This is a genomic window from Pseudomonas agarici (assembly GCF_900109755.1).
GTDB classification, from domain to species: Bacteria; Pseudomonadota; Gammaproteobacteria; order Pseudomonadales; family Pseudomonadaceae; genus Aquipseudomonas; species Aquipseudomonas agarici.
Map to the genome: position 1 here is coordinate 1 of NZ_FOAR01000008.1, position 204,901 is coordinate 204,901.

180 protein-coding genes, 2 tRNA genes and 7 pseudogenes are annotated in these 204,901 nt (G+C 57.9%); 78 read left to right on the forward strand and 111 right to left on the reverse strand.

The features are described from left to right. The coding region (locus tag BMX68_RS09395; RefSeq protein ID WP_143063270.1) for a transposase at nt 1-250 on the forward strand (250 nt) is incomplete at its 5' end. A gap of 154 nt (nt 251-404) precedes the next feature. Here the strand turns inward: BMX68_RS09395 and BMX68_RS09400 are convergent. Beyond that, nucleotides 405-480 (reverse strand) — tRNA-Asn (locus BMX68_RS09400). 391 nt (nt 481-871) lie between these two features. On the opposite strand from BMX68_RS09400, the gene BMX68_RS09405 reads away from it, so the two are divergent. From BMX68_RS09405 to BMX68_RS09420, 4 genes are read left to right on the forward strand one after another with little or no spacing between them, the layout of a single operon-like run. Next, nucleotides 872-2,092, forward strand: coding sequence for a SpoIIE family protein phosphatase (locus BMX68_RS09405; protein WP_026013410.1), 1,221 nt, complete (start codon nt 872-874; stop codon nt 2,090-2,092). Further along, nucleotides 2,089-2,658 (forward strand): SiaB family protein kinase, encoded by a 570-nt coding sequence (locus tag BMX68_RS09410; RefSeq protein ID WP_017134026.1) that lies wholly within the window; start codon nt 2,089-2,091, stop codon nt 2,656-2,658. The genes BMX68_RS09405 and BMX68_RS09410 overlap by 4 nt, the downstream gene beginning before the upstream one ends. Nucleotides 2,659-2,678: 20 nt before the next feature. Next, entirely contained in the window at nt 2,679-3,068 is a 390-nt protein-coding gene (locus tag BMX68_RS09415) for a DUF1987 domain-containing protein (protein WP_017134025.1), read from the forward strand. Nucleotides 3,069-3,090: 22 nt separating this feature from the next. Further along, entirely contained in the window at nt 3,091-3,924 is an 834-nt protein-coding gene (locus BMX68_RS09420) for a GGDEF domain-containing protein (RefSeq protein ID WP_017134024.1), read from the forward strand. Between the two features lie 60 nt (nt 3,925-3,984). On the opposite strand, the gene cfa is transcribed toward BMX68_RS09420, so the two are convergent. The 3 genes from cfa to earP all read right to left on the reverse strand — a co-directional run bounded on the left by cfa (nt 3,985) and on the right by earP (nt 7,327). Next, complete coding sequence (gene cfa / locus BMX68_RS09425) at nt 3,985-5,172, reverse strand: cyclopropane fatty acyl phospholipid synthase (protein WP_074862072.1); 1,188 nt, start codon at nt 5,170-5,172, stop codon at nt 3,985-3,987. A 403-nt stretch (nt 5,173-5,575) separates the two neighbouring features. Beyond that, nucleotides 5,576-6,145 (reverse strand): elongation factor P, encoded by a 570-nt coding sequence (locus BMX68_RS09430; RefSeq protein WP_017134022.1) that lies wholly within the window; start codon nt 6,143-6,145, stop codon nt 5,576-5,578. A 48-nt stretch (nt 6,146-6,193) separates the two neighbouring features. Beyond that, nucleotides 6,194-7,327 (reverse strand): elongation factor P maturation arginine rhamnosyltransferase EarP, encoded by a 1,134-nt coding sequence (gene earP, locus BMX68_RS09435; RefSeq protein ID WP_017134021.1) that lies wholly within the window; start codon nt 7,325-7,327, stop codon nt 6,194-6,196. A gap of 124 nt (nt 7,328-7,451) precedes the next feature. On the opposite strand from earP, the gene BMX68_RS09440 reads away from it, so the two are divergent. Both BMX68_RS09440 and BMX68_RS09445 read left to right on the forward strand, forming a co-directional pair. Continuing rightward, a complete protein-coding gene (locus BMX68_RS09440; protein WP_017134020.1) occupies nt 7,452-7,859 on the forward strand; it encodes a hypothetical protein in 408 nt (135 codons plus the stop codon). 14 nt (nt 7,860-7,873) lie between these two features. Next, a complete protein-coding gene (locus BMX68_RS09445) occupies nt 7,874-8,356 on the forward strand; it encodes a GreA/GreB family elongation factor (RefSeq protein WP_026013407.1) in 483 nt (160 codons plus the stop codon). Between the two features lie 4 nt (nt 8,357-8,360). Here the strand turns inward: BMX68_RS09445 and BMX68_RS09450 are convergent, their stop codons facing one another. Beyond that, complete coding sequence (locus tag BMX68_RS09450; protein ID WP_017134018.1) at nt 8,361-8,615, reverse strand: hypothetical protein; 255 nt, start codon at nt 8,613-8,615, stop codon at nt 8,361-8,363. A 173-nt stretch (nt 8,616-8,788) separates the two neighbouring features. Here BMX68_RS09450 and BMX68_RS09455 point away from each other — a divergent pair, with 173 nt between their 5' ends. From BMX68_RS09455 to BMX68_RS09465, 3 genes are all read left to right on the forward strand, one after another. After that, nucleotides 8,789-9,109 carry an ElaB/YgaM/YqjD family protein gene (locus BMX68_RS09455; protein ID WP_017134017.1) on the forward strand — a complete coding sequence of 107 codons (321 nt, stop codon included), beginning with the start codon at nt 8,789-8,791 and terminating at the stop codon, nt 9,107-9,109. Between the two features lie 160 nt (nt 9,110-9,269). Then, nucleotides 9,270-13,520: a dermonecrotic toxin domain-containing protein gene (locus BMX68_RS09460; protein WP_026013406.1), complete on the forward strand. Its 4,251-nt coding sequence runs from the start codon at nt 9,270-9,272 to the stop codon at nt 13,518-13,520. After that, nucleotides 13,517-14,428: a hypothetical protein gene (locus BMX68_RS09465; protein WP_026013405.1), complete on the forward strand. Its 912-nt coding sequence runs from the start codon at nt 13,517-13,519 to the stop codon at nt 14,426-14,428. The genes BMX68_RS09460 and BMX68_RS09465 overlap by 4 nt, the downstream gene beginning before the upstream one ends. Here BMX68_RS09465 and BMX68_RS09470 read toward each other — a convergent pair. Both BMX68_RS09470 and BMX68_RS09475 read right to left on the reverse strand, forming a co-directional pair. After that, a complete protein-coding gene (locus BMX68_RS09470) occupies nt 14,425-15,459 on the reverse strand; it encodes an Ldh family oxidoreductase (RefSeq protein ID WP_017134016.1) in 1,035 nt (344 codons plus the stop codon). The two genes, BMX68_RS09465 and BMX68_RS09470, sit on opposite strands and share 4 nt — an antisense overlap. Nucleotides 15,460-15,643: 184 nt before the next feature. After that, nucleotides 15,644-16,570: a LysR family transcriptional regulator gene (locus tag BMX68_RS09475; protein ID WP_026013404.1), complete on the reverse strand. Its 927-nt coding sequence runs from the start codon at nt 16,568-16,570 to the stop codon at nt 15,644-15,646. Between the two features lie 137 nt (nt 16,571-16,707). On the opposite strand from BMX68_RS09475, the gene BMX68_RS09480 reads away from it, so the two are divergent. The 6 genes from BMX68_RS09480 (at nt 16,708) to BMX68_RS09505 (ending at nt 20,904) form a co-directional block, all read left to right on the forward strand. Continuing rightward, nucleotides 16,708-17,466 (forward strand): 3-oxoacyl-ACP reductase family protein, encoded by a 759-nt coding sequence (locus tag BMX68_RS09480; protein WP_017134014.1) that lies wholly within the window; start codon nt 16,708-16,710, stop codon nt 17,464-17,466. Between the two features lie 208 nt (nt 17,467-17,674). After that, the gene (locus tag BMX68_RS09485) at nt 17,675-18,874 is read left to right on the forward strand and encodes an MFS transporter (protein ID WP_017134013.1); all 1,200 of its coding nucleotides are present in this window, start codon (nt 17,675-17,677) and stop codon (nt 18,872-18,874) included. A 172-nt stretch (nt 18,875-19,046) separates the two neighbouring features. Continuing rightward, nucleotides 19,047-19,346: a DUF6388 family protein gene (locus BMX68_RS09490; protein ID WP_026013403.1), complete on the forward strand. Its 300-nt coding sequence runs from the start codon at nt 19,047-19,049 to the stop codon at nt 19,344-19,346. 228 nt (nt 19,347-19,574) lie between these two features. Further along, nucleotides 19,575-19,907, forward strand: a complete 333-nt coding sequence (locus BMX68_RS09495; RefSeq protein ID WP_017134010.1) for a hypothetical protein — start codon at nt 19,575-19,577, stop codon at nt 19,905-19,907. Between the two features lie 63 nt (nt 19,908-19,970). After that, entirely contained in the window at nt 19,971-20,351 is a 381-nt protein-coding gene (locus tag BMX68_RS09500) for a Rho termination factor N-terminal domain-containing protein (RefSeq protein ID WP_017134009.1), read from the forward strand. 265 nt (nt 20,352-20,616) lie between these two features. After that, complete coding sequence (locus BMX68_RS09505; RefSeq protein WP_017134008.1) at nt 20,617-20,904, forward strand: hypothetical protein; 288 nt, start codon at nt 20,617-20,619, stop codon at nt 20,902-20,904. Here the strand turns inward: BMX68_RS09505 and BMX68_RS09510 are convergent. The 5 genes and pseudogenes from BMX68_RS09510 to BMX68_RS25885 form a co-directional block, all read right to left on the reverse strand. Beyond that, a complete protein-coding gene (locus BMX68_RS09510) occupies nt 20,889-21,407 on the reverse strand; it encodes a DUF4142 domain-containing protein (protein ID WP_017134007.1) in 519 nt (172 codons plus the stop codon). The two genes, BMX68_RS09505 and BMX68_RS09510, sit on opposite strands and share 16 nt — an antisense overlap. A 211-nt stretch (nt 21,408-21,618) precedes the next feature. Beyond that, the gene (locus tag BMX68_RS09515; protein ID WP_017134006.1) at nt 21,619-22,086 is read right to left on the reverse strand and encodes an anti-virulence regulator CigR family protein; all 468 of its coding nucleotides are present in this window, start codon (nt 22,084-22,086) and stop codon (nt 21,619-21,621) included. A gap of 223 nt (nt 22,087-22,309) precedes the next feature. Then, entirely contained in the window at nt 22,310-22,453 is a 144-nt protein-coding gene (locus BMX68_RS25880; protein ID WP_156430139.1) for a hypothetical protein, read from the reverse strand. Nucleotides 22,454-22,789: 336 nt separating this feature from the next. Then, nucleotides 22,790-22,987: pseudogene (locus tag BMX68_RS26340) on the reverse strand (hypothetical protein); the annotation flags it as partial. A gap of 177 nt (nt 22,988-23,164) precedes the next feature. After that, complete coding sequence (locus BMX68_RS25885) at nt 23,165-23,581, reverse strand: hypothetical protein (protein WP_176986976.1); 417 nt, start codon at nt 23,579-23,581, stop codon at nt 23,165-23,167. Between the two features lie 645 nt (nt 23,582-24,226). On the opposite strand from BMX68_RS25885, the gene BMX68_RS09530 reads away from it, so the two are divergent. From BMX68_RS09530 to tssA, 15 genes are all read left to right on the forward strand, one after another. Continuing rightward, a complete protein-coding gene (locus BMX68_RS09530) occupies nt 24,227-24,976 on the forward strand; it encodes a hypothetical protein (protein ID WP_017134004.1) in 750 nt (249 codons plus the stop codon). A 70-nt stretch (nt 24,977-25,046) separates the two neighbouring features. Next, nucleotides 25,047-25,580 carry a type VI secretion system contractile sheath small subunit gene (gene tssB / locus BMX68_RS09535; protein ID WP_017134003.1) on the forward strand — a complete coding sequence of 178 codons (534 nt, stop codon included), beginning with the start codon at nt 25,047-25,049 and terminating at the stop codon, nt 25,578-25,580. A gap of 10 nt (nt 25,581-25,590) precedes the next feature. Beyond that, a complete protein-coding gene (tssC, locus tag BMX68_RS09540) occupies nt 25,591-27,093 on the forward strand; it encodes a type VI secretion system contractile sheath large subunit (protein WP_017134002.1) in 1,503 nt (500 codons plus the stop codon). Between the two features lie 24 nt (nt 27,094-27,117). Next, a complete protein-coding gene (gene tssE, locus BMX68_RS09545) occupies nt 27,118-27,600 on the forward strand; it encodes a type VI secretion system baseplate subunit TssE (protein ID WP_060783749.1) in 483 nt (160 codons plus the stop codon). Next, entirely contained in the window at nt 27,600-29,432 is a 1,833-nt protein-coding gene (gene tssF, locus BMX68_RS09550) for a type VI secretion system baseplate subunit TssF (RefSeq protein ID WP_017134001.1), read from the forward strand. Before tssE ends, tssF begins: the two co-directional genes overlap by 1 nt. Next, nucleotides 29,396-30,466, forward strand: a complete 1,071-nt coding sequence (gene tssG, locus BMX68_RS09555; RefSeq protein ID WP_017134000.1) for a type VI secretion system baseplate subunit TssG — start codon at nt 29,396-29,398, stop codon at nt 30,464-30,466. The genes tssF and tssG overlap by 37 nt, the downstream gene beginning before the upstream one ends. Continuing rightward, nucleotides 30,463-33,060, forward strand: coding sequence for a type VI secretion system ATPase TssH (gene tssH / locus BMX68_RS09560; RefSeq protein WP_017133999.1), 2,598 nt, complete (start codon nt 30,463-30,465; stop codon nt 33,058-33,060). The genes tssG and tssH overlap by 4 nt, the downstream gene beginning before the upstream one ends. 22 nt (nt 33,061-33,082) lie before the next feature. Then, nucleotides 33,083-33,802, forward strand: a complete 720-nt coding sequence (tssJ, locus tag BMX68_RS09565) for a type VI secretion system lipoprotein TssJ (protein ID WP_017133998.1) — start codon at nt 33,083-33,085, stop codon at nt 33,800-33,802. Then, nucleotides 33,799-35,142 carry a type VI secretion system baseplate subunit TssK gene (tssK, locus tag BMX68_RS09570; protein WP_017133997.1) on the forward strand — a complete coding sequence of 448 codons (1,344 nt, stop codon included), beginning with the start codon at nt 33,799-33,801 and terminating at the stop codon, nt 35,140-35,142. The genes tssJ and tssK overlap by 4 nt, the downstream gene beginning before the upstream one ends. Further along, a complete protein-coding gene (gene icmH / locus BMX68_RS09575; RefSeq protein ID WP_017133996.1) occupies nt 35,139-35,852 on the forward strand; it encodes a type IVB secretion system protein IcmH/DotU in 714 nt (237 codons plus the stop codon). The genes tssK and icmH overlap by 4 nt, the downstream gene beginning before the upstream one ends. A 30-nt stretch (nt 35,853-35,882) precedes the next feature. Continuing rightward, entirely contained in the window at nt 35,883-39,785 is a 3,903-nt protein-coding gene (locus BMX68_RS09580; RefSeq protein ID WP_017133995.1) for a type VI secretion protein IcmF/TssM N-terminal domain-containing protein, read from the forward strand. A gap of 31 nt (nt 39,786-39,816) precedes the next feature. Beyond that, entirely contained in the window at nt 39,817-40,743 is a 927-nt protein-coding gene (gene tagF / locus BMX68_RS09585) for a type VI secretion system-associated protein TagF (RefSeq protein WP_026013401.1), read from the forward strand. Beyond that, a complete protein-coding gene (gene tssM / locus BMX68_RS09590; protein WP_017133993.1) occupies nt 40,740-43,232 on the forward strand; it encodes a type VI secretion system membrane subunit TssM in 2,493 nt (830 codons plus the stop codon). Before tagF ends, tssM begins: the two co-directional genes overlap by 4 nt. Nucleotides 43,233-43,380: 148 nt before the next feature. Further along, nucleotides 43,381-43,899: an Hcp family type VI secretion system effector gene (locus tag BMX68_RS09595; protein ID WP_017133992.1), complete on the forward strand. Its 519-nt coding sequence runs from the start codon at nt 43,381-43,383 to the stop codon at nt 43,897-43,899. A gap of 89 nt (nt 43,900-43,988) precedes the next feature. Next, a complete protein-coding gene (gene tssA, locus BMX68_RS09600; RefSeq protein ID WP_017133991.1) occupies nt 43,989-45,086 on the forward strand; it encodes a type VI secretion system protein TssA in 1,098 nt (365 codons plus the stop codon). Nucleotides 45,087-45,729: 643 nt separating this feature from the next. Here tssA and BMX68_RS09605 read toward each other — a convergent pair. After that, nucleotides 45,730-45,819: transfer RNA gene (locus BMX68_RS09605), tRNA-Ser, on the reverse strand. 320 nt (nt 45,820-46,139) lie between these two features. Here BMX68_RS09605 and BMX68_RS09610 point away from each other — a divergent pair. The 3 genes from BMX68_RS09610 (at nt 46,140) to BMX68_RS09620 (ending at nt 48,909) form a co-directional block, all read left to right on the forward strand. Continuing rightward, nucleotides 46,140-46,829 (forward strand): crotonase/enoyl-CoA hydratase family protein, encoded by a 690-nt coding sequence (locus tag BMX68_RS09610; RefSeq protein WP_017133990.1) that lies wholly within the window; start codon nt 46,140-46,142, stop codon nt 46,827-46,829. A 217-nt stretch (nt 46,830-47,046) separates the two neighbouring features. After that, nucleotides 47,047-47,769: a lysophospholipid acyltransferase family protein gene (locus BMX68_RS09615; RefSeq protein WP_017133989.1), complete on the forward strand. Its 723-nt coding sequence runs from the start codon at nt 47,047-47,049 to the stop codon at nt 47,767-47,769. 168 nt (nt 47,770-47,937) lie between these two features. Continuing rightward, nucleotides 47,938-48,909, forward strand: coding sequence for a magnesium and cobalt transport protein CorA (locus BMX68_RS09620; RefSeq protein ID WP_017133988.1), 972 nt, complete (start codon nt 47,938-47,940; stop codon nt 48,907-48,909). A gap of 39 nt (nt 48,910-48,948) precedes the next feature. On the opposite strand, the gene BMX68_RS09625 is transcribed toward BMX68_RS09620, so the two are convergent. Further along, nucleotides 48,949-49,674, reverse strand: coding sequence for an amidotransferase (locus BMX68_RS09625; RefSeq protein WP_017133987.1), 726 nt, complete (start codon nt 49,672-49,674; stop codon nt 48,949-48,951). Between the two features lie 723 nt (nt 49,675-50,397). Here BMX68_RS09625 and BMX68_RS09630 point away from each other — a divergent pair. Further along, complete coding sequence (locus BMX68_RS09630) at nt 50,398-51,207, forward strand: cytochrome c (RefSeq protein WP_074862078.1); 810 nt, start codon at nt 50,398-50,400, stop codon at nt 51,205-51,207. A gap of 131 nt (nt 51,208-51,338) precedes the next feature. On the opposite strand, the gene BMX68_RS09635 is transcribed toward BMX68_RS09630, so the two are convergent. From BMX68_RS09635 to BMX68_RS09685, 11 genes are all read right to left on the reverse strand, one after another. Further along, nucleotides 51,339-51,677 carry a ribonuclease E inhibitor RraB gene (locus BMX68_RS09635; protein WP_017133984.1) on the reverse strand — a complete coding sequence of 113 codons (339 nt, stop codon included), beginning with the start codon at nt 51,675-51,677 and terminating at the stop codon, nt 51,339-51,341. Nucleotides 51,678-51,930: 253 nt separating this feature from the next. Then, on the reverse strand, nt 51,931-52,152 hold the full coding sequence (locus tag BMX68_RS09640) for a hypothetical protein (RefSeq protein WP_074862080.1): 222 nt from the start codon (nt 52,150-52,152) through the stop codon (nt 51,931-51,933). Nucleotides 52,153-52,233: 81 nt separating this feature from the next. Further along, nucleotides 52,234-52,839: an START domain-containing protein gene (locus tag BMX68_RS09645; RefSeq protein ID WP_017133982.1), complete on the reverse strand. Its 606-nt coding sequence runs from the start codon at nt 52,837-52,839 to the stop codon at nt 52,234-52,236. A 34-nt stretch (nt 52,840-52,873) separates the two neighbouring features. Further along, entirely contained in the window at nt 52,874-53,128 is a 255-nt protein-coding gene (locus BMX68_RS09650) for a YkgJ family cysteine cluster protein (protein ID WP_017133981.1), read from the reverse strand. A gap of 149 nt (nt 53,129-53,277) precedes the next feature. Then, nucleotides 53,278-53,796, reverse strand: coding sequence for a hypothetical protein (locus BMX68_RS09655; protein WP_017133980.1), 519 nt, complete (start codon nt 53,794-53,796; stop codon nt 53,278-53,280). Between the two features lie 129 nt (nt 53,797-53,925). After that, entirely contained in the window at nt 53,926-55,368 is a 1,443-nt protein-coding gene (locus BMX68_RS09660; RefSeq protein WP_026013400.1) for an aminotransferase-like domain-containing protein, read from the reverse strand. 249 nt (nt 55,369-55,617) lie between these two features. Beyond that, complete coding sequence (locus BMX68_RS09665) at nt 55,618-56,433, reverse strand: OmpA family protein (RefSeq protein WP_017133978.1); 816 nt, start codon at nt 56,431-56,433, stop codon at nt 55,618-55,620. Continuing rightward, on the reverse strand, nt 56,430-56,786 hold the full coding sequence (locus BMX68_RS09670; RefSeq protein WP_017133977.1) for a DUF4398 domain-containing protein: 357 nt from the start codon (nt 56,784-56,786) through the stop codon (nt 56,430-56,432). Before BMX68_RS09670 ends, BMX68_RS09665 begins: the two co-directional genes overlap by 4 nt. A gap of 9 nt (nt 56,787-56,795) precedes the next feature. Then, nucleotides 56,796-57,617: a substrate-binding periplasmic protein gene (locus tag BMX68_RS09675; RefSeq protein WP_017133976.1), complete on the reverse strand. Its 822-nt coding sequence runs from the start codon at nt 57,615-57,617 to the stop codon at nt 56,796-56,798. A 71-nt stretch (nt 57,618-57,688) separates the two neighbouring features. Next, entirely contained in the window at nt 57,689-58,633 is a 945-nt protein-coding gene (locus BMX68_RS09680; RefSeq protein ID WP_017133975.1) for an electron transfer flavoprotein subunit alpha/FixB family protein, read from the reverse strand. Between the two features lie 16 nt (nt 58,634-58,649). Continuing rightward, the gene (locus tag BMX68_RS09685) at nt 58,650-59,399 is read right to left on the reverse strand and encodes an electron transfer flavoprotein subunit beta/FixA family protein (RefSeq protein ID WP_060783738.1); all 750 of its coding nucleotides are present in this window, start codon (nt 59,397-59,399) and stop codon (nt 58,650-58,652) included. 539 nt (nt 59,400-59,938) lie between these two features. On the opposite strand from BMX68_RS09685, the gene BMX68_RS09690 reads away from it, so the two are divergent. Beyond that, a complete protein-coding gene (locus BMX68_RS09690; protein ID WP_017133974.1) occupies nt 59,939-61,603 on the forward strand; it encodes an electron transfer flavoprotein-ubiquinone oxidoreductase in 1,665 nt (554 codons plus the stop codon). Nucleotides 61,604-61,775: 172 nt separating this feature from the next. Here the strand turns inward: BMX68_RS09690 and BMX68_RS09695 are convergent, their stop codons facing one another. From BMX68_RS09695 to BMX68_RS09735, 9 genes are all read right to left on the reverse strand, one after another. Then, entirely contained in the window at nt 61,776-62,585 is an 810-nt protein-coding gene (locus tag BMX68_RS09695) for an IclR family transcriptional regulator (RefSeq protein ID WP_017133973.1), read from the reverse strand. A 107-nt stretch (nt 62,586-62,692) separates the two neighbouring features. Continuing rightward, nucleotides 62,693-63,658, reverse strand: a complete 966-nt coding sequence (gene araH / locus BMX68_RS09700) for an L-arabinose ABC transporter permease AraH (RefSeq protein ID WP_017133972.1) — start codon at nt 63,656-63,658, stop codon at nt 62,693-62,695. Nucleotides 63,659-63,675: 17 nt separating this feature from the next. Next, on the reverse strand, nt 63,676-65,196 hold the full coding sequence (araG, locus tag BMX68_RS09705; RefSeq protein ID WP_017133971.1) for an L-arabinose ABC transporter ATP-binding protein AraG: 1,521 nt from the start codon (nt 65,194-65,196) through the stop codon (nt 63,676-63,678). A 57-nt stretch (nt 65,197-65,253) separates the two neighbouring features. Then, nucleotides 65,254-66,255 carry a substrate-binding domain-containing protein gene (locus tag BMX68_RS09710; RefSeq protein ID WP_017133970.1) on the reverse strand — a complete coding sequence of 334 codons (1,002 nt, stop codon included), beginning with the start codon at nt 66,253-66,255 and terminating at the stop codon, nt 65,254-65,256. Between the two features lie 83 nt (nt 66,256-66,338). Then, the gene (locus BMX68_RS09715; protein ID WP_017133969.1) at nt 66,339-67,157 is read right to left on the reverse strand and encodes an SDR family oxidoreductase; all 819 of its coding nucleotides are present in this window, start codon (nt 67,155-67,157) and stop codon (nt 66,339-66,341) included. A 43-nt stretch (nt 67,158-67,200) separates the two neighbouring features. Beyond that, entirely contained in the window at nt 67,201-68,511 is a 1,311-nt protein-coding gene (locus BMX68_RS09720) for an MFS transporter (RefSeq protein ID WP_017133968.1), read from the reverse strand. Nucleotides 68,512-68,595: 84 nt separating this feature from the next. Continuing rightward, entirely contained in the window at nt 68,596-69,744 is a 1,149-nt protein-coding gene (dgoD, locus tag BMX68_RS09725) for a galactonate dehydratase (protein ID WP_017133967.1), read from the reverse strand. Nucleotides 69,745-69,803: 59 nt separating this feature from the next. Then, entirely contained in the window at nt 69,804-70,424 is a 621-nt protein-coding gene (locus tag BMX68_RS09730; protein WP_017133966.1) for a 2-dehydro-3-deoxy-6-phosphogalactonate aldolase, read from the reverse strand. Nucleotides 70,425-70,455: 31 nt separating this feature from the next. Then, a complete protein-coding gene (locus BMX68_RS09735) occupies nt 70,456-71,427 on the reverse strand; it encodes a 2-dehydro-3-deoxygalactonokinase (protein ID WP_017133965.1) in 972 nt (323 codons plus the stop codon). Nucleotides 71,428-71,809: 382 nt separating this feature from the next. On the opposite strand from BMX68_RS09735, the gene BMX68_RS09740 reads away from it, so the two are divergent. Then, on the forward strand, nt 71,810-72,892 hold the full coding sequence (locus BMX68_RS09740) for a nucleoside hydrolase (RefSeq protein ID WP_017133964.1): 1,083 nt from the start codon (nt 71,810-71,812) through the stop codon (nt 72,890-72,892). Nucleotides 72,893-72,961: 69 nt separating this feature from the next. Here the strand turns inward: BMX68_RS09740 and BMX68_RS09745 are convergent, their stop codons facing one another. The 11 genes from BMX68_RS09745 to BMX68_RS09795 form a co-directional block, all read right to left on the reverse strand. Beyond that, on the reverse strand, nt 72,962-73,507 hold the full coding sequence (locus BMX68_RS09745) for a histidine phosphatase family protein (RefSeq protein ID WP_017133963.1): 546 nt from the start codon (nt 73,505-73,507) through the stop codon (nt 72,962-72,964). A 408-nt stretch (nt 73,508-73,915) separates the two neighbouring features. After that, the gene (locus BMX68_RS09750) at nt 73,916-74,401 is read right to left on the reverse strand and encodes a GNAT family N-acetyltransferase (protein ID WP_017133962.1); all 486 of its coding nucleotides are present in this window, start codon (nt 74,399-74,401) and stop codon (nt 73,916-73,918) included. Between the two features lie 170 nt (nt 74,402-74,571). Beyond that, nucleotides 74,572-75,471: a lipid A hydroxylase LpxO gene (lpxO, locus tag BMX68_RS09755; RefSeq protein ID WP_017133961.1), complete on the reverse strand. Its 900-nt coding sequence runs from the start codon at nt 75,469-75,471 to the stop codon at nt 74,572-74,574. Nucleotides 75,472-75,778: 307 nt separating this feature from the next. Further along, nucleotides 75,779-76,342 (reverse strand): DUF1285 domain-containing protein, encoded by a 564-nt coding sequence (locus tag BMX68_RS09760; RefSeq protein WP_017133960.1) that lies wholly within the window; start codon nt 76,340-76,342, stop codon nt 75,779-75,781. 17 nt (nt 76,343-76,359) lie between these two features. Then, a complete protein-coding gene (locus tag BMX68_RS09765; RefSeq protein ID WP_017133959.1) occupies nt 76,360-76,965 on the reverse strand; it encodes a DUF4823 domain-containing protein in 606 nt (201 codons plus the stop codon). Nucleotides 76,966-77,086: 121 nt separating this feature from the next. After that, nucleotides 77,087-78,055 carry a GTP 3',8-cyclase MoaA gene (locus tag BMX68_RS09770; protein ID WP_017133958.1) on the reverse strand — a complete coding sequence of 323 codons (969 nt, stop codon included), beginning with the start codon at nt 78,053-78,055 and terminating at the stop codon, nt 77,087-77,089. 137 nt (nt 78,056-78,192) lie between these two features. Beyond that, the gene (locus tag BMX68_RS09775; protein WP_017133957.1) at nt 78,193-78,831 is read right to left on the reverse strand and encodes a TetR/AcrR family transcriptional regulator; all 639 of its coding nucleotides are present in this window, start codon (nt 78,829-78,831) and stop codon (nt 78,193-78,195) included. 475 nt (nt 78,832-79,306) lie between these two features. Next, a complete protein-coding gene (gene ligA, locus BMX68_RS09780; protein ID WP_017133956.1) occupies nt 79,307-81,643 on the reverse strand; it encodes an NAD-dependent DNA ligase LigA in 2,337 nt (778 codons plus the stop codon). 87 nt (nt 81,644-81,730) lie between these two features. Next, complete coding sequence (zipA, locus tag BMX68_RS09785; RefSeq protein WP_017133955.1) at nt 81,731-82,573, reverse strand: cell division protein ZipA; 843 nt, start codon at nt 82,571-82,573, stop codon at nt 81,731-81,733. A 256-nt stretch (nt 82,574-82,829) separates the two neighbouring features. Further along, nucleotides 82,830-86,318, reverse strand: coding sequence for a chromosome segregation protein SMC (smc, locus tag BMX68_RS09790; protein ID WP_017133954.1), 3,489 nt, complete (start codon nt 86,316-86,318; stop codon nt 82,830-82,832). 2 nt (nt 86,319-86,320) lie between these two features. Then, nucleotides 86,321-86,980 carry a GntR family transcriptional regulator gene (locus BMX68_RS09795; RefSeq protein WP_017133953.1) on the reverse strand — a complete coding sequence of 220 codons (660 nt, stop codon included), beginning with the start codon at nt 86,978-86,980 and terminating at the stop codon, nt 86,321-86,323. A 279-nt stretch (nt 86,981-87,259) separates the two neighbouring features. On the opposite strand from BMX68_RS09795, the gene xdhA reads away from it, so the two are divergent. The 4 genes from xdhA to guaD are packed head-to-tail and all read left to right on the forward strand — an operon-like array spanning nt 87,260 to nt 93,280. Next, a complete protein-coding gene (gene xdhA / locus BMX68_RS09800; protein WP_017133952.1) occupies nt 87,260-88,714 on the forward strand; it encodes a xanthine dehydrogenase small subunit in 1,455 nt (484 codons plus the stop codon). After that, nucleotides 88,707-91,106, forward strand: coding sequence for a xanthine dehydrogenase molybdopterin binding subunit (gene xdhB, locus BMX68_RS09805; protein WP_026013399.1), 2,400 nt, complete (start codon nt 88,707-88,709; stop codon nt 91,104-91,106). Before xdhA ends, xdhB begins: the two co-directional genes overlap by 8 nt. Before the next feature lie 7 nt (nt 91,107-91,113). After that, the gene (xdhC, locus tag BMX68_RS09810) at nt 91,114-91,953 is read left to right on the forward strand and encodes a xanthine dehydrogenase accessory protein XdhC (protein ID WP_017133950.1); all 840 of its coding nucleotides are present in this window, start codon (nt 91,114-91,116) and stop codon (nt 91,951-91,953) included. 22 nt (nt 91,954-91,975) lie between these two features. Then, the gene (gene guaD, locus BMX68_RS09815; RefSeq protein WP_017133949.1) at nt 91,976-93,280 is read left to right on the forward strand and encodes a guanine deaminase; all 1,305 of its coding nucleotides are present in this window, start codon (nt 91,976-91,978) and stop codon (nt 93,278-93,280) included. A 91-nt stretch (nt 93,281-93,371) separates the two neighbouring features. Here guaD and BMX68_RS09820 read toward each other — a convergent pair whose 3' ends face one another. After that, nucleotides 93,372-94,136: a GntR family transcriptional regulator gene (locus BMX68_RS09820; protein WP_017133948.1), complete on the reverse strand. Its 765-nt coding sequence runs from the start codon at nt 94,134-94,136 to the stop codon at nt 93,372-93,374. A 230-nt stretch (nt 94,137-94,366) separates the two neighbouring features. Between BMX68_RS09820 and BMX68_RS09825 the strand changes: the two genes are divergently transcribed. After that, complete coding sequence (locus tag BMX68_RS09825; protein WP_017133947.1) at nt 94,367-95,557, forward strand: benzoate/H(+) symporter BenE family transporter; 1,191 nt, start codon at nt 94,367-94,369, stop codon at nt 95,555-95,557. A gap of 37 nt (nt 95,558-95,594) precedes the next feature. On the opposite strand, the gene BMX68_RS26740 is transcribed toward BMX68_RS09825, so the two are convergent. From BMX68_RS26740 to BMX68_RS09840, 4 genes and pseudogenes are all read right to left on the reverse strand, one after another. After that, complete coding sequence (locus tag BMX68_RS26740; protein ID WP_439896038.1) at nt 95,595-96,476, reverse strand: methyl-accepting chemotaxis protein; 882 nt, start codon at nt 96,474-96,476, stop codon at nt 95,595-95,597. Further along, nucleotides 96,456-97,604: pseudogene (locus BMX68_RS26745) on the reverse strand (HAMP domain-containing protein); the annotation flags it as partial. The gene BMX68_RS26740 and the pseudogene BMX68_RS26745, both read right to left, overlap by 21 nt. A 72-nt stretch (nt 97,605-97,676) precedes the next feature. Next, the gene (locus tag BMX68_RS09835) at nt 97,677-99,101 is read right to left on the reverse strand and encodes an aminotransferase-like domain-containing protein (RefSeq protein WP_074862083.1); all 1,425 of its coding nucleotides are present in this window, start codon (nt 99,099-99,101) and stop codon (nt 97,677-97,679) included. 249 nt (nt 99,102-99,350) lie between these two features. Continuing rightward, a complete protein-coding gene (locus BMX68_RS09840; protein WP_017133944.1) occupies nt 99,351-100,112 on the reverse strand; it encodes an SDR family oxidoreductase in 762 nt (253 codons plus the stop codon). A gap of 248 nt (nt 100,113-100,360) precedes the next feature. Between BMX68_RS09840 and BMX68_RS09845 the strand changes: the two genes are divergently transcribed. After that, nucleotides 100,361-101,365 carry an NADP-dependent oxidoreductase gene (locus BMX68_RS09845; RefSeq protein ID WP_017133942.1) on the forward strand — a complete coding sequence of 335 codons (1,005 nt, stop codon included), beginning with the start codon at nt 100,361-100,363 and terminating at the stop codon, nt 101,363-101,365. 115 nt (nt 101,366-101,480) lie between these two features. Here BMX68_RS09845 and pyrF read toward each other — a convergent pair whose 3' ends face one another. Then, a complete protein-coding gene (gene pyrF / locus BMX68_RS09850) occupies nt 101,481-102,179 on the reverse strand; it encodes an orotidine-5'-phosphate decarboxylase (protein ID WP_017133941.1) in 699 nt (232 codons plus the stop codon). A 299-nt stretch (nt 102,180-102,478) separates the two neighbouring features. Between pyrF and BMX68_RS09855 the strand changes: the two genes are divergently transcribed. Further along, entirely contained in the window at nt 102,479-102,646 is a 168-nt protein-coding gene (locus tag BMX68_RS09855; protein ID WP_017133940.1) for a DUF2897 family protein, read from the forward strand. Nucleotides 102,647-103,035: 389 nt separating this feature from the next. On the opposite strand, the pseudogene BMX68_RS26345 reads toward BMX68_RS09855, so the two are convergent. Further along, nucleotides 103,036-103,194 (reverse strand): annotated as a pseudogene (locus BMX68_RS26345) (GntR family transcriptional regulator); the annotation flags it as partial. Between the two features lie 163 nt (nt 103,195-103,357). Between BMX68_RS26345 and BMX68_RS09865 the strand changes: the two are divergent. Beyond that, nucleotides 103,358-103,918, forward strand: coding sequence for a TetR/AcrR family transcriptional regulator (locus BMX68_RS09865; protein ID WP_017133939.1), 561 nt, complete (start codon nt 103,358-103,360; stop codon nt 103,916-103,918). Between the two features lie 80 nt (nt 103,919-103,998). Here BMX68_RS09865 and BMX68_RS09870 read toward each other — a convergent pair whose 3' ends face one another. The 3 genes from BMX68_RS09870 to BMX68_RS09880 all read right to left on the reverse strand — a co-directional run bounded on the left by BMX68_RS09870 (nt 103,999) and on the right by BMX68_RS09880 (nt 107,535). Continuing rightward, nucleotides 103,999-104,331, reverse strand: a complete 333-nt coding sequence (locus BMX68_RS09870) for a ComEA family DNA-binding protein (RefSeq protein ID WP_017133938.1) — start codon at nt 104,329-104,331, stop codon at nt 103,999-104,001. A gap of 112 nt (nt 104,332-104,443) precedes the next feature. Continuing rightward, entirely contained in the window at nt 104,444-106,438 is a 1,995-nt protein-coding gene (locus BMX68_RS09875; RefSeq protein WP_017133937.1) for a polysaccharide biosynthesis protein, read from the reverse strand. Between the two features lie 77 nt (nt 106,439-106,515). Beyond that, on the reverse strand, nt 106,516-107,535 hold the full coding sequence (locus tag BMX68_RS09880) for an MraY family glycosyltransferase (protein ID WP_017133936.1): 1,020 nt from the start codon (nt 107,533-107,535) through the stop codon (nt 106,516-106,518). A gap of 368 nt (nt 107,536-107,903) precedes the next feature. Between BMX68_RS09880 and BMX68_RS25140 the strand changes: the two are divergent. The 4 genes and pseudogenes from BMX68_RS25140 to BMX68_RS09900 all read left to right on the forward strand — a co-directional run. Beyond that, nucleotides 107,904-108,164: pseudogene (locus BMX68_RS25140) on the forward strand (transposase); the annotation flags it as partial. A 223-nt stretch (nt 108,165-108,387) separates the two neighbouring features. Continuing rightward, on the forward strand, nt 108,388-109,737 hold the full coding sequence (locus BMX68_RS09890; RefSeq protein ID WP_017133934.1) for an IS110 family RNA-guided transposase: 1,350 nt from the start codon (nt 108,388-108,390) through the stop codon (nt 109,735-109,737). A gap of 2 nt (nt 109,738-109,739) precedes the next feature. Next, a pseudogene (locus BMX68_RS09895) lies at nt 109,740-110,657 on the forward strand (IS3 family transposase); the annotation flags it as partial. Between the two features lie 373 nt (nt 110,658-111,030). Then, nucleotides 111,031-111,528, forward strand: coding sequence for an acyltransferase (locus tag BMX68_RS09900; RefSeq protein WP_074862084.1), 498 nt, complete (start codon nt 111,031-111,033; stop codon nt 111,526-111,528). A gap of 439 nt (nt 111,529-111,967) precedes the next feature. On the opposite strand, the gene BMX68_RS09905 is transcribed toward BMX68_RS09900, so the two are convergent. The 21 genes and pseudogenes from BMX68_RS09905 to mtnA all read right to left on the reverse strand — a co-directional run bounded on the left by BMX68_RS09905 (nt 111,968) and on the right by mtnA (nt 138,620). Further along, a complete protein-coding gene (locus BMX68_RS09905; protein ID WP_074862087.1) occupies nt 111,968-112,933 on the reverse strand; it encodes a UDP-glucose 4-epimerase family protein in 966 nt (321 codons plus the stop codon). Beyond that, entirely contained in the window at nt 112,930-114,060 is a 1,131-nt protein-coding gene (locus BMX68_RS09910) for a glycosyltransferase family 4 protein (RefSeq protein ID WP_060782558.1), read from the reverse strand. Before BMX68_RS09910 ends, BMX68_RS09905 begins: the two co-directional genes overlap by 4 nt. A 25-nt stretch (nt 114,061-114,085) precedes the next feature. Beyond that, a complete protein-coding gene (locus BMX68_RS09915; RefSeq protein ID WP_167375424.1) occupies nt 114,086-116,320 on the reverse strand; it encodes a lysylphosphatidylglycerol synthase domain-containing protein in 2,235 nt (744 codons plus the stop codon). Nucleotides 116,321-116,407: 87 nt separating this feature from the next. After that, nucleotides 116,408-118,366: an asparagine synthase (glutamine-hydrolyzing) gene (gene asnB / locus BMX68_RS09920; protein ID WP_074862095.1), complete on the reverse strand. Its 1,959-nt coding sequence runs from the start codon at nt 118,364-118,366 to the stop codon at nt 116,408-116,410. 397 nt (nt 118,367-118,763) lie between these two features. Then, entirely contained in the window at nt 118,764-119,666 is a 903-nt protein-coding gene (locus BMX68_RS09925) for a glycosyltransferase (RefSeq protein ID WP_074862098.1), read from the reverse strand. Beyond that, a complete protein-coding gene (locus tag BMX68_RS09930) occupies nt 119,663-120,541 on the reverse strand; it encodes a glycosyltransferase family 2 protein (protein ID WP_060782560.1) in 879 nt (292 codons plus the stop codon). Before BMX68_RS09930 ends, BMX68_RS09925 begins: the two co-directional genes overlap by 4 nt. After that, complete coding sequence (locus BMX68_RS09935; RefSeq protein ID WP_074862102.1) at nt 120,538-121,818, reverse strand: O-antigen translocase; 1,281 nt, start codon at nt 121,816-121,818, stop codon at nt 120,538-120,540. The genes BMX68_RS09930 and BMX68_RS09935 overlap by 4 nt, the downstream gene beginning before the upstream one ends. Then, nucleotides 121,818-122,945: a DegT/DnrJ/EryC1/StrS family aminotransferase gene (locus BMX68_RS09940; protein ID WP_074862105.1), complete on the reverse strand. Its 1,128-nt coding sequence runs from the start codon at nt 122,943-122,945 to the stop codon at nt 121,818-121,820. Before BMX68_RS09940 ends, BMX68_RS09935 begins: the two co-directional genes overlap by 1 nt. 106 nt (nt 122,946-123,051) lie before the next feature. After that, nucleotides 123,052-123,465, reverse strand: coding sequence for a sugar 3,4-ketoisomerase (locus tag BMX68_RS09945; protein ID WP_074862107.1), 414 nt, complete (start codon nt 123,463-123,465; stop codon nt 123,052-123,054). Continuing rightward, entirely contained in the window at nt 123,465-124,499 is a 1,035-nt protein-coding gene (locus BMX68_RS09950; RefSeq protein WP_060782562.1) for an NAD-dependent epimerase/dehydratase family protein, read from the reverse strand. The genes BMX68_RS09945 and BMX68_RS09950 overlap by 1 nt, the downstream gene beginning before the upstream one ends. 41 nt (nt 124,500-124,540) lie before the next feature. Further along, on the reverse strand, nt 124,541-125,818 hold the full coding sequence (tviB, locus tag BMX68_RS09955; RefSeq protein WP_060783955.1) for a Vi polysaccharide biosynthesis UDP-N-acetylglucosamine C-6 dehydrogenase TviB: 1,278 nt from the start codon (nt 125,816-125,818) through the stop codon (nt 124,541-124,543). Between the two features lie 754 nt (nt 125,819-126,572). Further along, nucleotides 126,573-126,863, reverse strand: coding sequence for an integration host factor subunit beta (gene ihfB / locus BMX68_RS09960; protein WP_017131501.1), 291 nt, complete (start codon nt 126,861-126,863; stop codon nt 126,573-126,575). Nucleotides 126,864-126,994: 131 nt separating this feature from the next. Next, nucleotides 126,995-127,276: a hypothetical protein gene (locus BMX68_RS09965; protein WP_017131502.1), complete on the reverse strand. Its 282-nt coding sequence runs from the start codon at nt 127,274-127,276 to the stop codon at nt 126,995-126,997. 190 nt (nt 127,277-127,466) lie between these two features. Continuing rightward, nucleotides 127,467-129,152, reverse strand: a complete 1,686-nt coding sequence (gene rpsA / locus BMX68_RS09970) for a 30S ribosomal protein S1 (protein WP_017129659.1) — start codon at nt 129,150-129,152, stop codon at nt 127,467-127,469. A 120-nt stretch (nt 129,153-129,272) separates the two neighbouring features. Then, on the reverse strand, nt 129,273-129,962 hold the full coding sequence (gene cmk, locus BMX68_RS09975) for a (d)CMP kinase (protein ID WP_017131503.1): 690 nt from the start codon (nt 129,960-129,962) through the stop codon (nt 129,273-129,275). A gap of 20 nt (nt 129,963-129,982) precedes the next feature. Further along, nucleotides 129,983-130,882: pseudogene (locus BMX68_RS09980) on the reverse strand (prephenate dehydrogenase/arogenate dehydrogenase family protein); the annotation flags it as partial. A gap of 28 nt (nt 130,883-130,910) precedes the next feature. Then, nucleotides 130,911-132,023: a histidinol-phosphate transaminase gene (gene hisC, locus BMX68_RS09985; RefSeq protein ID WP_017131505.1), complete on the reverse strand. Its 1,113-nt coding sequence runs from the start codon at nt 132,021-132,023 to the stop codon at nt 130,911-130,913. 11 nt (nt 132,024-132,034) lie between these two features. Next, entirely contained in the window at nt 132,035-133,129 is a 1,095-nt protein-coding gene (pheA, locus tag BMX68_RS09990) for a prephenate dehydratase (protein WP_017131506.1), read from the reverse strand. Continuing rightward, the gene (gene serC, locus BMX68_RS09995) at nt 133,129-134,214 is read right to left on the reverse strand and encodes a 3-phosphoserine/phosphohydroxythreonine transaminase (protein ID WP_026013119.1); all 1,086 of its coding nucleotides are present in this window, start codon (nt 134,212-134,214) and stop codon (nt 133,129-133,131) included. The genes pheA and serC overlap by 1 nt, the downstream gene beginning before the upstream one ends. Nucleotides 134,215-134,422: 208 nt before the next feature. Then, the gene (gene gyrA / locus BMX68_RS10000; RefSeq protein ID WP_017131508.1) at nt 134,423-137,221 is read right to left on the reverse strand and encodes a DNA gyrase subunit A; all 2,799 of its coding nucleotides are present in this window, start codon (nt 137,219-137,221) and stop codon (nt 134,423-134,425) included. A 322-nt stretch (nt 137,222-137,543) separates the two neighbouring features. Further along, a complete protein-coding gene (gene mtnA / locus BMX68_RS10005; protein WP_017131509.1) occupies nt 137,544-138,620 on the reverse strand; it encodes an S-methyl-5-thioribose-1-phosphate isomerase in 1,077 nt (358 codons plus the stop codon). Nucleotides 138,621-138,729: 109 nt separating this feature from the next. Between mtnA and BMX68_RS10010 the strand changes: the two genes are divergently transcribed. The 4 genes from BMX68_RS10010 to BMX68_RS10025 all read left to right on the forward strand — a co-directional run bounded on the left by BMX68_RS10010 (nt 138,730) and on the right by BMX68_RS10025 (nt 142,291). Continuing rightward, nucleotides 138,730-140,061 (forward strand): TRZ/ATZ family hydrolase, encoded by a 1,332-nt coding sequence (locus tag BMX68_RS10010; RefSeq protein WP_017131510.1) that lies wholly within the window; start codon nt 138,730-138,732, stop codon nt 140,059-140,061. Between the two features lie 66 nt (nt 140,062-140,127). Next, nucleotides 140,128-140,826, forward strand: coding sequence for a bifunctional 2-polyprenyl-6-hydroxyphenol methylase/3-demethylubiquinol 3-O-methyltransferase UbiG (ubiG, locus tag BMX68_RS10015; protein WP_017131511.1), 699 nt, complete (start codon nt 140,128-140,130; stop codon nt 140,824-140,826). Nucleotides 140,827-140,829: 3 nt separating this feature from the next. Further along, nucleotides 140,830-141,501 carry an N-acetylmuramic acid 6-phosphate phosphatase MupP gene (gene mupP / locus BMX68_RS10020; RefSeq protein ID WP_017131512.1) on the forward strand — a complete coding sequence of 224 codons (672 nt, stop codon included), beginning with the start codon at nt 140,830-140,832 and terminating at the stop codon, nt 141,499-141,501. A gap of 49 nt (nt 141,502-141,550) precedes the next feature. Continuing rightward, nucleotides 141,551-142,291 (forward strand): YciK family oxidoreductase, encoded by a 741-nt coding sequence (locus tag BMX68_RS10025; RefSeq protein ID WP_017131513.1) that lies wholly within the window; start codon nt 141,551-141,553, stop codon nt 142,289-142,291. A gap of 207 nt (nt 142,292-142,498) precedes the next feature. Here BMX68_RS10025 and BMX68_RS10030 read toward each other — a convergent pair whose 3' ends face one another. The 7 genes from BMX68_RS10030 to BMX68_RS10060 all read right to left on the reverse strand — a co-directional run bounded on the left by BMX68_RS10030 (nt 142,499) and on the right by BMX68_RS10060 (nt 150,379). Then, nucleotides 142,499-143,254, reverse strand: a complete 756-nt coding sequence (locus BMX68_RS10030) for an iron-containing redox enzyme family protein (RefSeq protein WP_218165943.1) — start codon at nt 143,252-143,254, stop codon at nt 142,499-142,501. Between the two features lie 78 nt (nt 143,255-143,332). Next, nucleotides 143,333-145,792 (reverse strand): EAL domain-containing protein, encoded by a 2,460-nt coding sequence (locus BMX68_RS10035; RefSeq protein WP_017131515.1) that lies wholly within the window; start codon nt 145,790-145,792, stop codon nt 143,333-143,335. Nucleotides 145,793-146,003: 211 nt separating this feature from the next. After that, complete coding sequence (locus tag BMX68_RS10040; protein WP_017131516.1) at nt 146,004-147,812, reverse strand: ABC transporter ATP-binding protein; 1,809 nt, start codon at nt 147,810-147,812, stop codon at nt 146,004-146,006. Then, the gene (locus tag BMX68_RS10045) at nt 147,805-148,407 is read right to left on the reverse strand and encodes a DsbA family protein (RefSeq protein ID WP_167375451.1); all 603 of its coding nucleotides are present in this window, start codon (nt 148,405-148,407) and stop codon (nt 147,805-147,807) included. Before BMX68_RS10045 ends, BMX68_RS10040 begins: the two co-directional genes overlap by 8 nt. Before the next feature lie 36 nt (nt 148,408-148,443). Further along, complete coding sequence (gene trhO, locus BMX68_RS10050) at nt 148,444-149,382, reverse strand: oxygen-dependent tRNA uridine(34) hydroxylase TrhO (RefSeq protein WP_017131518.1); 939 nt, start codon at nt 149,380-149,382, stop codon at nt 148,444-148,446. Between the two features lie 169 nt (nt 149,383-149,551). Continuing rightward, on the reverse strand, nt 149,552-149,845 hold the full coding sequence (locus BMX68_RS10055; RefSeq protein WP_017131519.1) for a BolA family protein: 294 nt from the start codon (nt 149,843-149,845) through the stop codon (nt 149,552-149,554). Nucleotides 149,846-149,857: 12 nt separating this feature from the next. After that, a complete protein-coding gene (locus BMX68_RS10060) occupies nt 149,858-150,379 on the reverse strand; it encodes a DUF2059 domain-containing protein (protein ID WP_017131520.1) in 522 nt (173 codons plus the stop codon). 193 nt (nt 150,380-150,572) lie between these two features. Here BMX68_RS10060 and BMX68_RS10065 point away from each other — a divergent pair, with 193 nt between their 5' ends. Beyond that, nucleotides 150,573-151,967, forward strand: a complete 1,395-nt coding sequence (locus BMX68_RS10065; RefSeq protein ID WP_017131521.1) for a class II fumarate hydratase — start codon at nt 150,573-150,575, stop codon at nt 151,965-151,967. 20 nt (nt 151,968-151,987) lie between these two features. Here BMX68_RS10065 and BMX68_RS10070 read toward each other — a convergent pair whose 3' ends face one another. After that, nucleotides 151,988-152,941 carry a DMT family transporter gene (locus BMX68_RS10070; RefSeq protein WP_026013120.1) on the reverse strand — a complete coding sequence of 318 codons (954 nt, stop codon included), beginning with the start codon at nt 152,939-152,941 and terminating at the stop codon, nt 151,988-151,990. A gap of 204 nt (nt 152,942-153,145) precedes the next feature. Beyond that, nucleotides 153,146-154,666 carry a polyphosphate:AMP phosphotransferase gene (pap, locus tag BMX68_RS10075; RefSeq protein ID WP_017131523.1) on the reverse strand — a complete coding sequence of 507 codons (1,521 nt, stop codon included), beginning with the start codon at nt 154,664-154,666 and terminating at the stop codon, nt 153,146-153,148. A gap of 136 nt (nt 154,667-154,802) precedes the next feature. Between pap and mnmC the strand changes: the two genes are divergently transcribed. Then, complete coding sequence (gene mnmC, locus BMX68_RS10080) at nt 154,803-156,803, forward strand: bifunctional tRNA (5-methylaminomethyl-2-thiouridine)(34)-methyltransferase MnmC2/FAD-dependent 5-carboxymethylaminomethyl-2-thiouridine(34) oxidoreductase MnmC1 (RefSeq protein WP_026013121.1); 2,001 nt, start codon at nt 154,803-154,805, stop codon at nt 156,801-156,803. 20 nt (nt 156,804-156,823) lie between these two features. On the opposite strand, the gene BMX68_RS10085 is transcribed toward mnmC, so the two are convergent. Further along, nucleotides 156,824-161,695, reverse strand: a complete 4,872-nt coding sequence (locus BMX68_RS10085) for an NEL-type E3 ubiquitin ligase domain-containing protein (RefSeq protein WP_256218777.1) — start codon at nt 161,693-161,695, stop codon at nt 156,824-156,826. 415 nt (nt 161,696-162,110) lie between these two features. Between BMX68_RS10085 and BMX68_RS10090 the strand changes: the two genes are divergently transcribed. The 4 genes from BMX68_RS10090 (at nt 162,111) to BMX68_RS10105 (ending at nt 167,212) form a co-directional block, all read left to right on the forward strand. Beyond that, entirely contained in the window at nt 162,111-163,883 is a 1,773-nt protein-coding gene (locus BMX68_RS10090) for an N-acetylglutaminylglutamine amidotransferase (RefSeq protein ID WP_026013122.1), read from the forward strand. Nucleotides 163,884-163,887: 4 nt separating this feature from the next. After that, the gene (ngg, locus tag BMX68_RS10095) at nt 163,888-165,630 is read left to right on the forward strand and encodes an N-acetylglutaminylglutamine synthetase (RefSeq protein WP_060782569.1); all 1,743 of its coding nucleotides are present in this window, start codon (nt 163,888-163,890) and stop codon (nt 165,628-165,630) included. 60 nt (nt 165,631-165,690) lie between these two features. Then, nucleotides 165,691-166,884: an osmoprotectant NAGGN system M42 family peptidase gene (locus BMX68_RS10100; protein WP_060782570.1), complete on the forward strand. Its 1,194-nt coding sequence runs from the start codon at nt 165,691-165,693 to the stop codon at nt 166,882-166,884. 100 nt (nt 166,885-166,984) lie between these two features. Next, entirely contained in the window at nt 166,985-167,212 is a 228-nt protein-coding gene (locus BMX68_RS10105) for a YheU family protein (protein WP_017131528.1), read from the forward strand. 2 nt (nt 167,213-167,214) lie between these two features. Here the strand turns inward: BMX68_RS10105 and csrA are convergent, their stop codons facing one another. The 5 genes from csrA to BMX68_RS10130 form a co-directional block, all read right to left on the reverse strand. Then, on the reverse strand, nt 167,215-167,415 hold the full coding sequence (gene csrA / locus BMX68_RS10110) for a carbon storage regulator CsrA (RefSeq protein ID WP_017131529.1): 201 nt from the start codon (nt 167,413-167,415) through the stop codon (nt 167,215-167,217). 424 nt (nt 167,416-167,839) lie between these two features. Further along, a complete protein-coding gene (locus BMX68_RS10115) occupies nt 167,840-169,921 on the reverse strand; it encodes an LTA synthase family protein (RefSeq protein ID WP_017131530.1) in 2,082 nt (693 codons plus the stop codon). Between the two features lie 488 nt (nt 169,922-170,409). Further along, nucleotides 170,410-170,601: a PLDc N-terminal domain-containing protein gene (locus BMX68_RS10120; protein WP_074862110.1), complete on the reverse strand. Its 192-nt coding sequence runs from the start codon at nt 170,599-170,601 to the stop codon at nt 170,410-170,412. Between the two features lie 73 nt (nt 170,602-170,674). After that, nucleotides 170,675-171,205, reverse strand: coding sequence for a hypothetical protein (locus tag BMX68_RS10125; RefSeq protein WP_017131532.1), 531 nt, complete (start codon nt 171,203-171,205; stop codon nt 170,675-170,677). A gap of 85 nt (nt 171,206-171,290) precedes the next feature. Beyond that, the gene (locus tag BMX68_RS10130; RefSeq protein WP_017131533.1) at nt 171,291-171,809 is read right to left on the reverse strand and encodes an ankyrin repeat domain-containing protein; all 519 of its coding nucleotides are present in this window, start codon (nt 171,807-171,809) and stop codon (nt 171,291-171,293) included. 423 nt (nt 171,810-172,232) lie between these two features. On the opposite strand from BMX68_RS10130, the gene BMX68_RS10135 reads away from it, so the two are divergent. Beyond that, on the forward strand, nt 172,233-172,505 hold the full coding sequence (locus tag BMX68_RS10135) for a DUF3509 domain-containing protein (protein WP_026013123.1): 273 nt from the start codon (nt 172,233-172,235) through the stop codon (nt 172,503-172,505). Between the two features lie 105 nt (nt 172,506-172,610). Here the strand turns inward: BMX68_RS10135 and BMX68_RS26645 are convergent. From BMX68_RS26645 to aroC, 4 genes and pseudogenes are all read right to left on the reverse strand, one after another. Next, nucleotides 172,611-172,790 (reverse strand): annotated as a pseudogene (locus tag BMX68_RS26645) (helix-turn-helix domain-containing protein); the annotation flags it as partial. A 410-nt stretch (nt 172,791-173,200) separates the two neighbouring features. Beyond that, complete coding sequence (locus BMX68_RS10145) at nt 173,201-173,746, reverse strand: 1,2-dihydroxy-3-keto-5-methylthiopentene dioxygenase (protein WP_017131536.1); 546 nt, start codon at nt 173,744-173,746, stop codon at nt 173,201-173,203. A 25-nt stretch (nt 173,747-173,771) separates the two neighbouring features. Beyond that, nucleotides 173,772-174,926, reverse strand: coding sequence for an MFS transporter (locus BMX68_RS10150; RefSeq protein WP_017131537.1), 1,155 nt, complete (start codon nt 174,924-174,926; stop codon nt 173,772-173,774). Then, entirely contained in the window at nt 174,926-176,017 is a 1,092-nt protein-coding gene (gene aroC / locus BMX68_RS10155; protein WP_017131538.1) for a chorismate synthase, read from the reverse strand. Before aroC ends, BMX68_RS10150 begins: the two co-directional genes overlap by 1 nt. Before the next feature lie 128 nt (nt 176,018-176,145). Here aroC and BMX68_RS10160 point away from each other — a divergent pair, with 128 nt between their 5' ends. Continuing rightward, nucleotides 176,146-177,102: an alpha/beta hydrolase gene (locus BMX68_RS10160; RefSeq protein ID WP_026013125.1), complete on the forward strand. Its 957-nt coding sequence runs from the start codon at nt 176,146-176,148 to the stop codon at nt 177,100-177,102. Nucleotides 177,103-177,201: 99 nt separating this feature from the next. Then, nucleotides 177,202-177,993, forward strand: coding sequence for a hypothetical protein (locus BMX68_RS10165; protein WP_017131540.1), 792 nt, complete (start codon nt 177,202-177,204; stop codon nt 177,991-177,993). Between the two features lie 24 nt (nt 177,994-178,017). Here BMX68_RS10165 and prmB read toward each other — a convergent pair whose 3' ends face one another. Then, nucleotides 178,018-178,926 (reverse strand): 50S ribosomal protein L3 N(5)-glutamine methyltransferase, encoded by a 909-nt coding sequence (prmB, locus tag BMX68_RS10170; RefSeq protein WP_017131541.1) that lies wholly within the window; start codon nt 178,924-178,926, stop codon nt 178,018-178,020. Between the two features lie 218 nt (nt 178,927-179,144). Between prmB and BMX68_RS10175 the strand changes: the two genes are divergently transcribed. The 5 genes from BMX68_RS10175 (at nt 179,145) to BMX68_RS10195 (ending at nt 181,934) form a co-directional block, all read left to right on the forward strand. Next, a complete protein-coding gene (locus BMX68_RS10175) occupies nt 179,145-179,735 on the forward strand; it encodes a cysteine hydrolase family protein (RefSeq protein WP_026013126.1) in 591 nt (196 codons plus the stop codon). A gap of 142 nt (nt 179,736-179,877) precedes the next feature. Further along, nucleotides 179,878-180,198: a hypothetical protein gene (locus BMX68_RS10180; RefSeq protein ID WP_017131543.1), complete on the forward strand. Its 321-nt coding sequence runs from the start codon at nt 179,878-179,880 to the stop codon at nt 180,196-180,198. A 77-nt stretch (nt 180,199-180,275) separates the two neighbouring features. Then, nucleotides 180,276-180,833 (forward strand): Smr/MutS family protein, encoded by a 558-nt coding sequence (locus tag BMX68_RS10185; protein ID WP_017131544.1) that lies wholly within the window; start codon nt 180,276-180,278, stop codon nt 180,831-180,833. Nucleotides 180,834-180,911: 78 nt separating this feature from the next. Continuing rightward, nucleotides 180,912-181,457, forward strand: a complete 546-nt coding sequence (gene folE / locus BMX68_RS10190; RefSeq protein WP_017131545.1) for a GTP cyclohydrolase I FolE — start codon at nt 180,912-180,914, stop codon at nt 181,455-181,457. Between the two features lie 105 nt (nt 181,458-181,562). Further along, nucleotides 181,563-181,934: a glutathione S-transferase N-terminal domain-containing protein gene (locus BMX68_RS10195; protein ID WP_017131546.1), complete on the forward strand. Its 372-nt coding sequence runs from the start codon at nt 181,563-181,565 to the stop codon at nt 181,932-181,934. A 12-nt stretch (nt 181,935-181,946) separates the two neighbouring features. Here the strand turns inward: BMX68_RS10195 and BMX68_RS10200 are convergent, their stop codons facing one another. Together BMX68_RS10200 and uraH are read right to left on the reverse strand one after the other, a co-directional pair. Then, nucleotides 181,947-182,342, reverse strand: coding sequence for a lysozyme inhibitor LprI family protein (locus BMX68_RS10200; protein ID WP_017131547.1), 396 nt, complete (start codon nt 182,340-182,342; stop codon nt 181,947-181,949). A 161-nt stretch (nt 182,343-182,503) separates the two neighbouring features. After that, complete coding sequence (gene uraH / locus BMX68_RS10205; protein ID WP_017131549.1) at nt 182,504-182,857, reverse strand: hydroxyisourate hydrolase; 354 nt, start codon at nt 182,855-182,857, stop codon at nt 182,504-182,506. Nucleotides 182,858-183,242: 385 nt separating this feature from the next. On the opposite strand from uraH, the gene puuE reads away from it, so the two are divergent. From puuE to BMX68_RS10230, 5 genes are all read left to right on the forward strand, one after another. Continuing rightward, on the forward strand, nt 183,243-184,169 hold the full coding sequence (gene puuE / locus BMX68_RS10210; protein WP_017131550.1) for an allantoinase PuuE: 927 nt from the start codon (nt 183,243-183,245) through the stop codon (nt 184,167-184,169). After that, nucleotides 184,166-184,681: a 2-oxo-4-hydroxy-4-carboxy-5-ureidoimidazoline decarboxylase gene (gene uraD, locus BMX68_RS10215; RefSeq protein ID WP_017131551.1), complete on the forward strand. Its 516-nt coding sequence runs from the start codon at nt 184,166-184,168 to the stop codon at nt 184,679-184,681. Before puuE ends, uraD begins: the two co-directional genes overlap by 4 nt. A gap of 73 nt (nt 184,682-184,754) precedes the next feature. Continuing rightward, nucleotides 184,755-185,750 (forward strand): allantoicase, encoded by a 996-nt coding sequence (gene alc / locus BMX68_RS10220; RefSeq protein ID WP_017131552.1) that lies wholly within the window; start codon nt 184,755-184,757, stop codon nt 185,748-185,750. A gap of 82 nt (nt 185,751-185,832) precedes the next feature. Continuing rightward, a complete protein-coding gene (locus BMX68_RS10225) occupies nt 185,833-186,366 on the forward strand; it encodes an ureidoglycolate lyase (RefSeq protein ID WP_017131553.1) in 534 nt (177 codons plus the stop codon). Nucleotides 186,367-186,385: 19 nt separating this feature from the next. Further along, the gene (locus tag BMX68_RS10230) at nt 186,386-187,693 is read left to right on the forward strand and encodes a urate hydroxylase PuuD (RefSeq protein ID WP_026013127.1); all 1,308 of its coding nucleotides are present in this window, start codon (nt 186,386-186,388) and stop codon (nt 187,691-187,693) included. 77 nt (nt 187,694-187,770) lie between these two features. Here BMX68_RS10230 and BMX68_RS10235 read toward each other — a convergent pair whose 3' ends face one another. Then, nucleotides 187,771-188,700, reverse strand: a complete 930-nt coding sequence (locus BMX68_RS10235; RefSeq protein WP_017131555.1) for a DUF808 domain-containing protein — start codon at nt 188,698-188,700, stop codon at nt 187,771-187,773. Nucleotides 188,701-188,828: 128 nt separating this feature from the next. Here BMX68_RS10235 and BMX68_RS10240 point away from each other — a divergent pair, with 128 nt between their 5' ends. The 3 genes from BMX68_RS10240 (at nt 188,829) to BMX68_RS10250 (ending at nt 191,486) form a co-directional block, all read left to right on the forward strand. Beyond that, complete coding sequence (locus tag BMX68_RS10240; protein ID WP_017131556.1) at nt 188,829-189,437, forward strand: TetR/AcrR family transcriptional regulator; 609 nt, start codon at nt 188,829-188,831, stop codon at nt 189,435-189,437. A gap of 135 nt (nt 189,438-189,572) precedes the next feature. Then, nucleotides 189,573-190,397 carry an ion transporter gene (locus BMX68_RS10245; protein ID WP_017131557.1) on the forward strand — a complete coding sequence of 275 codons (825 nt, stop codon included), beginning with the start codon at nt 189,573-189,575 and terminating at the stop codon, nt 190,395-190,397. A 90-nt stretch (nt 190,398-190,487) separates the two neighbouring features. Beyond that, nucleotides 190,488-191,486, forward strand: a complete 999-nt coding sequence (locus tag BMX68_RS10250; RefSeq protein ID WP_017131558.1) for a sulfate ABC transporter substrate-binding protein — start codon at nt 190,488-190,490, stop codon at nt 191,484-191,486. Between the two features lie 96 nt (nt 191,487-191,582). On the opposite strand, the gene BMX68_RS10255 is transcribed toward BMX68_RS10250, so the two are convergent. The 11 genes from BMX68_RS10255 to ccmA form a co-directional block, all read right to left on the reverse strand. Next, nucleotides 191,583-192,221, reverse strand: a complete 639-nt coding sequence (locus tag BMX68_RS10255) for a hypothetical protein (RefSeq protein WP_017131559.1) — start codon at nt 192,219-192,221, stop codon at nt 191,583-191,585. 307 nt (nt 192,222-192,528) lie between these two features. Then, entirely contained in the window at nt 192,529-192,921 is a 393-nt protein-coding gene (locus BMX68_RS10260) for a hypothetical protein (RefSeq protein WP_017131560.1), read from the reverse strand. Between the two features lie 10 nt (nt 192,922-192,931). Further along, nucleotides 192,932-194,131 (reverse strand): c-type cytochrome biogenesis protein CcmI, encoded by a 1,200-nt coding sequence (gene ccmI / locus BMX68_RS10265; RefSeq protein WP_060782578.1) that lies wholly within the window; start codon nt 194,129-194,131, stop codon nt 192,932-192,934. Further along, complete coding sequence (locus BMX68_RS10270; protein ID WP_017131562.1) at nt 194,128-194,598, reverse strand: cytochrome c-type biogenesis protein; 471 nt, start codon at nt 194,596-194,598, stop codon at nt 194,128-194,130. Before BMX68_RS10270 ends, ccmI begins: the two co-directional genes overlap by 4 nt. Further along, entirely contained in the window at nt 194,595-195,131 is a 537-nt protein-coding gene (locus BMX68_RS10275) for a DsbE family thiol:disulfide interchange protein (protein ID WP_017131563.1), read from the reverse strand. Before BMX68_RS10275 ends, BMX68_RS10270 begins: the two co-directional genes overlap by 4 nt. Then, nucleotides 195,128-197,101 (reverse strand): heme lyase CcmF/NrfE family subunit, encoded by a 1,974-nt coding sequence (locus tag BMX68_RS10280; RefSeq protein WP_167375452.1) that lies wholly within the window; start codon nt 197,099-197,101, stop codon nt 195,128-195,130. The genes BMX68_RS10275 and BMX68_RS10280 overlap by 4 nt, the downstream gene beginning before the upstream one ends. An 18-nt stretch (nt 197,102-197,119) precedes the next feature. Then, entirely contained in the window at nt 197,120-197,575 is a 456-nt protein-coding gene (gene ccmE / locus BMX68_RS10285) for a cytochrome c maturation protein CcmE (protein WP_017131565.1), read from the reverse strand. Next, nucleotides 197,572-197,748 (reverse strand): heme exporter protein CcmD, encoded by a 177-nt coding sequence (ccmD, locus tag BMX68_RS10290; protein ID WP_017131566.1) that lies wholly within the window; start codon nt 197,746-197,748, stop codon nt 197,572-197,574. The genes ccmE and ccmD overlap by 4 nt, the downstream gene beginning before the upstream one ends. After that, nucleotides 197,745-198,503, reverse strand: a complete 759-nt coding sequence (locus BMX68_RS10295; protein ID WP_176987058.1) for a heme ABC transporter permease — start codon at nt 198,501-198,503, stop codon at nt 197,745-197,747. The genes ccmD and BMX68_RS10295 overlap by 4 nt, the downstream gene beginning before the upstream one ends. Nucleotides 198,504-198,548: 45 nt before the next feature. Beyond that, nucleotides 198,549-199,217 carry a heme exporter protein CcmB gene (ccmB, locus tag BMX68_RS10300; protein ID WP_017131568.1) on the reverse strand — a complete coding sequence of 223 codons (669 nt, stop codon included), beginning with the start codon at nt 199,215-199,217 and terminating at the stop codon, nt 198,549-198,551. Then, nucleotides 199,214-199,885: a cytochrome c biogenesis heme-transporting ATPase CcmA gene (gene ccmA / locus BMX68_RS10305; RefSeq protein ID WP_167375425.1), complete on the reverse strand. Its 672-nt coding sequence runs from the start codon at nt 199,883-199,885 to the stop codon at nt 199,214-199,216. The genes ccmB and ccmA overlap by 4 nt, the downstream gene beginning before the upstream one ends. 161 nt (nt 199,886-200,046) lie before the next feature. On the opposite strand from ccmA, the gene fliK reads away from it, so the two are divergent. Then, a complete protein-coding gene (gene fliK, locus BMX68_RS10310; RefSeq protein WP_017131570.1) occupies nt 200,047-201,624 on the forward strand; it encodes a flagellar hook-length control protein FliK in 1,578 nt (525 codons plus the stop codon). Next, a complete protein-coding gene (locus BMX68_RS10315) occupies nt 201,621-201,950 on the forward strand; it encodes an EscU/YscU/HrcU family type III secretion system export apparatus switch protein (protein ID WP_017131571.1) in 330 nt (109 codons plus the stop codon). The genes fliK and BMX68_RS10315 overlap by 4 nt, the downstream gene beginning before the upstream one ends. A 220-nt stretch (nt 201,951-202,170) precedes the next feature. Here BMX68_RS10315 and BMX68_RS10320 read toward each other — a convergent pair whose 3' ends face one another. Next, complete coding sequence (locus BMX68_RS10320) at nt 202,171-202,938, reverse strand: sulfite exporter TauE/SafE family protein (protein ID WP_074862113.1); 768 nt, start codon at nt 202,936-202,938, stop codon at nt 202,171-202,173. 1,274 nt (nt 202,939-204,212) lie between these two features. On the opposite strand from BMX68_RS10320, the gene BMX68_RS10325 reads away from it, so the two are divergent. Beyond that, nucleotides 204,213-204,728, forward strand: a complete 516-nt coding sequence (locus BMX68_RS10325; protein WP_074862116.1) for a DUF3304 domain-containing protein — start codon at nt 204,213-204,215, stop codon at nt 204,726-204,728. Nucleotides 204,729-204,901 lie beyond the last annotated feature (173 nt).

The following is a 204,901-nucleotide window of genomic DNA, read 5'->3' on the forward strand; positions in this document are numbered from 1 at the left end:
CCTGCACGAAAAGGCTTTCGAGCGGATGGAACAGCGAATGCAGGCGCACCCCGAAATGATGGTCAGCCGAAGATCCATCGTCGAGCATCCCTTCGGCAACCTTAAACAGTGGTTATTTGGCAACGCTCGCTTCTTACTGCGACAGCTTGAGGGCACGAGGGCTGAAATGGCCCTGGCGGTGAACGCCTACAACCTGAAAAGAGCGATTAACGTGCTTGGCGCACGTCAGTTGATGGCGTTGATGGGCTGAAAAGCCTTTTTTCGTCTGCTGTGAGCACAAAAGCAAACGCCCCGAACAAGTCGGGGCGTTTGCTGGAACCACCATTAGTGTGTTTTCACACAGTCTGAAAAGGCGGGTTTCTCGAGGGGCCAGAGATTTTTGAAACGCTCTCTGAAATCTAATCTGGCTCCACAACCTGGACTCGAACCAGGGACCCAATGATTAACAGTCATTTGCTCTACCAACTGAGCTATTGCGGAATAAGACGTATGTTACTGATATAAAAAGAGAAGTCAATACTCTCAAGCAGACTGTCCAGGAGCCTCCGGGATCTGCCGGGCCCGGCCAGTCAGCAAGTGGCGTGGCCCAAGATATAACGCGAGTCGCCACTGTTGGCGCGGTTACTGACGATCCAGCCCGTCATATCGACCTCTGAAAGGATACGGTGGCAGCGATTCCTGTAACAACCGCGCCTCGGGACGAGCCAAGCCCTTGGCGCGTCGATTAACGGCTTTCATGATCGCCTGCTCCAATTGCCGGCGTCAGCGCCATCCAGCGAAGATCGGTAACATAAAGTTCATACAGCAACGATAGCATTGTGCCTTCACTTTATCCGACGGCCTCAGCATGCGCGCAGAAACCTTCTCCTTCATGCGTCCACAACCGCCCAAGGATCACCGCTGCGCTGGCGATCTCTGCACGCCAGTGCCAGCTATCGACTGGAGCAGTACCAACGCCCTGGTCATGGAAACCTTCAGCTCACAGAAGGAGATGGTCTGCTTGGCGGTGCTGGAAGATGAGCGGCCTATCGGCCTGATCAACCGCAACATTTTCCTGTCGATGATGAGCAAGCCGTTTCACCGTGAGCTCTACGACAAGAAAAGCTGCATTGCCTTCATGGATAAGGAACCGTTGATCGTCGATGCCGGTATGAGCATTGAGGAATTGACCTTCAAGACCGTGGAGTCTGGTGAAAAGACCCTCGCGGACGGTTTCATCATTACCCGCGACGGCCAGTTCGCCGGGCTGGGCAATGGCTTGCAATTGATGGCCGTGGTCGCCGCCATGCAGGCCGAGAAAAACCGCCAGATCATGCTGAGTATCGAGTACGCGAGCGTTATCCAGCGCTCGATGCTGCGGGCCTCGCGCGATATGTTGAAGTCGACCTTGGAGGACGCGGTCCTGTTGTGGGAGCCGCGAGATGTGGTCGGTGGCGACTTCTATCATTTCTGCGCCTACCCCAATGGCTGGTTCGGGGCGATTGCCGACTGTACCGGTCACGGTGTTCCCGGTGCCTTCATGACCCTGATTGCCTCCTCATCGCTGACCCAGGCTCTGGTTCAACTTGGACCCTGCGATCCCGGAGCGCTGCTGTCGGCGGTGAACCGAAGAGTCAAGGAACTGCTGGGCCAGGTCCAGAGCGGCAACGAAACACCCGAGTCCGACGATGGCCTGGATGCCGCTTTCCTTTGGTTCGACAGTGCCAGCCAGACGTTGAGCTTTGCTGGCGCGCGTATGTCGCTGCATGTCCTGCCACCCGACGCCCAGCAGATGCAAACCCTGGCGGGGCAGCGCGTCGGCGTCGGTTATGTGGACAGCGCCATCGACTATCAATGGCCGGTGAGCCGTGTCGTGTTGACACCCGCGAGCCTGGTGTTCATCGCGACCGATGGCCTGACCGACCAGATTGGCGGCCCGCGTAACATCGCCTTCGGCAAGAGCAAAACATTCGAAACGATACTGCAACACCGCCATCAGGCGACAAGCGTCATCTGCGAAGCCCTGCAAAGCACGCTGGCCAGTTGGCAGGGCGAACAAACCCGGCGTGATGATCTCACCCTCTTCTGTGCGCGTCTTGGAAACGAATCATGATCAATTCGAATGTTGCCCAACCCGACTGCCATTTCTTCGATTTGGCCCAACAGCGCAATGTCATTTTCTATCACATGGGTTATTTCTCACACACCATCATTACGGCCATGGCCGAGGTGGTTCGGCTGCAGTTGGAAATCTCGGGGGTAAACGGACCGACACGACGCAAATTGTTTTCCTCCTTCGTCGAGCTGTCGCAAAACATCATTCACTACTCCTCCGACTCGCTGCCCATGGAGCGTAGCGAAGAGTCGTCGCTACGCCAGGGCGCGGTATGCATCAGTACAGAAGGTGATCGACACCTGATGCTCTGTGCCAACCCCATCGCCACCCAGGACGTCGGCCGTCTGCGTGAAAAGCTGGAACCGCTGCGTAACATGTCGCTTGAAGAAATCAAACAGGCTTACAAAGTCACTCTGCGCGCGGAAACTCCCGTGCAGAGCAAGGGAGCAGGCCTGGGTTTTCTGACGATGGCACGCGACGCCTGCGCACCACTGGAGTTCGATTTTCAGCCCAGGGCGGGCGAGCCGGAAACTACCTTGTTCTGCCTTAAAGCCACCATCTAATTCAGAGGGCTGCAATCACCATGGATAACGTCTACATCGCAGCAACCGCCACATCGCCGGAAATCCACTTTCGTTTCGATCAGAACCTACTGACCATAAAAGGCGAGTCCTACCCGGAAAATGCCGCGGCCTTCTACGCCCCGGTCTTGCAGCAACTGCGGACCTACCTCGGGTCCCGCGAGGGCACCACTATCGTCGTCCACATTGCGCTCGCCTACTTCAACAGCTCCAGTACCAAGATGCTGTTCAGTATCTTCGATGCACTGGACAAGGCCGCCCAATTGGGTAACGAGATGCAAGTAAACTGGTATCACGACGAAGAAGACGAAACGATTTTCGAGTTCGGCGAGGAGCTGAAGGCCGACTTTACCTCCATCATTTTCAACGACCACGCAACCACTCTCCAATGACTTTGCGAGAAGGATGATCAGCATGACCGCTTCAGCCACTTGCGCTGGCGCACAGGATGAGCATGTGCCGGACCTGTTCAAGGATGAAACCGACGCCCTTGAACACGCCCGTTCCACTCTGTTCCTGACTGAAGCTGACGCACCGATGTACCGCCAGGCACTCGACGAGCTGACCGGTCATTTCGAGCGGCTCATGCGCGAGACTCGCCGCCTGATACGACGAAGCGATCGCGCCGAGCGTGAAATGAACACGCTCAATACCCAGTTGCAGACCCTCGCCCGGCAACTCGAGTACCGCGCCACCCACGATGCACTGACCGGAGTGTTGAACCGTGGCGCGGTTATCGACCAAACCGTACAGGCCTTGCAGAAAACCGGAGCGGTAATGGTGGTGCTGGATATCGACCACTTCAAGCAGGTCAACGACGAGTTCGGCCATCCCGCGGGCGACGCGGTGATTCAGGGCATCGTCGGTTGCCTGCGGCGGATTGTCGGCACCGGCGGATTCATTGGTCGCGTGGGCGGAGAGGAATTTACCGTGTTGCTGCCCTCCGGAACGCTCGAGGAGGGCCTGGACCTCGCCGAGAGCCTGCGTGACACGATTGCCTCACACGTCTTTGGCCAGCCGGTAAATCGGCGGATCACCGCGAGTTTCGGCGTCAGCGCCAGCCCCATCGGCACCCGTTTCGACAGTGCCTATGGTCGGGCGGATGCCGCGTTGTACCGGGCCAAGCGCTCTGGCCGCAATCGCGTCGAAGCGGCGCCGACAGACGCTGATGTCTGCCCCACGGAGTCCATGGCAGAAGGCGACCCGCAACGTCTTTTCCCTGCGCTGATCAGAGAGTCGAGCGGTTGAGAGCGTATTGACTGCCCGGAGCCGCTGACGGCACGCGCGGCGAACTTGGCATCGAACGCCTCAGGATACCCGCTCGTAGCCGCCCATCACGCCCTTTTTTGACAGTACCCACTGCCACAACTGGATATCCCGAGCCCTGAACGCCCCCGCGCAGGACAGCAGGTAATAGCGCCACATGCGATAGAAACGCTCACCCATCTGCCCGGCGAAGCGCGGCCAGGCCGCTTCGAAATTCTCCCACCAGGCCATCAGGGTCTTGTCGTAGTCGGCGCCGAAGTTATGCAAGTCCTCGACCACGAACAGACCGTCGACGGCATCGCCGATCTGGCCAATGGAAGGCAGGTCGCCATTGGGGAAAATGTACTTGTCAATCCACCGATCGGTAGTGGAGTGGCGGCGGTTCTTGCCGATGGTGTGCAGCAGGAACAGTCCCTCATCCTTCAGGCAGCGCTCGGCGGTTTCCATGTAGATGCGATGATTCTTGCGCCCGACATGTTCGAACATGCCAATACTGACGATGTGATCGAACTGCTCGTCGACATCACGATAGTCCTGCAGACGGAACTCCAGGGGCAGTCCGACATAACGCTGACGTGCCCACTCGGCCTGGTCGCGGGAGATGGTCACTCCGACACATTCGACACCATAGTTCTGCGCGGCATAGGACATGAAGCTGCCCCAGCCACAACCGATATCCAGGACCCGCATGCCCGGCTCCAGGCGCAACTTGCGGCAGACCAGATCGAGCTTGGCGTTCTGTGCTTCGAGCAGGTCATTGGCCTCGCGCCAATAGCCGCAGGTGTAGGTCATGCGCGGATCGAGCATGCTCGCGTAGAAATCGCTGCCCAAGTCATAATGTTGCTCGCCGACCTGCCAGGCACGCTTGCGGTTCTGTAGATTGAGCAACCTGGCCCGCGCGGCGTGAAACAGCATGGCCATAGGGTTGATCCCGTCGGCCAGGCCCGAACGCATCAGGCGGGCAAAGAATTCGTCTAGCTGCTCGGCGTCCCAGTCGCCGTCCATGTAGGCCTCGCCAAGGCCCAGACTGCCTTCGGACAACGCTCGCTCGGGAACTCCAGGCCTGTTCAGCTGCATGTCCCATGGCGCGTTGCCATTTAGGTACAGGCCCGCTTTGCCCAACAGCTTCTCGGCCAGCCGGTGGGAGCTACTGTGAGAGGTATTCTCGGTGGAGACACTGGATGTACTGGAGGAAGGGTTGGCTAATGAATCTTCACACTTTGACTGCATCCTGAATCCTTACTTCTTGCTTGCACTGAAGTGGACAGCGAGGCCATTGTTCAAACCATCGACGCAGGCGCTCAAGGTTGACTTTCGAAGCTTGACAGAGCTTAAGTCGAGGCTTCGGAACAAGACAAATCAGGATTTGATAAAAGTGCTTTGCAGATTTTGTAATAATTTGCAACACAACCTGGCTAATCAATCTCGGCTCTACAAGCCCTCGGCCTGCGTAGCCGTTCCTCGCCATAGTGGGCTATGACGATGAACTGGTAGCATCCGAACTTGAGCCAGGTCACCAGGGCGGTGAAGATTTCAAAGGCCCGGTATCAGGTGAGTCCCCAGGCTGATCCACTTAGGTGAACAGCATTGCAGGGAATATCCGGGCCTCTTGTTCGTGCGGCAACAACCGTGCTTATTTAGCACGGCCTTTGTAGGAGCCGCCTTCACGGGTATCGATCTCGATCATGTCGCCGATTTCGATAAAGTCAGCTACCGACAGCTCAGTGCCGTTCTTCAGTTTGGCCGGCTTCATCACCTTGCCGGAAGTGTCACCGCGAGCGGAACCTTCGGTGTAGTCAATTTGACGCACGATGGTGGTCGGCAGTTCCACGGAAACCAGACGACCCTCGAAGAAGACGGCTTCGCAGACGTCGGTCATGCCTTCTTCCACGAACGGCAGAACCGACTCGATGTCTTCGGCGTTCAACTCGTACATGGTGTAATCGGTGGTGTCCATGAACGTATAGGAGTCACCGCTGATAAAGGACAGGGTGGCTTCTTTGCGATCCAGGATCACGTCGTCCAGTTTGTCGTCCGCACCGTAAACGGTTTCGGTCTTATAACCGGTCAGCAGGTTTTTCAGCTTGGTCTTCATGATCGCGCTGTTACGACCGGACTTGGTGAACTCAGCTTTCTGAACCAGCCAAGGATCGTTATCGATACGGATCACGGTACCGGGTTTCAGTTCTTTACCAGTTTTCATTGCGAATATCCGAATTTGGATGGGATGTACAAAAATCTAGGCCGCGTATCATATCCATTTTCTATTAAACTCTACCAGTGCCGTGGCAAGATCAGCTTGAGAAGCCTGTTCCAAACACCAGTGTTCGGCGTGCTCCGTCAGTTCACGCTCGTTGCGCAGCACCGCCGACCAGCTTTGGCTCAGGTCGTTTCCACTGTTCCACGCCTGCCACCAATCGCTGAAAGCAGCCAGGGCCGGCTCGGATAGACCTCGAGTGTACAACGCCAGAAACGCTTCCAACTTGTCCAGATGGATATCGCCCTCCTGCCGGTAGATATGCCAGAGTAGTGGCCGACCGGCCCATTGCGCACGGATAAACGAATCTTCGCCACGCACTGCGTTGAAATCGCAGCTCCAGAGCAGGCGGTCATAAGCCTGTTGGGGGACAAACGGCAGTACCTGCACCGTCAAGGCTGCGCGGGTCTCGACCGCTCCGACCCGCAGTTGCGCGCATCCCAGCCAACGCTGGACATCCGCCAGCACCCGACCTTCGGGTACTAATAGTCGAGTCGGGCGGCTATCGGCCGCCAGGGCTTGGAGCCAACTGGCCACGCTCGCGTTCTCGTAGGCGAACAGGGAGATCAACCGTTCACCGTCCGTCGGATCGACCCCCAAACCGCGCAGGAACTCCCGGCGTACCGTGGGATCGGCCTGGAAAATCCGGCGTTGCTCCAACAACCCCGCCTCACGAAGCAATCCGCCGGTCCCTGGCTGAAATCCCGGGAAGAAGAAAAACTTCTGCACTTGTTGGTACTTGACCGATGGCAGGCCGTGGCAGCCGACAATCCAGTCCTCGGCGCTCAGGTAATCCAGGTTGAGCCACAACGGCGGGGTCTCGCGCCGGGCCATCGCTTCCATATAGTCGTGAGGCAACTGGCAGGCAAAAGCTCCGATCACCACATCCGCCGCCTTCGCTGGCGGCCATGGGTTCGACCAGCGACGCACCTCGACGCCCTCAAGGACCTGCTGCGCGCGCGCGGTGTCGACCTCCGGACAAAGCCGCTCGAAGGCCCGCAGATCGTCTACCCACAGGCGCACGGTCAACCCATGTTCGGCTACCAGTTGCCGGGCCAGGCGCCAGGTCACGCCGATATCGCCATAGTTGTCGACGACGGTGCAGAAAATATCCCAGTTGGCCGCCATGCACGGGCTCCGTTTGGCAAAGCTGTCGATTGTCCGCATAAATCCCCCTGCGCAGAAGAGCCGACGTCGATTAATCTTCATGCGACAATGGCATCCCGCAAAGAATCGCCCGCCGGAGGCTGCCATGCCTGATCGCCCACAACCGCATCGCCGCTTGCCTGTCACGCTCAATCCGCTGCAGTTGACTGCCAGCATCGCGCTGGGCATCTGGCTCGGCGTCCTCGCACTGGCCCTCAGCGCCTGGCTGGTCGCCAGGTTCTTCGTGGCCCAGCCGCTGGCATCCGTCGCCGAGGGCGTCCGGCAAATCAGCCAGCCCTCCCCGCTTGTCGCGCCACAAGCCCCTGGCGACTCGACACAGATGTTCGAGCAATACACCGAAAACCTGCGCAAGAACGAAGAACAACAGCGTCTGGACCAGGCTCGCAACAGCTATCGCAACTTGTCCAATCCGAAGTGTCAGTTCTGGTTGCAGCAAGACCAGACCGCGCCCAGCGACAAGAGCCGGGCCAACGTGCTGCAGTTGTGCAATTGAGCCGCCTGCATAACCTGGACAAGCGGGCGCTGCACCAGCGGATCATCAGCACCCTGACGGTCGATCTCGATGTCCTGCAACGGGCGGCGCAAACCGCTTACGAAGCCGCGACCGACAAAGAAAACATCGCCGAAAACAAGTACGACACACGGGGTTTGGAAGCCTCGTACCTGGCGACCGGCCAGGCCCGGCGTGTCAAGGAGATCCGCCAGGCCCTCAAGCAGTGCCAAGAGCTGACGCTGCGCCCCTACGACGAAAAGGCAGGTATCCAGCTTGGCGCCCTGCTGAGCCTCGCGGCCGAGAGCGGCAGTGAGCAACTGTTGTTCCTGGCCCCGGATGCCGCTGGCCTGAGGATCGACTGGGAGGGGCGCACGATCACCGTGATCAGCCCGCGCTCACCGCTGGGCCAGGCCCTGCTGGGCAAGTTCAACGGTGACGAGGTATCGATCAGCGTCGGTGCGGTCCTCCAGACCTACACCGTGACCGAAGCCAGCTAACGCCTTACTTGGTAGTCGCCATCAACCGGTTGACCTCGCTGCGCACCATGCTGGTGTATTCCGGCGGCGACAGGGTGTCGAGTTCCGCGCGTACCCACTCCGCCCACTTACCCTTGCGCTTGGCGCGCTCGCCAAACAGGCGTGCGGCCTCGCCCTTGGCCTTGCCCAGATTGCTTTGCCAGAGGTCGAACAAGCGGGATTTCTCATCCTCGATGGCGGCACGTTCGACCATGGGCTTATTAGCCAGATTGAAGCTCATTGAAAAATCCTGCGGTACGAATAGGGCTCTATCTTACACCCAGTGGCCTGTGTGGTTAATTCTGTCAGTCAATTTCGGATCACCGAGATGCCCGGCGCGAGAATTTTGCAACTTTCCCCGATCCGACCGACTCCCATCATGCAGAGCATCATTCACTTGCAAGGAATATCGCCATGGCCCGTAAATCCGCCACACAAACCGCCGAAGACCAGATCAAGGACCAAGCCTTCAGCGAGTTGCAGGCACTGATCCAGGACTCGGAAAAACTGTTGAAGGACAGCGCATCCCTGGTTGGCGAGGAAGGCGAGAGCCTGCGCGCCCAGGTCAGCCAGAAACTCAAGCAGGCCCTGGGCTCGGTGAGTCATGTGCGCGAGAACACCCGGCCCGTGGTCGAAGCGACCGAAACCTATATCGGCGGCCATCCGTGGCAGACCGTGGCGATTAGCGCCGGCTTCGGTCTGGTGATCGGCCTGCTGCTGGGGCGACGCTCTTGATCCGCTGGTGCGGTTTGGCCCTCGCCATCCACGGCGTGCACGCGCCCAGCACTATCTAACACCGCACAGCCTACCCGGCCCCTAACCTCTGTGTTCTTCACGGGCGCTGTCTCGCTCCGGCGAGACTCGCCCATCGTTTTCACGAATGAAGGCACAGAACATGTCCGATACCTCTTCCATCTATTATTTGTCCCAGGCTTTGGAACTGCGTGACACGCCCAGCGAGCTGGAAAAAAAACTGGGCATCGAGACCACTGATCGCAACTGGCTGAGAAATCTGTTTCTTTCCAACCAGGAGGCCCGCCAGGCACTCGACCCGTCAATGTCCGTCGACAGGCTCTGGCTGCTGGTGCCAGACATCCCCCCGGTCGACCTGGCCGGAGCCTTTCTGGTCAGCGGCAATCGCCGTCACCCGGCCTTTCTGTATACCCCCGCTTCAGGCCTGGAGCGATTCGATACACCCGGGCAGGCGGCCGCCCTGTTGCTCAAACGTTTGGGCGTTGCCGCGCAACGCGATGAACTGCTGTTCTTCGTCGCACTCAAGATCAAGTCGCTCATCCAGCAGGCCCAATCGCCGCTCTTGTCCTCGGACCCCCTACAGGGCGCAGTGCTGGATGATCGTCGCCAGTCGATCGAAAGAAGCCTGGATCACAACCTGGCGAGCCTCAATGACGAGTTGCTCAAGCTACCCAGCCTCACTCCGCTGCTCGGCCAACTGCTCAGGAACCAATTGGGCACGCAGATGAGCCACGTCAACCTCAATGCCCTTACGGTGATCAATCATGTGCCCTCTTCACTGCACGAGACGGGCGCGCCACTCCCGCTCAATCCGGTCTCGACCCTGTTGTTGAGTGACGCCCTGCTGGAACACTACAACCGGGGCGGCTGGGTAGCCGGGCAGTCGAGAGAGTTCATCGCCCCCGGCTATGCGTCCTCGGCCGAGGACAAGCTGATCTGGGAAAATGCCATCGAGCATGCTTCCAATGACTTGAACAATCACCTGAGCAGCACGCTGCAAGCCTTCTGGAACGACGCCGTCGACAACGGACAGACACGTCGGGAGTTTTTCATCGAGGTACTGGGCACGCGCTTCAGGGCTGAGTTGCTCAAGCAGGAACTGGACTGGAACGTCATTACCCCGCAGCAATTCGAATGGCTGTGCAGCCTCTACCCACGGGATGACTCGAAGCTGCATCAAACCGTACTCCATAGCCTGGCCGTCGAAACGAGTCGAGGCGCGACGGTACACCCCAGCGCCTTGGTCATGCGCAACGAGCATGACACCTCGTTCTTCCTCTACTGCGCCACGCGACTGCGGACATTCGAAAGCGAGGCCTCGCTGCTCGATTGGGCCAAGACACAACTTCACAGCTCGGACCGGGACGATGAGCTGTGGCACAGCCTGTCGCTGCACGAGCGCGCCACGTTGAAGTCCTCGCAGATCACCCGCATCACGTTGATACCGGGTCCCTCATCAGTCTTCGAGAAGCTGTTCGATGACATACTCGTCAAGCAACGCGATAACGTCGAGTACGTGCTGGCACGCTATCGCGCGAGCAACGGCGCGTTGGCGCTCGGCGCGGCGTTCGAGAATGCACTCGATATTCGCGCCTTGATCGATCCGGGCTTGCTCTCACTCGACGACCAGGGCCGATGGAGCCATCGACTGGACCTGGTTGTCCGCGAAGCACCGGCGTTTCCCGACCTGCATCAGGGCCTCTCGCCCACACTGGACACCGTGAAATACCAGTTACGAAGCCTCAACGAGCTCAAATCCACCCTTGCCCGTGGTTTAAAAAAACGCCTGACACTCAGCGCCTTCGTGCAGAACGAACTGTCCTGGGAATTGAACCGAGCCCACCTGCCCCTCGTGTCCTGCGCCAACCTCTACATCAACCGCTATGCGTCCGCGCTTCCCAACCTCGGGGATACACCGTTGACACCTGAAAGTTCGCTGAGCGTCGTGGAGCATTTCCTCGAGCGCCTGGCGAAGCGTGCGCAGGCACTCGCCCCAGCCACAAACCTCGGCCTGTTCAGCAAGACCGACGAGGGTAGCTGGGCACGCATCGCTAGCCTGGACATCGCCGGGTTGAATAGGATCATCGAGAAAGTATTGCCAGACTTCCACGGGCACTACCTGCGCCAGCAACGCTCTGTGTATGGCGAGCTGTCCGCTCCCCTGGACGAGGCCGTGACGTTCGGACTGCGGCGCGAAGCGCAGCTCAAAGCGCTGCAAGGCAGCTTGGGCAAAACCGATCTGGAAGTGCTCAATTGCGTTCTCGACAGCCATCAAAGAAATCTGCGCAACGGCTTGCGCGGCTTCATTCCAGATGCTTTTGCGCTGACCCTCAAGACTGATGCGACGGCAGTTCCGATCAGGCTGCACAACTGCTTCCTGCTGACCGAGCGAGGTGGCCTGAGCGCCGAGCACTCCGGGGCCACGTTGCTATGGACGCCGTTTCAGGGCGCGGAAACCTTCCCCTCGTTTCATGACGCCAAAGTTGAACTCCATCGGCGTTTGCACAGCCCCGTGGAGCGCCTGGCGCTGCTGGATAATATCGCTCGCAGCGAACGACCCTCGAATTTACCCGCGCAAAATCAGAACGAGAATCATCGCCCCTACCCGACCGTGGAGTTTGAGCTCATTCAGAGCGGTTTTCGGGGTGACCGTCAACACTCACTGATCGACAAGGCATTAGGTGATCTGAGCCATGCGCTAGCGTCCCCATACTCGGGAAAAAATCTCCATCGCTACCTGCAGTCCTGTCTGGAGGCCCACTCGACGATAGCCCCTCTTGAGAGAGCCATCCTGGCCGCGGAAAACGCCGCCCTGCATCTGGCTCTGCCGCCCTGGTTGGCTGGCACCACGGGCCGTCGCCAGTTCGCCCTGGCGAGCCTGCTCGACCGCTACCGCCAACACGCCGCCACGACAGATGACTATCACCAGGGCCTTCCCGATATCCGCGACAACGCCAGGACCAAGGTCATGAGCCTGCTCTCGCGGGATTTTCCGACAGCCCGACTCGATCCCGACACCATTAGCATCTCGCTGAGATTGCGTAATGTCACCACCCTGGAGTCACTGACCGACTTCGCCCTGCGACACTTTGACGATATCGACAGCAGTTCGTTGATGATTCGCTCGCTGGAGGGCGTACTGCCTAGTGGACTGACAGTCGATCGCCTGAAGACCCTGGTAAAAGAGACCGCTATTGGCAATCACTTCGCCAAAATACTCGATTCGTTCCTGACCGGCGGCAAAGACGCCATGACCCAGCGCCGACCGGCTTTTGGCAGGCACTTCTACTGGCAGGGACTGATGCACGCCTTCACCCAGGTGATTGGCAATACCCTATCCGCCGTCGCCCACGGTTTTATCAAGCATCTGCTGGCAATGCCGGATGGTATGGCCAGGGAGCCCTTGAACGGACGCAAGATCGAGCTTCGTCCGCTGGAACTGATCAGTAGTGCGAACGCGGACGCGAGCGTCGACCCTGTGGCGGGCTTCTATCTGATCGGACCGAGCCCCGACGAGCCGGGTCCACAAATCCTCTTCATCCCTCAAGGCAGCTCGCCGGTTTTCAAGGAATATGCCGATCAGGCTGCCTTTATCCTCGACCTCAATACCTCCAGCGACCTGCAACAACGGGTACTCGAAAGGCTCGCCCACCACAAGCGCGCACATTATGCGCAGCAGGTGTTCGCGGCGCAGCGGGCTATCGTGGCGATCAGCAACCACCCCTTGCGGGGCAATCTCTTGCATCGACTCTACCAGGACGCCGTCGCGCTCCCGAAGGGCATGCTCGATCAACAGGGCGTGCAGGACCAACACCTGACCTGGCGCAACGCGCTGTCTTGGCTTGAGAGCGGTCTTTACCAGGGAGAAAGCTACCTGCTGGGCAGGTTGCGCTTGCCACTGGTCATCTGGCAAACGCTGCCACAGCTCAAGGATGCCGCGGACAAGCTCTGGCAGGGCCGCTGGAGCGAGGCGATCGAAGAGTTCGTCGTCAGCCTGGCGCAACTGGCCGTGGCGCGCAAGGGATGGGGTGGGCCGGACATCGCCAGCCTCACCCCGGCGAACACCGCACAGGTCGTCGAGTCCCCCTTTCCCGAGTCGCCCTGGCAAGACAGCGGACTGACGCCTGGACAAAAGCGCAAGATCCTGGATCACGAAGCCCATGAGGTTTCGTTGCAGGATATGACTCTGGATCAGGTCACCGGGCTGTACCGCGATGCGACGACGCAGCGGGTATTCGTCGCTGTCGGTGGAAGAGTGTTCCAGGTACAGCAAGACCAGCGAGGCTGGCGCATCGTCAAGGACCAGGCCCTGGGGCCATGGCTGAAACAAGACGTGGACAAACGCTGGTCGTTCGACCTGAAAGAACGCTGCATCGAAGGACCCTTTCAATGAAACTGTTCGACTATTGCTTTAATCCCAACGTCTTCAAGAACGAAATCCGCGTCCAGGCGAGCGGAATGCCTAGTATCCGCCGGGTCAGCCCCATCAAGGCCCGTCAGATTCGGCGTGGTCACGATCTGGCGCGAAGCTACACCACCGCAACCCTCTTAAACTTGGATCGGCTCTTTTCAGACTCGCGCCTTGATAGCAGGCGTCGTCTTTTTGTCGAGCAGTTCTTCGACACCTCTCCGGTGAGTGCCGTCACCCTGGAAAAAATTCGGGTCCTGACGCGCCAACTGCTCGAAGAACTGCTCGACCCCTCGCTCGACCCCGAAACCTCGCCGCGCTACGTCGTGGGCTCGGCCGTCCACCCGCAGCACGGTATTCAGGCCTTTATAGTGCTCAATGAGCCGGTCAGGAGAATCTATCTGACCGAGGCTTTCTTCGATCCCGGCTTCAATAAGTATCTGCCGATCCGGCCCAGGACCTTCGACATGCTGGGACACAATATGGCGAGCGTCCTGCTGCATGAAATCAGCCATCTCGTGCTCGATACACTCGATCTCGCCTACCTGAATGCGAGCCACCCCTTCCTGGACCTACTGGAGACCGTCACACCGGGAGGCAAGTATCGCTACCGGGGACTCGAGCAACTCCAGAAAAATGCATTATCGAGCACCACCCCTGCCAATGAACTGTTCAGGAGGATCGACGATTACGACCTGAACTGGCACGACTTCGTCGGAAAGCCCTTGCAGCGAATACTGCAAATGACCGGAACCCGGGATCTGGACGACGCCCGCCGGGTGTTTTATTCCGATGAGAACAAGCGAGTCGACGTGATCCTGAGCAACGCGGACTCCCTTACCCTACTGATCGCCCACCTGGGCAGGCCAGCCGAGTTTAATCCCTTGCATTAGGTCGATTGCGCGGCAAGCGCACGTAGCTGTCGCAGGTCGCTCTCGGCCAGGGCGATACCATCGCGCAGCGATTCGGCACGTCGGCGGTGGCGCCGCTCACCCGGCAGGCGTTGCAGGCCGGCGCCGCGCATCTGGTTGACCAGCGTCTGGCTGCGCTCGGCGAAATCGTGCCCGGCCGACTTTGCGGGATCGATGACAATGATCAACTGCCCGGTCCAGGGGGTCTTGGCGCCGGGGTGCCGCGACCAATCGAACTCGAAGGAGAAATTGCCACCGGTGAGGGCCGCTGCCAGCAACTCAACCATCATCGACAGTGCCGAGCCCTTGTGACCGCCAAACGGCAGCAGCGCGCCGCCGTCGAGGATCGCGTTGGGATCACAGGTCGGTTGACCGTCACGATTCACACCGATGCCGTCTGGCAAACGCTCGCCCTGGCGCGCCGCGATCTGCACATCGCCATGGGCCATGGCGCTGGTCGCGAGATCGAAGACAATCGGATCGCTGCCGGCCCGTGGCGCGGCGAACGCAATCGGGTTGGTCCCGAACAGCGGCCGCTCGGCGCCATGGGGAACCACGCAAGTCATCGAATTGACCATGCTCAACGCCACCAGTCCTTCATAGGCAAATGGCTCGACATCCGGCCAGAGCGCCGCAAAGTGGTGGGAGTTGCGGATCGCCAGGACTGCAATACCCGCACTACGGACCTTCTCCAGCAACATGGGGCGGGCTGCGGCCAAAGCCGGCTGGGCAAAACCGTTGACCGCATCGACCCGCACGAATCCCAACGCTACATCCTCGACCACCGGCACCGCCCGACCATCGACCCAACCACTGGCCAGTGTCGAGACATACCCCGGCATACGAAAGATACCATGGCTATGGGCACCATCGCGCTCGGCACTGGCGCAGTTCTCGGCCAGCACCCGCGCCACTTCCAGAGAAGTGCCATGACGCTGGAAAACCTGCTGCAAAAGCGCAATCAGGTCACCATAGGCAATGTGTTGGGTAGTCGTATCGCGAGGTGCAGACATCCGAAACTCCGATTCCGCTGAGTGTTATTGGAAGAACAAGAGAAAGGCACTACCTGGGCAGATGCTGGCACTATCGGGTGACCATCGGGCAACTGTCAAATCTCCGGGAAGGCAAGGAACGGGATGGCCGCCTTCGGCGGTTCGCGAGCCAGCCCGGCATCTACAAGACTGTGGTGAATGCCTGTCAATGCCGGGCATCGAAATGATTCGCCCATTGCCGCTCGGCGAACTGCTCGATGATGAAATCGACAAACGCCCGGGTCTTGCCCGGCAACAATTTGTGTTCGGCGTAGTAGATCGAGATATTGCCATCGTCCACATACCAATCCGGCAGCACCCGCTGTAAGGTTCCGACCCGCAGCCAGGCCAGGGCGAACGGCATGCTCACCAGGGCGATGCCCAAGCTCTGGGCAGCCACGGCACAGGCCGCTTCCGAATCGCTCATGGTCATGCAAGCGGTGAGGTTCAACGGTTGGTGTTCGCCCTCGCGACCGCTCAGTTGCCAGGTACGCACGCGGCCGGTCTGGGGCGAGCGAATCAGGATGCCGGTGCAACGGCGCAGATCGTCCGGCGTGACGATCGGCGGCTGTTGCGCCAGATAATCGCCGGATGCCACCAGTACCCGATGGGCCACCGTCAGCTTGCGCGCCACCACGCCTTGGGGCAGTTCGAAGCCGCCGCCAATCGCCGCATCGAAACCCTGGCCGATCAAGTCCACCTGGCGATTGTCGAAATTCCAGTCCGGACGGATATCCGGGAAGCGGCGCATGAACTCCCCCAGCAAGGGAACGATATACAGCCGACCGAAGACCGTGCCCATGCTGACCTTGAGCGTGCCCGCCGGCCGCCCCTTGGCGCTGGCCAGATTGGCCACAGCCTTCTGGATGGTATGCAGGCTGGCGCCGACTTCGCCGAGAAACAACTGGCCGGCCTCGGTCAGGGTCAGGCTGCGGGTACTACGCTGGAACAAACGCACGCCTAGGCGCGCTTCGAGCTTGGCGACACTCTTGCCGACCACCGCCGGGGTCAGACTCAGGCGTCGCGCTGCCTCGGCAAAGCTGCCGACTTCAGCGCTACGGACAAAACATTCGATGCTACTGAAAGTTTCCATGATTGCCATTCACAACTTTTGGTTTACACAGACTAGAACAATTACCGTCTACTCAGGAATCAATTCGCAATCGATACTCTGCGCCAACAAGGCTCTTACCTCCTTCCCTCTTGCGGCCTTGAACTTAGGAGAACGACATGACCGAACACGCTCTCAACGGTAATCTCACCGGCAAAGTAGCTTTGATCCAGGGTGGTTCTCGTGGCATCGGCGCCGCCATCGTCAGGCGTCTGGCGGCACACGGCGCTGCGGTGGCCTTCACCTATGTGAGTTCGGCGGCCAAGGCCCAAGCACTACAGGACAGCATTATCGCCGATGGTGGCAAGGCCCTGGCCATCCAGGCCGACAGCGCCGACGCCGCAGCGATCCGTCAAGCCGTAAATAACACTGTCGGGGCCTTTGGCCGCCTGGACATCCTGGTCAACAATGCCGGGGTGCTGGCCATGGGGCCTCTGGAGGATTTCAGCCTGGAAGATTTCGATCGGACCCTGGCAATCAACGTGCGCAGTGTGTTTGTCGCCACCCAGGAAGCTGCACGACATATGGGCGACGGTGGCCGGATCATCAATATCGGTAGCACCAACGCCGAGCGCATGCCCTTCGCCGGCGGCGGTCCCTACGCCATGAGCAAGTCAGCGCTGGTGGGGTTGACCAAGGGCCTGGCCCGCGACCTTGGCCCGCGTGGCATCACCATCAACAACGTGCAACCGGGACCGGTGGACACCGATATGAACCCGGCCGATGGCGAGTTTGCCGACAGCCTGATCGGCTTGATGGCCGGCGGTCGTTATGGCCGCGTCGAAGAGATCGCCAGCTTTGTCGCCTACCTGGCAGGGCCGGAAGCGGGCTACATCACCGGTGCCAGCCTGACCATCGATGGTGGGTTCAGCGCCTGATCCCAATCATCTGCGATGATCGTTCCCACACTCGGCGTCCGCTGTCTTGACGTCGAGCCTCTCAGGCTGAATGCTTTTGCCGCTTGTGGGCGCGGTCATCGGCTCCGACCAGGCGCCGCTGGTGAACGTCGCTCATCGAATGCACTGGCATCCTGTCGAAACATTCTCAATACTGCGCACACTCAGCCTTCTCAAAACGAGACAAACGATGTCCGACGCGCACATCAGCCCGCCACCTTTAAGCACGGCCTTGATCCTACTGATGGCTACTGCCACCGGCCTTGCCGTGGCCAGCAACTACTACGCCCAGCCGTTGTTGCACACTATCGCCCAACAACTGGGCTTGAACATGGCTACCGCCGGGACCATCGTCATCACCGCCCAATTGAGCTACGGCGCCGGATTATTGCTGCTGGTGCCATTGGGCGACCTGTTCGAGCAGCGTCGGCTGATCGTCGTCATGACTCTGCTCAGTGCCTTCGGCCTGCTGATCAGCGCCTTCGCCCCCGGCTTACCCTGGCTGCTGCTGGGCACCGCGCTGACCGGGCTGTTCTCGGTGGTGGCCCAGATTCTGGTGCCGATGGCCGCCAGCCTGACGCCCCTGGAACAACGCGGGCGAGTGGTCGGGACCCTGATGAGCGGCTTACTGCTGGGTATCCTTCTGGCGCGCACGGTGGCCGGGGCACTCTCGTCGTTCGGCGACTGGCGGGCGATCTACCTGCTGGCGGCAGGCCTGATGTTCATCTGTGCCTTTGCCCTGTTTCGCGCCTTGCCACGGCATCGGCAGAGTGCCGGACTGAGTTATCCGGCCCTGCTCGGTTCGGTCTTTCGCTTGTTTATCGAGGAGCCGGTGCTGTGCCTGCGGGCGGTGCTCGGCCTGCTGACCTTCTGCCTGTTCGCCTTGTTCTGGACCCCGCTGGCATTCTTGCTGGCCAACCCGCCGTACAACTACTCCGACGCGGTGATCGGTCTGTTCGGCCTGGCCGGTGCCGTTGGCGCGATGGCGGCCAACCTCGCCGGGCGCATGGCGGACTCGGGCAAGGGCGAGTTCGCCACCACCATCGGGCTGCTGGCGTTGCTGCTGTCCTGGGTGCCACTGGGCTTTGCCGGGAGTTCGCTGGTGGCGCTGTTGATCGGCGTGCTGGTGCTCGATTTCGCCGTGCAACTGGTGCATGTGAGTAATCAGAACGCGGTATTCAAGGTTCGCCCAACGGCGCGCAACCGCCTCAATGCAGGCTATATCACCTGCTATTTCATCGGCGGCGCACTGGGCTCACTGTTGGGCGCACAATTGTTTGGGCCGTTTGGCTGGAGCGGGATCGTCGTGGCCGGCGGCCTGATTTCCGCGCTGGCACTGGGGATCTGGACCATTGTGCAGCGGCGTGGCAGGGCAACAGTATCGGCTTGATCAGCGGGCCTGCCCCTTCGGCAGGCAAGCCCGCGCAGTTTCGGCACGCGGACACGAATCTTGGATTGAGCGGTTATTTCCAAGCCGGCACACTATGATGGCCGCTCCTGTGCCACGCAGCGGCGATGTGCAAAACTTCACCCACACCCTCGCATCGCATAGAGACACCAGCATGATTCCCAAAGAGTTCCGTAGCGAGGTCGCCCTCGCCAAGTTCCTCGACGCTCACCCTCATCTGCGCGAAGAAACTCAAGGCTTGAGCCCGAAAGAACAACAGCAGCAATTCCAATGGGCCTTTGATGAAGAAGCCGAAGACCAGGGCATTGAGCCCTGGGAATTGACCCTGAAACTGGTGGCCGAGACTCCGCAAGAATTGCAGGTCATGCGCCTGGAAGTCCACCGTGAAGTGGCCGAGGCACTGGGCATGGACTGGGACGAATACTGCTCGTTCAACGATATTGCCGAAGACTGAGCCAGCCAGCCCAAGGGCAATACCCACCGGCAAACTGTGCACGCCCAAGGCACCGCGGCTCGCCAGATTATCTTCGAACAGTGGCACTGGCAGGTCGTTCGCGCCTTTGGCGATTTTCGAATGCGTCTGCAGGTCGACGACAACCTGCCGTTCGTCGATTGCCCGGCACCAATGCCAAGCAGATAACGCCCAATATCAGGTAGGGACTCTCAAACAAGGAGACTCACCATGATCTCATCAAAACTTGCCATGCTCGCGCTGACCGGCCTGCTGGCGTCGCTGTCGCTGACGAGCGTCGCCGCGCCACCTACAACCGGCCCGACCAATCCGGTCCAAGAGCCGAAGCCGCCGGCGCTTCCAGGCGGTATCCATCCCGACAACGACCGCGTGATCAAAAATGGCGCTCTGCCTCCAGGCCAGGGTATCGACCCGCGCAACCAGGGTAATGACAGCGGTCGCCAAGGCGGCATGAATACCGACGGCAACGGCCCCCTAGGCAACCATACCGCTCCCGGTTCGAGCAAAGGCTCTGGCGGCAACAGCGGCTCCACTATCAAATAGATTTTCGGGGCGAAAGCGCGACGATGCGTCGTCATCCTTGTCACGAACGGAAGGAGTCTGCAAATGCCACGGGCAAGCAAAGCCAAATACACTGCCGCGCAGAAACGCCAGGCGGCGCATATCGAGTCCAGCTACGAGGCCAAGGGCCTGTCCCAGGAAGAAGCCGAGGCGCGGGCGTGGGCTACTGTCAACAAACAATCGGGAGGTGGCGAGCGCGCTGGCGGCTCAGGCAGGCACAAGTCGCCCGTGGCCAAGGCAAAAGCCCGCTCGGATTCGTCCAAACGCGCGGCGGCAAGCCGCAAGGGTTATCCGCGCGACAGTCAGGCCTCGTTGCAAACCCAGAGCAAGGCCAGCCTGCTGCAGGAAGCCCGCAGCCGCAACATTCCTGGTCGCTCAAGGATGCGCAAGCAAGAGCTGATCGAGGCCCTGCAAAAAACCGGATGACCCGCTACGGGCCTCAGCTAGGCGCCTGGTGGCCTGTGTGGTGAGCTCTGTGAGTCAATTTCGGCACCACCAGCCCTGGTCTCGAACTTGAGCTAAGGAACTCACCGTACCGGCCACTAGCAGGCCACAGTCGCCATCAACGACTCTGCCCGGTATCGGCGCCACCAACAGCGTGTCTAAATTCGACAAATATTCCTGCGCCTCTCTGCGCGATAGCTTCTATTCTGCTGAATAAGCCCTCTCTCTTCGATCTGGAGCATCCGCAATGGACACACTGAGCAAGTCGGAAATCGAGGCGGAACTGGCCTCCCGTTTGCCCAGCTACAAAGTCGAATGCACACTGCACTCCGATGGCACGTTGTCGGCGATCCTCAGTGGCCCGAATGCCGATCACTTTGCCGTGACCGGCATCATCAGGGCCGACTACAAGGGCCGTGAATCTTTGTCTCGACTGGCCCGGGAGATCCTTGAGGAGATGGTGCTGTCCCGCCAGGGCAGCCGGACCAGCCGAGCACAGTCGCTGGCGGGGAAACCCGGTCAGTCGCTCTCGTGATGAGTCATTTCAAGCTTCCTGGCCATGTCCAGATGCATCTCGAGCTTAGACAAGGTCTGCTGGGCAAACGCCTTCAGCTCGGGCGATTGCGCCTGTTGGGCTTCGTCCTTGAACAGCTTGATGAGCCGTTCATGGGACTTGATCTGGTGGGCCACATACGCCACGTCGAACGACTCTCCCTCCCCCGCCGGTAACATCAGCTTCCTGGCCCGGTCCATGATTTGCGCATCGGGGGCCATGGGCAAGTTGTGGCGGGTGGCGATCGCCTTCAGATCGCGATTGGCGTCGGTGTAATCCTTGATCATTTCCACGGCATAGCTGTTGATGTCCGTGGCGGTCGTTTTCTGGATCGCCAGGCGGCTGGTTTCAATCTCGGCGACGCTCGCCACCGAGACACTGTCGACAAATTCGGCGGAGGTTCCCTCCAGGGCATGGGCCGCCAGGCTGGCGACCAGAATCAGGCTGAAAAACATCAGGCGTAGTCGTGGGGCCTTGCGGCTCATGGCTGTCCTCCTGCGGGAAAAAAATCTATCCACTACAGAAATGGGAATAGCCTGGGCGGTAAAGGTTTAAAAAAAAGACCGTGACTGACGAACGGAGCCTCGCCGGGCCGCCAGGGTTCGCGGTCTACCGGTAATCGTTGAACAGCACCATCAGCATCGGGCAGGGACTTGTGGCGTCGAAATTGACGCACAGAACTCACCACACAGGCCACTAGTCCAATGCCCCGCTAAGAACTTCATAGATGATTCCGCTGGCGATAGCTACTAGGATCAAGTCCGTCCCCGCCTGCTGCCATTCATAGCCATCGTAATGAGGCAGGCGCCCCAACAGTCGACCATCGAGCTTTTTCGCAATGCCGGGGGGAAGAGGCTTTCCGCGCGCCAGGTTCTTTTGGATACCTGGCGGCAACGCCGGCCCCGGACGCCAGTAATCCCGGTACCCGCCCAGCACACCGAGGACGAAGCTGTGATCAACACTTGGCCCGCCTGCCCGGTTACCGCCCGCTGATTTTTTTTGCTTACCCTGGCCGCCCTGATTACCGGAGCCCTGGTAGTTCTCCGAATACCCCTTACCGTTTCCCTTGTCCTTCCCGTTCCCCGGATCAGCCAACACAGTAATGGAGCCTGTCACCAGAGCGACACAAGCAAACGCGGCAATAAACGACTGCAACTTGAGCATTATCCGCTCCTTGAAGAAAAGGGATGTCCTATTGAAATGTAGACGGTATCGGGCGAAAAGCAGCGTATGTTTTGACAATAAAGGGCGTTACCGAGGGGTGAGAGGCATCGGCTGAGTGACCGGAAAATCTAGAATGGGCATCAAAAATCGGAAGGATGTCGCAGATTTTCTGTAACCGGAATCCTGTCATTTTATAATGACGTATTCCCCAATTAAACCACCATCATAGATGGCCTGCAACTTCTTTGCAGTCCTTTGGACGCTTGATATCCAACACCGCCTCTATACGCTCAAACTCGACATCGCTACATCCTTCAAGCCCGTAAAGGGATGTGTAGGTTTCTTTCAGTTTTTTAATGCCGGTCATTGCTGACTCCGCGCCGTTATCTACTCGCCACTTCCAATACTTGCGAGTACCTACGGCGAATTTCCTTTGATCCGGTTGCAAAGTCGCGTGCGGCTTGCCATTGGTAAACACATTTGCGGAGCCGGTTTTGATCTGACCGGTATCGTGACAAGCAAATGAAAGACTCCCGAAAAGAACCCAGGCAAAAGCTCCTGCCCCTCTTTCAGCGTCATGGTCAGTTTGAACAGACGACGGTTCCGCGCCGTAAACAGGGATGAAAGGTCCATTGTCATGTGTAACTCCCAGAATCAGTGTTCGTGTAACCTGCCCGTCTGATAATGCCGCTAACAGCAGTCATCAGGCACTCGGGGACTGACGCAGGGAAGCCAGCCATTTACACAGTCTACCCAGCCACCAGCGGCTGCGGGCTTCGCGTATTTCGTCGATTTGCATGAAGGTGTATGGCGTGGACATATTGCGCTCTTGAATATGGAGGGTGCGTAGGCCACGGATTATATGGCGATAGTAGAGGATTAAGGCTACGGCGCCAGAGGTGCCTGCCAATCACGCCGATACTAGTAAAAAATACCGGCACCACAAATAACACATATCGCTCACAAGCACCTACCAAAAAAACAACCATAAAAAAACATCCATGGCCCGTTTTTTACCGTTTCAACAGTAGGATCAAAAAGCATCATTAACTCACTTTGTAATGTAAGCGCCAATTTTTTATCGGCGCCCGACTTGCCCATGTACTGTTGAACCAGCAGCTCGCACCTTCGGCAGCAGCCTTGCAGGTTGATTAAGTGCAGCCCTGGTTTCGTAAGCGAGGACATGAGCAACCTGCCGTCCGGCCTGGCCGAGCACTTTATAATTTTGTACTTGAGCCGTAATCGGCACTTCGAAATGTAGCTGTCCCTCTACACGCACCAACTTTATCTTGCCCTTGAATGGCTTCTTGGCCGACCTCGAAGTCGATGAGCCCCGGCTATCCGCCCAGTTGATCAGCTTCTTCTCGGCAGCCGTCATGTCCAGTAAATCGATAACCGATTTAGATTTTGACGTTGGTCGGCGCTGCACTCGGTGCGCCAGTTCATGACCAATCACCGCACTGGTTTCTGCGGAGTCGAGCAAGCTCAGGTACATCAGCGGCACGTGCAAGGTCTGGCTTTTGAGCAGGATGTCCGACGACAGCAGATTGACGTCGCGGGGCTCCTTGCACAGAGCGCGTCTACCGCGATGGCAGCAATATGTCCCCCTCACAGCGCCCCTACACATGGAGCATCGAAATAAACCTTAGATACTCCGTATTGCCATCATTTTCTTGCGCGAAAAAAATCGACACGTTCCTCCAGGTACCTATTTCCTAGCGTTCAACCAATTTGTAATAGGTGAACAGGTTCACTTTTTTTCAATTTAGTTTCAATCAAAAGCTGGATCAAAGACGCTATCTAAGTCATTGAATTACTTTAATTTTATAAATTTATGTCGGTCTGAACCGACAAATAATGCCAATTAGACATCATTGCAGCACGTGTCAGAAACGAGAAAAAATCCATTCCTGAGTGAACTTTTCCATACAAGATGTTGCCTTACACGGCGTTGCTGGCCACCCGATATCCATATGCCAGCATCGCATCCTACAAAATCCTGGCGGTGTGCGGCTTTCGATGTAAAAACGTCGGCCGTCGCACTTTGTGAACAGGTGCTCAATTGAAAAATTCGTAGCTCTGCACCTTCTCCCGTGGATATTCGGGAAACAGTGGGGAAGCGTTCAAGGACGATATAGCGATGTCTCAAAGGTTTGACGTTGAAGCACTGATCAGATTGCGCAGCCAAACCCGGGCTATTTCCGATGCGCTCAAGGCGCAGGCCTCGGATTATCTGTCGACCCTCGCAATGCTGATCCGTCCGCAGACGTTTTTCGGTGAATACCTACAGGGCGCGCAACGTAGCAGCGGTCGCGAGACCCAGCACCATTTCAAAGACTTCAAGGAACTCTATGATCGCATCGGGTCGGCAGTGCCCTTTCAACTGGTCAACGAACTGGAAGTCCCGCTCAATCTGATCGATACGACACCGGAATTGTTTGCGCTGGAGTACGACAAGGTACTCTCGCAAAGCGGCCAGGTCATTCGCATCACCAGCCCAGTGCGCTGGGTAGTGGGTTTCAGCTCGTTCGACCTGGCCCGGTTTCGCACCGTCATCAAAGACCCCAATCGCAGCAATGCCGAGCTGTACCGCTTCCTCGTGCATTACCTGGTGTTGTTCTACTGCCTGAGCCAGTCTCCGGGCTTGAGCCGGCTGTTTGGCGGCCTGCGATTCCCCCTCGGTTTCGAGCGACTCAAAGATTTTGGCGACCTGCCTTTTTGCGTCATCAGCTCACCGGTACGCGCCCAATTGCCTGATGAGGCGGTTATCCGTAATAGCACTCAGATCGCCGGCAACACCCATTTCGAGGAACTGGTAGGCCCCGAAAATATTTTGCAAATGAACGATGAAATCCGTCAGCGGCTGCTGCTGACGATCGAAGGAATATAATGCGCCAGGCCAACAGTTGAGCCGACACGCAAACGACTTGCAGCGAATTTGTTCGCACCAGGAGATCACGATGGCGAAGAAGGAAAGTACCCAGCACAAGCTCGACCGCGTTCGCGCACCCAGGGTCCATATCACCTACGACGTGGACATTGGCGACGCGCAGGAAAAGAAGGAGCTGCCCTTTGTCGTCGGTGTGCTGGGCGACTTCTCCGGCAACCCGCTGGAGCCGCTGCCGAAACTCAAGGAGCGCAAATTCATTTTCATCGACCGCGATAACTTCAACGGCGTGCTTAAAGGCATCAAACCACGCTTGAGTTACCGGGTCGACAACACGCTGGCCAGGAACGGCACCCAGTTGGGCGTCGAGCTCAACTTCAACGCCCTCGAAGACTTCGAGCCGCAGAACGTGGTCAAGCAGGTCGAACCGCTGCGCAAACTGCTGGAAGTACGCAACAAGTTGGCTGATCTACGCAACAAGATGGGCGGCAACGACAAACTCGAAGAGCTGCTCATGGACGTGTTGCAGAACACTGAAAAGTTGAAAACGCTAGGCAAGGAATTCGGCCGCGAAGCCGCCGTTCCAGCCACCGATGGCAAAGAGTAGGAGCCTGACGATGAACGACAAGCAAACCGTGACTCACCAGGACAACGATCTGGTTGCAGTGGAAAACTTCGCCCCGCCATCCTCGCTGCTCGATAGCATCATTTCGCAAAGCCGAGTGGCGCGCTCCGAGACCGAGCGCACCCGGACCCGCGACTTGATCGGCGAACTGGTCGGGCAGGTCCTGGAAGGCGAAATGACGCCGAGCAAAGACTTGATCGCCGTGCTCGATGCGCGCATCGCCGACATCGACGCAATGCTCTCCGAGCAAATGAACGAGATCATGCATGCCCGTGAATTCCAGTCGCTGGAGGCTTCGTGGCGCGGCCTGAAGTATCAGGTCGACCAGACCGAGACCAGCACCACGCTGAAAATCCACCTGCTCAACGCCTCGAAAAAAGACCTGGTGCGCGACCTCAAGGCCTCGTCCGAATTCGACCAGAGCGCACTGTTCAAAAAGATCTACGAGGAAGAATACGGCACCTTCGGCGGCGCGCCGTTCGGCATGCTGCTGGGCGACTACGAGTTCAACCGCAGCCCGGAGGACATGTACCTGCTCGAAGAGATCTCCCATGTCGCGGCCGCCGCGCACGCACCGTTTATCTCGGCGGCCTCGCCCGAGCTGTTCGGCTGGGACTCCTTCACCGACATGTCCGGCCCACGTGACCTGGCGAAGATCTTCGACACCGTCGAGTACGCCAAGTGGAAGTCGTTCCGCGCCTCGGAAGATTCGCGATACATCGGCCTGACCCTGCCCCACGTGCTCGGTCGCCTGCCTTACGGCCCAGAGACCACTCCGGTGGAAGAGTTCAACTTCGTCGAAAGCGTCGATGGCCGCGACCACCACAAATACCTGTGGATGAACGCCGCTTACGCGTTGGGCACGCGGGTCACCGATGCGTTCTCGCGCTATGGCTGGTGCGTGGCGATTCGTGGCGTGGAAGGCGGTGGTCTGGTGGAGGGTCTGCCGACCCACACTTTCAAGACTGACGACGGCGAAATTGCGCTCAAATGCCCGACTGAAATCGCTATCACCGACCGCCGTGAAAAAGAGTTGTCGGACCTGGGTTTCATTCCCCTGGTGCACTGCAAGGGTACCGACTATGCGGCGTTTTTCGGCACCCAGTCGGCGCAGAAGCAAAAGCAATACAACACCGACATCGCCAACGCCAACGCGCGCCTTTCCGCGCAGTTGCAGTACATCTTCGCCACCTCGCGTATCGCTCACTACATGAAAGCGATCATGCGCGACAAGATCGGCAGCTTTGCCTCGCGCAAGGACGTCGAATTGTTCCTCAACAAGTGGCTGTCGGGTTATGTGTTGCTGGACGACACCGCCAGCCAGGAAGCCAAGGCCAAGTTTCCGCTGCGCGAAGCCCGCGCCGAAGTGTTTGAAGTACCAGGCAAGCCTGGGGTGTACAAGGCTGTGACATACCTGCGTCCCCACTACCAATTGGACGAACTGACGGCATCGCTGCGTCTGGTCGCAGAGCTGCCACCGTCAACTCGCAGTTGATCGAACGCTGCCAGGGAGGCAACCATGAGTAGTCAACACAAGTTGTTGCCTTCATTGCTGGATCGACTGCTGGACGATCGTGCGCATCAGTCCATTGAAGCATCATCGCAGCGCTTGTGTTCGGTGGCCGATTACAAGGCCAGCATCGTGCGTGACCTGGAGATCCTGGTGAATACCCGCCAGTCCCTGGTGGCGGGCGAACTGGAGGGTTTTGCCAATCTGGGTGGAACCATCCTCGACTACGGCATGCCCGATTTCACTAGCAAGAGCGTGCTCGATCCCCAGGATCGTCTGCTGATCCAGCGTCAGCTAGAAAGAGCCATCACGGTCGGTGACCGACGCTTTCGCAGCGTGAAAGTACAACTGCTCGCACAACAAATCGGCCAACGCGCGCTGACATTTCGTGTGGATGCAGTTTTGCGTCTGCAAGACATTTCGCGTCAGGTCTCCTTCGATGCGGTGCTGCAGGTCAACACCCAGGAATACAAAGTGCGAAATCTCAACTGATGCTCGACGATCTGCTGCCCTATTATGAAAAGGAACTCTCGCACTTGCGCTTTTTGGGCCAGGAGTTTGCGAGTCAGTATCCGAAAATCGCTTCGCGGTTGCTCATCGAGGGCGATAGCTGCGAAGACCCGCACACCGAACGGTTGATCGAGGCCTTCTCGTTCCTGTCGGCGCGCGTGCACAAAAAACTCGATGATGAATTCCCGGAAATCGTCGAAGCTTTTCTTGAAGTTCTTTACCCGCATTACCTGCGCCCTACTCCGTCAATGTCGATTGTCGAGTTCAATCTCGGTAAGCAGGAAAAGATCACCGAAGCCTACCGCGTGGCCCGCCACACCGAGCTGCATGCCAATCCCGTGGACGGCGTGGTCTGTAAGTTCCGCACCTGCTACCCGGTGGAGTTGTGGCCGGTGGCAGTGCAAGAGGCGTCGTTTATCGAGATGGAACGCTCGGCGTTCAACGGCCACAGCGCCGACTTGGTCGCGCGTCTGCGCATTGGCCTGGTCGCCACCTCGGATGTGCTGTTTGGCAAGATGGAACTGGACAGCCTACGGTTTTTCCTCGACGGCGAAAGCACGCTGATGCTGCAATTGTACGAACTGCTGTTCAACAACCTGGCAAAGGCCACCTTGGTGTTCGAGGATGAAGGCCGCACCCGCGAAGTGGCCCTACCCATCGGCGCCTTGAAGGCGGTCGGCTATCAGCTGGATGAAGGCCTGGTGGATTACTCCGAGCGTTCGTTCCTGGGCTACCGGTTGCTCCATGAATACTTCACCTTCCCCGACAAATTCATGTTTTTCGACCTCTGCGGCTTTGCACGCATCCTTGCGGGCAAGGCCGTGGAGAACGTCGAGATCAATTTCTACTTTTCCGATTACGACCTCACGGACCGTCTGGTTCGCCTGACGCAAAATATTGACCGTAATAACTTCAAGCTCAACTGCACGCCGATCATCAATCTGTTCCGCCAGCAGGCCGAGCCGATCAAGCTGACTCATGCCCAACATGAGTATGCGGTAACCCCAGATGTGCGCCTGCGAAGCTCTTCGGAAGTGGTCTCGATTGACCGCGTGCTCCGCGTGAAAAAAATCGGCGGCACCGACCAGGTCGGCACCTGCCATCCGTTCTTTGAACCGCGTGGCGAGCAGGGCGCAGGCAGCAGCTTCTGGATTGCCCGCCGCCGTGCCGTGCAAACCCAGCAACGCGATGGCTCGAACATGTTTATCCGGGTGGTGGACCGCAACTTGGAGATGATCGACTCGAACAACGACACCTTGAGCATCCGCCTGACTTGCAGCAACCGCGACCTGCCGCTGATGCTGCCGTTTGGCGGCGAACGCGGCGACTTCAATATCCCGGCCAATTCGGTCATCAAGGACATCCGCTGCCTGCGCAAGCCGACCGCAAGCGTGCGGGTACCGCTGGGTAACGGGGTAATCTGGCGGTTGATTTCGCACCTTTCGCTCAACCACATGTCGTTGGTGTCCAAGGGGCGCGAAGTGCTGCTGGAACTGCTCTCCCTCTACAACTATCGCAACCTTTCGGCGATCCGCAAACAGATCAACGGCATCGTCTCGGTCACCAGCGAGCCGGTGGTTGCGCGTATAGGCCACCCGCGCCCGAACTTTGTGCGTGGCGTGGGTATCACCTTGAAATTCGACGAAAGCCAATACACCGGCAGTGGTGTGTTTTTGTTCGGCATGGTGCTCGACCATTTCTTCGGTCAGTACTGCACGATGAACAGCTTTACCCAATTAACCCTTCGCACCTTGCAACGCGAAAAGAGAGTGGTCCAATGGCCTGCGCGAACCGGCGATCAACCCCTGGTCTGATCGACCAGGCCAGGGCCGAGCCGCATCGATTCGAGTTCTTTCAATTGGTGCGCTTGCTGCGCCTGCACTACAGCAGAACCGGGCGCATGGACTTGGAAACCCGGCCGCATGAAGACCCGTTGCGTTTTCGCTCACAACTGTCGCTCAATTTCCCCGCCAGCGAAGTCAGCGATTTGCAGTTCGAGCACGCCCACAACGTGTCGGCAGCGGGCCTGCCACTGACCGAGGTGGAGGTGACTTTCATGGGCCTGGTGGGACCGTCCGGGGTACTACCACGCCCATATACCGAGCTGTTGATGGAACGCCACATCCAATACCGTGACGATGCGGCGCATGCGTTCCTGGATATTTTCTCGCACCGCATGACCACGCTGTTTTACGAAGCCTGGCAGAAGTACAAGTTCTACATCGAGTACGAGCGCCACGGCACCTCTGGGTTTGATCGCTACCTGCTCAACCTCGTGGGTTTAGGGCCGCAAGCGCAGAAGCAAAAGTTCGACAAAGACGCCTCGCCGCTGCGTCGCGAACTGTTCAGCTACTTCTCGGGGATGTTCGCGCAAAAGCCGCGCAACACCCTGAACCTGCAAGTGATGCTGAGCTTCTATTTTTCGCTGCCGTTCAAGGTCAAGCCATTCGCCGGTCGCTGGCTGCACCTGGGCACCGATCAGCGCACCCGACTGGGTCGCAAGAACGCCGTGCTCGGACAAAGCGCCGTCGCCGGCAACCGGGTCTGGGACTATCAATCGTGCGTGCGCATCGAACTGGGACCGCTGGAGCTGGCCGATTACCAGCGTTTCCTGCCGGGTACGGTGGATTACCAGAAGCTGGTCGAGCTGGTGCGCTTTTATGTCGGTGCCGAGCTGGACTTTCAATTGGCCCCCAGGCTCAAGCGCGAAGCTGTACCGGTCGCCCGCCTGGGGCGCCAGGGCAATGTTTCCCTGGGGCGGCTTGGCTGGCTCAAACCTCCCGGTGTCGACGTGGAGCCTTCCCGTTGCGCCCTCTTTCACATTCCTTTTGATGGGGTCTGCCTGTGAACCTGAAGTCCCTGTTTGCCAAGTTGAACGACAACAGCCGCACTGCCACCGAAGGTGCCGCGGCGTTGTGCCTCTCGGAAAACCATTACGACGTCGAAGTCGAGCACTTGCTGCTGCAGTTGTTGGATACCAGCGACAACGACTTGCCGGCCATCCTGCGCCACTACGATGTAGTGCCAGATCGTCTGCAAACGCAGTTGATGACAGCCTTGGGCACGTTCAAAAAAGGCAATACACGCACGCCCGCACTGTCCCCGCATATCACGCGAATGATCGAACAGGCGTGGGTACTAGCGTCTATCGAGTTCGGCGAGGCGCAGATTCGCACCGGTCACCTGGTGCACGCCTTGCTCGACGATGACGAGCTGCGCCGGGTGATCATCGGCTCCGCGCCTGAGTTGGAAAAAATCAATGCGGATGACCTGCGCCTGAACTTCAGTGCGCTGGTTGAAGGCAGCGTCGAGTCCCAACTTGCCAAACCATTGACAAGCGCCAGCAGCGCCAGTCCGATGAAGGGCAACGGCAAGACTCCGGCGCTGGATCAATACACCATCAACCTCACCCAAAGCGCACGCGACGGCCGCATCGACCCGGTGCTCGGTCGCGAGTTCGAAGTACGCCAGATGGTCGACATCCTGACCCGCCGTCGCCAGAACAACCCCATCCTGACCGGCGAGGCCGGCGTGGGTAAAACCGCCGTGGTCGAAGGCCTGGCATTGCGTATCGTCCAGGGCGATGTACCGGCGGTACTCAAGGACGTCGCGCTGCACACCCTCGACCTGGGCTTGTTGCAAGCGGGCGCCGGAGTGAAAGGCGAGTTCGAAAACCGCCTCAAATCGGTGATCGAAGAAACTAAGCGCAGCCTGCACCCGATCATTCTGTTTATCGATGAAGCCCATACGCTGATCGGTTCCGGTGGCCAGGCCGGGCAAAACGATGCCGCCAACCTGCTCAAGCCGGCGCTGGCTCGCGGTGAGTTGCGCACCATCGCTGCCACCACCTGGGCGGAATATAAAAAGTACTTCGAAAAAGACGCCGCCCTCGCCCGCCGCTTCCAGGTGGTCAAGGTTGAAGAGCCCGACGAAGACAAAGCCATCCACATGCTGCGTGGCCTGCTCGCAAAAATGCAAGAGCACCACCAGGTCACCGTGATGGACGAAGCGCTGGTGCAGGCCGTGCGCCTGTCCCACCGCTACATCACTGGCCGCCAGTTGCCGGACAAAGCGGTCAGCGTGCTCGACACCGCGTGCGCCCGCGTCGCCCTCGGCCAGTCGGCACAGCCTGGACCGCTGGAGGACTGCAAACGCCAGATCGATAACCTCCAGGCCGAAATCGCCGTGCTGGAACAGGAAGCCGCTAAAGGCAGCGATCATGCCCGCCGCTTGAGCGCCCTGATCGAACAACTGCGTGCGGAACAAACCCTCCGCCAAACATTGGAACAGCAGTGGAAGCGCGAGCGGGAGCTGGTGGAAAAACTTGGCGCACTGAGCACACCGGAACAGGGCCCACCGGATGCCAACCAACTCGCCGCCGTGCGCGCCGAGTTGGCCAGTGTCCAGGGCGAGCAGCCACTGGTCCACGCACTGGTCGACGGTGGCACCATTGGCGAAGTGATTTCCGGCTGGACCGCCATCCCGCTGGGCAAGATGCTGCGCGACGAAATCGACACCGTACAACGCCTGCCCGAGCTGTTGGGCGAACGTGTGTTGGGTCAGGACCACGCTTTAGTGGAAATCGGCAAGCGCATCAAAATTTCCCGCGCACGCATGGAGGATCCAAACAAGCCGATCGGCGTATTCCTGCTGCTCGGCCCCAGTGGCGTCGGCAAGACCGAAACCGCGCTGGCCCTCGCCGATACCCTGTACGGCGGCGAACGTAACCTCATCACAATCAATATGTCCGAATATCAGGAAGCCCACACGGTGTCGAGTCTCAAAGGTTCGCCACCGGGCTACGTCGGTTATGGTGAAGGTGGCGTGTTGACCGAAGCGGTTCGACGCAAGCCTTACAGCGTGGTGCTGCTCGACGAAGTGGAAAAGGCTCACCCGGATGTGCTTGAGCTGTTTTTCCAGGTCTTCGACAAAGGCGTGCTAGACGATGGCGAAGGTCGCGAGATCAACTTCCGCAATACGGTGATCCTGCTCACCGCCAACACCGGCACCGACCGCATCATGCAGCGGTGCTGGAACAGCGAGGAGCAACCGACGCCGGACGAGCTGGTCGAGGGGCTGCGTGACGAGCTCAATCAGGTGTTCAAGCCAGCCTTCCTCGGCCGTTTGACGGTAGTGCCGTACTACCCGGTCAAAGACATAATTCTCGAACGCATCGTCGCGCTAAAACTGGCGCGCATTCGCCAGCGCTTCGAACGCAATCACCATGCATTGCTGGGCTACGACGAAGCCTTGGTCAAGGCGATTGCCTCGCGCTGCACCGAAGTCGATAGCGGCGCCCGCAATATCGACAACATCCTTTCGAAAACCCTGATGCCGGAGCTCGCTCAGCGTGTACTGGAGCGGATGGCGCAGGACAAACCGATTGAGAGCTTGACCATCGGGCTGGGCAGCGACGGTGACTTCACCTACAGCCTGATCTGATCGATCACTACGAGTAGCAGTTATGGACACGAAACAAAAGCCAGCCCTGGCAGCCGGCATGGTAGCTCTGGTAATGACGGCGATACTCACCGGGTGTGGCGTCACTGACCGCATCGGCAAACGCACCGACGACACCTGGATGGGCGACCTGTTTTACAGCGACAACGAAAAGCTGATCTTGAGCACCTACGCCGGTAATCAGCTCAACCTGGACACCTCCGGCAAACCGCTATCGGTGGTGCTGCACGTCTACCAATTGAGCTCGCTGGAGCGCTTTGCCGCAGTATCCGCCGACGATTTGTCGGCCGCGCCGCAGCCAGCCCTGGGCAACACGCTGATCGAGGAGCGTGAAATCGTCCTGCTGCCCGGCATGGGCCAGACCGATACCTGGCCGTTGAATAAAGCCACGCGCTATGTCGGCGTCGCAGGCTTCTTCCGCAGCGACGAAGACAGTCAGTGGAAGGTCGCCTTCGACGCTAACTCGTTGCGCAAGGACGGCATCTGGTTCTCCTCCAATGGCGTGCGGGTGTTGGCCGACTTCTACTCGGTGCAGGCAGTGCGCGGCATGGATGTGCTGAACCGCCCCAAGACGCAGGCGCCAATTGCCGACACCCCACCGGCCCTGGCGATACCTAAGCCGGTCAGCGACAGGGTGCAGAAGCAAGCGATGGACATGGCTGCCAGCGCTGCGAAAAAGGCCGCCGATACGCCAATGAATTCTCTATTAGAAGGCGCTAAATGAGTAAGCAAAGCCGTGTGATGTGGTCGGAAGGTATGTTCCTCTTGCCGCAGCATTTCCAATATCAGGATGAGTTTCATCAACATCAGTTGGCCGAGTCGACCCTACGCAGTACGCCGTTTCACTGGGGCGTGCAAACGCTGCTGATTGACGAAGAAGCTCTGGCCACCGGTACCTTGCGCCTGATTCGGCTGAAACTGGTGTTCCCCGATGGCAGCTTGTTTGACGCGCCCCAGCACGACCCGCTGCCGGCGGCACGGGACTTGAAGGAGTTACTCAAGGGCAATGACCTCAAGGTATATGCCGCGCTCAAGCTGCCGGAGCCATTCGGCCTGAACTACATCGAAGACGGCCAAGAGCAAAAGAGCGCCCGGCGTTTTCGCAAGCAGTTCGATACCCTGCCTGATCTCAATGAGGGCGACCTGGAAAATGAAATCACCAGCTTGCGCCTGAACGTAGTGATGCTGATCGACGGTGACAACCTGGACGGCTACAGCTACTGCCCGATTGCCCGGCTGTCGCGCAATAACATCGGCGGCTTCAACCTGGATGCGCATTTTGTCCACCCGACGCTGCATGTCGGCACCCATGAAACGTTGGTCGGTCTAGGTAAGCGTCTGCTCGGCGCCTTGCAGTCCAAGAACAAGGCGTTGTCAGGGCGACGTCGTGAGCGCGCCGACCAGATCGCCGAGTTTGGTTCCAGCGACGTCACCTTGTTCTGGCTGTTGAACACGGTCAACCGTGCCTGCCCGAATCTGGCGCACTTGCTGGCCCACCCTCGCCTGCACCCCGAGCGCTTGTATCTGTTCCTCGCGGAGCTTGCCGGCGGTTTGCTGACGTTTTCCCTGGACACCCAGCTCAATGATATTCCCGAGTACGACCACCATGATCCGGCGGCCTCTTTGGTCAAGCTCGACGAGATGATCCGGGTGCTGCTCGACAACGTGATTCCGAACCAATGCATCGTCATCAACCTGACCCAGACCAAACCGTCTTATTGGCAGGGTCAGTTGCTCGACCCGCGCCTGACCGAAGCCGACTTCTACCTCTCGGTGCATGCCGACATGCCCGGCTCCAACCTGCTGGAACTGGTGCCGCGGGCAATCAAGGTGGGATCGCCGGAAGACATCGAAGTGGTGGTCAACAGTGCGATGCCGGGCGTCACGTTGAATCACTCGACACGTTTGCCTAATGCGATTCCAGTGCGCCTGGACAACCATTATTTCTCCATCGAACCCCATGGCCGGGTGTATGAGCGGATGATGAATGCCCAGGCCATCTCCTTTTATGCGCCCAGCGCTTTTACCAATCTCAAGCTTGAACTGATGGCGGTACTCAAATGACCGAAGCCGTGATGCAAGGCGCCGTAGCCACGGCACACAAAAAACCGACCCTCAAAGACCTGGTACAGGACTTTATCAGCATGGCGCTGATTGTGCGCCGGGGCCGGCAGGCGACTTCGCTGAATGCCTTTGAAGCCAGTGTCGATAACTTTTTCAACACCCTGGAGCGCGACGCACGCAGCGCCAACTATAGCGTTGAACAGGTCAAGGACACCCAGTACGCCCTCTGCGCTTTCCTCGACGAAAGCGTGCTGCGTTCCGGCGATAACGCTCTGCGCAACCATTTCGAGTTGCAGCCGTTGCAGTTCCGCTATTTCGGCGTGCATCTGGCGGGGGAGGGATTTTTTGAAAAGATCGAATCGCTGCGCAGCGACGTGCAAGCCAACCTGGATGTACTTGAGGTTTACCACCTGTGCCTGGCGCTGGGTTTCGAAGGCAAATTCAGTCTCGGCCAGAAAGACCAGTTGCGCTATCTGGCCAATACCCTCGGCCAGGACATCGCGCGCTACCGCAAGCCCCCGAAAACCCTGTCACCGAACTGGGCATTGCCCGATCAGGTTTCGCAAATGCTTCGTCACGAAGTCCCGGTGTGGCTGTATCTGGCGCTCATTGCGCTGGTCTGCGTAAGTGTTTACCTGACGCTGGACTGGTTGTTGGGCAAGGACGTCGCCGCTTTGGCAGAACACATCAGCCAGCTGTTCAGTGCCTGAGCACAGATCAGGTAACCAGGCCGGGAAGACATGAAGACATTACTGCGTTTGTTAAAAAGTTTTTGGTTCCTCATCCCAACGCTGTGGGTGTTGAGCCTGTTGGCCTACTCGATTGCCGCGCCACGTGTGCCGCGGCTGCAGGGTCATTTGCCGGAAGCATTGATTGTGATCAGTGCTTTTTATGTGCTGATCATTGTGCTACGCCAGTACCAGCGTATTCGCGCCGAGCACAACCTGGAGAACCTGGTACAGCGTGAAGTCGACCGCTCGATGAAGTCCGCTGGCGAGTTCCGCGACCAGCAAGTGCTGCGCGAACGGCTCAAGCACGCCATCGCCATGCTGCGTACCGACCGTGCGGCGGGCGGCGGCGGTTCTTCGGCATTGTATGACCTGCCATGGTACCTGGTGATCGGGATGTCTGCCGCCGGCAAGACCTCGCTACTCAGCCGCTCCGGCCTGTCGGCGAGCATCGCCAGCAGCGCCAATGACAGCGAAAGCGGCACCCAACACTGCGACTGGTACTTCAGCCCTGACGCCGTGCTGATCGATACCGCCGGGCGCTACTTGCGCGACGAGCAATCCGCCAGCGACTTTGCCGACTTCTTGCGCCTGCTGAAAAAGCAACGCAACAAGGCTGCGGTCAACGGGTTGGTGCTGGTGGTCAGCCTGCCAGAGCTGCTGGCCTCCACCACGGATGAGCGCAACGCCTTGGCTGGGCGGTTGGTGTCGCGCATCGAGGAGTACATCGATTGCCTGGGGGTGAATCCGCCGATCTACCTGATGCTCAGCAAGACCGACCAACTGCCCGGTTTCAGCCAGGCATTCGAAGGCCTCGACCTCAACGAGCGTCAGCAACCACTGGGCATGACTTTCGGTTTATCGGAGATTGGCAACCACGGTTTGCGTAGCGTACTGGATACCAAGCTGACCAATCTGCACCGGCAGATTCGCCGCCACGTTGATGCACAGATGATGACTCTGGGCGCCGACACCAACAGCGCGCTGCTGAATTTTCCCAACTATTTCGCTGAACTGGCGGGCGTGCTTGAGCAGCTCCTCCAACACTTCGCACAGCACACGCATCAGGCCAACCCGTTGTTGCTGCGCGGCTTGTATTTCACTAGCGCGTTGCAGACCGACGAGCAATTGAGCCCGGTGTTTGAGGATGACCTTGCCGAGTCGTTCGCCTTGCATCCGCACGCCAGCCAATCCCTTCCGGGCGACGGCAGCACAAAGAAAACCGCTGATCGCAGCTACTTCATTACCGATACCTTTCGCCGGGTAATTTTTCCTGACCGTGACCTGTCGCTGTACCCATCGAGGTTCGGCCGCAAGTCGTCACTGAGCCCTGCGTTGATTGGCCTGACGCTGGTTGCCGGGGTGCTGTTCATTGGCGGCGAAAGCCTGTCGTTCAAGAACAACCGGGAATGGCTGGCGTCCATGCGCCAACAACTCAGCGAGCTGCAGCAATCGCCGGAGCGCGAGCAGTTGCTTGCATCCGGCCAGGGCCTGGAGCGGTTGCGCAACCAGATGACCACCATCGAGCGCTACCGCGACCACGGCGTGCCGCTGCGCTTGAGCGGCGGCCTGTACCGTGGCGATGACATCTACCTCGCAACCCAGCGCGCGTACTTGCAGCAACTGCGTACCCAGGTGCTGGAGCCGGTTACCCTCAAACTGCAACAGCATCTGCGCCAGTTCAACGAGTTCGCAAGAACCATGGACCTGCAAAACGCTACGGCGGCGCAGCCTGCCAAGGGTGCGCGCAAAGGCCCTTCGGCCACCCAAGGCACGCAGCAACTGGCTGCGCGTGTCGGGGTAACGCCGAGTCTGGGCAACATTGCCCGCGGCACCAATGATCTCAACCAGCGCCTGACCGGTGCGGCCCGGGTTTCGGCCAGACAAGTGCGTGACAACGCCCTTGCTGCCCTGCGCAACCCGGCCACCGTCGGTGACGTTGCCGAACTGTCCGCAACCACGGGTGGGCTGTCGTTGTCGGAGGAGATGCTGGGGCGTTTGGATGAGCATCAGGTCGCCTCGATCATCGAGTCATACAACGCGCTGAAGCTGTACTTGATCCTCACCCAACCCGCCGCGCACCCGGAAGCCGAGTTTGTCGGCGCGGTATTGCCGGTCGCCTGGGCAAGCACCCTCGGCAAGCAAAGCCCGCTCAGCGACAAGGTGATTCGGGAAAACGTAGCGGTCTACGTGCAACTGCTCAAGAACGCTCAAGCACCGACGCTGGCACGCAACGAGCAATTGATCAGCGAGACGCAAAAGAGCCTCAAGTCGTTCATGATCTCCAGCTCCCTGGTGGACCGTGAATACCTGCGCCTGCAGCTCGAATCCAACCGTCAGTTCCCGCCGACCGGGCTGAACGACCTGGTGCCGTTACCAGGCCGCCAGCAACTGTACGGCACTGAGGTTGTGCCGGCGATTTTCACTCGCCAAGGCTGGGACGAGTTCGTCAAGCCGGAGCTGATCAAGCTGGTCTCAAGCAACCTGCACAATGAAACCGACTGGGTGCTGGATGGCGACGGCAGCGACCGCGTGGTGCAGAAAGCCAACTTCATCCGCGAGTTCATGGCGCGCTATAAACGTGACTACAGCCAAGCCTGGTACACCCTGGTAGGCAGCGTCGGCGTGCGTCACTTCACCGATATGACCAACGCCACTCAACAGCTCTCGCTGCTCAGCGACGTGCAGAACTCGCCGGTCAAACGGCTACTTTGGGCGGTCAACGACAACACTCAATGGGACCTGCCCGACTCACGTGAGTCCCAGCAGCCGGGCACCCCGCGCGAGGACAGTTTCTGGAGCAAGGTCACTGGCATATTCGATACCGCCGACGTGTCCCCAAGCACGCTGGTTTCGCCACTGCCGACAGTGAATGACGGCAGCCTGGCGAAACGCTTCGAGCCGGTATCACGGGTGTTTGCCACACAGAACGCCGAAGGTGCGGACAGCACGATCATGGATCGCTACCTGGCCGCGCTGCGCAAACTCAAAGTGCGGGTCAACAATATCCAGCGCTCGCAAGACATCGGTAAAAGCAGCAAGCAACTGATCAGCGAGACGTTGGAGGGCCAGCCAAGCGAAGTCACTCATGTACGCAACTATGTAGAAACCACGATCGACACCAGCCAGGGCGGCCTGTCGAGTTCGCTGCAAAGTCTGTTCAGCCTGCCGATCCAGTACACCTGGGAAACCCTGCGCGATCCGGCCGGCGAGCAAATTGCCAAGGCCTGGGCGCAGCAGATTGCCAAACCGTGGGAGCAGGTCATGGCCCATCGTTACCCGATTGCCGCAGGCAGTCGCAACGAAGCTTCGATCAAGGATCTGCAACGCTTCGTCGACCCGCAATCGGGCCTGTTGCCAAACTTCAAGCGCAACGAAATCGGCAATTTGGCCGGCGGCGAAGGCTTGGGCATGAGCAGCGGCGCCAAGTCGGCTCCGCTGGTCGATCCGGGCATGGTCAACAGCATCGACAAGGCCAGCTCGCTAGGTGAAGTGATCGCCAGCCTGTCGGACCGCGACAACGGCTTCGAAATCATGCTGGAGCCGTCGGCTGACTTCACCGATATCATCTTCACCCTGGACAGGCAGGTGCAGCACTACCGCAACGGCAAGGCTAGCTGGAGCCGGTTTTCCTGGCCGGGCACCACCACGACGCCAGGCGCACGCCTTGATGTCGTGACGCTCAGCGGCGAGCGCATCACGGTGTTCGACTATCCAGGACGCTGGGGCTTGTTGCGCATGAACGACAGTGCGCGGGTCGACGACCTCGATGGCATCCAGCAACGTATGCGCTGGAACACCGCCAGTGGTCCGGTCAGCCTCACTGTGCGCAACTATGGTGGCGTCAAGCTCACCGACCTGAGCAACGTCAAGGCGCTGAGCGCGCTAAACACCACGGACGGACGCGCCAAGTGAGCACTCCAGCCAAGGATCGGGAGTGCCGCCGGTGATCGGGTGTTTCGGCAAAGTGCCTGCCAGCGCGGACTTCGTCAGCCTGCACGGTGCGGCGCAAGAAGTCCGCGAGTTCGACGCCTGGTTGCAAGGGGCCCTGTCGGCCATGCAACACCGCGAAGACTGGCGAGAGCTGTTCGATCGTTTGCCGGTGTGCCTGTTCAGCTATCGCGCGCGCAACGGCAATTGGCTGTTGGGCGGGCTGATCAGTGCGCGGGATTTCAGCACGCGTCGCTACCCGTTTTTCATCTTCCAGACGCTCAAGGCCAGCGAGGCCCAAACCCTGGTTAATCCGTTTACCCTGGGCGAACTGTTCTGCGGGCAGATCAAACCGTTGCTGCACATGGCTGTCCAGGGCGAAAGCACCTCGGTGTTGTTTGAACGCATCAAAGCCTTGCGCCCGTTGCAGGCCCAGGATTTTGAACTGTTCCGGCGCGTGCACGACAAGTTTCTGGTGAATTTCAATCTGCGCGACATCACTCGCTCGCTGGAAGATTCGCACCCTGAGTTTGTCAGCAACGCGGTGCTCACCCGCCTGCGGGCCCTGCAACAACCGATGCAGCACAAGAGCGGCATGGCGATCTCCCTCCCCCTGCCGGCCGAACGGGGTTTGAAGAACCCCATCGCCGACTTGTGGATCGATTGGCTCACGCGCATGAAGCGCGCCGATACCGCGCCGCAAATCAGTGTGTTGGCCGATGACTTCATGCGTCCGAAGCTACTGTGCTTTGCCTCGCGCAACAGCAATGGCCTGTACCGGGTACTGACCGGCACCAGCGAGCGCCTGGAAAATTACGATGTGTTGGCGCCGTTCGACGTCTTCGACGAGCACCACCGTGTATCGACATTTCCTGAACTAGACCGCCCTCTTTATGACGTTATCGACCGTTTTGTCGATGCCCTGGATTTGAAGTCCGTATGAACAGAATTAAATATTATTTCTTGTGCTACCAACCCTACATTCTGGGGGTCCTATTCTTCCTGACGATTTTTATCGTGTGGGGTATCGGCCACGCGTTCGACTTCAATTCGCTCAATAGCCTGCTGACCGGGATCGGTGTGTTCTTGGTGCTTTCCTCCGGCTATGTGGTGCTGCTGTATCGCGGCGTCTCCAGACATCACAACCTCGAAGGGCTGCTGCGCGAAGACGCCGACCAGGCCGTGCTGAACGCGAGCCCGGCCGACCGTGAGGAAGTCAGCCTGTTGCGCGAACGCCTGCTGCAAAGTATCGAACGCCTGAACGGCAACAAGCCACGCGGCACCCCACCCAAGGATGCGTTGTATGCCCTGCCCTGGTACTTGGTGATCGGCCAGCCGGCTGCGGGCAAGAGCACTATGTTGTATCAGTCGGGGCTGAACTTTCCGTATGCCGAACGCGAGGGTGCGCGGGTGGCGGGCCTGGGCGGCACTCGCCACTGCGACTGGTTTTTCAGCGCCGAAGCGGTGCTGTTGGATACCGCAGGCCGCTACATGAACGACCAGGAAGAAGCCGGCAAATGGCGCGCTTTTTTGCAGTTGCTGCGTCAGCATCGCCAGCGACGTCCGCTGAATGGCTTGATTGTGGCGGTGAGCATCCACGACATCCTGCAAGCTTCGCGCGAAGATCAGGAGCGCATTGCCAAACGCCTGCGCGAGCGTATTCAGGAAACCCATGCACTGCTGGAAGTGCGACTGCCAGTGTACCTGGTGTTCACCAAGTGCGACCTGGTGCCGGGATTTGCGCCCTTCTATAGCCAATTGGATGACGTGGCGCGCGGCGAAGTGATGGGCAAGACCTTCTCCCACAAGGGTTTTGACCAGGCCGACTGGGGCCAGCGTTTTGGCGTGGCGATGGATGAACTGATTACTTACTGGCAGGCCGTGGCCAACCGGCAACTGGTGCTGCAGGACATTCAGGTCACACGCCAGAACTCGTCCGTGTACCGCTTTCCGCTGGAACTGGCGGCCTTGAAACCGCGTCTGCAACTGTTCGTCGATGCCTTGTTGCGGGCCAACCCGTATCAAAACGCCGAACTGCTGCGCGGCTTCTACTTCACCAGCGCACTGGATGCCGATCGACCGGAAATGGGTGGTCATGCCCGCCAGGTCACCGAACGTTTCTCGCTGGAGAGCGATCAGGAACCCGCCGGCGGCCATGCGCAACCGCATGCCCTGTTTATCAATAGCCTGTTTCGCAAAGTGATCATTCCTGACCAACATCTGGTGGCGCTGTACACCACCAACGATCGCGAACGTCGACGCAAGGCCGCCTTGATCGGCGCTTTCGGCGCCCTGGCAATGCTGTTGTGTGGCGTGTGGGGTTGGTCCTATTGGAATAACAAAAATACGATCCAGACCCTGTCTGCCGAACTGGCCCAATCCTCCACCGATGACCGCGCCAGCACCGGCCAATACACGGCCTGGCATACGCTGGAGAGCATGCGTTCATGGACCGCACATTACTACCGCCAGCACCGCGAAGACGGCGTACCGCTGCGCATGCGCATGGGCCTTTACCAGGGCCATGCCATCGAACCGTTGCTACGGAGTCAGTATTTCTCGCGGCTGGAAACCGTGATGCTCAAACCGACCGCCGACAACCTCACCCGTTCGTTGTACCTGCTGACCACCATCAAGGTCTATCAGCGCAACACCAAGGAACTGTTCCCGGTCACGAGTATCGACAGCGTGGAGCCCAAGGCCCTGCCGACGGACAATCGTGCGCAATCTATCGCCAACTTCGGTACCACGACCCTGGACACTTACATCATGTTGTCGCGCGCCCAGCGAGAGAGGGCCGATCCGGCGCTTCTCAAAGCGAAAATGCCCGATTACTGGTACCCGGCGATTGCTCGCCAGACCGGCAAGCTCATCACCCAAAACAGCGCCACGGCTGTCGGTGGGGATTACGAGTACGCCAGCCGCCAGATCAATTTCTACAGTGATCAGATTCACGAACCGGACGTGCCGCGCCTCCTTGATAACGCCTTCCTCATCTCCAGCTCACGCAATTACATCAATAGCCTGCTGAGCCAGTCGCTGCGTTCGATCGAGACAATCACCCTGGAATCCGACACGCTGTTCGCCTTCGGTCGCGCAGATTTCCAGAGCCTGAAAAGCGAAGGCCAGGCTCAGTTGAGCGCTATCGCCGGCAAGCTATTGAGCACACCGGACATTGGCAAAATCATCATTACCGGGCATGCCGACCCATTGGGGGATCGCCAGGGCAACCTGGTGGTCTCGAGGCAGCGGGCGCAAACCATCAAGACCTATCTGGTGGGCAAAGGCGTACCTGTCGAACTGGTGGACGCGGTGGGCGAAGGCAGCGAAAAGCCGTTGGTCAAATGCGATATGCAATTGCCTCGCGCCACGTTGATTCAGTGTCTTGAGCCCAATCGACGAGTCGAGATCGAAGTTCGTGCGCTCAACTGAGCCTTATAGCGAAATACCGCTGCTTGAGCCTATGCCGGAGCGGCAGAAAAAGAAGCCTGTCCTGATCGTTTTCAGGACAGTTAAAGCAAGAGCTGTAGCCCCACAGCGGGTCGGTACAACTCTTAAACAGTGAAAGGAGAAGTTAGAAATGGCATTTGATGCATATATCCAAATCGACGGCATTCCAGGCGAAGTACTGGACGATAAACACAAGGACTGGATTGAAGTATTGGGCTACGAATATGGCGCTACTCAGGCCACCTCTGCCACTGCCAGCTCTTCGGGCGGCGCATCGTCCGAGCGCGTAGCTCTCAGCGATTTCAGCATCCGCAAAACCGTGGATAAAGCATCGGCGAAGCTGTTCGAAGCCTGCTGCAAAGGTACCCACATCGCCAAGATCCAACTGAACGTCAACCGTGCGGGCGGCGACAAGCTGACCTACCTGACCATCAATCTGGAAGAAGTCGTAGTGTCCTCCGTCAAAGCTATCGCTGGCGGCAGCCAGGGCGGCGAAGACAAAGCGGTCAGCGACCTGCCGATCGAAGAAATCAGCTTCAACTTCGCGCGCATCAAGACCACCTACACCCAACAGAGTCGCTCCGATGGCCAGGGTGGCGGTAACGTCACCGGCGGTTGGGATCGCACCGCGAACAAGGTTTTCGCTTAAGTATCTGGCGATTTCGCGCCGAGTGTACATCCCCAACTCAACACCGTGCCTGCGTGCAAGCACGGTGTTTTTTCTGAGCAGAGTTATCTATGCCTGAATTTTTCAACGGTCTTTCCCTGGCCGAACTGCTCGCCCCCATCGACGGCGCAAGTGGTGCGGACCTGAGTTTCTCCACCCTGTTTGATCAAATCAAAGAAGCGCGTCGAGCAGACCCCAATTACCTGACCCAGGGCGACTGGCAAACCGAACTCAAATCCTCCGATTGGGACTTGACCATCACCCTGGCCGCGCAAGGTCTTGCGCAACAGAGCAAGGATTTGATGCTGGTGGCCTGGCTTGCCGAGGGCCTGGCGCACCAATACCATTTTGTTGGCATTCACTTCGGACTGACCCTGGCCGAGCAAATTTTGCGGGCGTTCTGGGAAAACCTGTATCCGTCGCTCGAAGACGGTGTGGAAGAGCGCAATGCGCGCCTTGCCTGGCTGAAAACCTCGCTGACAGATGTGGTGGGCGCACTGCCAATCACCCAGGGAGACAACTTCGGCCTGTTACGCTATGACGAATCCCGGCACGTCGAAAACCTGGCCTTGCAGAACCCCCAAGCCATGCGTAACGCACTCGAGGAAGGCAAAATCAACGCGGAAACCTTCCAGCGTTCAGTCGTCCTTACCGAATCCGATCATCTGTGCCTCAAGGCCACCGAAATCGCTGCATGCGTGCAGGCCTGCCAACAACTCCAGGCTACCTGTGACGACTTGTTCGACCGCGATACACCGAGTTTTGCCGCACTTGAGGAAATCCTGTCCAGGACCGCACAACTGGTCGAGAAACTGTTGAAGGATCGAGGTATCGAACTCCATCCCGCGCAAGCTCAGCTCGCTCCCAATGCGCCTGAAATCAACCAAGCGCCACCAGCAGGTGCTGCCATGCCCGCCGCCCAGCAAGCCCCCAACCCAGCCGTATTACGTACCACCCCAATGACTCGCGACGAAGCCTTCACCATGCTCGCGAGCGTCGCCCAATTCTTCAAACACGCCGAACCCCAAAGCCCGGTGCCCTACCTGATCGAACGCGCGATCAAATGGGGCAACATGCCGCTTGAGGGATGGTTGAATGACGTGATTAAGGACCGTAACGTCGTCGATAGCATTCGTGACGTACTTGGAACCAAAGAGACGAAGTCCTGATGCCCCATGGATACCCAAGGACAAGCAAACATCTTCGCTAATGGCCTGTGCGGTTAGTTCGTTAGCTCAAGTTCGGATGCCACACATCATTCATCGCATCTTATGATTGTGTCATAACGAAGTGAAAACCCTTCGTATTCTGCACCGCCGGACAGAACGACCTGAAGAATGGTGATCCAGGGAACCTCTCAGAGTGGAAGCGGATGCCTGACTTACTCAAAAATGTGCAATCGCTTGATCATTATCCGCCAGCACTTTGGAGCCTGGATCAATGAGGATGGACCGGATGCTATGAATTCATACTTCTGAAGCAAGTCTTTAAGTTAAACCTTAATATTTAACAAATAAAACATTACACAGTAGTGCAATAATCTAGCTTCTCGCCGCATTCTTATCTCCATGAAGGCTGATGCCTCAAAGCGTTTTCTCTGCCAACCCAATCACTTTCCCGCGAGAAAGCGATTACTAAACCACACAGACAGCCCTCGAATGCAGCTGAAATCAAGCCTTAGGCGTCCGCTTACGAGATCACTGCCCCACAGAAGCATTCCCATATTGTTCCCCTATCGCCCTTTTTCAGCCGCCAAAAACCACAAACCCCCGAATTTCTCCAGGAAAATCAGGGGTTTGCGTTTTCAGAATTTGGCGGTGAAGGAGAGATTCGAACTCTCGATACAGTTTCCTGTATACACACTTTCCAGGCGTGCTCCTTAAGCCACTCGGACACTTCACCGTATCTCGTCAAACCGATTCAGTCTGTCGAGGCGCGCTAATGTAGTCGAAAGCTTTTCCAATGGCAAAGGTTTTTTTCAGAATTTTCATGCGCTTAAGTCAAATAACCAACGTCGCCCCAGTCGCCCACCCGCCAGTCAAGGCAAACCTGCCAATCTCTGGCACAACTCAGCGCCTTCCATAAAGACAGGGCGGGCATCTGGCGCAACCTCCTGAGCGCGGTTCGGACGGAAAAACCTGACTCACCAGTCAGTCACGGCGCTTTACCTCTCCCATGCGGCTGGGTAACGTCTGTGCCACTTCTTTATAAGGAATGACCTCATGAGTGAGTTGATCTCTTACCACCTCGAAGACAGCATCGCGACCCTGACCTTGAGCAATGGCAAGGTCAATGCCATTTCCCCGGAGGTGATTGCCGCCTTCAATACCGCCCTGGACCAGGCCACCCGCGACCATGCGGTGGTGATCATCACCGGCCAACCCGGCATTCTCTCCGGTGGCTACGATCTGAAAGTGATGACCGCCGGCCCCAGGGAAGCCATCAGTCTGGTGACCGCCGGTTCCACCCTCTCCCGCCGCCTGTTGTCCCATCCGTTCCCAGTGATTGTCGCCTGCCCAGGCCATGCCGTGGCCAAGGGCGCATTCCTGCTGCTGTCGGCCGACTACCGCATCGGTGTCGACGGGCCGTTCAGCATCGGCCTGAATGAAGTGCAGATCGGCATGACCATGCATCACGCCGGGATCGAGATCGCCCGCGACCGGTTGCGCCGCTCGGCCTTCCATCGTGCCGTGATCAATGGCGAGATGTTCAACCCGCAAGACGCGGTGGACGCCGGTTTCCTCGACAAGCTGGTCACGCCGCAAGCCCTGCCGGAGGCCGCCCTGAACGCGGCCCGGCAGTTGAAGAAGATCAATATGACTGCTCACAAGAACACCAAGCTGAAAGTGCGTCAGGCGCTGCTGGAAACCCTGGATCACGCGATCATTCTCGATCAGGACCCTATGGGCTGATCCTCGAACCTTTTGCCCGTGGAAAAGGCCCGACATTTAGTCGGGCCTTTTCCTACAGACGTGTTTGTACCCACTGCAACCGCTCTAGACCGCGCCTGACACTCTCCGGGGAAACATGCGCTAAAACATCGCCTATCTCCTGCCTCTATCCGGCTAATTGCCGAGGACAATGCACCTCCGTACACTGCGCCACCTTTTGTCCTGGCGGGCCCGTTAGATGCTGTTTCTATTACGTATGTTATTGATGGGGCTTAATTTTATCGTTGCAGGTATCATCGGCGTGATACTCGGGCTCTGTCGCCCGTTCCATCCGGATAACAACCGCTTGTGCGCCCGCCTGTATGCCTGGCCGGCAATGTGTATTCTGCGCCTGCGGGTGAAGGCCGAGGTCGGGCCATTGATGGACCAGTCGCAAAGCTGCGTGATCATTGCCAATCATCAGTCCAACTACGACCTGTTCGTGTTCGGCAATGTGGTGCCACGGCGCACGGTATGCATCGGCAAGAAGAGCTTGAAGTGGATTCCGTTGTTCGGCCAGTTGTTCTGGCTGGCGGGCAATGTGCTGATCGATCGCGGCAATGCCTGCAAGGCACGTCAATCGATGCTGAGTACCACCGAGACCCTGCAACACAAGGACACCTCGATTTGGGTCTTCCCCGAAGGCACACGCAATCGTGGCGAAGACCTCTTGCCGTTCAAGAAAGGGGCGTTTCAGATGGCGATCACTGCTGGCGTACCGATCATGCCGGTGTGTGCCAGCAGCTATATCAGGCATATGCGCCTGAACCGCTGGCACGGCGCCAAGGTGCTGATCCGCTCGCTGCCGGCGATCCCCACCGCGGGACTGACGCTGGACGATATGCCGATGCTGATCGACCAGTGTCGGGAACAGATGCGTGACTGTATCGCCGCAATGGACCGCCAGCTGCAAGTCGGCTGATCAAGCATCTTCGCGCGCCCAGGCCGGCGCGGTTGCTGTGCAAAGACGCCACGACATGAACGTTGCGGCTTTTCCACGAACTCCCGATAGTTTGCCGACTCTGAAGAAGCCGGGCAGGCTAAGCTGCAGCCTGTCTTTTCCCTTTTTAAAGAAGAAGCGATCAGCATTATGGGTAGAATCGTTGCTGCTGCGGTTTACAGTGCCGGTAGAAAAGTCACCAATATCACCCTCGACGAGGGCGCCGCCTGGGCGGCGAAACCCGGTCACTTTGTCTGGATCGGGCTGGAAGAGCCCAACGCCCAGGAGCTGGCCAACTTGCAGAGACAGTTCAATCTGCATGAACTGGCCATTGAGGATGCCCTGGAAAAACACAGCCGCCCGAAGCTGGAAACCTTCGGCGATGCCCTGTTTATCGTCACGTATTCGCCGATTCACCACGAGGGCAAGCTGGAGTTCATCGAGACCCAGATCTTTGCCGGTAACGGCTATATCATTACTTGCCGCAACGGCCGCTCGAAGTCCTATTCCCACGTCCGTCAACGCTGCGAAGCGCGACCGTTGCTGCTGGAACATGGCGAGGATTTCGTGCTGTATGCCCTGCTCGACTTCGTGACCGAAAGCTACCAGCCAGTCAGTGAGGTCATTCATGCCGAGATCGACGAGCTGGAAAAAAACGTGCTGCACAGCTCGCTGAACGAGGGTGATATCCAGCGTATCCACCACCTGCGCCGGGATGTGTTACGCCTGCGCCGCTATGTAGCACCGATGGTGGAGATCAGCGAGGAAGTCTCACGCCTGGACTTCCCGTTTATCGACAAGAACATGCGTCCGTACTTCCGCGACGTACAGATCCATGTGACGCGACAGATGGAGGACCTGGCGACCCTGCGCGATATCGCCAGCCAGACCATCGAGATCGGCGTGTTGCTGGAGTCCGTCCGCCAGAGCATCGTGCAACGCAAGTTCGCCGCCTGGGCAGCGATCCTGGCGTTTCCGACGGCAGTGGCGGGGATCTATGGGATGAACTTCCAGAACATGCCCGAACTGAACTGGCACTACGGCTATTTTGCCGTGCTGGGATGTATCGCGGTCGGTTGCGTGGGCTTGTGGGCCAGCTTCAAGAAATCCGGCTGGCTATAGATCGGACGCGCAACGTGCGGATGGTTCCCATGTTCGGCATCAACTAGTGGCCTGTGGCTTGTGTCCGACGAAGCGCATCATCCACTCAGCCACCGTAGTGCCGTGGTGTTCGTGCTCCAGGCTGGCGATGCCCTTGGCGTAGATCGGCTCGCCGAGGGTCTGCTGGCGAATGTCCAGCAAGGCCCGCGAATAGTCGTGGATAAACTCCGGGTGCCCCTGGAAGCACAGCACCTGGTCGTTGATGTGGTAGGCCGCATACGGGCAGAAATCGCTGCTGGCGATCACTGTGGCGTTTTCCGGCAGTTCGGTGACCTGATCCTGGTGGCTGATCAGCAGCGTCAGTTCCTCCATCACCGGGCTCATCCAGGGCGCCTTGGCAGCCATCTTGTATTGGTGGGTACCGACGCCCCAACCCTGGCTGGCACGCTCGCTCTTGCCACCCAGCAGCAACGCCAGCAATTGGTGGCCAAAACAGACCCCCAGCAGCTTGTCGCCGCGCTCGTAACGACTGAGCAGGTAGGCCTTGAGAGTTTGAATCCATGGGTCGCTGCCGAAGGAGTCGGCCTTGCTACCGGTCACCAGGTAGGCGTCGAAGGTCAGCTCGTCACTCGGGTAGTTACCCTGCATCACGTTGTAGACACTGAACTGGGCGGCAATCGGCTGACGGGAGAACAGACGCTCGAACATCTTCCCATAGCCCTGATATTGATCGATCAGTTCCGGGCGCAGCACATCGGTTTCCAGAATGCAGATGCGTAACGACATAAAAGTACCTGACACAAAAGACAAGAGAGTGAGGCTTGAGCCTGCCTTGAAATAGCCTTGCAAGGCAAGCACGCAACGCACTACCGGCAAACCCGATTCAGCCGGGGCCCGGCTCGTCGGATTCATTGACCGCAGCGCTCAGCGGCCTTGATCTGCACGCTCGGACGAACGGTAGTGTACTAAGCGCTTAACCGTTTTAGTGGTCGCACGTGTCTAGCAAAAGGCCTGCTAGCGAGATGGCAATATGCCTCATATTTTTTTAAAAATAATTTAGTAACCCTCCATATGAAATGGTTCTAAGGAAAGTGTGACGCGGGCTCTAAGGTTATCCCTGTAGGAGTTGCCGCCGGGGTTTTGCCGGGGTATCCAACACAATTGTTGAGCAGTCGTCTTCAGGAATAACAACAAAAGGCAGTCAGCCATGTTCAAGCACTCGAAAGTCCGCCAGGCCGGTTTGATCGTATTCGCCACCACGCTTCTTCTTATCCTGCCGAACCTCACCAAGGTGGTCGGCTAGACGCTGTGGTTTTTTTCAACATCACCACAAATTCTCATCCCGATTTCCTGTCGAGGTGCGATTTTGTGTGCCAATCTTGAGCACGACGAATGGCGCGACGCGCCGTCCGATCCTATCGAGGACTCCCCCACCGGGACCTTCGACAATGATAACGACATAGCCAGGCAAGCTAACCCTTGCACCGCTCCCACCGAATAAAGCCACGAATGAAACGACTGATCCTGCTGACGACTGCCCTGCTGTGTGCCCCTCTGCACGCCGCACAACTGGCTCTCGACCTCGGTGCTGGCCATCGTACCTGGGAAACCGAGGCATTGCTGGCCCATCCCGAGGCCCAAACCATCACCATCGACGACGATGTATCCTACAAACGCCAGATGACCTATCGTGCGGTACCGCTGGCTGTGCTGCTGGATGGCATCAAGACCGATGATCACCTGCAGGCGGTGGCACTGGACGGCTTCGCCGCCGAACTGAGCGCCGGACCGCTACTCGACCAGACCGGAGCACGGGCCTGGCTGGCGGTAGAAGACCCTACCAAACCCTGGCCGCCGCTGGCGCTGGGCAAACCCGGCGCCGGGCCGTTCTATCTGGTATGGACTAATCCGCAAGCCGGGCATATCGGCCCCGAGCAATGGCCTTATCAGGTCGCCAGTATCCGGCGCCTGGCCCCGGTGGCGGAACGATTCCCTGCGCTGCGGCCCGATCCGAAGCTGGCGGCCAACGATCCGCCGAACAAGGGTTTTGCGTTGTTTCAGAAGAACTGCCTGGTGTGCCATAAGCTCAATGGCGCGGGGGACGCACAGGTCGGTCCGGACCTGAACGTGCCGTATAGCCCGACGGAATACTTTACCGAAGGTTTTCTCAAGCGGTATATCCGCGACCCGCAGAGTCTGCGCCACTGGCCGCAGGCGAAGATGCCGGCGTTCTCTGCGGCGGTGCTACCGGATGGCGAACTGGATCTGCTGCTTGAGTATTTGCAGCACATGGCTAAGCGCAAGGTGGCGACCCACTGAGTTACTCGACCTTCCACGGATTCACCTGCTACTGCTGTGCCGGCCACATCGGCGGCGGCACCCGGACCTTCGCACGCAAACGAAAACGGCCGACCCCGAGGTCAGCCGCTGCTGTGTGAAAAGCAGTGCGTTCAGTTGCGCGCACGTATCGGATGTTTGACGCCCCAGCCTTCGATCACACCGCCCAAGGGCTCGACCACCGCCCCGAAGTCGTGCTCGAAGTCATCGATGCCGCCATAGGTGGCGTACATCACCTTACTCAACTCCAGGTACCAGGCACCGTCGTCCCTGGCACTGACCTGAGCATTCAACGATTCACCGCGAAATTGCCCTGCTGCCCTGCGTGCCCGCTCCTCGTCCGGGAAAATGGCATAGAACTCGATGGGATGGATGCGTGCAAAATCAAAACCGCCTTCTTTCATGCGGCGCAGCACCTGGCTGCTGATGTCTTCTTGATAGGCTGTGCTCATGAAACGTCCTCCTCAGCAAGCGTTGGATAGACTTTCCGTACTCCCGAACCAGGCACGACACCGTGCTGGCAGCTCGACAGGTATCTGCCGGCCGGGACACAAGCATGTAGCTGACAAGATCAGACCACCTTAGCGAATCATTCGCTGATCTCGACTGCAGAGTAGCGCGATGCCAACAGCTCTGCCAGAGGGCCAGAAAGAGAAAAACAGCGTTTCATGAAGCGGGCGCGATGCGCAGGATCTGAATACTGTTCTAATCCTTGAGGCTCTTGACCGTCGGTTCAGGCGCGCGCCCGTCGAGGTCATTGAGATCCAGCTCGGCGGGAACCGGTAGCAATCGCGCACGAATCCACTGCGCGGCCTGTTCTCGGCTGGGTTTGTGCTCACAATCGAAATGCTCGACGGTCTGCACGCCATGATCGTCCACGAAAGTGATTGCCCACATTTTCATCGGTATCTCCTCGGTAAAGCCCATATGCTGGGCTCACCGCATCTGGACCGTGGAGCAACGACGATCGTTCAGAGCAATTGAAACGATGCCACAGGCTTCAGCCGATCATTTCTCGGCCTGTTCCTTGAGCGCTTGCAGGGTGTTGTACGGTGCATCCACCACGAACTTGTTCGCCAGCCACGACGGGACGCTGCCGCCTGGCTCGGTGTGTACCTGGTAGGTCACTTCGGTCAGGTTGTTGCCTTTGGGCACCAGTTTCCAGAAGCCCGCAACCTGGGCAACGCGCACATAGCCCTTCTGTTGCGGCTTGTAGGTCGGTACACCTTCCAACCGGCGGGTCAACGTGCCATCGGCGGCCTGAGTGGTGGTGATATGCAGATAGGAGTCACGATCGGACACCGGGAACGGTGCCTTGAATTGAGTGTAGGTCCAGCTCTCGTCTCCCTTCTGGTCCACCAGTTTCTGCGACTTGCACTCGTGAATCCAGGCGCAGGCACCGGCCACGTCTTCCTGCACCGCACGGATCTTGGCGACCGACGCTTTGATCGTCGTCACGCCCTGATAGGCCTTGTATTTGGAGCCGGCCACCTCGCTGAGCGACACCTTGATCCCGTTTTCGTCCTTGGCTGTCTCCCAGGTTTGCGCATAAGCAGTACCGGTCAACAGGACAGTCATACCACAAACCACAGCCATTCGATGCAGCGAACCCATTGTTTTATTCCTTATTGTTGAAGGTGAGCACACCTCAAGCCGCCGTCATTTCCTCCCACCAGCCGATCAGGCGAATGGCTTCTTCGCGGCTATCGCCACACACCTCGGGATCAGCCTGGAAACCACCACATACGGCGGGCCGCTCAGGCTTGCCGAACAACTCACACAAGTGTTCGACCGAGAGATGCGGGCAACGTTCTCCGGCCGGCTTACCGTTAGGCATGCCGGGCAGCGGCGAGCTGATGGAGGGAGCAATGCAACAGGCGCCACAACCTTCACGGCAGTTCATGACAACACGCTCCTGGCAACCGGCCCGATGTGTGGAAGACAGAGTAACCGCTAAAACGGCTGTTTAAAATTGCTCGCACAATGGTTTTTCAATAACAGGGTATATGACTGATCAGTCACCGACGAAGTGTCATGACCAAACGAAGGGATCTACTGTTTGAACTCGAAATCCAGGGCCGCGCCTTCCACTTCCCGGCGGCTCTCGTTACGCAATTGCAACTCCATTTCGTTGCTCAACAATCGACCGTTGAGCTGAAACGGCGTTTGGCTCGGGGGCTTCTCACCGAACATGGGCGGCAACAGCGGTCGACTCTTGGAGAGCGGCACGGTGCCCGCTGGCTGCATCTTGTTGACCAGGTCCTGGGGCAGGCTCAGGTCCAGCTTGGCCGGTGGCAAGCGGGTCCTGACCACCTCACTGGCCGGCCTGGACTTGGCGGCGACAGGCGCGCGCTTCTTTGCCACAGGGGCTTTTTTTTCTACGGGTTTCTTAGGCGACATATCGGCCTTCTTGCCCGCGCTCGGCGGCTTCGGCGCCACCGTAGCAATCTTGGTTGCCGCCGAACTCTTGGCTGACGACGCTTCCTGGGCCTGAACCATTGCCGTACCACCGACACTCAGGCTGGTCAGCAAGGCAATCAACAGCAGGCGCGCTGGGAAAATGGCGTTCATAAACTCTACGGCATAAACAACAGAGGGCTCATATGCTCGCTTGTTGAGCAGTTGATGACAAGTCAAGAGATCGAACAACCACGCTCCCGACTCAGGAACAGCCGTCGGCGGTTTTCCAGGCATACAGCGTCAGAACAGTCCGGCAGCGGTTTCCTGGCAGAGCTGGTTAGCCAGCATGCCAAGAGTCATCAGCGCCCGTTCAGCCTCGCGATTCCATGGAATCCCGCAGTTGAGCCGGATACAGTGATTGAACTGCTCGGTGTTGCTGAAGATCAGTCCCGGCGCAATGCTGATGCCCTGTTGCAGCGCCCGCACATGCAACTCTTGGGTATTGACCCGTCCCGGCAAGCTGACCCAGAGAATGAAACCACCTGTTGGCCGGGTCATCTGCGTCCCTTCGGGGAAATACTGCTGCACGGCTAATTGGAAGGCGCTGAGGTTCTTGCGGTACTCCTGGCGAATGTAGCGCAAATGTCGGTCATACCCACCGTTTTCCAGGTAGGCCGCCACTCCCATCTGTGTGACGCTGCACGCCGAATGAGTGCTGAAGGTCTGCAAGCGCTGGATTTCCTGCTGGAACTTGCCGGCGATCATCCAGCCGATCCGCACGCCCGGCGACAGCGTCTTGGAGAAGCTCGAACAGTAGATCACCCGGTCCAGCCGATCATAAGCCTTGAGCGCTTTGGTGCGCCCGACCTCGAACATCAGCTCGCCGTAGATATCGTCTTCGACGATCTGGATATCGAAGTCCGAAGCCAAACGCAGCAATTGTTTCTGGCGCTCCTCCGGCATTGTCCCGCCCAGCGGATTGCTCAGGCGCGTGGTCAGCACCAGGGCCTTGATCGACCACTGGTTGGCCGCCAGTTGCAGGGCCTCCAGGCTCATGCCAATGGCCGGATCACTGGGAATCTCGATGACCTTAAGGCCCAACAGATCGGCCAGTTGCAGCAAGCCGTAGTAGGTCGGCGATTCGGCGGCGATCAAGTCACCGGGACGGGTCAGCACTCGCAGCGACATCTGCAGCGCGTCCACGCAACCGTGGGTGATCACCACTTCGGAGGGGTCGACCACCACGCCGGCGTCGCGCATGCGAATCGCCACCTGGCGCCGCAATGGCTCGAAGCCGGGGCTGAACATATAGCTGAAAGCCCGTGGGCTATGAAACCGCGTGATCTTGGCCAGTTGCTGGTGCAGCGCCCGCACCGGCAGGTAATCCACCGACGGCACCGCCGCGCCAAAGGGAAACACCCCTTCGCGACGAGACTCGACCAGGACCTGCTGGATAATGCTGCTGCGGGTGACCAGCCCCGGACGCTCCACCCGAGCGATATCCGGCGTCGGGGCAGTCAGCGCGGGGGTCTGGTGAACGTAGTAACCCGATTGCGGACGGGCGCGGATCAGCCCCTGATCTTCCAGGTTGGCGTAAGCCTGCAACACCGTCGCATGGCTGACATTGAGTTGCGAGCTCATCTTGCGTACCGACGGCACCCGTTCGCCAGGCTGATAGACACCCCGCCGGATATCCTCGGCCAGCTGCTGCGCGATACGTTGATAGAGCAATAGATTGGTCATGAAGCAGCACTCGGATTCGACGGCATTTTTATTCTTGGACGCAACCATACCGGAACAGTTTCAAAGTGTACTGGCACGCTTCCTACAATAGTCGACAATACAGTGACAAGAGAAGCAAAACTGTACGGGAACACTTAGACGCTTAGACACAACAAGCCCGCTCGCCACCACGCGATGATTCCACAGGCCCGCAAAGACAAAACCCGGTACCTTGCGGATACCGGGTCTGGTCTTGAAGAGGATCGGCCTTCAGCGGGCCGCACCCAGTCGGCCTTTCTCATCGGAGAAGACAATCTCTACCCGACGGTTCTGCGCCCTGCCCCGCTCGGTGGCGTTTACCTCGATCGGGAACTGCTCACCATAACCTTCGACCTGGATACGCTTCTCATCGATGCCCAGGTCAACCAGAACATCGGCCACCGATTGCGCACGATCACGGGACAACTGCAGGTTGAAAGCCTGGTCTCCGGTGTTATCCGTATAACCTTCGATCCGTACCACTCGCCTTGGGTTCAACTGCAGGAACTGCACCAGCTTAAGTACCGTGCGATTGGCCGAGTTCTGCAGTTGCGCCTCACCGGTATCGAACAGTACATCTCCCAGGGTCATGACCAGACCCCGATCGGCCTGGATGCTGGTCAGGCTGTTGATCTGCTCTTGCACCCACTTACCCTGCTGTTGCACGCTGAGCAACTTGGACTCGCGCAGGGCCAGTTGCAGGCGCTGGCGCTCCAGTTCCAGCTTGGCGGCACGCTCCTGATTGAGCGCCTGCTCGGTGTGCTCAAGGGCAATCTGCGAGTAACGTTCGCTCAGGTAAGCGTAGTGCACCACATCAGCGCTGCTGCCCCAATAGCTGGACAGCCGATCGGCGCGGGCCAGTGATTCACCCGCACGAATCACGTCCTTGGGCGCAATGCGCAGCACCTCGGTGTCTTCCTTGACCTTCTGGAAACTGGCCGAGGCCTGCTGCAGGGCCGTGTCGCTCGATGGCTGGCCGGCACAACCATACAGACCGGCAAAAGCCATCAGCAGCAGAGCGCTGACCATTCGCTTCGGATAGATCATTGCGCGCCCCCCAGTTGCTTGCGCAAGCGCGCGATGCGGGCATTGAGCACCTTTAGTTCTTCCCGGCTCTTCTCGGTCAGCACCTGGGCTTCCGCCAGGCGGGCGTCCAACTCGGCCTGCTCGGCACGCATGCGAGCTTTCTTGAAGGACTGATCGGCCATGTCGGATTGGGCACGTTCGAACTTGCCTTCGGCCAGTTTCAGCTCGGCGACATCCTCCGCCTTGGCACCTACCGCCCGTGCTTGTTCGAGGGCACGTTCGGTGAGACGCATTTGTTCATTCGGCGCCGGATCGGCCGCGCAGCCCGCCAGAGCCACAACGGCCAGGGCAGCGAATAAAGGTCGAATACTCAAAGGAAATTCCTACTGTTTTGAGACGCTGACCGCTTGGCGCTGAGTCGTCCAACGCTCCACATTGCGTTGCAACACAATCTCGGCCAGGCCGGAAGCGGGCAATTCTGTCATCTTTTTCGCCAACTGTCCGCGCAACCACGCGTCATTGCAGGCCGAGTTGTGCGAGACCGCCAGGAACAGGCCGGGCTGATCGACGGGTTGCACTCGTGGACCGAGGTCCTTGGCCATACCCAGGCTCTGGGTGGTAACCATGCCGGCATAACGTCCGGCCAGCACATACTCCACCTCGCCCAGCAACAGCTTGTGGAACGCCTGAGCCAAGGCTGGGGGGTATTGCAGTGTCAGGTGTTGCTGGGTGAAGGCTACGAACGGCTGGGTCATCCGGGCCTTTTGCGAGACAGCGCCAATGTGACCCTGCAAGTCGGTGGCCGTGTGGTAAACCAGTGTCGAATCGTTGCGGGTCCAGACCAGATAATCGTTGCGCACCAGCGGCGGATGGATGTAATCCAGCGAATTCAGGGCGTCGAGGGCGATGGGCGCATCCACCAGCAGATCCATGCGTCCGCTGCGCACCTCCTCCTGAGCCTGGGAGCGCTCGCCGCCATACAGCACCTCGATCTTTAGCCCCAATTCGCCGCCGACCTGGCGTAACAGGTCGGCACTGGCGCCGACCAGGTGTATAGGGTCCTCGGGGTCGCGCCACAGGTACGGTGGCGCATCCGGGCTGCCGGTGACGATCAGGCGTTCGCATTTGCCCGCCGCGAGCGCCGGAATGGGCAACGCCAACCACCCCAACAGCAACGACAACGCCCCCAGATGACGCAGATCCATGGCAAAAATCTCCAGGCAAAACAAAAAACCCGACCAGAAGGCCGGGCTCTTTTATAGGTAAAGCCGCTGGATTAGACCAGCTTCTCGAACTCAGGGATGGCTTCGAACAGGTCCGCCACCAGACCGTAATCAGCCACCTGGAAGATCGGCGCTTCTTCATCCTTGTTGATCGCTACGATCACCTTGGAGTCTTTCATCCCGGCCAGGTGCTGGATCGCGCCGGAGATACCGACCGCGATGTACAACTGTGGCGCGACGATCTTGCCGGTCTGGCCGACCTGCATGTCGTTGGGCACGAAACCGGCGTCGACAGCGGCGCGGGAAGCACCGACGGCGGCACCCAGCTTATCGGCAAGGGCGTACAGGTGCTTGAAGTTATCGCCGTTCTGCATGCCACGACCACCCGATACGACGATCTTGGCGGCGGTCAGTTCAGGACGGTCGGACTTGGCCAACTCTTCGCCGACGAAGCTCGAAGTGCCCGCGTCGTGCGCGCCGGCAACGGCTTCAACCACAGCCGAACCCCCTTCGGCGGCAACCGGGTCGAAACCGGTGGCGCGCACGGTGATGACCTTGACGCCAGCAGTCGATTGCACGGTGGCAATGGCGTTACCGGCGTAGATCGGACGCTTGAAGGTATCGGCGCTTTCCACCGAGACGATCTCGGAAATCTGGTCGACGTCCAACTGTGCGGCAACGCGCGGCAGGATGTTCTTGCCGTTGGAGGTGGCGCCAGCCAGGATGTGGCTGTAGCCGTTGCCCCCCGCCTCGCCAACCAGGGTTGCTACCAGAGGAGCAACGTTTTCCGGCAGTTGATGCGCGTAGGCGGCGTGGTCGGCCAGCAGGACTTTCGACACACCGGCGATTTTCGCGGCCGCTTCAGCCACGGCGCCAACGCCCGAGCCTGCGACCAGCACGTGAATGTCGCCACCGATCTTGGCGGCGGCGGCAACGGTGTTCAAGGTGGCCGGGGCCACGACCTTGTTGTCGTGTTCGGCGATTACCAGGATAGTCATAATCAGGCTCTCCAATTCAAAGCACCTTGGCTTCGTTTTTCAGTTTCTCGACCAGTTCCGCAACCGACTTGACCTTGATACCGGCGCCGCGAGCAGCGGGCGCTTCGACTTTCAGGGTCTTGTTGGTGGAGGCGGTGGAAACCCCCAAAGCATCCGGAGTCAGCGTTTCCAGCGGCTTCTTCTTGGCTTTCATGATGTTTGGCAAGGACGCATAACGCGGCTCGTTCAAACGCAAGTCGGTGGTGACGATGGCAGGCAGGCTCAACGAAACGGTCTGCAGGCCGCCATCGATTTCGCGGGTTACCGCCACTTTGTCGCCCGACACCTCGACTTTCGACGCGAAGGTGCCTTGGGGGTAGCCGCTCAGGGCCGCCAGCATCTGGCCGGTCTGGTTGTTGTCGCTGTCGATGGCCTGCTTGCCGAGAATCACCAACTGTGGCTGCTCCTGGTCAACGACAGCCTTGAGCAGCTTGGCCACGGCCAGGGAGGTCAACTCTTCAGCGGATTCGACCAGGATGGCGCGGTCGGCACCCAGAGCCAGCGCGGTGCGCAGTTGCTCCTGAGCGGTGGACGGACCGACGCTGACGACGACGATCTCACTGGCCACGCCTTTTTCTTTCAGGCGCACCGCTTCTTCCACTGCGATTTCGCAGAAAGGGTTCATCGACATCTTGACGTTGGCGAGGTCGACGCCGGAATTGTCCGCCTTCACGCGAACCTTGACGTTGTAATCGACAACGCGTTTGACAGCTACAAGAACCTTCATGGATTCCTCACTCTCCGGTAAAAAGAAAGTCGCCTAGGCGAACCTGGCGGTTGATGCTCATTGGCCCAGGAGGACCTCCAAAAACGTCGACATGCGGCCACGCAGGTCTTTTTTCACCATAACTACCGTTCGTCCGGCATGACTGTGCAGTCACGGATCGTCGGGACGTGTAAACTTCACGCCAAATCGGCGCGCCGCTTCACGTTCGGGTGCTTTCGCGTTTTCTTTAGACGGGCTCCCGGGACTCGCATTTAGCCTACGGCGAGCGCAAAACCGCCCGTATCTTGACCGTAACACCTATTCCGGTCAATACGGCAAAATGGCCGTCATAAGCTGCGTCATTCTGATTTTATCGAGTGTCCGGCAAATTCAAACAAACGTTTGTATTGGACGCTGATAGCAGTGTAGATATAATGCGCCACCTAGAAGAGAAAGATGTCCGGTCCGTGATGCTAGCAATACTGGCTGGGACACCCAAGCTCCAAATTAGCAACGCTTAAAATTAGAAAAGCAGTTGAGCCTTGAGTAGGAGAGAGTCTGTGGAACGCGAATACATGGAATTCGACGTGGTCATCGTCGGTGCCGGCCCCGCAGGCCTGTCCGCCGCTTGCCGGCTGAAACAGAAAGCGGCCCAAGCAGGTCAGGAAATCAGCGTCTGCGTGGTGGAAAAAGGTTCCGAAGTGGGTGCCCACATCCTTTCCGGCGCCGTATTCGAACCACGGGCGCTGAACGAGTTGTTCCCGAACTGGCAAGAGCTCGGCGCGCCGCTCAATACCCCAGTCAAGCGCGACGACATCTATGTGCTGCGCAGCGGCGAGACCTCGACCAAGGTTCCAGACTTCTTTGTGCCCAAGACCATGCACAACGAAGGCAACTACATCATTTCCCTGGGTAATCTGTGCCGCTGGCTGGCCCAGCAGGCCGAGAACCTGGGGGTGGAGATCTATCCGGGCTTCGCCGCCCAAGAAGCGCTGTTCGACGACAACGGCGTGGTCTGCGGAATCATCACCGGTGACCTGGGCGTCGACCGCGAAGGCAACCCGAAGGAAGGCCTGTACACCCCCGGTATGGAACTGCGCGGCAAGTACACATTATTTGCCGAAGGCTGCCGCGGACATATCGGTAAGCAACTGATTTCGCGCTTTAAGCTCGACAGCGACGCCGATGCCCAGCACTACGGCATCGGCCTGAAGGAAATCTGGGAAGTCGATCCGGCTAAGCATGAACCGGGCCTGGTGGTACACACTGCCGGTTGGCCACTGGACATCATGAGCGCCGAAAACACTGGCGGCTCGTTCCTCTACCACCTGGAAAACAACCAGGTAGTAGTCGGCCTGATCGTCGACCTGTCCTACCGCAACACCTTCCTGTCGCCGTTCGACGAGTTCCAGCGCCTCAAGCATCATCCGGTGCTCAAACAGTACCTGGAAGGGGGCAAGCGCATCAGCTACGGCGCCCGCGCCATTTGCAAGGGCGGCTTGAACTCGCTGCCCAAAATGGTCTTCAAGGGCGGCGCGCTGATCGGCTGCGACCTGGGCACGCTGAATTTCGCCAAGATCAAGGGCAGCCACACTGCGATGAAGTCCGGTATGCTCGCCGCCGAAGCCGTGGCCGAGAAGCTGCTGGCCGGCGCCGAAGGTGGCGATGAGCTGAACAGCTATGTCGAGTCGTTCAAGTCCAGTTGGCTGTATGAAGAACTGTTCGCCAGCCGTAACTTCGGCCCGGCCATGCACAAGTTCGGGCCGATCATCGGCGCGGGTTTCAACTGGTTCGACCAGAACATCATGGGCGGCAAACTGCCGTTTACCCTGCACGACACCCAGCCAGACTATGCCTGCCTGAAGCTGGCCAAGGACTCGACCAAGATCGCTTATCCGAAACCGGACGGTAAGCTGAGCTTCGACAAGCTGAGCTCGGTGTTCCTCTCCAGCACCAACCATGAAGAAGAGCAGCCGTGCCACCTGAAGCTGAAGGACCCGAGCATTCCGATCAGCAAGAACCTGCCAATGTACGACGAACCGGCGCAACGCTACTGCCCGGCCGGGGTATACGAAGTGATCGCCCAGGAAGACGGCGAAAAGCGCTTCCAGATCAACGCCCAGAACTGCGTACACTGCAAGACCTGCGACATCAAGGACCCGGCGCAAAACATCACCTGGGTAGCACCGGAAGGCGCTGGCGGGCCGACCTACCCGAATATGTAAACAGTCCCTGTTACAGAATGGCTCCTTCGCGGATGGCGTGAACATGCACTGAAGGTAGCCCCAAACGCCCCGACCGGTTCGGGGCGTTTGCTTTTGTGCCGTTTGGCAAGCGAGCCGTCATCCACCGCAGCATGGCAATTCGCCGGGGAACCATCAGATACAGGGTTATCGATCAGCCACCCAGCTCCGCCGAAATACTCGCTGCCGCTTTCTTGATCAGCGGGATCAGTTCGGCCATCTTCTCCAGCGGCATATAGGGCACGGTACTGGCGATGCTGATACCGGCGACGATGCGCCGACCGGCATCGCGGATCGGTGCCGCCACGCAGCGGATCGACGGTTCGTTGTCTTCCAGGTCGAAGGCATAACCGCCTGCCGCATAGTCTTGCATGCGTTGCAGGAACTGCTCCCACGAGGCTTCCCGATGTTGCGGCCAGACGGCGCTTTTCCCTGCCGCCGGCAGGCTCACTTCATACAAGCGCTGCCATTCGCGCACTGTATCGTCGAGTAGCAGCGCCTTGCCGATCCCGGTTCGCGCCAACGGCATGCGATGACCGACTCGCGAACGCATCTCCGGACCATTGCGTCCCGGATTCTTGTGCAGGTACAGCACATCGTCGTCTTCGCGAATCGCCAGGTGGATGGTGTCGCCGGTCAGGCTCGACAACTGATCGAGGTATGGCACGGCCAGAGTCACCAGCGGCAACTCCTCACGCGCCTGAAAGCCCAGCTCGATCAACTTCGGCCCCAACAGGTAGCCGACCTGCGGCACCACTCGCAGATAGCGTGCTTCTACCAGGCAACTGGCCAGGCGATGGGTGGTGCTGCGGGTGGTGCCAATGCGCCGGGCAATCTCCTTGAGATCACGGGCACCGCCCGCCACTGCCTGTACCACCCCCAACCCCCGCAACAAGGTCTGAGTGCCGGTGGGCGCGGGCTCTTTGGCAACGTTGGTCGGGGAGATCGAGAGGTCTTCCTGCATATCCAGCCTATAAGAGGTGTACCAGAACGGCCGCCATTATGGCCTTTCGCCTGCCGACTGTGCAGCACCACCAATCGACCTCGGCGGCACGCAGTGCTCACGCCTTATCAACGTTGTTTCAGCCGGTCGATAATCACCGCCATCAGCAGGATCGAACCGCGAATCACATACTGGTAGAAGGTGTCGATATTCTTCAGGTTCATTGCGTTCTCGATGATCGCCAGGATCAGCACGCCGGCGATCACATGGCGGATCAGGCCGATCCCGCCACTGAGTGACACCCCGCCCAGCACGCAAGCGGAGATGACCGTCAGCTCGAAGCCCTGGCCGATCATCGGCTGGCCGGAGGTCATCCGCGAGGCCAGGATCACCCCGGCCAGCGCACCGATCAGTCCGTGTACCGCGAAGATGATGATCTTGGTCCGATCCACCTGGACCCCAGCCAGCAACGCTGCTTCCTGGTTACCGCCGATGGCCAGGGTGTTGCGTCCGTAGGTGGTGTAGTTGAGCAACCAGCCGAAGAACAGGAAACACAGCACGGTGATCACGATGGGCACCGGCACACCGAACAACTGGCCGTTGCCGAAGACAAAGAAGCCCTCGTCCATTACGCCGACCGCCTTGCCGCTGGAAAAGATATAGGCCAGCCCGCGAACGATCTGCATCGTCGCCAGAGTGGCGATCAACGCATTGATGCGCAGCTTGGCGATCACGATGCCGTTGATCAGCCCCACGCAAAGTCCCATCGCCAACGCCGCCGAGACGCCGAGAACGACGCTGTCGGTATCACGGATGACAATCCCCGCCACCACCCCCGCACAGGCGATCACCGAGCCCACCGATAGGTCGAAGTGACCCGAGGCCAGGCAGAACAACATGGTGCAGGCGGCAATCCCGGTGGTGGAAATCGCCAGGCCCAGGCCGCGCATGTTCAGCGGCGACAGAAAGTTGTCGATGAACAGCGTGCAGAACAGGAAGATTGCCAACGCCGCCAGCAGCATCAGCCAATCGTCGAAAAACTTGCGCTGATTCAGACCCAGCCAGAACGCGCCCGGCGTTTTTACCTGTGACATAGCCACCTCGTCAGTCTTTAGTCCCGCAGTCGCGGGAGTGCCATTTGCAACAGTCGGGCCTCATCGGCCTCGCTGCGCGCCAGTTCGCCGGTGATCGCCCCTTCGCTCATCACCAGCAGTCGGTCGGCGATGCCCATGACTTCCATAAGATCGCTGGACACCACGATCACCGCGATACCCCTGGCGGCCAGGTCGTGGATAATCTGGTAGATCTCCGCCTTAGCGCCGATATCGATGCCGCGAGTCGGTTCGTCGAGCAATAGCACCTTCATCGGCATCGACAACCAGCGGCCGAGAATGGCTTTCTGCTGGTTGCCGCCGGACAGGTAGAGAATCGGTTGCGCCGCCGACGGCGTGCGGATATTCAGGGCGGCGATCTGCCGCTGCGCGTTGTCCCGCTCCCAATCGCCCTGGATCAGGCAGCCGAAACCGGCGTGATGAGCACGGGCACTGATATTGATGTTCTCCGCGACGCTGGCGCGGGGCACGATGCCTTCCTTCTTGCGATCCTCCGGGCACAGCAGCACCCCCGCCGCAATGGCGTCGCGGGGCGATTTGAAGCGTACCGCGCCTCCCTCCAGCAACAGCCGTCCGCTCTCGCCACGGGCGAGTCCGGCCAGCAGTCGCAACAGCTCCGTGCGCCCCGCGCCGACCAAGCCAAACAGGCCGAGAATCTCCCCCTTGGCCACGCTGAAGCTAACCGGTTCCTGCAATCCCGGCCCCAGCAGCCCCTCGGCCCGCAACGCTTCGCCGAAGTGTTCGCGTGGCCGATAGTTGTAGATATCCTGGATATCGCGACCGACCATGCAGCTCACCAGTTGATCGACACTCAACCGCGCCATGTCCTCGAAGGTGCGCACAAAGCGCCCGTCCTTGAACACCGTCACCGTATCGCAGATGCGCAACACCTCGTCCATCCGGTGCGAGACATACAGGATCACCCGGCCCTCGTCCCGCAAGCGTGCAATGATCACCATTAGCCGCTCGATTTCCCGCGCCGACAGACTGCTGGTGGGTTCGTCGAAAGCAATCACTCGGGCGTTGCGCGACATCGCCTTGGCGATTTCCACCAGTTGCCGCTGGCCCAGGGACAGGCTACCGAGACGGGTATTGGGATCGATTTCATCGGCCAGGTCCTTGAGCAGTTCCCGTGCGCGACGGACCATCGCCCGCCGATTGACCATGCCCCAACGTGACGGCATATGACCCAGCAAGAGATTTTCGGCCACGCTCATTTCCGGCACCAGTTGCAGTTCCTGGTGAATCACCGCGATGCCGCTGGCAATGCTGTCGGCGGAGGACTTGAAGTGCAGCGCCTGTCCACCGATCTGTAGATGGCCGCTGTTGGGCGCGTAGAAGCCGCCAAGAATCTTCAACAGCGTCGACTTACCGGCACCGTTTTCGCCCATCAGCGCATGTACGCTGTGGGGCCGGACCTCGAAGCTGATCTGCGCCAGCGCGCGGACCCCAGGAAACTCCTTGCCGATGCCATTGAAGCGCAGGCTAGCGCCCGTGTTCTGTTCATCCACCATCGCCATTCTCCCGCCTGAATCACCCAAGGAAAGACCACCTTTGGTGGTGAGCGAAAATCCGTTTCATTTCCACAGGCCGATCTTGCTCAGCTCCACCTGGAAGTTGGCCCGAGTGATCAGGGTGACATTGTCCAGCGCGGTGTACTTGGCCGGCTCCTTGCCGGTGGTAACCCAGGTGTACATCTGGCTGGCGGTTTCGTAGCCGGAGGTGTCCGGGCTCAGCAACATCGAGCCGAAGAAGCCGCTGTCGGCCTTTTTCAACTCGCCGATGGCATCGGTGCCGTTGATGCCGACGCCAATCACATTGGCAGCCTTGAAGCCGGCGCTCTCGGTGGCGCGCACGCCGCCCAGTACCGCGCTGTCGTTCATTCCGCCGATCAGCAGGTTCTTTGCCGCCGCGGGCAGTTTGACCAGCGCCGAGTTGGTGGCGTCCATGCTGCCCGGTACGTCGAGGGTCTTGAGCGGACTGAACAGAATATGATCGGCCGGCAAGCCCGCCGCCTTGAGCCCTTCCACCGAACCGTCGGTACGTTTTTTACCGGTATCCAGTTCGTCGAAGGTGTTGATCACCGCGTAGGTGTCGCGCCACTCCCAGCCGCGCCGTTTCGCTTCCTCGGCCATCGCCGCACCCTGCTTCTGGCCGATCTTGAACGCCGCCAGGCCGACATAGGGTACATCCTCCATCGGATTGCCCTTGGCATCGACAAAGCGGTCGTCCACCGCCAACACCTTCAACCCATTGAGCTTGGCCTTGGCCATGATCGCCGGGCCCAGCGAAGTGTCCGGCGAGCAGATGACAAAACCCTTGGCGCCATTAGCAGCCAAGGTATCGATAGCGGCGAGGGTCTTCTCGCCATCCGGGACGGCGATCTTGATCACGGTGAAGCCTTTGTCCTTGCCGGCCTTCTCGGCAAAGGCCCATTCGGTCTGGAACCACGGCTCTTCGGCCTGCTTGACGAGAAAGCCGATCTTCACTTCTGCGGCCACGACGAGGTGAGAAAAACCGCTGGCGACGACTACCGCCACCGCGCAGGTCAGGGAACGGAGCTTGCGTTTGATAAGCATGGGCAACCCTCTTGTTCTTGTTTGGCTGGTTCTGGTTGAATCGTTACGTGCGACAAACGCCGCCCCGAAGGCCTGCGCGCCGGTCAGTCGTGATACATCACCGAACGCCCGCCATCGATCATCAGGCAGGAGGCGTTGATGAACGGCGCCTCGTCGGTCGCCAGGAACAAGGCCGTCATCGCCACCTCGACCGGCTGGCCGATACGCCGTGGCGGATGCAGGTCCAAGGCCCGCTGGCGCTCGGCCTCGGGGTCGGCGAAAGCGTTCCAGTAATCGACATTGAGCTGGGTCTCGATATACCCCGGAGCAATCGCGTTGACCCGAATACCCTTGGGCGCGTACTCGATGCCCAGCGCCCGAGTCAGGCCGAGCAGGCCATGCTTGGCCACCGGATAAGGGAAACAGCCGGGAATGATGTGGCTGGAATGGGTCGAGGCGATATTGATGATATTGCCGATGCCCTGCTCGATCATGTGCGGCAACACCGTCCGACAGCCGAACCAGGCGCCGTCCAGATCGATAGCAAAACAGCGCCGCCAATCCTCGTCGGTCATTTCCAGCGGGTCGCGAAACACATTCACGCCCGCGCAGTTGACCAGCACATCGACCCGACCGAAGCGTTCGATGGCCACATCGACCAGGGCGCGCCATTGGGTCGGCGAAGTGATGTCGATGGCTTGTGCGTGAATCCGCGCGCCCTGCCCGCGCCAGCGGGCGGCGACTTGCTCGACCTTCTCGGCCTGGATATCGCCGATGACCAGTTTCGCCTGTTGTGCCTGGAAACAGGCGACGATTGCCTCGCCGATGCCCTGGGCCGCGCCGGTGATCACCACCACCTTGTCTTTCAGGCGGTCGCCCCGCTTCGGCTCGGGGACTTCGGGTAACGACAGCGGTTTGGCCATTTCAACTCCTCCTGAATGAAATCCAATGAACCGGGAACTCGCACTACAACTCGATCCGTTCGACCTTGCCGACCAGCAGCCCATAAGACAGCGCGCCGATCAACGCCAGCACGGCGATATAGGTAATAGCCGGGGCGAAGGAATCGCCGCTGGCGAGAAAGCCGATCACGATCGGCGTGCTGATCGCCGACAGGTTGCCGATGAAATTGAATACCCCGCCGGTCAATCCCAGCAGACGCGCCGGGGCCAGGGTCGAGACCAGCGACCAGGTGATGGAGGCCAGACCGTTGCCGAAGAACGCCAGGGCGAGGAAGGCAATCACCAGGGCCGTGGAGTCGACAAAGTTGGCGCCAATGATCGACGTGGAAATCAGCAGCCCACCGATGATCGGCAACTTGCGCGCCAGACCGATACCGACGCCGCGCCGGATCAGCCAGTCGGAGAACAGCCCGGAGCAGAGCACGCCGACAAAGGCTGCGAGAAACGGCAACGAGGCGAGGAAACCGGACTTGATAAAGTCCATGCCACGGTACTTCACCAGGTAGGTCGGGAACCAGGTGAGGAAAAACCATAGGGTCGAGTTCAGGCAAAATTGTCCCAGATAGATGCCCCACAGCTTGCGCTGGCTGAGCACGATGCCCAGATCCGCCCAACTGAATGGCGTCTTGCGCCGAGAGGTTTGCGCCTGGATATCCACCAGCCCGCCACCCTCGCGAATCAGCTCGATCTCGGCGCTATTGGCGCCCTTGAAGTCGCGGGGTTCACGATACACCGCGTACCAGATCGCCGCCCAGAGAATGCCCAGCGCACCGGTGCTGACAAACACCATATGCCAGCCGTATTGGTGCTGTAGCCAGGCCAGGACCGGGGTGAGGAACGCCAGGCCGACAAACTGCCCGGAGGTATAGAAGCCGATGGCGGTGGCCCGCTCGCGTTCCGGGAACCAGGTGGTGACCACCCGGCTGTTGATCGGATAGGCCGGGGCTTCCAGGGCACCGACCGCCATGCGCAGGACAAACAGGGCAATGAAGCTGGCGGCGAAGCCGAGCAGCACTGTCGCCACCGACCACAGCAACAGGGCCACGCTGTAGAGAATCCGTGGCGGCACCCGGTCCACCAGCCAGCCGCCGGGAATCTGCATGGCGGCGTAGGTCCAGCCGAAGGCCGAGAAGATCAAGCCGACATGAATCGGGTCGATGCCCAGTTCGCCGGTCAGGGCCGGCGCGGCAATCGACAGGTTGCTGCGGTCCAGGTAATTGATCACCACGGTGATAAACAGCAGCACCATAATGAAGAAGCGCTTGCGGCTGGGCGTCACCAGGGACGCCGACGCCAGGGGCTGTTCGAGTTGCATGGAGCGTGCCTCTTCTTATGATTATTGAGGACTGCTTATCGGTTACTTCTTGCTACGCATTCAGCGTCGCCGGATAAAACCATTTCACCACTCGGCAAAACTGCCATCGGCATGGCGCCAGATCGGGTTGCGCCAGCGATGGCCGATGGCCGCCCGCTCGATCACGTACTCCTCGTTGATCTCGATCCCCAGGCCAGGACCGTTGGGGATCTTCACGAAGCCTTTCTCGTAGTCGAACACCCCAGGATCCTTGACGTAGTCCAGCAGGTCGTTGCTCTCGTTGTAATGGATGCCCAGACTCTGCTCCTGGATAAAGGCGTTGTAGCAAACCGCATCCAGTTGCAGGCATGCCGCCAGGGCAATCGGCCCCAGCGGACAATGCAGGGCCAGGGCGACGTCGTAAGCCTCGGCCATATTGGCGATCTTGCGGGTTTCGGTGATGCCGCCGGCATGGGAGGCATCCGGCTGGATGATGTCGACATATCCCTCGCTGAGCACCCGCTTGAAATCCCAGCGCGAGAACAAGCGCTCGCCGAGGGCGATCGGCGTACTGGTCAGCGGCGCCAGCTCCTTGAGGGCTTCGTAGTTCTCGCTGAGCACCGGCTCCTCGATAAACATCAGCTTGTAGGGATCGAGTTCCCTCATCAGCACCTTGGCCATGGGCTTGTGTACCCGGCCATGGAAGTCCACGCCGATGCCGACATCCGGTCCCACCGCCTCGCGCACCGCGGCAACGTTCGCCAGCGCCAGGTCGACCTTGTCGTGGCTGTCGAGAAATTGCAGCTCCTCGGTGCCGTTCATCTTCACCGCCGTGAAGCCACGGCTGACCGCTTCCTTCGCCGCTCGCGCAGTATCGGCCGGACGGTCGCCGCCGATCCATGAATACACGCGGATCTTGTCCCGCACCTGGCCGCCCAGCAGGTCGCTGACCGACACCCCCAGGGCCTTGCCCTTGATATCCCAGAGCGCCTGGTCGATCCCGGCCAGGGCGCTCATGTGGATCGCTCCACCACGGTAGAATCCACCCCGGTAGAGCACCGTCCAGATATCCTCGATATTGCGCGGGTCCTTGCCGATCAGATAATCGGATAACTCCTCGACTGCCGCCGCCACGGTATGGGCGCGGCCTTCCACCACCGGCTCGCCCCAGCCGGTGACCCCTTCGTCGGTCTCGACCTTGAGGAAGCACCAACGCGGTGGAACGATATAGGTGGTCAATTGGGTAATTTTCATCGCCTTTCTCTCTGGTCATGGCGCTCGTCGATGGACGCCGCGCATCGGCAGTCTTAACCTTAACGGAAGGTGTTCCAGGCAGTTACATAGGTCTTAGCCCGCTCGGCCACTTGCGATGCGCTCAGCCCTGGCTTGAACAGTCCCGAACCGAGGCCGAAACCACTGACACCGGCCTCCAGAAAAGCCTGCATGGTGTCCGGCGTGATGCCGCCCACCGGGATCAACGCGGTGCCGGCCGGCAACACCGCGAGCCAGGCCTTGACCACCGCAGGCCCCAACTGCTCGGCGGGGAACATCTTCAACGCGTCAGCCCCCTCGGCCAGCGCGGCAAAGGCTTCGGTGGGCGTAGCGACGCCCGGCGCCAGGTACAGGCCAGCGGCCTTGGCCGCGCGCAGGACCACGGGGTCCGCGTGGGGCATGACGATCACCTGGCCACCCGCCGCCTTCACCTGTTCGACCTGCGCCGGCGTCAACACGGTGCCTGCACCCACCAGGCAATCGGCGGGCAGGCTGTCGCGCAGGATACGAATACTGTCATAGGGTTGCGGCGAGTTGAGCGGCACTTCCAGAACGCGAAACCCCGCCTCGTACAGCACCCTGCCGATGGCCTCGGCTTCCTCGGGACGCAGGCCGCGAAGGATGGCGATCAGACCGTTTCTTGTCAGCGCTTGCTTGAACATCTCAAACCTCCGAAAGGAATTGTCGAACGCTTCAGTCCAGCAAGCCGGCCGCCAGGGCCAGTTGCCATAAACCCCGTTCGGTGGCCTGTTCGGCCAGGCTCACCGAAGCGAAGCCGCAAGCCTCTAAGGCCCGCCGGTAACGGATGCAGAGTTGTGGGTTGCCGATCAGCAGGATCGCCGGCAGCTCGCTCCCGGCATGGCGCTGGCGCAGCAGCGTGCGCAGTGCCGCCAGTTCATGGCCGATCAACAGGCCGGACAGATAGTTGGGTTGTTCGGCGGCGCTCAACTCGCCGGTCAGGCCCAGGGTACGGGCGCTGAACAGCGTGGACAAAGGACCGACCTCGCCTTCGGTGGACAGGGCCACCTGCACACCGAGGTCAAAGGCTCGCGCATCGAACGGCGCGTTGCGTTGCTGGGTACGACCCAGGATGGTGTGCTCGCTCAAGGCAGCGAAGAGCTCGCCAGTCATGAAGGTATCGAAGTGCACGAGGTTGCCGGCAATCACCTGGACCCATTTCGAATGACTACCGGGCAGGCCAATCAGCACGCGACTGTCATCGCCCAGCACATCGAGGGCGCCGAGCACCTGGGTTTCCTCGCCGCGCATCACATTCGGCAGGCGCGAACGCTGGATGACACCGGGGACGATATGCAGGTCGATACCGCGCAAGGTGCCCACCCTTTGCAGGCTGGAGCTCAAGCCGCCAAGACTGGCCGGGGTTTCCCGATACACAGCCTCGCGCCAACCTTGGGCACTGCCAACCATGCCACAGGCGATCACCGGCAATTGCGCACAAGTATCAAGCCAGTCACCGCAAGCTTGATCGAATGCCAGCTCGAAACCATCGTCGCACCACTGCCCGGCCACCAGACGCGGCACCTTGGGCAATTGCATGATGCCGCACGCCAACATGCGCTGTTCCAGCACCAGGCCGTGAGGACCGAGCTTGTAGGCACGCAGGGAAGTCGTTCCCCAATCGAGCGCGATCAATTGCGCCTGCATCGCTTCACCTGTGTTGTTTTTTTCGGCAGTGAGTGCCAGGGACTATAAACCCGGCGCGCTGAAAATCTCAACATGTAAATAATAATCCCATATAATGGGAACTATAACTTCACCAACACTACCATCGGCGTCTTGCGGGATCGGCCGTCACGGCCAGCAGACCGGCTCCCACGGGCATCATGGGCGGATCGGCACGCATGGTATATTGGCGCGCCACCCCGCCCTGTCGCAGGAATGCCCGATGTGGGCAAGAAAATCGGCATCAGAGCCCAATAAGCCCCAGACGCGCAGCCGGATCCAACGTGTCGCTGATGGCGTTTCCAGGCGTCGGCAGGCATGCTGGGTTAGGGCATTACAACAACACTCATTGGGGCAAATCACCATGCAACACCTTCTCAAGGGCTGCGCACTGGCGTTGGCTGTTGGCTTGTCGAGCGGTGCGCCGCAAGCGGCTGAAAAAGTCATTCTCGACACCGATTTCAACGTCATCAACGACGACGGCCAGGCCTTTATCATGCTGGCGCAATTGCATGCACAGAAGAAGATCGAACTGCTGGGGATGACCCTGGTCAGCGGCAACGCCTGGGTCGACCAGGAACAGGTCGATGCGCTAAAGGCCGTCGAGCGCATGGGCGTGGAGAAGGAAGTCGGCGTCTACTCCGGTGCGGCCTATCCATTGCTGCATGACTTTGCGACTTACCCACAGGAACAGGCGCTGTACGGCACCGGCTGGTCCGGTGCCTTCCAGAGCCCGCGCCCGACCTCCGCGGCGCAATGGGTGGCGCCGCCCGATGGCCTGGCGACCCACACCCGGTTGCGCAGCGAAACCGCCCCGCAATTCATTATCGACAGCGTGCGCAAGAATCCCCATGAAGTCACCTTACTGGCCATCGGCCCGCTGACCAATCTGGCCCTGGCCATCCGTCAAGCCCCGGATATCGTGCCGCTGATCAAGCGTATCGTGTACATGGGGGGCGCCATCGAGGTTCCGGGCAATACTACCCCCGCCGCCGAGTTTAATTGGTGGTTCGACCCGGAAGCGGCAAAAATCGTCCTGCGCTCCCCCATCGAACATGTGATCTTCCCGAACGATGTCTGCGAGAAACTCATCTTCGACGCTACGATCTACCAACGGGTGATTGCCGCCCAGGGCGCGGTGGCGCAGTTGTACAAGAGTGTGTTCGGACCAGAGTTCGCCAAGGACCCTGGCTACCACAGCTTTACCTGGGACACTCTACCGACGCTGTTTTTGAGCGAGCCTGAAATCGTCACCGAGTCGCGCGATATGTGGATCGATGTCGACACGCATTTCGGCCCGGACTACGGTCGTGCGCTGGGTTACAAGAAAGGCGCGCCGGTGGGAACGCAAAAGGCCAAAGTGGTGTTCGCGGTGAACCAGGAGAAATTCTGGGATGGCTACGTATCGCTGCTGACCTTGCCGACGCCGGTGAAAAGCCCTCGCTGACACACTGACTGCGGCGAGCAGGCAAGCCCCGTGCGTGCCATGGAACAAAGACTCAGCCGCAGCATCTCATCAGAAGCGCAGGCGCCAGCGCCCGTTGCGACGCAGGTCGATCACCGACAAAGGCTCAATATCGATTGCATTGAATGAAGTCGGATCGGCCTGCAGCGCGTGGAGAATCGCGGCGCGGATCACAAAGGGGTGAGTCACCACGACGAAGTGTCCGTCCTCGTGAAAACCGTCGAGCCAGGCCCCAACCCTTGCGCACAATGCCGACACCGATTCGCCCGCCGGTGCTGTCACCTGCGGCTGACTGACCCAGGCCGCCAGCGCCTCGGGATCACTGTCCTGGAGATCCGCCAGGGCCAGACCCTGCCATTCGCCAAAGTCGTAATCCCCCAGCTCCGGGACTATCTCGATCTCGCTGCCCAGTACTTCGGCTGTCTGCCAGGCACGGGTTTCCGGCGCGCTGAGAACCCGCACCGGTTTTTTCAGGCAGCACGCCAGCTCGGCGGCCTTGGCCAAGCCCTTGGACTCCACCGGTTCGTCCAGCGGAAAACGCCCCAGGCGCTGGGCTTCGGTGCGGGCATGGCAGACAACACTGAGCCGAATCGCCATATGCAAGTTTCTCCCGTTATGCCTTGCCGAGAATGACCCTGCGCAGGCACCTATATCATTTTGTTACAAGGAAGCACACAGGTGAAAACCCGGCACGGTTGCACCACCGTCATCGCACTCCAAGAGTGTCTTTAAACCTGCCTGATCGGCGCAAGAGCCGTCATCGTACAGAGCACGGATGCCGAGAGTCAGCTCCTTTCATGGCAGCTTTCGCTTCTCAGACTGGGCGCACAATTCAATAAGACTTTTCACACAGAAAGTACCGCAACATACGACACTCCCAGCGCCCTATCGATTCCCAGCACTCCCCTACCGGCAGCAGCACCGGCTCGGCGGTCGGACGAGTCGGCACCCTACCGTTGTGGCACTGGATCCAGTGACGGCCATGGGGCTGACCGACGATTGAGATCAGTCGTCGGATTCGGCAAAGTGCTTGAGCACGTCACCATCCATCCGGTAGCGTACCCATTCACTCTGTGGTTGGGCACCGATGGACTCGTAGAAGCGTATAGCCGGTTGATTCCAGTCCAGCACACTCCATTCCAGGCGTCCACAATCATTGGCGCAGGCAATCTTCGCCAGATGCCGCAACAGCTTCCTGCCTGCCCCCGCGCCTCGCTGTTGTGGCGAGACATAGAGGTCTTCCAAGTACAAGCCGTTGCGTCCGAGCCAGGTGGAGTAACTAAAGAAAAACACCGCGAAGCCAACCGGCTCGCCATCACGCAAGCAGATCAGGCCATGGGCCGTGGCGCCTTCGCCGAACAGGCTGCGCTCGATGTCGACAACACTGGCGATCACTTCATGGCGAGCTCGCTCGTAGTCTGCCAACTCAGTGATAAAGGCCAGGATCTGCGGCGCATCGCTGGGCCGGGCTTCGCGTATTTCGAGGGACATGGACGCTTCCATAATTGATGAAGTCGCCCATGCTATTCGGATTGCGTCGCTGCTTGAATCATTTCAACGAAAAATTCGCGCACGGCAACACCGCGGACGCTTTTGCAAACGGCCATGGCCAATGTCGCAAAACAGGCAAAACGCCGCCTTGCAACTCACCGTACAGGCCACTAGATCAGCAGGAACAACCCCAGCAACCCGGCGAAGATCGCCCACTTCTCCAAGTAATAGCGAGTACGGTGGGTCTTCTTCAGCGCCTTGCCGCGCTGGCGGATGCCATACAGCCTGGCGAACGCCTTGTTGATCCCGCCGATCTTGTCGCCATCGCCATTGGGCGCCGCGGCAGCCGCCATCACGGTGCGGCTGAACCAACGGTTGAATGCCGTCGCCCAGCGATACTTCATTGGCCGCTCGATATCGCAAAACAGGATCACGCGGTTCTTGTCCGTGGTGTTTTGCGCATAATGGATAAAGGTCTCGTCGAACAGCACCGATTCGCCGTCACGCCAATGGTAGCTCTGGCCGTCGACGTTGATGTAGCAGCCCGGGTCATTCGGTGTTTCCAACCCCAGATGGTAGCGCAGGGAACCGGCATACGGATCACGGTGACGGACCAGTTTCGAACCCGGTGGCAATTCGGCGAACATCGCCGCCTTGACCGTGCCGATGCGGTTAAGCAGTTCGGTGGTGCGCGGGCAGAGCTCCAGGGCAGATGGATGATTATCGCCATACCACTTCAGATAGAAGCGTTTCCAGCCGCTCTTGAAGAAGGAGTTGAAACCGACATCCTCGGGCCGCTCGGATTTCTTGATGTTACCCGCCCGCGACAAGGCCAAGGCTTCCTCACGAATTTCCTGCCAATTGTCCTGCAACGGCTTGAGTTCGGGAAAATCAGTAGTTTGTAGATAGGGACGGCTGGGGATCTTCGAAAACAGGTAGAGGAAGCAGTTGATCGGTGCCAGGAAGCTGGAGTGGTCGCTCAGTTGGCGGCCCAGCTTGTGCCGGACTTTACCGCGCAGGTGTACATACGCGATGGACAGTACGTATACAGCAATAATGATGAGTTTCACAGGCGTCGTCACAGAAGTCGGAAATACGCTAACTTCACGCAACAGCCAGCCTTGGAGCAGAGCCTGCGAAGGCTGGATATCGAGAAAAATAGCTAGCCCACTAGGGTAAAACAGCCGCCGCCGTGCTTTCCAGTATTTCCTACTTAAACCGAAGACAAAAACGTAATCTATTACAGACTTTTCTTACATTTTTACCGGTTTCGCATTCCAGATAAGGGTGAAGCAAGCGAGTGGCGAGCCGGGCAGCAGATAGTTGTCTTCGACAAGACCTCTTTCGATGCGCAGGATCAGTCAGGTGATTGGCGAATCAGGGTTCGAGGCCAATCGGGAAAAACTCCCCGCCACTCCACACGCCGAGCCAGGATTGGCCGTCGATCCGCCGTGTCACCGCCAGCTCCACCAACTGGTAGAACACATTGCGATGGATCAACGCCTGGAGATTGCCGCGTATATGTACATACGGCGACGGCTCCTGGCTGGCGGGATCGATCAGCACTCGGATCGGATGCTCGGCCCCCGCCGTTATCTGTTCATCGACGTAGGTGGTAAAGCGCAGTTGCTGCTCCTCGCCTTGCCCTTCGACCTCCAGAGTCACCGCGACAAAAGGCGCGTCGTCGACCTTGATGCCGACCTTTTCCACTGGGGTAATCAGGAAATAATCGTCGCCGTCGCGCCGCAGGATGGTAGAAAACAGCTTGACCATTGGCTTGCGCCCGATGGGTGTGCCCAGGTAGTACCAAGTGCCGTCGCGGGCGATGCGCATGTCGATATCGCCGCAGAAGTCCGGATTCCACAGGTGAATCGGCGGCAAGCCCTTTTTTGTCTGGGGAATTTGCGCCAACAGGTCGTTGGCCTTGCTCGGTTCACTCATGTTCGCTCCCAACTGATTTACTGATCGCTCAAGCCCAATAAACTACGCGCATATTCTGCCAGTGGTTTGGCAATCAGGTCCTGCGGTTTATTGTCATGGAACGTCAGCAAACCGCCACGACTCTTGATCCGTGCAGTATCGATCAGATATTGGGTGCTGGTCTCGATCAGCATGATCTGGATCACGCCGCTGTCGATTCCCAGGCGATCAACGGCTTCTTGGTCGGCCCATTCGTCATAGTTGCCGATCCGGTCGTCGGACTTGGCGAAACGGCTGTACAAGAGGTAGTGGGCGCCGGCGGAGCGGGCTTCGGCCATGGCCTCGTTGAGGCCGACCGGGGCACGGGCGCGACGGACCATCGGGAAATATTCGACAAAACCGTTGAAGGCCTCTTCGGCGACCACGTTCGGCCGTGGATAGCTGCTGCCCGGCGGGGCAAATGCGCCTTGGGCAATGTAAATGAAGGAATCCGGCTGAATGCGGAACGAGTGGATCCGGCGCGTGTCGCTATGATCGAGCAACCCGGCGTCACTCATCTGATAACGAGCCCCTTCTCCCAGGTCGCTGACTTTCATGCAGCCGCCCAGCGCCAAAAACGCCAGCAGCATAACCAGGCTACGCATCCTATCCTCCAGAGGCCGGTGACGGAAAACCGGCGAATAGCCGCCTAATGCAGCTTCCGCGCCAGATAAGCCTGGTAGAGGGATTGAGTCTTGTGCCAAGCCTGCGAGAGTGGCTTAATTTCTAGCCGCCGATGATTTTCATCACCGTCGCGCCACCGGAGAAAGCCACTTCCTGCTTGTCGCCCAGGGCCTTGACCAGTAACCGCTGCAGCGCCGGCAAGGCTTCGTGGCGCGGCTTGTCCAGCAAGTCGCCGACGTAATGCCGGTTGCTCGACGACAGGCAACCATGCAGCCATCCCGTGGAGGACAGGCGCAAGCGCGAGCAAGTCCGGCAGAACGGTACGCTTTCATTGGCAATCACGCCAAAATAGCCTTGCCCCGGAATCTCATAGCGCACCGCCGTCGCGTCGACCGGTGCATTGGCTTGCAGGTATTCGTAGCGTTCGCCGATCAGCTCCAGCAGTTGCTGGAGGCTGACAAACTGTTGGAGGAAGGCGTTGTGGTCGCTGGCCAGATGCCCCATGCGCATCAACTCGATGAAACGCAACTCGTAACCCCGCTCCAGGCAGTAGTCGAGCAGCGGCATCACCTGGTCCAGGTTTTGCCCACGCAGTGGCACCATATTGACCTTGATTTTCAGGCCGCCAGCCCGAGCCTGATCCATACCGTCAAGCACGCTCGCCAGATCACCGCCACGGGCAATGCCACGGAAAGCGGCCGGATCGAGGGTATCGAGGGAAACGTTGATTCGCCGGATCCCGGCCTCCACCAGCAACGGCAGTTTGCGCGCCAGCAGTTGGCCGTTGGTGGTCAGGCTGATATCACTCAGGCCCAGCTTGCCCACGGCGCCCATGAACGCTTCCAGCTTAGGACTGACCAGCGGTTCGCCGCCGGTAATACGCAAGCGCTCGATGCCAGCCGCCTCGATCAGGTAGGCGACCCCCCGCGCCATGGCCTCGGCCGACAATTCATCCTGGGCAGCCACCAGCCGCTTGCCATTGGGCACGCAGTAGGTACAGGCATAGTTGCAAGCGGATGTCAGGCTGATGCGTAGGTTGCGAAAGCGCCTGCCTTGACGATCAACGATCATGAAACACTCCAGCGCTAGACTCTGCTACCCGCTAAAAACCGACTTGAACATCAAATTTTAGCAAACCCTATCCCTGAGTATATTCCTGGGGCGCCGCGCCATATAGCGAAACCTGACGCGAGCATCTGGCTCAATAGTCAGGTGACCGGCGTATCGGTGTCGCGCCTGCGCTTGTTGCCCATGCGCACGCCGATGTCCATCAGGAATTGGAAGAAGCCTTCCTGATCCTCCAGCACATTGCTCCAGAACGGCGAGTGGTACAGCGCCACCGCGCCGTGCACCAGCGCCCAGGCGGCGCAATAGTGGAAGTATGGCGGCACATCTTCAAGCTTGCCTTCACTGATGCGGCCCTTGATCAACAAGGTCAGGTGCTCGAAGTTGGAGGCACGGATCTTGTGCAGTTGCTCGACCATCTCCGGCACCTGCTGGCCCTTGACCACTTTTTCTTCCAGGCGATCGAACAGCCGATAACGTTGCGGGTCGCGCATGCGGAATTCGAAGTAGGCGCGAGACAGTGCTTCCTTGTCCTTGTCGACATCGGCCGAATGCAGCAATTGATTCAAGTCGCGCTCGTAGTCGAGCATCAGGCGCAGGTAGATCTCCGCCTTGGATTTGAAGTGTTTGTAAATGGTGCCTTTGCCGATACCGACGGCGTCCGCGATCATCTCGACGGTGACACTGTCTTCACCCTGTTCGAGGAACAGCTGTAGCGCGGTATCGAGAATTTCTTGCTCGCGGCGACGAAACTCACGGACCTTACGGGGTTCTTTATGCATAAGAAAAGGTCTGTAGGGGCAAAATCGAAGCCAAGCATTATGCCTGAGCCGCGTCAAATTGCACGAATCATCCGAGGCTTTTGGTTTTCACTGTCGACGAATCAACCCATCTCGGTCAAAAAGTTTTCATTCAGGGCACGCAGCGTCCCACTCAAGCAAGACTCGAGGGCCCGTGGCAGGTAATGAGAACACAACCGAAGCGCCGGTATTCCAAATCTGTTTAAAAAATGAGCAGAACTGACTGGACGTGACGCGATACTGGCTAATACTTGAGGTGTCGGCGCGACATCTCCCCCAAGTGACGCGCTGATTAAAGGTGCTAAGGGACCGTGCGCCTTTGTTTTACTCCTAATGGTCTTAACCCGGATTCGCCCCCCCAAGAATCCGGGTTTTTTTTGTCCGCAAATTTGTCTTTCGAGGTCACAAGATCGCGCCCACGCTCGGGCATCACCAGAGGCCACCAGGCCCGGTACGATCAGACCTTGATGCCATGCCCTTTCAGGAACACCTCGAACGCTTCTTCATCCAGCACCTTGAGTCCCAGCTCGTTGGCTTTCACCAGCTTGGAACCCGCTCCAGGGCCCGCAACCACGCAATGGGTCTTGGCCGAGACGGACCCGGCGACCTTGGCCCCCAGGCTTTCCAGCTTGTCCTTGGCGATATCGCGACTCATCAATTCCAGCGAACCGGTCAACACCCAGGTCTGGCCCGTCAGCGGCAGATTCTCGACAGCCTTTTTTTCGCTCTGCCAGTGCATGCCGAAATCACGCAATTGTGCCTCGATCGCCAGGGCCTGCTCGGCATTTCCTGGCTGCTCGAAGAATTCGCGCACGGCATTGGCCGGTTTTTCATTCAACGCCTGGCGCAGGTCCAGCCAGTCAGCCTTGACGATACCTTCGACAGAGCCGAACCGGGTCGCCAGTTTTTGCGCCGCCGTCGGTCCGACCGAACTGATGTCCAGCTTGGCGATCAGCTCGGCCAGCGTAGTACTGGCGGCGAACTCGGCGCCCAGTTCACCCTGGTCTTGCAACACCAACCCACGCTCCAATAGCTGCGCGATCACCGTGCGGTTGTGTTCGTCTTCAAAGAAGCTGTGGATCTCATGGGCCACCTCCATACCGACATCCGGCAGGTAGGTCAGTACCGGCGGCAACGCCTGCATGACCCGCTCCAGCGAGCCCAGCGAGCGCGCCAGGACCTTGGCGGTCTCTTCGCCCACATCGGGAATACCCAGGGCGTAGATAAATCGCGCCAGGCTCGGCTGCTTGCTGTTGGCGATGGCTTCCAGCAGATTACGCGTCGACAGTTCGGCAAAGCCTTCGAGGTCGACGATATCTTTGTCCGTCAGGGTGTAGAGATCGGCCGGCGAGGCGATCAGCTTTTCATCCACCAGTTGCTCGATGGTCTTGTCACCCAGACCTTCGATATCCATCGCCCGCCGCGAGACGAAGTGGATAATCGCCTGCTTGAGTTGGGCACCACAGGCCAAACGACCGACACAGCGATATACCGCGCCCTCGCTGATCGTTTCACGGCCCTTGCTGCGTTTGATCAGTTGCGTGCGCTCGACATGGGAAGCGCAGACCGGGCAGGTCAGTGGGATTTCGACGGCACGGGCATTTTCCGGGCGGCGCTCGGTGACGACCTGCACCACTTGTGGGATCACGTCGCCGGCACGGCGAATGATCACCGTATCACCGATCATCAGCCCCAGGCGCGCGACTTCATCCATGTTGTGCAAGGTCGCGTTGGCCACTGTGACGCCGCCCACCTTGACCGGCTTCAGGCGCGCTACCGGGGTGACCGCGCCGGTACGGCCGACCTGGAATTCCACATCGAGCAGTTCGGTGAGTTCTTCCATGGCCGGGAATTTGTGGGCAATCGCCCAACGCGGTTCGCGGGCGCGAAAGCCCAGTTCACGCTGGGCGGCCAGGCTGTTGACCTTGAACACCACGCCGTCGATTTCATAGGGCAGCGCGTTGCGGCGCTCGCCGATATCACTGTAGTAATCCAAGCAGTCACCGATGCCCTGGGCCAGCCTCAGTTCACGGCTGACCGGCACGCCCCAGGCCTTGAGTTGCCGGAGGTTGCCAATATGGGTGTCAGCGATGTCCGCCGAGACCTGGCCCAGTCCGTAGCAGCAAAACTCCAGCGGACGGCTGGCGGTGATCTTCGAGTCCAACTGGCGCAGGCTGCCCGCCGCGGCATTGCGGGGATTGGCGAAAGTCTTGCCGCCGGCTTCCAGTTGCGTGGCGTTCAGGCGCTCGAAACCGGCCTTGGACATGAACACTTCACCGCGCACTTCGAGGGTGGCTGGCCAGCCGCTGCCATGGAGTCTGAGCGGGATATTGCGCACGGTGCGCACGTTAATGCTGATGTCTTCGCCAGTGGTACCGTCACCTCGGGTCGCACCGCGCACCAGGGCACCGTCCTGATACAACAAGCTGACCGCCAGGCCGTCCAGTTTCGGTTCGCAGCTGTACTCGACTGCGGCGCCGGGCAGGTCCAGGCCCTCGCTGACACGGCGGTCGAACTCGCGCATATCGATTTCTTCGAAGGCGTTGCCCAAGCTCAGCATCGGGATTTCATGCCGGACTTGGGTGAAGGCCGACAATGCCTCGCTACCAACACGCTGGGTCGGCGAATCCGCGCTGACCAGCTCCGGGTGTTCGGCTTCCAGGGCCTTGAGTTCGCGGAACAGCCGGTCGTATTCGGCGTCCGGAACGCTCGGCTCGTCGAGCACATGGTAACGGTAGTTGTGCTGATTGAGCTCAGCGCGCAGCTCTAGAATGCGGGTATGGGCAGCAGTCATGGGAAGGTCTCATAAAGCAAAAGAGCAGCCGAAGCTGCTCAATATGTTAGCGTTTTTTTTGCGGTGAAGCGTCTGGCGTCTTCGCGATTAACGCTTCTGGGTCAGGGCGCGGCGTTCGAACTCGACGATACGCTGACGGTAATGCTCGATGGTCTGGGCGGTCAGTACGCTGCGCTGATCGTCCTTCAACTCGCCGTTGAGTTCCTGGGACAGTTTGCGTGCGGCGGCGACCATCACGTCGAAGGCCTGTTTCGGATAGCGCGGGCCCGGCAAACCGAGGAAGAAACTCACCGCCGGGGTGGTGAAGTGGTCGATATCGTCGAGATCGAATACACCCGGTTTGACCGCGTTGGCCATGGAGAACAGGACTTCGCCATTGCCGGCCATGCTTTCGTGACGGTGGAAGATATCCATCTCGCCGAAACGCAGGCCGCTTTCGAGAATGTTCTGCAGCAGTGCCGGGCCTTTGAAGCCGTTGGCATCACGGCTGATCACGCTGATCACCAAGACTTCCTCAGCCGCTGGCTGCTCCTTGTCCTGGCGTGCGGCCGGCTTGTGTTCGTCCGGGAAATCATCAGCGCGGCTGCTGAAGCTCGGGCCTTCCTCCAGGTCCAGATTCAAGTCGCCCTGGCTCGGCTCACTGTTACGTTTGCCGCGCTTGGACGGCTTTTCCCGAGGCTCGCGCGCGGGCATGCTGACCGATGGCAGGTCATGCTCATCGAGTTCCGGCTCCTTATGAGTGTCAAGCACACGGGGAGGCCCTAGCAATTCGGCGCTGGCGTCGTCGTCCGGCAGATTCGAGAAGCTGCGATCCAGACGAAACTTGAGCTTGCCCTTGCCGCCGCGCATCCGCCGCCAGCCATCAAAAAGAATACCGGCAATGACAATGATGCCGATGACGATCAGCCACTCGCGCAGACCGATTTCCATGTAATCCCGTGCCTCTAATAATGGTTCTATGAAGAAAGGGCGGAAAACCCTTTAAAGCGTGGCGCCAACTCTATGTTCTGATAGGCGTTTTTCCCACGCACAAGAAAATTGGACATTAAATTAACACGACCAAAGGTAACTTTGCACCGTCTGTCGTACAGGGTACGTATTAATAAGTCCCCAAGGATCAGTGCGAGTTCCCGCCAATCCGAGGAAAACCCGTTGCGTCTCGAATCTGTTCGCGCCCTCAGCCGCCTCAAGCGTCGACCATCGCCATGGCCTCTTCGACATCCACCGCCACCAACCGAGAACAACCGGGCTCGTGCATCGTCACCCCCATCAGTTGATCGGCCATTTCCATGGCGATCTTATTGTGGGTGATATAGATGAATTGCACCGATGCCGACATCTCTTTGACCAACCGGGCATAACGTCCAACGTTAGCGTCATCCAGCGGGGCGTCAACTTCGTCGAGCATACAAAACGGGGCCGGATTCAACTTGAAGATGGAGAAAACCAGGGCCAGGGCCGTGAGGGCCTTCTCACCGCCAGAGAGCAAATGGATGGTGCTGTTCTTTTTTCCTGGGGGCCGCGCCATGATCGTGACCCCGGTGTCGAGCAGGTCATCACCGGTAAGATCCAGATAAGCGCTGCCACCGCCAAACACTTTTGGAAACAAAGCTTGTAGCCCGGCATTGATCTGATCGAAGGTGTCCTTGAAGCGGTTGCGGGTTTCCTTGTCGATCTTGCGGATGACGTTTTCCAGAGTTTCGAGAGCCTCGACCAGATCGGCGTCCTGCGCATCCAGGTAACGCTTACGTTCCGATTGTTGCTGGTATTCGTCGATGGCCGCGAGGTTGATCGCGCCCAGACGCTGGATACGCACGGCAATTCGCTCCAGCTCCTCCTCGGCGGCCTTCTCGCTGGCATCGGCGGTCAGCGTGGCGAGCACGCCGTGGAGGTCGTAGCCGTCTTCGAGCAACTGGTCCTGCAAGGTCTTTCGACGCACGGTCAGGGCCTGCCATTCCATGCGCTGTTGTTCGAGCTGGCCGCGAATCAGTTGGGATTGCTGTTCGGCCTGGCTGCGGCGCTTTTCGGCCTCGCGCAGTTCACGGTCAGCATCCTCCAGGGCGACCTGCGCGGTCTTGAGTTCGACATCGACGGTCATACGCTTGTCGAGCAGTTCTTCGAGCTTGAGGCGCAGTTCTTCCAGCGGCGCCTCGCCCTCCTCCAGGTTCAGGCTCAACTGCTCGCGCTTTTCGCTCAGGCGTTCGGACTGCAACTCCAGGCGCTCAAGGGCCTGGCGAGTAGAGTCATGCTGGGCCTTCAGCGAGCCGAGGCGCACCGCCAACTGGTGAGTATGATCCTTGTGCTGACGGGCTTCCTGGCGCACCCGATCAAGGCGTTCGCGCAGGCTGTCGCGCTGAGCCAGCAGTCGCTCGCGCTGCTCGGTATCCATGGCCATGGCGTCGAGTGCCTCCTGCAGTTGCAGGCGCGCCGCGCCGACTTCTTCGTGTTCCTGGACACGTTGTTCGCCCAGTTCCTCAAGCTCCTCGTCGAGGCGGGTACGACGCAACTGCAACTGTTCGGCCTTGGCCTTGCCAGCGGATAACCTGGCTTTCAACTCGCCTTCGCGGCGAGCTTCGTCCTGCAGCAAGCGGCGCAGGTGTTCACGACCGGTTTCCTGCTGGCGCTGGGTGGCCCGCAGGGTTTGCAGGTGGGTTTCCAGGGTCGCCAGAGCCTCTTCGCGCTCTTCGCGCTCCAAGCCCAATTGCTGGATTTCCTGGTCGCGGGCCAACAGACCGCTGTGCGCTTCGCTGGCGCGGCGCACCCGCAAGAAATGCCGACCGACCCAGAAGCCGTCGCGGCTGATCAGGCTTTCTCCCGCCGTCAACTGGCCGCGCAAGGCCAGTGCCTGTTCCAGACTCTCGACTGGCCTGACTTCGCCCAACCACGGTGACAGATCAATATCCGCCTCGACCTTCTCCAGCAGGCTGCCGGGCACCCGCGTACCCTGCGCCGCCGGGCTGAGCAGGCGTAGGTCGCCTTGCTGGAAGCTGCTCAGGTCAAGACCGGCGAAGTTGTCCACCAGTACCGCCTGCAAGTCGGCACCGAGCACGGTTTCCACCGCCAGTTCCCAGCCAGCCTCAACCTTCAGACCTTGCGCCAGGCGTGGACGCTCGGCCAAGTGCTGCTCGCGCAGCCATTCGGAAGTGCCGGTGCCGGGATCGAGTGCCGCCTGCTGCAAAGCTTCCAGGGAGGCGAGACGGCCGTTGAGCCGTTGCAAATCGCCTTGGGCCTGCTGCTGGTCCTGGGTAGCCCGGTGCAAATCCTGGCGCAGTTGTTCGAGGCGTTCGACCTGCCCTTCTTCGCTGGCCTGCAAATCTTCCAGCGTTTGCTCGATTTCGGCCAGTTGCTCGTTGAGCTCGAGGATCGCCGCATCCTCCGGGTCCGCGGCGAGCAAGCCACGCTCTTCGCTCAGGCGGCGCTGGCGTTCGGCCAGACGCTCCATGCTGGCTTCCAGTTGCTGGATCCGCGACTGCTGGACCTCCGACTGCCGCCGGGGTTCGGCCGAACGCAGGTTGAAGGCGTCCCACTGTTCCTGCCAGCCGTGCATGGTGGTCTCGGACTCTTCCAACGCGGCGGCGGCCTCTTCGGCGGCGGCGCTGGCCAGTTCCTGTTCGGGTCCGAGCATCGCCAGCTCTTCGCCGAGAGTGGACAGCAAAGTACGGTCGTGTCCCAGGTGCGACTCGGTTTCCAGGCGAGCACGCTCGGCCTCGCGCAAATCGTCCTGCAACTGGCGCAGACGTTGCTGACCATGTTGGATGCTCTGTTCGACCCGGGCGATGTCGCCGCCCACCGAATAAAAACGCCCCTGCACCAAGTTGAAGCGTTCCGACAGCTCATGGTGGCCATCGCGCAGGCGCTCGATGCTGGCATCGGCATTGCGCTGTTCGGCCACCAAGGCTTCGAAGCCGATTTCCTGGTTGCCGATAATCGCCTCGCGCTGTCCGACCTGCTCGTTCAGCGCTTGCCAACGCAGGGCCGACAACTGGGCCTTGAGCTGACGCTCCTCGCCCTTGTATTCCTGGTATTTCTCGGCGGCCTGGGCCTGGCGATGCAGGCGTTCGAGCTGGCGCTCGAGCTCTTCGCGCAGGTCGGTCAGGCGCGCCAGATTCTCGTGGGTACGACGAATACGGTTTTCGGTTTCGCGGCGGCGCTCCTTGTACTTGGAGATCCCCGCCGCTTCTTCGATAAAGTTGCGCAGGTCTTCCGGCTTGGCTTCGATCAGCTTGGAGATCATCCCTTGCTCGATGATCGAGTAGCTGCGCGGCCCCAGACCGGTGCCGAGGAAGATATCGGTAATGTCCCGGCGCCGACACTTGGTGCCGTTGAGAAAGTAGCTGTTCTGGCTATCGCGGGTCACTTTGCGGCGAATGGAAATTTCCGCGTAGGCGGCGTATTCGCCGATCAGGGTGCCGTCGGAGTTGTCGAACACCAGTTCGATGCTCGCCTGGCTGACCGGCTTGCGACTGATGGAGCCGTTGAAGATGACATCGGTCATCGACTCGCCCCGCAGGTTCTTTGCCGAACTCTCACCCATCACCCAGCGCACGGCATCGATAATGTTCGACTTGCCGCAGCCGTTGGGCCCGACCACCGCCGCCATGTTACTGGGGAAGTTCACCGTGGTCGGGTCGACGAAGGATTTGAACCCCGCCAACTTGATGCACTTGAGCCGCACGCTTAATCGACCGCCAGGGCAGACAGCACGATGTCACAACTGAGCTGGGAGTAACTGGCCAGGACCTCGCGGATCAGCGGCAGGTCACGGGCGATCACCGCAGCCAGCAGTTGCGCGAACAACTCCAGGTATTCGCTCATTTCCGCCTGGCGCTGCTCCAACGCCAGGTAATAGGCACGGCTCATGGCTGGTTGCAGGTTCTCGACGGTTTCCTGCAGGTACGGGTTGTCGGCAAACGGATACGCCGCGCGCATCACGTTGAAGCTGTCTTCGACGAAGGTGCGGATGTCCTGGCGTTCGTAGCTGGCGCTCAGGCGCTGCTGCAATAGCAGAAACGGCGCCAAGTCGCTCTGCACTTTCCAGCGCTGGGCAACGGCATTGCCGAGCAGGATATATAGCTCGCTCATCAGGGTACACAGGCTCTGCACCTTGTGGGCGGTGAGTTCGGTGACGTGGGCACCCCGTCGCGGCAGAATGGCGATCAGATGGCGGCGCTCGAGAATCAACAAAGCCTCGCGTACCGAGCCGCGACTGACATTGAGCGCCAGCGTGACTTTCTGTTCCTGGATGCGCTCGCCGGGTTTGAGTTCGCCGCGAATGATACGTTCGGCGAGGTGGTGAGCAATTTGCTCGGCGAGGCTATCCGGCGCCTTGAACGTCATGGTTTTCCTTCAAAATCTTTGATCAGAGCCAGCGGCGCAGTGTAACGCAATTGGTACATGATAGCGCAGTGCCCAATGGGGCAAATTTGACAGGCAATACACCTAGGGCTCCTGCCACTCATCCCCCCGGTTGGCCGGAACAGCCTGTGAATTGACGGGAGGTTTCCTAGAGGGCGAAATTTCCTGACCCACAGGTCAAATCCTTGTTGACCTAAAAGTCAAGCACTACTAGATTCAGCCTCAAGGGTCAATAACAATAATGAGTCTGCGAGGCCTTCCGTGATCCAGTTTTTACTTAACCAGGAACTCCGTAGCGAGCACACCCTGGACCCGAACCTGACGGTGCTCAACTACCTGCGCGAGCATCTGGGCAAGTGCGGTACCAAGGAAGGCTGCGCCAGCGGCGATTGCGGTGCCTGCACCGTGGTGGTCGGCGAGCTGCACACGGACGATTCGGGTGCCGAACAGATTCGCTATCGCAGCCTCAACTCTTGCCTGGCCTTCGTTTCTTCGCTGCACGGCAAGCAACTGATCAGTGTCGAGGACCTCAAGCACCAAGGCCAGTTACACAGCGTGCAGAAGGCCATGGTCGAGTGCCACGGCTCGCAGTGCGGCTTCTGCACGCCCGGCTTTGTCATGTCGTTGTTCGCCCTGCAGAAGAACAGCGAAACCCCCGACCGCCACCAGGCCCACGAAGCCCTGGCCGGCAACCTCTGTCGCTGCACCGGCTACCGGTCGATCCTCGCCGCTGCCGAACAGGCCTGCCGCAACAAGCCCGCCGATCAGTTCGACGCCCGTGAGGCCCGGACCATCGCCCGCCTGAAGGCCATCGCACCGACTGAAACCGGCGAGTTAAACCACGGCGACAAACGCTGCCTGGTGCCATTGACCGTCGCCGAGCTGGCCGAGCTCTATGGTTCGCACCCACACGCTCGATTGCTGGCCGGCGGCACCGATCTGGCCCTGGAAGTCACTCAGTTCCACCGCGACCTGCCGTTGACGATCTATGTCGGTAATGTCGCCGAGCTCAAGCGTGTCCAGACCTTCGACGATCGCCTGGAAATCGGCGCCGCCACCCCGCTGTCGGATTGCTATGCCTCCCTCAAGGCCGAGTACCCGGATTTCGGCGAACTGCTGCAACGCTTTGCCTCGCTGCAGATTCGCAACCAGGGTACCCTCGGTGGCAATATCGGCAACGCCTCGCCCATCGGCGATTCGCCGCCCTTGCTGATCGCGCTGAAGGCGCAACTGGTCCTGCGCAAGGGCACCGACAGCCGCACCCTGGCACTGGAAGACTATTTCATCGACTACCGGGTGACCGTCCGCCAGACAAGCGAGTTCATCGAGAAGATTATCGTGCCAAGGGCCAGCGCCGCGTGGCAGTTCCGCGCCTACAAGGTGTCCAAGCGCCTGGACGACGATATTTCCACGGTCTGTGCCGCGTTCAACCTGCGGATCGAAGACGGTGTGGTCGCCGATGCACGGATCGCCTTCGGCGGCATGGCGGCGATCCCGAAACGGGCCAGGGCTTGTGAAGCCGCGCTGATGGGCGCTGCCTGGACCCTTGCTAATATCGAGCACGCCTGCCAGGCACTGGCCGAGGATTTCACACCGCTGTCGGACCTGCGCGCCAGCAAGGAATACCGCCTGCTCAGCGCCCAGAACCTGTTGCGCAAATACTTCATCGAACTGCAAACGCCGCATATCGAGAGCCGGGTGACCGCTTATGCCTAAGCATCCCGTTATGGAAAAAAACCCGGCTGAGCTCGCCCAGTTGTTCGCCCTGGACCTGACCACCGGTGTCGGACGCGGCGTCAAGCACGATAGCGCCGACAAACATGTGGCTGGCGAAGCCGTATATATCGATGACCGCCCGGTGTTCGCCAATCAGTTGCACGTCTATGCGCGCCTGTCCGACCGCGCCCATGCGCGGATCATCCGCGTCGACACCGCGCCTTGTCATGCCTTTGAAGGCGTGCGTATCGTCATTACCCACGAGGACATTCCCGGTCTCAAGGATATTGGCCCGCTACTGCCTGGCGACCCACTGCTGGCAATCGACAAGGTCGAGTTCGTCGGCCAGCCGGTGCTCGCCGTCGCCGCCAAAGACCTGGAAACCGCACGCAAGGCGGCCATGGCGGCGATCATCGAATACGAGGACCTGGAGCCGGTGCTGGATGTGGTCGCAGCCCTGCGCGCGCGACATTTCGTCCTCGACAGCCACAGCCACAAGCGCGGCGACTCGGCCGGCGCGCTGGCCAGCGCCGAACACCGGATCCAGGGCAACCTGCATATCGGCGGCCAGGAGCACTTCTACCTGGAGACCCAGATCTCCTCGGTGATGCCTACCGAAGACGGCGGCATGATCGTCTACTGCTCGACCCAGAACCCCAGCGAAGTGCAGAAACGGGTGGCCGAGGTGCTGGATGTATCGATGAGCCAGATCGTCGTCGACATACGCCGCATGGGCGGTGGCTTCGGCGGCAAGGAAACCCAGGCCGCCAGCCCGGCGTGCCTGTGCGCGGTGGTAGCGCGGCTAACCGGGCAACCGACCAAGATGCGCCTGCCCAGGGTCGAGGACATGCTGATGACCGGCAAGCGCCACCCTTTCTATATCGAGTATGACGTCGGCTTCGACAGCAGCGGACGCTTGCACGGGATCAACCTGGAACTGGCCGGTAATTGCGGCTGCTCGCCGGACCTTTCGGCGTCGATTGTCGACCGGGCGATGTTCCATGCCGACAATGCCTATTACCTGGGCGACGTCACTGTCAACGGCCATCGCTGCAAGACCCACACGGCCTCGAACACCGCCTACCGTGGCTTCGGTGGCCCGCAAGGGATGGTCGCCATCGAGGAGGTAATGGACAGCATTGCCCGTCATCTGGGCCTTGATCCGCTGGCGGTGCGCAAGGCCAATTACTACGGCAAGACCGAGCGCAACATCACCCACTACTATCAAACCGTCGAGCACAACCTGCTCGAAGAGCTGACCGCCGAACTGGAAACCAGCAGCCAGTACGCCGAGCGCCGGGAAACCATTCGCCGCTACAACGCCCACAGCCCGATCCTGAAAAAAGGTTTGGCGCTGACGCCGGTGAAGTTCGGCATTTCGTTTACCGCCAGCTTTCTCAACCAGGCCGGCGCGTTGGTACATGTCTATACCGACGGCAGCATCCACCTGAACCATGGCGGCACGGAAATGGGCCAGGGACTGAACATCAAGGTAGCCCAAGTGGTAGCCGAGGTATTCCAAGTGGAAATCCACCGGGTGCAGATCACCGCCACCCGTACCGACAAGGTGCCGAACACCTCGCCCACCGCCGCCTCCAGCGGCGCCGACCTGAACGGCAAGGCCGCGCAGAATGCCGCACAGATCATCAAGCAACGGCTGGTGGAGTTCGCCTCGCGGCAGTACCAGGTCAGCGAGGAAGATGTTGAGTTCCGCAACGGCCATGTGCGGATTCGCGAGCAGATCCTGACTTTCGAGGCGTTGATCCAGCAGGCGTATTTTGCCCAAGTGTCGCTGTCCAGCAGCGGCTTCTACAAGACGCCGAAGGTCTACTACGACCGCAGTCAGGCCCGGGGGCGGCCGTTCTACTACTTTGCCTATGGCGTAGCGTGCGCCGAAGTGATCGTCGACACCCTGACCGGCGAGTACAAGGTGCTGCGCACCGATATCCTGCATGACGTCGGTGCTTCGCTGAACCCGGCCATCGATATGGGTCAAGTCGAAGGCGGCTTTGTCCAGGGCGTGGGCTGGCTGACCATGGAGGAGCTGGTGTGGGACGCCAAGGGCAGGCTGCTGACCAACGGCCCGGCCAGCTACAAGATCCCGGCGGTGACGGACACACCACTGGACTTGCGGGTGAAGCTGGTGGAGAACCGCCAGAACCCCGAAGACACGGTGTTTCACTCCAAGGCCGTCGGCGAGCCGCCGTTCATGCTCGGAATCGCCGTGTGGTGCGCGCTCAAGGATGCGGTGGCGAGCCTGGCCGATTATCGGGTGCAACCGAAGATTGACGCTCCGGCGACGCCGGAGCGGGTGTTGTGGGGCTGCGAGCAGATGCGCCAGGTCAAGGCAAGGCAACCTGTGACCAGCGACATCGAACCGGTCTCGCCATGAGGTGCCTATGAACGACTGGATCAGTGCGCTCGCCGACCTGCGCTACCAGGGTGAACCCTGCGTGCTGGTGACCCTTATCGAGGAGCTCGGCTCGACGCCGCGCAACGCCGGTTCGAAAATGCTCGTCAGCGCCAGCGGCACTTTCGATACCATTGGCGGCGGCCACCTGGAATACAAGGCCACGCAGATCGCCCGGGACCTGCTCGCCAGCGGCCAGCAGACTACCCACTTGCAGCGCTTCAGCCTGGGCGCCAGCCTCGGTCAGTGCTGCGGCGGGGTCGCGGTGCTGTTGTTCGAGCCGCTGGGTCAGGTCCAGGCTGAGATCGCGGTGTTCGGTGCCGGCCATGTCGGTCGCGCCCTGGTGCCCCTGCTCGCCAACCTGCCCTGCCGGGTGCGCTGGATTGACTCGCGGGAGCAGGCGTTTGCGCCACAGATCCCCAGCGGCGTGCGCAAGATCGTCAGCGACGAACCGGTGGAGGAAATCGCCCATCTGCCTGCCGGCAGCTATTGCATCGTCATGACCCATCACCATCCGCTCGACCTGGAACTCAGTGCCGCGATCCTCAAGCGCAACGACTTCGCCTACTTCGGCCTGATCGGTTCGAAGACCAAGCGGCTGAAGTTCGAACACCGCCTGCGCGAACGCGGCTACGACGACGCGGCGCTGCAACGCATGCGTTGCCCGATAGGGCTGGCCGAGATCAAGGGCAAGTTACCCATGGAAATCGCCATCTCCATCGCCGGCGAAGTCATCGCCACCTATAACGCGAATTTCGGCCAACACACCGCGAGTGCCGAAGCCGTTGCCACGCTGCTGCCGGCCTCGGGCCGCAAAGCTATGAATTGAAAGCCACGCCTTGAGACAGACCATGCCCCTGACCCGCAAAGCCTACCGTGCCGCCCTCCTGCACAGCATCGCCGACCCTGCCGAAGTCGGCATTGATGCCTCCTACGAGTATTTCGAGGACGGCCTGCTGGTGGTCGAGAACGGCAAGATCAGCGCTATCGGCCACGCCAGCGAACTGCTACCCACGCAGCCGACCGATATCGACATCAGCCACTACACCGATGCGCTGATCACCCCAGGCTTTATCGACACCCATATCCACCTGCCGCAAACCGGTATGGTCGGCGCCTATGGCGAACAATTGCTCGACTGGCTGAACACCTACACCTTCCCCTGCGAAAGCCAGTTCGCCGATCCGGCCCACGCCGAGGAAGTCGCGGACATCTTCATCAAGGAGCTGCTGCGCAACGGCACCACCACTGCGCTGGTGTTTGGCAGCGTGCACCCGCAGTCGGTCAATGCCTTTTTCGAGGCGGCGGAAAAACTCGACCTGCGAATGATCGCCGGCAAGGTGATGATGGACCGCAATGCTCCGGACTACCTGACCGATACCGCCGAATCGAGCTATCTGCAAAGCAAGGTGCTGATCGAGCGCTGGCATGGCAAGGGTCGCCTGCACTATGCAGTGACACCGCGCTTTGCCCCGACCTCGACCCCGCAACAGCTGACCCTTGCTGGCCAGTTGCTGGGCGAATACTCGGATCTGTACCTGCAAACCCATATCAGTGAAAACCTGCAGGAAGTGCAATGGGTCAAGGAGCTGTTCCCGGAGCGTGCGGGCTACCTGGACGTCTATGACCATTATCGCTTGCTGGGAGAACGCTCGGTGTTTGCCCATGGCGTGCATCTGTGCGACCACGAGTGCGCACGGCTGGCACAAACCGGCTCGGCGGTGGCGTTCTGTCCGACCTCCAACCTCTTTCTTGGCAGCGGCCTGTTCAATCTGCCAATGGCCGAGAAACATAAGCTCAATGTCGGGGTCGGCACAGACGTTGGCGGCGGCACCAGCTTCTCGATCCTGCAGACGCTGAACGAGGCGTACAAAGTCATGCAGTTGCAGGGAGCGCGGCTGAGTCCGTTCAAGTCACTGTACCTGGCAACCCTCGGCGGCGCCCGGGCCTTGCGCCTGGAGGAACGGATCGGCACCCTGCAGGCCGGCAGCGATGCCGACTTCCTGGTGCTGGACTACCACGCCACGCCGCTGCTCAGCTATCGCCTGAAGCCGGCCAAGACCCTCGCCGAGACGCTGTTCGTGTTGATGACGCTGGGGGATGACCGGACGGTGAAGCAGACCTATGCGGCAGGGAACCTGGTGCACCAACGATAAGAGACAGAACACCACTGAACTGTAACGAGCGGGCTAGTCGCAATCCCCTGCTCGACTCAAGATCATCCTTGGCTCGAAGAGCGACTGCCGATCATAGCTTTGCCACTGGCCGTCCCGACTTTTTCGCCAGCAGCAGATGCGAGAACACCGCATGCAGATCGTCCGAGGCACTCTCTTCGGCCAGGTTAAGCTTGCTGTCGATATGGTCCATGTGGTGCTTCATCAGGTCCACGGCCAGGGCCGTGTCCCGTGCCTCGATGGCATCGATCAGTTGGCTGTGCTCGTCGTAGGAACAGTGCGAGCGGTTACCGCTTTCATAATGGGCAATAATGAGCGAGGTCTGGGAGACCAGGCTGCGCTGGAAACTGATCAGCGGCGCATTTTTCGCCGCTTCCGCCAGCTTCAAGTGAAATTCGCCGGACAGGCGGATCCCGGCCCCGCGATCGCCACGAGAAAAGCTTTCGCGCTCGTCGTGGACCATCTGCCGCAACTGCGCCAGTTGCTCAGCCGTCGCATATTGCACCGCCAGTTCGGTGATTACCTTCTCCACCATGCGCCGGGCAAAGAACACCTGGCGAGCTTCCTCGACGCTCGGGCAGGCCACCACCGCGCCACGGTTCGGTCGCAACAGTACCACGCCCTCGTGAGCCAGGCGCGATAACGCACGGCGAATAATGGTCCGGCTGACCCCGAAAATCTCTCCCAGTGACTCCTCGCTCAATTTGGTACCAGGCGCCAGGCGCTGTTCGAGGATGGCCTCGAAAATATGCGTGTAGACAATATCGTCCTGGGTTGCGCCGCGACCTGCCTTGCCTGCTCGCGGTTGCTTCTTGAGGGGATGCGACTGTTCGTTCATGGGCACTCGAGTCGGAAAACGGCGGCGAATGGACTTTGTACCGCCCAGTGGGTCGCTGAAAATATCGCGAAAAATCAGCGCACATTGTACACAATCCTTGTAGCCAACACGACTGTACGGCCATTTGCGGCATCGGCTGTATTGCAATCAACCGCTGCTTTTGCGTTTAGGCTGCAAGGGCTATCCACGCCCGCTTTCAAGCAGCTTTTTCAAGAACAAGGATCCCCGCCATGACCGACATCACTCAAGCGCGCTTGCGCCCGCTGGCCGACACCTCGCCTAGTGCCGTGGTCGCCGGCTTCATTGCGATGATGACCGGCTACACCAGTTCTCTGGTATTAATGTTCCAGGCCGGGCAAGCCGCCGGCCTGAGCAACGGACAGATTTCATCCTGGATCTGGGCGCTGTCCATCGGCATGGCGATCTGCAGTATCGGCCTGTCCCTGCGCTACCGCACCCCCGTGACGGTTGCCTGGTCGACCCCTGGCGCCGCACTGCTGATCACCAGCCTGTCGGGCGTCACCTATGGCGAAGCGATCGGCGCCTATATCACTTGCGCGGTGCTGGTGACGATCTGTGGCCTGACCGGTAGCTTCGAACGTCTGGTCAAGCGCCTGCCCTCATCGCTGGCAGCGGCGCTACTGGCCGGCATTTTGTTCAAGATCGGCAGCGAAATCTTCGTCGCCGCCCAGCACCGCACGAGCCTGGTGCTGGGGATGTTCGTCACCTACCTGGTGGTCAAGCGTCTGTCGCCGCGTTACGCGGTGCTCGCGGCACTGCTGATCGGCACCGTTCTTTCCGGGTGGCTGGGCTTGCTGGATTTCAGTGGGTTTCACCTGGAGATGGCGACACCGGTCTGGACCACGCCGTCGTTCTCGCTAGCGGCAACCATCAGCATCGGGCTTCCGCTGTTCGTGGTGGCCATGACCTCGCAAAACATGCCGGGCATCGCCGTGTTGCGAGCCGATGGTTACAACGTGCCGGCCTCGCCCCTGATCAGTGTGACCGGTATCGCTTCGCTGCTGCTGGCACCGTTCGGTTCCCACGGGATCAATCTGGCGGCCATCAGCGCGGCGATCTGCACCGGGCACCATGCCCATGAAGACAAAAGCAAGCGCTATACCGCAGCAGTGTGGTGCGGGATCTTCTACGGGATTGCCGGGACATTCGGTGCGACGTTGGCGGCGCTGTTCGCCGCGCTGCCCAAGGAACTGGTGCTGTCGATTGCGGCATTGGCACTGTTCGGCTCGATCATCAACGGCCTGAGCATTGCGATGAGCGAACCCAGGGAACGCGAAGCGGCGCTGATCACTTTCATGGTCACCGCGTCGGGTTTAACTCTATTTTCGGTGGGCTCGGCATTCTGGGGGATTATCGCGGGGGTGCTGACATTGCTGATCCTCAATTGGCGCTCGGCCTGAAGAAAGCGAGCGGTCTGCACGCTCGCCGCTCTACCAATCAGATGCGGAAATGCCCGACCATGCCCTTCAGTTCCATTCCCAATTGCGCCAGTTCGATACTGGAGGCGGCGTTGCCCTGCATCGCCAGCGCCGATTGATCGGCACTGGCACGAATGCTGGTTACGCTGCGATTGATCTCCTGCGCCACCGAACTTTGCTCTTCGGCGGCCGCGGCAATCTGCTGGTTCATCTGCTGGATCAGCGACACCGCTGTCGCGATGCTGCCCAGCGCGCCTTCAGTCTGCAGCGCATCGCTGACCGCCAGCTTGACCAGTTCGTCGCTGCTGCGGATCTGCTGCACCGACGACTGCGCGGCTGAGCGCAAGGCACTAACCAACCGCTCGATCTCTTCGGTGGACTGCTGGGTACGCTTGGCCAGCGCCCGCACTTCGTCCGCCACCACCGCGAAACCACGCCCCTGCTCGCCGGCACGGGCCGCCTCGATGGCCGCATTGAGCGCCAACAGATTGGTCTGCTCGGCCACGCTCTTGATCACACCGAGTACAGTGCCGATATTCTGGATTTCCGCACTCAAGCTTTCGATACTCAAACTAGCCAAATTCGACGATTCGGCCAGTTGCTCGATGCGCTGCATGCTCTGGCGCACCACCTGCTGGCCGTTGTCGACCTTGTCGTCGGCGGTCTGTGCCGCCAGCGCGGCCTCTTCGGCATTGCGCGCCACATCGTGGACCGTGGCGGTCATCTGGTTCATCGCCGTCGCTACTTGCTCGGTTTCCTCCTTCTGGGTGCTGACCTCCAGGTTGGTCTGTTCGGCTACCGCCGACAAGGAATGCGCGGAAGTCGCCAACTGTTCGATGCCGGCTTGCAAGCCACTGACGATACCGCTCAGGCCGGCCCCCATTTGCTGCATGGCTTGCATCAGTTGGCCGATCTCGTCGCGGCGCTTGACCTCCACCGTGCCGGTCAGGTCTCCAGCGGCAATCTGCTGGGCGACCCGGATCACACTGCGCAGCGGTGCGACAATCAGGCGAGTGATTAACCATGCCGCCACCAGGCCGACCAACAAGGCCAGAGCGGAAGAACCGATGATCAGTATCGAGTTCTTTTTCAACTCGGCTTGCATCGACTGATCTTCAGCCGCGTAGGCCTGATTGACCCGCTCGACCACTTGGGCCGCACGCTCGTTCAATTGCCGGTAGACCTGCTTTTCCCGCTCCAGCAGAGCGGTGTATTCGCTGAGCTTTTCGCTAAAGCTGGCGATATGGCCACCGACCTCATTGAGTACCGTCTGGTAGCCGGGGTCCTTGACCGTAGTCTTGAGCTGCTCGACCTCGGCCAATGCCTGATCCGCCTGTTCGATTTTGCCTTGGTTCTGGTTTTCCTCGTCACCCTTGCGGCTTTGATCAAGACGCACCCGCGCCTCGTTCATCGCCTGCAACATCAACTTCGAAACGTGGCTGACCTGGCCAGCCTGCTCGATGAGTTCACCGCCCTCCTTGCTCTGGGCTTGCTTGAGCCCATAGCTGCCGTCATCGGCCAGGCCGGCCTGCAGCACATCGAGGTTGTTGGCCACGCTAGACACTGACCAACTGGCCATTTCCAACGCCAGGTCCTTGGCCTGGGTCAGCTCGACAAACTCGTCGAACGCCTTGCGGTAGGCCATCAAGGCCTGCTCGACATCTGTCATCACCGGGACGTTGGCCACTGATTGCGCCTTGAGGGCCTGCGCCTGTGCCACCAGAGCATCCGCGCCCTCACGCAGCGCATCGACCGTCTTGGGGTCCGAATGCAGAGCATAGTCCTGCTCCAGCAGGCGCACCTTGAGTAGGCTGCTGTTGAGCGAGGACATCTGTTTCAGTCCGTCGAAACGCAGACTGATGGCCTGCAAGGACCAGACGCCGATTGCCGCTACCCATGCAGTCAGCAGCAATACCAGGGCAAAACCGATACCCAGCTTCTTCGCCATACCCAGGTTGGCAAAACGTCCTTGCACGGCAGAAATCATGGTGTTTAATCCCCGTTCGAATGCTGAAGGCTTACAAGCCATTCAAGAATCGTGCAGATTCGCAACCACCATCGGTGCAGCACAAGCCTTTGCCGTCGCAATAATGGCCAAAAGCTACATCCGCGTCGCTTTCAGAATGGTCGAGGTCGATTCGGCATCGCCCAGCAAGCGGAAGAATTTCTGCGCTCGCTGATCCGCCACATAAGCCACGTTGATCCGCAGCCAACCCGAGGAAGTTCCCTCAGGAGTAAAAACCGCATCCTGTGCAAGCAATACTCCGAGTTTGTGGGCACCGGCCCGAACCTGAGTAGGACTGTAACGCCGACTGCGCGCCCAAACGAACATACCGCCGGAGGGCTCGCTGAAGACTTCCCAGCCGGTCTCTTCGAGCAGGTCCAGCGTCATGGCCATTTCCGCGCCCAGCCGCTGGCGAAGGCGCTGCACCAGTTTGCGATAGGCACCGTTGGCCAGCAGTGTGGCCACAACGCACTCGGCAAATCGCGAAGCCCCCAGGCTGGTAATCATCTTCACCTCGGCCAGGCGCCGGATAAGCCCGGCGTGAGCGCGGATAAATCCGACCTTCAACGAACTACTCAGGGTCTTCGAGAAACCGCCGAGGTAAATGACCCGCTGCTGGGAGTCCAGCGCCGCCAACTGCACCCCTGGGCCACTCTGCAGATCGCTGAAGACGCCATCCTCGACAATCAGGAAATCCTCGGACTGCGCCAACTGCAACAACTGCATGGCGACCGCAAGGGTCAGGCTGCTGCCCGTCGGATTGTGATAGAGGCTGTTGACGAACAGGCATTTCGGGCGATATTGATGCAAGTGCGTGCGCAGCACCTCGATGTCAGGCCCCGTGCGCGTTCTGGGCACTTCGAGCAATTCGATGCCCTGCAAGCCCAGGAGTTTGTAGAGATTGCCATAACCCGGGGTCTCGACTACCACACAATCCCCCGGCTTGAGCAGCGTGCGCACCAGCAGGTCGAGGCCCTGGGTGATTCCCAGAGTGGTCAGGACCTCGCCATCGCTGGATTGAATGCCTTTTTGTGTCAGGCACTTGTGCAATTGCTGGCGCAAGGCGGGCAAGCCCAATGGGGTGCTGTAGTGGAACAGGCCTTGCATCTGGGTACGACTGATTTCACGCACTGCATAACCGATATCGTCGCTCTCGCGCCAACCCTGGGGAATCCAGCCACAACCCAGTTTCAATTCCCCCAGCGGATGCTCGCTGAACGCTCCCCACTGCGCTTCCAGCCCCTCGTACCACTCTTGCTCGGCGCCCTGACAGGATGCCGCGCCGCTGTCGGCGACAATAAATACCGAACCATTGCGTGAGGCCAGCACGCCCTGCATGACCAGGCGCTCATAAGCCTGTGTCACATTGGCCTGGCTGAGAGAGTTTTCCTTGGCCAACTGCCGCACCGACGGCAAACGCGTCCCTGGACAGGCCCGATTCAGCCGGGTCCATTCGACAATCGCGGTGACGATTTGCTGCACGACGGGCACCGGTGCCTGCCGATCAATTTCCAGATCCATTGTGTGTAACGCTCCAAAGCACGGTTATTTCTAGTTAAACAGTTAAACACAAAAGCCCCGTACCTCAGCTTGCACAAAAAGCCTCCTCGCGTGCCTCTTCAAGCCCCGTACACCGTGGCCTGCAGCGCTCGACTGACAGGCACCAACGAATCTACCGACGGTATGCGCCACACTGCCGGACATAAAAAAACTCGCACTGGCGGGTTCTTTTACCGGGGAACTACAGGCAGCGGCGAACAGCACGACAGATCAAATGGCGGTGGCGCCACCGTCGACCGCCAGGGCGTGGCCGGTGGTGAACGCCTCACCGTCACTGCACAGGTAGAGCACCGCGTTGGCAATCTCCTCGACCTTGCCGATACGTCCGACCGGGTGCATCGCCGCGGCAAACTCGCCTTTCTTCGGATCGGCCTCATAGGCGCGACGAAACATGTCGGTGTCGATCACCGCCGGGCATACCGCGTTGACACGGATTTTCTTCTTCGCGTATTCAATCGCCGCCGATTTGGTCAAACCGATCACCGCGTGCTTGGAAGCGGCATAGATACTCATTTTCGGCGCGGCACCAAGACCGGCAATCGATGCCGTATTGACGATCGCGCCGCCGCCCTGGGCCAGCATCAATGGCAACTGGTATTTCATGCACAACCAGACCCCTTTGACATTAACCCCCATGATCGCGTCGAATTCGTCCAGAGTGCCATCAGCCAGCCTGCCCTTTTCGATCTCGATCCCGGCATTGTTAAAGGCGTAGTCGACCCGGCCATAGACGTCGATAGTCTGCTCAAGGAGCTTCTGCACATCGGCTTCCTGGGTCACATTGCAGCGCACGAAGATCGCAGTGCCACCGGCGGCACGAATCAGTTCGACGGTCCCCTCGCCCCCCACCACATCCAGGTCGGCCACCACCACTTTCAAGCCTTCGGCGGCGAAAGCCACGGCGGTTGCCCGACCAATTCCTGCGGCTGCGCCGGTCACCAGGGCCACCTGGCCGGAAAACGTCATACTCATGGTTATCTCCTCGCTGAATACCTGAATGATCGCCTGGGCCGAGTCTAGTGGCCTGTACGACTCCGTGCAGCAGCAGTATCGCAAGGCCGGTTATCGCCTCATGCACCGCCTTGATAAGCTGCGGTGATAACAATGGTAAGCATCATCATCGAAATGGATCGCCACGTATTCGCCAGGCAGGCAAAACTTGCCGGGGTGCCGATCAGGGTCTATCTACTAGGCTTCATTGATCGTTTCGAGTGCCTGCCATGCCCGCCCAGAACAATCGTCAATTCCTGCTGGCCAAACGCCCAGCCGGAGCGGCGACCCGAGACACCTTCACCTACCAGGAAGTCCCGGTGGGCAAACCGGGAACGAACCAGATCCTGGTCCGCAACCAATACCTGTCCCTGGACCCCGCCATGCGCGGCTGGATGAACGAAGGCAAGTCCTATATCCCACCGGTGGGCCTGGGCGAGGTGATGCGCGCGCTGGGGGTCGGCGAGGTGATTGCCTCGAACAACCCAGGATTTGCGGTCGGTGACTACGTCAACGGTGCGCTGGGCGTGCAGGATTATTTCCTCGGCGAGCCGCGAGGTTTCTACAAGGTCGATCCGAAACTGGCGCCACTGCCACGCTATTTGTCGGCACTGGGCATGACCGGGATGACCGCCTACTTCGCCTTGCTCGATGTCGGTGCGCCGAAAGCCGGTGAAACCGTGGTGATTTCCGCAGCTGCCGGAGCCGTGGGCAGCATTGCCGGACAGATTGCCAAGCTCAAGGGCTGCCATGTGGTCGGGATTGCCGGGGGAGGCGAGAAGTGCCGCTACCTGATCGAGGAACTGGGCTTCGACGGCGTCATCGACTACAAGAACGAAGACGTTCAGGCCGGCCTGAAACGCGAGTGCCCTAAGGGTGTCGATGTGTATTTCGACAATGTCGGCGGCGATATCCTCGATGCGGTGCTGACCCGTCTGAACCTCAAGGCTCGCATAGTGATCTGCGGCGCCATCAGCCAGTACAACAACAAGGAAGCCGTCAAGGGCCCAGCCAACTACCTGGCGCTGCTGGTTAATCGCGCACGCATGGAAGGTTTCGTAGTCCTGGATTATGCGCCACGTTTCGCTGCCGCCGGACAGGAAATGGCCGGCTGGATGGCCAAAGGACTGCTCAAGAGCAAAGAGGATATCGTCGAAGGCCTGCAGACCTTCCCCGAGACGCTGATGAAATTGTTCAGCGGCGAGAACTTCGGCAAGCTGGTATTGAAGGTCTGAACGGATCGCTCGTCACTGAGGTGTGGAAGCGAAGCTTAGCCGCATCTCAGTGACGGCTCTCCCTCTCTAAGCGAGGCTCCTCGTCCCGACCAGCCCCGCTCCCACACCTGCAAGATCAGGCCAGCTCGGCCACCACCGCCGCGAGGGCCTGGGCCGGGTTCGCCGCCTGGCTGATTGGCCGACCGATCACCAAGTAGTCGGAACCGGCTTCCAGCGCCTGGAGTGGCGTCAGAATCCGCCGTTGATCATCCTGGGCGCTGCCTGCCGGACGAATCCCCGGAGTCACCAGTTGCAGGCCCGGATGCGCACTCTTCAGGGCCGTGGCTTCCAGCGCCGAACACACCAGGCCATCGAGCCCGGCCTTCTCGGCCAGGGCCGCCAAGCGCAGTACCTGCACCTGTGGCTCGACATCCAGGCCGATACCCGCCAGGTCTTCACGCTCCATGCTGGTCAGCACGGTCACGCCGATCAGCAACGGTTTCGGGCCGCTGAACTGGTCGAGCACATCACGACAGGCGGCCATCATGCGCAGGCCACCGGAGCAATGGACGTTGACCATCCAGACGCCCATTTGCGCGGCCGCCTTGACCGCCATCGCGGTGGTGTTGGGAATGTCGTGGAACTTGAGGTCCAGGAACACTTCGAAACCCTTGTCGCGCAGGGTTCCGACAATTTCCGAAGCGCAACTGGTGAACAGTTCCTTGCCGACTTTGACCCGGCACAGTTTCGGGTCCAACTGATCGGCCAGCTTCAGGGCGGCGTCACGGGTGGGGTAATCCAAGGCGACGATGATAGGCGTCTGGCAGGCGGACATGAATGGGCTCTCAGGCAAGTCGAAATCGGCGCGGATTGTAGCGCAAGCCGAGGCTGATCGGGACCCGGTGATCGGCAAATGTGCCGACCCTGTGCCATAAAGCCCCCCCCAGCTAGCGCCCACTCCGGTCACCGGTACGTCCGCCACACCCGTGCCTGCGCGGCTGACCGGGTTGTAAGAGCTATCGGGGTAGAACAAGCTTACAATTGAATCGCAGAGAAATCCCATGACTCAAAATGGCAAGGACCGGCCTCCCGCACGAACCGCTCGTGCGGGGTCGGCCCATCAAGGAGAACCTTATGCCCTGGTATGCCTGGTTAATCATCGTGATTGCCGTCGGCTCCATCGTCGGCGGCCTGATGATGCTGCGCGACACCGCCACCAAAGTGGAGCTCACCGACGAGCAGCGCAAACGCGTCCAGCAGCGCAACGCGGAGGCTGATGCCAAGGACGCGCAAGATCGCTGAAATCGCGCGCTACGCTCACTCCCACGCCGCCCGGGCGATATGCAAGCCAGGCTGACCTTATATAGCCTGCACGCTCGGGTTGGCCGCAACCTTCGAGCAGCACCGCTTCCAGCCGATAATTCGCGGCCCACCGCCGCTCATGCGGATCGTTGACATTCCAGACGTTGAAGTCACCCACCTGCAGGACCGAACCTTTGCTGACCCGACTAGTGGCCTGTACGGTGAGTTCGTTAGCTCAAGTTCGGATGCCATAAGTTCATGGCTAAGGCGCTGTGACGAGTCATAGCCGGGCTATGGCGAGTAACAGCAACGCAAGCCAGGGATTTAGGGCGCCGAAATTGACTCATAGAACTAACCACACAGGCCACTAGGCTGCGGGATAGTTTGTATACACGGGCAAGCGCCTCGCAAATAGTATTGCGCGAAACGTTGCAGCTGCTGACCAGATCGCTTTCAACCAGCCACATCCCTGGCAACAGACACTCTCCGATAATATCTGTCCGTCGTTCCTAAGTGATCTGATCGGCAAGGGAAAGTTGTATGTTCATCGTGACATCCGGGATTGTTCAACGATCATCAATCAAGGAAAGCCCACTATTCATGCCAAACCTTTCAATCTAACGTTGAATAATGTTGAAATAGACAGAAAAAAAAGTGGCGATTCCTCGACAAGTCATAGTTATCATTGGCTATAGATTTGGAGATTCGGCCGTGCGCTATTCACAAGATCACAAAGCTCAGACCCATGAGCGCATTATCAAGGAGGCGGCAGCCCGCTTTCGCCGCGATGGTATCGGCACCAGCGGCTTGCAACCTTTGATGAAAGCCCTGGGCTTGACCCATGGCGGCTTCTACGCGCACTTCAAATCCAAGGACGAACTGGTCGAAAAGACCCTGCAAGAAGCTGCGGCGGAACTTGATGTGCACTGTGACATGTTGTTCAGCCAGGACAGGCCGGTGCAGGCATTTATCGACAGTTACCTGTCCGAGTGGCACCTGACAACGCCTGAACACGGATGCCCGTTGCCGACCATGTGCTCGGAGTTGGGACAACGTGGAGCACCGAGCTCGACGACCGATACAGTAATCGAGTCTCGACTCAAGCAAGTCGAAGATGCGCTAGGCGGCGGACCGGATGCACAGGATCAAAGTATCGTGATGCTGGCGACGCTGGTCGGGGCACTAGTGCTGTCGCGCAGTGTGGAAGATGCGGAGTTGGCGCAAAAGATTCTGGACGTGACCAAGGCGCATCTGAAGGATCAGGTGGAGTAAGGCTTGCACCCGCCCAAGCAGAACCGCCGAAGGAAAAGAGACCGATCCCTGGACCGGTCTCGAACACTAGATCACTGCTGTCAGTTGATCCCCAACTGGTCGCGGTTCTTGTCGAGAATTGCCTTACCGATTCCCCTGACCTCAAGCAGCTCGTCCACCGAGGAGAAAGGTCCGTTCGCCTCCCGATAGGCGACGATGGCCTGGGCCTTGGCTTCGCCAATACCCGAGAGTTCGCGCTGGATGGTTTCGGCATCGGCGGTGTTGAGGTTGACCTTGCCAGCCTTTGTGGAAAGCGTTGCCTGGTTGGTGGGTGTGGCTTGTTGACTGGCTTGCGTAACCGGCGCAGCGCTGATGGCGCCAGCGGCACCGAGCAGAACGGTTAACAATAGAGAGGGGAAAAAACCTGTACGCATAGGTGACACTCCATGGCATCGTAAGAGAAAAGCAGCTTTTCCGAAGCTGCTTTTTAAACGTAGATGCTGCTGGAGCCTTGTCAAAAGTAGCGCCGTTACCGGGTGTGTAGCTTCAGGAGTCCATATGTCGTTGCTGATGGATCCAGTCCACTATCTCGCCGTCCGGAGCATACCCACTGACAGTATCACGCAATAACTGACGTACACGCGCGTAATCATCACTCTCGACAGCCACAAGCAATTCGGACAGACGCAACTTGAGTGTCTCCCAAGAAAGCAGATCTTCACTGGCGGTCATGATCATCGGATGCTGGGTCATCGCCACGTTGTCACCGATCAGTAGCTCTTCGTAAAGCTTTTCTCCAGGCCGCAAGCCGGAAAACTCGATAGCTATATCACCATGAGGGTTCCTGTCGGAGCGAATACTCAGGCCGGAAAGATGAATCATCTTTTCAGCCAGCTCGACAATTCTGACCGGTTCCCCCATGTCCAGGACAAACACATCGCCACCCTGCCCCATCGAGCCGGCCTGGATAACCAACTGGGCCGCTTCAGGGATAGTCATGAAGTAACGTGTGATCTTCGGGTGAGTCACCGTCAGAGGCCCTCCCGCTTTGATCTGCTTGTGGAACAGCGGAATAACCGAACCCGACGAACCCAGCACATTGCCAAATCGAACCATGGTAAAGCGGGTCTTGTTGACGCACGATACTTTGCTCGAATCACCAAAGAGCACCGGCGCCAACTCACGACTGAGGGCTTGGAGGATCATCTCGGCCAGTCGCTTGGTGCTGCCCATGACATTGGTCGGACGCACGGCCTTGTCGGTGGAAATAAGCACGAAGTTCACCACGCCCGCCCGCAATGCTGCTTGAGCGGTGTTCAGCGTACCGATCACATTATTGAGCACACCCTCGGCAATATTGTGCTCCACCATGGGAACATGCTTATAGGCCGCCGCATGATAGACCGTTTCCACACGCCAGGTTTTCATGATTGCCAGCAATTTGTCTGGATTACGCACCGACCCAAGGATCGGCAGCAAGCGCACGGACAGCGATTCAAGGGCCACGCGTCGTTCGAGCTCCGACAAAATACTGTAGAGATTGAACTCACTGTGCTCGAAGAGCAGAAGCGTTGTTGGGCGCAAGGCAAGAATCTGCCGGCACAACTCCGAACCAATGGAGCCGCCGGCCCCGGTTACGAGCACCGACCGCCCCTTGATACAATGCTCGAGCAATTCAGCCTGTGCTGGCACGGCATCGCGCCCGAGCAGGTCGGCGATATCGACTTCCTGAATATCATCAACCTTGACTCGCCCGCTTGCCAGATCCATGAAACCGGGCACGCTACGCACATGCAAAGGATAGCCCTCCAGCAGGCCGAGAATCTCACGGCGCCGGCCCCGGGAAGAGGAAGGAATCGCCAGTAGAATTTCCTGGGCTCCCGTGGCATCGATCATCTGCTGGATATGCCTGGGCTTGTAGACCTGTAACCCTGAAATACAGCGATCGGCAATGCTGCTGTCATCGTCAATAAAGGCAACGGGCTGCATCGCACGCCCCATGCGCAATGCAGCGACTAGCTGATTGCCAGCAGCGCCGGCCCCATACACTGCAACCTTGGGCAAGCCATTATCACGGCTGGCAAAGGGCATATGCTGAGCGGCCTCGAACCAATCCCCTAAAAAGTACTGACGCATTGCCAAGCGCAGGCCGCCCACCATGATCAAACTCAACCACCAATAGTTGAACATGATGGACCGAGGAACGACAGTCTGGTGATTACTATAGAGATAGACCACCACGCCCAGGATCAGCGAGGACAGGCTTACTGCCTTGATAATAGCAATCAGCGCATCATTGCCGAAATAACGCATCACGGCCCGATAAAGGCCAAATCGAATGAAAAGAGGAATCGCAACAATCGGAGCTACAATAAATAGCCAGCGATGCTGGGTAAATGGATTGATCAAATCATCTATCCCCAGGCGAACAACAAACGCCATCCACAGCGCCAACCAGACCATGACGGTATCGGTTACCACCTGCAAAAAGCGCTTTTTTCGACGCGGAAGACCTACCAAATAGGCTCGTATCTTATCCATAATCCCTCTGTAGCTTGCCTGCAAAATACCTCCCCCTGAATCAACCATCACTTAGTCGCGTCCCTGACCATGACAGTTTAAACAACCTTCTCCAACTCACCGGCATGAAATCGGACGGCGAGAGGCACCAAAGGGGCGTAAGCCAACACTAATCCAGTAAAACCATCCAATACAGACAGGCCGACACACAAACCGATAGGCAATAACCAAACGACATTGATCCCGAGCACCACCAGCGTGACGGGTAAATGACGACCGGCCTGACGCGAGGCAAATTGATAGGCGTGGCTGCGGTGAGCCTCGTAAACCTTGTCTCCACGAAGCAACCGCCGTCCAAGCGTAAAAGTCGCATCCACGATAAACACTCCCAGAAAAATCAACCATACCCACAGCAGATGAGGCGCATGCCAAGCGGCGTGGAGAGAAAGACCTCCCATCATGATGCCTAGAAAACCACTACCGACATCCCCCATAAAAATTCGCGCAGGGGGAAAATTCCAATAAAGAAAACCGGCAACGGCCAGTGCCAAACACAACGGAGCCCAGACCAAACCTTCGTATCCAGCAATTTTATAGACTAGACAGGCACCGAAACAGACGAAAATAGCTTCAACACTGGCAATCCCGTCAATTCCATCCATGAAATTATAGAGGTTGAGCATCCACACCAAGTAAAAGGCGGCCAGGATGTGACCCAGCCATCCCAAACTCACCTCTGCCCCGAAGAAATTGATAGCCGGCATACCGCCCAAACAAAACAGCATCCAAAAAGAGGCGAGAAAATGAGCCAATAGACGCCAACGGGCGGCTATATGCCCATGATCATCGAGAAAACCCACTATTGCGACAGCACTGCCGGCCACAAAAAGCGCCCAGAACACTGACCATGGCAGTATGCCTATCCAGGCTAAAACCGACAGCGCAATCAAGAAACCAAGCACAATCGCCACACCGCCACCACGAGGCGTCGCAACAGAATGAGAGCTACGCCCATTGGGAACATCTATCAAACTACGCGCTAGCGCATATCGGCGTAACATGCCGGTCAACATTAATGAGGAGACCAGTACGAACGCACACAACAGCAAAATCATCATCTAGTTCAAAATTCCTGAAACGCTGGCCACAAGCAAGCCAAGATAAAGAATGAAGCCTGCGAACTCAATCCACTATTCTACGCAACATTGCGATGGTGCGTCGGGATCTGTCTGCTGGAAGCTCGCGGTCGGCCTCATCTCTGCGGCTAGGTGATGACTCCAGCCTTGCCGTAATTGAGTCTCAAGGCAAGTCTGTATTGCTCAGCTTAAAGGGGCGAGGTAGGAAACCGAATTGTCATTGAGATTCGCAGCGGTCAGCCGCTCAAGCTCGGACTTGAGAGAATCAATGAGATCTGCAGTGGTTTGTAGTGGTTTAATTTCCCCGGACACCCCGATAGGTGGAAAATATATCTATCGAGGAGTTTTTCATGACCGACAAACGCAGGACATTCGACGACAGCTTCAAGCTGCAAGTCGTGAAAATGATCACGGACCAGGGGTTGGCCGTTTCACAGGTCTGCCGGGATCTCAATCTGGTCGATTCGGCGGTTCGACGCTGGGTCCAACAGTATGAATCGGAGCAGTTGGGGCAAGCCGGGATCGGTAAGCCGTTGACACCTGAGCAGCAGCGTATTCGGCAGTTGGAGCAAGAGAACCGGCAGCTCAAGATGGACAACGATGTCCTAAAAAACCGCCTCCCCGGCACTCCGCGGCCCATTTGGCTAGAAACACTACGTACTACACTTACATTTCTGGACAGTGGTCGCTGGCTTTTTGGAGGCTAAGTCCCCGTCAAAAAACTTGACCCAGGGGAAGCTGCGGACCCGTTAGTGGTGGCGCTTTCATGACCCCGTTTAGGAATGTGATTTGATCCGAGTCCCCGTCCAGTCCTGCCCTTGACTGGAGGTGCGTATGAAAAAGTCTGACTTAAAAAGCAGAGGGTTACCGGTAATTAATACTCGAGCGGCCGGCATTGATATCGGCTCACGCTTTCATGTTGTCGCCGTTCCAGCTGATCGCGCGCGAGATCCGATTCAAACCTTTAATACCTTCACCGCTGATCTTGAGCGGATGGCTAATTGGCTGGTGAGTCTCGGCATCTCGACAGTCGCCATGGAGTCGACCGGCGTTTATTGGATTCCGGTTTACGAGATACTCGAAACGCACGGACTTCATGTAGTACTTGCTAATGCCCGAGATGCTCGCGCAGTGCCAGGGCGTAAAACCGACGTGAATGATGCGCAGTGGATTCAACGACTCCATTCCTGCGGATTGCTTCGAGCTAGCTTCCGTCCAGATCGCGAAATCTCGGCTTTACGCAGCTATTTAAGATTACGAGAGCGCCACCTTGACTACGCGGCCGCACATATTCAGCACATGCAAAAAGCGCTCACCCATATGAATCTGCAACTGCACCATGTCGTGGCGGATGTCACCGGAGTGACCGGCATGCGAATAATTCGGGCCATAGTGGCCGGTGAGCGAAGCCCGTCAGTATTGGCTGCCATGAGCGATACCCGCTGCAAAGCGGGTATCGATGTCATTGAGGCTGCGCTAGTCGGTAATTATCAGCCGGAGCACATATTTGCCCTGTCACAAGCACTGACAATGTATGATGCGTACCAAGCGCAGCTCCTCATCTGCGATCAGCAAATTGCACAAGTGCTCATCAAGCTTTCACAGGAAAAGTTGCGTCCGTCAGAACCATTGCCTAAACCGCGTCATAAAACCCGGCAACCGAATGCACTTAACTTCGATGTTCGCACGTTGCTCTATCAACTGGTCGGCGTAGACCTCACGCAAATACATGGCATTGGCCCCTTTCTGGCACTGCGGCTGGTCGCCGAATGCGGTACAGATCTGAGCCGATGGCGCACTTGTCATCATTTTACTTCGTGGTTGACGCTTGCGCCGGGATGTAGGATCAGCGGCGGTAAGGTGCTTTCCGCTCATACTCGGAAAACCAAGAATCGAGTTACTGCCCACCTGCGCTTGGCTGCTGTCACAGTAGGGAGAACGAGTACTGCGCTTGGGGCCTTCTATAGACGCCTTGCAGCTCGAATCGGAAAAGCCAAAGCAGTCACCGCGACCGCCCGAAAAATTGCGATTCTGTTCTACAACGCGATGCGTTTCGGTATGAGCTATCAAGACCCCGGAGCAGACCAGTATGAACAGAGATATCGGGAGCGGGTCGTAAAGGGTCTACATCGCCGTGCTGCCGAATTTGGTTTCACTCTTCAGCCAACGGAGGGTGTTTCTTAGGAAGCTACAGCCTTCTTTGCCCGCGAGCTGAAGTGACCTACCACCTGGTTCAGCAGTTGCAACAGAAGGCTTATTCGGTGGCTCACGTCTGTCGGGTACTGGGCGTCAGTCGATCTGGCTTTTACGAAGCCCGTAAACGTGCCGAGGCGCCCGTATCGATTTGCCCCGTCACGGTACAGCTCAAGGCCTCGTTTAGCGAAAGTGGCGGTTGTTACGGCAGTCGTCCGTTGCGCAAAGCCCTGCACGCCAAGGGGATGCAGATAGGTCTTTATAAAATCCGCCGCTTGATGCGAGCCAACGGCTTGCGTTCGGCCTGGAAGCGTAAATTTGTGCACACCACGCATAGCAATCATGATTTACCGGTTGCAGAGAATGTACTGAATCGTCAGTTCGAGCCCGAGGCGGCGAACAAGGCGTGGGTGGCGGATGTGACCTACATCCGGACCCGCAGTGGCTGGCTGTACCTGGCCGTGGTGCTGGACTTGTTCTCGCGTAAGATCGTGGGCTGGTCCATGGCCCCAAACATGCCTGCCGAGCTGGTATGCAACGCCATGCAACTGGCTATTGCCCAGCGCCAGCCGGCACCGGGACTGATCGCCCACTCGGACAGGGGGAGTCAGTATGCAAGCACGAGCTACAGAGCGCTGCTGGAACGAAATGGCATGCAGCAGAGCATGAGTCGCAAAGGAAATTGTTGGGACAATTCCGTGATGGAGCGTTTCTTCCTGAGCCTGAAAATGGAACGTGTATGGCGCCGTGACTACGCCAACCATGGCGAGGCCATACGTGACATCACCGAGTACATCGTTGGATTTTACAACAACGAACGGCTGCACTCGAAACTGGGGTATCTGCCACCGACCGTTTACGAGCGGGCGATGGCATCGAAATTACCTATCGAGGTGTCCGGAATTAGTTGACCACTACAGACAGGTTTAACGGAGGGTACTGATCAGATACGCCCCCAGAACCCGTTTAGAGCAAAGCTTCGTTCGTCAAAAAGGCGATCACCAGAGCAAAAATTTATGGTCTGATCGAAACTGTGAGTGTCAACGCTCAGAAGACAGATACGTGCTAATGTCACGTACTGGAATAGCTGTCGCCGACGACAGCGCTTAATGATTTCGAAGTACTACTGTCGTAGAACCGTTTATCGGATATACAATAGTAAGCGAAAATTCCCCATGTTGTTAGCGGGTTTGTAGTACCCCACATTGGTGGAGATTTCATCTAACCCCTATGCAGTCACATTGCTGATAAACCCCTTAAGCTGATCGCGGAGACGATTAAGTTATGTTTAAAAAAGAATATTTTGTACATGAGAGAGCAATTTGCGAGTCAAAAAATATAGGAGGAGGCACTAACATATGGGCATTTTCGCATATTTTAAAAAATGCCGTTATTGGTAGCGAATGCAACATTTGCGACCATGTTTTTATAGAAAACGATGTATTAATTGGAAACAGAGTTACGATAAAGTGTGGCGTTCAAATATGGGACGGTATAACCATAGAGGATGACGTATTTATTGGTCCCAATGTAACCTTTACAAATGATATGTTTCCAAGAAGCAAAATTTATCCCGAAAAATTTCTTCGCATAACTGTAAAAAAAGGGGCATCTCTTGGTGCAAATTGCACCATCTTGCCCGGAATTATCATCGGAAAAAATTCGATGGTTGGCGCCGGCTCAGTCGTTACTAAAAATGTGCCTGATAACACCTTAGTATTTGGTAATCCTGCAAAGAAAATTCGATTAGTTTCGGATTCAAACAGATTAGATATAGATTAATATTTGTTTTTTTTGGTTAGACGCTAAAAAAATGATAGATATTTTTTCTGCGCCCGATGCGGGCGCGATTTTTTGGATAAAACCTTCCCGCGAACTGATCACAGCGAACGGATAAAGGCACAGTTAAATGAGACTAATCAAGTATCCGGAAGAAGTATGAGTTGATGCACGAGATTTGCATATGCGTTGTAGTTCCCATTTACTCCATGAGCACGGCACTTTTTTGGCGACTAGCTCCAGGGCAGCAATGCTTAGCAAGAGTAAAATAACGCGTCGAATCGGCTAATAGAGGGAACTCCAATTAGTGGGAATATCAATCAGACCACCTCTCTGCGTATAGTGCTGAAAAATCAGTAAGAAAAAAGATATCAAAAAAGTGAATTAAAAAATAAAAAAATATTAATTTTTATTTCATCCCACGACTACAACAATTGTGTTGCTAGCGAATTTTTTTGAACGACAAAGCGGCTTCTCCAAGAGACTCATCTACAGACTTCGGTGGTGACCAGCCAAGGATATCGAGATTTTTTTTAATATCAACCTGTAAAGATGAACAAAGACGACGAGCAACGTCACGCCGTCCTAGCAATGTTGCACCTAAAACAAACAACGACTGAGGAATAGGCAATAATCGTGCTGGGGAATCTAGCGCTAGACCTAATCTCTTTAGCAGCTCCGTCGTAGACATATCGTCATCATCGCTAACCAAAAATATCTCATTGGCAGCCGCAGGATGCACAATACAGGTAAATATTAAATCAACAAGATTATCTAGCGCCACCAAACTACGCTTATTATTAATACATCCCAACGGTAGTGGCAGCCTCCTATTCAGCCAATTCATCATCCGATGAAAATTCGCCTTAACACCTGGCCCATATATTAATACAGGTCGAATAATTACTACCTCCATGCCCGTTCTCAGTGCTATATCTCGAAGACCTGTCTCAGCCTCCATTTTTGAAATTCCGTAGGGGTCAATTGGATTCGGTAAATCATCCGCAAAAAAAGGTCTACCAGGAAAAGTGCTTTCTCCATTTACCTTGATCGAACTGATAAAGATAAATCGTCGAACTCCAGCAGCGGCAGCCTGACGGGCTATTTCTAACGTCCCGTCGACATTAATTTTCCGGAACACCGCAAGCGGATCGATCGAAGACTCACTCATAACATGAACGCGCGCAGCTGCATGAATCACACAATCGCATTCACGTGGAAAAAACTCAACACCGAAAACTGTATCGGGCAATGATGAAATCACCGTAACCTTTTTTGGAAAACTAATATCCTTTCGTCGAATTAGAGCTAGGACCTCAAATTTATTAGACGCCAACAATCTGTCTATCAAAGCGCTGCCGACGAATCCAGATCCCCCAGTAATCAGTACCTTTGCCTTCCCAGTCATACATTAAGCGCCAGGTAACGGTAAATATCTAAGTGCTGCTGAACTATTTTTTCAATTGAAAATTCACGTTCGGCTAATAATCGCCCTGCGTTACCCATTTTCCGCCGTACAGTAGAGTCAGTGATCAATAACGCCAGAGCCTCGGCAAGAGCCTCGGCGTCCCGGACAGGTACCAATAAGCCTGTCTCCCCCGGTTCGATTGCATCTCTGCAACCAGGCACATCAGTAGTTACAACTGCTCGGCCACAAGCTGCCGCCTCAACGAGCACCTTCGGCAGCCCCTCCCTATACGATGGCAACGTCACGATATGGGCGTTAGCAAATAAATTTGCAATGTCTTTACGAAAACCCAAAATTTGAACGACTCCTTCTTTTTTCCATAATTGCAGTTCATCAAAACTTACTGTTGCGGGATTGCCCGGATCAACATCACCAATCAACTGGAACGTGGCATCGATCTCGCGTGCTCTTAGTAATCGAGCAGCATCAATGTACTCTACGATACCCTTATCGTGCAAAAGCCTGGAGGCCATGCATACGATCGGCGTTCCGGGATTTTCAAAACTGCTCTCATAATGAGACAAATTGACACCCGACCCTCGAATCAAAGCAGTTCGAGCCTCCTTCAACACTCCTAGTGAAATAAGCATATCGCGATCATCCGCGTTCTGAAATATAACTTTTAAATTCCGTTTACCGAATGCAACTTTATAAAGAAAAACTACCAACTTGCGTAGTACCATGGACTTAGTACCACGAGATAAAAATACAAAGCCAAGCCCAGACACTGCCGCAACAACACCACCTACAGGGGCTAAACGAGCAGCAATCCCACCATATAGGACAGGTTTTATGGTGACAAGATGCAACAAGTCTGGCTTTAGCTTCCACAACAACCGCCAGACAAAATACAAGGTCAAAAGTTCTCTCGTTGGACTTTTACCACTTCTCGAAAATGGGAGATCATGATGTAAAAAACCGAGGCCGCGAATAGTATCAACGCCCTCTCCTCCCATACTGGCAATATTAACTATGTAACCGTTTGATCTCGCACTCTGTGCGATTTCAAGACGATGAGATAGAAAAAATCTCGGATCATTTACAACAATCAAAAGAATTTTGCTCATATCTATACACCTAAGATAAAGTCGATTATAACAAATTCAAAAAACTGGCTTTTTTATTTTTTTGTAACGGAACATAAGCGGAATACCGAACAGATATTAACGCTCCAAAGACAAACCAAAAAATCCGTTGATAGAGCACCTCATGAAATAGACTCATCAACACAAAGCAAAAAATCAGTAAAATTGCAGAGTTACTTCGAAGTTTATTTGATCTATCGACAACTAAATGTTTTACGATCAAAAATAATGCAAGTAAAAAACCTACGGCTCCAACTATTCCCGTTTCAGTTAACAACCAAAAAATTGTGTTGTGAATAATTATGGGAAACCCAATCAGCTCAGGACTCCTCATGAAAAAATAGCCCAATCCTTGTCCAAAAATGGGGGAATCCAACCACTCCATGATAGACTGCTTAATTAGCGACCATCTAACTAGATCACTCGGTGCCTCAGAAAATCCTGATTGAACCTGAATAGGGAGAGCCGCATAATCTGAGTCAGCCAAGTTCGGAAAACATAAAACTATCAGCCATATCGAGACACTAATAATCAATGCCTTCAAAATAATTTTAAAATCTGCCATCCCAGTAAGGCATGAAAATACGAGTAACAGGAACATAACAGCGATACCCGATCGCGATGATGTATAGTATAAACCTACGATCATCAACCCCAGAACCGAAGTCAAGAGAAATTCACAACTAATACGAGGAAAAAACTTTAAATTTTTATTCTTGTACATCGGAAGCAAACCAATGAACGCGGCAAAAACGGCTAAAATCTGAAACGCGAGTGCGTTACGATTCCCAGAATAACCTTCGAAAGAGTATGTAAAACCTTTCCAGTCTATGATATTAATAACATGTAAAACTCGAAAAATTATCTGAAAAAGCAAAACAAGACAAAGAACTGTCACCATGACTTCAATTATGCGTCTGCTCCCTCGAGCACCATGATAGGAAGCGGCAAGATAACCCGACGCTAAGAATCCGAGTAAAACCAGCCAACCAAAAATCTTGCTGACTGCCCAAGAACTACTTGAAAACTTTAACCATCCATGAAAAAAAGCCACAACCAAGATACTCGACATCAACAATAACAGAGCGTTGAAATGAGGCACATACCAAAGAGGAAGTCTTCGTTTAAAAAAAGAATTTAACAACACAACTGATAACGCCAAAACCGCAAAAGGATCGGCGAGATTTACGTTTATTGTTGAACTACCGACGGTTACATGAACTTGAAAAAGAATCAGTAACGAAACTGAAAAGCACAAAATCCAGGCGGCTGCGGACTCAATGTTGATATTGCTATCTGTTGTACGATAGGAGTTAATCGATTCTGACCACACATTGCTACCTGCAACAACTCGACTACCTATTAATGCAAATGGAGCGACAAAAATAATCGCACCGATAGATAGGATCCCACACAAGATAGATGCAGCTAAGGCCTTATCAGAGCTAACACCTAAATGGCCTAAAATGTATATAGATGATGCTTCACGCAACCCCCAGCCACCAAAACTTACTGGCAACCCAGCAACAAATGAAACAACAGCTGCCGCCGAAAAAATTGATAACCAATCTGCGTTGGGTGCTATAAAATGGAAAAGCGCCGAAAAACTACTGAGCATTAATAGAGAACTAAAAAGAGTAATCAGTATAAGTTCTATAAACCGTACAAGATTTTTCAGTGAAAATAGAGCCTGATAAAGAGATAACTCAAAACGACTAATTGAAAAAAATAATGTAAAAAAAATAGCGATCAATATTATTGGAAGTATTTCACTGAAAGGAATTAGAACAGCATAGTCCCTGACTATATTTCCCAGCAAATAAACTCCTCCAATAAACGCAAGCACCGCGCTGATACCACCAACCAAAACACGTTCGTAGGCAGCAATAACAGCATTTTCGACAGCACTAACTCCGGCTTTTTGTAAAACTGCTTGGCGACCTGCTACTTGGCCAAATAATGGGATTATCAATAAAGACGCGATATTAGCGGCTGTACTTGCACGAAACACAAGACTCCAAGGTAAGCGAAATCCGACACACGACAGAATACGCCAATAGCGATAAATAACTACCAACACATTCGCCATAATCATTAAAAACACCCCTACGTTCAGCAGCAGAGGAAATTCCTTTAATTGAGTATATATTTCTTCTGGACCGAAATGGCCAAACAAGCAAACAATCAATAACAATGAAATAAGAAAAACAATATAACGTCTATTTTTTTTAAAGATTTTCATATTCATCCCTTAATCATATTTCAAGCTATCTCGCCAAAATCATTAAAATATCCGCCTCTTACTTGTCCCCTATAAGCATAAGCTACCCTATGCTTGTTCATCCAACCAAGCCTGAAACATCAGAATACTCCAAAGATGGTACTGCCAGTTTCGCTGCCCACTGAGATGCTCACTCCATAATCTGCGGATGGGCCCTGGATAAAAATAACCCTCATCGCGCAGACGTGTTTCATTTAATAGACTTTCAGCCCATTCACGTAGTGGGCCTCGTAACCAACTGTCTAACGGGATAGAAAACCCTTGCTTTGGTCGCTCAATAAGTTCTTTCGGAACATGACGATATAATACTTGGCGAAGTAACCACTTACCTTGACCATCGCGTATTTTTAGATCCTGAGGCATCCGCCAAGCAAGCTCAACAATGCGATGATCGATAAGCGGTGTCCGTGTCTCGAGGCCGACTGACATCGCTGCGCGATCAACCTTCACCAAAATATCGTCAGCCATATAAGATTGCGCATCCATAGCCATCATCCACTGTTCGAAGCTATCGGTTTTGGGCCAAGCATCTGAGTTTGTGAGCAATGTCTCAGGCTCAACAGCGTCGATGACAATTTGAGCAGGATTCTTCCAATGGCTAGTAAGATGATGGAAAAAGTCATACTCAGATGAAAGTTCTAATATATTAGCGAGTTTATGCATTTTATCTCCTACAGAGGAGAATTTCAGATGGCGAGGTAATATCGGCTTTACTAAAGCAAATAATGAATCCCAATGAGCTGGAGACAAACATAGAAGTAGTTTGGAGAATGTAGTGCGGACAATCCTAGGCATTGCATGCATTTTACTCCACACCTTTCTGGCGACAAGATAGCGATTGTAGCCGCCAAATAGTTCATCTCCGCCGTCACCACTGAGAGCGACCTTTACCTTGGTCCCCGCCATGCGGCTAACCAAGTACGTAGGAATTTGCGAGCTATCACCAAAAGGCTCACAATACATGGATGGAAGAAGTGAAACTATCGATAGTGCATCTTCCGATCGAACATATAATTCTGAGTGATGAGTACCTAGATATTGAGCAACTACCTTAGCATGCTCGGCCTCGTTATAACCTGCTTCATTAAATCCAATTGTAAATGTCCGTATAGGTTCATTACTCTGCGCTTGCATGAGAGCAACAATTGTACTGCTATCAATTCCGCCACTCAGAAACGCCCCCAATGGAACATCGGCGACCATCTGTTGTTTTATGCTTGACGATAATCGTTCCTCAAGCATATCCACCGCTTCCTGTTGCGTGCCGTGGAAAGGTTCAGCCAAACCACGAGTGACCGCTTCATTCAGCGACCAATAGACCCTTGGCTCGGCTGATTTAGCAGTCACAACATTTTCTAGAGACAACGATAAGTAGTGCCCCGGGCGTAGCTTATAAATACCGTTATAAATACTATATGGTGCAGGAACGCAATTATGTCGTAAAAATAGAGCCAGTGAATTTCTATTAACTTCAGCCTTAAACCCAGGAAAAGCTTTGATCGATTTGAGCTCGGAAGCAAATAGTAGCGTTTCATCTTGCCAACCGTAGTATAGTGGTTTTTCGCCTATCCGATCACGGGCCAGGGTTAACAATTTTTCCTGGCGATCCCAGAAAGCGAAAGCAAACATACCAACAACAGCTCTAAGCGTTCGCTCAACCCCCCAATGTATTAAACAAGCAAGCAAAACCTCTGTATCTGAATGACCGCGCCATTCCACTCGATATGTATCGGCATCAATTTCTTTTCTAAGTTCTTCATGGTTATAAATTTCACCATTAAAAACGATAACGAACCGCTCGCAATCCGAAAGCATGGGCTGCTTACCTGCGGGTGTAAGGTCGACGATTGCCAGTCGCCGATGACCAAGCGCTGCTCCGGCAGATGTATCTACCCATATTTCCGCTGCATCAGGACCTCGATGAGCGATTTTGTTGTTCATACGAGTGATAATTGGTCCCAGCTCCATCCCCGGGCGAGCACAAAAAATACCGACTAGGCCACACATCAACTATTATCCTTACTTTTGTACAGTCGCTCATAGCAGCTTCTGAAATTGGATTCTGGTGGAGTGCTTTTGGGTCTTTTTCCAATTTTTTACTAGAGACTACTCCAATCATACTCTATCACTTTAGCTTATCAGTCAGCACCTGTGTCCCTCTGACATCCCCCCTCAGCACCGCTCGTTGGCACATCTGTCGATAATAAGGGTTTCTACACCATTCGAAAAATAGAGCCAAACTCATCCGAACACCATTTTTTATGAAAAAACTGCCAATACACTTTAATAAGAAACCAAACAGAATCGGGATAGATTCTAGGAAAAACTAATTCTTACAAATCAAAAACAGATCAACTTTAATCTATTGCCTATTAGGCTGCTATGTTTACTCACGCATTATAACTCAACGAAAAATTTTTAAGATACGCCTAACTCTTATTCTAAAAAATACAAAAGGCGATAAAATATTAACAGAAAGAGCCTGTCTCAACAAATAAAATGCTTTCTTATAATCATGCAGTACCAAAAATTTTATAAAAAAAGCAAAAATCCTTTCAGACTCAGCTTGCGTAACACCAGTTGCCAAAGACGGATATTTTTCTTTAATTATATTTAAACTGAGCATAACTTCTTGATATTGTTGATTTAAATATGCGCTACCCGTTATGTTATTTCCATGCCTACGGTATCGAGCAAATACTCCATCAAGATATTTTATACCCCCCCCTCCACTCATTAATATCTCAATATACCATAACCAATCGGAAGCAAATTTTATGCGTTCATCACACATTGGTAAATTACGATTTCTTACAGCAACCGAACAACCGCAATTAAATGCCCCACGCTCAACTAAAACAGATGCTCCTCCCTCTTGCCTTCCATGGACATTATTATAATAATAAAGTGTACGATCCGATTCAGAATCAAAAACTTCTACATCATGATATGAAATTGAAATACTCGGATCATTTAACATATGTTTAACTTGAGCAGAAATTTTTCCGGGCAAAAAAATGTCATCGCCACCTAACAAAAAAATGATTTCACCTGTACACCGAGATAGACAAGCATTGAAGTTTTTTGTTATTCCGCGATTTTCATTTGAAAAAATCTTATCAAATTTAAGTCTCGATTTTTTTTCAAAAAATTCAATCAACGCACACGTTGAATCATCAGAAGCATCATCACCAATTACAACTTGTATATTTAAAAAATCTTGCTCTTCAACTGACTCAAGAGCAGAAACTATAAAATCCTCATGATTATAGGTCAGAACAATTACAGAAACTTCAATACTACTCATAAACCAACTCTCTTCAGCACAAATCTAAAAATTTTTTTTGTTGGTACACCAAAACAAACACTAGCCAAAAAAAAGCGAACTGCATCGACATACTTTCCGTCCCTGAACAAAGCCGCGGCGTGTGAGGATAACGTATTAGATATTGATTTTCTTCGAAGTTTTGGGCTTTCTTCCTTCAAAAATATAAAGGGGATTTCCAAACGCATGGGTAATGTATCCCAATACTTTGAGTGTGTATTATCCTCATGAACTCGATACTGAAATGTAGTCCGATCAATGAAGCCCACTTTACATTTTTTTAATAGATACAAGAGAACAACCCAATCATCGGATTTAAATTTTTTTCTTAAGCTAGATACCTCCCGCATTATCTTTAGTTTAAGCATAGCCGACTGTAACAGCGGCCCAGAGGTATCATCCACTGCAGAAAACTCATAAGCCGTTCCTGCATTCAACTCAGCTTCAAATTCACATAGATTCTGTTGACCAATCACATCTCCTTTTATATTTATAATTTCGCCCTTCGAGTAAACACAATCAAAATCGTTATCCGACAAATATTCTACTTGCTCTCGTAGCTTATTCGGCAACATGATATCATCTGATGCAATAATCGATATATACTCTCCAGAACAATATTTTAACGCACAATCAATAGAATGATTTAGCCCGCCATTAGTTTCTTTCTCTATAAAAATAAAATTATATTTTTCTTTTAGCTTTATAATTTTCGAGACGCTATCATCGGAAGAACAATCATCTACTACAATCAGTTCAAAATTTTCCTTAGCTATATCTTGCAAAAAAATCGATTCTATTGTTTTACAAACAAATTCAGAATGATTATAAGATGGGACGACCACACTAACTTTCATAAAGAATCACCATTCAGAGTAGCGGCATTTTTTGACCTAAACCAAAAAAAGAAATACACCATTAATGTAATTAAATATAGTAAATAATTTATCGCATATGCAATGACAACCCCTTTGTCTCCAAATCGAAGAGAAAAAGCAACAGTCAAAAAATAGAATCCAAAGGAAAAAACGATTTCAGTAAAAATAAATGTTATTACTAATGCTCTGGCCCATAAAAGAAAGCCAAGAATCCAACTTATAATTTTTAATGTATCCCCTACTATCTGCCATGCCACAAGGTCTTCTACAGGAGAAAACCCTTTTGAAAATAGCAAAACAATCAGCCATTCCTTAAGAGCAAAAACGCAGCCTCCTCCTATTGTTGCTATGGGAACAACAAAGAAAAGGGCTTTCAAAACCTCTTGCTGGAGTTCACTAGAAGCTTTAATCTCGGAATAACGAGGTAAAAAATACAAACTCAGCGTAGTTGTAACCAACATCAGATAGGCGCCACTCATTCTGGTAAGTGCCTCCCAATATCCGGCAAACTCTGATCCATAATTTTTTATTAGAAACCATCTTACCAGCATCGCCGATAAAGGTACGCAGGACGCAGAAACTGCAACCATCAATGAATACTTAGAAAGTTTCAATAAGGAAGGTGGGTCAATCACCCCAAATAAATGATTAAATTTAAACCAGCTCGTTCTATAACAAATATAAGCAGTTACTATAAACGCCACTGATTGGTAAATAGATAATGAAACCAGTGCACCATATAGACCAAACTTCACCGATAGAATAACTGTAATTAAAAAACTTAAGACACTCCCAAAAATATTCGCTAGGACATATAGTTGAATCTCCTTTTTCCCATTAAGAATAGCTAGCATTAGTGCGTTCAATACAAAAAAAATCAATCCCCCAGAAAGCCAATAAAAAATCTGATAATATGTCTCATTGTGCAGGAGATTTTTTGCCAAAAATTTTGCAAAAAAAGATATACCCAGCGCGACAAAACAAGAACCGACAAAAGAGATGGTTCCTGCAGTAGTCCATATTTTTTTTTGTTTATCTTCATCATCATAAAATTCAGCAGTATATTTAGTAACACCTATATTCATTGAGCCACCCGCAAAGGTAGTTATCATCTGTACTAAATTTTGAAATTGCCCTAGCGCAGCATAACCTGCCGGACCGATATACAAGGCTAGAATCTTATTGATGCCTAACAAAGTAAGCATCTTTATAATAACTGCGATGGAGTTAAGCAGACTTGTCCTGAGCAAGGTCATTATTTTCTATCACCGAAGAACTCGTTACATATGTGTGAAATAGTAAGCGCTTCCTCACTAGAAATAGTTGGTCCTATTGGCAAGCTAATTACAGTTTGATGAATAAATTCCGTGACTGGAAAAGAAAGATCTTTCCACTCACCATAAGCCTTCTGCTGGTGAGGCGGAATCGGGTAATGAATCAACGATTGGACTCCATGCTCCAAGAGATGAGCTCGAAGGGCTTCCCGACGTTCACACCGGATAACAAAAAGATGCCAAACATGCGATTTCAACTTTTCCATTTTGATTTTTTGGAAAAATGGCATGATAATTTCTGGATTGCTAATGTTGTCCAGATATATTTGAGCAATCTCGCGGCGATGATTTGTCTGCTCATCCAGATATTTTAATTTAACATGTAACATTGCTGCCTGAATCTCATCCAAGCGACTATTCAAACCTCTATAAAGGTTATGATAACGCTCATGAGAACCATAATTGCGAAGCGCTTGGAGCGTCTTCGCCAACTCTCCATCACTCGTAACAATTGCTCCCGCATCACCTAGGGCACCGAGATTTTTTCCTGGATAAAAACTGAAACCCGCAGCATCGCCCCAACTGCCCGCTTTTCGCCCATCAAGGCTTGCCCCATGAGCCTGCGCGGCGTCCTCAAGAATAAGTAGGCCATGAACTCTTGCGATATCACATAACTCTGGCATACAGGCTAGCTGGCCATAAAGATGCACTACAAGTATTGCCTTTGTTTTATCGGTTAACGCTGCTCTCGTACTCACAGGACACAAATTAAAAGTATCCTTATCTGGTTCAACCAATACAGGTTTCAGATTATTTTCGGTAATAGCTAGAATACTAGCGATGTATGTATTGGCAGGAACAATGACTTCATCACCATCTTGGAGTTTCCCTAGTTCTTTCCATGCGCGCAACGTTAGAATCAACGCATCAAGCCCATTAGCTACACCAATGCAATGCTCAACTCCACAATACTCGGCAAAACCTGCCTCAAACTTTGACAGTTCACCACCACCAATATACCAACCGGAGTCGATCACTCGAGTGCAAGCTTCAATAAGTTCATCTCGAATCAACGAATTTATTTTTTTTAGATCTAGAAACGGAATCATTATATGATCACTCAAACTATTAATATTCAAAGCTCAGAGAAACAACCTTCAATCCTATAAATCTATAGAAATCCCTAACCAATATATTTTACCCAATTAAAATATATCAGCTGACAATAACTTTTCTCACTTCTTTAACAAACTCAGAATAATTTCTAATATAATCCATTTCATTATAGTGTTCGCTAGCAAGAACCAACAATACACAATCCTCACTAAAGTTATGCATTTCCCTCCAGATCAAATCACCGATAATTAGACCTTTCGTAGGAGAGTCCAAATTTGCCTTTTCACGAGAAACACCATTATCCAAAACAATCTCACATCTGCCAGTTACGCAGACGGCAACTTGCTTGAGTTTCCGATGTGCATGAAAACCGCGAGACACACCCAGCTGTGTACCGAATATATAATAAACCCTCTTGATATCAAAGGGGACTGTGCGTCCTCCCTCAAGGGCAACCAACGACCCACGATCATCCCCTAACGGAGGAAACTCAGCCCACTCTAGAAGACTCATTACATGCCCCTACCCAAAACATTTATGTACCAGGGCATTGCCTTAGCGATACCTTGCTCAATATTAAAAGTCGGGTGATATCCCAGCAGCGACTTTACTTTACTAATATCTGCTTGGGAATGCCTAACATCACCAGCTCGAAAATCCCTATACACAGGGCTTTTCTTATATAGAATGCCATTCTCAGAAAGTTCTTTAACCAATATAGAAAACAGTTGGTTCAAATCCGTTCGACCACTAACAGCAACATTATAAACCTGATTTAGTGCTCCATCGTCCGTCGCAGTGGCGGCCAACAAATTAGCTTGTACTGTATTTTCGATAAAGCAAAAATCCCTGCTAGTTTTCCCATCACCGTTAATAAAAATACTTTCCTCGCTGATCATCGCTGCTGTCCATTTTGGAATAACCGCAGCATAGGCACCTTCAGGGTCCTGGCGCTTTCCAAAGACATTAAAATAGCGAAGCCCAATCGTATTAACTCCATAACAACGAGCAAAAACCTCAGCGTAAAGTTCATTAACATACTTGGTAACGGCATATGGGGAAAGAGGTCTCCCGATAGTATCTTCGATTTTAGGTAATCCTGGATGGTCACCGTAGGTCGAGCTGCTGGCGGCATAGATAAAACTTTTTACTTTTGCATCTTTAGCAGCTATCAGCAAATTCAAAAAACCATCAATATTGGTAGCGTTAGTGCTCACAGGATCATTAAGCGATCGAGGAACAGACCCTAGTGCTGCTTGATGCAAGACATAATCAATATCTACGCATGCCTTGTGACAATCAGATTGCTCGCGAATATCGCCTTTAAAGAAACGTAATCTTGCCCATTGCTCAGGGCTAACAAGACTCTGAACCTCGTCCAGATTACTCTGATATCCTGTTGAAAAGTTATCTAGACCAACTACATATTGATCCGCTAGTAATAATGTTTCTAGTAGATTAGAACCGATAAACCCTGCCACTCCGGTCACTAACCATGTTTTGGGATTTAATGATAAACTTTCAAGCAATTCCTTATAACGAGTCATACAATACCTTAACTTGTCAAATCAATTATCAATTTAACGTCTCACAAACGAAGATCAGACTCATCAGCGCTCAACAGATACTTTAAATCATACAAAACATGGATAGTCTTCCCAAATTGGCGAATCTTGGCAGCTCCGAGCTCTCTAAATTCATCATGGGCAACAGCCAAAATGATACCGTCGTAAGTATTACTATCTGGATTAGTTATAGGAGTAATCCCATACTCACCCTCAGACTCAGATTTACTTACCCATGGGTCGTAAATATCAACGGAAATATTATATTCGGCCAACTCTCTAACGATATCAATCACTCGTGTATTTCTTAGGTCTGGACAGTTTTCCTTAAAAGCAAACCCCATTAATAGAACCCGAGCACCCTCGACGTGAATGCGTCTTTTCAACATTGCCTTGACAAATTGAGATACAACATACCCCCCCATACTATCGTTCAAACGGCGTCCCGCTAGGATTATTTCAGGATGATAACCAATAGACTGAGCCTTATGAGTTAGATAATAAGGATCCACGCCAATACAATGTCCACCTACCAAACCGGGCCGAAAAGGAAGAAAGTTCCACTTGGTACCTGCGGCATTAAGTACAGCTTCAGTATCGATACCCATCTTATTAAAAATGATAGCCAACTCATTGATCAATGCAATGTTCAAATCACGCTGTGTATTTTCAATGACCTTCGCCGCCTCAGCAACCTTGATACTAGAAGCCTTGTGTGTACCTGCAACAACAATCTGGTTATATAAAGCGTCAACGATATTTGCGATGTCTGGTGTCGAACCAGAAGTTACTTTTTTAATTGTTGTGACACGATGCAGCTTATCACCTGGATTTATCCGTTCAGGACTATACCCAGCAAAGAAATCAGTATTGAATTTTAACCCTGAAATCTTCTCCAGTATAGGCACACAAATTTCCTCGGTGGCTCCAGGGTAAACCGTAGACTCATAAATAACTATATCTCCTTCTTTAAGCAGTCGGCCAATGGACTCCGAGGCCTTGATCAAGGGAGTCAAGTCAGGTTGTTTATAATCGTCGATAGGCGTTGGTACGGTAACAACAAAAGTATTGCATGTTGCGATGTTTTTTAGATCGGCGGTATAAGATAGATAAATAGCCTGTTTCAGCTCATCACTACTCACCTCAAGCGTCGAATCATATCCGGTGTTGAGGGCATCAATACGTGACTGGTTGATATCAAATCCGATCACAGAGCGCTGCTTACCGAACTCGACGGCCAGCGGCAGCCCCACATATCCAAGTCCTATAATGGCGAGTTTGATAGCTTCCAAGTTTTGCATAATCAGCGCCCAATCAATCATTTTGAGAAAGTTAAAAATTAAAATTATCTTATTACACTAAATTTTTATCGCCACCACAAGAACAACATAGTGAAATGGTGCACTTACTGCTTCGCCTGATTATCCGCTGCCGCACTGGGTAGAGCTCAAGTGACCTCAAACGGAAACGCATAAATACTGCTGCTTCTCGATAAGGAGCCCCCTTCTTTCGAGGAGGAGAAGCTGCTCTCGTCCCCCTCCCCCACAAATCCTGCGAAGCACAAACTGTCAGATTTAGTCGTTTCTGGATGCCTCGAACACCAAATTTTTCCATTTCCATATGTAAATTTAATAGCAATTCTCATTCCCAAAAATGACATTTCAAAACCCAACTCTTTGATAGCTTGAAATCTGAGTGAAAAATTTAAGATAAAAATATCTAAGCTTTTGATTATACGACTTATCGTCAGAAGATTGTTAAGGAGCCGCTACTGGAGGCTTAGTGGAGGTCTCTCATTCGCTCAAAGAAGAGATCACTATCAGGGCGAGGGAAGGAAGAGTACTAGCGTCAGCATCTCAGGAAATAGACGCCATCAAGGCCCAATAGCTGGAGAAGCAGTCGAGCCTTCAAAAAGCTCCCTTGTATCCCTCAGCAAAATCTAAAGGCGAGGGGCTCCTTCGACAAACCTTCCCTTGGACTAGTCCAAGAGCAGCTTGAATACCAGTTACTAATCGCGACTGAGTCAATAAGCTATCAGAAAGACAGTCGCACCACCTAAATTTCTTCCTCCTCATTCACCCGATCCCTTAACTCCTTCCCCGGCTTGAAATGCGGCACAAACTTGCCATCCAGGCTCACTGATTGCCCGGTCTTGGGATTGCGCCCAACCCGCGGCGCTCGATAATGTAACGAAAAGCTACCGAACCCACGAATTTCGATCCGGTCCCCAGTCGCCAGGCACTGGGACATTTGCTCAAGCATGGTCTTGATGGCCAGCTCGACATCCTTGGATGAAAGCAGCCCCTGATGGGTGACAATTCGTTCGATCAACTCCGACTTCGTCATATTTTTCCCTTCTTTTTCAAGCAGCTAGGAAAAGCGCTTCGAAGGTTTTAGCATGACGGGAGGATTTTGAACAGCCCATAGATTGACTTATCTGCATATCAGATACGTCCAGACCCAGAGGCGCACATCGACTAGTTGCAGGTCACCAGCATCGTTCGGGTGACATAGCCTGCCGGATTCCAGCCAAAGAGATAGTCACCTTCTTCATCCTTGGCATCACTGGACTTGGCGACGACCCTGTAGCCCTGAACCTTGCATTCGCGAGCTGCACGCTTATAGCACTTGTCCCAGCCAGAACCCAATCCCGAGCAGTCGATTTCGATGCCGCTCACACCATGCCTGGCGTGGGTCCTGGCGTGGGTGGTACATCCGGCAAGCAGCACCAGGGCGATTACTGCTATGAACTTGCTCATTCACATCCTTATCAAAGCGATACCTTAAGAAAAAGCTGCAACAACTGACAATGGCTGATCCGGAATATAGATCTTTACGCATTATCAATGTGACCGCAGCAAGTCCGATTTGGTTTCACCTTTGAAACACCCAAATTCCGGCCATAAAAAAGGACGACCGAAGTCGCCCTTTTCAACAGTTAGACAGAACTCAGTTCTGTTTGGCCATTGCTTGACGCAGCAGGGCAGCCATGGTGGTGTCGGCTGCTTCACCTTCCGGAGCTGCTTTCAGGCTCTGGATGGCTTCTTTCTCGTCTTCAACGTCTTTCGACTTGATCGACAGTTGGATCACGCGGCTCTTGCGGTCAACGCTGATGATCTTGGCTTCTACTTCTTCGCCTTCTTTCAGGACGTTACGCGCGTCTTCAACGCGGTCACGGCTGATTTCGGAGGCTTTCAGCGTCGCTTCGATATCGTCGGCCAGAACGATGATGGCGCCTTTGGCGTCAACTTCCTTCACAGTGCCTTTAACGATGGCGCCTTTGTCGTTAACCGAGACGTACTCGGAGAACGGATCGCTTTCCAGTTGCTTGATGCCCAGGGAGATGCGCTCGCGCTCCGGGTCAACCGACAGGATAACGGTGTCCAGTTCGTCGCCCTTCTTGAAACGGCGCACGGCTTCTTCGCCCACTTCGTTCCAGGAGATATCGGACAGGTGAACCAGACCGTCGATGCCGCCGTCCAGGCCAATGAAGATACCGAAATCGGTGATCGACTTGATAGTACCGGAGATCTTGTCGCCCTTGTTGAACTGGCCAGAGAAGTCTTCCCATGGGTTCGACTTGCACTGCTTGATGCCCAGGGAGATACGACGACGCTCTTCGTCGATGTCCAGAACCATGACTTCCACTTCGTCGCCGACTTGTACGACTTTCGAAGGATGGATGTTCTTGTTGGTCCAGTCCATTTCCGAAACGTGTACCAGACCTTCAACGCCCTCTTCCAGCTCAGCGAAGCAGCCGTAGTCGGTCAGGTTGGTGACGCGCGCGGTCACACGAGTGCTTTCTGGGTAACGGGCTTTGATAGCAACCCATGGATCTTCGCCCAGTTGCTTCAGGCCCAGGGAAACACGATTGCGCTCGCGATCGTACTTCAGAACCTTGACATCGATCTCGTCGCCAACATTGACGATTTCCGATGGATGCTTGATGCGCTTCCAGGCCATGTCGGTGATGTGCAGCAGCCCATCGACGCCACCCAGATCGACGAATGCGCCGTAGTCGGTGAGGTTCTTGACGATACCCTTGACTTGCTGGCCTTCCTGCAGGGATTCCAACAGAGCTTCGCGCTCGGCGGAGTTCTCTGCTTCCAGGACGCTACGACGGGAAACAACAACGTTGTTGCGCTTCTGGTCGAGCTTGATAACTTTGAACTCGAGCTCTTTGCCTTCCAGGTGCGTGGTGTCGCGCACCGGACGGACGTCAACCAGAGAACCTGGCAAGAACGCACGGATGCCGTTAACGTCGACAGTGAAGCCGCCTTTAACCTTACCGTTGATAACGCCCTTGACCACTTCTTCGGCTGCGAAGGCTGCTTCCAGAACGATCCAGCATTCAGCGCGCTTGGCTTTTTCACGGGACAGCTTGGTTTCACCGAAGCCGTCTTCAACCGAATCCAGCGCCACGTGAACTTCATCACCGACGTTGATGTTCAGCTCGCCAGCATCGTTGTAGAACTGTTCCAGCGGGATCAGAGCTTCAGACTTCAGACCGGCGTGGACAGTGACCCAACGAGCTTGGTAATCGATATCAACGATAACACCGGTGATGATCGAACCAGCCTGAAGATTGAGGGTCTTCAAGCTCTCTTCAAAGAGTTCCGCAAAGCTTTCGCTCATTTTAATTCCTGTTGATAAGGGCGAAGAATACGCCCATCTGCCACACCCCAGACGGTGAGGGTTACGTTCATATGAAAGAAGCCGTGCAGGACTATGACTGGTCCCCTGCGCGCCTCTTGGTCACCCGGCAATATCGCGAATGGCGATTTCGCTCATGATGCGTTCCAGCACCTGCTCGATGGACAACTCCGTGGAATCCAGCTGTATGGCGTCAACCGCTGGCTTGAGCGGGGCTACCGCTCGCTGGGTGTCGCGCTCATCACGCACACGTATCTCATCTAGCAGACTCGACAGACTAACATCATCACCCTTGGCCTTCAACTGTAAGTACCGGCGGCGCGCTCGTTCCTCGACGCTGGCGGTGAGGAAGACCTTCAGCGGCGCATCAGGAAATACCACCGTCCCCATATCGCGACCATCGGCCACCAACCCCGGCGGCTCCTGGAACGCGCGCTGGCGTTGCAGCAGGGCGTCGCGCACCGCCGGCAGGGCCGCAACTTGGGAGGCGCCCGCACCGATCGATTCGTTGCGGATGTCCTGAGTGACATCGTCGCCTTCAAGAATGATGCGCTGCGGCTGGCCGTCGGTCGCACCGATGAACTGCACATCGAGGTGAGCAGCTAGCAGCTTGAGGGACTCTTCGTTGGTCAGGTCGACGCCGTGATTGCGAGCGGCGAAGGCCAGCAACCGATAGAGCGCACCGGAATCCAGCAGGCACCAACCCAGACGCTGGGCCAACAAACCGGCGATAGTCCCCTTGCCCGATCCGCTGGGTCCGTCGATGGCGATGACTGGAGCTTGAATATTCACGACTGAACCTCTTTGTGATCATCGTTGGCGTTCATTGTGTCCTTACGGGCCCTTCGGGCCAAGATTCTGCCGAAATGTTCGCGAGCGGCCTGGGCCCGCTCGAACACAGCCAGCAGTTGCTGTCCATCACTCGCATCAACGGCGTCGCGCAAAACATCCAGGTCGCCACGAAAGGTATCCAGTGCACGCAACACCGCCTCGCGGTTGGCCAGAAAGATGTCATGCCACATGACCGGATCGCTGCCGGCAATTCGCGTGAAATCACGGAATCCGCCCGCGGCATAGCGAAAAATCTCCAGGTTCTCATTGCGCTTGGCCAGGGAGTCCACCAGGCCGAAAGCCAACAGGTGCGGCAAATGACTGGTCGCCGCCAGTACTTCGTCGTGGCGCTCGACCGGCATATGTTCGACATCCGCGCCCAGGGCACGCCACAGCCGGTCGACCAGGGCCACCGCCGCCGGATCGGTTTCCTCCAGCGGGGTCAGGATCACCTTATGCCGGCGAAATAGCCTGCCGTTGGAGGCTTGCACCCCACTCTGTTCAGACCCGGCAATTGGATGCCCGGGCACAAACCGTGGCGGCATGGCGCCGAACGCTGAGCAGGCGGCACGCACTACGTTACCTTTGGCGCTGCCGACATCCGTCAGGATCGCCTGACCCAGGTCCATGCCCGCTAACAGGCCGAGCAGCTTCTCCATGGCCAGGATCGGCACCGCGAGCTGAATCACATCGGCGCCCCGGCAGGCGCTCAGCAGATCTTCCTCGCAGCGATCGACCACCCCCAACTCCACTGCCAGCTGGCGTGATTGCGGATCGAGATCGACACCGACCACTTCTCGACAAAGGCCGCTTTCCCGCAGCCCTTTGGCGAAGGAACCGCCAATCAGCCCCAGGCCGACCACCACCAGGCGACCGATCATAGGTGTCACCGATTGCATCGGCATGACATCAACCACGAGCCAGAACCTTGGCCAAAGCCTCAAGCAAGCGGCTGTTTTCACTGGCCAGGCCAATACTGATCCGCAGGTGCTGCGGCAGACCATAGCCGGCAATCGGACGCACGATCACGCCCTCGCGCAACAATCCTTGATACACCGGCCCCGCATCGCGACCGACATCGACGGCAATGAAGTTGGCCCGGGAGGCAATCCAGCTCAAACCCATCTGCCGGAAGCCGTCCTCCAGTTGCAGCATGCCTGCCTCGTTCAGCTCGCGACTGCGCGCCACGTACTCGGCGTCATCCAGCGCGGCACGGGCCGCCACCAGGGCGAGGCTGTTCACATTGAAGGGTTGGCGCACGCGATTGAGGATATCCGCCACCGCTGGCGACGACAGCCCGTAGCCGACCCGCAGCGCCGCCAGACCGTAGGCCTTGGAGAAGGTGCGGGAAACCAGCAGGTTCGGATAAGTCGACAGGTAGTTCAGGCCATTTGGCAGGCCTTCGCCCTGGGCATATTCGATATACGCCTCGTCCAGCACCACCAGCACATTGCCGGGCACCGCCGCGAGGAAAGCTTCCAACGCCTGCGGGCCGAACCAGGTACCGGTTGGATTGTTCGGGTTGGCGATAAACACCACACGGGTGTTCTCGTCTATCGCCGCCAGCATCGCCAGCGGGTCATGACCAAAATCCCTGGCGGGCGCCACGCGGGCATCGGCCCCCACGGCCTGGGTCACGATCGGATAGATCGCGAAGGCATGCTCGCTGAAGACCGCATTCAGGCCCGGTGCCAGGTAGGCACGGGCAACCAGTTCGAGAATATCGTTGGAACCGTTGCCCAGGGTCACCTGGTTGGCCTGTACGCCGCACAACTCGGACAAGCGCTGCTTCAGTTCGAAGCCGTTGCCGTCCGGGTAGCGGGTCAGTTCGGCCAACTCGTCGCGAATCGCCGCCAAGGCCCGGGGACTGGCGCCCAGCGGATTTTCATTGCTGGCCAGCTTGATGATGCGTGCCGGATCGATATCCAGCTCGCGCGCCAATTCGTCCACGGGCTTACCCGGAACGTAAGGCGAAAGTTGTTGCACGCCCGGCTGCGCCAGTGCGAGGAAGTCGCCACTCATGTTCAACGCCTTTATAGAACTGCTTTCGGGTAGGAACCCAGCACCTTGAGGGCCACCGCTTCCTGACTAATCTTCTCCAGCACACCCTTGACCAGCGGATCACGGTGGTGGCCGACGAAGTCGATAAAGAACACGTAGGTCCATTTACCGCTGCGCGACGGTCGGGTTTCGATTCGCGTCAGGTCAATTCCGTTGTCGTGGAACGGCACCAGCAGCTCATGGAGCGCCCCCGGTTTGTTGCTCATAGAAACAATGATCGAGGTTTTGTCGTCGCCGGTCGGCGGCACTTCCTGGCTACCAATCATCAGGAATCGCGTAGCGTTGTCCGGGCGGTCCTCGATTTTCTCGGCCAGACGGGTCAATCCATACAGGCTGGCCGCCATATCGCCGGCAATCGCCGCCGAATTCCATTCACCCTTGATCCGCTTGGCCGCCTCGGCGTTGCTCGGCACCGCCACGCGCTCGACATTCGGGTAGTGGGCGTCCAACCACTTGCGGCACTGGGCCAGTGACTGGGCATGGGAGTAGATGCGGCTGATGCTGTCGGTCTTGGTGTTTTCAGCCACCAGCAGATGATGGTGGATACGCAGCTCGACCTCGCCACAGATCACCATGTCGTGCTCGAGAAAACTGTCGAGGGTATGGTTGACCGCACCCTCGGTGGAGTTTTCCACCGGTACCACACCGAAGTTCACCGCACCGGCGGCGACTTCACGGAACACTTCATCGATGGCCGCCATCGGTTTGCTGATCACCGCATGACCGAAGTGCTTCATCGCCGCCGCCTGGGTAAAGGTCCCCTCTGGCCCCAGATAAGCCACTTTCAGCGGCTGTTCCAGCGCGAGGCAGGAGGACATGATCTCGCGGAACAGCCGCGCCATTTCCTCGTTGCCCAACGGTCCTTGGTTGCGCTCCATGACCCGCTTGAGCACCTGGGCCTCACGCTCTGGACGATAGAACACCGGCACTTCGCCTTCGGCCAGCGAAGCCATCTTTACCCGCGCGACTTCCTGGGCGCAGCGGGCGCGCTCGCTGATCAGTTCCAGGACCTTCTCGTCGAGGCTGTCGATGCGCAGGCGCAGTGCCTTGAGTTCTTGTTCAGACATTAGCCGTGTTCCTTCTCGAACTCCGCCATGTACGCCACCAAAGCGTTGACCGCACTGATGTCGACGGCGTTATAGAGGGAGGCACGCATACCGCCCACCGCACGGTGCCCCTTGAGGTTCAACAGCCGGCGATCCTCGGCACCGGCCAGGAACGCTTTGTCCAGGCGATCGTCAGCCAGACGGAACGACACGTTCATCCACGAACGGTCGGCCTTGTTGATCGGGTTGCTGTACAGGCCGCTGGCATCGATGAAGTCATACAAGGTGCGCTGCTTGACTTCATTGAGCTTGCCAATGGCGGCCACGCCACCCTGCTCCTTCAGCCATTCGAATACCAGCCCGGAGAGATACCAGGCCAGGGCTGGCGGGGTGTTGTACATGGAACCGTTGTCGGCTGCGACCTTGTAGTTAAGCATGGTCGGACAGATCGAACGTGCGCGCCCCAAGAGGTCCTCGCGAATGATGTTCACCACCAGTCCGCTCGGGCCGATGTTCTTCTGCGCGCCCGCGTAGATCATGCCGAAACGCGAGATATCCATAGGACGCGAGAGAATGTCCGAGGACATGTCGGCGACCAGCGGTACGTCGCCGGTTTGCGGAATCCAGCTGAATTCCAGGCCACCGATGGTTTCGTTCGATGCATAGTGGACGTAGGCGGCATCCTTGGACAGGTTCCATTCGTTCTGTCCCGGTATGGCGAAATAGTCATAGGGCTTGGCCGTAGCCGCCACATTGACAACGCCATAACGCGAGGCTTCTTCGATAGCTTTCTGCGACCAGATACCGGTATCGATATAATCGGCCTTGCCGTTTTCAGGCAGCAGGTTCAACGCCACCTGAGAAAACTGCTGGCTGGCGCCGCCTTGCAGGAACAGCACCTTGTAGTTCGAGGGGATATCCAGCAGGTCACGCAGGTCTTGCTCGGCCTTGGTGGCGATGGAGATGAATTCATCGCTGCGATGGCTCATTTCCATGACCGATAGTCCTTTGCCATGCCAGTCCAGCAATTCCGACTGGGCACGCAATAGGACAGCTTCAGGCAGCGCAGCAGGACCCGCGCAGAAGTTATAGGCTCGTTTGCTCACATCCACTCTCGCTTTGCTTGGAGATATACACGCCGCCCGACCTGTCCGGCGCCCCGCGGGAAAGAGTCGCCGACCCACAGGGTCGATGAATCTCGATACTTCTGACACGACAAAGCGGTCCGACAACGACCGCTCCGCGTTCGATCACAACCGTCACATCCAGATCGGTTGCCCTACAGTAGCTACAACGTCAGGCGCGAGCGCTTGATTAATCCTGCGGTTCAACTTCATCTACCGCCGCGTCCAGCGACGAGTCGTCGGCCATGCCATCGATCAACACTTCGCCCTCGAACTCGACGCCTTCTTCATTTTCCGGCTCCTCGCCTTCGACTTCCGACGGTTCCTGTACCCGCTCAAGCCCGACCAGTGTCTCGTCGTTGGCCAGCTTGATCAAGGTCACGCCCTGGGTGTTACGCCCCAGGCTGGAGACTTCATCGACACGGGTACGCACCAGGGTGCCCTGGTCGGAAATCAGCATGATCTCCTCACCTTCCTGCACCTGGATCGCCCCAATCAGTTGGCCGTTGCGATCCTTGGTGACCATGGCGATCACACCTTGGCCGCCACGTCCGCGTCGTGGGAACTTGCTCAACGGCGTGCGCTTACCAAAACCGCGTTCGGAAGCCGTCAGGATCTGCGCCCCCGATTCCGGGATCAGCATGGAAATCAACTGCTGCCCCTTACCGATGCGCATGCCACGAATACCGCGTGCACCACGACCCATCTCGCGAACCACGCTCTCAGCGAAACGAATCACCTTACCGGCATTGGAGAACAGCATGACTTCCTTGGCACCGTCAGTGATCGCGGCAGCAATCAGGGTGTCGCCTTCCTTCAGTTTCAAGGCGATCAAGCCACTGGAGCGTGGACGACTGAACTGTGCCAAGGGGGTTTTCTTGACCGTACCGAAGGCCGTGGCCATGAAGATGTAGGCACCGGTCGGCTCGGCCACCAACTCCGCCGTGTCGCCATCCACCTCTTCGGCTACCTCTCCCGCCTCATCGGCTTCGATCACCTCACCCTCGATCACCGCATCGTCGGCATCGTCCAGCTCATCATCGGCACCGGCGCTCTGCTGCAGGGCTTCCAGGTCGATCTGCAGCATGGTGGTGATGTACTCACCTTCGTCAAGCGGCAGCAGATTGACCAGCGGTCGGCCACGAGCGGCGCGAGAAGCCTCGGGAATCTCATAGGTCTTGAGCCAATACACCTTGCCTTTGCTGGAGAACAGCAGGAGCGTGGCATGGCTGTTGGCAACCAGCAGGTGGGCGATGTAATCCTCATCCTTGACGCCGGTCGCCGACTTGCCTTTGCCACCGCGACGCTGGGCTTGATAGGCCGACAACGGCTGGGTCTTGGCGTAGCCGCTGTGGGAAATGGTCACCACACGCTCTTCTTCGGGAATCATATCGCCCAGGGTCAGGTCGAGGCGCGCATCGAGGATTTCGGTGCGACGCGCATCGCCGTACTCGGCGCGAATGACCTCCAGTTCTTCGCGGATCACTTCCATCAGGCGCGTGGCACTGTTGAGGATGCGGATCAGTTCGCCGATCTGGTTGAGGATTTCCTGGTACTCGGCCAGCAACTTCTCGTGCTCCAGGCCGGTCAGGCGGTGCAAGCGCAGTTCCAGAATGGCTTGCGCCTGCTCCGGCGACAAGAAGTACTTGCCGTCACGCAGACCGTATTGCGGATCGAGGTTTTCCGGACGGCACGAATCTGCTCCCGCACGCTCGACCATGGTCATCACCGCACTGGACTCCCAAGGCGTGCTGATCAGCGCTTCCTTGGCTTCCGATGGGGTTGGCGAAGCCTTGATCAGGGCAATGACCGGATCGATGTTCGACAGCGCAACTGCTTGGCCTTCGAGAATATGCCCACGCTCGCGGGCCTTGCGCAGTTCGAACACGGTGCGTCGGGTCACCACTTCGCGACGGTGACGGACGAACGCTTCCAGCAGATCCTTGAGATTGAGGATCCGCGGGCGACCGTCGATCAGCGCAACGATGTTGATACCGAACACGCTCTGCAACTGGGTCTGGGCGTAGAGATTGTTGAGGATGACCTCAGGCACCTCGCCACGACGCAACTCGATCACTACGCGCATACCGTCCTTGTCGGACTCATCGCGCAGCTCGGTGATGCCTTCGAGTTTTTTCTCTTTGACCAGTTCGGCGATCTTCTCGATCAGACGAGCCTTGTTCAGTTGGTAGGGCAGTTCGGTGATGACGATCTGCTGGCGACCGCCGACCTTGTCGATATCCTCGACGGTCGAGCGGGCACGCATGTAGATACGTCCGCGACCGGTGCGATAGGCCTCGATGATCCCGGCACGACCGTTGATGATCGCGGCGGTCGGGAAGTCCGGCCCCGGAATGTACTGCATCAGTTCATCGACGGTCAGTTCGGGGTTGTCGATCAGCGCCAGACAACCGTCGATCACTTCGCCGAGGTTGTGCGGTGGAATGTTGGTCGCCATGCCCACCGCGATGCCGCTGGAACCGTTGACCAACAGGTTGGGGATACGGGTTGGCATGACCGCCGGGATTTGCTCGGTGCCGTCATAGTTGGGCACCCAGTCCACGGTTTCCTTGTGCAGGTCGGCCAGCAGCTCGTGCGCCAGCTTGGTCATGCGCACTTCGGTGTAACGCATGGCCGCGGCATTGTCGCCGTCGACCGAACCAAAGTTGCCCTGACCGTCGACCAGTAGATAACGCAGGGAGAATGGCTGCGCCATCCGAACAATGGTGTCGTACACCGCAGTATCGCCGTGAGGGTGATACTTACCGATCACGTCACCGACCACACGGGCAGATTTCTTGTAAGGCTTGTTCCAGTCGTTACCCAGCTCACTCATCGCAAACAGGACACGCCGGTGCACGGGCTTCAAGCCATCGCGCGCATCGGGCAATGCCCGCCCGACAATCACGCTCATCGCGTAGTCGAGGTAGGACTGTTTCAGCTCGTCTTCGATATTGACCGGGAGGATTTCTTTGGCCAGTTCGCCCATGAGAAGCCTGATTCCTTTTTCTGGTGAAACTTCGTCACATCACATAGGGGACGAACGAAGCTTGCCGTCGCCGACCTGATGCCTAGCAACGACTTACGACAAATCAACGAGTTATGCCATGGATCTGCGCAGTAAGGGCAGTCGGTTCGGACAGCCCTGGAAACCGCCGAATGTTATCACAATCGCCGCCACGCACCTATCCCCGGATACATAAGGAAGTAGACAGGCGACCAATGAAACCCTTCGAGAGCGCATTGAAAGGGGCTTAAAAGCAAAATGCCCGCATTTACCCCCCCTAAAAAACACTTAGCCTAGAAAAAGCTTAGTGCAGGCGTTTTCGACACATCAATTGAGCCATCTTCGCGGCATCCGGCCTTTGAACGGCCCCCTTTTCGGTCACGATGACATCGATCAGGTCAGCCGGCGTCACATCGAATACCGGATTGAACGCTTCGACCGACGCACCGAGCTGCCGCCCACCGATACTCAACAATTCGTCGCCATCGCGTTCTTCAAGCGCGATATCGTCGCCGCTGGCCAGGCCCATGTCGATGGTCGAACTCGCCGCCACCACCATGAACCGCACTCCGTGGTGCATGGCGCAAACGGCCAGTTGATAGGTGCCGATCTTGCTCGCCACGTCACCGTTCGCGCTAATCCGGTCGGCGCCGACGATGACCCAGGTCACTCCCTTGGTCTTCAAGATGTGGGCGGCGGTGGAATCCGCGTTCACGGTCACCGGAATGTTTTCATTGGCCAACTCCCAGGCAGTCAGGCGCGAACCTTGCAGCCAGGGCCGGGTTTCGTCGACATAGACCCGCTCGACCATGCCTTCGAGGAACGCACCGCGAATCACGCCCAGCGCAGTGCCGAAACCGCCGGTCGCCAAGGCTCCGGTATTGCAGTGAGTGAGAATCGCCTGGGCATGGCCCTGGTGCTTGCGAATCAGATCGACTCCCAATTGCGCCATGGTCAGGTTGGCTTCACGATCACTTTCATGGATAGCAATGGCCTCGGCTTCCAGCGCCGCCAGCGGATCGGCGATGTCACGGGCACGCGCCAGCCTTTCGCGCATCCGCCCGAGCGCCCAGGAAAGATTGATCGCGGTGGGTCGCGAAGCGACCAGCAGGGCAAAATCCTCTTCCAGCGCCGCCGCCCAACCCCGACCCTCGGCAAACCGCGCGCGCGCCGCCAGCACCAGTGCGTAGGCGGCAGCGATACCGATAAGCGGCGCACCACGCACGACCATCGAGCGAATCGCCTCGGCCACCTCCGCCGCGCTGTCACAGGCCAGCCAGCGTTCCTCGAACGGCAGGATGCGCTGGTCGAGCAGATACAAGGCCCCCTGGCGCCAATCGATGGCCCTGACCTTTTCCGCCGCCAACAACCGATCGCGCATAACTCACTCCGCATTGAAAAACAAAAGCCGCCGATTATAGCGAGCCCCCCACCAAGACGCTCGGGTATACTTCGCTGTCCTTTTATGTAAAGCCTGGAAGCCCTCCTCGATGCCGAACATCGCCGCGCCGCTCGACTTGCTGTTGTTGCCCACCTGGTTGGTGCCTGTCGAACCCGCCGGGGTGGTCCTCAAGGAGCACGGCCTGGGTATCCGCGATGGGCGTATCGTCTTTATCGGCCCCCGGTCCGAGGCCTTGAAACTCACCGCTGGCGAAGTTCGCGAGCTGCCGGGGGCGCTGCTCACGCCAGGCTTGGTAAATGCCCATGGTCACGCCGCCATGACGCTGTTTCGCGGCTTGGCCGACGACCTGCCGTTGATGACCTGGCTGGAACAACATATATGGCCCGCAGAGGGCAAATGGGTCGACGAAACGTTCGTCCGCGACGGCACCGACCTGGCCATTGCCGAACAGCTCAAGGGCGGTATCAGTTGTTTCTCGGACATGTACTTCTTCCCGAAAGTCGCCAGTGAATGTGTACATCGCAGCGGGATACGCGCCCAGATCGCCGTGCCGATCCTCGACTTCCCGATCCCTGGCGCGACCAGCAGCGACGAGTCCCTGCGCCAGGCCATCGAACTGTTCGGCGATCTCAAGCATCATCCCCGTATCAAGATAGCCCTCGGACCCCATGCACCCTATACCGTTGGCGACAATAATCTGGAAAAAATCCGCGTCATTGCCGAAGAACTCGACATCGCTATCCATATGCATGTGCATGAGACGGCCTTTGAGGTCCAGCAAGCGATGGACCAGAACGACGAACGGCCACTGGCCCGCCTGGCTCGCCTAGGCTTGCTGGGACCGCGTTTCCAGGCCGTGCACATGACTCAGATAAGCGATGAAGACCTGGCCTTGTTGGTAGAAAGCAACACCAGCGTGATCCACTGCCCGGAATCGAACCTTAAACTGGCCAGCGGTTTCTGCCCGGTGGAACGCCTGTGGCAGGCCGGCGTCAATGTGGCAATAGGCACCGATGGCGCGGCCAGCAACAATGACCTCGACCTGCTGGGAGAAACCCGTACCGCTGCCCTGCTGGCCAAGGCCGTTGCCGGCTCCGCCAGCGCCCTGGATGCCCATCGCGCCCTGCGCATGGCCACCCTCAACGGCGCGCGCGCGTTGGGCCAGGAGAGTGAAATCGGCACACTGGAAGTGGGCAAGGCTGCGGATATTGTCGCCTTCGACCTTTCGGGCCTGACCCAACAACCGGTCTATGATCCGGTTTCCACCCTGGTCTACGCCAGCGGTCGCGATTGCGTGCAACACCTGTGGGTGGGCGGCAAGCAACTGCTCGACGATCGGCGCCTGACCCGCTTGGATGAACAACGACTGAGCGCCACGGCCCAGGCCTGGGGTCGGCGTATCGGCGGGCATGTGCACTGATTTGATCATCCTGGGCCAGAAAAGCCCCGGACCACCCTGGTTTTCAAGTTTTTAGAGGATAGCCCCATGAGCAACGTCGACCACGCCGAAATCGCCAAATTCGAAGCCCTCGCCCATCGCTGGTGGGACCGTGAAAGCGAGTTCAAACCGCTGCACGACATCAACCCGCTGCGGGTCAACTGGATCGACGAGCGGGTCAAGCTCGCCGGCAAGAACGTCCTCGATGTCGGTTGCGGCGGCGGCATTCTCAGCGAAGCCATGGCCCAGCGCGGCGCTACGGTCATGGGCATCGACATGGGCGAAGCGCCCCTGGCCGTGGCCCAGTTGCATCAACTGGAATCGGGTGTCAGCGTCGAGTACCGGCAAATCACCGCCGAGGCCTTGGCCGAGGAAATGCCCGAACGGTTCGACGTGGTCACCTGCCTGGAAATGCTTGAGCACGTGCCCGACCCCTCGTCGGTGATTCGTGCCTGCTATCGCATGGTCAAGCCCGGTGGCCAGGTGTTCTTCTCCACCATCAACCGCAATCCGAAGGCCTATCTATTCGCCATCGTCGGCGCCGAATACATCATGGGCCTGCTGCCACGCGGCACTCATGATTTCAAGAAATTCATCCGCCCTTCCGAGCTGGGTGCCTGGAGTCGCGACGCCGGCCTGTCGGTCAAGGACATCATCGGCCTGACCTACAACCCATTGACCAAGCACTACAAGCTGGCCTCCGACGTGGCGGTGAACTACATGATCCAGACCCTGCGTGAGGAATGATCGATGCGTTTGAGAGCGGTTCTCTTCGACATGGACGGTACCCTGCTCGATACCGCCCCGGACTTTATCGCCATCTGCCAGACCATGCTGGCTGATCGCGGGCTGGCGCCGATTGCCGACAAGCTGATCCGTGACGAAATTTCCGGTGGCGCCCGCGCGATGGTCGCGGCGACCTTTATGATGGACCCCGAATCGCCGGGTTTCGAGGAGCTGCGCCAGGAGTTCCTGGGGCGTTACCTGAAGGCCTGTGCCGTCCACAGCAAGTTATTCGACGGCATGGATCAATTGCTCGCCGACATCGAGAAAGCCAATCTGCTCTGGGGCGTGGTCACCAACAAGCCCTTGCGCTTCGCCGAGCCGATCATGCGCCAACTCGGTCTGGCTGAGCGCTCGGCCCTGCTGATCTGCCCGGACCATGTGAAAAACAGCAAACCCGATCCGGAGCCGCTGATCCTGGCCTGCAAGATGCTCAACCTGGAACCTGCCAGCGTCCTGTTCGTCGGCGATGATCTGCGCGATATCGAATCGGGGCGCGCCGCCGGAACCCGGACCGCCGCCGTGCGCTACGGTTATATCCACCCGCACGACAACCCCGATCACTGGGGCGCCGATATCGTGGTGGATCATCCGTTGCAGCTACGCCGCCTTCTGGATAACGCACTGTGCAGTTGCTGAGCCACCCGGCTCATTCACAGTACCGTCTTACATTTGTTGAGGTTTAGCCATGTTTGATTATTCCGCTCGCCCCGAATTGCTCAAGGATCGGCTGATTCTGGTCACCGGTGCCGGTCGCGGCATCGGCGCAGCCGCTGCCAGGACCTATGCCGCCCACGGCGCCACTGTGCTGCTGCTGGGCAAGACCGAAGCCAATCTGACCCAGGTCTATGACCAAATCGAAGCTGCTGGCCATCCACAACCGGTGGTAATTCCGTTCAATCTGGAAACCGCCCTGCCGCACCAGTACGACGAGCTGGCGGCGATGATCGAAACCGAGTTCGGCCACCTCGACGGCCTGCTCCACAACGCCTCGATCATCGGTCCACGCACGCCGCTCGAGCAGCTCTCGGGCGAAAATTTCATGCGGGTCATGCAGGTCAACGTCAACGCTATGTTCATGCTGACCAGCACGCTGGTGCCACTGCTCAAGCTGTCCCAGGACGCCTCGGTGATTTTCACCTCCAGCAGTGTCGGCCGCAAAGGCCGTGCCTACTGGGGCGCCTATGGAGTGTCCAAATTCGCCACCGAGGGCCTGATGCAGACCTTGGCCGACGAACTCGAAACCGTCGCGCCGGTACGCGCCAACAGCATCAACCCCGGCGCCACCCGCACCAGCATGCGCGCCCAGGCCTATCCGGGAGAAAATCCAGAGAACAACCCGACGCCGGAAGAAATCATGCCGGTCTACCTGTACCTGATGGGCCCGGACAGCACCGGCATCAATGGCCAGGCCTTTAACGCCCAGTAACCCCCCACCTTAATGCGCCGTGGCGCAATACCGCCACGGCGAGCATCGCTGGCGACCAGCTGCTCAAGGTCGTCGCTGTCTCGATCAAGAGCTGTCTGCGTAATATCGACCGGTGTTTCGCTATGGCGAGGAAGTCGACATTATGCCTTCTACGACGCGCACAAAGCGCCTTGTCTGTCGCCAAGCGTAGAGGTTGCAACCCATTACTTAACCTTCAGCGAGTTCTAGCTGGCGCTCACGGACAAGCGAGGTCTTTTCCAACTGCATGCAACGCTCCAGGAACAGGTACATGTAGTCGTAGCTCTTACAGACAGCCTGGCGCAGTTCGACCTGGAGTGCCTTGCTCGGGTTCATGCCCGCCAGGGTACAGACGATCTCCAACGCCTCCCACGGATGAGCATCGTCATACTGGGCATGCATCTTCAGCCATTTCATCGCCCGCTTGCGATCCTCTTCAGGGAACGCCGCCGCATAGACGCCGGTGGAGCAGACCAGCGCCGACCACTCGCCAGTAGCCCCTTCGATCGCGTAGTTGGTCGCGGCGATGGCTACCACCAGCGAATCCGCGGAGCTGGTATGCCAGCACCAATGGCTCAACGCATGTAGCTCAGGGGCAACCTGTTGCGCCTGCAGCTCTTCAAGCGTGACACCATGGGCGCGGCTCCAGTGCACCCAGTAATCGGCATGGTTCAACTCCACGCGAATATTGCGCATCAGCCAACGGCGCGCCATATCCTCGCCAGGGTGGCGAGCAAAGCGTGTCTTGGTGAGATTCTGGGCCATGTACAGCGCAAACTGTTCTACTACCGGCCAGCCGCCAATCAGGTATTGACGCATGGTTTTCGCGCTCAACCTGTTGTCGCGCATCCGTTGGTAAAGTTCATGTTCGACAACCCGGCGCTTGCTCTCGCTACAATCCCGAATAAGCTGCTGTGCCCATGCGGGGTAGCTGGAGGCCTCCATAAGCGGGCCGGTTCTGCTGAATGTGTCGATCACTGTCGAGCTCCTTTTGAGTGGTGATTGTGCAGACCTGCGAAGGTTTCAGCGGAACGTGCCAGGCGCCCTGAACAACAACGGTCGAGGTCGCGCGGGACGACACAACAGCGTGTCGCACGTGAACAACTGCGGGCGTTCGATCACATAGCCCTGAGCATAATCGACACCGATCTCCAGCAATGCCTGCTCGATCTGCGGTGTTTCAACAAACTCTGCAATGGTTCGCTTCCCCATGACATGGCCGATGTGGTTGATCACTTCGACCATGGCGCGGTTAATCGGGTCGTCCAGCATATCCTTTACGAAACTTCCATCGATCTTCAGGAAGTCTACAGGCAAATGTTTAAGATAAGCGAATGAGGACATACCCGCGCAAAAGTCATCCAGGGAGAAGTGACAGCCTAATCCTTTGAGCTCATTGATAAAACGAATGGCGCTCCCGAGATTGGAAATAGCACTGGTTTCGGTGATTTCAAAACAGATCAACTGCGGCGGAATGCCGTGCAGGGCAAATTGCTCATAAAGAAAGCCCAAAAAGTTCTCGTCGCCGATGGTGGTGCCTGACAGATTGATCGCACACATCGCCATGGGCTCCTCACCCGCCAGAGCAATGCATTGGGCGACCACCTTGAATACGTTTCGCACCACCCAGCGGTCCAGTTGGCTCATCAATCCGTAGCGCTCGGCCGCCGGAATAAAGCTGTCGGGCAGGATCATCCGCCCCGCCTCATCATGTAATCTCAGCAGGATTTCTACGTGCCCCCCTGCGTGATCGGTCTGACCCAGCGCGGAAATTTCCTGCGAGTACAGGCAAAAACGATCCTCTTCCAAGGCCATGTGCAGACGCTGGACCCAGGCCATTTCACCGAAGCGCAAGGACAACTCCGAATCGTCCGCGTGATACACCTGAACCCGATTACGACCTTTTTCCTTGGCCATGTAGCACGCCATATCCGCTGCGCGCAGGGAGGACTCGAGCGTCGCGGGAGTCTGATGGATATGCACCAAACCAATACTGACCGTCGTGACAAAGGGTCGCCCTTTCCAGACAAAGTGCAGGTTCTGCACAGTCTGGCGTAATCCTTCCGCGATTTTTTCAGAAGCGTCTGAAGGGCAATTCTCCAGCAAAATTCCGAACTCATCACCGCCCAGACGCGCCAGCGTATCGCCTTCGCGCAAACCGGATTGCAACAATGCACAGATATGCCGGAGCAACTCATCACCGGCGGCATGCCCACAGGTGTCATTGACCAACTTGAACTGATCCAGGTCGAGGAACATCAAGGCGTGACGGGCCGGCTGGCGCCCCAGGTTATGCAGCGCCTGTTCCAGCCGGTATTCGAACTCGCGACGGTTGGCCAAGCCGGTCAAGGCATCATGGGTGGCCTGCCAGGACAGATTGGCAATGTATTGCCGCTCCTGAGTCATGTCATGCAATACCAGCACCGCACCACTGACTTTGCCGGCATTGCGGATCGGCGCGCCCACCAACGTCACCGACACGGTGCTGCCGTCCAGTCGCTGGATCAGCTTAGAGTGCTCGCTACCACCGCCCAATTGCCCGCCGAGAATATGCTCGATCAGCGTAAAGCCTTCCTCCTGGGCATTTTCGTCCAGCAGGGTAAATAGTGCCGACAGAGGCAGCCCATAAGCATGGCCGGCCTTCCAGTGGGTCAACTGCTCCGCCGCAGGGTTCATATAGGCAATGGCGCCCTCGACATCAGTGGTGATGACTCCGTCGCCGATGGACTCCAAGGTGATCTGCGCCCGCTCCTTTTCCAGTTGCAAGGCGTCGGCAAAGGCATGGCGCTGGGCCAGCAGCTTGTGCGTGCGTAGCAGGGCCAGGATGATCAGCCCCAAAGCTGTGGTGAGGTTGGTGATCAACAACAGTCGCAGGATGACTCGTGAGCCTTCGCCGAGGGCATCGCTGAAAGCCTTCGCACCCGGTGTCACACCATCGTTGATGGCGAATATCTGGCTTTTCCAGTGCTGGATATCGGAGGTAGTGGCCATTTTGCTGGAAATCGCCTGGTGCATCTGCTGGGCAACTTCATCTAACAGCACCAGATAACCATCACCCATCGTCCACTTTTCGATGGCCTGTTCGAGATAACTGAAATGGCGGAAATTGAGGTACAGCCAGATCAGGCTGGAGACGTCATCCGGGTGATTGCCGCCTTTCAGGATACCCCGACGCGCCGCCTTCAGATCCGGTGTCGGCGCATCCAGCGCAATACGCAGCTCATGACCGCCCTGAGGCACGGCAATCGCCTGCTGGTACTTGAGGAAAATGGCCTCGTCGCGGCTGTCGGCATACAGGTTGAGATAATAGATCGCGTCCTTCTGGCCCTTTGACCAAAGGCTTTCGCCAGCCACGTAGCCACGCACGGCTGAAAGCACATAGAGGCTGAGACACCCCAGCAATGCCTGAAACAGCACGACGGCGATAAAGGGCCAGACGATACCCAACAACCGAGGCGTTCCGAGAGTTTGCTTGCGCTTCATGAGTTCCCTTGCATCAGCACAGCCAGATGGACTGCCGAGAGAGATCCATTTCTGATAGCACAGACTAGGCTACTTTTCGGCATCTCGAATGGATCGTTGATCCACTCGAAATCACCAAAGCTGACGCACCGCTCCCACGCGAGAGGAAGAAAATGATTTCTTTCAATCAATTCAACCACTAAGCGCATGAAATTGAAAAAGCTCAAGACCCTCAAATTTTCTGCAAGTGCCCGTAAAGCTTAGCGTACAGACCATCCTCGGCAATCAGTTGCTGATGGTCGCCATCTTCGGCGATTCGTCCGCCATCGAACACCAGTATTCGATCGGCCTGTTTTACCGCCGACAGGCGATGGGCGATGATCAATGTAGTGCGGCCACGGAGAAACTGGCTCAGGGCCTGATGCAGATTGTACTCGGTGGCAGCATCCAGCGCCGAGGTCGCCTCGTCGAGAATGACCACCTTGGGTTCGGCCAATACCATCCGGGCAATTGCCAGGCGCTGCCGCTGACCACCGGACAAGCGCACACCGGAACGCCCGACAATGCTGTCCAGGCCCTGGGGCAAAACGCTGATCGTACTTTCGAGCTGGGCGATTTCCAGAGCTCGCCAGCAGGCTTGATCACTGCGGTCGCGGCCCATGGTGAGATTGGCGCGGACTGTGTCATTGAACAGCGCCGGGTGCTGCAATACCACGGCCACGTTCTCGCGCACAGTCTCCAGGCCGATCTCGGCCTGGGACAAGCCGCCAAAACGAATGCTCCCGGACTGCGGCGTATAGAGGCCGAGCAGCAATTGCACCAGGGTGCTCTTACCGCCCCCGCTGGCACCGACGATTGCGACCTTTTCACCGGGAGCGATGGACAGATCCAGTTGATCGAGAACCGGCTCCTGGCCATACGCAAAACTTAGCCCACGCACCTCTATCCCGACCGTTTCGCGTCCGACAAACGGATCGGCGCTACCGGGGTAGCGCGGCTCGTCGTCACGCGCCAGCAATTCGTTGATCCGCGTCAGCGCCCCTCCAGCCGCATAGTAGGCGTATTGCAGGTTGAGCAGTTGCTCCACCGGACCGATCATGAACCATAGATAGCTGAACACGGCGAGCATCTGGCCAATCGACAAGTCCGAAAACAACACGGTGAGCATGGCCGCGGCGCGAAAGATATCGATGCCGAACTGGAACAGCAGGCCGCTGGCCCGCCCCGATGCATCGCTTTTCCACTGAGAGGCCACGGCATAGTCACGCACTTCTCGAGCCCGCAGCCCGAGGCGCCCGAGGAAAAAGCCCTGGCGATTACCCGCGCGCACTTCCTGGATGGCATCGAGGGTTTCCGTCAGCGCCTGGGTAAACCGCGAGGTACTGTCGTTTTCCAGTTTTTTCAAGTGCTTGACGCGCTTGCCCAACTGCACGGTGAAGTAGATGACCAACGGGTTGAACAGCAGAATCAGCAGCGCCAACTTCCAGTGCATCCACAGCAGGATGCCGGAGGTGCCAACCAGCGTCAGCGTGGCCACCAGGAAGCGGCTCAGGGTCTCTCCGGCAAACTTGTCGAGGGTATCCAGGTCGGTGACCAGGTGAGTCGTTACCGTGCCACTGCCGAGGCTTTCATATTCGCCCAGGGAAATCCATTTCAGGCGTTCGATCAGGCGGATACGGATACGATAGACAATATCCTTGGCCAACCCGGCAAACAGTCGGGCCTGGAGGACATTGAACAGCAACGCGCCACAACGTAGGCACAGGGTTATCAGCAGCATCAGACCGATATAACCGACTGCACTCTGCAGGCCAGCAGGTAGCACGTGGTTCATCACCCGCAACGCCGCGTCGCCATGCTTGAGCAGCACCTCATCCACCAGCAACGGGAGCAACAGCGGGATCGGTACACTACACAAGGTCGCCATTACCGCGACGGCGTTGGCAACCCATAGGGATTTTTTATGCTGTAGCGCCAGGCGCCGGATCTGCGCCCAGCTCAGGCGATCTGAAGGTTGTTGCGCAGGTTCGGGATCAGGCACAGGCCGCGCGCTCCAGCCAACGGCCGAGCAGCGGTGACAACTCGCAAAGGGGCTGGTAGCCGTTGGTCAACAGCGCCAGCTGGCCATTGCGCTCGGCCAGCAGCGTCGGGAAACCGGCAATGCCGAGATCCTGGACCCAGCTAAAATCAGCCGCCGTGGCCGCATGCTGCTCGGACTTGTCGAAGGCCTCGGCGAACTCGATACGCGGCACGCCGGCCGCTTCGGCCAGTTCCACCAGCACGCTGGCTTGGGTGACATCCCGTCCTTCCACGTAGAAAGCCCGCTGGATCAATCCGACCAGACGCCAAGCGCGATCCGCCGCCAGGCTGCGCGCGGTGATCACCGCCCGACACGCAGGCTCAGTGTCATAGACAAAACCATCGGGCAAGGCGCCTTCGAACCGAAAAGGCTGCCCGGTGACTTCGGTGACCGTCTGCCAGTGCTCAAGGATATAACGCCGGGTGCTCGGCTCCAGGGGCGCGCCACTACCGGTGCGCAAGCCGCCCATCACCAGGTGCAGCTCAACCCCGGCAGCTCGCGCCTGCTCGACCAGGGCCTCGGCCACCGGGGCAAACCCCCAGCACCAGGAGCACATTGGATCCATCACGTAGAGCAGGCGCGCGGACATGATTCAGACCTCGGAAGGTTGGCGATAGTTGTAACCGATCGGGTGAGGTTGGTTGCGCGCTTTTGCCAGCTCGATCTGCTTCTGCCGATCGATGGCACTGCGGCGGGTCTTCTCGCTCAGTGTGTCCCAGCAACGCGGACAACTGATGCCGGCCACATAATGTTCCGACGCACGGTCTTCGACGCTCACCGGGGTACGACAGGCGTGGCACTGATCATAGTCGCCTTCGCTCAGGTCATGACGAACGGTCACACGGTTATCGAACACAAAGCAGTCGCCGCGCCAGCGACTTTCTTCCTCAGGCACTTCTTCGAGGTACTTCAGGATCCCGCCCTTGAGGTGGTAGACCTCGTCGAAGCCCTGGCCGAGCATATAGCTCGAAGCCTTCTCGCAACGGATGCCGCCGGTGCAGAACATGGCGATTTTCTTGTGTCTGGCCGGATCGAAGTGGGCTCTGACGTAGTCGGGAAACTCGCGAAAACTGGTGGTTTTCGGGTCGATGGCGCCTTCGAAGGTGCCGATCGAAACCTCGTAATCGTTGCGGGTATCGATCAGCAGCACTTGTGGATCGGCAATCAAGGCGTTCCAGTCCCGAGGATCGACATAGGTGCCCACCTGCTTGTTGGGGTCCACGCCTTCGACGCCCAGGGTAACGATTTCCTTCTTCAGCTTGACCTTGGTTCGATAGAACGGCTGATCGTCGCAATAGGATTCTTTGTGGTCGATATCCACCATGCGCGGATCGTTCTTCAGCCAGGCCATTAGCCCGTCGATGCCTTCGCGGCTACCGGACACGGTGCCGTTGATGCCTTCCTCGGCGATCAGCAAAGTGCCCTTGATGCCGTTATCGACCATCGCCTGCAACAATGGCTCGCGCAACGCGACGTAATCTTCGAGGGTGACGAACTTGTACAATGCCGCCACGACGATAGGTTGGGTCATGGGTATTTCTCTCCAGGTGGCTGCCCTCGCAAAGGGCGAACCGGACGCAAAAAAACGCGCCGACTAAGCGGCGCGTGGCAAATTCTAGCAAAAAACAGACTCGCAATGCTCATTGACAACCCATCAACCGCGCTTGCTTGCCTGCTTTGGCCTGATCCGGCCTTGCGCGCTAGTGGCCGCCAGCACAGGTCGGCGAAGCCGGCGCCGCACCGATTTTCACCCATTCTTCAGGGGTATAGGTATGCAAGGCCAACGCATGGAACTGCCCCATCAAGTCGCCCAGCGTGGCGTAGACCTGCTGGTGGCGCTTGACGCTGTTCAACCCGGCAAACTGCTCGCAGACCAGCACCGCCTTGAAATGGGTCTGCAGCCCACGGCTGTGCATATGGCTTTCATCCAGCACCTGTAGGTGCTCGGGGTGCAAGGCGGCCAAGGCGGTTTCGATACGTTGTTGCATGGTCATTACAGACTCCGCTTACTTCTTCTTCGCTGGGGCCGGTGCCTTGGCCGGAGCCAGCTCATTGGTCATGTCTTCCAGCAGCTTGTTGACCACCGGCACCGCGCTTTCCAGCTTGGCCTGGGTCATTTGCGCCGATTGCTGGGTCAGTTGCGGCATTTTTTCCAGAACCTTCTTGCCCAGCGGCGACTGATAGAACGCTACCAGATCCTTGAGTTCGGACTCGCTGAAGTTACTGGTGTAGAGCTTGACCATGTCAGGCTTAAGCTTGTTCCAACCAATGGCCTGATCCAGGGCGGCGTTGGCTTTGGCCTGGTAGGTATCGAGCAGCGGCTTTTTCGAGTCCGGCGCCTGGGTCTGGGCAAAGCGTTGGGCGAACATTTGCTGCACTTGCTGGTAGACCGGGGTGCCGAGCTTATCGGCATGGGCCAGCGTCAGGAAAGCTTCGGCACTGGCGTTGTGGCTGGCGGTATCGGCGAAAACCTGGCCGCTGGCGCATACCAGAGCAACCGCGGTACAGAGGGCACGAAGGCGAGTCATCGAGTTTCCTTTAAGTAACAGGCGAGGTCAAAACCCCAAGAGCGACATTCTGCACCTAATAAAGTGTGTCACTCAACCCCGACACCGATTGTCACAGCCACCCATCGAGCCAATGATGGTAAAACCTGTGAAAGGAACCTACCTGGCCCATCAGGGCCTAAACTGCGCTATCAGACCTTAAGGAGTGTACCCAATGAGCCGTATCGAAACCGACAGCCTTGGCCAGGTGAATGTCCCGGAAGATGCCTACTGGGGTGCCCAAACCCAACGTTCACTGATCAATTTCGCCATTGGCGAGGAAAAGATGCCGCTGGCGGTGATGCATGCCTTGGCCCTGATCAAGAAAGCCGCGGCTCGGGTCAACGACCGCAACGGCGACCTGCCCGCCGACGTCGCCCGGCTGATCGAACAGGCCGCCGACGAAGTGCTGGCCGGCGAACATGACACACAGTTCCCCCTCGCAGTCTGGCAGACCGGCAGCGGTACCCAAAGCAATATGAACGCGAACGAAGTCATCGCCGGACGCGCCAACGAGTTGGCCGGCAACACCCGCGGCGGCAAATCGCCCGTACACCCGAACGATCATGTCAATCGTTCGCAAAGCTCCAACGACTGCTTCCCCACCGCCATGCACATCGCTGCGATCCAGGCCGTGCATCAGCAATTGCTGCCGGCCATTGCCGAGCTGTCGGGTGGCCTGGCCGAGCTGGCCGCCCGTCATATGAAGCTGGTCAAGACCGGGCGCACCCACATGATGGATGCCACGCCGATCACTTTTGGCCAGGAGGTCTCGGCTTACATCGCGCAACTCGACTATGCCGAGCGGGCCATTCGCGCCACCCTGCCCGCCGTGTGCGAGCTGGCCCAGGGCGGGACGGCGGTCGGGACCGGGCTCAACGCTCCCCAGGGGTTTTCCGAGGCAATCGCCGCCGAGTTGGCGGCCCTGGCCGGCTTGCCATTTGTCAGCGCGCCGAACAAGTTCGCTGCCCTGGCCGGCCATGAACCCTTGACCAGCCTGTCCGGCGCCCTGAAGACCCTGGCCGTGGCCCTGATGAAGATCGCCAACGACTTGCGCCTGCTGGGTTCAGGTCCTCGCGCCGGCCTCGCCGAAATCAGGTTGCCGGCCAATGAGCCAGGCAGTTCGATCATGCCCGGCAAGGTCAATCCGACCCAGTGTGAAGCACTGTCGATGCTGGCCTGCCAGGTCATGGGCAACGATGTGACCATCGGCTTTGCCGCCAGCCAGGGCCACCTGCAGTTGAACGTGTACAAACCGGTGATCATTCACAACCTGCTGCAATCGATCCGCCTGCTGGCAGATGGCTGCCGCAACTTCCAGGCGCATTGCATCGCCGGGCTGGAGCCGGACCCGCTGCAGATGGCCGCGCACCTGGAACGTGGATTGATGCTGGTCACCGCCCTGAACCCGCACATCGGCTACGACAAGGCAGCACAAATTGCCAAGAAAGCCTACGGAGAGAACCTCACCCTGCGCGAAGCGGCGCTGGAGCTGGGCTACCTCAGCGATGAAGAGTTCGACGCTTGGGTACGCCCGGAAAACATGCTGGAATCGGGCAAGAACGGCTGACCCTCCTTGGGTCACCAGGCTTATGCCATTCGCCGGTGCCGGGCCTTGAGCCCGGCAACCAGCGACGGTCCCAGGGCCACCAGCGCCGAGCCGACCGCCACCAACACCGCACCGCCATAGCCCAGACCGTTGATCTCTTCGGCCTGCACAAATTCCGGCCAGAGCCAGGACGCCAGCGCCACCGAGCCAAAGGTCACCAAGGGCGTGATCGCCAGGGTCGCGCTGACCCGCGAGGCCTCCCAATGCGCCAGCGCCTCGGCGAACGCGCCATAGGCGACCAACGTATTCAGACAGCAAGCCAGCAGCAGCCAGCTTTGCAGCGGATTCAACCGCAAGACTTCGCCAGGGTGCGCCCAGGGCGTCAGCAGCAAGGCGCAGAACAGGTAGATCACCATCATCACTTGTAACGAATTCCAGGCCGTCAGCAACTGCTTCTGGCTCAGCGCGTAAAAGGTCCAGACTGTCGAAGCCACCACTATCAGGAGTACGCCAGCGGTGTAATCGCCCAGGGAGGTCAGTAACTCACTCAGACGTTGATTGAAGAACAACCCGAAACCGACCAGCAGCACCAGCAGCCCAATGCCCTGACCCAGGCTGAAGCGCTCCTTGAACACGAACAGGCTGGCGATCAGCAGGAAGATCGGCCCCACTTGCACCACCAGTTGCGTAGTGCCGGGACTGAGCAGGTTCAGGCCCATCAAGTACAGCACATAGTTGCCAGTCAAGCCGAACACCGCCAACGCCACCAGCCAGCCGCCTCGCGGGCCCAGCACGCGCCAGCTCGGCAGGCGCCGCGTGGCCGTCAGGTAGCCGAACAGCAAAGCGCCGGAGACGATCAACCGGCACCAGGTGACGGTCACCGGGTCCATCACCAGCAAGACCTGCTTAAGCTTGATGGGCAGGATGCCCCAGAGCACGGCGGTCAACAAGGCGAGAAACATTCCATAACCCCAACGTCCAGATGAAATATGCATGGAAAGTCCTATGGGCCGAGAGATTAAGGTCGCCATTCTAGTGGCCTGTACGGTGAGTTTGTTAGCTCAAGTTCGGATACCACAATTCCATGGCCCAGGCGCTGTGCCCCGTCTAACCGGGCGATGGCGAGGAGCAGCAACGCCGGCCAGGGGCTTGCAGCACCGAAACTGACTCATAGAACTCACCACACAGGCCACTAGCTCCTATTTCGACTTCTTACTCTTCTTGTCATGCCGGTCGCGTTTTTCGAAGACGTCCTCTATCGCCTGGTTGATCGTGCGCAGTACCTTGACCCGTGCCCAGCGCTTGTCGTTGGCCTCCACCAGGGTCCACGGCGAGATCTCGGTGCTGGTACGGTCGACCATATCATCCACCGCCGCCCGGTAAAGATCCCACTTCTCACGATTGCGCCAATCGTCCTCGGTGATTTTGAAGCGCTTGAACGGAATCGCTTCGCGTTGTTGGAAACGCTCCAGTTGGGTTTGCTTGTCAATGGCCAGCCAGAACTTCACCACGATCACTCCAGCATTGCTCAACTGCTCCTCGAAGTCGTTGATCTCGCCGTAAGCGCGCAACCAGTCGCTGGTGCGGCAAAAACCTTCGACCCGCTCCACCAGCACCCGACCATACCAGGAACGGTCAAACACGGTGAACTTGCCCCGCGCCGGGATCTGCCGCCAGAAGCGCCACAGATAAGGCTGGGCCCGCTCGTCCTCACTGGGCGCGGCAATCGGCACGATGCTGTACTGGCGGGGGTCGAGAGCGGCGGCCAGACGGCGGATCGCACCGCCCTTACCCGCCGCGTCATTGCCCTCGAACACCGCGACAAGGGCGTGTTTGCGCATGCGCTTGTCGCGCATCAGCCCCGACAGCCGCGCCTGCTCGGTGATCAGTTGCTCTTCATAATCCGCTTTCTCCAGGCTCAGGGTCATGTCCAGACTGGCGAGCAGACTCATCGAGTCGACACCCGTGGGCAGCGGCGCAGTATGAGTCGGTCGCGGTTCCACCTGAGAGGACTTCAACGCCGCCTGCAAACCTTCGAGGAGAATCTTCCCCACCGTCAGGCTGCGGTAGTGCGGATCGTTGCCTTCGATCACATGCCAAGGGGCATAATCGCGACTGGTCCGGCGCAGCACCCGCTCACCGAAATGCACAAAGGTGTCGTAGGTCTGCGACTGTTGCCAATCCAGCGGGCTGAGGCGCCAGCTGTGCAGAGGATCATCCTGCAAGGCCTTGAGCCGGGCTTTCATCTGCTTCTTGGAAAGATGGAACCAGAACTTGAAGATCAGCGCGCCTTCATCGCAGAGCATCTGCTCCAGGCGCTCGACCCCGGCAATGGCCTGGTCGAGCACCGCGTCCTTGAACAGCTCGTGTACCCGTCCCTGCAGCATCTGGCTGTACCAGTTACCGAAAAACACCCCCATCCGCCCCTTGGCCGGGAGCTGCCGCCAGTAGCGCCAGGCAGGTGGGTGGGCCAGTTCTTCATCGGTCTGCTGATCGAAGGTGCGGACTTCGATCAGCCGCGGGTCCATCCATTCGTTGAGCAATTTGACGGTCTCGCCCTTGCCGGCGCCCTCGATGCCGTTGATCAGCACAATCACCGGGAAATGCTTACGCTGCTGCAATTCGAACTGAGCTTCGAGCAAGGCTTCGCGCAGGGCGGGCACCTGGGCGTCGAAGGTGTCTTTGTCGATGGCGTGACCGATTTCAGCGGATTCGAACATGGCGGGCTCCTTCCAGAATTGATCAAGGTTAGCGGATCAGACCGCCCCGAGGGTCAGTAAGTCCCTGACATTTGCCCTGCAATGTACTCCCGACCAATCGGCTAGAATGGCCGACTGTTTGTTCACGAGTTCCACCATGAGCCGCGTACCGCCTCACGCCCAGATCGACTGGGATGACCAAGGATTGCCTCACTCTCGGATGTTCGATGATGTATATTTTTCCGATGCTTCGGGTCTGGAGGAAACCCGTTATGTGTTTATCGAACAGAATCGCCTGAAAGAACGCTTTGAAACCCTGGAGCCGAACGGGCGGCTGGTGATCGGTGAAACAGGTTTCGGCACCGGGCTGAATTTTCTCTGCGCCTGGCAACTGTTCGAGCAGTGCGCGGTGTCGAGTGCGCGGCTGCATTTCGTCAGCGTCGAAAAGTACCCGCTGAGCCACGCCGACCTGCAACGGGCGCTGGCCCTCTGGCCCGAACTGGCAGCGTTTGCCGCACCGCTGCTCAAGCAGTACGTGGCGATCCATCCCGGTTTCCAGCGCCTGCTACTGGACAATGGCCGGGTCACCCTGACCTTGCTGATCGGTGATGTGCTGGAGCAATTGCCGCAACTGGACGCCCAGGTCGACGCTTGGTTTCTCGACGGCTTCGCTCCGGCGAAAAACCCCGGGATGTGGACCCCCGAGCTGTTCGCCGAACTGGCGCGACTGGCGGCTCCCGGTTCGACTATCAGCACCTTTACCAGTACGGGTTGGGTCCGGCGCTCGCTGAACGCGGCCGGCTTCAAGATGAAACGCACGCCGGGCATCGGCCGTAAGTGGGAGATCCTGCGAGGCGAGTTCGCCGGCTGGCCGGCGGATGCCCCGGCACCGCTATCCCCCAAACCCTGGTTTGCTCGCCCAACTCCCCACTCCGGCGAACGCCGCGCCCTGGTGATCGGCGGCGGCCTGGCCGGTTGTGCCAGCGCCGCGAGCCTGGCCGCCCGTGGCTGGCGAGTCTGCCTGCTGGAACGCCACGAGGCCTTGGCTCAGGAAGCCTCTGGCAACCCCCAGGGCGTGCTGTACCTCAAACTGTCGGCCCATGGCACGGCGCTGTCGCAACTGATTCTCAGCGGCTTCGGGTATACCCGACGTTTGCTCGAACAGTTGCACAAAGGTCTCGATTGGGACAGTTGCGGCGTACTGCAGTTGGCCTTCGACGAGAAGGAAGTCGAGCGTCAGGCGCAGTTGGCTGCTGCCTTCAGCCCGGAGTTGCTGCAGGTGCTGGATCGGGCCCAAGCGCAAGTCCGTGCCGGCGTGACGCTTGAACACGGTGGATTGTTTTTCCCGGAAGGCGGTTGGGTTCACCCGCCAGCCCTGTGTCATTGGCAGGCCGACCACCCGAACATTGACGTGCGTCCCTACAGTCATGCTGTCGAGCTGCGCCAGGTCGAGGGGCAATGGCAGGCCTGGGACGCCAATACCCTGCTGGGCGACGCCCCGGTGGTGATTCTCGCCGGAGCGGCCGAGGTGCGACGTTTCGCGGCTGGTGCGGCGTTGCCGCTCAAGCGCATTCGCGGGCAGATCACCCGCCTGGCGCAAACCGCTGACAGCGCCGTGTTGAACACCGTGGTCTGCGCCGAAGGTTATGTCGCGCCGGCACGCCTGGGTGAACATACGGTGGGGGCCAGCTTCGACTTCAAGAACGACGACCTGGCGCCGACCGCTGCCGAACACATCGGCAACCTGGCGTTATTACAGGACATCTCGCCCGATCTGGCGACGCGCCTGAACGTCGCCGGGCAGGACCCGGCGCAGTTGCAAGGACGCGCCGCCTTTCGCTGCACCAGTTCCGACTATCTTCCGATAGTCGGTCCGCTGGCCGATCCGAAAGCGTTTGCCGAGGCTTACGGCATCCTGGCCCGGGATGCCCGGCAGGTACCACAGGTGCCCTGCCCCTGGCTCGAGGGTCTCTACATCAACAGCGCTCATGGCTCGCGCGGCCTGATCAGCGCGCCACTCTGCGGCGAGCTGCTGGCCGCCTGGCTGGAGAACGAACCGCTGGCGCTGCCACGCGGCGTAGCCGAGGCCTGTCATGCGAACCGCTTCGCCCTGCGGGCGCTGGTTCGAGGCAAACGCAAACCTGGGGCGAACGCCTAAACCGTCGCTTCCATGGCGCATCAGCGCGAGGCTGGATGCTCATCCAATTCGTGCTGGGTGAGCGCCTCAAGAAAGATTTTCTCCTCGGCGATGCGGGTCTCCATCAATATCGACAATCGTCGAGAGTACTGGTCACTGGGCATCAGCGGGGAATTGTTCAGCAACCGTTCCTCCTGATCATGAAACGGTTTGTTGAAACGGATGAAATCGCGCTGATATTTCCTCTTCAGGTAGTCGATCCAGAAATCGCGCGAAGCAATGAAGGTCTTCAAGGCAGGCATATGTTCAGTTTGCCGGATACGATTGCGCGCTGCCAGAATCTGTTCTTCGGTGACATTGGCAATGGACCTGAAAACCATTTCCTTCGGCTGCCCGGGCAAATACAGGGAACGCCCCAGACCGACCCTGTAGGCCAGATTCACTTCGACCTCATCGACAGGACTCGATGAGGGCGCTTCGGGCCTGTCGGACAGATCCCTGATGTGATCCCGGGCCACCTCATCAATGCGCTCCAGGCGAAACAGACCGCGTGCCAGTTTCAGCAACTCCGTCGGTTCGTCGCTGCGGGACGCCAGGACGCGGGCCCTGGCCAACAACACACGGACTTCCAGGTGACTGAAATTTCGCGCCGCGCTGTCGACACAGGTCATCGGATTGGCCGCCAGGTCGAACAATTCAGTGCGCAATGTCGTGTCCTTGGTCGCGGCCTCCAGCACCTCCCAGACGCGTCGTGTCAAATCCGCTCGAATCTTCTGATACTCGGCACTGCCGCTCAGACGCGCCAATAGCAGGAAAAACTCTTCGGACCCTTCCTCATGCCTCAAGTCGTGCCACAAGTCCCGCAGGGTGTCCCGACGCTCCCCGTCCGCAATGTCGGTCAGCCAACGCTGACGCGCGCTGTAGTCATCCAGCGCCAGCTCCGTATCTGGAATGCCGAAGCTGATTCCAAGGCGTTCCCGATAGGCGGCCAACAGATTCTGGTTGTCTACGGTAAAGGGATTGTTACGCAGGATGATCCGCCGATTGATCGGTGAAGGTGCCGTGTAGAGGCCCTGCGGCACGTTCTCGATGCGGTTGTCGCGCAGGTCCGCTTCGTACAGGCGAACCCGTGTCAACAGCCCTGCGGGCAAACCATCGATCCCGGTTGAGCGCAACAGCAAGCGACGCAGGTGCGGCATTTGGCTGACATCCAGCAGACGGACATCGAAATTACCATTCAGGTTCAGCACTTCAAGGTTGTGCAAGCTCGACAATACGTTGACCGAACCGGGGCTCAGCGTGATCCGGTTATCCTGTAGATACAGCTCCCTGAGCTGGCTCATATCGGCAATCGCACTCGGCGGAAACTCCAGCCGATTATTGTTCAATTCCAGTTTGCGCAAATTGGGAAAGTGCTCGAGAAAACTTTCGGGAATCCGATCCAGCCCCATGCTATTGAGCGAAAGCTCGGTGACATGATCAAAATTGATCCCGGAGGGTAGGCTCGGCAAACTACCGACCCGCAAGCCGGCCAAGCTCAGGCTGCGACCGATGACCATACCACTCTCGTCATAGGTTTTGGGGGTTTGCCGGCGCCAACACCGCTCGATGATCGAGGCAGCCTGCTCACGGCTTTCGGCGATACCTCCCAGCCAGGCGTGCGTGCGAGTAGTCGCCTGTTCCCCTCGCCAGTCGAGCAGCGTCGAGCGCAACTTGCGCAGTTCATCTTCAAGGTCCTCCAATTGGCTTTTGACCAGCGCCGAATCCTCGCCCATGGAAAAAAGGAAGTTGCGCGCCTCCGGCTCGCACAAGTCCGGATACAGCCGGGTCACTCTCCGCAGGCCACGTCGCGATCCATAGACGATGCCCCGCCTGACGCGCAAGCAACCCTGGGTGTCGCCATCGCGCCAGGCTGGCGAACGATAACCGGGCTTGCGCGCTGGTAGGCCAAGCTCCTCTTCGAGCAAGACACGTGGATGCGCCACCAAATTGGACATCAACTGCTTGTGCAGCAGGTCGGCCTCATCCAGCTTGATCGCCATGGCACTACGCTCGCTCAACCGCAAAGCACTCAGTACCGCGCCACTCAGAGCATCGGGGCGCGCGCGCGATCGCCCCAGGCTCAGGCCCTCGTTATCAAAGACCTGGTATCCCCGCGCGCTCCTGACCAGAACCCGACGCCTCGGTAAATCGTCAGTGCCCATCTTGAACAACAGCGAACCATCAAAATGCTCATGACGAATCTCCCAGAGCACGTCCGATGGCCATCCATTCATTGTTTTCGCCATAAGCAACTGCAACTTGGCGTTATCCAGACTGCCCTGGCTTTTGAGGAAACCTGTATCCAGCGCGTGGTTGAGCAGAATTTCACGTCGCCCCTCGTTCGCCGTTTCAACCAACGACAAAGGCACGCGATCACGCCGATCCAATTGCTCTTTCACCACATCGCTCGTTTGTCCTAGGAGTTCACGCAGCACCCCGTTCGGTAAATCGGCAAAGCTTTGCCTGAAGTTCATCGGCAACCCGACATCCGTTACGCAGTACAAACGGTAAAGACGCTGGAACACCGCGAAGCGCTGCTCGCGTACCTGCTGGCGCAGCACTTCTTCCAGCAGTGCCGATACTTGCTCGGTGGACGCCCCTGGGCTGAGCAATGCCTGCTGATCCTGTATCGTCAGTTTGTTCCAAATGCCCCTCAGGCCGTCCGCCTCGAGGTCGCTGGCCCGCACCATCAGCCGATGCGGTTGCGTTGTCAGGTCCGCCCCATATTCACCCAGCGGTTTGTTCGCCGAATCAATGAGCATGATCGTGTGATCGCGGGGCCAATTCTTGAGGCCAGGCAAAATCTGCAACTTCAAATCCAACAAGCGCGCCGTGGCCGCCGCGGGCGCCTCGGCAGGCGCGAGCAGCCAACTCAACTCGTTGTCCAACCTGAAACGCTGTATCGAGTCGAGCAAGGGAGCTGGGATCTTCGCATCGTTCGCGTGCATCCAACGCAACATCGATTCGTCGAGTCGATGAATCAACAGGATATGCTCGATATTTTCATCGCTCAGCAAACGCACATCAGGCCCCAGGCGACGAAACAGATAAACCGGATCGTGCCATTGCAAGGGCCATTCATGGGCCAGCCTCCAGGCTCCAGAGCCATTGTGTTCGAGCAAGGGTTCGTAGGCCGCCTCACGCAACGGATGCCGCAGGCGCCAGGCTCCCATGGACTGATCCCAATAGGCCCGGTAAGGCTCGCCGGCGATATCCAGGTAACGATGTCCTTCCCCCGCATCTGCTTCCAGATAAAACCCCTCATGATCCAGCGCCTTGTCCGCAAGATCGGGAACGTCATGACGATAACTGCCCAGGTCGCTCTGCCACAACCGATAGCGACCATCGTTCGATCTGACCGGCACCAGGTCGTCGAAAAAACTCGAAGGTCGCTGGAAAAAGCCCTTGAGCGCCTTACTTCCCCAATGCATGGCCACACCCATTGCGACCATGGTCGCAATGTCCTCGGCAACCGACATCATGTGCGTGATCGCCTCATCACGGTCACCATGCTGCCAATCCTGATACCCCTCATAGACCTCACTCAGCAGTTGTCCGACCGCGACCCCCATCATCAGCAAGCCGAGCCATGGATTGACGAAAGCGGCCAGGTTCAACAGCGTCATGCCCAACCCCGACAAAGACAGGTATAAGGCTTCGCGAGCATCCTGGTCGACGTCTTCGGTCGGCACGGCCACATATCGCGCATCCGCCTGAAGCCGCAGGATCTGTTGTCGATAGAGATGGAAAAACAATTCATCGTCCAGCGGCATCAGCTTTAGCTGTAGATCAGCCGCAGGATTCAAGGACCTTGTGACCGCGCCGTCGGCACCTCGGGTCTCAACGGTCAACAGTTTCCTCAACCGCGACAGGAAACCCGGCAAGTCCCGCTTGCTGACAAAAGCGCTAAAAAAGCGTTCATACGCCGGCTGCCAAAGGCGACGGCGTAGCTCCATCTGGAACGCGTCCAGCGAAGCATAGAGCTTGAAGCGCGTCAGCGGATCATTGGGAATATGCACCAGTACCCGATCTTTCATGCTCACGGGCTCGGTCGGTGGCGTGTTCTGCAACGTGAACAGACAAATGCCCGACAAGGTCACACCGAGCATCTGCAATTCGTTGGCCACCATGCTCGAACCCTCTGCGACAAGGGTGACATTCAACTCGATCAACCTGCCGACCTGCTGACGAGCCGCGTCATCGATGTCTTTTTTCAGGTAGGCGATATGCGCGTCCACCAACATATCGGCTTTCTTTTGTTGCATGATCGTCGATTGGATTCGCAACGCATCGCTATCAGACTCCTCTTCGAGCGTCTCTTGGGTCTCGGAGAGATGAAAAAATTCGCACAGGTGTTGCTGGTAGAGTTTTCCCAGATCGAGCCGACGCACCACTTCCATGAAAGCTTGTGGGGTGACTTCTGGCGCAATTGTCAAATTCCGATCCAGGCTGACATGGGATAGAGGGGGTAGACGCTCGTTCGCTTCGAAGTTGTGCAGCGCAGCCTCGAGTAAGCTGCGACGGGTATAAGTCATCGGAAAAAAGTAACCCGTCCCGACAGACGACGGCAGCGCGGGCCATCGATTGGCGACATTCAGTTTGCCGTGGTGAATATCCAACCCTGGGCCGAATCGCTGGTGCAGTGCGTTCTCCAGCAAAGGCGCAGAAAAATCCTCGATGCTTTTCAGATCCTTGAACCATAAGGACACTTGCTCCTTGAGGAGCTGACTGCGGCGTAGATCTTCGCGCAAACGCACGATATCTCCGGGCCGAGCCGCCAGCAACCACGGCGGAGCATGGGTATTGATCACCTCTTCGTTATAGCTCTGCTCACTCAGAACCGACGGAACAAAATGGGTAACGGCCGACATTTCAAATTTCCTTTTTTTAAGAGTCCGCCGCCCGCTGCTTTTCAGGGCGGCGACTATCGCTTCCAGCGTCTCGGTGCCACAGCGACCTATCGGCCTGGCGCCAAGCTCCTTACACAACGCCGTGCGCTGGGTCGCGGGACTCGGTCCAGGCGCTCTGGATCGTTGCCGTGACGATAGCAGTCCATTTGGCCAAAAAAATATAAAAAAATGTTTATTATCAACAAGTTAAATCAATAACTTCGATCAATCGAATAACCGGTTAATACCCTTTTCACAACCTCGCACCACACCGGCCACCTGCCGGGTTGGCCGGTTACGGCGCTGTTTATAATGGATTGATATAAAACTCCTCACTTCTCAGTGGGTCTGTTGCAGAGTCACGCCCCCTCCCCAACGGACAACCGGTAAGGAATTTATGTGCGGATTAGCAGCAGAGTTACGTTTCGATCGACACCCCGCGGACCTCGCAGCGCTTGAGCGGATCACCCACCATATGGCTCCACGCGGCCCCGATGCCTGGGGTTTCTACAGCCAGGGACCCATCGCTCTCGGTCATCGGCGACTGAAAATCATGGACCTGTCGGATGCCTCGGCGCAGCCGATGATCGACCCTGACCTGGGCTTGTCCCTGGCGTTCAATGGCGCGATCTACAACTTCCCCGAACTACGCCGCGAACTGGAACAACAGGGCTATGCGTTCCACTCCGACGGCGATACCGAAGTCTTGCTCAAGGGCTACCACGCCTGGGGTGAGGCGCTGCTGCCCAAGCTCAATGGCATGTTCGCGTTCGCCATCTGGGAACGCGATGCCCAGCGCCTGTTCATCGCCCGCGACCGCCTCGGGGTCAAGCCGCTGTACCTGTCGCGCACCCCCCAACGCCTGCGTTTGGCCTCAAGCCTGCCGGCGCTGCTCCAGGGCGGCGACATCAACCCGCTGCTGGACCCGGTGGCCCTCAATCACTACTTGAATTTTCACGCCGTGGTCCCCGCACCGCGCACCTTGCTGGCCGGAGTCGAGAAACTGCCGCCAGCGAGCTGGATGCGTATCGAGGCCGACGGCCGCACCGAACAGCGCATTTGGTGGTCGCTGCCCTACGGGCCGAATGCCGATGAGACCCAGCTGAACCTGGAAGACTGGCGTGACCGCGTGCTCGACAGTACCCGCCAAGCCGTGGCAATTCGCCAACGAGCTGCGGTCGATGTCGGCGTGTTGTTATCCGGCGGGGTCGATTCGAGCCTGCTGGTTGGCTTGTTGCGCGAAGTCGGGGTCGAGCAGTTGTCGACCTTTTCCATCGGCTTCCAGGATGCCGGCGGCGAACGCGGCGACGAGTTCCACTACTCGGATCTGATCGCCCGCCATTACGGTACACAGCACCATCAGTTGCGCATCGACGAACGGCAGATCATCGAGCAGTTGCCGGCGGCATTCCGCGCCATGAGCGAGCCGATGGTCAGCCATGACTGCATCGCCTTCTACCTGCTGGCCCGGGAAGTCGCCCAGCACTGCAAAGTGGTGCAAAGCGGCCAGGGTGCCGACGAGCTGTTCGCCGGCTACCACTGGTACCCACAAGTGGACGGTGCCGCCGATCCCCATGCCGCCTACCGTGCCGCCTTCTTCGACCGCAGCTACGCCGATTATGCCGACACTGTGCAGCCACGCTGGCGAGTCGAGCAGGATGCCGCCGGCGATTTTGTCCGCGAACATTTCGCCCTCCCCGGCGCCAGTGCCGCGGTAGACAAGGCCTTGCGCCTGGACAGCACGGTGATGCTGGTGGACGACCCAGTCAAGCGCGTCGACAATATGACCATGGCCTGGGGCCTGGAAGCCCGCATGCCGTTTCTCGACTATCGGCTGGTGGAACTGTCGGCTCGCGTGCCCGCCAGGTTCAAACTGCCGGACGGTGGCAAGCAGGTCCTCAAGGAAGCCGCCCGCCTGGTCATTCCCCGCGAGGTTATCGACCGCAAGAAAGGCTACTTCCCGGTCCCCGGTCTCAAGTACCTGCAAGGCGATACCTTGGACTGGGTACGCGAGCTGTTGCTCGACCCTAGCCAGGACCGGGGCCTGTTCAACCCGGCGACACTCGATCGCCTGCTCACCGATCCCCACGGCCAACTGACCCCGTTGCGCGGCTCCAAGCTGTGGCAACTGGCGGCCCTGAATCTGTGGCTCAGCGAACAAGGAATCTGATCCGATGAAAGCTCATGCCACGGCTTACAGCCAACGCCTGCTGCGCGGCCAGCCACCGTCCTACGAACGCCTGCAGGCACGCCACGCCGAAGACGGCAACGAACCGGCCACCCAAGCGGTGGCGGTGCATTGCGGCTGGGGCCGGCTGCTGATCGGGCACACCTTCGCCGATCCCGCCGGACTGGCCGAAGCGCTGTTGCACGAACAGCCTGGCGAGCGCGACATAGCGCTGTATGTCGCCGCGCCCCAACAGGTGCTTGCCCAAGCGCCGCAACAGCTATTTCTCGATCCCTCCGACACGCTGCGCCTGTGGTTCAGCGATTACCGGCCGGCCACCCGGGTGTTTCGCGGTTTCCGTATTCGCCGGGCGCAGACCCTCGCAGACTGGCAAGCGATCAACCCACTCTACATCGCCCGCGACATGCTACCCATCGACCCGCGCTTACTGACCCCGCGCCATCAGGGCGGTCCGGTGTACTGGCTGGCGGAAGACGAGGACAGCGGCGCCTTGATCGGCAGCGTCATGGGCCTCAACCACCAGAAGGCCTTCCATGATCCGGAACACGGATGCAGCCTCTGGTGCCTGGCGGTGGACCCCAATTGCAGCCGGCCGGGGGTCGGCGAAGTGCTGGCGCGTCACCTGATCGAGCACTTCATGAGTCGTGGCCTGAGCCACCTGGACCTGTCGGTGCTGCACGACAATCGCCAGGCTAAGAGCCTGTACGCCAAGCTTGGGTTCCGCACCCTCAGTACCTTCACCATCAAGCGCAAGAATGGCATCAACCAACCGTTGTTCCTCGGGCCAGGACCCGAGGCCGAATTCAACCCCTATGCACGGATCCTGGTAGACGAAGCCCACCGACGCGGGATCGACGTGCAGGTCGACGACGCTTCGGCCGGTATGTTCACCCTCAGTCACGGTGGGCGGCGAGTACGCTGCCGGGAGTCGCTGACCGACCTGACCAGCGCCATCAGCATGAGCCTGTGCCAGGACAAGAGCCTGACCCACCGGGTGCTCCAGCAAGCCGGCCTGAAGGTGCCTCACCAGCAGCGCGCCGGCACGGTCACCGACAATCGGGCATTTCTCCAAGCCCATGGGCGCATCGTCGTCAAACCCCTCGATGGTGAACAGGGACAGGGGGTGGCCGTGGACCTGCGCACCGGCGACGAAGTGGCGCAAGCCATCGAGGCTGCCCGCGCCTTCGACAGCCGGGTGCTGCTGGAGAGCTTTCACGAAGGCTTGGACCTGCGCATCGTGGTGATCGGTTTCGAAGTGGTGGCTGCCGCCATCCGGCATCCGGCCCAGGTGGTCGGCGATGGCCACCACAGTATCGGCGCGCTGATCGAAGCACAGAGTCGTCGCCGCCAAGCGGCCACCGGCGGTGAGAGCCGGATTCCTCTCGATGCGCAAACCCAGCATACCCTGCGGGCAGCCGGCCATGACTACGACACGGTATTGGCTCCGGGCGAACAGCTGGCGGTGCGCCGCACCGCCAATCTGCACACTGGTGGCAGCCTGGAAGACGTCACGACCATCCTCCATCCGACGCTGGCCGAGGTCGCCGTGCGTGCGGCGCGGGCCTTGGATATCCCAGTGGTCGGGCTCGACCTGATGGTTTGCGCGGCGGACCAGCCGGACTACGTTTTCATTGAAGCCAATGAACGCTGCGGGCTGGCCAACCATGAACCACAGCCCACAGCCGAGCGTTTTATCGATCTGCTGTTTCCCCATAGCCTGCCAACGTGATGAAGTAGCGCGGATCGTTGCCTTTTCCGCGCAAGAATTCTCATGCAAGAAGGAGCGACCATGAACACCGCTATTGCACAACCCGATCTCGACTACCTGCAACGAGTCTTGCTGGAAATGCTCGCCATTCCCAGCCCGACGGGGTTCACCGACACCATAGTGCGTTATGTCGCCGAACGTCTGGAGGAGTTGGGCATTCCCTTCGAACTGACCCGACGCGGCACCCTGCGCGCCACCCTCAAGGGCCACCAGAAAAGTCCCGACCGCGCCGTATCGGCTCACCTCGACACCATCGGCGCCGCTGTGCGGGCGATCAAGGACAACGGGCGCCTGAGCCTGGCGCCGGTTGGCTGCTGGTCGAGTCGCTTTGCCGAGGGCAGCCGGGTCAGCCTGTTCACCGATACAGGGGTGATCCGCGGCAGCGTATTGCCGCTACTGGCCTCCGGACACGCCTTCAACACGGCGGTGGATGAACTGCCGGTCAGTTGGGATCATGTCGAACTGCGTCTTGACGCCTACTGCTCAACCCGTGCCGATTGCGACTCACTGGGCATCAGCGTGGGTGATTTCGTCGCCTTCGATCCGTTACCGGAATTCACCGGCAGTGGTCATATCAGCGCCCGCCACCTCGATGACAAGGCCGGGGTCGCCGCCCTGCTCACCGCCCTCAAGGCGATTGTCGAAAGCGATGCGCAACCACCGATCGACTGCCATCCGCTGTTCACCATTACCGAGGAAACCGGTAGCGGCGCGGCAGCGGCATTGCCCTGGGATGTCAGCGAATTCGTCGGCATCGATATTGCCCCGGTCGCGCCGGGCCAACATTCGAACGAGCATGCGGTGAGCGTGGCGATGCAGGACTCCGGGGGGCCGTATGACTACCATCTGTCGCGCCATCTGCTGAGGCTGGCGACCGAGAACGAACTGCCGGTGCGCCGCGACCTGTTTCGCTACTATTTCAGCGATGCCCATTCGGCGGCCACCGCCGGGCATGACAGTCGCATGGCGCTGCTGGCATTCGGCTGCGATGCCACCCACGGTTATGAGAGAACCCATATCGACAGCCTGGCAGCGTTGAGCCGCCTGCTCGGTGCCTATATGCTCAGCCCGCCGGTGTTCGCCAGCGATGCACAGCCGGCCACCGGCTCCCTCGACCGTTTCAGCCATCAACTGGAACACGAGACCCAGATGGAAAGCGACACCCGAGTGCCATCAGTGGACAGCTTGATCGGCCAGCGCAATCCACTCGACTGAAGGTATTCGCCGCCAGATGCTCCGGTGCCCCGCCGCATTACCGGTAGCCGGACTGGGCTGGTGGCAGTAGCATGCCGCGGATTCCTGAAGATAACTTGCCATGCTGATTCCCTACGACCAACTCGAACCCGACACCCTGACCCGGCTGATCGAAGATTTCGTCAGCCGCGACGGCACCGACAACGGCGATGACACCCCCCAGGAAACCCGTGTGCTGCGGGTACGAAAAGCGCTGAGCAAAGGCCAGGCGGTGATTTTCTTCGACCTGGAAAGCCAACAATGCCAATTGCTCCCCAAGCACGCAGTACCCAGGGAGTTCTTCGACTGACCTCAGGCCACCGGCTCGCGGGCAGGGACGCCAGGCTCTCCCTTTGTCAGAATCCGCCGATAGATTTCGGCACGATGTACATTGACGTGTTTGGGTGCTTCCACACCAAAACGCACATGGTTGCCGTTAACGGCGAGAACTCGCACGGTGATGTTATCGCCGATGGAAATCATCTCGCCCACGACGCGGCTCAATACAAGCATGGCACTCATCCTCACAGGGTTTATGAGCGGCCAAGACTGCCCGGCCCGACCACGGCCTTCAATGCAGGCGCAGCAAATCAGCCTGCCCTTACCGACATGACCGATTCGCCCTACAGAATAAGATTTCATACCTTTGCCAATCAGAACTTTCGTTGCGGGAATACCTGAACACAGTCCCCATTCGATAACCTCTCGCACCGACTGCCGGACCTTGACCCACAACTTGTCGGCCGCCCTGCAGATTGCACAATGCCTCAGGCAAAAGCGCAGCTCGATCATGGCGCCTGTTAATCGGAGTGATGGTCCGCGCATAAAAACACCCTGCAAAAGCGCCACTCTCGCAGGGTGTTGGGGTTGAGCATCTGATTAAACGCCCCGACAGCTCGGGACGCTTTTCATGTCGACGGATAATCCACGGACGGCATTATTTGGTCGGAGCAACACCTGCCGTGTTATCCAGCAGGCTCTGGGTCGCGGTCTGGATGAACGAACCCAGTTTCTGCTTCAGCTCAGCCTCGTCCGGTGAGTCGGGGATCACTTCGCCAACAGGATTGGCGCCTAGCTGGTAGCGCCAGACCTTGGCCGGCACATCCTTGGGCTGGACCAGGATATGATCGCCGTGGATGATCGCTACGGTCGGCTCGTTACCCGATGGCTTGATCATGCCGATGCCCTTATCGCCTTCCGGCAGGTTGAGCAGGTCACGCCCCCAGCACTGCTGGCGGAACTCGCCACCCAGGCGTCCCATGATGGTCGGGACGATATCGATCTGGGTGCCCACGGTGTCGCGGCGCGCACCGAACTTTTCCTGAATCCCCGGACCGATCAGCAGCAGCGGTACGTTGAAGCGCCCCAGGTCCATTTCGGTGATCTGCTCGTCGTTGCCAAAACCATGGTCGCCGACCACCACGAACAGAGTCTCCTTGAAGTAAGGCTCCTTGCGGGCCTTCTCGAAGAACTGCCCCAGCGCCCAGTCGGCATAACGCATCGCCGTCAGGTGCTCGTTGAGGGAGCCACGGTTGGTCACCCGTTCCACCGGCAGCGGCGTCGGCAGCGCATACGGGGTGTGGTTGGACAGGGTCTGCAGCAGCGCATAGAACGGTTTGCCCGACTCACCACGGGTCTTGAGCTCCTCCAGGCTGCGGTCGAACATGTCCTGGTCGGAGACGCCCCAGGTGGGATCGGAGAACACCGGGTTGACGAAGTCGTTACGGCCAATAAAGGTGGTCATGCCCTGGCTGCCGAAAAACCCCGACTGGTTGTCCCAGGCGAAATCGCCGTTGTAGACATACACATCGTCATACTGGCGAGCGCTAAGCAGTTGCGGCAGGCCCGATAGCTTGTGGCTGCCCTCTGGCGTCTGCATCAAGTACTCGAAACCCGGCAGGTTCGGGAAACAGGCCATGGTCGCGAACATGCCCTGGTGGGTATGGGTGCCGTTGGAGAAGAAGCGGTCGAACAACAGGCCCTCCTTCGACAGCTGGTCAAAGTATGGGGTGATGTTGCCGGGACGACCCAGAGCGCCCACCGAGTGCCCGGCGAAGCTTTCCATCAGGATCACCACCACGTTCTTGATTGCCAGGGTATTCTGCGCCGGTGGCGTGGTGTCCCGGCGGATCGCGGCGATATCGCTCTCGACCAGTCTGTCGTCGCCGGTCAGCAGCATGTCGCGCACGGTCTGCTGGGCCAGTGGCTGTTGCAGAGTGGCTTTCCAGATATTGTCGCGATCATCGGACAAGCGGCTATGGGCCGCCGAGATCAGCGTCAACGAACCATTGAGGCCTAGCTGGTTGGCGAAGTTTGAATTGGTGGTATAGGCATCCCCCCAGCGCAGCGGCGGCCCCTGGCGCAGAGTGCCGCGAGCCGCCACGACACAGATCAGCAACAGCACCACGAACAGCACGATCCGGGCGTACCACGGCGCCACGGCGCGGGCGCCAGCGCTTGCACTGAAGGTGGCACGGGGGCGGGTCAGACGATCGGCCCCCTTGAACAGCAGGCTCAATATCACCGTGCCCACAGCCCAGGCCAGCAGGTAGCGGGCCACTGGAAAACCATACCAGAGCATGCTCATGACGGTTTTCGGGTCTTCCTTCACGTACTGGAACACCAGGCCGTTGAGCCGCTGGTGGAACTCGCGGTAGAAGTCCATCTCCATCAGCCCAAAGAACAGCGCGAGGCTCGACGCCACAGTCAGCCAGAGGCGGAACAGGCCGCGAGCGGCCATTGCCCGGGCACTGAGCAAGGCCAGCGTCAACGGAATGCAGAAGTAGACCACGATGCGGATATCAAAACGCAGCCCGTTGCCGAATGCCTCGATAAAGGTCGAAGCCGGGGTGTCGAGAATCATCTCGCGGTTATAGACCAGCAATGCAACCCGCAGCAGGGTGAACATCACCATCATGATCAATGCGCACAACAGCGTATAGGCCAGATGAGACTTAACTGTCGGTTGCAGCAGGCACGTTGAGGGGCGCTGCTTGCTCAGGGCGTCCGGGTTTGCCATGTCGGTTTGGGACTCGTAGGATTCAAGTTGGAAAGTCGGGTTCAGCAGCGCCCAACCCTCGATGGATCATGAGAGCGGCGCGAAGCCGGCAAATGTTGCACGATCATCGATGGTTTACCACCCGTGCATTGTCGGTCGCTGTTGAAATATTTCCTCGCCCAAGCCGAAAACCGCTCTAAAACGGCGGATTGCAAGAAGCGAGAGGTCAATCATGCGCAGGAATTGTCTGTGACGGAATGTGAAAATTTCGTCTGGCGCACGTTTTGACACATAAAAAACAACCTGGCGAAGCAATGCTCCCGGCGCCGGCAGGAGGTCGTCATCTACTGTCGTCTGGTGGCCGGTACGAACGGGTTAACTCAAGTTCGGCCATCAGCATCCATGGCCGAGGCACGTGCCCCGCCATGGCGAGCAACAGCCACGCAAGCAGGGGCCGGTGGCGCCGAACTTGACTCACAGAACTCGCCACACAAACCGCCGCTCCCGATCTAGAGCCGCACATTGCCCCTGGGTCCGGCAATCGCCCAGATAATCAGGCCCAGCACCGGCAACAGGATGATCAGCAATATCCAGAGGATTTTCATTCCGTTTTCAGCGCCGCTTTTCAGCACATTGATGATCGCCCAGATATCCAGGGCCAGAATGATCAGGCCAACGAGGCCATTGAAGGTTGAACCCATGGTGTTGCTCCTGAATGAGGATTTACCTTCCTTAGGATAGCCGGCTGAGGACAGGGTTCCGTTATTTTGCCGCTCAGACGTGCAAGGCGATCCGCAGGGCTTCCAGGGACGGTGCAGCGGCGATGCCGACTCGCTCGCACAACGCCAGGACCCGTGGCAGGTCGTTGCCGTAGACCAGGACCGCCTGCAATTCGTCATCCAGCGGCTGGCTGAAGTTCATCAGGACATAGCCACCCATTTCCGGATTCATGCTGCCGAGCTGAATCTGAATCCGCTTCAGTGCCGTCAGCGCCTCGACCTTGGACAGTTGCCTGGGCTTGATATTGAACGAAACATCCTTGCCGAAGGAGTCGACGATCTGCGCGAACAACTCCATATAGGTGTCCGCCTGGAACAACACGGTTTCCGGCAGACTGCCGACCACCACCCATTCGCCCAGGGCAATCGGGAAGCTCTCGTCGTAATTGATATCCGGATTGGCCGCCAGAAATCCCGTTGCATCGGCATAAGCCTGGGCCGCTTCGTCGGCGATCTGCTGGATCTCGGTCTCGCCCATGCAGCCGGAGCTGATTTGACTGATGAGTTCGATAAGGGCGGCTTTCATGACGGGATCCTGCGACCTTGGGTTGTTCGGGGCCGCGAAGGATAGCGCAAATGCCGGCGCGGGTTCAAAACCCGCGCCGCGCCCCTCAGGCGTCGAGTCGTTGCAACTGGTTCACGGTGTCGGTCGCGCCCATGGTCCGCGCCGCCGCCAGGGCAGTGACACCGTTGGCGTCCCTGGCCTGAGGATCGGCACCCTGGCTGAGCAGGTACTCGACAATGCTGGTGCGGTTGAACATCGCAGCCATCATCAAGGCCGTGCGACCGTCCGCCGAAGCGCCCTCGACCTGAGCGCCGCTTTCGATCAACAGCTTGACCATCGGCAGGTCGCCCTTGAAGGCGGCTCCGGCAATCGGACTCTGGCCGTTGTCGTTGCGGATTTCCGGATCGGCCTGATGCTCGAGCAATACCCGCACGGCATCGATGTGCCCGTGATAACTGGCAAGCATCAACAGGGTATCGCCTTTGTGATTGCGCAAGTTCGCCGGTAGGCCTTTGCTCAGCAACGCCGCCAGCAATGGCGCATCACCTTTGCGTGCCACGTCGAATACCTGTTCGGCAAACTCGGCGGCTTCCTCTTCGGTCATTTGTCGGGCTTGATCGGACATGTTGGACTCCCTGTGGCTAAACGAGAACTAGAAAATCTAGGTCGTTAGTTTCCCGAGCAGAAGTTTCCTTGTCATGCCTTATTTTTCAAGCGTTTCCATAGTCACGATCAATAACGGGGCTTGTTAGCATGAATAGCCCCATCTATCCACTACCTGCCCCGCCGCGAAAAATAACCTCGCCTCGCGCAATACCGCCCATGAAGGTTTTGAAAAGCTTTGCATTCTGGGCAACCGTCAGTCTCGACGGCCAAAGGGCAAAATGCAGGATGCACGGTGGCTATTCTTGCAATTTGCACGACTGCTCGAAGTTAAAAAAATATAACAAATTGATTTATATATATTTTTTTAAAAAAGCATACTGGCACAATCACTGCACCTATCAGTCCATGCCTAGCCATTCATGAACTGATGGAGCTGATCGACATGAACCTCATCCAGGAAAAATTCTCCTCTGTGTTCTCCAACTACGAAGTGACCACCCAATCGCGTCCTGACGGCGGTGTGTTGCTGACCCTACGTGACAGCGATGGCAAGCAGGTCCGGCGTTCAATTTCCTACGCCCAGTTACATACCGCCGAACAACTGACCTGGGTGATCAGTGCAATTCGTCGTGACCTGGCTGGCGAGGCCAGCGAGTTGCCGTCGATTTCGCTGTTGCAGAGCCAGAACCGCTTTGCCCTGCCGACCTATTATTGAGTCAACGGCAGACCTTCGGCCACGGGTTGCAAGCAGGGGTGGAAGCCGCCGCTTCGCCTAGCCGCCCGTGGCCCACCACATCCCTGTACCCCGCGCTATAACCCCCTACACCAAGCCGCGGCTAACGGCTTCGCCGACCGCATGCGCGCGGTTGCTCACTCCGAGCTTGTGATAAATGTTGCGTAAGTGATGCTTCACCGTGGCTTGCGACACCTCGCGGATCACGCTGATTTCCCATACCGTCTTTCCCGCCCTCGCCCACCTGAGCACTTCCAGTTCCTTTTCGCTCAGGGCCTTGGCTTTGGCGAGACGGTTTCTCCTGGGCTTGCTCAAACCCGGCAGCAACACCACTTGGACAACATCCTGTTTAAGTGGCTCGCGCAAATCCACCATGTCGACCGCTCGGAGCCTGACCGTATGCCCGATAACGGCATCCAGCCTCTTGGGAATGCTCATGTCTGTTTCTCCCTGTGAATTTCAATAAATCGCACGACCGTCGCCAGGTTTTTCTGGCAACAAATGCGCAACTATCAAAAACAGAGAGTTACACAGAAGCAGCATTTAACAACCAACTGCACACACAAACAGGGATGCCCGACATTTCAATAGGCAACATCCTACAACTTAAAACATGCGACTCCGACTCAAGCTTTAATCGCTCCTGCCGGTCATCACATGTTTAATGTCGCTTGGATTCACTCGTCAAGACGCGGAAAGTGGCTAGCGATATCTTCGCCGGTGAAACTGGCCACTCGCCCCTCAGGCCGATCAAACAGACAAATAACTACGCAGCGCGGGTGCTCCCCCATGTCGAACCAGTGACGCGTGCCAGCCGGCAGCGAAACCAGATCATTGCGCTCGCACAGCACGGCATAGACATAGTCACCCATGTGCAGGCTGAGCAGGCCGCGACCGGCGACGAAGAAACGTATTTCGTTGGCCGCGTGATGTTGTTCGGCGAAGCCTGCCGCGCACCACTCGGCTTGCCGAGGATGGCCGTTGTCGAGGCTGATGACCTCGACAGTCGCGCCACCGTGCTCACTCATCAGTTGATCGATCTGCAACTGATAAGCGCCAATCACTTCCTCCCGACTGGCTCCGGCGCGAATCGGCGTCGCAGCGGGTCGGCGTTCGAAACGAACACCGTGTTCCGCCAGGGTCGAGGCAATGTCGTCGACGTGGGTCAAGACCTTGTTGGCAAGTTCCGGGGTGGCAACAGGGTAAACGGACAGACTGCTCATTAGGCTCTCTTTCCTTGGGTCGGGCTCAGGGCCGTTCCTCTTGCATGCGGGTGGCAATAATCATCGCGGCCGCCAGGGCCGCCAGGCTGGCAATACTGAATGTCAGGGTCGGCCCCAGGGCCTTCCAACTGTAGCCGGCGTACAAAGCACCTACGGCTCCGCCAATGCCGGACAAGGCCGCATATAAAGCCTGACCCTGTCCTTGCTGGCGCGCACCGAAGCTGCGTTGCACAAAATGGATGGCCGCAGCGTGAAAGCTGCCGAAAGTGGCGGCGTGCAACAGTTGGGCGAACAACAGCACCCACAGATGCTCGGCGAACGAGCCCAACAACAACCAGCGCAAGGCTGCCAGGAGAAAACTGGCCAACAGCACCTGGCGCACGGAGAAATGCACGAGGATCCGGCTCATGGCCAGGAACATCAGGACTTCCGCGACCACGCCCAAAGCCCAGAGCAGACCGATCAGGCCACGGCCATAGCCGAGATCCTCAAGGTGCAGGGTCAGGAAGGTGTAATAAGGACCGTAGCTCATCTGCATCAGCGCGACACAGCCATAGAAGGCCAGCACCCCAGAGCTGCGAAGTTGCTTGAGAAATCCCTCGCCCGCAGGACGGTTGGCCTGGCTCACCGGCTGGGCATTGGGCACCCAGACGCTGCTCAGGACGATACCGCTCATGATCACCACAATGACCACCGGATAGATATCCAGGCTCAGCCATTCGAACAGTCGCCCCAACGCCACCACGGTGAGGATGAAACCGATCGAGCCCCACAGGCGGATCTGGCTGTAACGCGCGGGCTGGCTCTGCAAGTGCGCCAGGGTGATGACTTCGAACTGCGGCAGCACCGCATGCCAGAAGAACGCGTGAAGGGCCATCACCAGCGCCAGCCAGGCGTAGCTTTTGTCAAAGAAAATCAGGGAAAACGCCAGCAGTGTGCAGACCGCGCCAAAACGCACGATCGCCAGGCGCTGGCCAGTGAAGTCACCCAGCCAGCCCCAGATATTCGGCGCCACGCAGCGCATCAGCATGGGAACGGCTACCAGTTCGCCAATCCGCGCCGGAGCAAAGCCCAGGTGGTGAAAGTACAGTGCCAGAAACGGTGCCGTCGCCCCTAGCAGGGCAAAGTAGAACAGATAGAAACCGGACAGCCGCCAGTAAGGGAGCGGTGCTGCGGACATTACAACTGGCCCAGTACCGGGGTGCTCACGCGCACATCCGCATTTTGCCCGCGATGACGCAACAGGTGATCCATCAGGACAATGGCCATCATCGCCTCGGCAATCGGCGTGGCACGGATGCCGACGCACGGGTCATGGCGTCCCTTGGTGATCACATCCACCGGATTGCCATGGATATCGATGGAGCGACCCGACGTGGTGATACTCGACGTCGGCTTGAGCGCCAAGTGCGCGACAATCGGCTGGCCGGAGGAAATGCCGCCAAGAATGCCGCCGGCGTTGTTGCTGAGAAAACCTTGCGGGGTCATTTCGTCGCGATGTTCCGTACCACGCTGGGCCACACAGGCGAACCCGGCGCCGATTTCCACGCCCTTGACCGCGTTGATGCTCATCAGCGCATGCGCAAGCTCGGCATCCAGGCGATCGAAGATCGGCTCGCCAAGGCCCGGCATCACGCCTTCGGCGACCACGGTGATTTTCGCGCCGACCGAATCCTGGTCGCGGCGCAACTGGTCCATATAAGCTTCCAACTCAGGCACCTTGTCCGGATCCGCGCTGAAAAAGGCGTTCCGCTCCACCGAGTCCCAGCTCTTGAACGGGATTTCGATAGGGCCTAGCTGGCTCATATAGCCGCGAATGACAATGCCCCGGCTCGCCAGGAATTTCTTCGCAATGGCACCGGCGGCAACGCGCATTGCAGTTTCCCGGGCCGAGCTGCGGCCACCACCCCGATAGTCGCGTTCACCGTATTTGTGGTGGTAGCTATAGTCGGCATGGGCGGGACGGAACAGGTCCTTGATCGCCGAGTAGTCCTTGGACTTCTGGTCGGTATTGCGGATCAACAGGCCGATGGGGCAACCGGTGGTGCGACCTTCGAAGACCCCCGAAAGAATCTCCACTTCATCGGCTTCCTGACGCTGGGTGGTGTGCCGACTAGTGCCGGGCTTGCGGCGGTCGAGGTCGCGTTGCAGGTCCTCTGGCGACAGCTCCAGGCCCGGCGGGCAGCCATCGACAATGGCGACCAACGCCGGGCCATGGCTTTCGCCAGCGGTGGTGACAGTGAACAGCTTGCCGTAGGTATTGCCGGACATGCAGGGGCTCCGCGAATCAGATCTAGAGATAACCGAGCGGCCCAGTATACGCAGGCTGTCCAAGTAGTTCATCCTCGAACCTTAGCGCCAGGCGCGAGTCCAACCGACACCTTGTTCATAATGGCGTGATGATGCTACGTATTTTGCTCCTTACCTTGACCTTGTTCAGCGGTTTCACCCAAGCGGGCGTGGTGCTGCAACGACCGATCAGCCTGAACATCGGTAGCGGCGAGCTGTTCGGCTCGCTGTTGCTGCCAAAATCGGCCACGCCGGTACCGGTGGTGCTGATCATAGCCGGCTCCGGCCCCACCGACCGGGACGGCAACAACCCCGACGGCGCACGCAACGACAGTCTCAAGCGCCTGGCCTGGCTGCTGGCCAGGCACAATATCGCCAGCCTGCGCTATGATAAGCGCGGCGTGGCGGCGAGCCTGTCTGCCGAACCCGATGAACGCCATCTGAGTGTCGAAGGCTATGTCGCCGATGCCGTCGCCTGGGGCGAGAAACTCAAGGCCGACCCGAGCCTGGGGCCGCTCATCCTCCTGGGCCACAGCGAAGGCGCGTTGATCGCCACCCTCGCCGCGCCGAAGCTGGATGCCGTCGGGGTCATTTCCCTATCCGGCAGCGGTCGTCCGGTCGATCAGGTGGTCCGCCAGCAACTGGCCCATCAACTGCCGCCGGCGTTGCTGCTGCGTAGCAACGAGCTGCTCGACAGCCTCAAGGCCGGGCGGCTGGACAACGATATCCCACCGCCACTGGAGCCGATCTTCCGTCCCAGCGTCCAGCCCTACCTGATCAGCCTGTTCCGCCAGGACCCGGCGGCGGCCTTCGGTCGGTTAAAAATGCCAGCACTGATTATCCAAGGACGTCATGACATCCAAGTGAGTGTCGCCGACGCAGAAAACCTGAAGAAGGCCAAACCCAATGCACGGCTGGTGCTGGTTGAGGGCATGAATCATGTCCTGCGCATTGTGTCCAACGACATCCCGTCTCAATTGGCTTCCTATAACGACCCGCAACAGCCTCTGGCGGCCGCACTGGAAGGACCGATCAGCACCTTTATCGACGGGCTCACTCCCCATTGAGACGATTTTTCACTCCAGTCCTGACAGAAACGGCCGATAAGGCCCTTGCCGGTATCGATAGTGTGACCGGCAAGCTGGACACGGACAGGATCTCACCGAATGACTGATACCCAAGCGTCACCCGAAAGCAACGCCGAAGCCGTGGAATCCGCGCCGGTTGATCTGCCGTGGGCAGATGTGCAACCCGAGCATTTCAAGATGTTGCGTCTGGCGCCGCTGGCTACTGACCGGGCTACTGGCGGGCGACCGCTGCGATTTGTCCAATTCGGCTATGCCGAGCGCAACCACAAGGAACGCAGCCTGCTGCGCATGAGTATCCAGTTACCGGCGCAACGGGTGCGCAAGGAACAGAATCAGTTGGACATGTGGGTCGATCACACCACCAAACGCGTGCATTTCAGGCCCGAGAGTGGTTTACAGGTGGAACCGTGGAATCGTGGGATCGGTCGTTTCCTGGTGGCGCAGGGCGCCATCTGGGCGCAAAAAAAATGGTCGCATTACCGGGTCGATGGCGCAGCCTTGCAGAACAAGGACGCGCTGAGCGAGGACACCCGTCTGCGCCGCGATCACTTCTTGCGAGTCCAGGGTTTCGACGTGGTCTACGCCGACCCCCTGCACCTCAAGGGCAGTTACAAGGACCTGCAGGTTGGCGAACTGCTGGCCCAGTGGAACACCGAGAAGCTGCAATTCGTGGAAATTCTCGAGGCAGCGCAGATGTTGCAAAATGCCGAACAAAACCTGATGGAACAGGAGGTCAAGCTGCGCCAACAGGAAGAGCGCGTCGGCAAGTTCAAACGCGAAGACAGCGGGCTGCGCTTCACCATCACCTGCCTGGTGGCCTTTGCGATGTTCCAGGCCGGGCTATTGATCTGGATGGCCACACACCGCTAACAGAGGTGGCGCTCCTGCGTCGACTCAGACCCTGGAGGCGAACAACGCTTGATGTTCACGGCACTGTGGCGCCGTCAGCATGAACACTCCGTGCCCACCACGCTCGAAGTCCAGCCAGGCAAAATCCACTTCCGGGTACAGGGCCTCGACGTGGACCTGACTATTGCCCACCTCGACGATCAGCAAGCCTTTCTCGGTCAAGTGATCCGCCGCTTCGGCGAGCATCCGCCGCACCAGGTTCAAGCCATCTTCGCCGCAGGCCAGGCCCAACTCCGGCTCATGCTGGTACTCGTCCGGCATGTCGGCGAAATCCTCGGCATCGACATAGGGCGGGTTGGATACGATCAGGTCGAAGCGCTGTCCCGGCAAGCCGTCGAAACCATCGCCCTGGACCGTGAACACTCGCTCATCGAGACCATGACGCTCGATATTCTGGTTCGCCACTTCCAGCGCCGGGAAGGACACGTCGGCCAACAGCACTTGCGCCTGCTCGAACGTGTAGGCGCAGGCAATGCCGATGCAACCAGAACCTGTACACAGGTCGAGGATTCGCGCCGGCTCCGCGCCGAGCCAGGGAGCGAAGCGGCTTTCGATCAGTTCGCCGATCGGCGAGCGCGGGATCAGCACGCGCTCATCGACGATGAACGACAACCCGCAGAACCAGGCCTCGCCCAGCAGGTAAGCGGTCGGCACCCGATCTTCGATACGACGCTTGAGCAGATGCTGCAGATAGGTCAGCTCGTCCTCCTCCAGGTGGCAGTCGAGGTAGCTGTCGGCGATTTCCCAGGGCAAGTGCAGCGCGCCCAGCACCAATTGACGTGCCTCGTCCCACGCGTTGTCGGTGCCGTGACCGAAAAACAGATCCGCGCCATGAAAACGGCTGACAGCCCAACGAATGTGGTCACGCAGGGTACGCAGGCGGGAAGTGATCACGGGTAGACTCCTGAAAAAACAACGGGCAATTCTAACAGCCAAATAGACATCGGGTAAAAACAAGGCAAAAAGATATCATGGAGCGGCTTTGCGACCTCCGCCGTCGCCCCTCGACACGGCTACAAGCCAATAATCACACCGCCTGTGCCGGTAGCGATTCACATAAGCGCTCAGCCAGAGGACAATGCGACAAAAGCCCCACTCAAAGGAGCCCCAGAATGTCCGTTCCAAAAACGATGTTTCAACTCAGCGGTCGTGGTTATGCCGCAGCTAATCTGAACCATGCCAGCCTGTTGATCATCGATGCCCAGAAAGAATACCTCAGCGGCCCGCTCGCGCTGTCCGGCATGCAGGCGGCCGTCGGCAACATCAAGCAGTTGGTCGCCGCCGCCCGTGCGGCGGGTCGGCCAATCGTGCATATCCGCCACCTGGGCACAGTCGGTGGGTTGTTCGACCCACAGGGCGAACGTGGCGAGTTCATCCCCGGCCTCGAACCCCAGGGCGACGAAACCCTGATCGGCAAGCTGCTGCCCAGCGCCTTTCATGGCACAGGTCTGGAGAAACACCTGCAAGACCTCGGGTCGCTGGACCTGATCGTCTGCGGCTTCATGAGCCACTCCAGTGTCAGCACCACCGTGCGCGCCGCCAAGAACCTTGGCTTTCGCTGCACTCTGGTGGAAGACGCCTGTGCCACCCGCGACCTCTCCTACAAGGGCCAGATCATCAGTGCCGAGCAGGTCCAACACACTGAAATGGCGATCATGGCCGACAACTTCGCCACCCTGGCCCTGACCAAGGACTTGATCTGAGTTCGGGCAGGATGGGCCGTCGTTACGACCGCCCATCTGTTACAGGCGCCTAACCACCCGTCATTTTCCGATTTCCCAACCGCATCAGGAACAAGCCGACCATCTCCCGGTCGAAGGGCCGATACTCATAGAGGAAATCGGAATGAAGATATCCGATGGTTTTGACGCTCGCCGCCTGCGCCCCAAATGCCAGAGCACCTGGCGCTCGCGTTTAGGCGCCGGTTTCGCGGCGCTGTTGGCAACCTTCGGGGTGTTGCTGACCATGGCCGGTGCCGCCAGCCTGCTGGGACATGCACCGGCCATGGGCGACCTGAACGCCACCACCAGCGGCTCGGCGGTGATCCTGGTGGTGGGGTTACTGGTGCTGTATGGCGGTGTCTGGCTCTGGCGGCGCAGCCGACGCCGGACACAGCGTAACCAGGCGCTAAACCTGGCCCCGCACCTGATGAAGAAACACGATTGATAAATCCTCTCCCGGGAATCGGCCTGTGACTTGCGCCCTATGACTTAGGTAAACTGGCGACTCCTGCGGAGATTGACATGCAAGACGATGATTTTTCCCTGTTCAAAAGCGAAATCCGTGGTGTAAAGCCGCTCAAGCACGATCGTGCCGATACCGGCAAACCCAGGTCCGACCGCGCACAACTGGCCAAGCTACGCCAGGCGGCGACCGTGCGCAGCGAATCCACGACGGTGGATGGCCTGTCCGATCAGTTCGTCATCGATGTCGGCCCTGAAGACGAGCTGCACTGGTCCCGCGACGGTGTGCAGGACAGCCAGATGCGCAAGCTCAAGGCCGCCCAGATTCCCTTCGAAGGCAGCCTCGACCTGCACGGCATGAGCGTGGAAAAGGCCCGGGAAACCCTCTGGGCATTTCTTGGCGAAGCGACCCGGTTCGAAATCCGTTGCGTGCGAGTCACCCATGGCAAGGCCGTGCGTCTGGACGGCAAGCGCCCCATGATCAAGAGCCACGTCAACACCTGGTTGCGCCAGCATGCCCAGGTGCTCGGCTTCACCTCCTGCCAGCCGAAACACGGCGGCGCGGGCGCGGTGTATGTGATGCTCAAGCGCACCATGATGGAAGGCCGCGACGAATAATTGGACTATCATGAGTTTGCAGGCGGCTGTCAGCCGCCGTATCCTTATTCCTTTGCGCAGACTCCCACAGGTAGCTTCATGTCCCTGGAACAAAACTATACGGCGATTCTCGGCCAACTCGGCGAGGACGTCTCCCGCGAGGGCCTGCTGGACACGCCCAAGCGCGCGGCCAAAGCCATGCAGTATCTTTGCCGCGGTTACGAACAGACCCTGGAAGAAGTCACCAACGGTGCCTTGTTCAGTTCCGACAACAGCGAAATGGTGCTGGTCAAGGACATCGAGCTCTACTCGCTGTGCGAACACCACTTGCTACCGTTCATCGGCAAGGCCCATGTTGCCTATATCCCGAGTGGCAAGGTATTGGGCCTGTCGAAGGTCGCACGGATCGTCGACATGTATGCCCGGCGCCTGCAGATCCAGGAAAACCTCAGCCGCCAGATCGCCGATGCGGTCCAGCAGGTGACCGGCGCCCTGGGCGTGGCCGTGGTGATCGAAGCCCAGCACATGTGCATGATGATGCGTGGCGTGGAAAAACAGAACTCGTCGATGATCACTTCGGTGATGCTCGGTGAATTCCGCGAAAACGCCGCGACCCGTAGCGAGTTCCTGGCGCTGATCAAATAAGATGTGGCGACCTGAAAAAAACCGGCGCCCATCGCCGGTTTTTTTCGAGCGGGAAAAATCAGGTAAGCTGCGTACCCTCTTCTTCACCGCCCGCGAGGCTATACCGTGTTCGTCAAAGCACTCCGAGTCGGCCTCGGCCAGCTCATCATCTTCATCGACTTCCTCACCCGACCACGCAAGCAGCAGCGCACCGCCGCCGCCCAGGCCAAGGTCGATGCCGCCGCCCGCGACCTGACCCTGTATCAGTTCCACGCCTGTCCGTTCTGCGTAAAGACCCGCCGTACCCTGCGCCGCCTGAACCTGCCGGTGGCGCTGCGTGACGCGAAGAACGACGAACACCATCGACAGACGCTGCTCGAACAAGGCGGCAAGATCAAAGTGCCATGCCTGCGTATCGAAGAAAATGGCCAGACCACCTGGATGTACGAATCCCAGACGATCATCGCTTACCTGAATCAGCGGTTTGCCGCTGCCTGATGTCGGCACCAGTCAATTCGGACAGTTGTTGGTTTCATCGCGGCACTCGGTGTAGCTCTTCAACTGCGCCGCGCGCTGGTTGGTCAGCTCAGTCTTGCATTGCAGATTGAGCATTGGCCACAGCGAGCCGCCATCCGCCGGCCGGCCATTCCGGTACAGGCAGTCGGCATCGCGAAAAGCCAGCCATTTGCGTTGGGCATCCCTGAGTGCGTCCTTGGAAGCCTGGGTCTTCAGGTAGTCCATCTGCGTCTTGTAGTACTTGTTCAAATCGTCATCGACTTTCTTGAACTCCTTGCCCACACACTCATTCATCGACGCCTGGTTGGCAGCGCAATCCTCGGCTGTCTGCGCACCGGCGACCTGGCTCAACAAACCGAAAGCCAAAAAAGCTACGACTGGATATTTCATGGACGACACCCCCTTCAAGTGGATAGGAAACCAAGCTTTCGCTAGGACTTTGATGTTCGCAAAGGTGCCTGCGCCGGAAAAGACAAACCGCCCCTGAGGCCGCTTTAAGTATTTCCAGATTTGCCGGTCAACCCGACTAACAGAACTCGCCACACAGGCCACTAGCTTCCTTTGTAGGTCGAATAACTGTAAGGCGAGATCAACAGAGGGACGTGATAGTGGTCCTGTTCTGCGCTGATGCCAAAGCGCAGCACCACCACGTCGAGAAAGGCCGGCTCCGGTAGCGTCACGCCACAGGCCCGATAGTAGTCGCCAGCATGAAACTGCAACTGATAGACCCCGCAACGGTAGTCGCTCCCCTGCAGCAACGGCGCATCGCAGCGCCCGTCGTCGTTGGTTCGGGCACTGGCCACCCGTTTCAGTTGCGTGCCTTCGACCCGATACAGTTCGACCTTGATCGAACGGCCGGGGCAACCCTGTGCGGCATCCAAAACATGCGTAGTCAAACGTCCCATTGCTTCTGCGTGCCCGCCTGCCCTGCTGGCAGACCGGGCTTCGCGCCTCCCGGAATCAGTGGATAAAGGCGTGCCGCACGGCCGGGAAAGCTCTAAGAGGGCGGCGACGAAATGATTAAGACACCTTCAATAAAAATTGTACACAATAAATTTCGCACTTTATGGCGCATGTTCCGAACGTTGCTAACATTGACAGAAAGACCGTGGACTAAGGGTTTTTCGTTTATTAGTTGATCGATCAAGCCCATTTCTATCAAGCGACCAAACAGGTTTTTTTGGTAGACATGAAAAAACGTGGCTGACAAGGTGATCACAGAGTTGTATACAATAAAGCTTTCACTGTGACACCACGCAACCGTTACCACGGACAAGAAGGAAGACGGCAGTGAGCCCTGACTATCCACGCGACCTGATCGGTTACGGCGATAAGCCTCCTCACCCCCATTGGCCGGGAAATGCCCGTATCGCCTTATCTTTCGTGCTCAACTACGAAGAGGGCGGCGAGCGCAATATCCTGCACGGCGACAAGGAATCCGAATGTTTTCTCTCGGAGATGGTCGCGGCGCAGCCGCTGCAAGGCGAACGCAACATGAGCATGGAATCGCTCTATGAGTATGGCAGTCGCGCCGGCGTCTGGCGGATTCTCAAATTGTTCAGATCCTTCGACATCCCATTGACCATCTTTGCCGTGGCCATGGCCGCCCAGCGCCACCCAGACGTTATTCGCGCCATGGTCGAGGCCGGCCACGAAATCTGCAGCCACGGCTACCGCTGGATCGACTACCAGTACATCGACGAGGTGCAAGAGCGTGAGCATATGCTCGACGCCATCCGCATCCTCAGCGAAGTCAGCGGAGAGCGGCCGCTGGGCTGGTACACCGGTCGTACCGGGCCGAACACCCGCAGGCTGGTGATGGAGGAAGGCGGCTTCCTCTACGACTCGGACACCTACGACGATGACCTGCCCTACTGGGAACCGGACAACCCAACCGGTAAACCGCACCTGGTGATCCCGTACACACTGGACACCAACGACATGCGCTTCACCCAGGTACAGGGTTTCAACCAGGGCAACGATTTCTACCAGTACCTCAAGGACGCTTTCGATGTGCTCTACGCCGAAGGCGCCGAGGCGCCGAAAATGCTTTCCATCGGCCTGCACTGCCGGCTGACCGGGCGCCCGGCGCGCCTGGCCGCGCTGCAGCGTTTCATCGAATATGTGAAGGGCTTCGATCGGGTCTGGTTCAGTCGCCGGGTCGATATCGCCCGTCACTGGCATGCCACCCACCCGTACCAGGCGCCAATGAAATGAGTACTTTCCGGACCCTAAAGCCATCGACCCTGAGCCGCACGGCGTTTGTCGAAGCCTTTGCCGATATTTATGAACATTCGCCATGGGTCGCCGAACAGGCCTTCGACTTGGGCCAGGACAGCGGTATCGACCAGATCGACACTCTGCACCAGCGCATGAGCGACATCCTGTTAAACGCCGATCATGCCAGCCAGTTGGCATTGATCAACGCCCACCCGGACCTGGCGGGTAAAGCCGCCGTCCAGGGCCAACTCAGCGCGGCCAGCGCCCATGAGCAAGCCGGTGCCGGTATCCAGCACTGCACGGCCGAAGAATTCCAGCGTTTCACCGAGCTGAACCAGGCCTATAAGGCCAAATTCAAGTTCCCCTTCATCATGGCGGTAACAGGCAGTAATCGGCAGCAGATTCTCGCCGCGTTCGAAACACGTCTCCACAACCCGCAGGACACGGAGTTCAACTGCGCGCTGGCGCAGATCAACAAGATTGCCCTGTTTCGGTTACTGGCTCTATAGGGACCTTGGCCCGAAAGTGCGCAGGGGCCTGTGGTATTCCCAGCCACCTATTCTTCAAAGGCAGACATGAACAATGAAAACTTATGCCGTACCTTTCGAGAAATTCCTCAACCTGGCCGATGCCCGCCTGGGCACCCAAATCGTTTCCGTCACCGATGACTGGTTCGCCGACGCCAACCGCCTGTTCCAGCCGACCCCGGCGGTATGGAAAGAGGGTGTGTTCGATGACAACGGCAAGTGGATGGACGGCTGGGAATCGCGTCGCAAGCGCTTCGAAGGCCACGACAGCGCGGTGATCCGCCTGGGCGTGCCCGGCTCGATCAAGGGCGTGGATATCGACACCTCATTCTTCACCGGCAACTACCCGCCATCGGCCTCGCTGGAAGCCTGCTTCCTGAGCCACGGCGAACCCGATGAAAACACCCAGTGGGTCGAAGTGCTCGGTGCCGTCGAATTGCAAGGCAACAGCCACCACTATCACGCTATCAGCCACGATCAGGCCTTCAGCCATCTGCGCTTCAACATCTATCCGGACGGTGGCGTGGCTCGCCTGCGAGTCCACGGTATCCCCTATCGCGACTGGTCGGCCACAGACGACCACGAACAGATCGACCTGGCCGCCGCCCTCAACGGGGGACGCGCGCTGGCCTGCTCCGACGAACATTTCGGACGCATGAACAATATCCTCAATCCAGGCCGTGGCATCAACATGGGCGACGGCTGGGAAACCGCTCGTCGTCGTACCCCGGGCAATGACTGGGTAATCGTCGCCCTGGGTCATCCGGGCGAGATCGAGAAGATCATCGTCGACACCTTACACTTCAAAGGCAACTACCCCGACAGCTGCTCGATTCAGGCGGCCTTCGTCAAGGGCGGCACCGACAGCCAGATCGAGACCCAGAGCCTGTTCTGGCGCGAACTGCTGCCAAGCCAGAAGCTGGAAATGCACGCCGAACACAGCTTTGTCGAGCAGATCAAGGCCCTGGGACCGATCACCCATATCCGCCTGAACGTGTTCCCCGATGGCGGCGTGAGCCGTCTGCGGGTATTCGGTAAAGTCGCCAAATAAGCGCAGCGCCCTGCAGCGAGGGAGCTTGCTCCTCGCCACCACAGCAGAACAAATCACACCGCATTCGAATAAGAAGACAGCCATGCGCACACTGACGATCGAATCCCTGACCAAAGAAGCCTTCGCTCCTTTCGGTGACGTGATCGAAACCGACGGCAGCGATCACTTCCTGATCAACAACGGTTCGACCCAGCGCTTTCATCGTCTGGCCACGGTCGACACGGCAATCCCTGGCGACAAGGCGATCATCAGCATTTTCCGCGCAGACGCACTCGACATGCCACTGACCCTACGCATGCTTGAACGCCATCCGCTGGGCAGCCAGGCGTTTATTCCGCTGCTCGGCAACGCCTTTTTGATCGTGGTCGCACCCCTTGGCGATACACCAGTATCAAGTCTGGTCCGCGCCTTCGTCAGCAATGGCAGGCAGGGCATCAATTACCATCGCGGGGTCTGGCACCACCCGGTATTGGCAATCGCAAAGCGCGACGACTTCCTGGTGGTTGATCGCAGTGGCAGTGGCAACAACTGTGATGAGCATTTCTTCAAAGAGGATCAATACCTGATCCTTCCTTCACTCATAAGAGAAGGCTTGATCACTCCCGAAAAAGAGTGACGAGCAAGAGGTACGAGCCGTGGAAGCACATTTGATGGAATGGCTGAATCTGAGCGTGCGCTGGGTTCACATGATCACCGGCGTCGCCTGGATCGGTGCGTCATTCTATTTCGTCTGGCTGGAGAACCACCTCAATCGGGTCAACCCCAGGGACGGTCTGGCCGGCGACCTCTGGGCCATCCACGGCGGCGGCATCTACCACCTGGAAAAATACCGGTTGGCCCCGCCGACCATGCCGGACAACCTGCACTGGTTCAAATGGGAAGCCTATTTCACCTGGATGTCCGGGATCGCGTTGCTCTGTGTGGTGTTCTACTCCAACCCCCTACTCTATCTCGTGGCCCCGGGTAGCGGCCTGAGTGGTCCGGCCGGCGTCGCCATCGGCATCGGCGCGCTGATCGTCGGCTGGTTCGTCTACGACTGCCTCTGCGACTCGGCCTTGGGCAAGCGTCCGGCCCTGCTTGGCTTCATCCTGTTTGTCCTGCTGATCGCCTCGGCTTACGGTTTCAGCAAGGTGTTCAGCGGACGTGGGGCCTACCTGCACGTTGGCGCAATCATCGGCACCCTCATGGTCGGCAACGTCTTTGCCATTATCATGCCGGCGCAACGCGCCCTGGTGGCGGCGATCGCCGAGAACCGTGCGCCCGACCCGACATTGCCGGCCAAAGGCCTGTTGCGCTCACGACACAACAACTATTTCACCTTGCCGGTGCTGTTCATCATGATCAGCAACCATTTCCCAAGCACCTACGGCAGCCAGTACAACTGGCTGATTCTGGCCGGGATCGCGCTGTTGGCGGTGTTGGTGCGGCATCACTTCAACTGCCGTCACGACAGCCATAAGTTTGCCTGGACCTTGCCGGTCGCGGCGCTGGGCATGATCTGCCTGGCCTATGTCACCGCACCCGCATCGAGCCCGAGCGCACCGCCAGCGGCCAGGGCGGCGGCGAAGATCGACTACCAGCCGTTGCCGGAAACCGCCCTGGACGGTGGGCTCAAGCCGGCGCCAACCATTGAGCCGGCCACGCCCGCAGTGCCGACATCGGCGAACAACGCCTCCGGCGATATTGCTTTCGACAAGGTCCACAGCGTGATCCAAGAACGTTGCGCGGTGTGCCATTCGGCCAAGCCCAGCAGCCCGTTGTTCAGCACCGCCCCGGCTGGCGTGATGCTCGACACCGCACAACAGATCCAGCAATTGGCTCCTCGGATCCAAGCCCAGGCCGTCACGAGCCAGATCATGCCCCTGGGCAATATCACCCAGATGACCCAGCAGGAACGTGAGCTGATTGGCGCCTGGATCAACCAGGGAGCGCGTACCCACTGAGCCGGAGCAGGTGGCGAGCTTTTTGTGCTCGACTGCCCGACGCCCCCCCCATCGGCGCTACCCGGACAAGCTGATAATCAGCCGCGAGCCATGCGCCAGAGCTTGCCGGTCAGCGAAACCAGCGCCATAACCAGCGCTCCGGCGACAATCCCCACCACCGCATTGAGCAGCGTCGGCACCACCGCCGCAAAGCCGCCGGTAGCCGTGGCCACACCTTCGATCCAGTGATGCAACGCCGGCACGCCATGGGTGAGAATCCCCCCACCGACCAGGAACATCGCCGCCGTGCCGATCACCGACAAACTCTTCATCAAGTACGGCGCGGCACTCAGCACGCCACGCCCGAAACGGCGTTGCAAACCGGCCCAAGCGCCGTCACCGGCCCGACGACTCAGGTACAGGCCGCCGTCGTCGAGCTTGACGATACCGCCCACCAGGCCATACACCCCGACCGTCATCACCAGGGCAATGCCCGACAAAACCACCACCTGTTGTAACAACGGTGCATCGGCCACCGTGCCCAGGGTAATGGCGATGACCTCCGCCGAGAGAATGAAGTCGGTACGCACCGCCCCCTTGATCTTGTCCCGCTCGAATGCCACCAGGTCGCTCGCCGGATCGCTCATCGCCTGTACCCATTGGGCATGCCCGGCCTGGTCCTCGGCCTGGCTGTGGAGGAGTTTATGCGCGAGCTTTTCAAAGCCTTCGAAACACAGGTAGGCGCCGCCCAACATCAACAGCGGCGTCACCAGCCAGGGCACCAGCGCGCTGATCGCCAGTGCCGCCGGAACCAGGATCAGCTTGTTGCGAAACGACCCCTTGGCCACCGCCCAGACCACCGGCAGCTCACGCTCGGCGCGCACCCCGGAGACCTGCTGGGCGTTGAGGGCCAGGTCGTCGCCCAGAACACCGGCGGTTTTCTTGGCCGCCAGCTTGGTCATCAGTGCGACGTCATCCAGGACCGCCGCGATATCGTCGATCAAGACCAGTAAACTGCTTCCTGCCATGGTGCATTCCTCAGGAAAGTTGCGTTGCACAGTGTGCCGCCGGGCGTCCCGCAGGGCAATCTTGAGACTCGCGCAAGCCCGGTGCTACCATGCCCGACCGCCCGCACAGGCAAGGAACATCGCGCTTTATGAGCACCATCCGCGAACGCAACAAAGAACTGATTCTGCGCGCAGCCAGTGAAGAGTTCGCCGACAAGGGTTTCGCTGCCACCAAAACCAGCGACATCGCGGCCAGGGCCGGCCTGCCCAAGCCCAATGTCTATTACTACTTCAAGTCCAAGAACAACCTCTACCGAGAGGTACTGGAAAGCATTATCGAGCCGATCCTGCAGGCGTCAACGCCGTTCAACCCCGAAGGCGTGCCCAACGAAGTGCTGGCCGGTTATATCCGCTCGAAAATCCGCATCTCCCGTGACCTGCCGGCGGCCTCCAAGGTTTTCGCCAGCGAAATCATGCACGGCGCGCCGCACCTGAGCGGCGAGCAAGTGGAACAGCTCAATGCCCAGGCCCGACACAATATCGAGTGCATCCGGAGCTGGATCGACCAGGGACAGATCGCCGCCATCGACCCTCATCACCTGATGTTCACCATCTGGGCCGCGACCCAGACCTATGCCGACTTCGATTGGCAGATCTCCGCGATCACCGGCAAGGCCAAGCTCGACGACAGCGATTATGAAGCGGCGGCGCAGACCATCGTGCGACTGGTGCTCAAGGGCTGCGAGCCCGACCGGTAAACCGCCCCTCCCCGGCATTCGCCACGGGCCACCGCCTCCTGGCTCGAACTGCAGCGCGGACGTTGCCCCAGCCCGGCTTGCGCATTGATCGCTATTGCCCCACGCTGCCCACATTTACCGTTTGGGCAGCACCTCATGAACAGCAACAACGACTGGCGCCAACGGCTCTATGTCATGGTTTTCCAAACCGATACCGTCGCCGGCAGACGTTTCGACAAGATCCTCCTGCTGATCATCCTCGCCAGCCTGGTGGTGGTGATCCTCGACAGTATCGAGAGCGTCCATCAGAACTTCGCCGACGCCCTGGCGTACATCGAGTGGGGTTTCACGTTGATCTTCGCGATCGAATACCTGGCGCGCCTCTATTGCTCGCCACGCCCCTTGCGCTACGCTTTCAGCTTCTACGGACTGGTGGACCTGCTGGCGATAGTCCCCGGCATCCTGGCGATTTACTACAGCGATGCGCAGTACCTCCTGATCATCCGCATTATCCGTATGCTACGGATCTTCCGGGTACTTAAGCTCGGCCCGTACCTGAAACAGGCCCATTACCTGCTCGCGGCCCTGCGCGGCAGCAAACAGAAGATCCTGGTGTTCCTGCTCGGTGTCTGCACCCTGGTGACCGTATTCGGCACCCTGATGTACGTGATCGAAGGCCCGGAGCATGGCTTCACCAGCATTCCGAAAAGCATCTATTGGGCTATCGTCACCCTGACCACGGTGGGCTACGGCGACATAGTGCCCAAGACCACGCTCGGCCAGGTGATCTCGGCCCTGGTGATGATCACTGGCTACTCGATCATCGCCGTACCCACCGGAATTTTCACCGCCGAACTGGCCAGTACCTTGCGCGGTGAACAACTCCAACACGATTGCCCGGTATGCAAGAAGAACAGCCACGAACCCGAAGCCTCTTTCTGCTCCCGGTGTGGCAATGCACTTTTTCGGAAATTGGAATAAGCACAGTACTTTTTAATCTTTAAGCGACTATGCCACCGCCGTTATAGTCGCTGGCAAATTGCCTTTCTCTACTCGAACAAGGAATGCGCGGTGAAAACACTTTTTGGCGCCTCACTCCTGGCCGTTGGCCTGGCATTCGCCAGCGTGGTCCAGGCCGCTCCGACTCTGCTGAACGTGTCTTATGACGTCATGCGCGACTTTTACAAGGACTATAACGCCGCCTTCCAGAAACACTGGCAGGCCGAGCACCACGAAAACATCACTGTGCAGATGTCCTTCGGTGGCTCCAGCAAACAAGCGCGTTCGGTTATCGACGGCCTGCCGGCGGACGTGATTACGATGAACATGGCCACTGACATCAATGCGCTGGTGGACAATGGCAAGCTGGTGCCGGAGAACTGGGCCAGCCGCCTGCCGAACAACAGCGCGCCCTTCACCTCGGCGACCGTGTTTATCGTGCGCAAGGGCAACCCCAAGGCTCTGAAGGACTGGCCGGATCTGCTCAAGGACGGCGTGCAAGTTATCGTGCCGAACCCGAAGACCTCGGGTAATGGCCGCTACACCTACTTGTCGGCCTGGGGTTATGTGCTGAAGAACGGTGGTGATGAAAACCAGGCCAAGGACTTTGTCGCCAGGCTGTTCAAACAGGCACCGGTGCTCGATACCGGTGGCCGCGCCGCCACCACGACCTTCATGACCAACCAGATCGGCGACGTGCTGGTAACCTTCGAGAACGAAGCGGAAATGATTGCCCGAGAGTTCGGTCGCGACCAGTTCGAAGTGATCTACCCAAGCGTCTCTGCCGAGGCCGAGCCACCAGTGAGCGTGGTCGACAAGATGGTCGACAAGAAAGGCAGCCGCATAGCGGCAGAAGAATACCTGAAGTACTTATGGTCGCCAGAAGGCCAGGAAATCGCCGCCAACAACTACCTGCGCCCGCGTGATCCGGCGGTGCAGGCCAAGTTCACCGATCGGTTCCCGAAAGTCGACTTCCTCTCGGTGGAGAAGACCTTCGGCGACTGGCGAGCGGTGCAGAAGATCCACTTCAACGACGGCGGTGTGTTCGACCAGATCTACACCGGCCGATAACCCTCAAGCTTCGCGGGCAAGCCTGTCACGAAATCCCAGCTCAACAACGCGGGAGCAGGCTTGCCTGGGGCGGCATTCCAACCCGGACAATCCCATCTACATCGGCGGTTTGATCCCGTTCTCCCCCGCCGAAATCCCCACCGCTGTCAGCTTGCCGTCCGCGCCCTGCTGAGCGAACAACACCACCTTCACGCCTGGCTTGAGCAGGCTGCGATCTCCCGGCACCAGGTTGACGATCGGCACGCCCTCGGGCACCACCACCTTTTTCTCGCCGCCCTTGTAGTTTACGGTCAGGGTCCGACCCTCGGCGACTTTCAACTCACCCACGCGGCCATTGGTCATGGTGCTGCCCTGCGCCAGGTCGAACGGTCGATGACCATCTCCCGTACCGGCCATCTCCGGCGGGAAGACATGCACCTCCATCGATGTCAGCGTGCCATCCGGACCGGGCATCGCTGCCGTGCCGATATAACTGCCGGGCTTGATATCCGTGATTTTCGCCAGGGTCACGCCGCGCACCTGAGTGTCCTCGGTCAGGCCGACCGTGACATCCTCGTTGGCGAGGGTATGCACTTTCAGTGCATCCGCCTCGACCGCGGTGATCTCACCGCGTACCGCGACCCTCTGGGCCGGGGCATCGGCGGCCCGCGCCACACCGACAGACATCAATACCGCGCAGCTCAGCGCCGAAGCCCACGCACTACGGCGGGCCGATTTACCGAAAATCGATTTCATGGGAATTCAGGTTCCTTGAGTAGAGATATCGATGGATGCAAACTCACCAAGACTGTTATAGCGCTAATCAGCGGGCTCGAGGATGAAATATCAGTATCTCGCTAGTCCTGAAATAGATTTACACCTGCTTCACGACAACGTCCGATGCACGACATCTGGCATTTTGTATCTCAAAGACTGACGCGGACGCTCACGATTGTAGATCGATATCAGGCCGTGCCAGTGCCTGGGACATTAAAACGCCAATTGACGAGATGTTCAGCGAGCGCAAAAAAAAATGGCGACCCATCGAGGTCGCCGTTTTCACTTACTGCCCAAACTGTTTGCTCAGCCCTGGTGGCACACCGTGAATATCGGTCTCCTCCCACGGCCCATTGGGGCTGATGGCGCGACTCCAGCCGTTGTTCCAGCGATAGTAGGTGCGCTGGCGATAGAAGGTGTTGGGCTGGCTGTCGAGCACATAGACGCCCATTTGCCCGTCCCAATGACTGCCACCACCCGGTGGCGGGGCGAAGGTCGCGGAGGTGCTCGGACGCGGCTTGGCCGGCGGGATCGGTTTCCCCGGCGTGGCCGGCGGGTAGGGTTGAGTACTCGGGCCGGAAGGCGGGATGGTCGGGCCGGAGGGCGGCGGCTGATGAACCGCACAAGCGCTCAACCCCAGGACCAGCGTTAACAGGGAGAGGCGAGCGATGGCGGTCATGGCGGATTCTCTATTTGTCCGGGCTGTCGATGGTCAGGTTCTGTTGCGCGGCGGTGCTGCTGGCCAACGGCTGGCTGCGCCCGATCCACTCGCCTGCCGTCGGCTGGCCGGCGCGGGAAACCCGTGCAACCAGTTGGACTTCAGGAAAGTTGGACAGTTTCAATTGCGGCATCATCGCGTCCACATCCCCCAACTCGACCGTGGCCGGCAGATCGGCTACCGTCAGCCGTTTGGCCGCCAGCGGCGCCGGTGGCCCCTGGGTGGCACGGGCAAAGATAAAGACGCTGTCGCTCGGTCGCACCTTGGCTTTCAGGTCGGCGGCCAGCTCGACCCGAACCTTGAGCACGGCGGTTTGGGCAACCGCCGCTTTGTCGACCTTGCCACCAGATTGCAGCAACTTCTCGCTGGCGCGGTCGATACCGCCCTGCATGGCGGCGCGGGATGGGTCCTGCGCCGGCAACTGGGCCAACAGGCGTGTCCAGTAGTCGATGGCTTCCTGGTAACGCTGACCTTCGAAGGCGGCGATGCCAAGCAGACCCAGGCTGGTGGCCTCGTTCGGATCGGCCTTGAGGGCTTCATCGGTCAGTGCCTGTACGGACGGCGACCACTGCTTACCCTCGGCGAAGTACCGCGCCTGGGCCCACTGCCCGAGCAGTTCCGGCTGACGGCCAGCCAACTGGACCGTGCGTTCGAAGAGCTTTGCCGCCTCTGCCGCACGCTCCTGGGCCATATAGGCACGCCCAAGGAAATACAGGCTTTCGGCGGAATCCGGCTGAGCTGCCACCGCCCGTTCGAGGCGCGAAGTCATCTCAGCCATGGACTGCGGTGCCTGGGCGAATTCACGGGCCAATTCGACCTTGTCGCTGGCGCCATAATGCAGGTACAACCCTAACCCAAGCACCGGCACCAACACCGCCGCCAGCAACGGAAGCGGCTTGCCCAGCCGCGATACCCGCGCCGGAGCCACGCCCTCGGTATCGGCCAGCAATTCGCGAACGGCTTCGGCATGGCCACTGTCCATCTGCTGCGCCGTCAGCACACCTTCTGCCTGCTGAGCCTGCAGCTCAGTCACGCGCTCCTGGTAAAGCGCCACGTTCAGCGCGGTTCGATCCTCTTCCCGCTGGGCGCGGCGATCACGCAGTATCGGGATCAGCAGAAAACTCAGGGCGATCAGTAACAACAGACCTGTAGCAAGCCAGAAATCAATCATTCGTGGTTTTTATCCAGCAAGTGGTCGAGGCGCTCACGCTCCTCGGCGGAAAGCGTATCCGGGGCTTCGTTGCGCCGGGCGCGGCGGCGGCGGACGATCACCGCAATCACGACCAGGCCACCCAGCAACAACCCTGCGGGGCCGAACCAGAGCAACGCGGTCTTGCCCGTCAGGGCCGGCTTATAACGAACGAAATCGCCATAACGATCGACCATGAAGTCGATGATCTGTTGATTGTCCTTGCCCTCGCCGAGCATGCGAAAAATCTCCCGGCGCAGGTCGGCGGCAATCGGAGCGTTGGAGTCGGCGATGTCCTGGTTCTGGCACTTGGGGCAGCGCAGTTCCTTGGTCAGATCACGGAAACGCTCACGTTCAGCCTCATTAGCGAACTCATAGGTATCAATAGCAGCATGGGCGATGCCGGTCAGGGTCAGGCCCAGGGCAACGGCGGCTAACCAACGCTTCATGGCCGGGCCTCGTCCGCCAGCGACCGGTAGACCGCCGCCAGTTGCTCGCGCCAGACCACTTCGTCGATCACCCCGACATACTTGTAGCGAATCACGCCCTTGGCATCGATAAAGAAGGTTTCCGGCGCGCCATACACGCCCAGGTCCAGACCCAGACTGCCTTGTTCGTCACGGATATCCAGTTGGTAGGGGTTGTGGAAATCCTTCAGCCACTTCAGCGCCTCGGCGTTGTCATCCTTGTAGTTCACCCCATAGATCTGTACGCCCTGCTGGGCGAGCTGGTTCAGTACCGGGTGCTCGACCCGGCAGGAAATGCACCAAGTTCCCCAGATGTTGACCAGCGCCGGCTTGCCGTGCAGGTCGAGCTGGGTCAGGGTCTTGTCGCCCTGCACATTGGGCAGGGAAAACGCCGGGAACGGCTTGCCAATCATGGCCGAGGGCAACTCGGCCGGATCCAGGAACAACCCCCGATACAGAAACACCGCCATCACCAGAAACAGCGCCAGCGGCAATATCATGACCCAACGCTTCATGCAGTCACTCCACTCATGCCCAGTGCTTCACGTACACGGCTCTTGACCTTGACCCGATAACGCCGATCCAACGCCGCCAGCAAACCGCCAAAACCGGTCAGCAGGCCGCCGAACCAGATCCAGCGAACGAACGGTTTGACATGCACTCGTACCGCCCAGGCACCATCGCCCAACGGCTCGCCGAGAGCGACATAGAGGTCACGGGTGAAGCCAGCGTCGATCCCGGCTTCGGTCATCATCGATTGCTGGACGGTATAGAGACGTTTCTCCGGATGCAACACGGCAATTTCCTTGCCGTTGTCGATCACCCGGATGGTGCCTTTGTCCGAAGTGAAGTTCGGTCCTTCGAAGTGCTTGGCCCCTTCGAAGACGAAGTGATAACCGGCCAATTCCATGGACTCACCCGGCGCCAGGCGCAAATCGCGTTCGGCGCTCTCCTGGCTCGCCAGCACCAGGCCCAAGGCACAGACCGCGATTCCCAAGTGCGCCAGCTGCATGCCCCAGTAACTGCGAGTCAGGCCCGGCAAGCCCTTGATCAGGCCTTTGTGGCGAGTTTTGTCGAGGATGTCGCGGACACCGGCCAGTACCACCCAAGCCGCCAGTAGGAAGGTCGCCAGCACTGCCCAGTTGAAGTCGCCATAGACCACACCCGCGACGATGGCCAAGGCCACGCTACCCAGCAACACCGGGGTCAGCATGCCCAGCAGCCATTTCACCGGGGTGTCCTTCCAGCGCACCAGTACGCCGACCGCCATCACCACCATCAACAGCGCCATCAGCGGAATAAACAATGCATTGAAGTACGGCGGGCCGACCGACAGCTTGGCACCAGTCAAGGCATCGAGCACCAACGGATACAAGGTACCCAGCAGGATCATCGAGGCTGCCACCACCAGCACCAGATTGTTACCCAGCAGCAGGGTTTCGCGGGACCACAGATTGAAGCCCACATGGCTTTTTACCACTGGCGCCCGCAGGGCGAACAGCGTCAGCGAACCACCCACCACGAACAGCAGGAAAATCAGGATGAACACGCCGCGCGCCGGGTCGGAAGCGAATGCATGCACCGAGGTCAGTACACCCGAACGCACCAGGAAGGTACCCAGTAGGCTGAGGGAGAATGCAGCGATGGCGAGCAGCACGGTCCAGCTCTTGAACACTCCGCGCTTTTCCGTGACTGCCAGGGAATGGATCAGCGCCGTGCCCACCAGCCAGGGCATGAACGAAGCGTTCTCCACCGGGTCCCAAAACCAAAAGCCACCCCAGCCGAGCTCATAGTAAGCCCACCAGGAACCAAGGGTGATACCGATGCCGAGGAATGCCCAGGCAACGATGGTCCAGGGCCGCGACCAGCGCGCCCAGGCGGCGTCGAGCCGACCACCGAGCAGCGCGGCGATGGCGAAAGCGAAGGCCACCGAGAAACCGACATAACCCATGTAGAGCATCGGCGGATGGACGATCAGACCAATGTCCTGCAGCAACGGGTTGAGATCACGCCCGTCCGCCGGAATCTGCGGCAGAATGCGCGAGAACGGGTTGGAAGTAAGGATCAGAAACAGCAGAAAACCGGTACTGATCATGCCCATCACCGCCAGTACGCGGGCCAGCATCACTTGCGGCAATTGCCGGGAGAACACTGACACGGCGAAGGTCCAGCCGCCGAGGATCAGCGCCCAGAGCAGCAGCGATCCTTCGTGGGCGCCCCACACGGCACTGAACTTGAAGTACCAGGGCAAGGCGCTGTTGGAATTGTTGGCCACATAGCTGACGGAAAAGTCATCGGTCATGAATGCATAGACCAAGATGCCGAAAGCAAAGACGAGAAAGGCGAACTGTCCCCAGGCCGCGGGCTGTGCGAGGCTCATCCATAGGCGATCCCCCCGCCAGGCACCCAGCAGGGGGATGATGGCCTGCACCAGGGCAAAGCACAACGCGAGGATCATGGCCAGGTGGCCCAGCTCTGGTATCAGCAGCTCCGAATTCATCGATCAACCCTCTTTGGTGGGAGTGGATGCGGACTGGCCGCTGTCTTTGAGTGCCTTGGTCACTTCTGGCGGCATGTACTTCTCGTCGTGCTTGGCCAGGACTTCATCGGCCACCACCACGCCTTCAGCGTTCAGCTTACCCAGGGCGACGATGCCCTGCCCTTCACGAAACAAGTCAGGAAGAATCCCGCGATAGGTGATGGTCACGGATTTGTTGAAGTCGGTGACCACGAATTTCACGTCCAGGGAGTCGCTGGAACGCACCAGCGAGCCCTTCTCGACCATGCCACCGGCACGGATCCGTGTGTCCGGGGGCGCCTCGCCATTGGCGATTTGGGTCGGGGTGTAGAACAGATTGATGTTCTCCTGCAGCGCGCTCAAGGCCAGGCCAACGGCAGCACCGACCCCGACCAGGATCGCCAGGATGATGATCAGACGCTTCTTGCGCAACGGGTTCACTTGGCATTCTCCCGGCGCAGACGTCGCGCCTCTTGTTGCAGGTAACGCCGGCGGGCCAGCAGTGGCGCCGCGACGTTCAGGACCAGTACCGCGAGGCAGATACCGTAGGCCGACCAGACATAAAGACCATGATGGCCCATAGCGATCAATTCGCCAAATGAAGCAAAACTCATCGAGCCGTCTCCAGTTCGTTCAGCACTTCGGTCTTGACCCAGCTCGCCCGGGCCTCACGCTTGAGCACCTCAAGGCGCATGCGCAGCAGTAGCACGGCGCCGAAGAAGCAGTAGAAGCCCAGCGCGGTCAGCAGCAGCGGCATCCACATCTCGACGGGCATCGCCGGTTTCTCGGAGAGGCTGAAAGTCGCGCCCTGATGCAGGGTGTTCCACCACTCCACGGAGTATTTGATGATCGGGATATTGATCACGCCGACAATCGCCAGCACCGCACTGGCCTTGGCGGCACTGTCGCGGTTGCTGATGGCATTGCCCAGAGCGATCAGGCCGAAATACAGGAACAGCAGGATCAGCATCGAGGTCAGGCGCGCGTCCCAGACCCACCAGGCGCCCCAGGTCGGTTTGCCCCAGATCGCCCCGGTAATCAGCGCCAGCGCAGTCATCCAGGCACCGATGGGTGCCGCGCATTGCAGGGCGACATCGGCCAGCTTCATCTTCCACACCAGCCCCACCACGCCGCAGACCGCCAGCATCACATAGCAGGACTGGGCCAGCATCGCGGCCGGCACATGGATGTAGATGATGCGAAAGCTGTTGCCTTGCTGGTAATCCGGCGGCGCGAAGGCCAGTCCCCAGACCACGCCAACACCGATCAGCAGCACGGCGGCGATGCTCAGCCAGGGCAACAAGCGCCCGCTAATGCCATAGAACCATTTGGGCGAGCCCAACTTATGAAACCAAGTCCAGTTCATCACGGTACATCCAAGGGTCTTTGCTGGCCGTAAACCGACCAGACCTCATTATTCGCCGACGCTGATTTTCAGGCCGGCGGCTATTGCAAAAGGTGTCAGGGTCACCGCCAGGGCGGCCAGGCTGCCAAGCCAGAGCAGGTAACCCGTTGCCGGCATGCCTTGCAACGCTGCCTGCAAGGCACCGCTGCCGAGAATCAACACCGGGATATACAACGGCAGAATCAGCAACGCCAGCAACAGGCCGCCGCGCTTGAGCCCCACCGTCAGCGCTGCCCCCACGGCACCGAGCAAACTCAATATCGGTGTTCCCAACAACAGCGACAACAACAACACCGGCAGGCAGGCGCTCGGCAGGCCGAGCATCAGCGCCAGCAGCGGCGCCAGCAGAACCAGGGCCAGGCCGGAGAATACCCAGTGTGCCAGCACCTTGGCCAAAACCAGAAGAGCCAGAGGGTGCGACGAAAGGACCCACTGTTCGAGGGAGCCGTCTTCGAAATCACTGCGGAAAAGCCCGTCCAGCGAGAGCAAGACGGACAAAAGTGCCGCGACCCAGACCAGTCCCGGAGACAAGGTTTGCAACAGTTTAGTCTCGGGACCCACCGCCAGCGGAAACAATGCGATCACGATGGCAAAAAACACCAGCGGATTGGCCAGTTCTGCCGGACGCCGGAACAGCAGCCGCGCTTCGCGGGCGAACAGCAGCCCGAAGACACTCATACGCGCCACCGTCCGAGATCGAGATCGCGGTAGCCGGCAGGTACACGCGTCAGGCTGTGGTGAGTGGTCAGCACGATCATTCCACCGCGTTCGCAGTGAGCGGCGAGGTGCTCTTCAAGCTGAGCCACGCCCTGCTTGTCCAGGGCGGTGAAGGGTTCGTCGAGAATCCATAGCGACGGGCTGTCCAGGTACAACCGGGCCAGAGCCACGCGTCGCTGCTGGCCAGCCGACAGGGTATGGCAGGGCACATCCTCGAAACCACGCAGGCCAACAGCCGCCAGCGCCTGCCAGATGGCCTCGCGGCCAGCCGGCTGGTGCAGCGCGCAGAGCCAACTGAGGTTTTCCTCGGCGGTGAGCAGGTCCTTGATCCCGGCGGCATGGCCAATCCACAGCAAGGTGCGCGCCAGCTCGCCACGATGACTGTGTAGCGGTTTGTCCTTGAGGCGGATCTCGCCAGCGGTTGGCCGCATCAATCCGGCCAGCAGGCGCAGCAAGCTGGTCTTGCCACTGCCGTTAGGGCCACTGACCTGTAACATGTCGCCAGGGCTCAGACGCACATCAAGGTTCTCGAAGAGCATCCGCCAATCACGCTCACAGGCGAGTGCTAAGGCTTCTAGAAAGGGGCTGGTCAAATCATCGAGGCCTTTTGCGGTTCTCAAGTCGGTCATGGCGCGGCCGTTAACGTGAAGCAGGATAGATGCTTTTGCTGCTCTATTCACCGAGCTGTATCAATTTAGCAATATTTTGAAAACTCTATTTGGGGGCAGCGCGGCATCATACATGCCATGCCCCTATGCTAAAGAGGCCTATTTCGACAGGTTGCGACCCGATGACAGGCGAACTCAACATCTCTCCTCTGACCCAAGTGATTGCGGCCAGTAGCCGTCCGGCGGTACTCGCCAGCGAGTTGCTCAGGCTGACACCGCCCCAGGACGGGCTGATCGCTCCCGGACAGAGTGTCAGGGCCGATGTGCTGTCGCTGAAGCAGGCCGGTCAGACTTTCCAGATGTTGCTCAAGCTGACCACCGACAACGGTCGCCAGAGCACCGTGCAAGCTACCGGCAACCAACCGCTGCCCCAGGGTACCCAACTGACCGTGACCCAACCCTCGGCTGGCAACCTGGCCATTACCGTGCTGCAGGCCCGCAGTGCCAACGTTGCCGTCCTGACCCGCCTAGACACCGCGCAACTGCCGGCTGGCACTCTGCTGCAAGGCAAGATCATAAGCCGCCAGGTGCTACCCGCGGTGCCGGGCGAACCCTTGGTCTATCGCTCGTTGGTGAGCCTGCTCAATACCGTGCTGAGCGGCACCACCCTGGCCCTTGACAGCCCGCAGCCACTGCGGATCGGCAGCCTGCTCAGCGCCCTGGTGCAGGACTCGCAAAACCTGAGCTTCGTGCCGCTGGGCGACCACCAGGAGCAGTTGGCGGTCGCCCAGCAACTGCTGACTCAGCAAGCGCGCCAGGGCTCACTGGATAGCCTGATCAGCCACCTGCGCAACCTGCCGCAAAACGATGAGCTGGCCCTGACGCCCGATCTGCGCGCTGCCATCGCCAGCCTGCTCGACGATCTCCCCGATATGGCGCAGCTGAGCAACCCCAGGGGTCTGACCCAAGCCTTGCAAAACAGCGGGCTGTTCTTCGAAGCCAAACTGCTGCTGGGGCAAAACCCGACCCTGACGCCGGACTTCAAGGGCAGCCTGTTGCGCTTGATCGCCCAGGTCATACCGCAATTGCCGGACACCGCGACCGCCAATCCCGGCGCTGGCGCCGCCGTGTTGGCCCAGGCCTTGCCAGGCTTTGTCCGCAGTGCCCTCGGGGCGCTCGGGCAGGTCGGAGGCAAGGCCCAACCCCTTGGTTTTCCGTTGCCCTCACGGCTGCTGCGGACCCTGGCCGGCGAAGGTAGCCTGGAGAACCTGCTGCACCTGGCTGCCGCCGCCGTTTCACGCCTGCAGAGTCATCAACTGGCGAGCCTCGAACAGACCGGTCGCACGCCCGACGGCAACCTGCAAACCACCTGGCAACTGGAAATCCCCCTGCGCAATCTGCAGGACATCGTGCCCTTGCAGGTCAAGATCCAGCGCGAAGAGACCTCGGAAAATGAAGCCAGTGAGCAGCCTCAACAACGCGAGCACAAGGCGCCGTTGTGGCGCGTGGAACTGGCCTTCGATCTTGCGCCACTAGGCCCGCTCCACGTCCAGGCTCAACTGCTGCAAGGCAGCTTGTCCGGCCGACTCTGGGCCGAACGGCCCGCCACCGCCATGCTGATCGAAAGCGAGCTGGGAGCGTTGCGTGAACAACTGCGCGCCAGTGGCCTGAATGTCGGCGAACTCGACTGCCACCAGGGCCTACCGCCACAGGGCAATCAAACCCGACTGGAACAACGCTGGGTCGACGAAACCGCATGAATAATCCGCATACCCCACGCCAGGCCATTGCCCTCAAGTACGATGGCCAGCAAGCCCCGACCCTGACCGCCAAGGGCGACGAACAACTGGCCGAAGCCATCCTGAAGTTGGCCCGCGACTATGAGGTACCAATCTACGAGAATGCCGAATTGGTGAAACTGCTGGCTCGCCTGGAACTGGGCGATAGCATTCCAGAGGAACTGTACCGGACCATCGCTGAAATCATTGCGTTCGCCTGGCGCCTGAAGGGCAAATTCCCCCAGGAACAGGACTCGAATACACCGACAGTGGAGAGAGATATTACCGAGCGCGGGGAAGATTATTGATTCAGAAAATCATTCACAGCTCGCAAAAATAAAATCCAACATTTTGGGTGAAATTTTCGTGACCGCTAGTTTAATGGTAATTATATATTGTTCGCAAAGAATCGTCGAAGCCCAGCGAGCATGCACGAAAGTCGTCGAAAAACCTCAACAATCACATCCGGATTGAATTGAATAAAGATCACAAGCTGATTGTTTGCTGATCACTTACAAACGACTTTACTTATAAAAAAATGGACACCCCCATCCTTCCGATGAGAAACACAAGTAAAATTAAAAAGAATATTCGAATAAAACCACTGCCATAACGCAGCGATAAAAAGGCTCCAGTGATAGAACCTGCAATATTGCATATGGAAACCACACCACCTATTGCCCACAAGACATTACCAGACGGGATAAAAAACATCAGTGCGGCACTAAATGTTCCTAAATTAACCAACTTTGCTGAAGCTGATGCATTTAGAAAATCAAACCCAAAACACCTTACAAAAACAAAAAGCAGGAGACTGCCGCTACCTGGCCCGAACACACCGTCATAAAAACCAATTAATCCGCCAAAAAAAATCCCTAACAGAACTTCTTTCTTTCCGACTTGAATATCAGAACTCGCTCGACCTAAATTTTTTTTTACAAAAACATAAACAACCATCACTAACAAAATGAAGAAAGCAACATACTCCATAAACCTCTTTGGAACTAGCGAAACGGAGAGAGCACCAAATAAGGAAAATACAAAAGCTGAGATCATAGTTGGAAGCATAAGCCTCCAGATGACTTTTATTCTTTTAAGATAGGTGAATACAGAAGATAAGTTACCCGCCAAAACAGCTAGCTTGTTGGTTCCAAAAACCGTAGCCAAACTATATTGGGGCAAAGCGTGTAAAAGCGCCGGTAGTTGTACAAGCCCACCTCCGCCAACTGCCGCATCAATCAAACCACCGCAAAAAGCAAAAACACCTAACACTATTAAGGCGTGTTCAAAATCCATATAAATTGTCCAGCCAGGGTTTGCGTTCTTGACTAGGCATTATGGAATCCTATCCATGTGAATGTTACGCGGCTTAGACACTTAGCCCGGATACTTAGACCGATCTGATTTTTATTTTTTCGCACTTTTCGTTTTTATATTTTTTCTCTGCCGTATATCCTCAAAGCGTGTGCTGAACAATTCTAATTTAGATAGGCACCCTCCACTTTGTCAACTTTTCAACACAGGGCAATAAGACGCCAAAGCGATTTAATTTACCCTGGAAAAATCCGCCTGTAAGATAGTTCACACAACATATGACGCACACCGTTGAAAGCAACCGCTCTAAATGGCGATTTCCTTGTAGAATTTGCTATTATCCAGAAACATTTTACTTGAAATTAATTGCAACAATTTAAGGGTCTTTTTCTCTCAGCCGCCACCATCACCCCGCTCAAGTCACGGGCCGATCCAATTCCTGGTCAAGCTCCGCCGACATGAGCTGCATGAGTGCCGATCTACAAGAATGCCGAACCGGTGAAACTGCTCGCCCGCCTGAAGCTGGACGACAGAGTTTCGGAGGACACGGTACCAGACCATCGCTTAAATCATTGCCTTCGCCTGGGGCCTGAAGGACAAATTTCCCCAGGGACAGAACTCGGAAATGCCGCCGGTAGAGAAGCACGTAACTAGCAGAGGTGAAGACTACTGATCGTGATAGAACGAGACTCTGACTGCATGCTCACAGTGATCCGCGACGTTATAGCGAGCCCGTTGCTTTCACGAATAAAGCCTCATAATGCTTGTGCCGTCCTATAAAAACATCATCGATTTGACGAACCCGCACATTCAGATGAGTGTCGCCGCAAGGCCTCGGCATGGCCATCTTGCCAGGTTTGTAGGCACACCCACGGAGTCGTCGAATCCGGGGTATTCATGGTCCGATCATTGATACTTTTTGGCAAAATCTCCGAGCTACTCATTGCACCCTTGAGTATTTTGTAGGGTTTTTCCCTATTTGCTGTAGCCCATATATTTAAACACCGCACACCCCCCCATTCTCCCGCGCATCTAGGCACACTGGCCTCTCGCGTAGCTGTTCTTTTTATACGCGACTTGAACTTCCAACGCCTTAGCACTTATGGCGGATGCTACCCGACTGGCTGAACGGCGAGCTTTTCAACCGACTGCATCGCGGCAGCCTTAAAGATGGATATCACCGTAACGGCAACGTCACTTTTGGGAGCCCACCCACTGACTGGCCCCTTCATCATGCCCCAAGGACCAAGCGCGATATGACTGCGTTGAAAAACAGAGTTTACCGCCTGCTTCAAGCCATCAGCGCCGTACTGCTGATCGCCACGCTGGCGGGCTGCAACGGCGAGGAGCCGGACAAAGGACCGGCTTCCGCCAGCATCAGTGGCTACAACCACACCGAAGAGTACATCCATCGCTTTTTTGTAGACGAGTCATGGGGAGGAAATGTTCGCGCCTATGAGGGAGGGGGTAAGTTCGTGTGCTGTATCAACTATCCCCGTCAATGGCGTCCTGACCTCACCGCCACGGTACGTTGGAGTACCTCGGCCTCATGGAACAAACCCTACACAGGAACTACCTGGCATGAGCAGGTGGTGCCGATTGAGTATTACGACAAGTTGGGGACACGTTTGAATGTGCATTTCCTACCGGACAACAAAGTGCGGTTGCTGATCTGGAACGGCTCAGCGGGCTCCAAAGGGTATCGCGGGCCAGATGCACCGGTAGAACCCGCCGACTGGCCCAAAACCCTCTATCTGGAGGACCTCAAATGACCGAGTTTCAACCTGGCTGGTACCACGTCCAGAACGAGATGGGCAACGCGATAGACTGTCGCGACAACATAAATACGTTGAAAAACAGAGGTTATCGCCTGCTTCAAGCAATAAGCATCGGGCTGCTGATCACCACGCTGGTGGGCTGCAACGGCGAAGAACCGGACAAGGGG

What these genes read in the sequence shown, in the direction of transcription:
- pap (WP_017131523.1), bottom strand. Translation starts at nt 154,666, where the DNA reads ATGTTCGAATCCGCTGAAATCGGTCACGCCATCGACAAAGACACCTTC.
- BMX68_RS09595 (WP_017133992.1), top strand. Translation starts at nt 43,381, where the DNA reads ATGGCATTTGATGCATATATCCAAATCGACGGCATTCCAGGCGAAGTA.
- ccmB (WP_017131568.1), bottom strand. Translation starts at nt 199,217, where the DNA reads ATGAGTGTCTTCGGGCTGCTGTTCGCCCGCGAAGCGCGGCTGCTGTTC.
- BMX68_RS09530 (WP_017134004.1), top strand. Translation starts at nt 24,227, where the DNA reads ATGTCTCAAAGGTTTGACGTTGAAGCACTGATCAGATTGCGCAGCCAA.
- BMX68_RS09760 (WP_017133960.1), bottom strand. Translation starts at nt 76,342, where the DNA reads ATGAGTGAACCGAGCAAGGCCAACGACCTGTTGGCGCAAATTCCCCAG.
- ihfB (WP_017131501.1), bottom strand. Translation starts at nt 126,863, where the DNA reads ATGACGAAGTCGGAGTTGATCGAACGAATTGTCACCCATCAGGGGCTG.
- uraD (WP_017131551.1), top strand. Translation starts at nt 184,166, where the DNA reads ATGAGTACTTTCCGGACCCTAAAGCCATCGACCCTGAGCCGCACGGCG.
- BMX68_RS09715 (WP_017133969.1), bottom strand. Translation starts at nt 67,157, where the DNA reads ATGGCCAAACCGCTGTCGTTACCCGAAGTCCCCGAGCCGAAGCGGGGC.
- BMX68_RS09685 (WP_060783738.1), bottom strand. Translation starts at nt 59,399, where the DNA reads ATGAAGGTTCTTGTAGCTGTCAAACGCGTTGTCGATTACAACGTCAAG.
- BMX68_RS10200 (WP_017131547.1), bottom strand. Translation starts at nt 182,342, where the DNA reads ATGAAATATCCAGTCGTAGCTTTTTTGGCTTTCGGTTTGTTGAGCCAG.
- BMX68_RS09620 (WP_017133988.1), top strand. Translation starts at nt 47,938, where the DNA reads ATGGGTAGAATCGTTGCTGCTGCGGTTTACAGTGCCGGTAGAAAAGTC.
- BMX68_RS26740 (WP_439896038.1), bottom strand. Translation starts at nt 96,476, where the DNA reads ATGCAAGCCATGCAGCAAATGGGGGCCGGCCTGAGCGGTATCGTCAGT.
- BMX68_RS09675 (WP_017133976.1), bottom strand. Translation starts at nt 57,617, where the DNA reads ATGGATCTGCGTCATCTGGGGGCGTTGTCGTTGCTGTTGGGGTGGTTG.
- tssK (WP_017133997.1), top strand. Translation starts at nt 33,799, where the DNA reads ATGAGTAAGCAAAGCCGTGTGATGTGGTCGGAAGGTATGTTCCTCTTG.
- BMX68_RS09775 (WP_017133957.1), bottom strand. Translation starts at nt 78,831, where the DNA reads ATGCATAAAGAACCCCGTAAGGTCCGTGAGTTTCGTCGCCGCGAGCAA.
- BMX68_RS10255 (WP_017131559.1), bottom strand. Translation starts at nt 192,221, where the DNA reads ATGAAATCGATTTTCGGTAAATCGGCCCGCCGTAGTGCGTGGGCTTCG.
- BMX68_RS09465 (WP_026013405.1), top strand. Translation starts at nt 13,517, where the DNA reads ATGAAACTGTTCGACTATTGCTTTAATCCCAACGTCTTCAAGAACGAA.
- BMX68_RS10135 (WP_026013123.1), top strand. Translation starts at nt 172,233, where the DNA reads ATGAACCTCATCCAGGAAAAATTCTCCTCTGTGTTCTCCAACTACGAA.
- ccmD (WP_017131566.1), bottom strand. Translation starts at nt 197,748, where the DNA reads ATGAGTTTTGCTTCATTTGGCGAATTGATCGCTATGGGCCATCATGGT.
- BMX68_RS10235 (WP_017131555.1), bottom strand. Translation starts at nt 188,700, where the DNA reads ATGGCAGGAAGCAGTTTACTGGTCTTGATCGACGATATCGCGGCGGTC.
- BMX68_RS10175 (WP_026013126.1), top strand. Translation starts at nt 179,145, where the DNA reads ATGTCCGTTCCAAAAACGATGTTTCAACTCAGCGGTCGTGGTTATGCC.
- trhO (WP_017131518.1), bottom strand. Translation starts at nt 149,382, where the DNA reads ATGACCCAACCTATCGTCGTGGCGGCATTGTACAAGTTCGTCACCCTC.
- BMX68_RS10275 (WP_017131563.1), bottom strand. Translation starts at nt 195,131, where the DNA reads ATGAAGCGTTGGGTCATGATATTGCCGCTGGCGCTGTTTCTGGTGATG.
- gyrA (WP_017131508.1), bottom strand. Translation starts at nt 137,221, where the DNA reads ATGGGCGAACTGGCCAAAGAAATCCTCCCGGTCAATATCGAAGACGAG.
- BMX68_RS10130 (WP_017131533.1), bottom strand. Translation starts at nt 171,809, where the DNA reads ATGTCCGATCAAGCCCGACAAATGACCGAAGAGGAAGCCGCCGAGTTT.
- BMX68_RS10085 (WP_256218777.1), bottom strand. Translation starts at nt 161,695, where the DNA reads ATGTCGGCCGTTACCCATTTTGTTCCGTCGGTTCTGAGTGAGCAGAGC.
- BMX68_RS09450 (WP_017134018.1), bottom strand. Translation starts at nt 8,615, where the DNA reads ATGAGCTTCAATCTGGCTAATAAGCCCATGGTCGAACGTGCCGCCATC.
- BMX68_RS10150 (WP_017131537.1), bottom strand. Translation starts at nt 174,926, where the DNA reads ATGTCCGCAGCACCGCTCCCTTACTGGCGGCTGTCCGGTTTCTATCTG.
- BMX68_RS09835 (WP_074862083.1), bottom strand. Translation starts at nt 99,101, where the DNA reads ATGGATCTGGAAATTGATCGGCAGGCACCGGTGCCCGTCGTGCAGCAA.
- BMX68_RS10160 (WP_026013125.1), top strand. Translation starts at nt 176,146, where the DNA reads ATGATGCTACGTATTTTGCTCCTTACCTTGACCTTGTTCAGCGGTTTC.
- BMX68_RS09510 (WP_017134007.1), bottom strand. Translation starts at nt 21,407, where the DNA reads ATGAGCCGCAAGGCCCCACGACTACGCCTGATGTTTTTCAGCCTGATT.
- BMX68_RS10030 (WP_218165943.1), bottom strand. Translation starts at nt 143,254, where the DNA reads ATGGAGGCCTCCAGCTACCCCGCATGGGCACAGCAGCTTATTCGGGAT.
- aroC (WP_017131538.1), bottom strand. Translation starts at nt 176,017, where the DNA reads ATGTCCGGCAATACCTACGGCAAGCTGTTCACTGTCACCACCGCTGGC.
- tssC (WP_017134002.1), top strand. Translation starts at nt 25,591, where the DNA reads ATGAACGACAAGCAAACCGTGACTCACCAGGACAACGATCTGGTTGCA.
- tssG (WP_017134000.1), top strand. Translation starts at nt 29,396, where the DNA reads ATGGCCTGCGCGAACCGGCGATCAACCCCTGGTCTGATCGACCAGGCC.
- BMX68_RS09875 (WP_017133937.1), bottom strand. Translation starts at nt 106,438, where the DNA reads ATGGATAAGATACGAGCCTATTTGGTAGGTCTTCCGCGTCGAAAAAAG.
- BMX68_RS09765 (WP_017133959.1), bottom strand. Translation starts at nt 76,965, where the DNA reads ATGCGTAGCCTGGTTATGCTGCTGGCGTTTTTGGCGCTGGGCGGCTGC.
- hisC (WP_017131505.1), bottom strand. Translation starts at nt 132,023, where the DNA reads ATGAGTGGCGACTTCCTCGCACTGGCGCAGCCGGGCGTGCAACAACTT.
- BMX68_RS09735 (WP_017133965.1), bottom strand. Translation starts at nt 71,427, where the DNA reads ATGCAGGCGCAATTGATCGCGCTCGATTGGGGAACGACTTCCCTGCGT.
- BMX68_RS09490 (WP_026013403.1), top strand. Translation starts at nt 19,047, where the DNA reads ATGATTCCCAAAGAGTTCCGTAGCGAGGTCGCCCTCGCCAAGTTCCTC.
- csrA (WP_017131529.1), bottom strand. Translation starts at nt 167,415, where the DNA reads ATGCTTGTATTGAGCCGCGTCGTGGGCGAGATGATTTCCATCGGCGAT.
- BMX68_RS10120 (WP_074862110.1), bottom strand. Translation starts at nt 170,601, where the DNA reads ATGGGTTCAACCTTCAATGGCCTCGTTGGCCTGATCATTCTGGCCCTG.
- zipA (WP_017133955.1), bottom strand. Translation starts at nt 82,573, where the DNA reads ATGGAAATCGGTCTGCGCGAGTGGCTGATCGTCATCGGCATCATTGTC.
- pyrF (WP_017133941.1), bottom strand. Translation starts at nt 102,179, where the DNA reads ATGTCCGCCTGCCAGACGCCTATCATCGTCGCCTTGGATTACCCCACC.
- BMX68_RS09615 (WP_017133989.1), top strand. Translation starts at nt 47,047, where the DNA reads ATGCTGTTTCTATTACGTATGTTATTGATGGGGCTTAATTTTATCGTT.
- BMX68_RS10055 (WP_017131519.1), bottom strand. Translation starts at nt 149,845, where the DNA reads ATGACCATGCAACAACGTATCGAAACCGCCTTGGCCGCCTTGCACCCC.
- uraH (WP_017131549.1), bottom strand. Translation starts at nt 182,857, where the DNA reads ATGGGACGTTTGACTACGCATGTTTTGGATGCCGCACAGGGTTGCCCC.
- BMX68_RS10010 (WP_017131510.1), top strand. Translation starts at nt 138,730, where the DNA reads ATGCCGAACATCGCCGCGCCGCTCGACTTGCTGTTGTTGCCCACCTGG.
- araH (WP_017133972.1), bottom strand. Translation starts at nt 63,658, where the DNA reads ATGTCACAGGTAAAAACGCCGGGCGCGTTCTGGCTGGGTCTGAATCAG.
- BMX68_RS09630 (WP_074862078.1), top strand. Translation starts at nt 50,398, where the DNA reads ATGAAACGACTGATCCTGCTGACGACTGCCCTGCTGTGTGCCCCTCTG.
- BMX68_RS10125 (WP_017131532.1), bottom strand. Translation starts at nt 171,205, where the DNA reads ATGAAAGCCGCCCTTATCGAACTCATCAGTCAAATCAGCTCCGGCTGC.
- BMX68_RS09635 (WP_017133984.1), bottom strand. Translation starts at nt 51,677, where the DNA reads ATGAGCACAGCCTATCAAGAAGACATCAGCAGCCAGGTGCTGCGCCGC.
- BMX68_RS09680 (WP_017133975.1), bottom strand. Translation starts at nt 58,633, where the DNA reads ATGACTATCCTGGTAATCGCCGAACACGACAACAAGGTCGTGGCCCCG.
- BMX68_RS09420 (WP_017134024.1), top strand. Translation starts at nt 3,091, where the DNA reads ATGACCGCTTCAGCCACTTGCGCTGGCGCACAGGATGAGCATGTGCCG.
- BMX68_RS09795 (WP_017133953.1), bottom strand. Translation starts at nt 86,980, where the DNA reads ATGACGTTCAAGGCGCCGGATAGCCTCGCCGAGCAAATTGCTCACCAC.
- BMX68_RS09500 (WP_017134009.1), top strand. Translation starts at nt 19,971, where the DNA reads ATGCCACGGGCAAGCAAAGCCAAATACACTGCCGCGCAGAAACGCCAG.
- BMX68_RS10100 (WP_060782570.1), top strand. Translation starts at nt 165,691, where the DNA reads ATGAACACCGCTATTGCACAACCCGATCTCGACTACCTGCAACGAGTC.
- BMX68_RS09900 (WP_074862084.1), top strand. Translation starts at nt 111,031, where the DNA reads ATGTTTAAAAAAGAATATTTTGTACATGAGAGAGCAATTTGCGAGTCA.
- BMX68_RS09455 (WP_017134017.1), top strand. Translation starts at nt 8,789, where the DNA reads ATGGCCCGTAAATCCGCCACACAAACCGCCGAAGACCAGATCAAGGAC.
- tssM (WP_017133993.1), top strand. Translation starts at nt 40,740, where the DNA reads ATGAACAGAATTAAATATTATTTCTTGTGCTACCAACCCTACATTCTG.
- BMX68_RS10320 (WP_074862113.1), bottom strand. Translation starts at nt 202,938, where the DNA reads ATGGATTTTGAACACGCCTTAATAGTGTTAGGTGTTTTTGCTTTTTGC.
- BMX68_RS09730 (WP_017133966.1), bottom strand. Translation starts at nt 70,424, where the DNA reads ATGTTCAAGCAAGCGCTGACAAGAAACGGTCTGATCGCCATCCTTCGC.
- BMX68_RS09930 (WP_060782560.1), bottom strand. Translation starts at nt 120,541, where the DNA reads ATGAAAGTTAGTGTGGTCGTCCCATCTTATAATCATTCTGAATTTGTT.
- asnB (WP_074862095.1), bottom strand. Translation starts at nt 118,366, where the DNA reads ATGTGTGGCCTAGTCGGTATTTTTTGTGCTCGCCCGGGGATGGAGCTG.
- BMX68_RS09740 (WP_017133964.1), top strand. Translation starts at nt 71,810, where the DNA reads ATGCAACACCTTCTCAAGGGCTGCGCACTGGCGTTGGCTGTTGGCTTG.
- BMX68_RS09515 (WP_017134006.1), bottom strand. Translation starts at nt 22,086, where the DNA reads ATGCTCAAGTTGCAGTCGTTTATTGCCGCGTTTGCTTGTGTCGCTCTG.
- BMX68_RS10115 (WP_017131530.1), bottom strand. Translation starts at nt 169,921, where the DNA reads ATGGCAAACCCGGACGCCCTGAGCAAGCAGCGCCCCTCAACGTGCCTG.
- BMX68_RS09695 (WP_017133973.1), bottom strand. Translation starts at nt 62,585, where the DNA reads ATGCAGGAAGACCTCTCGATCTCCCCGACCAACGTTGCCAAAGAGCCC.
- BMX68_RS10105 (WP_017131528.1), top strand. Translation starts at nt 166,985, where the DNA reads ATGCTGATTCCCTACGACCAACTCGAACCCGACACCCTGACCCGGCTG.
- xdhB (WP_026013399.1), top strand. Translation starts at nt 88,707, where the DNA reads ATGCCTAAGCATCCCGTTATGGAAAAAAACCCGGCTGAGCTCGCCCAG.
- ngg (WP_060782569.1), top strand. Translation starts at nt 163,888, where the DNA reads ATGAAAGCTCATGCCACGGCTTACAGCCAACGCCTGCTGCGCGGCCAG.
- BMX68_RS10065 (WP_017131521.1), top strand. Translation starts at nt 150,573, where the DNA reads ATGAGCCGTATCGAAACCGACAGCCTTGGCCAGGTGAATGTCCCGGAA.
- BMX68_RS09880 (WP_017133936.1), bottom strand. Translation starts at nt 107,535, where the DNA reads ATGATGATTTTGCTGTTGTGTGCGTTCGTACTGGTCTCCTCATTAATG.
- BMX68_RS10240 (WP_017131556.1), top strand. Translation starts at nt 188,829, where the DNA reads ATGAGCACCATCCGCGAACGCAACAAAGAACTGATTCTGCGCGCAGCC.
- BMX68_RS09625 (WP_017133987.1), bottom strand. Translation starts at nt 49,674, where the DNA reads ATGTCGTTACGCATCTGCATTCTGGAAACCGATGTGCTGCGCCCGGAA.
- BMX68_RS09750 (WP_017133962.1), bottom strand. Translation starts at nt 74,401, where the DNA reads ATGTCCCTCGAAATACGCGAAGCCCGGCCCAGCGATGCGCCGCAGATC.
- BMX68_RS09495 (WP_017134010.1), top strand. Translation starts at nt 19,575, where the DNA reads ATGATCTCATCAAAACTTGCCATGCTCGCGCTGACCGGCCTGCTGGCG.
- BMX68_RS09845 (WP_017133942.1), top strand. Translation starts at nt 100,361, where the DNA reads ATGCCCGCCCAGAACAATCGTCAATTCCTGCTGGCCAAACGCCCAGCC.
- BMX68_RS09910 (WP_060782558.1), bottom strand. Translation starts at nt 114,060, where the DNA reads ATGAGCAAAATTCTTTTGATTGTTGTAAATGATCCGAGATTTTTTCTA.
- rpsA (WP_017129659.1), bottom strand. Translation starts at nt 129,152, where the DNA reads ATGAGCGAAAGCTTTGCGGAACTCTTTGAAGAGAGCTTGAAGACCCTC.
- BMX68_RS09855 (WP_017133940.1), top strand. Translation starts at nt 102,479, where the DNA reads ATGCCCTGGTATGCCTGGTTAATCATCGTGATTGCCGTCGGCTCCATC.
- mupP (WP_017131512.1), top strand. Translation starts at nt 140,830, where the DNA reads ATGCGTTTGAGAGCGGTTCTCTTCGACATGGACGGTACCCTGCTCGAT.
- ligA (WP_017133956.1), bottom strand. Translation starts at nt 81,643, where the DNA reads ATGACTGCTGCCCATACCCGCATTCTAGAGCTGCGCGCTGAGCTCAAT.
- BMX68_RS09655 (WP_017133980.1), bottom strand. Translation starts at nt 53,796, where the DNA reads ATGAACGCCATTTTCCCAGCGCGCCTGCTGTTGATTGCCTTGCTGACC.
- BMX68_RS09870 (WP_017133938.1), bottom strand. Translation starts at nt 104,331, where the DNA reads ATGCGTACAGGTTTTTTCCCCTCTCTATTGTTAACCGTTCTGCTCGGT.
- tssF (WP_017134001.1), top strand. Translation starts at nt 27,600, where the DNA reads ATGCTCGACGATCTGCTGCCCTATTATGAAAAGGAACTCTCGCACTTG.
- tssE (WP_060783749.1), top strand. Translation starts at nt 27,118, where the DNA reads ATGAGTAGTCAACACAAGTTGTTGCCTTCATTGCTGGATCGACTGCTG.
- BMX68_RS09825 (WP_017133947.1), top strand. Translation starts at nt 94,367, where the DNA reads ATGACCGACATCACTCAAGCGCGCTTGCGCCCGCTGGCCGACACCTCG.
- BMX68_RS25880 (WP_156430139.1), bottom strand. Translation starts at nt 22,453, where the DNA reads ATGACCGGCATTAAAAAACTGAAAGAAACCTACACATCCCTTTACGGG.
- folE (WP_017131545.1), top strand. Translation starts at nt 180,912, where the DNA reads ATGTCCCTGGAACAAAACTATACGGCGATTCTCGGCCAACTCGGCGAG.
- mnmC (WP_026013121.1), top strand. Translation starts at nt 154,803, where the DNA reads ATGAGCCGCGTACCGCCTCACGCCCAGATCGACTGGGATGACCAAGGA.
- pheA (WP_017131506.1), bottom strand. Translation starts at nt 133,129, where the DNA reads ATGTCTGAACAAGAACTCAAGGCACTGCGCCTGCGCATCGACAGCCTC.
- BMX68_RS10315 (WP_017131571.1), top strand. Translation starts at nt 201,621, where the DNA reads ATGAATAATCCGCATACCCCACGCCAGGCCATTGCCCTCAAGTACGAT.
- tssB (WP_017134003.1), top strand. Translation starts at nt 25,047, where the DNA reads ATGGCGAAGAAGGAAAGTACCCAGCACAAGCTCGACCGCGTTCGCGCA.
- BMX68_RS09475 (WP_026013404.1), bottom strand. Translation starts at nt 16,570, where the DNA reads ATGGAAACTTTCAGTAGCATCGAATGTTTTGTCCGTAGCGCTGAAGTC.
- ccmA (WP_167375425.1), bottom strand. Translation starts at nt 199,885, where the DNA reads ATGACCGACTTGAGAACCGCAAAAGGCCTCGATGATTTGACCAGCCCC.
- BMX68_RS09645 (WP_017133982.1), bottom strand. Translation starts at nt 52,839, where the DNA reads ATGGGTTCGCTGCATCGAATGGCTGTGGTTTGTGGTATGACTGTCCTG.
- icmH (WP_017133996.1), top strand. Translation starts at nt 35,139, where the DNA reads ATGACCGAAGCCGTGATGCAAGGCGCCGTAGCCACGGCACACAAAAAA.
- BMX68_RS10145 (WP_017131536.1), bottom strand. Translation starts at nt 173,746, where the DNA reads ATGAGCAGTCTGTCCGTTTACCCTGTTGCCACCCCGGAACTTGCCAAC.
- BMX68_RS09480 (WP_017134014.1), top strand. Translation starts at nt 16,708, where the DNA reads ATGACCGAACACGCTCTCAACGGTAATCTCACCGGCAAAGTAGCTTTG.
- BMX68_RS09950 (WP_060782562.1), bottom strand. Translation starts at nt 124,499, where the DNA reads ATGACTCGTTATAAGGAATTGCTTGAAAGTTTATCATTAAATCCCAAA.
- alc (WP_017131552.1), top strand. Translation starts at nt 184,755, where the DNA reads ATGAAAACTTATGCCGTACCTTTCGAGAAATTCCTCAACCTGGCCGAT.
- BMX68_RS09945 (WP_074862107.1), bottom strand. Translation starts at nt 123,465, where the DNA reads ATGAGTCTTCTAGAGTGGGCTGAGTTTCCTCCGTTAGGGGATGATCGT.
- BMX68_RS10225 (WP_017131553.1), top strand. Translation starts at nt 185,833, where the DNA reads ATGCGCACACTGACGATCGAATCCCTGACCAAAGAAGCCTTCGCTCCT.
- BMX68_RS09710 (WP_017133970.1), bottom strand. Translation starts at nt 66,255, where the DNA reads ATGCTTATCAAACGCAAGCTCCGTTCCCTGACCTGCGCGGTGGCGGTA.
- BMX68_RS09925 (WP_074862098.1), bottom strand. Translation starts at nt 119,666, where the DNA reads ATGAGTAGTATTGAAGTTTCTGTAATTGTTCTGACCTATAATCATGAG.
- BMX68_RS09890 (WP_017133934.1), top strand. Translation starts at nt 108,388, where the DNA reads ATGAAAAAGTCTGACTTAAAAAGCAGAGGGTTACCGGTAATTAATACT.
- tssA (WP_017133991.1), top strand. Translation starts at nt 43,989, where the DNA reads ATGCCTGAATTTTTCAACGGTCTTTCCCTGGCCGAACTGCTCGCCCCC.
- araG (WP_017133971.1), bottom strand. Translation starts at nt 65,196, where the DNA reads ATGGCGATGGTGGATGAACAGAACACGGGCGCTAGCCTGCGCTTCAAT.
- BMX68_RS09720 (WP_017133968.1), bottom strand. Translation starts at nt 68,511, where the DNA reads ATGCAACTCGAACAGCCCCTGGCGTCGGCGTCCCTGGTGACGCCCAGC.
- ubiG (WP_017131511.1), top strand. Translation starts at nt 140,128, where the DNA reads ATGAGCAACGTCGACCACGCCGAAATCGCCAAATTCGAAGCCCTCGCC.
- BMX68_RS10165 (WP_017131540.1), top strand. Translation starts at nt 177,202, where the DNA reads ATGACTGATACCCAAGCGTCACCCGAAAGCAACGCCGAAGCCGTGGAA.
- BMX68_RS10260 (WP_017131560.1), bottom strand. Translation starts at nt 192,921, where the DNA reads ATGACCGCCATCGCTCGCCTCTCCCTGTTAACGCTGGTCCTGGGGTTG.
- BMX68_RS09650 (WP_017133981.1), bottom strand. Translation starts at nt 53,128, where the DNA reads ATGAACTGCCGTGAAGGTTGTGGCGCCTGTTGCATTGCTCCCTCCATC.
- BMX68_RS09640 (WP_074862080.1), bottom strand. Translation starts at nt 52,152, where the DNA reads ATGGGCTTTACCGAGGAGATACCGATGAAAATGTGGGCAATCACTTTC.
- BMX68_RS09610 (WP_017133990.1), top strand. Translation starts at nt 46,140, where the DNA reads ATGAGTGAGTTGATCTCTTACCACCTCGAAGACAGCATCGCGACCCTG.
- mtnA (WP_017131509.1), bottom strand. Translation starts at nt 138,620, where the DNA reads ATGCGCGATCGGTTGTTGGCGGCGGAAAAGGTCAGGGCCATCGATTGG.
- BMX68_RS09430 (WP_017134022.1), bottom strand. Translation starts at nt 6,145, where the DNA reads ATGAAAACTGGTAAAGAACTGAAACCCGGTACCGTGATCCGTATCGAT.
- BMX68_RS10045 (WP_167375451.1), bottom strand. Translation starts at nt 148,407, where the DNA reads ATGTGCTCCTGGTGCTGGGGGTTTGCCCCGGTGGCCGAGGCCCTGGTC.
- BMX68_RS10185 (WP_017131544.1), top strand. Translation starts at nt 180,276, where the DNA reads ATGCAAGACGATGATTTTTCCCTGTTCAAAAGCGAAATCCGTGGTGTA.
- BMX68_RS09410 (WP_017134026.1), top strand. Translation starts at nt 2,089, where the DNA reads ATGATCAATTCGAATGTTGCCCAACCCGACTGCCATTTCTTCGATTTG.
- cfa (WP_074862072.1), bottom strand. Translation starts at nt 5,172, where the DNA reads ATGCAGTCAAAGTGTGAAGATTCATTAGCCAACCCTTCCTCCAGTACA.
- BMX68_RS09580 (WP_017133995.1), top strand. Translation starts at nt 35,883, where the DNA reads ATGAAGACATTACTGCGTTTGTTAAAAAGTTTTTGGTTCCTCATCCCA.
- BMX68_RS09940 (WP_074862105.1), bottom strand. Translation starts at nt 122,945, where the DNA reads ATGATTCCGTTTCTAGATCTAAAAAAAATAAATTCGTTGATTCGAGAT.
- BMX68_RS09405 (WP_026013410.1), top strand. Translation starts at nt 872, where the DNA reads ATGCGTCCACAACCGCCCAAGGATCACCGCTGCGCTGGCGATCTCTGC.
- BMX68_RS09935 (WP_074862102.1), bottom strand. Translation starts at nt 121,818, where the DNA reads ATGACCTTGCTCAGGACAAGTCTGCTTAACTCCATCGCAGTTATTATA.
- BMX68_RS09965 (WP_017131502.1), bottom strand. Translation starts at nt 127,276, where the DNA reads ATGAGCAAGTTCATAGCAGTAATCGCCCTGGTGCTGCTTGCCGGATGT.
- tssJ (WP_017133998.1), top strand. Translation starts at nt 33,083, where the DNA reads ATGGACACGAAACAAAAGCCAGCCCTGGCAGCCGGCATGGTAGCTCTG.
- BMX68_RS09905 (WP_074862087.1), bottom strand. Translation starts at nt 112,933, where the DNA reads ATGACTGGGAAGGCAAAGGTACTGATTACTGGGGGATCTGGATTCGTC.
- BMX68_RS10180 (WP_017131543.1), top strand. Translation starts at nt 179,878, where the DNA reads ATGAAGATATCCGATGGTTTTGACGCTCGCCGCCTGCGCCCCAAATGC.
- BMX68_RS09660 (WP_026013400.1), bottom strand. Translation starts at nt 55,368, where the DNA reads ATGACCAATCTATTGCTCTATCAACGTATCGCGCAGCAGCTGGCCGAG.
- BMX68_RS10035 (WP_017131515.1), bottom strand. Translation starts at nt 145,792, where the DNA reads ATGAAGCGCAAGCAAACTCTCGGAACGCCTCGGTTGTTGGGTATCGTC.
- BMX68_RS09770 (WP_017133958.1), bottom strand. Translation starts at nt 78,055, where the DNA reads ATGATCGTTGATCGTCAAGGCAGGCGCTTTCGCAACCTACGCATCAGC.
- BMX68_RS09665 (WP_017133978.1), bottom strand. Translation starts at nt 56,433, where the DNA reads ATGATCTATCCGAAGCGAATGGTCAGCGCTCTGCTGCTGATGGCTTTT.
- BMX68_RS10060 (WP_017131520.1), bottom strand. Translation starts at nt 150,379, where the DNA reads ATGACTCGCCTTCGTGCCCTCTGTACCGCGGTTGCTCTGGTATGCGCC.
- earP (WP_017134021.1), bottom strand. Translation starts at nt 7,327, where the DNA reads ATGGCGGCCAACTGGGATATTTTCTGCACCGTCGTCGACAACTATGGC.
- fliK (WP_017131570.1), top strand. Translation starts at nt 200,047, where the DNA reads ATGACAGGCGAACTCAACATCTCTCCTCTGACCCAAGTGATTGCGGCC.
- BMX68_RS25885 (WP_176986976.1), bottom strand. Translation starts at nt 23,581, where the DNA reads ATGTACCTGAGCTTGCTCGACTCCGCAGAAACCAGTGCGGTGATTGGT.
- BMX68_RS09915 (WP_167375424.1), bottom strand. Translation starts at nt 116,320, where the DNA reads ATGAAAATCTTTAAAAAAAATAGACGTTATATTGTTTTTCTTATTTCA.
- BMX68_RS10090 (WP_026013122.1), top strand. Translation starts at nt 162,111, where the DNA reads ATGTGCGGATTAGCAGCAGAGTTACGTTTCGATCGACACCCCGCGGAC.
- ccmI (WP_060782578.1), bottom strand. Translation starts at nt 194,131, where the DNA reads ATGATTGATTTCTGGCTTGCTACAGGTCTGTTGTTACTGATCGCCCTG.
- dgoD (WP_017133967.1), bottom strand. Translation starts at nt 69,744, where the DNA reads ATGAAAATTACCCAATTGACCACCTATATCGTTCCACCGCGTTGGTGC.
- BMX68_RS09415 (WP_017134025.1), top strand. Translation starts at nt 2,679, where the DNA reads ATGGATAACGTCTACATCGCAGCAACCGCCACATCGCCGGAAATCCAC.
- BMX68_RS09470 (WP_017134016.1), bottom strand. Translation starts at nt 15,459, where the DNA reads ATGTCTGCACCTCGCGATACGACTACCCAACACATTGCCTATGGTGAC.
- BMX68_RS10245 (WP_017131557.1), top strand. Translation starts at nt 189,573, where the DNA reads ATGAACAGCAACAACGACTGGCGCCAACGGCTCTATGTCATGGTTTTC.
- BMX68_RS10325 (WP_074862116.1), top strand. Translation starts at nt 204,213, where the DNA reads ATGACTGCGTTGAAAAACAGAGTTTACCGCCTGCTTCAAGCCATCAGC.
- guaD (WP_017133949.1), top strand. Translation starts at nt 91,976, where the DNA reads ATGCCCCTGACCCGCAAAGCCTACCGTGCCGCCCTCCTGCACAGCATC.
- BMX68_RS09485 (WP_017134013.1), top strand. Translation starts at nt 17,675, where the DNA reads ATGTCCGACGCGCACATCAGCCCGCCACCTTTAAGCACGGCCTTGATC.
- BMX68_RS10070 (WP_026013120.1), bottom strand. Translation starts at nt 152,941, where the DNA reads ATGCATATTTCATCTGGACGTTGGGGTTATGGAATGTTTCTCGCCTTG.
- BMX68_RS09460 (WP_026013406.1), top strand. Translation starts at nt 9,270, where the DNA reads ATGTCCGATACCTCTTCCATCTATTATTTGTCCCAGGCTTTGGAACTG.
- BMX68_RS09840 (WP_017133944.1), bottom strand. Translation starts at nt 100,112, where the DNA reads ATGAGTATGACGTTTTCCGGCCAGGTGGCCCTGGTGACCGGCGCAGCC.
- tviB (WP_060783955.1), bottom strand. Translation starts at nt 125,818, where the DNA reads ATGCAAAACTTGGAAGCTATCAAACTCGCCATTATAGGACTTGGATAT.
- BMX68_RS09745 (WP_017133963.1), bottom strand. Translation starts at nt 73,507, where the DNA reads ATGGCGATTCGGCTCAGTGTTGTCTGCCATGCCCGCACCGAAGCCCAG.
- xdhC (WP_017133950.1), top strand. Translation starts at nt 91,114, where the DNA reads ATGAACGACTGGATCAGTGCGCTCGCCGACCTGCGCTACCAGGGTGAA.
- BMX68_RS10025 (WP_017131513.1), top strand. Translation starts at nt 141,551, where the DNA reads ATGTTTGATTATTCCGCTCGCCCCGAATTGCTCAAGGATCGGCTGATT.
- BMX68_RS09505 (WP_017134008.1), top strand. Translation starts at nt 20,617, where the DNA reads ATGGACACACTGAGCAAGTCGGAAATCGAGGCGGAACTGGCCTCCCGT.
- BMX68_RS10270 (WP_017131562.1), bottom strand. Translation starts at nt 194,598, where the DNA reads ATGAAGCGTTGGTTAGCCGCCGTTGCCCTGGGCCTGACCCTGACCGGC.
- BMX68_RS09820 (WP_017133948.1), bottom strand. Translation starts at nt 94,136, where the DNA reads ATGAACGAACAGTCGCATCCCCTCAAGAAGCAACCGCGAGCAGGCAAG.
- BMX68_RS09440 (WP_017134020.1), top strand. Translation starts at nt 7,452, where the DNA reads ATGCCTGATCGCCCACAACCGCATCGCCGCTTGCCTGTCACGCTCAAT.